The following is a 165605-nucleotide window of genomic DNA, read 5'->3' as shown; positions in this document are numbered from 1 at the left end:
ATCCGGGAGGTTAGTGAGGCGTATAGAGTGTCCAGGGGGAGAGGGAGAGGTATTGTGGGACGGTAGGGATGAGAAGGGTAAGGAGGTGAGACCCGGGGTCTACTTTGCTCGTTTCTTGGCAGGAGGGCGTGCCAGAGGTGGCGTCCAGAAGTTAGTTGTATTGCGCTGACAGGTCGCAGGGAGCGCCTAAGCTCAGGGTTTTGTATTCGGACAAGCAGGATACGGCTGCGATGGCCGGATCGAGTCCTGAGTAGGACTCCGCACAAGCAGACAAGCCGACCTTGGCGAACAATTGAGTCTGAACGATCGCTAAGTACACATAGGCAACTGAAGAAAACTTGACCTGCCCATTGAATACACCGCTTGACCTTGACAGAGAGGGCAGCCTGGCCTTAGGCTGCCCTCAGCATTTGTTTCGCGGGGAATCACGTTCCAAACCTACTTGACCTACCATGAAAAATCGCACCATCGCCGAAATGTTTGATCGCATAGCTGACATTCTGGAGTTCAAGGGCGAATTGCCCTTCAGGGTGCTTGCCTACAGGAAAGCCAGTCGGGTCATTCAGGATCTGAGGGACAACATCGAGTCGATCTGGAAAGAGGGAAAGCTCGAAGAAATCCCCGGTATCGGCGAAGGAATGGCGAAGAAGATAGGCGAGTACCTTTCCACCGGAAAGATGGCGAAGTTCGAGGAAGTGACAAAGAGCGTGCCATCGAGTCTCATAGACCTCCTGGGCATACAAGGTCTCGGGCCCAAAACCCTCTCGCTGGCTTACAAGAAACTCAAAGTGAAGAACCTTCTGGATCTCAAAAGAGTGATTGCGGACGGCTCCCTGGCGAAGCTTCCGCGCATGGGGGATAAGAAGGTCGAAAACCTGACCAAGGGAATTCAGCTTTTCGAGGCGAGCCACGAAAGAATGTCGCTCGGTATCGCTCTGCCGGTGGCCGAACACGTGATTGAAGAGCTCAAGAAGGCTACCAAGGTGAGTAGAATCTCAACTGCGGGCTCGCTCAGGAGACTCAAAGAGACAATCGGCGACATAGACATACTCTGCGAGGGAACTGACGGAGAGAAGATCATAGAGGAGTTTACTTCACTCCCCAGTGCGGAGAGGGTTCTCGCACGCGGCGAGACCAGGGGGAGCATAATAGTCGAAGGCGGCGTCCAGGTTGATTTGCGGGTGGTTGCGCCGGCCTCTTACGGCGCTGCGCTCCAATATTTCACCGGTTCCAAGGACCACAACGTAAAGCTCAGAGAAATCGCCAGGAGGAAGGGACTCAAGATAAACGAGTACGGAGTGTTCAGGGGCGAAAGGAGAATCGCCGGGAAAAATGAAGAGGACGTCTACAAGGCCGTCGGCCTGCCCGCGATGCCGCCCGAGCTCCGGGAAGATCGAGGCGAAATAGAGGCGGCCGCAGAGGGAAAATTGCCCGAGCTGGTCACACGCTCGGACATACGGGGCGATCTTCACGTTCACTCCGTCTACAGCGACGGCTCGGATTCAATCGCGACCATTGCCGAGAAGGCCCTCTCAATGGGCTACGGTTTCATCGCCATCTGCGATCATTCAAAGTCCGCGAGCTACGCCGGAGGCATCAACGAGACCACGCTACTGAAGCAGATTGCAGAGATAAAGAAGGTGAACTCACGTTTGAAGGGAAGGGGCTTTCGGCTCCTGGCCGGAATCGAGGTTGATATCAAGGCGGACGGTTCGCTTGATTTCTCGGACGAGATTTTGGAGAAGCTGGACGTTGTCGTGGCCTCGATTCACAGTGGCTTCAAGCAAAGAGTCACAGAGCGCATCGTATCGGCGATGCAAAACCCCCACGTCCACATCATAGGGCACCCGACCGGCCGGCTCATTTCGAGAAGAGAGGGTTACGAGCTTGACCTCGATAGAGTCATGGAGGCCGCGAGGGATACCCGGACTGCGCTGGAGATCAACGCCTATTACGACAGGTTGGACCTCTCGGACATCGGGAGCAGAAAGGCAAAGGAGTCGGGCGTCACGCTTGCGATAGGCACGGACTCTCACAGTATCGCACATCTCGAGTTCATCAAGTTCGGCCTGGCAGTGGCCAGGCGAGGTTGGCTCGAAAAGGCGGACTTGCTGAACACGTTCGGGGTGCGGGAGCTCCTGGCAAGACTCAGGAAAAAGGCGAGAGGGGCTTGAGAAGCGGAGCTTGCCGAACACGCTTCGGCCCCAGGCACTACCGGCGCGGCCATTTTTTCCTTCTCGCAGACTGGCCCCGATTGTGCTATAGTAAAGGGGCGAAATAGCCGGTCTAAAAGGTGCTCTCGCCGGATCGGAGAGCACCCCACGCAGGCCGTAGTTAGTTATCAAAGCTCCGTCTTTTCCACTCGGTGTCTCTGCACGCTCCACGCCGGGAGGATTGGCGGAGCTTGATTTTTTCACACCTTCTGATTCTCCGGGTTGCTTGACAATGCGGCGTGTGCTAGGATGGTGACGGCCATGGCAACCTGTCAAGTTTGCGGAGAAAATTCCCTGCTCGTCGCTCAGGTTCTAAGCGTTTGCCGGAAATGCATCCTCAAGAGATTCCCGGATTGCGAGAAGTACATCCGCGAGGCTCACCACAAGAGGCGCGATTTCGGTCTGGAACCTGAGCCGCCGAGACACCCTGATGGCGCGGAGTGTCGCCTCTGCGCCAACCATTGCCGGATGGCCAAAGGATCATTCGGCTACTGTGGAGTGCGGGAAAACAGGGACGGCAAGGTCAGGCAGTGGATGAACCTGGGCTGCGTGTCGTGGTATTTTGATTCGCTACCGACCAACTGCGTGGCCGGCTGGGTGTGTCCCGGCGGAACCGAAGCGGGCTATCCGGACTACTCGTACTCACCTGGTCCCGAGTATGGATATAAGAACCTCGCCGTCTTCTATGAGGCCTGCAACTTCGACTGCCTCTTCTGTCAAAACTGGCACTTTCGGCTCCAGAGTCGCCGCGGCGAGCTTCACTCGGCCAGAGACCTCGCCAACAGCGTTGATCACAGGACGTCTTGCATTTGTTTTTTCGGAGGAGACCCGACGCCCCAACTCCCGCACGCCATACACGCTTCGAGGCTGGCCATGAAAGAGGCGAGCGGCTCCCCAACGCCCCGCATGCTCCGCATTTGCTGGGAGACAAACGGCGGGATGCACCCCTCTCTTGCCAAGAAGATGATGGAGATTTCGCTCAAGACCGGAGGATGCGTCAAGTTCGACCTCAAGGCCGTAAATGAACGGATCCACATTGCCCTGTGTGGCGTCAGCAACAAGACGACTCTTCACAATTTCCGAACGCTGTCTTCGTTCTTCGAACAGAGGCCCGACCCTCCGCCCCTCGTGGCGAGCACGTTGCTCGTGCCGGGATACGTTGACGAAGAAGAGGTGGCGGCCATTGCAGGGTTCATTGCCGAACTCAATCCCGACATTCCATATTCTTTGTTGGCGTTTAACCCACATTTTCTGACTCCCGATCTTCCATCGACTTCTCGCAGGCACGCCGAACGCGCAAGAAACGCGGCTCTGGCCCAGGGGCTTACGAGGGTAAGGGTCGGCAATCTTCAGCTTCTGGACGATACTTATTGAACAGTAATGCGCCACGTCACTAAGGAGTACATCGTATGATCAGCTATGAACTAGTCTGGAGTCTGCTCAAGCGCGCGGGCAAGGAGTTTCCAACGACAAGCCTCTATCTCGATTTGAGCTCGCTCAAGTTCACGACGAAAGACGCAGAGATTGTTCTCAAGGGAATGATGAAGGAGAGAAAACATGCGATCGAGAAGAGCTCCTTCGGAAGAGAAGCGAAGCTCTCGCTCGCGGATGACTTTGAGAAACTCTCCAAGTACGTCACGACCGAACTGGACAGAAGAGGAGCAAAAGGAATCGCCATTTTTGCTTCTTCCGGCTCCGGCCTGTGGAATGCCTATCCTCTTCCCGGTCCCGTCACTAATCTGCTCATCGTAGATAGAGATCCGTACATAAGGCCCTTCACCATGCTGTTGGATCAGTACAAACGCTACTGCACGGTTCTCGTTGATAGAGAGCGGGCGCGCGTGTTCGCCGTGTGTCTCGGTGAGATCGAAGACCATTCTCAGATATTCGACGAAGTCCCCGGCAAGGTCAAGGCCTCGGGTTGGGGCGGGTACGAAGAGCGTCGTATCGAGAGACACATAGAGGACCACGTCCACAGGCACCTGAAAAACGTGGCAGACGTCACCTACGAGTTTCTTCGGAACAGGAAGTTTGACCGCCTCATCATAGGAGGTCAGGCAGAGATCGTGCCCGAATTCGAACGGCTATTGCACAGCTATCTCAAGGAGCGAGTGGTGGCGAAAATCAGCGTGGATGCCTCGATTCCGCTCGACGAAGCTCTCAAGCGCACCATGCAAGTGGACAAGGAGATAGAGGAACGCTCTGACGTGGAGCTTGTGCGCAAGCTCGTGGAGAGCGCAAAGGGGGGTGGGTTGGGAGTGCTGGGTTTGAGGGCGACCCTCGGAGCTTTGCGGAGGAGCCAGGTTCACACGCTCGTTCTCGAGATGGGCTACGTGGCGGACGGGGTGGTTTGTGACAACAGTCGCTTCGTCGGAATAGATGAGCAAGAATGCCCTCTCTGCAAGGCAAAGACCAGGAGCGTGGCCGATGTCGTGGAGGAAGCGATTCGGGAGACGCTCCGGCAAAACGGGAAGGTTGTTCACGTGGGCGTTTCGACCGCGCTCGAAACAGAGGGACGAATAGGAGCAATCCTCAGGTTTGCGCTCTAAGGAGGAATCCACACGATACCCCTGAAGGACACGGTCCCATCGCGCAGCTTTCCCGTTGTCTCCATCGCGATGCCGGAGTTATTCTCGAAGAATCAAATGGGAGGGTCTTCGACTTTATGCCCGTGAGAATTCTCCATCTTGCCGATCTCCACATCGGCTACCTTCCGGGATTTCTGAGCCCCGAAAAGGCCAGAGCCAGGTCTGAGGACTTCAAGTCCGCCTTTCAGAGGGCGGTTGACTATGCCTTGAAGCCCGAGAACGCGATCAAAGCCATGATAATAGCGGGTGACCTTTTTGATTGTTCCCTGCCCGACGAGACGGTGAGGGGATTCGTGAGGGCCCAGCTGGGTAGGCTGTCGACGGCTTCAATCCCCGCACTCATCATTCCTGGTACGCACGACACGATTGCGCTTCCCGAGAGCGTTTACAGGAAGGAATCTTTTCCCTCAGGTGTACACGTTTTGGCAGAGCCCTTTTCTACCGCACCGCTTGAGCTCGTGCTGAACGGCGAGAAATTCTACTTCTACTGGCTCACACACGAACCTGGAGAGAAAAGAACGGTTGCGGAGTTTCTGGCGGGCGTGAAGGCAAGTCTGCCCGAGGACGGGTACAGGATTTTCGTGGCCCACGCCTCGCTCAAGGGCTCGCCAGAGTGGGACATGAGGCGCAAGGACCTTCCAGTGGCTCTCGAGGACCTCCTTTCGAGCGGCATGCACTACGTCGCCCTCGGGCACTATCATGGTTTCTCCGAGTCTCCGCAGGGCGGGGGGCGCGCGGAGACCAAGGTGGTCTACCCCGGCACACTCGAAGGGAAAGCGTTTGGGGAGAACGGGCCTCGCTACCTGGTGGTGGCAAGTTTCGAAGACGGCCGGGTTAGAGTGGAGAAGCACCCGTTCAACAAACGTGTCTTGGAGGAGAAAGTGTTCTCTCTTGATCTTGAGCCGGTCTCGGACGAGGAGGAGCTGCTCGAGAAGTTGGAGTCACTGGGGAATGAAAATCTGCTCCTCAAGCTGACAGTGACGGGACGTCCGGACTTCGTAGTACGATCGGATTTTCTGACGGGGGCGCTGGCGGGCAAGTTTTTCTACATTGAAATCGATGACGCCACCAGCCTGCTCTCTTCACTTCCCGTCGAGGAGATTCTGGGTGAGAGGACAATCCGAGGGATGTTCGTGCGGAAGCTCAAAGAAGCAATCGCTGCCACGCCGGAGCCCGCGACTTATGAACTCGCGTTGAAGGAAGGACTGAGCGCGTTCGCAGAAAAGGGGATAGTGAAGCACGCTCCAAAGAAGTGAGCTTGTTCCAACGCCACACGCCGAGGGAAAATTCGTCGCCAATGAGAATCTTGAGAATTGAAATAGAAGGATTCGGCCCCTTCGCGTCTCCGCGTTCAATACGCTTCTCGGAGAGAGGCCTGAACATTGTCTATGGAGGCAACGAGTCCGGCAAGTCCACGCTCGTGGAGGCCATCTATGCGACAGTCTTTGGCGTCGAGAGAAAGGACACGGAGCAGAGTTTCCAATCCTGGTCTCCCTCCAGAGGATTCACGGGCCTGGTGGAGTTTGGAGTGGTTGGGGGCACGGTGAGATTCCTCAGGGACTTCTCCTCGAACAAGGTGACCGTGACGAGAACCGAGAACGGAAACTCGAAGGAGCTGTTCTCCGGCGACGCAAGCCCGCGCTCCAGGAGTGACAGGAGCGACGAGAAAAGAGCGTATCTGGAGCTTCTCCGGCAACTCTTCGGATTCTCGGACGGAGCTCTCGCAAGGCAGACCTCCATCGTCCGACAACTGCATCTCGAGACGGAATTCACTCCCGGGCTCAGGGGACTCATATCGGGAGCGGGCTCCACCGACTATAATGGCGCGATCGAACTCCTGAAGGCGAGGTTCGACGAGCTTACTACCGAGAATCCCTGGGGTAGGGTAGCCCGCAGAAAGATGAGGGCCATCGAGGAAGTCCAGGACAAGTTGAACAAAGCGCAAGCGGACCTGGAGACGGCGGAGGGATTCTTTTCCAGGAACATAAACCTGGCAGGAGAGGCCGGGGAGCTTCAGACGAGGATAAAGGGCCTGAGGGAGAAGTGCGTTCAGAAGAGAGAGTTTCTGAGCAAGATAGGGAGACTCGTCGAGCTCCAAAACATACTCAAAGAGAAGCGGAAGCTACTCAGGAGCGAACAATCCGCGAAAGAAGACTACGAAAAGGTAAAGAAGACCTGCGAGGGGGCGAGGGAGAAACTTTGTAAAGAATACCCCTCGTTCGCGAGACTCGAGACCGACATTTCCTCAACGCTGTCCAGGGCGGTCTCCGTCGAGGGAGAAGTCGGCCTGGCGGAAAGGGAGCTGTCGGATAAAGAGGCACAGTCCAGAGTCGCGCCTCGACCGATTCCCGGTTGGGCCATCGCCGCAGTTTCTCTTGGCATTCTTATCGTGTCCCTGGTCGTCGGGGTCCTGAACGGGAAGTTGGGTCTCACGATTGGCGTGGGTGCTGCGGTTGCGATTGCAGTGTATATCGGGCTCTACCTCCTCTCTCGGTCAAGACGGCGGAAATTGCCGGACGCAGCGTCCCTGGAGGCATCCGGGAAGAGACTGTCGAGCCTCAGAGAAGAGGAAGCTCGTCTCAGGGAAGAAGTGTGCCGCTCATTTCCTGACGAAGAAACTCGTGCTCGCGTGGGGACGCTCAGAATGCTGGAGCTTGCGGGGCAATACGCAAGATTCAGAGAGGCCAAGAAGACCGTCGAGGATTTCGAGAGGCAATTGCTCGAGCGAAAGGCGGAAGCCGAGGTGGAGGCAGGGGCAAGGGAACGGACAGGGGGCGATGGCTACTCCGCCGCCCTGAGCGATGCGGCGGTCGGGGAGGCGAAACTCGAGCAATTTCTCAAAGAGCACGAAGAGCTTTTTCCTCTCAAAGATGATTCTGAGAAGGCCGCAGTGATGGCGGCGCGCGCTAAGGCGGAAATCGAAAGCACCGAGAAAGAATTGGCAGAATTGGAGGGAAAGCTGACGGAGACGCGGATTGAACATGCGCGCGTCTCTGCATCACCAGTGAGTCCACCCGAGGTCTATCAGGACGAGATAGAGAGGCTCCGAGAGAGCCTCGCCCGACTCACCCTGAGGCGAGACGCCCTCAGGCTCGCGGTGCAAATCCTCGAGGAGTGCGTGGCGCAGTATCAAGCCGAATCGATTGAAAGGATCGCCGGCCGAATCTCCAAAGTCTTCAAAACGCTAACGCAAGAGCGCTACAAAGCCGTGAGACTTTCTCCGGAGTTGGAGCCTTTGCTCGAGACTTCTGCCGAGAAGGAGATCGCCCCCGAGCAAATAAGCACTGGTGCGCACGACCAACTCTATTTTTCGATGAGAATCGCAATGATCGAAGAGCTTTCCGGCGAGAAGGGCCTCCCGCTCATTCTTGATGATCCGTTCGTCAATTTCGACGACGAGAGGCTCGAAAGAGCGAGGGCGTTGCTGGCCGATTTGGCTGGCGAACGAGACACGCAAGTGATCATATTCACGCACGGAGACAGGCACCTGACCTGGGACGCGAACGTCATCAGGTTGAGCTAAGTCCGGGTTACACGATTCGGGGCGTCGAACCCGTCCATTCCGTTCGTCTTGTCGGATTCGCCGTCCTGGCTGATTCGCGCACCCCGGTCACGGGTATTGCCGGGCCAAATTTCCCCCGAACATTCAGACCTCGAGAAGTGATATAATGTCCCGGCGATCGATCTCGAAGTGGTGGCCTGCAAGTTGCGTTATACGGCAGGCTCGCCTCTGATACGACTGAGCTTGATTTAGAAGTTTTCAGTTACGGGGAGGTGATGGGCAGGTTTTGCCGAACAATCGGGCCCAATGCAGGCTCACGGGGTCTGTCTGACCACGGTAGTCTCGTCGGGTCTATTAATCCAACGCAGGTTTGTCTGGTTTATGGCCAGCCGGATCTGCCACTCAAGCATCTTCGAATCTCATGACTCAATCTTCAGAAAGGAGTGTGGACCATGAAGGTCGCGCCATTGGCGGACAGAATCCTTGTCGAGCGCCTCGAGGAAAAAGAGGCCAAGAAGGGAGGCATCATCATTCCTGACACTGCAAAGGAGAAACCGCAGGAAGGAAAGGTAATCGCGGTCGGGCACGGAAGAATGACCGAAGACGGAAAGCGCATTCCTGTGGAGCTCAAGAAGGGTGACAGGATATTGATTGGCAAGTACTCGGGCACGGAAGTCAAGATTGACAACAAGGAATACATCATCTTGCGCGAGGACGACGTACTGGCCGTTTTGACTGAGTAGAACCTTGTTTCTTGTACCAGGATCGTCTGGTATACTCACCATTTGAGACAGGTGTTTAGGACAGTAGAAACCGTAGGAAATTTGGGAAAAGGAGAGGATTCATATGGCTGCTAAACAAATGGTTTTCCAGGAGGAAGCCAGGCAGGCCATTCTTGAAGGCGTGGAGACGTTGAGTCGCACGGTCAAGGTGACGCTTGGTCCAAGGGGACGGAACGTTGTTCTGGAGAAGAAGTGGGGTTCGCCCACCATCACAAAAGACGGCGTCACCGTCGCCAAGGAGATCGAGCTCGAAAACCCGTACGCGAACATGGGCGCGCAGATGGTGCGCGAGGTGGCTTCCAAGACCAGCGACGTTGCTGGCGACGGCACCACTACCGCGACCATTCTTGCCGAGGCGATCTTCAAAGAGGGCCTCAAGAATGTGACTGCCGGCAGCAACCCGATGGGCATCAAGAGAGGAATTGAGAAGGCCGTCGAGGCTGCCATAGAAGAGCTCAAGAAGATGAGCAAACCCGTCAAAGACAGGAAAGAGATCTCGCAGGTCGCCTCGATATCTGCCAACTCGGACGTCACCATCGGCGAAATCATAGCCGACGCGATGGACAAGGTGGGCAAGGACGGGACGATAACCGTCGAGGAGGCCAAGAGCATCGAGACCACGCTGGAAGTGGTCGAAGGTATGCAGTTCGACAGGGGCTACATTTCTCCGTATTTCATCACCGAGAAGGACACGATGGAGGTAGTTCTCGAAGACTGCTACATCTTTCTCTACGAGAAGAAGTTGAGCAACATGAAGGACCTTCTTCCGCTTCTGGAGAAGGTCGCTCAGAAGGGGAAGCCGCTTCTCATCATTGCCGAGGACGTGGAAGGCGAAGCCCTTGCGACTCTCGTCGTCAACAGGCTCCGCGGGACACTTTCCTGTTGCGCCGTGAAGGCCCCGGGATTCGGAGACCGCAGAAAGGCCATGATGGATGACATCGCCGCCCTCACCGGCGGACACGTCATCTCCGAAGACATCGGCGTCAAGATCGAGAACGCCAAACTGGACGATCTCGGCCAGGCGAAGAGGGTCACGATTGACAAGGACAACACGACCATCGTCGAAGGCGTCGGCAAGACTGAAGAGATCAAGGGAAGAGTGGCGCAGATAAAGAGAGAGATCGAAGATTCCACGAGCGACTACGACAAGGAAAAGCTCCAGGAGCGCCTGGCCAAGCTGGCCGGTGGAGTGGCCGTCATCAACGTGGGCGCGGCGACCGAGACGGAGATGAAGGAGAAGAAGGCTCGCGTCGAGGACGCTCTCCACGCCACGAGAGCTGCGGTCGAGGAAGGCATCATCCCCGGCGGCGGAGTGGCGCTGTTGAGAATCGCGGCAATGCTCGATGCGGTGAAGGTCGAGGGCGAGGAGAAGCTCGGTGTCAACATCGTGAAGCGCGCTCTCGAAGAGCCGATGCGAATACTCGCGTCAAACGCCGGCCTCGAAGGCTCCGTGATCGTCGAGCAGGCGAAGAAAGAGAAGAAGAATGTCGGCTTCAACGTTGAGACAGAGAAGTTCGAGGACATGTTTGAAGCCGGCGTGATTGATCCGACCAAGGTGGCACGCACTGCTCTGCAGAACGCGGCCAGCGTGGCGGCTCTTCTTCTCACCACCGAGGCTCTGGTTTGCGAGAAGCCCGAAAAGAAGAAGGCGCCTGCTATGCCTCCGGGTGGCGGTGGCTACGGTGAGGACATGTACTAAGAAACGGAGAGCCCGCGAGGCAATCTCAGGACTTGTGTTCGGGGCGACACACCAGCCTCGAGTCGGCTGAGACTCCGCGTCGCGCGTTACGACCGAAGCGTGAGGCCTGCGCCATTGGCGCGGGCCTCACTGTCTGTTAGAATCTGTAAGGATCGGCGCCTGAGGCGCGGGTGCTCCGCGATTGGAAAGAACACACGTAGTAAGGTGGTAGCTGATGCAGATCAGAAAGGCAAGATCGGCCGACATCGAACAGGTGACGGAACTCAGCTTGACCATGCAAGGGTATCACGCCGCCTTTGACGGAGTCTTTGCTCTGACCGAAAATGCTCGAGAGGGACTGGCGTCGTTTCTTGGAAAGTGCGTGCGCTCGAGGAAGAGACTCCTCATCGTGGCAGAGGAGGACAACAGAATCGTTGGCTATGCGCTGGCGACGCTTGCCTCGAGGCCGCCGATATTCCGGCAGAGAGAGTATGGTTTCATCGAAGATGTCTTTGTTGCGGAGAAATACAGAAACCGTGGAATCACCAAGCGAATGCTGGACGCGACGTATTCATGGTTTAGGAAACACGGGATCAAGGAAGCCGTGCTGACGGTTCATGCCAAGAACAGGCTCGGGATCATGGTGTGGGAAAGAGAGGGATTTGAAACGGTCTTCCTGAGAAAGCGGAAGTGGATATGATCACGCATCGAATCGCACTCATTGCCTCCGACCGGTCCGCTTCGAGGTGGGCGAGAGGAGGCTCTACCAGCAAGGAGGACTTGTCATGACAGATCACAGACGTTTCACGGCCGCTGAGGCAAAGACGATTGGCGATAAGATCGGAGTCGATTGGAACAAGTACGATCTCGAGCAATTTAGGATGGGCCTCGAGGTCGAGCTGGAGCACGGCAAGCGCGATTCCTTCACCGACGTGACAAACGACGATCCGATTGTGACCGGGAAGATCGCACTTGCGCATCTGACCGAGTTTCCCGACTACTACACAAGACTTGAGGCAATGGAAGAAGAAGCCAAGCGCTTTCACGGTAAACGCTAGGGCGGTCGGAAAAACGATGGCGCGAACGATATCGACTGTAATGTTCCTGATTCTCTTTTCGATTGGTTTGAGCACGAACGCAACAGGGCAAGAGCACTCCTACGACATCAAGCACTACGATCTCACGATCGAACCGAACTTCGATACCAAGACCATGTTGCTGAAGGCCGGCGTGGCGATCGCCAATCCGGAGCTCACCAGGGCTTTCAGCTTCGGTCTGAGCGACCGGTATGACCTGGTGACAGCGACGTCGGACGTCTCCAAGGTAATGGTGGAAAGAAGTCCCGGATACGTCACGCTCGTCATTGAGAAGCCTTCCACCCAACTCCAACTCAACCTGGAACTCAGCGGAGTTCTTGGAAAGAGTGACGACGAAGATCGAGACGTAATCGCTGATTCCAGCCTCTTTCTCCTCTGGTCGGATCGCTTCTACCCGATCGACTTCGACGATTGGGCAACCGTCACCACCACGCTGATACTCCCCTCACATTTTCAGGCAGTCGCCCCGGGAAGGCTCATGAAGACGCACAGAACCAAGGACAGGGTCGAGTACGTCTTTCGCACGAGTACGCCCGCCGTGTGTTTCTCGGTGATCGCGGATTCGCGATGGATCATGACCGAGCAGAAGGTCAGATTCTTGTACATGCAGACCTTTCTCTATCCCGAGAGTCAGAGATTCGCCGAACAGATTTTCTCGACGAGCTATGACATCATATCCTCGTACTCACAGACATACTGTCTCTATCCGTTCGATCAGTTCACCTTCGTCACGATTAGCGGCATCAATGCGAGGCGCGCGTTTCCCGGTTTCGTGGGGTACAACCCGCAGTATCTGGAGAAGGAATTCGCAACCACGGGACACGACGCTCACGAGACGGCGCTTCTGTGGTGGGATTACACGACGCGAGGGAGCGGCCCCGGCGCGTTTCAGTGGACGGAAGGTTTTGGAGACCATGCGGAATTCCTGTACGAAGAGGCGCGGGGCAAACCGATACCCGGGATTTTCGAATCATTTCGAGACAAGTATCTGTCTCTGCCCGCGGAGCAGGACGTGCTCTACTACGAACTCAGAGGGAACACGCCTCAGGAGATTATCCACGGGAAATATCCGTGGCTCATGCGGTTGATGAGGCACTCGGTCGGGGACAAGGCTTTCAAGAAGGCCGTGGGGCTCTTGTTCTATAGATTTCGCTTCCACACCTTCTCCATGTCGGAATTCATCTCGACTTTGGAAGAAGGATGCGGCCAATCTCTCGGCTGGTGGCGAGAGGAGTGGCTCGAAAGGACGGGCGTGCCGACAATCTCGCTCAGATCCGAGATCGCGCGCAACAACGGCGAGTATCAGATTGTCGTGCTCCTCAAGCAACAGGGAAACATCTATCATCTTCCGATCGAGATAGGGATCGAGACCTCGAAGGGTCTGCGAATAGAAGAGGTGAATGTGTCGCAGCGAGAAATGAGTTTCACATTCAAGTCTGCCGAGAAGCCGGTGAATATCCTGCTCGATCCTAACGGATGGATCCTGATGAGAAAGATATATGACAAGTAGGCGCAAGAACATGAGTACGGCGCACCCCGGAAACGTGACCCTTTCAGGCAAGGTCGCACTCGTCACCGGGGGGGGCGCCGGCGCCGGCAGAGCGATCTCCCTCGCGCTCGGCAGGTCGGGCGCGACTGTCATGGTGAATTATCGCTCCAGGAAGAAGCTCGCCGAGAAGGTGGCGGAGGAGGTACGGGCGTTCGGCGGAGAGGCACGCGTGGTGCGCGCCGACGTCTCACTGCCGCGCGGAGCCGGGGCGGCCGTTGACGCCGTAATCCGCAGCTTCGGCAGGCTGGACATACTCGTGAACAACGTGGGAGATTTCCTGTACAGACCGATCCTCAACGTGACACCGGACGAGTGGCGCGGCATCATGCGGAGCAATCTTGATAGCGCCTTCCACTGTTCGATCCGAGCGATTCCCCACATGAAAAGACGGCGGTGGGGCAGGATCGTGAACATCGGTGTTGCCGGATGCGATGACGTGAGAGCATTTCCGAACACGACTGCCTACAACATCTCTAAGACCGGAATCCTGATCTTGAGCAAGTCCCTCGCAAAGGAAGTCGCGTCTTTCGGCATCACCGTAAACGTCGTGGCCCCGGGGATGGTCGATACGGGTGTTCTTTCCCGATCTGCCTTGAAGGAAATCGAGAAAAAGATTCCGATGAAGCGGGCGGCGAGTCCCGAGGAAATCGCGCGCGCGATCACGTTTCTTGCTTCTGAAGATGCCTCCTACGTAACCGGTTCCTGTATTACCATCTCTGGAGGATGGCTCCTCTGAGGTTCTTGTCTTGAGAGCTTTCAAACCCGAGGAATCCTGCACGGTCGTTCCCCAGGAAGACATCCTGGCGGGACTGAACGAAGCGCAGAGACAGGCGGTCGTTCACGACAAAGGTCCTCTGCTGATTGTCGCCGGCGCAGGAACCGGGAAGACCTCCGTAGTAGTGAGAAGAATAGCCCACCTCATCGCCTCAAAGAGGGCGAACCCGGGCGAGATAATGGCTCTGACCTTCACGGACAAGGCCGCCGCCGAGATGGAGGAAAGGGTCGACGTACTCGTCCCCTACGGTTACACGGACGTCTGGATAAGCACCTTTCACGCGTTCGGCGACAGAGTGCTGAGAGAGCACGCTCTCGAGATGGGTTTGACGCCGGAGTTCAAGGTTCTCACGCAGCCGGAGCAGATCATTTTTCTCAGGGAGCACCTCTTTGAGTTTCCTCTTTCATACTACCGGCCGCTGAGCGATCCGACGAAGTTCATCAGCGCAATGGTGACGGTCTTCAGCAGAGCCAAGGACGAGGACGTGAGTCCGGCCGAGTATCTGGACTATGCGCGGGCTCTCGCCGAACAGAGCAGACTCCGACCCGAGGACGAGGAGCTTCGCGAGAGGGCGCGGAAGGAACTGGAGATAGCGGACTGTTATCAGCTTTACCAGGACCTGATGACCAGAGAGGGAAACGTGGACTTCGGCGATCAGGTCAATCTTACGTTGAGACTCTTTCGTACGCATCCGACCGTACTCAGACGATACCGGGAGAGATTTCGCTACATCCTGGTGGATGAGTTCCAGGACACAAACTACGCGCAGTTCGAGCTCGTGAAGCTTCTGGCCGGCGAAGGGGAAAACGTCACCGTCGTCGGCGACGACGACCAGAGCATTTACAAATTCAGAGGGGCGGCGATCAGCAACATTCTGGGATTCATGGACGCATATCCGCAGGCTAAACAGATTGTGCTGACCACAAACTACAGAACTCCTCAGTCCATTCTTGACTGTGCCTACAGACTCATCAGATTCAACAACCCCGATAGGCTCGAGGTCAAGAACTCGATAGACAAGAGATTGGTTTCCACGAAGGACGAGGCTCGCCCTCCCGAGCATCTTCATCTTGAAGCGGTCTCCAGCGAGGCGGACGTCGTTGCAAAGCTGATCGAAGAAAAGGTCGCATCGGGCAAGTACGCATACAAGGATTTCGCGATTCTCGTTCGCTCGAACAATGACGCCGATCCTTTCCTCCGGGCCCTGAACATGCGAGGCGTGCCGCACAGATTTTCGGGAAGCAGGGGACTCTACGGAAGAGAAGAGGTGAGGCTTCTGATTTCCTTTCTTCACTCGATAGCCGACTTTGACGACAGCCCGAGTCTCTACTACTTGGCGGGTTCGGAAATATATGGGACGGACCAGGTCGATCTGGTGAAGCTCAATAATTTTGCGAGAAGAAGAAATCTGACCCTGCACGAAGTGTTTGAGCTTCTGACTCAGACCGGAGTGGCGGGCGAAACGGGTCGCGCCGTGGCCGATCCCACTGAACTCCCTGAAGTCTCGGAAGACACGCAACGGAACGTCCGGAGACTGATGTCGGACATCAGACGTTACTTGATGCTCTCGAGGGAGAAACCGGCAGGAGAGATACTCTACGGTTTCATCACGGATACGGGCTATTTGCGGAGGCTGAGCAGCGAGGCGTCCTCCGTGGCCGACGAGCAGATCAGAAACATCGCGAAGTTCTTTGACATGTTGCGGGCATTCGCCTCGGTGTCGATCCACGACGACGTGCACAATTTTGTTGCCCACCTGGACATGCTGGCCGAGGCCGGAGATAATCCTGCGGTTGCGGAGGCAGATCTTGACGTTGACGCGGTCAACGCGCTCACAATTCACAAGGCAAAAGGACTGGAATTCAGAGTGGTATTCCTGGTGAGCCTGGTCTCCCAGAGGTTCCCGGTTCCGCACAGGAAGGAGCCCATCGAACTGCCCGAACCTCTCGTCAAAGACATTTTGCCGACGGGTGATTTTCATCTTCAGGAGGAAAGAAGACTTTTCTACGTGGGTATGACGAGAGCCGAAGAAGAGCTCTATCTCACGAGCGCTCGCGACTACGGAGGAACCAGGCCGAAGAAGGTGAGCCAGTTTGTGATGGAAGCGCTCGACCTTCCCAAGACGACTCCGGCTCCGTTCAAGTCGTCCGCGATTGAAGCCATCGAGCGAAATGCGGGCGTGCCGCCGGAGAGACTGCCTCCGGCAATGAGACCCCTTTCGCCGGAAGAGAGTCTTACGCTGAGTCATCTTCAGGTGGACGACTACGAGACTTGCCCACTCAAGTACAAGTACGTCCACATACTCAGGGTTCCCATCATGAGGCATCACGCCGTCGTGTACGGCAGCGCCCTGCACAAGGCGGTTCAGGAGTACCTGCGGAGAAAACGCGAGAGCCGCCGCATGAGCTTGGACGAGCTTCTTGTGGTCTTCGAGGCCTCGTGGGTAAGCGAGGGATTCTTGACGCGAGAGCATGAGGAACAGCGGTTCGAAGCCGGCGAGAGGGCAATGAGAAGGTTCTTCGAGGAAGAGGAGGCGCGCGGCCGAATGCCGACGCACGTGGAGAAGGAATTCTGTTTTTTTGTCGACAAGAACAGGGTCATAGGAAGGTGGGACAGGATTGACGAGAGTGAAGGCGAAGTAAGAATCGTAGACTTCAAGTCTTCCGATGTGCATACTCAGAAGGACGCGGACAAAAAAACGAAGGGCAGCCTACAGCTTCAGATATACGCTCTCGCGTACAAGAGAGCATTTGATAGAATGCCGGATTTTGTCGAACTGCATTTTCTGGAGACGGGTCTTGTGGGGCGCCGCGCAGTAGAAGAAGATGATCTTGCCGAGGCCGAAGAGAGAATAGGAGAAGCTGCGAGGGGCATCAGGGCCCGGAGATTTGACGCGGCGCCGGGTCATCTTTCCTGCAAGTATTGTGCGTACAGCGGCATCTGCCCCGACTCGAAGAAACCATAACACGGCGTGTTTCAATTGTACGAGGAGGAACCTTGGTTCAGGCGAAAGCTCTCACAAAGACCTTCCGTGACGGGAAGCGAGGAGACGTCGTGGCGGCCAACGAGCTCAGTTTTGAATGCCCGCCCGGAACCGTCTTCGGACTTCTTGGAAGAAACGGGGCCGGCAAGACAACGACGTTACGCATGCTCGCCACGATTCTGGCGCCGACCTCCGGGACGGCGATCGTCGACGGATACGACATAGTGCGCGAGCCCTCGAAAGTGAGGGAGAAAATAGGTTTCTTGTCCGGTGACACCAAACTCTACGACAGACTTACAGGCAGAGAGACCCTGACGTATTTCGGCAGGCTTGCGGGCATCGGGAACAAAGCACTCGAGGCAAGGATCGATGAGCTTTGCACTCAATTTGACTTGGCCGACGTTCTGGAGACAAGGGTCGGCAAGATGTCTACCGGCATGAAGCAGAAGATATCGGTGGCCAGGGTTATCATCCACTACCCGTCCGTGCTCATTCTGGATGAACCGACTCTCGGCCTGGACGTGGTGAATGCACGCGCGACCTTCGATCTGATACGACGTTGGAAGGCCGACGGGAAGTCGATCATCTTTTCAACTCACATCATGACTGAAGCGGAAAGACTCTGCGACGAAGTGGGGATAATCGAGAAGGGAAGACTTCTGGCCAAGGGTTCGCCTTCCGAGCTTCTCAAAGCTCACGGTGGCGCAGACCTTGAAGACGTGTTCATCAGGCTCGTCAGCCCGAACTAGTGGACTCTATTGGATCGTCACGAGAGGTAGAAGAACTCCATGAGAATTAGCAACGTTCGAACGGTTTTCTGGAAGGAAGTCGTAGACTCGGTCAGAGACAGTCGCACCATCTTTCTCATGATAGCCCTCCCACTTGTGATATACCCGGCTCTGTTCACCGGTATGGGTTATTTCGAACAAATGGTGCGAGAAAAGCAAGAAGAAACCGCCGTCTCCGTCGCCGTCGTGAACGCAGAGAAAGCCTCCGGCCTGCTCGCCTTTCTCAAGGAGCAGGGCAAGGTGGACGTCCTCTCTGTGTCGGGGAGCCGGGGGGACGATCCGGGCCAGATGATAAGACAGAGAGTCGCCAGGGTAGCACTCGTCGTGCCCGACGGATTCGAGACCGCACTCGAAGGGGGACACGTCACAGAAGTTGACGTGCTCTACGATGGCGCCGACATGAACTCCATCGGCGGAAGAGACAGGATCACGTCTCTGCTCGCTGAATATGGAAACCGCGTCGTCAGACAAAGACTCGAGAGCAGAGGACTGGACGTGTCCATTCTGGAGACGGTCAAGGCCAAACCCCGTAACGTGGCGACGGCCCGCGAGATGGGCGCATTTGCAATCGGAACAATGGTGCCGTTCTTGCTCATAATTCTTATGTCTGCCGGCGCCCAGCACACGGCCATAGACGTGACGGTGGGGGAGAAGGAGAGGAGCACGCTGGAGACGGTGCTTGTGACTTCTGCCTCGAGAACGGAGATAGTTCTCGGAAAATTCGCGGCTGTCATGCTCTTCTCGCTTGCCACGGCGCTCATGGGTCTCGTGGGGCTTCTCTTCACCATGTACAGCGGCTTGTCTTTCATGAGCGCCATTGCGGAAGGCAAGATGAGCGTTTCGGCCGGCACGGTCTTGATTCTTCTTCTCAGCCTCGTGCCGGTGATGATTTTTCTTTCGGCTGCGTTCATGGCCATCGGCTGCTTCGCAAAGAGCATCAAGGAGGGGCAAACATATTCCTCCTACTTCTACATGGTGATAATGCTTGCCGCGGTAGTGACCATTTTCCCGGGTCTTGAATTTGGGCTGAAAGGTTACGCCGTTCCGCTCGTGGGCGTGCTCTTTCTGGAGAAAGAGGTGCTGATGGGCAGCTTCAACATACTCCACATCGCCGTGGCGTCCCTGTCGACTCTCGTCATTGCGGTCGGGGCGATCTTCTTGTCCGTGAGACTATTCTCGAACGAGAAGGTGATGTTTCGGGTCTAGGAAGGTTGTTGCTTTCTGACCTTGTATGGCCAGGCCGCCAGGCTTCCGTCCAAGAACTTGATGTTCTTGCATCCCTTTCTCTCCAGCATTTTTTGAGCGTGGTAGGCCCTCACGCTTGAATGGCAGAGCGTGACCACCTCCTTGCCCTCGCAGAGCTCGTGGCCGGTGCGCGCGAGTTCGCTCAAAGGAACGTGCTGGATCTTCGGATCCTCTATCCTCACGCGGTTCCATTCGGTCTTGGTGCGGACATCAAGGACCAGGAGATCCTCCTGACCGTTGAGCTTTTTCTTCAACTCTCGCGGGGAAATACCCTTTGCGATTCCGTCGATCTTGTTTCTGACCACGTTGGCCGCGTGATGGACGGCATCCATTGCGGGGCTGAAAGGAGGAGCGTACGCGAGATCAAGATTGGCCAACCTTGAAGCATTCATGCCGCAACTCATGGCCGTGGCTATCACGTCTATCCTCTTCGCAATCTCGCCCTCACCGGCGCACTGTGCCCCTATGATCTTGCCCGTCTTCTCTTCCGCCAGCAGTTTGAGTGTCAGCGTCTTGCTGCCGGGGTAATAGCCGGCCTTGTCATTGGTCGTGACCGTGGAGGAAACTACCCCGTATCCCGCCGCCTTCGCTTCTTGTTCCGTGAGGCCCGTGCGTCCCACGCTCATTTCAAAGACCTTGGCTATGGCAGTCCCCAATATGCCGGGAAAGGCGTCGTGCCCGCCGGCGACGTTCGTGCCGATGATTCTTCCATGTTTGTTGGCGGTGGAACCCAGGGGAACGAAAACTGTTTTACCGGTGAGCAAATGGGTGCATTCTACGCAATCGCCACCGGCATAGATTGCGGGGTCGCTTGTCTGAAGAAATTCGTTCACTCGGATCGCACCGGTGGCTCCGATCTCGAGGCCGGCTTCGCGAGCCAGAGCGGTGTTCGGCCGCACTCCGACAACCACGAGCGCGATGTCGCATTCCACTGTGTCGGCCTCGGTACTCAGCCTCTTGACGCGTCCTCCGGCCGTCCCCTGGAAGCCCAGGGCTTTCTGCGAAAGAATTAGACTCACTCCCTTTTCTTCAAGGTGCTTGGCCACCAGCGCTCCCACTTCAAAGTCCACGAGAGTGGGAAGCGGCCAGTCGAGCATTTCCACGATCGTCACGGCCATTCCCTTTGCCTTGAAGGCTTCCGCCATTTCGAGGCCTATTAGACCCGCGCCGATGATCGCGGCTCTCCTGGGTTCCTGCCTCTTGACGTATTCGGAGATTGCGACGGCGTCGGAAAGATTCTTGAACTTGAATATGCCGGCCAGTTCTCGACCTTCGAAGGGTGGGATGACGGGGTCCGCCCCGGTGGCAATCACGAGATTGTCGTAGGGCAAGGGAAACCGCCTTCCGGTCAGATCGGCACAATGTGCCAGCCTTCGTTCTCTGTCGATGGACATGACCTGTGTTTCCGTGAGAACTTCCACGTCCAGTTGCTCTCTGAAATACTCGGGACTTCTGGCAAGTAACTGCGCGGAATTCGGCACGTCACCGGAGACGTAATAGGGCATCCCACAGGCACCGTAGGACACGTACTCGCCCTTTTCGATTATCTTGATGTCGGCTTCCGGATCGAGCCTTCGCGCACGAGAGGCAGCCTTTGGACCCACGGCGCCGCCTCCAATTATCAGAATTCTCCTACGGTTGACCCGCATGATCTTCCTCCGGTTTCGGGCGCAAAGGCGTCAGCAGGTTTGCACGTTTGCGCTCCGCCATGCTTTCAGGTTTACAAGCTCAGTAAATTCCAGTAGAATCGCCGTCTGTGGAGCCTATCTCAACCAGGTGTATGCACACGTATCCGGCAGTGAGACGAACTTCCTGCGATTCAATAGCGACGGATCGTTCTTGCGACCGTGATTCCGACCCATTATGAGTCATCCTTCGAATCTGCTCAACGAGTTTTTGGGCACCGCGATGAGCCTGTCTGCTGCACGCGGTGTCTCGGCCCGTACTTCAACGCGGAGGAGTTATGAGAAGTGACATCCCCAAACTGATGAAAGAACGAGGCATAGGCGCGATCGTGATTCTGGGTGGAGGCACAAATAACCCCGTGATGACTTACATGACGGGGCCCACCAAACTGATGCGTTCCGTATACGTCATGAAGAACGATGGGAGCGCTCTTCTCGTGCATAATCCGATGGAGAGAGATGAAGCGAGAGAGACGGGCATTCCGTGCATGTCCTGGCCGGAGATAGGTCTCAAGCGATTTGTCGAAGAAGAGAAGAGTGAGCTCAAGGGTGAGGCCAGGATGATAGGGAGCGCCCTGGAGAAGCTCGGCGTGAGAGGGAAGGTCTGCTTCTACGGAAAATTCGAAGCCAGCCGCCTTCTGGCCATCGTCGACTTCCTGAAACAGAGAATGAGCGGCCTGGAAATAGGGCTCGATGAGGACAAGAGCGTCTTTGACGTCGCCAGAACCACCAAGGACGAGCACGAAGTCAAGAGAATGAGGGACGTGGCCAGAAGAACGTGCGAGAGCATCGCTTTGGTCAGGGATCTTCTCTTCTCCTGTCCCATAAAGGACGACCGTCTGATAAAGGCGGACGGCGGCCGTCTCAAGATCGGCGACCTGCGATCTCTCCTTCGTACGGAACTTATCAAGCGCGGGCTGGTCGAGGAGGGCGGCACGATCATATCGATGGGACGAGATTCGGCCGTGCCTCACAACCACGGCAACGACGACGACGAGGTGAGACCGGGACGTACGATCGTGATGGACGTTTTCCCCGGAGAGATAGGCGCCGGCTACGCCTTCGACATCACCAGGACCTACTGTGTCGGGGAAGTCCCGAACGAAGTCCAGAAGATATACCAGGACGTGCGTGAAGCACAGAGAATGTCCATCGAATCACTCCGAATCGATTCTCCGGCGCGGCTCTATCAGGAAAGAGTCTGTGATTTCTTCGAGAGCCGTGGCTATCGCACGATCCGCCAGGACGACGGGATCGAAGAGGGTTACGTGCACGGGCTCGGTCATGGCATAGGTCTCGAGGTGCAGGAAAAGATGCGCCTCGCGGGGCCCGAGACGAACGTCGACCTGATTCAACGCGGTTCCGTGTTCACCGTGGAGCCGGGTCTCTACTATCCGTCAAAGGGGATCGGCGTCAGAATCGAGGACGTCGTTTACGCCCGACCGGACGGAAAGTTCGAGGTGCTAATGGACTTTCCGAGAGAGCTTTCCCCGACTCGCATAGCTTGACGCCCGATATCTGACACATTTCCGAATGCATGGGGCGCGCGGAGGTGACTCCCATCCACAATACAGCCGAAGACAATAGATCCGAAAGAGCGATTCTCATCGGCCTCAAGGGTTCCAACGTCAGGGGATCGGACGATTCGCTCGACGAGCTGGGGCTCCTCGTGGACACCGCGGGAGGGACTATAGTCGGGACCCTCATGCAAAGAAGGGAATCGATCACTCCCGGTGCGTTCCTGGGAAAGGGAAAACTGGAAGAGCTCAAGGCGCTCGTCGAAGACACGTCGGCTGACGTGGTTGTTTTCGACGAGGACCTTTCTCCGGGTCAAGTCAAGAATCTGGAGAAAACTCTTCAGATCAAGGTGGTCGACAGGAGCGAGGTCATCCTGCACATTTTTGCGCTGAGAGCCAGATCGCGCGAAGCGCGCGTTCAAGTGGAACTCGCGCAACTCGAGTATCAACTTCCGAGACTTACCCGCCTGTGGAAACATCTTTCGCGTCTGGGGGGCGGAATAGGAACAAGAGGTCCCGGGGAGACCCAGCTCGAAGTGGACAGACGGCGTGTCCGTGAGAGAATTGGGACTCTGAAGAGACAACTTGCCGGCGTGGAGCGGGAAAGGTGCGTCCAGCGCAAGCAGAGGGAGGACGTCTTCAGGGTCGCGATCGTGGGCTATACCAACGCGGGAAAATCTACGCTCTTCAAAGCCCTCACCGGAACCGACGCTTTCATAGAAGACAGACTGTTCGCGACCGTCGACGCAAGGACGAGAAGACTGCGTTCCCGAAGAGTGCCGCCGATCGTCGTTACGGACACGGTCGGTTTCATCAGGAAACTTCCGCATCATCTTGTGACTTCATTTCGAGCCACGCTTGAAGAGGTGCTCCAGGCCGACCTCCTGATCCACGTCGTGGATTCCAGCTCTCCTCGTGCCGAGGAACAACTTGGCATCGTGGAGAGCGTGCTCACAGAAATAGGTGCAGGCGAAAAGCCGGCATTCGTCGCCCTCAACAAGATGGACGTCGCAGAACCCGAAGTCGTACAGAGTCTCAAGGGAAAATTTTCATCGGCGACCGAGATCTCCGCTCTGAAGGGACAGAACCTCGACTCGCTCATAGGGCGGATAGTCGACACCAGCAGGGCGCAGAAATCGCTGGCGAGCGTCGAGATTCCCCTCGCGGAGGAAGGCCTGATATCCTATTTGAGAGGCTCGTGCGAATTCGTGCGAGAGAAGGTTGTCTCCGACAAGATACGCATACTGTTGTGGGCGGATCAGAAGGAAATCGGCAGGCTCAGGAGGAAGGGGCTCACCGTTTTGGACAGATTCCCACCAGCGCCGGCGCCCCGTTGTGAGTCAAATTCTTGAATGTGAAACCAAGCTTGAATTGATTCCCGTCCCTCGAGACTAGCGTAAGCTCTGAAAGGACTTCTTCCTCAGGCTTCGTGAGCTTTCCCTGGTAGAGCTCATCCATGACCGCGTGCGACGTGGAATGGATAAGCTCGCTGAACTTTCTGCTAGTTAGCTCTTCTTTGCCGTACGAAGATAATTCGGCAAACGCGCGGTTCGCAAACACGATTCTCTCGTCCTGAAGCACGACGTAACCCTCGCTCATGCTTTCGATGAGATTGCGGTACGTCTCTTCTGATACTCTCACCTGCTCGAACATCTTGGCGTTCTCGATCGCGATGGCAGCCTGATCGGAGATGGCCGAGAGTATTCTGACGTCATCGTCGGTATAGAGGTCCGCCTTGGCATAGCTCTGGACCGCCATCATGCCGATGACCTTTTGTCCCAGCCTCAGGGGCACGCCGAGCCAGCTCAGCGCCTGAGGACCTATTCCCTCGTACCCGTCCCGCCCCATTTGTTCTTCGGTCTCTTTGCCGAGGAGCAACGGCCGACCGGTCTGAATTACGTATTCCGTGTAACCCTTGCCCGCCTTCCTGGAAGTGCCGCCTTTCTGGGTCAGCTCGTCTATGTAGATAGGAAAGTGAATCTCGTCATTCGCGGCGTCGTAGAGGGCTATGTAGAAATTCCGCGCTCTCATAAGCCTGCCGACCTGGGCGTGGATGACGGAAAGTGCGTCTTTTAGATTCAAATGTGCACTGATTGCCTGTCCTATTTCGTAGAGAGCAGCCATCTCGTCGCCCCTTCTCTTGAGCTTGCGTTCGGCTTCCTTTCTCCCCGTGATATCCCTGTTGACCATCACAAGACCGGCGGGCTTGCCTTCGTCGTCGCTCACCACCGAGACCGACGTGTCTACGCTTATGGCATGCCCATCTTTGTGATAATGGACTACTTCGCCCCTCCAGAATCCGTTCTCCCTTATCGCGCGTCTGTGCTCTTCCTCATGCGTGATGCTGAGAAATTCGTATCTGATGACGTCGTAGAGCGGACGACATATTGCGTCTTCCGCGTTCAGACCGTATACACTCTCGGCCTTCTTGTTCAGGAAAAGGATGGTGTCATTCATGTCCACCGAAATGATGGCGTCATTCACGTTTTGAAGCAGGCTCGCCTGCGACCTGAGCTGTCCCTGTACGCGGCGCTCCTTGGAGACGTCCCTCAGGAACACATGAACACGTCTTGTGCCGTTTGTTTCGGCGAGGGCTGCGAGGACGTCCACTGGTAGACGTTGACCTTCCGGTCTTGCCACCAGAGCGCTCATCTGGAAGTAGTCTCCGTTCTTGAGCAGTTTTGTTTGCACGGAGTTCTTGTAGTCTGACTGCCACTCGGGGGAGAATACCTCGGATGATTTGCTTCCCAAGAGCGAGTTCTTCTGAGCGCGAAGCATGTTGCAGGCCTGGTCATTGGCGTCGAGCATCTCGTCTGTGGCCGCGTTCACTATGAGTATGCCGTCAGGCGAATGGGAAAGCAGAGTGTCCAGACTCTCCTTGGTCGTGCGAAGATCTTCCCGAAGGAGTCTCTCTTCGGAGCTCTCGACGGCGTCTGGAGCCGCGGGGTCGCGACGCTCCACCAGACCTATTGCCGAAGTCCTTCCAAGAGAATCGGAGAAGCAGATGGCCGTCCAATTCTTGATAATCTCGCAACCACCCTTTGCGACGATCGCGCACCGGTGAGTAGCCGGCTCCTGGAGCCAGAACAGGCCCTCGATAATCTCCTTTTCCCTGGCCTGATCCCTTTCCGCGACGAAAGTGGAGACGAAACACGTCTCTCTCACTTCGGCGAGGGAACGACCAGATAGACTCTCCATCGCCTTGTTCAGGAACTGTATTGTTCCATCTTTGCCGAGAAGAACGAGCGGAATCGGCACGTTATCGAGCAGTCTGAGCGCGATCTCCGCATCCTGCGCCGGCAAATTCAGGTTGTCTGTTTGTCTCGCAACCGTGCTCATACCAGGAGTGACTTCACCTACCTCGTCCCTCGAAAATGCTGCGCGGCCGGGCGCATAACGTTATCATTTTCCGCTAGTTGGAAGCACCGTGGACCTGAAGGCCCTCTGTTCTTCCCCACCGGGGCCCGCTCCAACTCTAATATCGGTTTGCCATGAGCCGTCCATTAGAACAATTGGGGTTGTTCCTGTGATTTGGGGTGTGATGTGGTGACTCCGGTAGTCAGCGGTAATCCCTTGTAAAATAAGGAGATTGTCAGATATGGATTGCAGGAAAGGAGAAAAACCATTAGAATAATCTGTTCATGAGTCGCGCTCTTGTACGCGGGTTCATGCAACGGACACAGTACGAGCACGTGTTATGAACGGTTAACAGAACTGGAAGGCCTTGTAAGATCTCTTGGAGGAAACCATGGTTGAACCGACTAAACAGACGCGAAGCACTCCTGATGCGGCAGGGGTAAAGAAACCGCGAAAGCCTCGGAGAACTCTTTACGACAATGTCACGGATCAGTTCAACAAAGCAGCTGACCTGATGGGATTGGATCCGGACATACGGAAAATCCTCTCCAAGACAATCAACGAAATCGTGGTGAATTTTCCCGTGAGAATGGATGACGGCCGGATCGAGATGTTCACGGGCTACCGGGTGCAACATAACGACGTGGTCGGCCCTTTCAAAGGAGGGCTCAGGTATCATCCCGCAGTGGATCTCGACGAAGTTCGCGCTCTTGCAACGTGGATGACCTGGAAGGGAGCGCTGACAAACATTCCTTTCGGTGGAGCCAAGGGTGGCATAAGCTTTGACCCTAGCAAATACACGACTTACGAGGTCGAGCGGATCACCAGGCGTTTCACTTTTGCCCTAGGCAGTAATGTTGGACCCGAGTATGACATTCCTGCGCCCGACGTGAATACGAATGCCCAGATCATGGCCTGGTTTCTCGACACGTATCTCTCAACAATACCTTCCAGTGAGCGGCATCGTTCCATCCACGTTGTGACGGGAAAACCGATTGAGTCGGGAGGGAGCATAGGACGGGACAAGGCGACGGGGCAAGGTGTGGTCTTCACAATTCAAGAGTGGGCCAGGGACAATCGGCTCGACCTGAACGGGGCCACGTTCATGGTGCAAGGTTTCGGGAACGTCGGCTCGTGGTCGGCCCGTCTGTTGGCTCCGTTGGGTGCAAAACTGGTAGCCATAGAAGACGTCAGTGGAGCCATTCGTAATGCCGAGGGCATAGACACCAAAGAAATTTGTGCCTACGTCAGAGAGCATCGCGGCCTCGTCGGCGGTTATCCGAAGGCCGAACCCATCGATCATGACACGTTCATGCAGACGAAAGCAGACATTTTCATACCCGCAGCGATGGAAAATCAAATCAACTGCGATACCGCAGAAATGTTGAACGTGAAGCTCGTTGCAGAGGGGGCAAACGGTCCGACGGACCCCGACGGCGATCGAATTCTGCAGAAGAGAGGAATCGACTTGATTCCCGACATTCTGTGTAACTCGGGTGGCGTGATCGTGAGCTATTTCGAGTGGCTCCAGAACAAGCGAAGTGAATCCTGGGACCTCGAAGAAGTGGATTCCAAACTGCGGAAGATAATCGTCGGTGCGTACTCTCGCGTGCACGAAGTTGCCAAGCAGCCGCGCATCGATTGGCGTACAGCCGCGTACATCGTTGCACTAGGGCGTCTCGAGAAGGTTTACAAAGAACGGGGGATTTTCCCGTAGAAGCGAATCGTTCCTCACTGTGTTCGTCTGGGGCAGCGCATTGCATGTTAGGGGATACAAGTAAAGTCACCGGTGTGGTATCATTGTTCGCACGTAATTCAACAAAGGTTGGGACATGAAGCAGGATGATATTACAGCAATTGTGTCGAAGCACGGTAGTGAACAGGGCGCATTGATCTCGATCCTCGAGGACATCCAGACGAGGTACGGTTATCTTCCTCCGGACGCACTGAAGACAGTGGCCGAGCGCACGTGTCGTTCCCTCGTAGACGTATACGGGATTGCGACGTTCTACAGAGCGTTCAGCCTGAAGCCGCGCGGTAAACACCTCTGCTCTGTGTGCGTGGGAACGGCCTGTCACGTTCGTGGAGCACCTCGAATAGCGACAGAGTTTGAAAGGCAGTTGAGAGTTGAAGCAGGCGAGACGACCGCTGACAAGGAATTCTCCCTGGAGACAGTCAACTGCCTTGGCGCGTGCGCCCTTGGTCCCATAGTGGTTGTTAACGGCCGCTATTTCTCGAACGTCAGCTCGGCCAGGGTAAAGACAATTCTGGACCAGGCACGGAGCAACTTTAGCGAAGACGCTGCCACTGCCGGCGTTCGGATTTTCCCCGTTGAAGTGAGTTGCCCCAGGTGCAATCACAGTCTGATGGATCCCGACCATCTCATCGACGGACATCCTTCCGTCAGAGTCACCATCTCGTTCGGTGACAAACACGGCTGGCTGAGACTTTCCAGCCTCTACGGCAGTTATTCATTCGAACATGAACACGAAATTGAAATGGATACCATCGCTCATTTCTTTTGCCCGCATTGCCACACCGAACTTGTGGGGGCTTCGAACTGTCAGGAATGCGGCGCACCGATGGTGCCGATGATCGTTCGTCCGGGAGGAATGATTCAGATCTGCTCCCGGAGAGGATGCAAGGGGCACATGCTTGACCTGGACGGCGTCAATCTATAGGCGTCCATGAGAGCAACGTCTCCAGGACTTGCTTGGCACGAGGTAGATAGTCAGAGCTGGATGGAAGGTCAATTGCTGGATAAGAGAGTGTGAGCAGACAGGGAGAAAACTAGTTCATGGAAAGACTCAAGTCCATCGATAGTTTCAGGACACTGCAGGCTCGTCTCATTGCTGACAGTGACCAGGAGACTCCGACGTTGGTCGTTTCTGCCGGTACCTGTGGGCAAGCAAGTGGAGCCAACGACCTAATACGTATTGCAAAACGGGAGATCCTGGCGAAAGGTCTGACGGACAAGATTCACCTGCGAATCACGGGTTGTCAGGGTTTTTGCCAGATGGATCCTTCGGTGCTCATCGAACCCCGGAGCACTTTCTATCCCAGGGTGAGCATTGAAAACATGGTGCGCATCATAGATGCCGTGGCAAAGGGCGAAGTACTTCAGGACCTGCTTTATGTTGATCCGAAGACCGGCAAACCCGTCGAGAAAGAAAGCGACTTACCCTTCTTCAAGGGACAGATCCGAAACATTCTGGGCAGTAACGAGAAGGTCGATCCGATTCGTGTCTTCAACTACATTGAACGAGGCGGCTACTCCGCTCTGGTCAAGGTACTCGAGAAAGGCAAGCCTGAATGGGTCATAGACGCAATCAAGAAGTCAGGTCTGCGTGGCCGTGGAGGCGCCGGATTCCCGACAGGACGTAAGTGGGAGCTTCTATCAAAGCAAGGTAACGAGGGGGGCAAGTTCCTCGTTTGCAATGCGGACGAGGGCGACCCCGGCGCTTACATGGACCGCAGCGTCATCGAGGGCAATCCGCACAGCATTATTGAAGGCATGATCATTGGTGCCTATGCCACGGGCGCGACCGACGGCGTCGTCTACGTTCGACACGAATACCCGCTTGCGATCAAGCATCTACTCATTGCGCTTCGCCAGGCGCGCGAGCTCGGTCTTCTCGGGAAAGACATTCTTGGGACGGGGTTCACATTTGACATAAGCCTGATAAGGGGTGCCGGTGCATTTGTCTGCGGCGAAGAAACCGCGTTGATGAGATCGGTTGAGGGCAACGTGGGTGAGCCCTATCAGCGTCCTCCTTACCCTGTACAGAGAGGCATTGACGGACGTCCCACCGTCATCAACAACGTAGAAACGTGGGCAAACATTCCTTTCATAATGAGAATTGGAGCTTCCGAATTCACAAAGGTGGGAACAAAGAATAACTCGGGCACCAAGATATTCAGTCTTGTGGGTAAGATAAAGAACACGGGCCTGGTAGAAGTCCCGATGGGCATAACTGTAGACGAGATCGTAAACAGAATAGGAGGTGGTCCTTCTGGAAGGGCCAAGATAAAGGCAGTACAGACGGGCGGTCCTTCCGGCGGATGCATCCCGGCGAGAAAGTTTGACCTCACGATCGATTACGATAGCCTGACCGAAGCGGGCTCCATCATGGGCTCCGGCGGCATGATCGTCATGGACGAGAACACGTGCGTCGTGGATGTCGCCAAGTACTACATGAAGTTTCTAAAGGATGAATCGTGCGGCAAGTGCTTCACGTGCAGGAAGGGCACGCAGCGCATGTGGGAAATCCTCGACGACATATCGGCCGGCAGAGGTACGTTCGAGCAGCTCGAACTTCTCGAAGAGCTTGCCCTCGTGGTCAAAGATACGACCATGTGCGGGCTGGGTCAAACGGCTTCCAATCCCGTGCTATCGACTCTGCGCTACTTTCGCGACGAATACATCGAACACATAAAGAACAGACACTGCCCGGCGGGTGTCTGCAAGGATCTCGTTGGCGCGCCGTGCCAATCTGCGTGCCCCATTGGAACCGAGGCCTGGCGATACGTTGCTCACATAGCCAGGGGCGAGGAGGAGGAAGCTTATCAGGCCATACGAGAGGCCAATCCCTTCCCGTCGGTATGTGCACGAGTCTGTAACCATCCCTGCGAAGGCCGATGCCGTTCCGGCACGATCGGGGGCGAGGCCATCGCCATTCGACCTCTCAAGCGATTTGTGACGGAGCGAATGGACCCTTCTGTTTTCAAGCCGAAAAGGGTGGCATTCGCGACGGAAAACAGTCAGAAGATCGCGATCGTCGGAGCGGGTCCCGCAGGCCTCACGGCAGCGCATTACCTCTCGCTCAGAGGCTACAAGGTAACCGTGTTCGAGAAAGAAAGTAAGCCGGGTGGTATGCTATTCGGCGCAATTCCGGCCTACCGTTTGCCAAAAGAGATAATCGAGAAAGAGATCGAGTCCATTCTCGACGAGAACATTACGGTGAAGTGCAATGCCGCCCTCGGCACCAATTTCACACTTGATAGTCTGTTCCAGGAAGGTTACGGGGCCATCTTTCTAGCCCTGGGTGCGCATAAGAGCAAGATGCTCAAGGTCGAAGGCGAAAACTCAAAGGGTGTTTTCCCTTCGATCGAATTCCTCAAGGATTTTAACCTGCGTGGCAAGAGGCAGGCGAAAGGACGAGTCGGCGTCATCGGAGGTGGAAACTCTGCCATTGACGCGGCCCGAGTCGCGATTCGCCAGAAAGAGGTGAGTGGCGTGACGATCTACTATCGCCGCACACGCGAAGAGATGCCCGGTTTTGAAGAAGAAATAGAGGCGGCCATCCAGGAAGGCGTCAAGCTCGAACCCCTCACTTCTCCCGTGAGAATCATTTCGGAAGAGGGTCGCGTCACGGGCATTGAACTTCTGAAAAACGAGTTGGGAGACATGGATTCGAGCGGTCGCCGCAAGCCCGTACCCGTGCCGGGCAGCGAATTCACAGTAGCTCTGGACACGATAATTTCCGCAATCAGCGAGGGATCAGACGTTGACTGTATCTCGGTCGCCAGTTCAATGAAGATCGACACTACCGAGTGGGAGACGGTCAAGGTTGATCCCGAAACCCTATGCACTAATCAACCCGGTGTGTTTGCGGGTGGAGATGTGGTGAGAGGTCCAAACACTGTTGTGGAGGCCATCGCAGACGGGAAAAGGGCGGCTTTGGTGATAGACCGTTACCTGCGCGGCGAAGAGCTAAAGCAGCCGACTGGGATAAAGTTGCCCGACATTTACGTCGAGCCAGCCGAGGTGTCGGAGGAATGTCTGAGCGCCAAGCGTGTGGAGACTCCGCGCGCCCTGGTTGAATGGAGAAAGAGGGGCTTTGCCGAGGTAGAGATGTCACTTACGGTAGAAGAGGCCAGGTGTGAGGCCCTCAGGTGCTTGAGGTGCGACCTGGAATTCACGGAGCCCAAAGCTGAAGAAGAGGAAATCGCGGCGACGGGGGGGAAAACAGCATGATCACACTTAACATAAATGGGCTGCCAGTATCTGTTGAAAACGGAACGACGCTGCTTGAAGCGGCCAGATTCTTGGGATTTCCCGTCCCGACTCTCTGTTACATGGACGGTCTTTCTCCCTACGGAGCATGCCGACTCTGTGTGGTGGAGATCGGTGAAGGGGCGAAGGCCAAGCTCGTCTCATCCTGTACTTACCCTGCGGAAGAGGGACTCGTCGTGAGAACTGCCTCGTCGCGCGTGGTCAAGGCTCGCAAGATGATTCTGGAGTTGCTTCTCGCCTCCTGCCCGCAATCGAAGATCATCCAGGACCTTGCCTCGGCGCACGAAGTGAGTCAACAGCGCTTCAGGCAAGAACACGAGGACTGCATTCTCTGTGGGCTGTGCACGCGTATGTGCGAGGAACAGATGATGGCCAAGGCCATCGGCTTCAGGGGGCGCGGCGAGAAGCGCACCATCGGCACGCCGTTTGACATTCGGTCGGACGTTTGTCGGCTGTGCGGAGGCTGCATGTATGTCTGTCCGGCCTGCCAGTTGAGGTGTACGTTTGCCGAACCAGAAAAGGCAATTTGCGGTGGCTGTGCAAACCTGAGTCCACCCTGTATCGAAAAAGAGAAGTTCGACGATATGATGTGCTACATGGATCCCTGTGTAGCCTGCGAAAAGGAGAAGGATTAGAACCGTTACCGACACGATAGCAATTGAGATAAGAAGAGGCTAGGTTAGGGAGAATCGAAGGAGGAGAACACAATGGCATTCTCGAGAATAAACGCCTCGGCTGCAACCCTCACGAAGAACAGAACCGAAGGTTCCGTAGTGCCGGCTTCCGGCATGTGCGTCACCTGCGTGGACGGATGCATCGGCATGTGCGAGATCGGCAAGTCCGCCTACAGAGGCCACGAGGTCATCTACCCGCAGCCCTTTGGAATCATTACGACCGCCGGCGAGAAGACCTATCCCATCGACTATTCTCATTTCAACGTCATGGGTACGGCGGTCGGAGCGTTTGGCATCGAAGCGGACAGCGATAAGGCCATCTTCCCGGCCGTGAACATCGAGGTTCGCATAGGCCATGACAAGGGGATAAAGTTCCGCTATCCGTGGATCATTCCCGGTATCGGCTCGACCAACGTGGCGAAGAACAACTGGGAAGGTCTCGCAATCGGCTCGGCGCTTGCCGGCACCGGTCTGACGATCGGCGAGAACGTCGTGGGCATGGATCCTCAGGCCGTAATCAAGAACGGCCGTGTGGTTGATACCGTAGATTTGAAGAATCGCGTCAAACTCTACAAAGACAACATGCGCGACGGCTACGGAGCCACAATCGTGCAGGCAAACCTTGAAGACACTCGTCTCGGCGTGCAGGAATACGCGATTGAGAAGTTGGGTGTTCAGATTGTCGAACTAAAGTGGGGCCAGGGCGCGAAGGACATCGGCGGCGAAGTAAAAATCACGGATCTCAAGAAGGCGCAACTCCTCTACGAGCGGGGCTACATAGTTCTACCGAATCCGACCGATCCCGACGTGATCAAGGCCTTTGAACACGGCGCGTTCAAAGAGTTCGAGCGTCATTCGCGCGTCGGCATGGTCACCGAGGAAGCTTTCGTTAAGCGAGTAGAGGAACTGCGCAAGGCGGGCGCGAAGTACGTCTTCCTCAAGACGGGTGCTTATCGGCCCGCAGACTTGGCGCGGGCAGTGGCGTTCGCATCCAAGTGCAAGATAGATCTCCTCACGGCTGACGGAGCAGGCGGTGGAACAGGCATGAGCCCGTGGCGGATGATGAACGAGTGGGGAATCCCGCCCGTTGAGCTTCATTCGCTCCTCTACCAGTATGCGAAACGCCTTGCCGACAAGGGTCGCTACGTTCCCACGTTGGCAGTCGCCGGTGGAACCACATTCGAAGACCAAATCTTCAAGGGCATTGCAATGGGCGCTCCGTACGTGAAGCTAGTCGGCATGGCACGCGCCCCCATCGCAGCCGCGATGGTAGGTAAAACAATCGGCCGCGCGATCCAGGAAGGCCGGATCCCGGTCTACATCGCACGCTTTGGCAATTCGCTGGACGAGATTTTCGTGACGGCGAGTTCGCTGCGCAAGGAATTAGGCAACGCCGAATTCGAGAGAATTCCCGCGGGGGCTCTCGGACTTTACACGTACTACGAGAGACTTGCTCAGGGGTTGCGCCAGCTCATGGCCGGAAGCAGGAAGTTCTCCATCGACCACATAACACGTGACGACATAGCGGCTCTGACACACGAGGCCGCGAATGTCAGCGGAATCCAGTACGTGATGGACGTGGACAAGAAAGAGGTCGACGAGATCCTCAAGTAGAGACTTAAAGCTGCGCGTTGAGCTTCCGGGTCCGATGTGTGAGCCGGCGCCATTTGCACGTCAGCCGGGCGGCGCGTGTATGCGGCTGCAAGCGAGAGAGGGTAATCTCGTGGAGCGGAGTGCCGAGTAAGGCAAGGGGATCAGTTGGGTAAATCGGGAGGTGACCGAAATGAAGACTTACAATGTCCCTGAAATCGCCACGGACGTCTTCTGGGTGGGAGTGAAGGACTGGAACCGCAGAATGTTTGACGCCCTCATCCCGCTTCCGCAGGGGACGACTTACAATTCCTACCTCGTGAAGGGGAAGGACAAGACCGTCCTCATAGACACCGCCAATCCCGGCTTTGAGAAAGAGCTGCACGCGAAGATCGCTCAAATCACGGACATCGCGAAACTGGATTTCGTCGTCATGAACCATGCCGAGCCGGACCACGCGGGCTCCATCCCTTACGTGATGCAGGCGGCACCGAAGGCCCTGCTTGTCACCACGGAGAAGGGCGCCAAGATGGCCCAAATCTACTACAAGGTGCCCGATGATAGAATAAGGAAGGTCAAGGAGGGAGACCGCATCGAGCTGGGAGGGAAGACCCTCGAATTCATCGACGCTCCCTGGCTTCATTGGCCGGAGACGATGTTCACGTACATCGTGGAGGACAAAGTACTGTTTTCCTGTGATTTCTTCGGAGCCCATACCGCGTTCGGGACTTATGAAGACGACGTTCCAGAGCTGATGACTTTCGCGAAGAGATATTTCGGCGAGATAATGATGCCCTTCAGGAGCGCGGGTTCAAAGGCCCTCCAGAAAGTGAAGGCCAGGGACGTGAAGGTCATCGCCCCGAGTCATGGCCCCATCCACAGGAATCCGGCGAAAATCATCGAGGCTTACGGCAAATGGACCGCGGGGCAGACCGAACGCAAAGCAATCGTTGTCTACGTCAGCATGTGGAACTCGACGGAAACCATGATAAAAGCGATGGTCGAGACGCTACTGTCAGAGGGCGTCGAAGTGTGCCTACACAACCTTACCATAGCTGATATTGGCGATATAGCGAGAGACCTCGTCGATTCCAGCGCCATTGTCCTCGGCACGCCGACCGTGCTTGCCGGAATGCATCCGCTCGCCATCTATGCTTCTCACCTCGTGAAGGCGCTGCGGCCGCCCACGAAATATGCCGTCATCCTCAGCTCGTTCGGTTGGGGCGGGGGAGCCTTGAAGCAGGCGGCAGAGATTCTAGGCCCGACGGGGCTCGAGGTCCTGGGGGCGGTCGAGGTGAACGGGCCGCCGGCGGACCAGGAGTTCCAGAAGATCGCTGAGCTGGGGAAAGCTCTGGCGGCGAAGATGTAGACTGAAGTGACGGTGACTCGCGGCGAAGATGCAGTAGGCCAATGGAAGCAGCTTGCGACTAGACTTCCTTCAAGCCCGCCACTCTCATCTATGCGTTCTCTTTCCGACTATCAGCGTCGTGCCGAACTCCGTGTCCTTTCTGGCAATCCTGTGTAGACCGGCCGCCTTCATCCACGCCCTGACTTCGGTTTCCGTGTAGGTGTCTCCGGCCTCTGTATTGACCAACATGTTCAAAGTGAAGAGCACGGCCGGGGCGGGTCCCGTTCTGTCTTCGTTCACAATGAAATCCTGCACCACGACCTGGCCGCCGGGATTGAGTACCTTTGCGCATTTCCGCATCAACCTTCGGTTTTCCGCAACGGAATTGCTGTGGATTGTCGCTGACAGAAACACAAGGTCGTAGCCCCGGGACTCGGTTCGGCCGGCGTCTGCCTGCTGTCCGGTTCCTGCGCCGGCGCGACGCGAGCCCTTGCCGAAATCGTCAACCGTATAGTCTCCTGACACAAAATCAATCCTGTCCGAGAGACCCGCGTCCCCGTCCGAGAGACTTCTCTTCCTGTCCAGCAGACTTTTCTTCCTGTTTCGGGAACTCCCCCCCTTGTCTAGACGTTCCTCCCTCCTGACGTACTCTTCTGTCAGAGGAATAATGTCAGGCAGGTCGAACACCGTGGCGCTGAGCCCTTTCTTGGCCCGCGCGAAGGCCATGGAGTAAGCGCCGGAGCCGCCTCCGACGTCGAGGACGCGCGACACATGAGACAGGTCCAGCATCTCGACGACGGACAAAGCGACCTTGCTTGCGCGGTCATGCATGGCCGCGATGAAGGCCGTCCGCCATTTCGCTGCGCTCTCGTCTGCCGGACGAGTCGCTACAGACGTACCACGCCGAACGGCTTGAGTGAGCGTGCTCCAGGTGTTCCACAGGTGCACGGTATGCATGAGACCCGCCATGTACTCGGGCTTTCCCTTTACCAGAAATCGTGACGCGTGAGGGGTGTTCGAAAAGCGTCCGCCTCGCTTCCGAAGGAATCCCATCGCGCAGAGCGCGTTCATGAGGCGGTCTGTGGCGCGTTTCTCAGCTCGCAAGGTCGCGGCGACTTGACTTGAGGACCTGCTCGCGCCGTCCAGTGCCGTGAAGATGCCCAATTCGAAAGCCGTCAGCAGCACGCGACTTCTTTGAAACGCGGTCGCCATCTCCCTGATGGCGATTGGTGACACGGTGGGGGATGGCTCGGCACTAGCATGTCTCTTGCTGACCATAAAGCAACTGCCTCCTTCGACGATCATTTGACAATCATGCGACAATCATAGGATCACCAGGTAACAATCACGAAACAACCACGAGTTCTGGACTACTCATCGCTAGTCGGATTCTGTCCGTTGATCGCGCACTTGTCAACGAAGTTCGGCAGCGGGCTCGCCGTGTGAATAGAGCCGGACAGAGGTAATGGGCCGGCCGACAGCCGGCCAATCTGGCGGTGCCGGGTGTAGGTAATGCTGTGAACCATTGCGAAACCTTGTGTTGATTCCGGGGTATCTCTGTGTACAATAGGAGCCGGTTTCGCATGATTAGTGTTGCGCGAGTACTTCCCAAAAGGAGGCGCAAATGGCAGACGATCAGAAAAGCTGTAGGAACTCCGCCGTGGCGGGCAGTATCGCTGGCCCAATCTGGTTCATCGGTTGGCTCTTCACGGTGGGTTTCGCAAGTCTTCCATTCTGGAAGGCCGTTCTGGCATTGATAATATGGCCGTATCTCCTGGGCGCATACTTGAGGTGATTTCGCTGAATGTGAGGTTGCCGCAAGAGAACCGGATCGTGACAATGACCCGTAAGGTTGCTCAATCCCTAGCACGGAGGTTACAAAAATGAAGCGGCTTCTGTCCTCTATCGAGCCACGGCGCTCGGCCAAATCGTTTCTCACATTCGTACTCATGACCTCGATCTGTCTGCTCGCGCTGTCGGCGGGCTCGGCGGTTTCGCGTCCGCCGCCGGCGAGAATCCTCCTGAGGCACCTGTCAAGAACGTCACGGATACTTATTACGGCACCGCGGTGGACGATCCGTATCGCTACATGGAGGACCTTTCGAACTCAGAAGTGCAGGCGTGGCTCAAAGCGCAGAGTGATTTCACGCGCAGCTTGCTGGACAAGATTCCTGGGCGCGAAGAGCTGCTCGACAGAATCAAGACCATAGACGGTGCGGTCTCGGCAAGGATCTGGGACGTGCGGAAGCTGCCCAACGGTCTCTACTTCTACACGAAGCGACTTCCTACAGACAATACTTACAAGCTGTACGTGCGTACGGGTCTGACCGGGGAGGAAGTTCTGCTTGTCGATCCCGAGAGTTTTGCAAAGGCGACCGGGAAGCCACACGCAATCAACTACTTTCAACCGTCCTGGGACGGTAAGTACGTCGCCTATGGGATCTCTGCCGCCGGCTCGGAGGAAGCCGTCATTCACGTGATCGATACGTCCACGGGAAAAGAAGTGGATACCCCCATTGACCGCGCGCAGTTTGGCGAAGTGAATTGGCGCCCGGACGGGAAGTCGTTCTTCTATAACCGGCTCCAGAAACTGGAATCCGGCGCCGATCCAACGGAGCGCTATCAGAAGAGCCGCGTTTACCTTCACACTTTGGGAACCGATCCAGACAAAGAACAAGCTGTCTTTGGCTTTGAGACGTGTCCCTCGGCCAAGATGTTGCCTTCGGACATACCGTTTGTCGTTACGGAGCCCGGTTCGGAATACGCCGCCGGCGTGATAGCACATGGTACCCAAAATGAAATCACCATCTACGTGGCGCCGCTTGCGGCCGTAGACGCGGGGAGCACGCTGTGGCAGAAGGCGTGCGACGTGGAAGATGGCGTGACCGGCGTGACTGCGAGCGGAGACAATCTCTTTCTGTTGACGCACAAGGACGCTTCGCGATTCAAGGTCATCAAGACCAGCCTGTCCCACCTTGACATCACAAAGGCGGAGACGATAGTGCCGGCCGGCGAAGCCGTGGTGGCCGGTCTGACCTGCGCCAAAGACGCCCTGTACGTTCAGTTGAGAGACGGCGTGGTTGGCTGGCTTCTGCGCGTTCCGTTCGGTGGCGCGCCGGAGCAGGTACAACTCCCGTTCGATGGTTCGGTGAGCCTGGCGAAGACTGACCCTCGTTGCGACGGGGTGTTGCTGGTCATGGCCGCTTGGACGAAGGCGATGCAGATATACGAGTACGATCCAAAAACGAATAACGTAGCCAATACGGGCATTCAGCCTCTCGGCACGTTCGACGCGCCCGAGAATGTCGAATCCGTGGAAGTCAGAGCCAAGAGCCACGACGGCACCATGATTCCTCTCTCCATCATCTACAAGCGCGGTATCAAGCTCGATGGCTCCAACCCCACACTTCTTTACGGGTACGGCTCCTACGGCATGACGGAAGACCCCTGGTTCAGTCCCAGGCTTCTTGCATGGCTCGAGGGGGGTGGGGTCTACGCCGTGGCGCACGTGCGTGGCGGCGGCGAATATGGTGAAGATTGGTACAGAGCCGGGTTTCAGGTCACCAAGCCCAACACGTGGAAAGACTTCATCGCCTGCGCCGAGTATCTGATTCAGAACAAGTACACGTCGCCGCAGAAGCTGGCCGGTATGGGTGGAAGTGCGGGCGGCATTTTGATCGGCAGGGCGATTACGGAGCGACCCGAGCTGTTTGGTGTCGCGATTCTGGAGGTGGGAGCTTTGGACATGTTGAGGGCGGAGACCACACCAAACGGCATCCCGAACATTCCGGAGTTTGGCAGCACGAAAACAGAGGAAGGTTTCAAGGCTCTATACGAAATGAGCTCGTATCATCATGTCGTCAACGGAGTGAACTACCCCGCGGTGATGTTGATACACGGGATCAACGATCCGCGCGTCGAACCCTGGGAGTCGGCGAAGATGGCCGCACGGTTGCAGGCTGCGACTGCGAGCGGCAAGCCCGTGGTACTTAGAGTCGATTACGAAGCCGGACACGGCATTGGTACCACGAAGACGCAGATCCAGGAGCAAATGACCGACATATGGGCGTTTCTATTCTGGCAGTTTGGGGTTCCGGGTTTCCAGCCATCGCCCGGGAAGTAGGAGCCGCGCTCACGGGTCAAAAGGTGGCCTCTTGCGGACGCGACAATTCTGAATCGTGGAGGAGACTCTCGATGAACAAAACAGTCATTGACTGGTTATCGAAACTCGCTCTGGGAGTGGTTGCCGGGTTACTTATAAGCTATATCCTTTTCCACGGAACCTTAGAGAAATTGGAGGGCAAAGTCGATGCCCTCCAGCAGCAGCAAGCTCTATTGGTTTCAGTTATGATGGGGCAAAGAGAACTGCCCCAGGGCCCGGTAGCCGGTAAGTGAAATGGCCCTCCGTAATGCTCACTTGATCGTGATCAGACTATGGGCCAGCGCTGCGCGGGGGCAGCTCGACGCTGGCAGAGAAAATTCAGGCTGCATTCGCCATCCACACGGTACTTTCGTCCATGGGCAATTCCAGTCAAAAAGTCTTTGTAGTTTTCAATCCCAAGGCCGGAAAAGAAGGCCAGGCCGATGAGGTTCGCGCGGCGTTGGCGCGCCATTTCATTCCGCCCCAGTGGACGCCTGAAATCTACGAGACAACCGGCAAGGAGGATGTCGCCGCGCTCTGCCGTGCGGCTTGCGAACGCGGCGCATCTCTCGTGATCGCGGTCGGCGGCGACGGTACACTGGTCGGCGTCGCGAATGGTCTGGTACACAGTCCGGTTCCGTTAGGCATTCTTCCACTGGGCACCGGCAATAACTTAGCGCGAGCCTTACTTATTCCTTTGAAACTGGACGAGGCAGTGGAGCTGCTGGTCAGTGATCACGCCGTAATGGAGGTGGATGCGCTGCAGGTGGGCGAGCGCCATTTCTTTTCAAATGTCAGCGTGGGCATTAGTTCGGAGATGGCGAAAGACACCAAGTCGGCGAACAAGAAACTCTTTGGTCGTCTGGCCTACGCCCTGGCGATGGTCAAACGGTCGAGCATCTTTAAGCTACAGTGGTATACGTTAACGCTAGACGGTCAGCCCCAGTCGCTCCGCGCTGCCGAGGTGATGATTTCCAACACCACCTTGCTGGACAAGCCGCTCTTTCTTTTTGGCCCGCCTGAAACCCTCAGCGACGGTCAGCTTGAGGTCTACGTTGTCACGGCGCGCCACCTGGGCGATTACATGAGGCTGGTGTGGGACCTGTTCAGTCGACCGGGCAAGCCTGGGGCGAAGTTATCACACTGGACGGTCAAGCAAAGCGCACGCATTGATGCCATCCGGCGTTCCCCATTGGTCCAGGCGGATGGCGAAGTGATTGGTCACACGCCGGTAGAAATAAAGCTGGTCCCCAAAGCCATCCATGTGATCATGCCCAAACCGGCTTGACAAGAGGAGACGCAGGAGGCGTGTCCACGGGCGACCCAAGCCGTTTCGACCGCGATTAGGACTGGGCGTGCAGGCAATTAGCGACGCTCGATCTATTTGGCAATCGCCGGCAGCGGCGTGGCTATCGTGCTGGGTGTGAGGCATCCAGTGTCTATCCATCATCACTTCTGTGATTTTCGACCACACTTTTCGCGTCTCCGCCAAAAACCCTATCTGCTGTAATAGCAATTGGTTGTGCCAACGGCGGCTGGCGCGAAACCTGCGTAGAGGTGTCTCTGGCACCGATTGAAGGCACTGTCACCAACTAACCGAAGGAGGTTCTATCATGAGGAGACGTCTCACCGCAGTTCTTGTTCCGCTCGCTTTCCTTTGCCTGCTCCTGGCCGATTGCTCCAGGGAGGGCAATGTCAACTCGCCCGAGCCGGCCGCAGCACCACCGTTACCCTCCATCTCGACGATGTCAATGGACTTGTCTGTCTTCGAATCCGCCCAGGTCGATGCGCAGGCGATAAAGGACGGGGGGTACAAAGAAATCCAACCGGTGGCAGGCCTCGAATCGAAACTCAATTTCTTCAACGCAGCCGTGCGAGTGTATTTCCTCAACCTTGTAGTCTGTGCAGCTCTTGTTGAGCCCGTTGCGGCGTTCGGCGTTGCCGTTCACTCTGTGCCTCAGCCCCAGGACGACGGTTCGTGGCTCTGGACGTACATCTTCGTGAACAACGCAGTCGAGTACAGCATTTTCCTGAACGGTAAGGACATGGGAAGCTACACAGCCTGGAAAATGGAAGTCTCGAGCACCGATCCGTCGGCTCCTCTGGATCACTTACTCTGGTTCGAGGGAGAGGTGCAAAAGGACGACAGCTCAGGCTACTGGCAATTCTACGAACCCACAGTGGAGCTGCTCACCATGACGCCTGGAGTGGTAATGGCAGGCGCTGCCGAAGCCCTCTCCACGCCTGGCGTCCTGAGCATCAGGATCGACTGGAAAAACCGCGAAGGCAACGAGCATAAGCTGGTGTTCCTCGTGAACAAACCTGGCATACCCGAAGAAGGCTCTACTCTCACCTATCTTGAGTTACCCACAGTCTTTTCAGTCGATTTCGTCGATGCTAAAGCCGGCACAAGGGGAATCATCTCGTGGCACCCGGACGGCTCCGGGAGCATAGATTGGCCGGATTACAGAAACGGCGAGAAGTCCTGCTGGGACACGCATCAGTACAACACCGTTTGCCCGGAATAGCGTAGACCCTGCGTGGCGGTCATCACGGCCTGCCGCTCGCGGCGACAACTTGTACCCAAGAATGTAGCTGAAGCCCCTGAACCTGCCTGGGTTCGGGGGCTTCTGTCTGCGTGACCCGATCCGCTCAGGCGAGGCTCGACGCACCGCGGTCTCGGGTTGGTAGCGGGGGCCCGCTACTAACCAGCGACCTACGGCAAACCATCTGTCTCTTGCCCAATCAGCGCGCCCGATTGACACCCGTTGCGCTGACGTGTATTCTAGAGGCGTGCCGTAAAGGTGGGGCGTTGTTGAGCCTCGGATTCCATTACAGACCCGAGAGACAGATGCCGTTAGGCGCATCGTCAACAGCAGGAGAAACGGTCGAGGAGGCCCCGTGATACAAAATCCCAAACGACTTCAGATGCTAGAGAGAGAGCTGCTCAGGCGAGAGCGAACGGACGTTGCCAAGAATTTCCGCATTGTTGAAGCAATGTATGAAGAAGCAGTTGCACTCGGGATTCTTCCACTGAGGCACCCGTGTGAGGGGTTGGACGTTGCGATCAGAATTGCGAAGGCGGTCAACTGTGTTTCAAGGACTACTCACAAGAATAGCGAACGAGTTTAAGAGACAACGGATACCCTACATGGTAATAGGGGGTCAAGCAGTGCTTCTCTACGGCGAGCCTCGGCTGACAAAGGACATCGATATTACCTTGGGTATGGGAACCGAGGGCTTGAAGAAACTGCGAGGCGTTACCCGGAAACTTGGTCTTAGAACTCTGGTTGATAATCCGGCGGAATTTGTCTCAAAGACGATGGTGCTACCCGTAATGTATGACAAGACAGGAATAAGAGTGAACTTTATCTTCTCATTCTCCCTCTACGAGAAGCAGGCTATTGAACGAGCTGTTGACGTAACATTCGGTCGGTCAGTGGTCAAGTTTGCAGCTCTTGAGGATGTTGTTATACACAAGATAATCGCCGGCAGAGCGAGGGATTTGGAAGACGTGAAATGCATTCTCCTCAAGAACCGGCGCTATGATAAAGGCTACATCAGGAAGTGGCTGGGGGAGTTTGACGAATCCCTCAAGGAAGATTTCTCACGGACGTTCCGGAAAATCCTTCGCCAGACGCAATAAGGTCTCTCGCCAGGGCCTGTTTTGCCGATCCTCTACTGGGGCTACACGATCTAACTGGACTGCACGATGCCGTTTTGTCATTTCTGCGGGGCTGAGCTCGAAAATCGTAAGCCGGTGAGGACGGACGTCTGCTCTTCATGCGGCAGAGACGTGAAAGTGTGCCTCAACTGCATCTTCTACGACGAGGGGGCTCACAACAAGTGCAGGGAGCCGCAGGCAGAGTGGGTGAAAGAGAAGGATCGCGCCAACTTCTGCGAGTATTTTAGATTCTCGGGTCGACCCGGGAAGGGCGGAGTCTCGAGAGAGGGCTCGGCTAGGAAGAAACTGGACCAACTATTCGGCAAAGACCAGGAGGGAACCTAATGGCAAGAATCGTTAGATGTGGTCTCATACAGTGTAAATGCGTGAACACCTCGGGAAAGACAATCCCCGCCATCAAGAAGGCAATGCTCGATAAGCAGATGCCCCTCATCGAAGATGCTGCCAAGCGAGGCGTCAGGGTGCTCTGCTTCCAGGAGCTCTTCACGCTTCCGTACTTCCCGGCCGAGCAGGACATCAAATGGTACGACGCCGTTGAACGGGTGCCTGACGGCGAGACGACTAAGCTGATGCAGAAGGTGGCGAAAGAGAATGGCATGGTTATTGTCGTTCCCGTTTATGAAGAGGAGATTACAGGAGTCTTTTACAACACGGCTGCAATTATAGACGCCGACGGGAAGTTCCTCGGGAAATATAGAAAGACGCACATCCCTCACTGCCTGCCCGGGTTCTGGGAGAAGTTCTATTTCCGTCCCGGCAATCTGGGCTATCCGGTCTTCGAGACCGCGTACGGCAAGGTTGCCGCCTACATCTGCTACGATAGACACTTTCCCGAAGGCGCGCGCATCTTAGGTCTTGCCGGAGCCGAGATTGTTTTCAACCCTTCGGCGACGGTCGCCGGTCTGTCGGAATATCTCTGGAAGCTGGAGCAACCCGCGCATGCGGTGGCCAACGGGTACTTTGTGGGCGCAATCAACAGGGTGGGCGTCGAGGCTCCCTGGAACATAGGAGAATTCTACGGTTCGAGCTACTTCTGCGACCCGCGAGGACAGATACTCGTTCAGGGCAGCAAGGACAAAGACGAGCTTGTCGTCGCCGATCTCGACCTCGATCTTATCCTGGAAGTGAGGAGAACCTGGCAGTTCTACAGGGACAGGCGGCCTGACGCATACATGGAGCTGGTAGAAGACCTGCCGTAGAGGCACGCTCTTCAGCGGCCTCAAGTATCCGGTCTACGCTACGGCTCGCACTGTCACGTTAGCTTGCTTCGCTGGCCCGCCCAAACGTCGGTTCGCTCCTCCGGCGCATGCTTTCCTAGAACATCGTCGCCAGCCAGTCACCGAGATACTGCATCCTTCCCGTGAGTAGCGAAATTCTTGCCATCACCGTGTAACCGAATGCGGCGCCGAACGTGACCATCAGGAACCATATTCCGAGGCGGGACGCGGCACCGAACGCTCCAGAGTGCTCCTTGGAGAAGAAGAAGTAAATGAGCGCGGATATGACGCCGACCAGGAGTACCACCGACGAAAGGATGGCGCCGATCGAGATTCCTCCGTTTGTTTTCACGACGAGCGGGAGCATTGTGTTGTATATCTGTCCCACGAAATCGGACTGAAGGTATCTGGTGAAATTCGTCCCCGCGGCGTAACCGATGACGAAGGCCATCGCCCACCGCGAAAGCCAACTGATTTTTTCCACAAGTCGCGTCAGCATGAGAAGACCGAAGACCGCGGGGATGATGAAGTGATACTGAGGTCTCGCGTCCTCGGGCATGTTGACGATGCTCTTCACGGCGGACGGCCAGATGCGGGCGACGAGGTTGGGCATTAGCGTCGTCCAGATGCCTATCACCATCCAGTAGGCGGCGGAGACGCCCACGAAGAGATGCTCTGCGAACTTGTAGAATGGGTTGTCCTTGTAAAGGAAGCTGAATATCATCAGCGTGAGCAGCGCACCCAACCAGAGTTCAACGGTGTGGGCCATTTCCTAACCTTTCTTAGCTCGAGCCCGTTTTCTTCGTTCGCCGAAGAAGGCGACGTTGCCTATTATCACAAAAGCTATTATCACAAGATGCGCGATGGTCTGCGGTCCCATCAACTGGACGGCCTGCGCGCAATTGGCCTTGCCCTGGTACTGCGGATATGTTTTGACGAGGGTCGCCTCGTATTCCGCCGCGCCCTGAAGCCCGCCCATTAGGCCGAGCAACTGCCTCGGGTAGTAAGGGTAGAGCAGGGGCGCCTCGACGGCGGTGACCCCGGCTGCGACCGGTATGTCTCCGGGGTCGCCCGCGAACTGCACCCACTCCCTCACGCCGGGGAAGCCGCTTCCGATGCAGACGATGAGTGACATGTCAGTGAGATTCTGAACGTCCTTCATCATCTCGAAGTTGTCGATTGGAGTGCCGTGAACGTCTGTCGTGTACATGGCCTTCAAGTCGAGAAGTATTGCGTTGATGAGTCCCTGGTTTCCCGCCTTGAAGCCCAGGTTTATCCAATCCTTGCCGTAAACCTTGTTGGGGAAATCCGTGTTGATTACGTTGGCAATCAGGACGTCGGTTTGCGGCGGCCCGGTCGCCCACACGGCCATGAAATAGAGTTTCAAGTCTTTCTGGAGCGCGTGGCGCGCTATGGCCTCGGCCATCGGCTGGTTTTCCGGAGCCGTGCTCGGGCTGTAATCAAAGCTCACGAGCACTTTCGAGCCCGGGGGGAGCGCCTCCATCTTGTCGAAGATTGCCTCCACGATGGGAGAGGTACGTATGGTGAAGACCAAATGGAATACGAGAGGAATGATGACGGCGAGAGCGATGAGGAAGAAAATGATTCGCCTGTCTATCGAGTTCAGTATGTCGATTATGTCGCGCTTGCCCTTCGCCATCCTATTTTCGCTCTCCGACATCACAGAGTCTTTCACGCCATCTAAATGCTGTGTGACACGCCTCTCGCATCTCTATTTTCCTTCTCCGCCGAGGTAGGAGCGTTCGATTCCCAAGACCAGCTTGAGCGAAGTCGAGATGATGCCGAGGGCTATTCCGATCATGATGGCTCGCTGCCCGGCCATGTTAGGAAACGAGAGGATCCAGTTGCTCAGGTTCGGTATGTGAAGGAACTGCAAAGGCTGAGGGAGCCAGGCAGTCAGGGAATGACCGAGCGGTGTCCGGCCTATCAGTATGATGAACGCCGCGACCAGGAGAATCGTTGCTTCCCTGGTCTTTGCGCGGAAGGCCCTGTATGAGGCCGACGCAACAAAGAAGGCGAGTAGAGAAAACATGGTCGATTGGAGCGGCACAAACATAGCGTCGTACAGGAACTTGAACCAGCTCCCGTCTGCGGTCACGTCGCCCGTGAGTCCCGGCGGCCCGCCGATCTTGAAGGTGCCCACGATCATCATCACCATGAATCCCGCGACGGTCACGATGCTGTACTTCCAATCCCTCGCGCGCCTCCAGATCTTGTTTCCGTGAATCTTGAGGAGGTTGCCGCCGCCAAGAATGAAGGCGAACACTGCAATGAGATCAAAATAGATGGAGAAATTCTGATCCATCGTGTGGAATGGATCGTGCGGCACGAAGATGGCTGCTATCAGGGCGAAGCCAACGACGAAGGTTATGACAAGAGGAACTTGTACTCTCATGGTCGCTTCAAGAACCTAGCGAGTGTTGATCTCATCTCCAATGTGTCACTCCAGTGGTGCTCACGGTTCTGCGCGCGTTCACGTCAGAAGTTCAAAGAGAAAAGGTTCTTCAACCAGTCGCTAATGCCGACGACCGTCCCGTTTTCAGTGAGAGCTCCGACGGTTGCCACAAGCGTCCCAAGGATTATGAAGAACATTGCAATGCCCTTGCCCACGTCCTGACCCTTCAGGCTTCCGATCATTCTTTCGTCCTTGGAAAGGTACGCGCTTGCCGCGAAGAGTTCCTCGCCGATGAGCGTGTAGTCGCACGCTGCCACAAAAAACGGCAACTGAGTGGGCATGGCGGTGCCGGCGATCTGAATTGCGCCTATCGAGTTCCCGGTTTCGGCAAGGATGAGCGATTCCGCAAAGAAGGCCCCCATGTAGAAGCAAGCGGCGGGCTTTTCCCTAACCATTATTCCGTCGACGGCGGCGACGTAACCGAACTGCTCGTCCGTGATGTAATAAACGGAGTCGTCGTTGTAGAGGTCGGGTCTACCGACGCTCAGGTACGCCTGCTTGAGAGTTTCCCTGGCAGTGCTCATGACCAGCGAGCGGCTGACGGGCACGTCCAGCTTCGTTTCGTATTGCGCCGCCAGCTTTCCCACACTCGCAAGAATGCTAAGGCCCGCTACGGTTTGAACGTTGTCCATGTCCTGGATGCCGGGAATGAAAAGAATGGGTTTTCCCATCTCCGTCGCTCTTCCGACCGCTTCTTCAACCGCCTCGATGCCGGCGATTCTTCGTATGTACAGCTTCTTTCCGGCTTTGGCTTGATACACGTACAACAGTATGGCCACTGCGATGATGAGAGATATTACGAGCAAGTTCGCCTTGCGCGTACTGAACCACTGCTGCTTTGACACCGCGGGGCCTACGACGCCGGAGAAACTCAAGACCTCTCCGTCACCGATTGCGGCCACCTTGTAGTAGTAAGGAACCTGGTCCTGGACAGAAGTGTCCAAATACTCTTCGATCTGCAAAGCAACGGTGCTCACTGGTTCGAACTTGCCGTCTGGCGCCTCCGACCTCGCTATGACGTATCCCCTGACTCTTCCCGTGATAGGAATATCATCCACTGATTTTGTCCAGTGGATGGTCATCATTCCGCCTTGATCGCTCGGGGAGTCGAAGGCTTCGACGCTCGTGGGAGGGGCAGGGGGCGGGACCAGGATGGATTCCGGAACGACTGCCGTGGGGCCGGGGCTCGCCTTTGCTGAACCTGTCGTGGTTGCGGTGGCGCTGGCAAAAACGAGAGAGCCGGGCCGGACAAGAATAAATGCTATTGTGAGAAATGCTAATGGAAAGACAAGAGCAAGCCTAAGGACTCGTGGGCGGCAATTACGCTTCCTGTTTCGCTTCCCGCTACAGGGAGCCATGCGTTCTCCGTGCTGCAGAACCCCAGACGAAAAAACAAGAATGAGAAGACCCTCAAAGACTAGGTAAGTCAACAACGCCTGTCAACAGAAAACGGCGTTCGAGGACCGAGACCGTCGAACTCTTTGGGGGCGCCCCAAGAGCGTGTCCAACCGTTTCTTGTTTGTTCTCTCATTGACACACCGTAGTAGGAAGAGTAATATGGTGCGAAAATATTGATTTCAGCAAACAACGGGAACCCAATGAAACTGACGCTAATCTCGCCGTCGTTCAATCGTGACTTCGGCCTCACAAAGCAAAAGATCTTTGCGTTTCCTCCCCTGAACCTTCCGATCATTGCCGCGCTTACTCCTCCCGGAGTGGACGTCGAAATAGTGGATGAGAACATCGAACACTGGGATTATGACAAGAAGATGGCAGACCTCGTCGGTATCACGGCAATGACCGCCCAGGCTCCGCGAGCGTATGAGATCGCCACGGAGATGAGAAAGCGCGGTGCGAAGGTGGTGATCGGCGGGATTCATCCGACGGCTCTGCCCGACGAAGCTGCACGCTATGCGGACGCCGTCGTGGTGGGCGAAGCTGAGACAATCTGGTCGCGCGTGCTTGACGACTTCCGCGACAATAGACTGCAGTCGATCTACACCCAGGACGTCAGGCCCTCCCTCGTAAACATGCCGATTGCACGAAGGGAATTGCTCGACAACAAAGGCTACTTGTTCAAGAACACCATCCAGGTATTCAGGGGATGCAAGTTCAACTGTAGCTTTTGTTCCGTCTCTCGGTTTTTCGGTCGCAGCTACAGAATGAGACCCGTCGAAGAGGTGGTTAAAGAAATCGAATTCCTCAGAGGTTCTTCCGGATGGAGTCGTTTCTTTGGATTCCTGGACGACAACATTGCGGGCGATGAAAAGTACTCCGTGGAGCTCTTCCAGAAGCTCGTCCCACTGCATATCATGTGGGCGGGTCAGTCCTCGCTTGACGTCGTGGACATGCCTGGCATGGTGCCGCTCATGGCAAAGAGCGGGTGCAAGGCGCTCTTCATAGGATTGGAGTCTTCGAATCCGTCTTCGTTGAAAGAGGCCAAGAAAAAATGGCTTCGCCCGCAGGAATTTCGAGCGAAAATCGATTATCTCCACGACCACGGCATCATGGTGGAAGGTGCCTTCATAGTCGGATTCGATTCCGACGAAGAGACGGTTTTCGAAGAGACCGTCGAGTTTGCCGACAAGATTGCAGTAGACGCGGCCCAGTTCAGTATACTCACGCCGTTTCCCGGCACCGAGCTATTTTCCAAGCTCGATGGTGAGGGCAGGATATTCAATCGTGATTGGAGCAAGTACGGGGTTGACGAGGTAGTATACGAGCCCAAGAGGATTTCGCCGGAGAAGCTACAGGAAGGCTACCACTGGGCATGGAGAGAGTTTTATTCGCGGAAGAAGATAGCGAAGCGAGTATTGCGCGCGTACAAGAAATGGAAGAGCATGCTTCCGCTCTTGATTTTCCAGATGCAATACAGAACCCTCATGCACCACAGGGAAGAAATAAGAAATAGGCTTAATACGCGTCTGAGCACTGTGCCTGACGTTGTGCCTGACGCTGTGCCCGAGCCCTCCTAGGTTCCGTCCCGTCTCAGAACTTCCACTCTCTCTTGATTCCGTGGGCCGAGAGGTCTCTGTCCACGATGCTCTTCAGTTGAGAAAGAACCTCTTGGGGCATGGGGGGAACGATATGAGTCTCGAGGATCCTCTTCACCTCCGCCGACGCTCTCTCGAAGGCGGTGACGGGCTTACCTTCTGTTCCGGCTGAACGATCGATACCCGCTCCGGGGAAGAAACCTTCCTTCTTGAACCATTTCAGAGTGTGCTTGGATCTGAGGAAAGAAGTGTCGAGAGTCGCTTCCTTGAAGACCTCTCGGGCCAGGGTTTCCTCATTCACCGTTATACCATCCCTGAGCCTGTAAGCCATTCCGCAAATGTCGTTATCCAGAAAGAGCTTCTCCAGGCTCTGGCATTTCTCGAATTCCATCATCCCTACGCCAGAGACGACATTGATGCCGGCCAGCATGGCGAGTACTGCTCCGAGGCCGCTCTCGAGCCCCGCCTGATAGTCAACGGTTCTCGAATCACTCAATCCCATGTATGCGTGAGTGGGAACGCCGAGGGACTTTCCTACCTGAGAGAAGGCACAATCAATCATCATCGTCTCGATCGCTCCCATGGGGGTCGTGCCGTTGCGCATGTCGAAGAAAGCGGGCGAGCCGCCGTAAATGATAGGTGAGCCCGGACGCGCAAGCTGGTGAATCACAATTCCGCTCAAATTCTCTGCAGTGTGCTGGACGAGCGAGCCGGCGAGTGTAACGGGAGAGGTGGCGCCGGACAACGGCATGGAAACCAGTTCCGAGGGGATCCCCGACTTGCTGCAATCGATGAGACTCTGACACGTCAGATCACTCCACTTGAGGGGTGGAGACGGACACGCGTCGAAAATCGCCAATGGCTTTGCCTTGAGCGCCGCCTCGCTTCCTCTGACAGCGACGAGCATTTCCTTCATCACGGCGAAGCTCTCCTTGACGAAGGTCCCGGTGATGACGGGTTTGGTGGAACATCGCAGTGCCACGTACAGTCTCAATCTGTCCGACATCTCCTCGGGGACGTCGCTCGGAACGATGGCGGTGCTCTGTGCGCGGATGTGGGCCAGACTGTCCGCCAGTCTTCCGAGCTTTATGGCGTCGTCCACGAGCGGAGGTCTGCTCACGCCCTTCTCGAAATCGAAAATCTTGAGGGCTGCAGACCCTGGATCGAAATACGTGTTGTTTCCGGAGAGGTCAAGCGCAGGGTTCCCCTGCCTGTCGTAGATTTCGATTCGGCGCGGGCAGGTCTCGAGGCATTTCTCGACAAGCTCGGGAGGGAAGAGCACCCTTTTTCTCTCGGTGTCAGACGTTGCGCCCGCGTCTTTGAGAAGTCGTAAGGCCTCTTCGTTCTCGACAAAAACGCCCGTTTGCTCCAAGAGATACTTGGCCTCTTCGATTATTGGCGTAATGTCGCCGCCGGACAGAAATTCAACAAGCGGGGTTCTTGCGCTGTTCACGTCGTACCTCCTGGAGTCACGTTCCTCAGTTGTCATCGGGAAACGGCATCCGCGGGCAACCGGTCTCAGCACTCTGCTCGTTCTCGCGGGCTGCTTATCCTCGGGGCTCGCGTCTGAATTGGCAATCACTTCTTCCGCATCGTTTACACGCCGAGGTTGATCCCTCGGGTGACGATTCGCCGAGCAGTTTCACGGCAAAAGACACGGATTTTCTCGGGATCATCATATACGATTCTGTGAGAGAGACTCCAACCGACTCGGCCGGAAGAAGCCCAAATATGATTTCTTGCTCTTCGATTTTCCAGTGTCCGTACCCGGGACTTATCCTGGGAGCAGGATAAAGTGTGCCTCCCGCTGCCGTCTGGCATATCCTCTCATTGACGAAATCACATACTGTCTCGGTTAGCGATGAACCCGCGGCGTCAATCACGAGAGCGCGGGTAAGTTGTCCGGAATCGGAGTATCTCGAAACGCTTTCCTCGAGTAGCGGCCCGATCGTGCAGACCGCCAGGGCGATCTTTATGGCGGGCGAGTTGTCCTCTTCAAAGAGCGCGGAAAGAAAAGAGCCTTTAGGAAAGCTGTGTTTCTCAAATACGGAAGCTATCCCGGAGGGTCGCGCAAGTCCCTCTGCCTCTTGTATCGCTCCCCCCAGCATCCTTGCCAGTGCCCCGCCGGGTTTCTTGTCCCGCCCGTAGCCCAGCAGGCGCAATACATCATCGAGGTCCGTACTGACAGAGAAATCGGTATAGCGATTGGGTTCTTCCAAGGTTACTCCCCACGGACGAGACGCTCCCGGCACGATGCGGTCGATGGGATTGTATCGCTAATGACGAGTTTCGGCAACAGTTGGCCGTGCCGACTGGAGTCATTTGCAGGCGGTGTCGGCGTCGGCAAGGGCGTAGTCGGCTCGGTGGCGTGCTGTGGGTTCAGCGGAGACACCGCGGGCTTGCCCGAGGCGTTGGTTTTAGCCATTGCGCTCATTCGCGTCGTCAGCCGAGTGGGCAAAACCGGCCGCACGCGAAGGCGACACGGGGCGCGGCACTTTCCTATTGACAAGTATTTGCGTATGTGCAATAATATGCTCGGCAGATCAAACGAGGTCATTTTCTGCATTGAAGACAGTTTTGAAGTGCTTGACAGCGGTTGGTGTTCCACAGCAACCGGGGTTCAAAGGGTGACCCCGCAACTGCAACCAGAGCGATTGCGGTAAGAGAGCACGGATGATGCGCACACGAGGGACTTCCGAGTTTACCGTCCCAAGACCTCCATCGTCGCCGCTCTTTAAGGTCACCCTGCCCCGCCCCTGACCCGCTCAGTCGACAGAACAGGTGGAGCGGACAGAGAGGGAAGGGGGATAAGGAGACGGGGAGACGCACGCGGCCACTGTGCAGGTGAATCCAAGCGATCTCTTGGCGTGACGCCTAGGGAGGTGTGTGACCGGTGCTGATGTGGTGGGACGGCGCGAGCCCGGCGTGGGTGACTCGTGCCTGGAGAACGGCTCTGCTAGCCGCGTGGCGGTTGCTGAGGAAGCATCTGTTCTACGGGGTACTCTAAATAAGTGATATTGTCGCACCGAGTAGGGTGCGAGCTTCGTGCGGCACGATCTTTTGCGGCGAGGTTCTGTTGCCTGGCGCGATCTCGTGGAGCACAGCTTGTTTCGTGGCGCATTGTTGCGTTGCGTGTGGCTGGTTGCCGGCGTGTCTTGGCTCGCTGAAAGGTCGAGTTGGTGATGGGCGTGCGGTGGTCGATCGCGCGTGCTCGTCGCGCCGGCTTGCATTCTCAGGGGGTGTTGGTTGATCGGACCGGGGTTGGTAGGAAGGAGTGAGGGATGAGGAAGCTGGGGCTGATGTTGATTGTGACGCCGTTGGTGGTGGCGTCGCTTGTGTCGTTGTGTGATGCCAGGTTCTACGTGAGTGAGAAGGGTGCGAAGGTGTGGGTTCCGGCCGGAGAGGGGTGGGCGGTTGGTGGTTTCGGTAGGTGGGCTGTTGAGAAATTGCCCATGGTGATGCCTGAGAGACCTGCTGGTCAGGAGGGGCTTAGGCTGATTGAGTTGATGGTTAAGGAGCCTGGTGAGTGGCTGAAGTTTGGTGTGGGGTTTAGGAGTGTGCGGAAGGTGGTGTTCACGAAGGGTGCGAAGATCGTTGTGGTGGATAGGAAGGGGAATCGTCACGAGAGTGAGGGGTTGTTCTTCTGTCCGGATGAGGCGCAGAGCCAGGTGTATGACACGCGGAAGATGAGCGTGGTTGTGACGATGCACTCTGTGTACTGTCGGGCTGCCGATACGACGGCTCTAGGGACTGCGAAGTTCGCTGAGGGCAGTGTGCGTCCTAAGGACGTCGTCGAGTTTGAGGTGGTGGGTGCGGTCGGGGACAGCACGTATCGAGATACTGAGTGAGAGGAGGTGGGTTGGTGTGAGAAAGGTGATTCTTGTGGTTCTGCTGCTGTCGTTTTTGGTGCCGGTTGGTGTGGCTGTGGCGCTGCCGCTGGCGTGCGAGTATGCTGCGGAGACCGGAAAGTTAGCTGACTGGTTGTGGTGCGGGATGATCCTCGTAGTGCGTTGTATTCAGGCGGATAGTGGTGACGGTATCCCGGTTGATTGGCAGTATTGACCGTGCGGCTGTTGCATGAGGAAAACTGGCGTCAGCCAGTCTTCCTGGTGCAGCGTGTGATTGGTGGCCGGCGCGTCTTGGCTCGCTGAAAGGTCGAGTTGGTGATGGGCGTGCGGTGGTCGATCGCGCGCACTCATCGCGCCGGCTTGCATTCTCAGGGGGCTGGAGGGAGGTGGCTCGAGATGGGACTGTCGCGTTCTGTGTTGTGTGCGTGTGTGGGTGTTGCTCTTGTGGTCGGTGGGTTCCTGGGGCTTGTTGTTCCGTGTGGCGACGTCGAGGCTTGGAGAGCTGATGAGAAGAGAGTGAGTTGGGCGGCGCCGGACAGCTCGTGGAGGGTGATCGGGTTTCGGCTGTTCGATCGTGAGAGGCTCCGGAAGTCTGTTGAGGGGAGGCCGGACAGGGTTGTTGGGTGGCTGGTGTTTGAGGAGATAGCGAAGAATGAGGGTGTGTGGTTGGCTTTTCGAGTGGACCTTGTTCATGTTAAGAGTGTGACGTTCACTAGGAACACGAAGATCGTTGTGAGGGACAGAGAGGGGAAGAGGGTTGAGAGTGAGGGGGTGTGTTTCTGGCCGGATCGGTCGCAGACGAGCGTGTATGACTCGAGGACGTCGCCGGTTGTTGTGTCGCGTAATGCTGTGTGGTGCGGGTCGGACCGTTGGGGGCCGTGTGGCGCGGTGAAGTTCCGGGCGGGGAGTGTGAAGCTGGGTGACATAGTGGGTTTTGAGGTTGTTGGAGCGATCGCGGACGGAGGAGGGATGTAGCTGGAGTGAGAGGAGGTGGGTTGGCATGAAGCGTGCTGTGGTGGCCGGCCTTTTCGAGAGAAGAGAGGGACAGAATCCGAACAAACAGGGCGCGCTTGGTTCTCGCCAAACGCGCCCTTCTGTTTGGAACAAGATCAGAGAAGACAAAAATCTGTTACCCAGGTCGCCAAGAACGTGGCTATCTCGTACCCACTGAACTGCGTTGCGTTTCACAGAGTTGTACCTCTCCCACGCTGACTGGTGACTTTGGTCGCAAAACTGAGTGGGCGGGCGTGGGTCGCGATGAGTGCGGGCATTTACTCGGTCACATAACTCGTTGACGGGCGAGTAGGTAGGGATCGCGGCAATATCACAACATTAGTTGCGTCCTGGCACGAGTTGTGCGATACAAGAAGATTGGTGCGACCAGGTCACAGGTTGCGAGTGCTAGGATCCAGATGTCATCTCGAGCGGTGGAGCCCACATGTTCAAGGGTGTTGTTGATCGGACCGGGGTTGGAGGGAGTAGTGCGAGATGAGGAGAGCGATGGGAGCGGTGTTGATCGTTGTTTGCCTAATGGTGTTGTGGGCGCCGTGTGGTGATGGTGGTTTCCGTGTGGGGGAGAAGGGTGCGGTGGTGTGGATGGCTGGCGGTGGTGGATGGGAGATGTATTCTGAGTTTAAGGCGTGGCGCCTGGTTAGGCTTGCTGATGTGCTGTCGAAGATACCGGCTGGGGTAGAGGCTGCGAAGATGTACGGGGTTATGGTTGCTGAGCCGGGTGTGTGGTTGGGTTTCTCGATAAAGTTTGGTGCGGTTGAAAAGGTAGTGTTCACCAAGAGCACTAGGATTGTGTTGATCGACAAGGGCGGGAAGCGCTACGAGAGTGAGGCATGTTTGTTCACGCCCGACCTGATGCAGACGGAGGTGTATGACGCGAGGAAGAAGCCGGTGGTCGTGACGAGAAAGTCGGTTTGGAGTAAGGAGGACGCAGGGCGGCCGTGCGGTGTGGTTAAGTTTGCTGAGGGTAGTTTTCGGATGGAGGACATAGTTGAGTTCGAGGTGGTCGGGGCGATCGAGGACACTACCTACCGAGAGACCAGGTGAAAGGAGGTGAGTTGCCGTGAAGAAGCTGATTGTTGTTGTGCTGCTGTCGTTGGTGGTACCCGCTTGCGTGTCGGCGGGTGTCAATCTGTGGTGTGAGCGTGCGAGGGAGACGAATAAGTTGTCGGACTGGATCGCGTGTGCGATTGTGGCGGTTGCGATGGGTGATGGAGAGGAGACCGGGCGAGGCTGGATTGTGCAGGGGTAAGCCGGGAGTCGTGCCCGTGTGCAGTGATGGTAATCACCCGACACCTGCCCCTGTTGGCTTGGTTGCCCGGGCGCCGCTCCGATCACTGGTAGCCAACGAGACGCCGGCTTGACAACGGCAATAGCGTCCGTTACGGTAAAAAAGGCCCCCGTCGCCGTGGGAAAGCGCCGAATCACGTCGCGAGCGATGTCTGGTGCAACGGGGAGCCGGTGAGGAAAGTGGGAACCGAGGCGTGCCGATGTGTCTCGGGCATCGCCGTGAACCATCGTGAAATGGAGCGTGGGGAAGCAGGCCGTTGGGAAGCAGACCATCCAGAAGACTCAGGCTGACTTTGGCTGCGCTCTTCTTCAGATTATTGAAGACTCACACCATCAGTGAGAACCCCTTTGAACTCTGCGGTCCAAACGCAAGGATACTCGTCGTTCGCCAACAGAATCAGATGGGTGACATGCTTCTTGCCACTCCCTGCCTGAGAGCGCTGAGGCAGAGCCTGCCCAAGAGCCGGCTGACGCTTCTCGCTAGCCGTGAGAACGAGGCCGTCGTGCGCAACAATCCACACGTGGACGAAGTCCTTGTCTACGATAAGAGGGCCTTCAGAAAAAGTCCCCTCGCCCTAATCAGATTCATCCGTGCCCTCCGGAGGAGGGATTTCGACATCTGCGTCGTGCTCTCGACTGTTTCTTTCTCCGTCACGAGTTCTCTGCTCTGCCTCGCCAGCTCGGCTCGATACAGGGTCAGCTACAGCGGCGAGAGCTACGGCCTGGCGTTTGTTGACAGAGCGTTTCACGTCACGGTTCCGCTTGGTGATGAAGGCGAGCACCAGACGAAGCTCGGCCTCAGGCTCCTCGAACGTTTTGGAGTGACGACGGCGGACCTCTCTCCGATAATGGTGCCGACCGAAGAGGACGAAAAGTTCGCGGTCAAGTTTATGTTAGAACGTTCGCTTCGCCCGGGAGGCCGGGTGGTCATTGTCGGCGTCCATCCGGGAGCAGGGAAGACGAATAATCGGTGGCCGGCTTCGAGGTTTGCCGGCGTCGCGAAGGCACTGCACACAGACCAGGGAGCTCAGATAGTCGTGATAGGAGGTCCGTCCGATTCAGAGCTGGTTGACGCCATGCTGAAGGAGCTGGAATTTGTTCCCGCAGTCCTAACCGGCGAGAGCATCGGCAGAGTCGCCGCCCTCATTAAGAGACTCTCGCTATTCATCTGCAATGACACCGGGGTCCTTCACGTTGCTGCGGCCGTAGGTTGTCCCACGCTCGCGCTTTTCGGACCCACCGATCCCCTTCGCTGGGCACCGCGCACAGACCGAGTGAGAGCGCTCACCGCCCCCGGTTCCAAGATGGAGGAGCTGGCAGAGACGACCGTGCTTGCCGCGGCAGTCGAGATTATGTCTTCGTTAGGAAAGGCTGGCGCTGAACCTCTTGCTCGTTCATCCTGAGATCGGCACGACTCCTTGAAATCAGGACGACTCGTAGGCTATCGTCTCCTGGTGAGGCATCCATACAATTGATCCACTGCAATTCGTTTTTCGCTGGTAAATCGCGGGCTTTAGTGGTATAATCTGTGTGATTCCTTGGCGTTAGCAGTGAATAGACAGATGCAAAACGGAGGTGTAACGTGCGTCGGGTGTTGCGTCTCTCCACGAGTGTGCTTCTATGTGTCGCTTGTCTCCTGCCTCTCAGTGCTTCTGCCTCTGTAAGCTCACAACAGGTCTCCCAAGACTGGATGGTTGGTTACTCGCTGGTGCTTCTGACCACAGACGACGCGCGAACATTCGCATCCGTCAGGGACGCCGTCCAGGGCACCGGTGCACGCGTTGCGGTGGCCTTTCCTCCAGGGGTGATGTTGGGTTGGGTGCCGCCCGAGCTTTCTTCTACGGTCGCGGCGTTGCCGGGAGTAAAGGGCGTCTTTACAGAGCCCGTTCCAGAGGCAATGCTTGCGGGAATGGATGAAGTCACGCTCGCACATGTGCGGTTCTTCAACTCGGTCGTCTCGGGTCAACTAAGACAGGAGATGGAAGAGGCGAGAGAGGCACAAGAGCTGCGAGGAGAGACGGAGTTGACACCGCTCATAAATGACGCGTGGGATGCCCCGCCTCTTGACGTAGACGCGTACCTCGAGAACCTTCGTTCAGTCGGTTTTGATGCTGACAAGGGAGTAAAGGGGCTCTCCGGTCTCAGCCCTGCGCTCGCCGCCCTGGGCAACAGTGATGACATGATTGGCACGGTCACGGTGACTCTGTTCTTTGTGGAAAGCGACGGCTCGATGGACCCGAACACATACACGTGGACGACCAGCGCCGTGACTTACGCCGTCAACAGCGCGACGTCAGGTCTTTCTTGGTGGTCCAACAAGGCCGCCCGCTACGGGAAACCCCTCTCTTTTACGGTCTACTACTACCCAGGCACGGACGTGCGATGCCAGACCGGCTACGAGCCCATACTTCATTCTTCCTCTGACGCGCCCGACTGGATCGCAGAAATAATGGCGAGCTTCGGCTACTCCTCAGGTTCTCACCTGGACAGGGTGCGTGCTTACGATACGTGGGCGAGATCAAATTACGGTACCGACTGGGCCTTCTCAGCGTTCATCGAGTACAATCCCTCGCCCGCTTCTACTCGCTTTACGGATAACTACTTTGCGTGGGCCTACTTTGGCGGGTACGTAAACCTTCTCTATAGAAACGACGGTTGGCCTGATTTCAACGGCGTCTTCTCCCACGAGACTGGTCATGTTTTCTGGGCCTGCGATGAGTACTATCAGGCCGGCTACGGTGGGTGCACGAGCTGTGGTCTTTGCAGCCACGGCATCAACAACGGCAATTGCCAATACTGCAACTCTCAAGCAGTGGGGTGCATGATGAGGTTGCAGCAAACGGATACACTCCTCTGCGCCTTCACTCCCGGGCACCTGGGCTGGCTGGACGGGCCGATCGTGAAGTATTACTCGCACGTGATCCACGATCCGACCGGCAACAACAACGGCGTGGTCGATGCCGGCGAGAGCGTAACGATGCCTGTGACGTTGAAAAACTGGGGTCTGCCCGTAACCAATGTATCTGCGTTCCTTTCCACAACGGATTCGTACATCACGATTTCCAATAACTACTCTACGTATTCGGACATGGCTCTGGATGGGAAGGCCACGAGCAATACGTCTTACGCTTTCACCGCCTCGTCGGGCACTCCCCCCGCCCACGTGGTGACGTTCACACTGACCATCATCGGGGCGAGCTACGATACGACGGCGACTGTCACAATTCAGGTTGGTGTGGCGCCGATTCTTCTCGTCGACGATGATGGCGGGTCCTCCTACGAGAGCTACTACAAGGCGGCCCTGGATGCGAACGGCTACACCTACGCGAATTGGGTAGTGAAAACACAGGGTTCGCCGTCGCTCTCCGAGCTAAACAAGAGAGAAATCGTGATCTGGTTCACGTCTTTGCAGTCGAGCGTCACGCTCACGGGTCTGGACGAGACGAACTTGCAGAGCTATCTGAACGCCGGTGGCACGCTTTTCTTCTCGTCGCAGGACTACTTGACTGAGAGATTCGAAACGTTCGCACAGAACTACCTCCACGTCCAGGATTTCATCCCGGATGTCGCCAGCACCTCCGAGACGGGTGTTTCCGGCGATCCGATATCAAACGGTCTGAGTTTGACCACGAGTTATCCCTTCTACAACTACTCCGACGACGTCACTCCCGGGCCCAATGCCGGTGCGATCTTGACAAACTCGACCTCCAATCCTGGCGCCTTGCGGTATCCCGCCTCGGGAACCGCGGCGTACAAGGTTGTGTTCTTTGCTTTCCCGTTCGAGGCGGTTGCAAACGGTACGGCTCCTAATAACCGCGCGACAGTCATTAAGAGAGTCGTGGACTGGCTCCTCGCGCCCCAGGACTATCAGCCGCCGAGCATCGCCGTGACCTCTCCTAATGGCGGTGAGGAATGGGAAGTCGACACTGAGCAGCAGATCGGGTGGATTGCCGGTGATAACGCGACCGTGGATTCTGTCAGCATATACTATTCTACCGACGGCGGAGCCTCCTTCCCCTACACGATTGCCACGCGGGAGGCGAACGACTCCACCTTCACGTGGACGGTTCCGGACACACCTTCGGACAGTTGCGTGGTCAAGGTGGTCGCGTACGACAGCTCCCTCAATGAGACAGAAGACGTGAGCGATGCCCTCTTCACCATAGCTCCTCCACCAGACACAACATCGCCGTCCATAACAGTGGTCAGGCCGAACGGCGGCGAGGTCTTCTACTCAGATTCTCCGGATACCATCAGGTGGATTGCCTCGGACAACATCGGCGTCGATTCAGTGAGCATCTACTACTCTATCAACGCCGGCGCGACCTTCCCATACACAGTTGCGACGGGAGAGGCGAACGATTCTGTCTATGCCTGGACGGTTCCGGACACGCCTTCGGACAGTTGTGTCGTGAAGATTGTCGCGTACGACGGCTCTCTGAACACTGCGGAAGATATCAGCGATGCCATCTTCACCATAAGTAGCCCCATGGGCGTGAATCCGATTGCGGAGGTCGCCAAGTTTGGTCTGCTGGAGAATCATCCGAATCCGTTCAATCCCGTGACTCGTATAGAATTCGGGTTGGACGAACAGGCCAGGGTTTCCCTGAGAATCTACGACATATCCGGCAAAGTCGTGAGAACACTCGTGCAGGAGAGCATGTCTGCAGGCAGGCACAACGCCACGTGGAACGGGGAAGACGAATCTGGAATGGCCGTGGCTTCAGGAATCTACGTATGCAGGCTTGAGGCCGGGAGCAAGACGGCCTTGCGTAAGATGGTGTTGCTGCGCTAGTCGGAGGTTTCGGGGCTGCCGTGCTCGACTCGCTCCAGCGCCGTGCGGGCTCGGGGCTGCTTGGGAAACAAAGAAGAGGCAGGAGTGGTTTTGCGCTCCTGCCTCTCACTTTCAGGCGAGGCATACCTGTCTGAAGCAAAGCCTAGCAGTCGCTTACCTCTAGAAAAGTGCCTTTATCCTTCCCCAGGTGGTCGCCTCCACAGAAGTCATGTCCGGTGGCGCCTCGTGCGTCACATCAGCGTCAGAAGTGGAACTAGTCTTCAAATCATAGTTCTGCGACCCAGGCACTGTATCGGAAACGGCCCACGTGAACTGTACAACATACCCAGCAAGCGAACTGCCCAGCGCAATGTAGTATGAACTCGACGACGGCCTAAACCTCACCTTCCAGTTGTTGTTAGGCGCAATCGGTTGAAAGTATGTGATCGCCGCCCAGCCCGTCGGCGCCTGCGCAGATGAATATGTTGACCTGAGAACGTTGTTAGAGTTAAAGAAAATGATGAACTGCTCAACACCGTACGCAAACTGGTAGTTCGCCGCCGAGTACTCGTACTTCCACACGTTTCCCCCAGACGGGAACGGATCGCCCGGGTTATGCCTCACCCAACCAGAGTCCCCCTGATGGTACAGCTTGTACTGAACGTCTGTCTCAGGTAAGGCATCAGCTGATAGAGGAACCAGAAGAAACCCTACCAATAGCACAGTCAGAAGAAACGGTAGCATTTTGGTCATAGTATCAACCCCTCTCCCGGTGGGGACCCTGAACCAAGAACGGACCAACGTTGAACACGAGCAAGATTGGAGGGGGCAGTCGTAATGCCGCCCCCTCCACCATACTACCTCCTGTAAACCAATTTCCCTGTCGCGACACCCGTCGGCGTCTTAAGTTCGTAGAAGTAGATGCCTGAGCTTACCTTTGCACCTTCTTCACTCATTCCGTTCCAGGACACCGAGTGCTGGCCAGGCTGGAGAGCATCGCTCACGAGAGTCTTAACCACTCTACCAGTCACGTCGAACACCTTGAGGTCAACAGGAACCGCACCGTCACCCTTGAGACCGAAGGAAATGCTCGCGGTGCTGGAGAATGGGTTCGGGAATCCCTTGCCCAGATAGTCTATCGATCCGTACCGGTCACGCTCGTAGTAGATGACAGGCGTACTGGTCGGGATCCAGCCAGACGGCACCCTCCTGCCGTTGTTGATGTACTCGGCAATGTCCTTCGCTCTCTCATCATTTGACGTTACCATGTCCATGATGAGCTCATTCACATACGTAACTGCCTGACTTACGTTGGCACCGTCGGCACTGATGACTTGAGCCTGAGAGATCTTGAGCGAAACAACGTTGAGCAACAGGGCAAGCGCCTGCATCTTGGCCTTATCACGCATCGTGCTGTATCTGTTCACCGTAAGTAGCTTGTCCAGCACTTTCAGCTGATCAGCTTCTCCAGTTTCTGGGTCGATCAAGATCATCTTCACTGGATTTAGCAGGTTCCTGTTGAAGTGAGCGTCGATCTCTTCGATGTAGTAGAGCATATCGTCAAGGGTCTCGTGTTCCTTACCCTTGCCGCACCTCCCGCACCTGCTGCACTGGCTACACAAGTAATTGTCAAAGGTCTGGTAGGCCTCACCTTTGCCGCAGTTGCCGCACTTCCCGCACTTGTGACACAAGTAATCGAGACGGCTCTCGGGGGTCTTATCCCTGCCGCACTTCCCGCACTTGCCGCACGAGAAGGAGTTGAGCTGGTGCTTCCAGTAACCGTGGCTTCGGGCGTCGGGTTTGATCTGCAGACAACTAAGCTGGAAGTCAACGACGGTGGGCTGCCCCATGGAAACAGAAGTCGTCTTGGTCTCTTGATCGGCCACAAAGCCGGCCGGAGTAACAACCGTTATGTTGTAATCGCCGATTGCCAATCCTATGAAGGAATAGTGACCGTTCACGTCTGTTGGGATGCCTTCAAGCAGCACGTTGTCAGTTGTGAAGAGGTCAACAGTCACACCGGCCGCGGGCGCCGTTGTTTGACCACCGCCGCACGTGCCCCCGCAGACCGTTACAATCGTGCCTTCGATGCCGCCCAGGAGGCTTGAACCAGGTACAACGACCGTGTAGCCCTCGTGGGCGTCGCCGTTCCAGGCCTCGAAGAACTGGACGCTGGGCAGAGAGTTGGGATCGTTCCAGGTGAATGTTATCGAGAAGCCGCCCAGGGTCCCTCCGGGAAGAATCCGATTAGTTCCGTAAAGCTCGTCCCACTCCAGGTTCCATGAGCCGTCCGGTGCCTCGGGTGTAACAAACACGTCTTCCCAGCCGGCAGGGGCTTCGTAAGAGACGAAGTCCGAGCGATTGAGACCGTCGCTGTCGAAGAAGACAACAAAGCCTGAGAGAGACGGTTGTACGTCAACATTCTCGACTGTGTAGTCCAAACGATACGTCTGGTTGCCGGGCTCACCCCCAACATAATTAAGCGCTGCCGTCGCATTGACCACCGATGGGCTGGCAGCGACGAGGGTCGGCAGAAGAAGAATCCCAAGAAAGACAGAGAGGACAACACAGAACACGTTCGCACACGCTCTCATAGGCACGCTCCTTTCAGCGTTGGAGGCAAGAGCACCCCCACAAACCCCTAGCCGAGAGGATAGGAAAATCCGACGGCTGACCACAAAACGGGATGGAACACTCTGATATTATACTCCTCCGAAGGCCAACTGTCAAGCTATTTGGCAATCCTCACAAGTGCAGTTCTACCACGTCTTTATCGCTCACGACGTGGTCTCTCTCGACGAACTGGCCGTCGAAGACCCCCGCACCCCATGTCTTGGCAAATCTCAGATTCGCAGCGAAATCCTTGTGGACCAGCCTGGCCACGTCAAGTATGGTGCTTCCACCCGGCAACACAAATGGCCTGTTCAAGTCAGGCTTCTTGCCGGGCACCTTTGTGTATACCCTTACAAGGGCCAACATCTCAAAAACCTGCGAGCCAAGGGTGCCGGTGCCCTCTCCAGTGAGAGCAGAGAACGGGACTACTTTCATGCTCTGTCCCAGGTACTCCTTAACTAGCGTCAGAGTCTCAGATTGCACCGTCACATCTACTTTGTTGGCGACCACGAGCGCCTTCCTAACGGCCTTGGCTTCGCTCGCCGCGACCTCCCCCGTGGGCTCCTGTGAAGACGCAGAGCGAGCCTCCGGCGGCGCATCCACGGTCGTAGGCGCATGCTCCGACGCACGCTCCGCGGACGCACTCTCCTGCGATTTCCCCGGCAGTCTGCCTACCAGCGAAATGCCGTATCGCCCCATTTCGCTATGAATCAGTTCGATATCCTCGAACAACGTTGGGGAAGTCACGTCCGCCACTATGAGGGCCGCGTCCGCACTTCGCACCAGTTGAGGAAACCAGTGTTCAACTCCTTCCTCGACGATCGGCGGCATGTCGACGAGTTGTATCTGAATGTCCTCGAACGGCATCATACCGGGCGTGGGTTTTCTTGTGGTGAACGGATACGCGGCGACCTCGGGCTCGGCATGCGTTAATGCCCTCAAAATACTAGACTTGCCGGAGTTGGGAACGCCGAGAAGCACAATTTGTGCGGCCCCTTCTCGTTCGACGGAGAAAGCGTACGGTCTTCTTCCTACCTTGTGAGATTTCTGGAGGCTGTCCTGTAACTTGGAGATTCTTCTCTTGAGATCGGCCTGAAGCTTGTCGGTACCCTTGTGCTTCGGCAAGACGGCAAACATCTCGCGCAAGAAGGCCAGCTTTTCAGCCGGCTCCTTGGCCTCTCTGAATTTTCTCTCAACTTCATGATACTGAGGAGGTAAATTCGCAGGCATGATGTCCGCTAGATCGAGCACTCCAGAGAATCGGTTGCTTCTAGACCGAAGGGATTGGCGTTCACGTTCACAGCACGGTGGCATCCATCTCATGCCGAATCTATTCCACAATATTATTCGCCAGACGTCAAGATGTTTACCTCGTTGTTTTGTCTCTCGCTCGGCAAGGCGATCACCTTTGCCAACGAGTGACGCCTTCGTCCCCGTGTCGTTGCCCCTTTTATGTGTTTGACAGGGTGGGGGGGCGATGCTAGAATGCCGCCCGTTGACCTGCTTGCGCATCTCTGGATTTTGTCGCGCGCACGCGCCCTTCTGAGATTGAGTGTTTCCGTAGGCGGGTAGGCGGGGGAGAAAGACCCATGAGAAGATTTCCGATCATCCTCTCTGCGAGCCTGGTCTTCTGGATGTTGTCGCTTCCATTCATGCAAGCCGTGGCCCCGGTGCTTCCGTGCTTCACCAAGACTGTCGGAATTTTCGCGCCGAGCTTTTGTGAGGCGGCAGACGAACCGGAATATGTGATCGGCCCAAGCGACGTTCTTTCGGTCGTGACACGCGAGCGCCCCGATTTGTCCGGGACCTTTATCGTGACCCCCGAAGGGACGATAGCTTTTTCCTTGTTGGGAGACGTGAAGGCGGCAGGTCTCACTCCTTCCCAGCTTTCTAAGGATCTGAGCAGAAGGCTGGCGGTCTTCCGTGTGAACGAAACCGTCGTGACTGTTGTCGCGTACAACAGTCGCAAGATATTTGTGATAGGGGAGGTTGCCAAACCCGGCAAGTATACTTTCTCCGCCATTCCTTCGATCTGGGACGTTCTTAGCGAGGCCGGCGGACCAACTGCGGGCGCCCTTCTCAACGCAGTGCAGATTATTCGTGCCGGCACGGGTGAGACGATCACGGTTGATGTCAGGAGAATGCTGAGCGGCGACGCAAGGGAGCAAGTGAAACTGCAGCCGGGCGATACGATCAGGGTCCCAAGCAGGACCACCGCCTCTCCCGAAGGTTACGTAATCTATATCTTGGGCGAGGTAAAAATGTCTGGCACCTACGATGTCGCCATGGTGAGGGATCTTGTGGGCGCCGTTGTGGCTTCAGGCGGCCCCACAGAGACGGCCGACCTGAAAAAGGTGACGATCGTGCGCAGGGCGGCCACGGCATCCACCGTGTTCAAGGTAAACCTGGAAAAATTCCTCAAGGAAGGTTTGACTTCGGGCAATCCGGACCTCAGGTCAGGTGACACCATCACGGTCCCCAGAAAGAGAAGTGTCCTCGGGACCGTGTTTAGCTTTGCAGGATTGGCCACCCTCTTGTCAGCCGCGGCTAGCGTGGTAATAATCGCGGGTTCGTAGTTCCAGCGAGCGGTGATCTCTAAGACGGGCAGGATCGCCTTCGGAGCTCTACTTCAATACGGCGATTTTCCTTGCGCTGCTCAGTTCCCTCGAGCCAAGTACGCAGAAGTATATGCCGGGAGCCACCCTCTCTCCGTTGTCGGTCTTCAAGTCCCAGATCACCGCGTACTGACCCGGTTCCATCCTGCCTTCACTTAGACCACGCACAAGTCTCCCATGTATGTCAAAAATCCTAATCGTCCCCAGGATCTCGTCATCGGCGATCTCGTATCTCAATACGACCTCGCTCAGACACGGATCTGGGAATGGAGCCAAAAGCCTGGTCGCAACGGGCGGAACAGACGGAGCAGTTGCGGAGGTTGCCTCCGCGAGGGCGCTTTCGTTGCCGGAATTGTCAACGGCCGTCACGCTGTAGCTGTAGCTCAGGCCCGCAATGACGTCCTTGTCTAGATAAGTAGTCGCGTACACTAATTCCGCAGTTATCGCTTCGTATTCGTACTGGGAATAACTGCGGTAGATCAAATAGCCTTCAACGTCGGCGGCAGAAGACTGGCTCCAGGTAAGCATGATGCCGCCCGCCACTGTCGTGGCCGTAAGTCCAGCGACTGGAGGTGGGGGAGTCTCGTCACCCGGCGTGTTTGTGTCCGGCGAGGCGGCAGTCGTTACGACTGCTATGTTTGAGAAAAAGGACCAGTTCGGCACTTCGTCGGCGGTTCTCAAAATGAAATAGTAGGTGTTACCCGGCGCGAGGCCGGCCACGACGAAGCTGTCCGTGTTTCCTGGTTCGCCGGGCACCGGGAGACCCGCACATGTCGCTGTGGTAGGCGCGATCCACCAGCCCAGCGAATCCGTGCCTTGAATCTGGTTTCTCGAGAAACGCAGATCGTACTGGCTTGCCCTTCCTACGGTTCCGTCATCACCTGGAGCAGTCCACTTGAACGTCGCGCTCGTCGCGCTGACGGAGGCGAGAGTGGGCCAGGCCGCATGGCAAAACGTTGCGCTCGTCGCCGACAAGATCGGAGACACTGCCAGCACCAATGCTATGAGAAGACGTCTACCTCTCAAGGCACGCATTACACGACTCCGCCGAATGTTTTGTAGTCTCTCGCAGGCTCTTCTAACAGAATAGGCCAGCCGCTCAGGACTTCAGTCTCTTCCTGAGCTAAACTGACCCTCCCTTGCGTCTCGGGAGCCACACTAGCACATGCGTCCGCGAGCACAAGCAAAAAATCTTCGTACCGTCCAAAATTCTGCTCCAGGCGGGCAAGGTTTCTCACCGCGGCCGGAGCGATGGTATCGGGCGCTGCGGTAGTGGCACGCACCGCCACGTTAGAGAACCCAGACCAGTTGGGCACCTCGTCTGCAGTCTTGACCATCAAGTAATAGGTCTTGGACGCCTGTAATCCTGTGATCATGAAGGTCTCGGTGGTGCCTGCGGTATGGGGAGTGGGTTCACCGGTACATTGCGTCGCCTGGCTCCACCACGTTGTGGTGTCAGTGCCGCTGATGCTTGACACGGAGTACCGGATGTCGTATTGCGAGGCCAGACCCGTCGACCCGTCGTCGCCGGGGGCCGTCCACGTCAGCGTGATGGCATTCCAGTCCGCTGCTTCGCCCACGGCGCACATTACCGTTGAAGCTGCAAGCACCAAGAGAGTCGTCAATCCCATTAGTACTCTAGTGGAAAAGTTCATCGCGTCATCCTCCTCCCGGCGAGCCAAAGAAAAAAGCCGCCAGAAGAACTTGTGTAAAGTTCCCTTGGCGGCTCGGCGAACAGAAGGGGCGACGACTTCGCCTCTTCACAGCCCCGGTGCTCTGCGTCCCAGTCTTTCGACTGGTTTGCTCTTTTCAAGGAAACGTAGCCTATGAAAGAGCCGATAGCCAAGTCCTTTGGGGAGCAGGAACTGTGCCACGGAGCGTGCTGAGCTGGTCGGCGTAACTCCTCGTATGCCAGGTCGTTGAAGCGTCGCTCCCTGCGTAGCGAGTGAGCGCCGCTTTCGCGAGGGTTCTTCCGATGCCTTCTGCACGCCGGCGGGGGTGGTTTTGCAACAGAGGTCCGAGATGTCCTATCTTGAGACGATCGTTGCCACGCGCCTGAGCTGGGTTGTCACCTTGGTGCCGATTGAGGTTCGCTCTTCCTTTTCCAGACATATCCACCATGCGGGAATGAAGTAGCCGCCCAGCAAGAATAGTCCCGCTTGTATCAATCTCGGGAAATCGGAGACTTCGACAAGGCTTCGTGCCAATAGGCCGCTCAACACACATGGGAAAACGCAAATGAGCGGCCCGACCCATGTCTGTTTGAGGTAAGAGAGCCGCGTAGTTCCCAGTTCCTTAGGAGCAAAGTAGCATGAGATAAACCCAAATTCTATTACAGCCGCAGGAATCAAACTGCCAAGCGCGACCCCTATTGCGCCCACCCTGTGAACAAGGAAAACGCCTAACAAGACGTTTGCAATGGCAGAGGCCACCATCGCGAAGGCAGGGAGCTTTGCTTTGCCCCGGCCAAAAAGCATTGCGTACGAGAACTGCTGAGCTGAGAGGAATACAAGTGCGAGGAGCAACACAAGACCGGTGGGCCACGTGTTGGCTGCAAACCGCTCTCCCAACCAGATCAGGAGGAAGTCGCGCCCCAAGAAGAAGAAGCTGACAAACCCACACAATGCAAAACCTACTGCAAATCTTGTCCCCAAAATTGTGACTCGCCGCGTTCCTGCCATGTCTTTGAGCGCAGCCATTCCACTGGTAAGCGGGATGGCTACGACTGCGGCCGAAGAAGTGAAGGCTCTCAGATACCCAGCGAGGCTCAAGCCTATGGCGTAGTAAGCGGTAGCCGTGGTGGAGACTCCAACCCCCACTATGATGTTGCCGGTCTCTTGCGAGACTCTTGCCGCTATTTGGGCCAGGAACGCGAAGAGACCATAACGAACAACCTCCAACCAGCTTTCCAGACTGAAAGAAGCGGTTGAAAACCTGAGAGATGGGATGAGGGGGCGAAGCATTAGAAACGACACGGGACAACTCAAGATCGCTGTGATAGCCACCACCCAGGCAAGCTCCGGAAGGCCGCCTCCGCGTGAAAGAACAAGTACAATTCCCGTGGTTCTAAGAACAAGCGTGATCGTACCGGCCAGATTGGAAATGTCATACCGACCGACGCCGTACATGTAGCCACTTATTAGCCCGCTGCCTATGGAAAAAATCACAGCCAACGCGCTCGGGAGGATGGAAGCAGCAAATGGTTCCCCGAGAGAACCACCTATGTGCAACCATAGAGCAAGATGATCGCGGACAGCCAAAGCAACTATCAGTAGAGCAGAGCCGCCAATAACAAGAGAAAGAAACGAAGAATAGAATTGTGAGGTCAGCCTTGCATAATCCTTCTTTGTCCAATATTCTGCAGCATACTTGACCACGGCCGACCTGACGCCGAGGTCCACCAGACCCATGTATCCTGTAAGCGATACGAGAATATTCCAGGCTCCGAATTGAGAGTCGCCGAGCATGCGCACCATGAAAGGGGACAGATAGAATGCGACTCCAATATTCAGAATATAGAAGGCCCAGTTGGATGCTACGTTAGTCCATGTTCGCATATCATAACTCTTCGGGAGACTAACAGGTGCGCTGGAGGCACGCAACTCAATCGTTTGCTCGCTGAGTGAAGATTGGAGTCTTGCGAAATAGGGTGTACGAAGGCGCTAGCGAAGATCCCCGACCGGGGCCGGTGGGGTTGTGTCGGAACCTGAGGAAGGAAAGTAGGTCGGGAGCGATTCGTTTCCCGCCCTGTCCATTGCCGTCACAGCGTAATAAGGAGAGTAACTGGAATTGGCTTGCCAGTCTACGAACTTGGTCGCCGCGGCGCCAGGTGATGCGATCAATCTTTGTGGAGTGCATGCCGGGGCTCCTGCCACCGAATAGTAGATGTTGTAGTAACGGACGTCCTTATCAGTGGGACCCTGCCAAGTCAGTTGATATACGCCGGCAGAAACCTGCGAGACAGACAGACTGTTTGCCTTTCCGGGATGCGTGGTGTCCCATCCAGTCAGACCTTCTGCACGGTAGTTGTTCCAGGTAGCCGAGCCACTCGAGACGGTCACCATCAGCACATTGGAAAGATAATCGGATTCCAATCCCGAGTTTTCCTCAGAAGTCACGGCATAGTAGTACGAATGTCCGGCAGAAACAGTGTTATCCACGTATTCCTGATCAGTTATCACGGCCGGGGAGATTTCGAGGAAGTTGTTGTCTGAATCAACGGAGCGATATACGTGAAACCCCTTGATCTCTCGGGCGACTTGCGGACGGTTCCAGGCCAGTGTGACCTGATTCTGCGATAGAGACAATGCTCTGACGTTCGCAGGAGGGTAGGGGTGTCTCGACACGGCAACATACATGTCAACTCTGTCGTCGGAGGTCTGAAGCATGCTTGACGTGAAAAACGCCTTTGTCGCATCAGGACTCTGGGCAGGTCTAGGATTTGCTGAGTAATCTCCAGCACCCCCATTTATAAATGAATAGGTATTTGCAATTGGGGCAGCATATGTCATATCAGTTCTAGCTTTAACAATCGTACCTCCCCAAGTATATCCAATAGTAGGGGCTGTAAATACCCAGGTTGAATCGTAGCCATCCCAAGCGGTATGACCTCCACCAGCATAAGGCATGGCTACCAATTGTCGTAGAAAGGTCTTAGTCCTGTTATTTCTAAGTATTAAACCATAGTCATTGTCCCCGTCTGAATCATAATAGACCACTTCATTGTTCATTCCCCAAGCAGGGTGAGAGTAATAAGGTAGAGCAGGATCAGGTCGACTCATCATGACTGTAATACTATCTCTATTTCCACTGTAAGGAATCTCGAACATCAGGGCTTCGCCACCCTCGGGAGCTTCGTACGTGAGTTGCCAGCTATCGTCAGCCGTTCTCATAAACGTCGTGCCGTCATCATGGTAGCAGCATTCGTTTGAAACGGAGTGGCCCGTGATACCCGTGAGGTTGAAGTGCAAGTTGTAGGAGACAAGTCTACCCGGTGCTCCTTTTGCCTTGTTGAGGTCTACCATGTATACGTTAGGATAAAATGAACCATCCCGGATGTATTGGTTGCGGTCAATCACCATCACCCTGTTGTTTTCCGAGAGATAGGTGTCTATTTCTTTTCTTCTGGTCGTCTCTGGAAAGCTCTCTTCGAGTGTCATCAGGTCCCCCGATGCCAAATTCACCTTGTAGAGACCGTCAAAGTACCCGAAGTATATAAAAGATGCATTCACCCTGTCCCAGGCCGCAATTCTTGTGTATGGAGGAATGTACGAGGCATTGGTAACCCCGTAAGGCAGGAGACGGCGAAATCCGCTGCCATCACCGTTCATAATGTACCAATCCGGGTCTCCGTCGTATAGCTCGCCCGGCGCGCGGCGCGGCGACACGAAGGCAATACGGGATCCGTCGCAGTTCCACGGAGTCTTGTTTATGCCGTTATTGTGTCTGCTGAAGTCGGGGTCGTTTGTCAGTTTCCACATCTCTGTGCCATACGTCACGTCACGGAAAATGACCCTCTCGCTTTGCCAGTTGTTGCTTTCAACGAGAAGTGCACTCGGTTTCGATACGCTCATGGACTTACGGTTAAAGAGCTCGACAAGATTTTGATAATAGGTGGAAGGAACCGGGTCGGTCGCGGCCAGACTTCCGCCTGCCGTTGTCAGAAGCAATAGGGCGAACACCAACGAGGAACGGAAGAAGGCCTTCCTCGTCCGACGTGGCTTGCGGCAGGACTCGCAATCGCAGCGAGAAACCGTTTCTCTCAATTGGGCGAGCCGGCGCAGCGTTTCGTCGGATCGATTTGGATCAGAAACACACGTCTTCGTTTTCATTTCGGATTGGCTTGAGTCCCCACTGAAAAAACGACACCAATGAAGGCTAGTGCCTATATTACCACGTTTTACTAGCAAATTCCACGCCAGAATGACCCTGGGCGTTCTCGTGACGCCACCTGGGGTTACACGCCTTCCTGCCGAGGAATCGTGTTACGGCCGATGCGAGATCCAGTACTGCGATGCAACCTGCAACTTGAAGAAAGACCTCCTCAGGCACCACCGACCGTGAAAAAGGGATTCTCTATCTTCGAGATGCAGAAACGATATTTGCCCGATCTCTCCGAGGGAATGCTCTCGACGTACTGGATGGAGTACCCCATCTTCTCGCCGAAACGCTCTTTCACCAGGCGCGCGATCTCGTGTTCGGTGACCTCGGTGAAATCCTGGGCCCTGACGATCCTCAGGACCAGATGATCTATCCGCTCCTGCACGATCTGAAACTGCTTTATCCCACTGAGCAACATCGCGAAGTTCTCCGTGAGCGATATGCCGGACACAAATTTCCCCTCCGGCGTGGTGACGTAGTCGGCGACGCGCCCCTGGAGGGATTCCATGAGCGGAAGTGTGCGCCCGCACCTGCACGCCCTGTCCGAAGCGACACCCACGTCACCGATTGCATATCTTATGAACGGCATGCCGTAGTTCGTCAGGTCCGTGACTACTATGACGCCAGGCTGACCGGGAAGAACGGCTTTGCCCTGTTGGACGATCTCCACAATCAGTGTGTCCACATTTGTGTGGAGTCCATCGTGTTGTTCACATTCGGAAGCTATGAGGCTGACCTCTTCACACCCGTATCGGTTGGTCACGCTGCAACCGAAAGCTTTTTCTATTTCCCTGCGTTCGTGATCGTGAAGGACCATGGCAGTACTAATCACTCCCTTGGGTCTGATGTCTGCCGGGCCTTTCGAATTGAGGAATCTGGCGACCAGATACAGCGAATGAGCGTGCCCGAAGAGGAGAGTGGGCCTGCCTTTCTTTATCCGGTGGCAGAAATCCGCTATGTCCTCTTCATCCATTTCCAGGGTGTCCAGGTAGGAATACCTCTCCAGGAGAAGGTTTCTCAGGCGTCCGCGCCAGCTTCTCAGGTGGCCTGGATTTCCCCAGATCGCTCCGACCTTTTCCCCCAGGTTCCAACCCGTCCACCTATCGTGTCGTATGGTACATGCCCTCTTCCACTGGCGGCTGTCTTCGTCCCAAAAAAGCTCAAGAGAAACACCGGTGGAACCCGAGGTCTTTTTCGATACGAGCTTACTTCTGGAGATGTTCTTCGCGACCATTCTGTTCTTGTCTGCCCTAATATTGTCTTTTGTGAGAAAAGGCAGCCTGTGCAGGTCGTCCCACGATCTGATGTCATCCGGAGTAGCGCCCACGCTCTCCATCTTTTCAAAGTAGTACTCTGTGTTGTCGTACGCATGCCTGAGAAGCCTCTTGAACCTTCTCCATTGATCCTCTCTTACTTCATTCAGGGGACGGAACTGCGATTCTTCCAGATACTTAAGGTGTTTGAGATAGGGGGTGCGTTCCTTCATCGCCCACAAGGGAGCAACAACGTTCCTTACGATTATTGAGAAGAAGTCTGCCTCAAATTTCTCGGTTTGCATTGTCAGAAACATCCTACTGGATTCCCGCGCTCTGCCCGGCCCGCTAACGATCGAGATCCGAGTCCGCCGCGGTCACGTACCATTCATCTCTTGGGAAGTTTTCAAGCCGACTCTTTATCGCCATGGCACCGGTGTACAGCGTCGGCAGGTACCCCGCCTCACGTAGACTGGCTTCGAAGTCCGGGGAGAGGCAACGGCAAACCACGCGTACGACTCCAAGGCTCCTGAAATGTGATTCCGCGGCGTGAATCAAAGCCCTCCGCATTTGGCGGCCCATTCCCTCCCTTTCCGTCAGGAAATCGATCAGGAAGGCAGTGTCGTCCTCGATCCTTCCTACGCAATACCCTCCGTACGTGCCGCGTTTATCGAACGCCTCGAACACGAAGTAGTTCGCGTACGGATGCCTCTCAAAGCGCCAACGCAACGTTGCATGATCTCTCATGCAGATGTTGGAATATTGCTCCCTGCATGCCGACCAAAGTTGGTCAACGCGAGGGTCGAACGTTCGTCCGACCTTAACCTCTACGTCAGGAGTCGCAGATGGTCTGAGGCGATAGGCCTCCGAGAACATCATTGCGAGAAGCCGTTTCCCGGCGATATATATTCCGTTCTTCAGGGAATCGGCCAGATACCGAGGCCTGAAAAAGAGCTTCTCATACTGATGGATTAGACTGATAACGGTCCAGCCGTACTTGTTCTGGAGCTCTCGCGCCTCCGGCGATTGTCCGGAGGCCAGGGCGACCTCAAAGTCGTCAACCCACCTGTCGTAAAGACGACTGGCGATCTTGTTTCGCCGGTGCTCCTTTTCGACATACATATCTCTCCCCCAGCAGGCGCTGTAAGTCCTACCCCGATGGAATAGCAGGGTAGGCATCAGTACAAGTTGGCCCACGGTCCTCTCCCCTTGTTTCGCCAGCAATAGCGGGGCATAACCCTCAGGTGTGTTAGGATTCTCGCGCACGATCCAAGGGAACCAAGTTGCACTTTTCTCGACGGGTGGGGGCATCCACGAGCGTTGCCAAAACTCCCGGAGGGATACGTCTGAATCTGTTGAATAGTATTCGAGCCTATAGTCGTTATTCATGGTTTCCGTATGTCAGATCCTGAATCCAGCAAGACTGCCCTCTATCTTCCATGCGAATTCGCTCAAGTCGAAAGGCACCGATATTCTTCTCAAACACAAGGGATCGCTTCCTTCCCGAACCACCCCCGGAACGCATGTGACTGCCGTCTTGTAGCCGGCCTCTCGGACGGCTTTTGCTGTTCTCTCGTTCCAATGGGGCTCCAAGATTGGCGACGGATAAGAAAAATCCTGAACCGGTTTCTGAAGTATGGCCTCAAGTCGATTCTTTGAAGACTGAAGCTCAAACTTCAGCGTATCCGCGTTTTCGACGTATGCCATATTCGGATGGGTCATTGTGTGAGATCCGATTGTGTGACCCGCCGAGGATAAGGAGCGTACGTGATCCCATTCGAGCATGAAGCATTCGTCTTGTCGGTTCGTTGTTCCGATGTCTCCCTCCACTCTCACCAGAAAGGCCTCTTTTTCCGATCCCGAAAGAGGGGCGCAGAGGCGGCAGGCATGAACAAAGGCCCTGTTCCTGTCGGCTTCATTGTCGAGAGGGAACTCCTTTCGGGTAGTGAAGCACGTCCACGCTGGAGAAGCGGTTCCGTAGAATGCCGTGCGAAGCCTGACGAACCAGAGCGGCTTTCTGCGGTCGACATTATCGACCGTCACGTAGAATGTCCCCCTGATTCCGTGTTTCGCCATGATTGCAGCCGCCACGTTATGGTTATCGTCAAAGCCGTCGTCAAACGACACGACAACGGATTTCCTGTCTACGGACCTGTCGCCCGTAACGAAGCGGAACACATCCTCCATGTTCAAGATCTCGTAGTTCCGCGATAGAAACTGCATTTGTTGCTCAAACACGTGGGCAGGATGAATGATGCCCAGGCCGATGGTGTTTCGACAGGCCTCGGGATCGGTTCTAACGGAATGATACCTGAGAATGACGATGCCGGGGCCTCTGACTCGTTGGACCAATCCACTGAAGTCAATCTTCAACAAAGAGCTTCTAATGAAGCCTTTTATCTTGCTCACCGTTTCTCGCTAGTTCGATGTCGCTCTTCCTGATAAAGCACACTTCCCATACCGGACCACAAACCAGCCATGTCCTTGCTGAATGTACTTCAAGAGTCCCGCCCATGTCCAGACAGATGTTATGAGGGTGGCAGGAAGCCAGCCCCAAAAGCACTCTTAGTCACTTCGACCGATAGGTTACGCCGTTTCTTTCGGTTGACAGAGGCCGCAACTTGCGGTATGATAGCAAGGATGAGCGTCGCGGTAACTGTTGCCGCGGCTGTCTCTGCGAGCGTGCTGATTGTTTATTCGGTATTGTGCCACCAGACTGGAAGCCACCAACCGTGCGTTCGTCCTCGGACGGAGGAGTGATGAGCCGGCGGAAACTCATCCTGTCCATCTTCTGTTTGTATACCTCGTTTCTGTGCGTCCCGCTTTCTGCGTTTTTCGCCCCTTCATGCTTGTCGATGCCCTTAAGACCCGACCTCGTGGATAGACTCAAGGCCGAGGGACGGCTTGAGGAAGAAGGCCGAATTGCGAGGGAAGCCTATGACAGAGGCGTGAACCACCCGCCCGCAGTCCGACCTCTTATCCAGGCGTCTCCGTCGCCCGAGCGACTCCTGGGCACTTCGGCCACGCTGACGGTGGAAAGAAACGCGATCGTAATACTGGTTGATTTCTCAGATAACACGGCCAGTACCGCCACCTACCCCCCGTCACACTACAGCGAGATGCTCTTTAGTGAAGACAGTTATCCCACGCGCAGCATGAGAGACTACTACATCGAGAACTCCTACGGGCAGTTTGCCGTCGGAGGGGCGGTCACGCAATGGCTTCGGATGCCACAGACTTACGCCTACTACGTTGACGGGCAGCGCGGATTACTCGGAGCGTATCCCAATAACGCGCGGAAGCTCGCGGAAGACGCCGTGCTGGCCGCAGACGCTTACGTGGATTTCTCCCAGTTTGACAACGACGGGCCCGACGGCGTCCCGAATTCCGGCGACGACGACGGCTACGTGGACGCAGTTTTTGTCGTACACGCCGGGAAGGGATACGAAGAAACTCTCAATCCCAACCACATCCATTCGCACCAGTGGTCCACCAAGAGCCCGATCACGGTGGATGGGGTGAAGGTTTCCACCTACTCGATGGAGCCCGACAACGGCAAGATAGGAGTGTTTAGTCACGAGTTCGGCCACGTGCTCGGTCTGCCGGACCTCTACGACAGCGGCTACGACGCACGAGGGTTAGGATACTGGTCCGTCATGGCCGGTGGTTCGTGGGGAAACGGCGGGCTTACGCCCACACACTTTGACGCGTGGTCGAAGAGCAAGCTGGGTTTTGTGACGCCACAGGTGTGCACGACGAACGTGGCGGCGGTCTCTCTTCCGAACGCCGAGACGTCGCCGACCTCCTACGTCGTCTGGACGAACGGCGTCTACTCGAGGGAGTATTTCATGGTCGAGAACCGGCAGCAGACTCTCTTCGACTCCTACCTTTTGGGTTCCGGACTCGTCGTCTATCACGTGGACGAAGAAGCCCTCGGCAATAACAGCCAATGCTGCGGAGCGTGTGTCCTGCACTGCATCGTGGCCGTCGAACAGGCTGACGGCGAGTGCGATCTCGAAAACAACACGAATTCCGGCGACACGGGGGATCCCTTCCCGGGCTCCGGCGGGGCGAATAACCCCAACCATGTCTTCGACTATTCTTCTACTCCGAACAGCAGGGACTATTCCGACAACGACACGCAGGTTGCCATGGACGGCATCACTCTCGCCGGCGGTGTGGTTCAGATGGGGGTGACGGTAGAGACGTTGCCCGCAATCAAGATCAGCGGCAAAGCGGTGCATGATACTCTCGCACTCGGCTCGGGAAACGGCGACGGAATACTCGATCCGGGCGAGACGATAGACCTCTCTGTCGAACTCAACAACTACGGTATCGACGCGGAAGATGTGCGAGCCGGACTTCATACGTCTGATGTTTTTGTGACTCTGATCTCGGACACAAGCGCGTACGGAGCGATTCCTGCGAATGAAATCAGATCTCCCGAGGTACCGTTCGAGCTTTCTCTCTCGTCAACCTGTCCCATTCCCCACGGCATCATTCTTGACATGAATATTTCCGGCTCGCCCGACTATTCCGTCTCCAGAAGGTTCTTCGTGGGCGTGGGAGACACCGTGGGTTTCTACGACTGGGGTCACTCGGCCGTTAAGGATGGGTATGAAGACCAGTGGCATCTGAGTACTGAGAAGAACCACACGACCGGCGATGCAAGCTGCTGGAAGTGCGGCAGCACGGTTCTCGACAACTACGCCAATCTGATGGACGCCGCGCTCTACACCACTCCGTTCTATGTCACCGAAGGCACCGAGCTCACCTTTTGGCACTGGATGGAAGCCGAATACTACAACGCCTCTGTCGCCTGGGACGGCGGCGTGGTCGAAATCTCGGTGGCCGGAGGGCCGTGGCAAATCATCACTCCGTCCGGCGGCTATCCCTACACAATGAAGGCGTGCCCAGAATGCTACAGTCCTTTCCCGGCCGGGACTCCGTGTTTCTCGGGCATCTCGGGCGTCTGGAAATACGAGCGGTTCATCCTCTCCGGCTACCCGGGTCCGGCGAGAGTGAGATTCAGATTCGGGACCGACGTCGCCGAGACGTACAGAGGCTGGTACATCGACGATGTCGCCCTCACCAACGCACAGCTCACGTCCGTGTCCGAACAATCGCCGCCGGAGGTTCCTACAAGTCTCCTCGCCGCCTATCCCAATCCCTTCAATCCGCTCACGACCATCAAGTTTTCCGTTGCGGCAAACGAGGGTCCGGCACATCTCTTTATTTGTGATGTGAGCGGACGTCTCGTCAAGCGATTGGTGGACAAGGTACTTCCAGCCGGCTTGTACGAAGTGCGTTGGGACGGGCGAGACAGGCGCGGTTCCCAGGTCGCGGGCGGGATATACCTTTGCCGCCTCGAGACGGACCGGACGTCCCGGGCGGTCAAACTGGTGGTCCTCAGATAAGACAGATCTCTCCGGCGTCACCCGGATTCTTGATCTGAGATAGCGATTCACCTCCGATCATCAGACCGATGTCCGCAAGCCGACGTCCCCAAGCCGGCGCCGCCATGCTGAGTGACGCATCTTCCTCTGTTCGCTTTTGGCTTCCTCTGTTATAGTACCCCCCGGAAAGTCAGACCATGGATCGACGCGTAAGGGATTCTTGAGGCAATCGCATGTTCCACGCCGACATCATTTCCAATTTTGACGAGCTTGGAGCTTACAGGGCAGAGTGGAATCAGCTCCTGTCCCGGAGCAACGCAAACATCTTTCTGACCTGGGAATGGGTTTCGACCTGGTGGGAATTTTTTGGGACGAACTCCGTTCTTTTTGTAGTCGCGGTCAGGGATGCCGGCGGGAAACTGGTCGGTCTTGCCCCCTTGAAGATAAGCTCACGAAAGACGCTCGGTCTTTTTCCGGTAAGACTACTTGAGTTCATCGGGTACGGTTCACCGGTTTCGCCGGAATATTTGGATTTCATTGTGGCCGAGCAGGATTATGAAGAGATAGTGACGGAAATAGTCGAGGCCTTGATGAGAAACAAGGAAAGCTGGGACGTTCTATATCTCTCAGATGTAGACGCAAACTCCCCGGTCTTGCCTTTGCTCAAGAAGCTCCTTTCCGGCGGGAACGTGTTCGTGTGGCAGAGAAATTTCAATGTGTGTCCTTACTTGAGACTGCCCTCAAGCTTGGACGAGCTCTTGAATTCGTATTCCTACAAGAAGAGAAGCGCCGTCAAGAGGACGCGCAAGAAACTGGAGAGTTCCTCCGCAGTCAAGCTCGTTCTCGCAGAAGACCCCGCTTCTCTGCCCCACGCCTTTGAACAGGCGGCTCGCCTGCACCGTCTGTCACGGCAGAAAAAGGGTGAGACGGGTAACTTTTGTAGAAAGAACTACCTGGCCTTTCATCTCAAACTGTCTCAGGTCATTGCCGGCAACGGTTGGCTCTACTTGGCTTTCCTCGAGGTCGATCAGCGTCCGGTTGCATTCCGTTACGGCTACCTTTATGGTTCGAAGTACTATGACTATCAGACCGGCTATGACCCTCAATTCGAGAAGAATCGAGTGGGCGCGGCCATGCTTGGCTACGTTGTGGAAGACCTGATAGCAAAGTCCGTCCGAGAGTTTGATTTCCTGCGCGGAGAACACGAGTACAAGTGGCATTGGACGAAGGAGTTCCGTCGAACTGTGCTTTTCTGCGGCTTCCAGCGCGGCCTGGCCGGTCTGCCCTTGCTCGTGTGGTGGCCGGTCAAGGAGCGAATCAAAAGACTGTTCCTTCCACACAAATCGGAAGTCTCTCATGAGAAGAACTAAGATACTGTTCGTCATCGATCACGTCGGTCACATTGGCGGTGGAACGGAAGGGCAGCTTTCGAAACTCGTCAACGGTCTGGATCGGAATGAATTTGAAGTGCATCTGGCGGTGCTTAGGCACAGCTCTTGGATCGAGACCGGTTACTTCGACTGTCCCAAGTTCGTCGTAGGAATTACTTCCTTCAGGAATCCCGGCGCCTGGCTGAAGATCCGACGACTGGTAGCCTTCATACGGAACGAGAAGTTCGACATAGTGCAAACCTATTTTCCCGATTCGAATCTGGCGGGCGTGATGGCCGCCAGATGGGGTAGGGCGAGGAAAATCGTCTCCACCCAACGCAACCTGGGACACGATCTGAATCGCAGTCGAATCCTTGCGTTGAAAGTAGTGAGTACCAGGGTGGATCGCTACCTGGTCAACTGCCAGGCGGTCAGGGAGAGCTTGATTCTGAAGCTGGGCGTTCCTCGAGACAAGGTGGGCGTCATCTACAACGGAATAGAATATCAGAAATTCGGAAGAGTTACCGACAAGTCGCCCAACGAGCTCAAACAAGAACTGGGTGTTCGAGACGGGGAACTGACCGTGGGGCTAGTGTCGAATTTGCGGCCGATCAAGAATATCGAGGGCTTCTTGTGCGCGGCCGCCCAAGTGGCCGGGGACGTTCCTCAAGCCAGGTTCCTGATAGTGGGCGACGGGGAAGCGGCAGAAACTCGGCGACTGAGACGGCTCTCCGATGACTTGGGAATAGGACGGAAGGTAACGTGGACGGGAGTTGTTGAGGATGTGACTCCCTATCTTGACGTGTTGGATTTGGGCGTCTTGTCTTCTCGATCTGAGGGACTGTCCAACACCATCCTGGAGTATATGGCCAGCGGGTTGCCCGTCGTAGCTGCGTCGGTCGGGGGCACGCCGGAGCTCGTGGTAGAGGGAGAGGGTGGTTTCCTGGTTCCGCCTGACGATTCCGCGGCGTTGGCCGAGAAGATCACGTTGCTTCTGAATGACGCCGGACTCAGAAACGCGATGGGGAAGACAAATCAAAGAATCGTCCGGGAGAAGTTCTCTCTGACGCAGATGATAGACCGTCATCGAGAGTGTTTTCGTCAACTTCTAGACCATTAGATGCAGATAGTCGAAATCACCGATTACGAGAGTTTTCTACGACTGGAATCCGAATGGAACGGACTCTTGCGCGGCCACTCGGACGAAAAGCCGTTCTACATGCATCAGTGGTTCAGGATCTGGTGGGACAGCTTCGGCACGAAGAAAAAACTCTATGTTCTGGTTGCCAGGCAGGAGCAGAAGGTCCTGGCCATAGCTCCGCTGATGATCTCGAGAGGGTCCTACATGGGATTCCCCATGAGGATCATCGAATTCATGGCCAACCACCAGTCGCCCAAGATCGACTTCATCTTTCCGCCGGACAATACGGCCGGCGCGGAGAAGATTCTCGACCATCTGTGGAGAAGAAACAACTGGGATCTGCTCAAGCTGGAAGACATATTGGAGAGTTCGCCGGTCATCGATCTGATCGAGAAGAAGTGCGGAGACGCCCGGCTTCTCTGGGGCAAGAGAATGATCCGCCTGTCCCCCTACATTTCCATTCAATCCGATTGGAACAGCTTTCTGGCCACACGCTCCAGGAAATTCAGAAAGAACATGAGAAATCGACAGCGGCGACTGGGAGAATCGGGGGACTTTAGAATAGAGGAGCACTCACAGATAGACGATCTTGACGGCCTGCTGGCGCAAATTCAGAACGTCACCCGAAAAAGCTGGCAGGGCGGCAGAGGCAGCTCCGCTTTTTCCACTAAGGAAAGTCTGAATTTTTACGTTAACTTAGCTAGATGGGCGAATCAGGAGCGATTCCTGGTGTTGTGGCTATTGATATTGAATTCCATTCCCATAGCGTATGAATACCACCTGCGTAGTGGTCAAACGGAGTTCGGTCTCAAGGCGGAATATGATGAACGCTTCAAGCAGGGTTCGCCGGGGGGCGTGTTGGACCAATTCATCGTAGAGAGTCTGTTCGACCGAGGGTTGAAGACGTACGACCTCCTGGGTTACGACGATCCTTACAAGATGTGCTGGACTGAATCGGTCCACAGACACGTGAGGTACTACATCCTGAAGAACAGAGCTTACGCGCGAATGCCTTTCTGGCTCGACTTCAGACTGAGAGACTATCTCAGGAGGTTCGGGATTCTCGTGCGGCTCAAGAAGATGGTTTTGTCCAACACTTGACCTGACTCACGCTTTGCAGCGTCGGGGGTTCTGTCGGAGGCTCGGTGAAGGCCGGCAGCCGGAGGAATCAGAGTGATCTCAACTTTTTTCGGAAAAGTCGCTCGGCAACTGGGATATCTTTCTCGGCGAGAGATAGACTACCATCTCGTCAAACCGCGAGACGCGCTCTTCTTCATCACGTATCGCTGCACCTCCGGCTGTAAGACTTGCAGTATGTGGCAGAGGAGGCAAACCGGGGAGGAGCTTAGCCTGGCAGAGTGGCAACGAACCGTAGATATGTGTTATGGCCTGGGAGTAAAGTACATCGAGCTTTTTGGGGGAGATGCGCTTCTGCGAAAGGAAGTCGTGATTCCTTTGATTTCTCATATCAAGAAATACCCCATAGAAGCCGATTTGGTCACGAATTGTAATCTTATGGATCGGGCCACGGCGGAGGGCTTGGTTCAAGCCGGTCTGGATGACCTGTGGCTGTCCGTCGACGGAGTTGGGGAGAGTCAAGACCTCGTAAGAGGTAAAGACGGTTCCTACGACAAGGTGCTAAACTGCATAGAAGCGGTCAAGAGAGCCCGAGGTGAGAAGAAGCGCCCGTTATTACACTGCAACACCACCATCTCCAAGTTCAACGTCGACGCGTTCGAGAAGGTCCTATCCTTTGCAGAGGCTGTGGGCCTGGATTTGATGCATTTGGAATACGCAGGCGAATTCCTTCCGGAGATGGTCGATCACGCAAGCATAAATGGTATCAGACCCAATCCATATTACATTTTCCAGGGAGACTCCATCTTAGTCGATCAAGCACAAGCCCGGACGCTGAAGCGGAAAGTGCGTGAACTGAAAAAGGAAGCGCGCGGCATGAGGATCGCTCTGATGACCGAGAACGTGGATTGTCTCAAGGCCCGAAACCTGGTCACGGGCCGATTCGGCAACAAGAAATGCTACGTCGCCCGCTTCAAGGTCACCGTTGACCCCTACGGCAATGTGCTGCCTTGTCCGTTTTTCGGTGACTATCATTTGGGAAACATCCGGAACGAAGACCTGGCACGGATATGGCGGAACGAGAAGCATCTCAGTTTCATACGAAATCTTGGCAAGATTTGGTCGGGTTTTTGCAGGCACTGCATTCTGGGAGTGCAAAGAAACCGGACCTTCCGGCAGCTCTTGCTGGAGAGAACCTACCGTTTCATGAGGAATCCGCGAAGGTGGTTTGGGTCAGTTCGCTAGTCGAGAGGGCTCTGGAGACCCGCAGAAACGAAGGTGCACGGGCGCTCCTGCGAGAAATCCGTCGGAGAATCTGGAACTACCAGAGAGCGATCTGGATGGTGAGGGACTTGTCGGTAACTTTTCCTGCAAACACGACCTCGGCTCCGGTCGAGATAGATTTTTCCCGGCCGGAGGAGACGACGGCCTGGCTCTTGAGACAACACATGCCGGGAACCGTTGACCCCAGGGAGCTAGAGCTTGCCGAGAAGCTAAGGCATCTCTTGCCCCACGTTAGAATGGAAGGCGAGATCGTGGGATACATGAAGATCGGGTTCGAGCGAGTCTACGTTCTGGACTTCAAGAAAGAGTTCGACCTCCCGCCCGGCGTGGCCTTCATCTATGATACCTACGTGGACCCGAGGCTGAGAGGAAAGAACGTTGCTCCCTTTCTGATCGATAGAGTTTCCGGGCTCATGAAGGAGAAGGGATACACGGAGATTTATTGTCACATTCGCGTCAAGAACCTGGCGTCAATAAAGGCCTATCAGAAATGTAGTTTCAAGCCGGTGCGAGTCATCTCTTGGTTTGCTCTTCTTGGTTTGAGTTTCTTCAGCTTCCCACCCGAAAAGATGTGGATGAGCCAGTCGAAAGGACGGTGAGATCTCGAACGTGAAAAGTCGTCGCATGGTGCGTGGTTTTTGCCGACTGGGCGAGAAGTCGGGCGTCTTTCCATTCGTAACGTCGCGTGTCGGCCCTTTGATCTCCGGCCCGCAAGCGTCGATCGTCACTTTTCACGACGTCTGGGCCAGGGGCGATGAACTGTCCTACGGCATCTCGCCTGAGGCGCTCGAAGAGAGTATCCGCTACGTCACCAAACATTTTAACGTGGTTCCTCTGAGCCACGTACTTGACGCAATAGAGGGCAAGAGGGAACTCACGCCCCCGGCACTTGCGATCACCTTCGACGACGGTAGAAGGAGTTTTCTCACTCATGCGGTTCCCGTTCTGCGAAATCACGGCGTCAGCGCGGCGGTTTCCATAGTCACAAAAACACTTGAGCCTTCCTTCGTTATATGGACCGATTTGGTGGAGGAGCTCGTGGCCTGCTTGGAGAATGTGCGTCTTCCCAAGTATCTTGACTACGTTGAGTCACTCGAAACCGGCACTTTCCCGCTCAAGAGGGCCGCAGTAATAAGACTCAAAGCGTATCTCCGATATCTTCCTGCCCGCAGGAGGCAGGCTGCGGTGAGGGAATTGCTCAGAGTGAACGACGTCAAGGAAAGGGAACTCCCCTGCTCGCGACTCTATCTCTCCCGGGAAGACGTACTCCAACTGCTTGAATCGGGGATGGAGATCTGTTCTCACAGTCACTCTCATGAAGTCTTCTCCTTGCTCTCCAAAGAAGAGGCCAGGAGTGAGCTCCTCACGTCCAAGCACATTCTCGAGGAAATTGCCGGGAAGAAGGTGGACTGTTTCGCATTTCCGAGTGGAACAAGAGCGGATTTCCGGCCGCTCGACGTTTCTCTCGCTCGGGAAGCCGGGTATCGTGCGGTCTTGTCAACCGTGCGTGGCGTCGTGAGGCTGTCCAGTGGCGCGTTCCTTCTCCCGCGCATCGAGGCACCCGGCGGATACGAGGAACTACCGCTGCCTGTGTTTTCGTGTCTCTCCGCCGTCGAGTCAGTCCTATGTGCGAAACGCGAAAGGACACTGAAATCTCTGGCCGCGCACGACGGGCGAATCAACGTGCTTTACGTAATTGACTCTCTGCATCCACAATATGCGGGTGGAACGGAGACTCAACTCGAAAGCACCATCAGCAACGCCGACAGGGATCTAGTGAATCCCTTCCTGTGCACCCTTCGGGGCGTCGTTACGTCCGATTTCAAATGCCCGGTAACGATACTTGGAGTCGCCAAGCTACTCGACCCCGGCTTTGTCTCGGGTCTGTGGCGTCTGACCAGACTGATGAGGAAGCAAAGAATAAACGTTGTCCACCTGTCGTTCTTTGACTCCGTCGTGCTGGGCACTCTGGCGGCGCGTCTGGCGCGAGTACCGGTGATAATAACCAGCAGGAGAGGCATCAGAAGTCTCGCGTTCACGTGGCCGCAGGTAGTGTTCGTCAGAATGCTCGATACGCTCGCCACGTGCGTTCTCTCCAACTCGCACGCCGTAGAAGAATCCGTGCGGGCAGACGAGAAGATCCCCCGGCACAAAGCTCTGGTGATTCACAACGGTATGGTTGCGCCTCAGGGCGTGGCACTGCCGGCACACGAGGCCAAGCTGGGGCTTGAACTCAAGCCGGGAGAACTCTGCGTGGGGATGGTAGCCAATCTCAGATACGTGAAAGGCGTGGACGTGTTTATCGCAGCGGCGTCGGTCGTCTTCAAGGAAGAGCCCCTGTCACGCTTCTGCATATTCGGGGAGGGAGAGCTTCGCGAAGAGCTGGAGAATCTTGCCTCGTCACTGGGCATCGCTGGGGCAGTGACGTTCTTCGGTTTCAGGCGGGACGCACATACACTGATTCCAGGCTTTGACGTGGCGGTGATTTCTTCGAGAAGCGAGGGCTGCGCCAACGCCCTGCTGGAGTATTGCTCTGCCGGTTCCGCCATCGTCGCAACTGACGTGGGTGGAAATGCTGAGATAGTGGCCGACTGTGAAAGCGGCTTGCTGGTTCAGTCGGACGATCCCGCCATGCTCGGGAGGGGAATACTGAGGCTTCTCAGGGACTCTCACCTGCGTACGTGGCTGGGGTCGCACGCGAGAATGGAGGCGGATCAGAAATTCCTGTTCAGGGACGCGCTCAGACAGTTGTGGTGTCTTTACTGGAGACTGATGCAACCCAGGAGTGGTTCAATACCGAAAGGTAGCTAGCGTCAGGATCATGGTCCTCGTGGACCGGAGACGTTTGAAAGTAGAGGAACATGGTTGGTTCTGCCGACGGAATCGGCTCGTCCAGGATGATCGGCTCGCTCAAGGTCAAAGTAATGCACGTGCGCGCGAGCAACTTTTTCGGGGGGCCCGAGAAGCAGATAGTCGAGCACCTGAAGCTGCTCCGGGGAACTCAGATTGAGGCCCTACTGTGCAGCTTCTACGAAAACGGCAAGGAGACAGAGCTTGCCCGGAGGGCTAACGCTCTAGGGATACGGTCCTTCTCTGTTCCGTGTATTAGCGCCTACGATCCGACGCAGGTTCTTCGTTTGAGAAAGCTCTTCAAGACTCAGAGACCCGAACTGATTTGCACGCACGACTATCGATCCACTTTTCTCTGTCTTGTCGGACGAGCGGGGCTTCCCGCGCGGCAGATTGCGTTCTGGAGAGGGACGACGAGGGAGAATCTGAAGGTTGCTCTCTACTACAAACTCGAGAATTGGCTTCTGAGACGGATGGATCACGTTGTCGTCGTTTCGAGAGAGCAACAGAACGTTCTGGCGTCACGAGGTCTGCCGGAAAACAAAGTCTCGCTCGTCCCCAATGCCGTGTCTGTAGAACGAGAGAAACAGGATGACCGCGCAGAGCACCGTCGAAACGAAGGCGAGGCCGCGCAGTGCGATGTGCCGGCGGACGCGGGATCGGACGACGGACTCTCGGCGCTGTTCAGCAAGTTCTGCGGGAAAACGATAATCGCAACCGCGGGGAGGCTCTCGCCCGAAAAGGGGCAAGAGTACCTCATTGAGGCCATGCCGCGCGTGCTCGCCAGCGAGAAGGAGGCAGTACTCTTGGTTTTCGGTGACGGTCCCCTGCGAGACCATCTCGCGAGACTTGCGGAAAAGATTGGGTGCGCCGATTCGATTCATTTCCTTGGCCATGTCCCGGGCCTTGCTTCATCTCTCAGGAACGTTGACTTGTTCGTTCTTCCTTCTCTGACGGAAGGGCTTCCGAACGTGCTCCTCGAGGCTCTTGCTGCGGCAACGCCGGTGATAGCGACCGCGGTTGGCGGCGTCCCCGAAATTGTCGTTAACGGAGAGACCGGGATTCTTGTCTCGCCCGGAGAGAGCGGCCAATTGGCGAGGGCGATCACTGAATTGTTGTCTGATCCCGGACTTGCCAGGGCCATGGGGCAAGCCGGGCAGGAAGCGATTCGTAGATCACATTCCTTCGAAGGACAGCTCCGACTCCTGACGGAGGTTTACACGAAGACTCTCGCAGTAGAGAGGGCGTGACGATTCATGGAGAGCAACGGCACATCCGAGCCCATCTTCATCAGCGTTGTCCTTCCCGTGCTGAACGAAGGCAGGCACATAGGCGGCGTTCTGGAAGCACTGTGCAGGCAGAAGTTTCCGCCAGACAGATTTGAGCTTCTCGTGGTGGACGGGGGTTCTACCGACGAAACCGTGTCCGTCGCCGCAGGCCTGAGCAAGATTCATCGGAACATCCGCGTGCTCGAGAACCCCCGGCGTCTGTCGAGCTCTGGGAGAAACGTTGGAGCCAGAGCGGCCAGGGGGGACGCAGTCTTGTTTGTAGATGGTCACTGTGAGATTCCGGATGAGTTTCTGCTCAGGAATCTGGCGGACCTTTTTCGAACGACGTCGGCAGACGTGATATGCAGACCTCAGCCGTTGGAGTGGACTGGATCGGGCGACGTCCAGAGGGCCATAGTCATCGCGAGGACCTCGTGGCTCGGCCACAATCCTTCTTCGCTGATTTTCTCTACTGCGAAGGAGGACCTCGTCGATCCAGACAGCTCCGGCGCAGCCTACACGCGTCGCGTGTTTGAGCGAATAGGGTACTATGACGAAAGACTGGATGCGTGCGAGGACGTTGACTTCAATCTAAGAGCAAGGAAGGCGGGGCTGAGGGCCTTCACCAGCCCGCGCGTGATGGTCCGCTACCATGCCAGAGACGATCTTGGCCCTCTGTTTAGACAGATGGCGCGTTACGGTGCGGGTCGCGCCAGGCTGTTCCTGAAGCATCCCAGAGATGCGACCTCGGGCCCGATTCTGCTTGGAACGCCACTCGTCATTGTTGTTGCCCTCGCCGTGCTCGCACTGTTTTTCATGGCAGCCGGACAAGCCTTGTTTTTCCTGGCGTGCGCGTACGTTCTCTTGATAGCATCGGCTTCTCTTGTCCTCTCCTTGAGACACGGGTTACGGCTGATGCCCTCGATCTTCGTGGCGCTGCTAATCACTCACGCGGGGCTTTTCGCCGGTTTTTGGAGAGGTATGATCGGCTTCGGGCGTCCGGCCCGGAGTCCTGCAGAGCGATAACGGACGGCGATGATGTTTGGGGGAGACACCGGCCAGTGAACGAGCACGATACGGAAGACGGAAGAGAGCCTGTCCGGGTTGAGTCGGGACGGGTGCGGGGTGCGGGCCCGCGACCGCCGATAAACCCTGGCACGCTTTTCAAGATATTCGCGGTGTTTGTGATACCGGTGACCGCAGGACTTATGCTTCTCTTTTTTGATCCTCTGCTGGTCTTCTTGATTGCGGTGGCACTCTACGCATCACTGTGGTTTCTCTTCAACCCCTTTCCAGCCTTGCTACTCTTCATGCTTCTCGTCGCCGTGAGGCCGCAAGAAGGTATAGTGCAGCTCGAGCCGTTGCACGTCGAGAGGTTGTGCGCGGTGTTGGCCGCGGTTGGTTGGGGATTTCAGGTTGCCGCGGGGAGAAGGTTCTGGCCGGTTTCGCGCGGCATTGCTTCGTGGCTTCTCGTCTTCGTGGTCGTGTGTTTTCTCTCCGTTTTCACGGCGGTGTGGAAGTTGGGGGCCGCCACTGCATGGATTGAGCTTCTCAAGTTGGGGGTTCTTGCCTTTCTCACTTCGCAAATGGTGAATACTCCAAGGAGGCTCTTTGTCTTCTTGTCGGTTTTTGCGCTGGGGCATGTGTGGATGGCAGCGGAGAGCTTGAGGCTCTACTACTCCGTGGGCTATAACTACACTGCAATGGGCATCGTCAGGGCGACCACCGACTCTCTTTCGAGGGGGGACCCGAACTCGCTTGCCGCCAGCTTGGTTCTCGCCGTCTGTTTCGGGTTGTATTGCATCGGAGCGAATCGAAACCTCTTCTGGCGGCTGTGCTGGCTTGGCGTCATCTGCGCCGGGAGCGTCGTTGTGGTTCTCACTGGTTCCAGGTCAGGGATGTTGGGCGTTCTGTTCCTGTTGTTCTACATGTGGATCACGCACAAGAGAAGGATGCTGACGGGCATCATAGTCATGCTGGTCGCCGTGGGGGCATGGGTTGCCATGCCTATGCAGTACAAGGAGAGATTCTTGACCATCTTTGAGTTCCAAAAGAACGCTTCCGCGGCCGAATCTGCGATGGGACGAATCGAAGGGTTAAGAGTCGGATCTCAGATGTTCATGGACAGACCGCTCCTGGGCGTAGGAATTGGGGATTTCGGCATCGCGCACGGCATGATCTATTCGCCCCCGCAGAACCGCAATTGGTTCGAGGCGCACAATCTGTTGGCACAGGTAGGCGGTGAGACCGGAATACTCGGCCTGATCGCGTTTGCAGGCTTTGTGATTGTCTGTATGAGGGGGGCCGCACGGGCGGGGTCGTTGTTGTCCTCGGTGGACACTCCCGAAGCGAAGGGTATCAGTGCCGTCTGCCGTGCCTGTTTGGCCGCCTATTGGCTCTTGCTTTTACTCGGTCTGTTCGGTCACAACATGATGCGATATAACTGGTACTTGAACGCCGCCATTGTCTCGGCGTGCCTCGTGATGGCGCCCTCCGTTGGAGGCTCCGCCGCGACCCGAGCGACCCGAGCGCACCGTCTGACGCGGCATAGCTTGAGCGACACGCAGCCGCCGGCCTTGGGAGACATCTGATGCGACTTTCGAGGTATCTGACTCCCGAGCTTGTTGAGCTCAACCTTGATTCTCTCGTGACTCTTGATTTTCCCGAGGAAATGAGCCCTCAAAGAGTGGTCAGGGAAACGAAGGAGAGAATAGTGACCGCCCTGGCAGACCTCCTCGACCGCTCGGGGAACGTGCGAAATTCTCGTCGCCTCTTCCGCGACTTGCACAACCGTGAGAAGAAGGCCACGACGGGCATCGGAGGCGGCGTGGCTCTCCCTCACGTAAGAACCGTCCAGGTAAAAGAATTCGTAATCGCGTTCGCGCGCTCGGACAAGGGGTTGGAATTCGAGGCGCTCGACGGAAAGCCAGTGAACGTTTTCTTTCCGATGGCGGCCCCTCCCAGCGACGACGTGTTCTATCTCAGGGTTTACAAGTCTCTCGCCGATTTACTGCGTTTCGAGAATGCCGTCCAGGAGCTGCGAAGCGCGAGTGACCCACACGAGATACTCAGAGTGATCCGAAGCTTCGAATAATCTCTCGCGTTTCATTGCGGGCGCCGCCGTCGGCCGCATGCGCGGCAGGCATGAGCCGATTTCTCGAGGGGCGGCCTGTATGCGCGCCACGGCCCACCTGCCCAGCTCCCGTCACTCTCGTCGACAGAGGCGCCTCCAAAGTTTACAGGGCGCGGCGGCGGTAACGTCGCGAGGCGCCCCGCGCCGCCTCGGGCCGCCCCTACAACTCCACCACACGACCCTGGTTACAGCATTCAGCAAGCCCGAGCGCGACTCCAGTCGCCGTGGCACGGCGCTTGCCGGAGTGTGAGTCCGGCTTCGTGAAACAGAAGGCCCTCGGGCCGGTCGATCTTCTGTCCTGTCTTCGTCCAGAGTAAACGCAGATCGCAGTGAGAGGGTGCAGGCGCGCGGCCGTTGTTCCCCCTGAGTTTGTCTCATGTCCGTGGTGTTTCTGGAAAGAGGAGGTGGCTGTGGTGAGAACAAGGAGATTTTCGACGCCGTCGGTAGTCGTTTCGGTTTTCTTCATTGCCTGCGTGTCAGTCGTGCCCGCCCTCGCAGTGGCGGCCGCAGCAAGGGCCGACATACACTCTGTCAATCCGTTTGACACCGTGGCAGGTCGCGATTATCATAGCGGCCGCGCAACGGCAACAGCAGGCTTTCACTCAACCTATCAGTGGACGGATACCTCAAGAGAGCAGCGGGAAAAGGTAAACCCGAATCCGTGGCCGTCGGTGGACTCCGGTCCAGATAGGGCGAGACAGGTGCTGGAGTTGCCGAAGGCGGGCAAAATTCTCGCACGCTGCCGGGCGCTCGGAATGGTGGAACTGCCCGAACAGGCCTTTGAGCTTTCTGAGCCCGACGGGAGTTCCGGTCCTGGATACTTCGTCGTGCCCATGATAAATCCAAGAGGTGACAGGTTTGCCACTGCCATGCTCTACCGGGAAGAAGACGGAAGCGTCCTTGCAATGACCGTGGACACGGCCACCAATGAGCTGACGGAGTTGGTTTCTGCCGACGATGAGTCGGACGTTGAAGAGCAAGCGATCAAGTTCAACAAGAAGAAGTGGGCCGATTGTTTCGTGGCCACGTGCGGTCCGTGCATAGCCGGATGTGCCTTCACCGGCCCTCTGTGGTTGAAATGCACTGGTTCGTGTTGCGGGGTGGCGGCGGCCGTGTGTGTCTACATCGCCATGAAAGAGTGAGGTGTCAGATGAGCAAAGCGGGAGTGTCATTTCTGCTCACATTAATCGTGGGCGGCGTAATCATCGGCGACAACGCCCTCGTGGCGCCGTGGCGCTACGTTGTCTGGGGTGTGGGGCTCTGTCTCCCGTGGCTGGTCATGACCAGGTTACTGCCGCGGCAGTAACCTGGCGCCGAGGCTTACTGGACGAGTCCACGAAGCGTTTTTTCTTCAATTGACGCGAAGAAAGGGCCGGGCGCTCGACAAGTAATATCTCGACTTCAGAAGCGGAGTGGAGTAGTCTTTTGATTCCGTGTCGCTGGCGTCAAGACCTGCGGGTTTCTCTGACGCCTGGCCTTCTGCCTCCAGAACAGGACGAGTGAATATGTGGAAGACAACCGAAGGTAGTACGGGAAGACTGCTCCAGTTGTGCTTTAGCTATTTCTTCTTCTACGTCATCACGGGATTCACCGTGAAGTACTTTACGGGTAAGCCGGAGCTCGGGTTCCCGGGGATGACGCAAACCGAGTTTCTGGTTTACAGCACTTTGGGAGGAACCAGCCTGTGCGTGGCCGTCGTGTTGGTTCTGCGTTGGTTTAGAACCAAATCGACCAACTTGGTTCATTGGGGCGCTCTCAGTTTTCCGCGGGAGTACTTGTACATAATCCCGTCCGGTGTATGCACGGCGGTTGTGATCCCGACCACGACGCTCATGTATTCCCTTCCCATCTCGGTCATGGTTGCGATGGTGATCATGCGGGCCAGCATTATAGTGATCAGTCGCGCCGTGGACGCAGTCCAGATTCAAAAGGGCATACTTCATAAGAAGGTCTACGTTGAAGAAAACATAGGCGTTGTGTTTGCGTTGATTGCAGCAAGCGTGCAGATATTCTGGCGCAAGGAGGGGGACTTCGACTTCGCGCGTTCGGGCGTGGCCATGACGATTCTCGGCAGCTACATCACAGCTTACGCCATCCGCATCTACATAATGAACTACTACAAGAACACGCGCGCCAAAGGGATGAAGCTCGACAATAAGTGGTTCTTTTCCATCGAGCAGATTGCTGCTTGCACAACCATGGTGGTGGTTGGGTTGTTTCTCTTCTACGGTCCTCGGCATTTCGGGTGGGAGAGCGCCCAGCTCGGACTTTTCAGAGGGGCCTTAACCAATCCCAGGCCGATGTGGTCGTGGGCGATCCTGGCCGGCATGGCTTACGGCATGGTCGCCTTCTTCTCGGTCTTCATCTTCATGTTCAAAGGCAGGACGGCAACCTTCGCCGGTCTTGTGAACCGGCTCACCTCGCTTGTTGCCGGCACTGCTGCCACGCTGGTTTTCTGCTTTGCCTGCGGAGGGAGCTTCCCCAAAATCCAGGACTGGTTTTCTCTTGCGTTCATCCTCGTTGCGGTGGGCTTTTTGACTGTGGCCGAGAGGAAGCGTGTGGCCGAACTCGTGGCGGCACACGAGATTGACGTTGCCGCCGGACACGCTGCGAGTTCCGGCGCACCCACCAGAACGTAGACACCAGACCGTGGGCGAACGGGGCTGTCACCGATGCCTTTCTTGCAGCCTCGTCCAGAGTTTTCCAAAGACGTCTTCCAATGCCCGGCCAAGTTCCTCAGGCTTGTCGGTTACCTCTGGTTCGTTGTTGAACACAGAGAAGGGAACGGCCTGTCCCCTGATCGTGAGGTACCCATCATTGCCCGGGGCGATCTTGTGCCAGTCATTCATCTTGTAGTAAAACTCCATCTTCTCGTCGGGTAGGGAGTGAAAGAGGATGCTGTGGGCTTGTTTCCGGTCGAATCTGCGTCTGTTCTTGCGGCAGGATTCTTCGTAGGAGACGTTTATGTACACGACCCCAGCGCGCGTGAGTATCTCGTCGGAAAGAAGAGAGAACGCCTCTCCGAAGCCGTTTTCTCCTCCGCGAGCAAACTCGACTATCGAGGTCGTGTCTCTCAGATAGTTCGGATTCCCTGCGAGTCTCTTCGCGAACTCGAGGTTTATTCTCTCGATGAATAGATTCCAAGTAAAGGGGTCCTTGAAGTAATAGTCGGGCGTCGTGAAGATACGCTCGCGTCCGTGTTTCGAGAGGATGTCGTCAATCTCGAAAGTCTCCCACACAAATGGGAAATCGTCTATCTCCTCGAACGTTCCGATTCTGAAACGCTCTTTCCTCCTCTCAACGCTTTCCTTCTTCAAGTAGTCGATGATCTCGCTTTTTCCGGCAGCGGGTCTTCCTACGAGGATGATCACTTCAAATGTCTCTTGCATCTTCTTCCTCCCTGGTGGAAATCACTCAGCTTGTGTTGCCGGCACGGCCTTCCTGTAATACACGTCGTAGTTGCCTCTCTGTCGATCCTGAAAGATCGCGTGCACGCAGCCGTCGTCGCCCGCAGCTACCGAGGCGAAATAAGTGGGAGCCGGGGAGCAGGATAGCCTGAAGGGTTGACTCCAGGTTCTATCTTTTCTGCTCTGGTAGACCGCGTCGGTGGCGCCCCACTTACTATCATACCACACGACACAAAGAGTCGAGCGCGGTCCCGTTGCGATTGCGGGTCTAAACGCCTTGGAGCTTCCGTCCGTGAGAAGAACGTCCTGTTGCCAGTGTTTCGCACTCCTTTCCCTGTAGCAGATTGCGGGCAAGCGAAATCTGTGGTCTTCCCAGACGACGTGGACTCCGCCGTCCTTGTCTGCGGCCAGAGAGGGTCTATTGGCAGAGCTCGACGGCTCGCTCAATCGCACGGACTTCTTCCAAGATCTCTTTGAGAACTCTCTGTAGACTATTTCTTTCTTTCCCTTCGCCTCTTCGGTCCAGACACAATGAATAGTTCCGTCAGGCGAAACGTCTATTGCGGGTGAGGTCGCGCCGCGTCCCGCATGGCTCAGGCAAACGGGGAGAGTCCACTCCGAGCCGAATCGAGAAGAATAGAGGATTCTTGACGATTCTCCCAGCCTGTCCTCCCAAACCAAGTGAAGTCTTCCGCCTCCGACTCGGCAGAGAGCGGGGAAGAGAGAAGAAGTCGAATCGGCGGTCAAGTTCTCGGGGATTGTCCACCTGCCGCCGAGACGAGCGGAGAAGTAGAGGTCGCCGTTTCCGGTCACATTGTCGGACCATACCACGTAGACAGCGTCTCCGGGCCCGATTGCCAAGGTGGGCGTGGTGGACGTGGAGGCGCTTACGTTTACCTGCTCAAGTCTTCCCCAGCCCGAGCGGCTGCGTTGTCTGTAGAAAATGTTGTAGTAAAAGTCTATGTTTCCGGAGAAAACGATGTGGGCCGCGCCCGCTGCATCGACCTCGATCGAACGGGCATTGTTCGGAGTCGCGAAAGCCGCCATCACGTCTTTGTTCACGACCTCGGCCTCAGACCATGCCAGTCCGCATACGGCATCTCGAGGAACGGAGAGCGCCGCCAGCAGAAGGACGCACAGCAGGGAGCCAAGCGTGAATGACAATCCAGGTTGGTTTTGGCCGAAGGCCGTCGGGCGGTCGCTTGTGGCGGCACCGCTATGGCGATTCAACTGAACTCTCGTTTGGCCCTCACGGAGGTTGATCGGTGAGACTATCGACTCGTAGAGGGTCCCGTCGTTCCGGGAGCGATTCACGCTTCGATACTGAAACCACATATAATATCATGCGCTGCACGCAGAGGCAAAGAAAACCCTAACGACAGCTCACAAAAACTGATGGCGGCGGAACTGAGGCCGCCGCCATCGATTCTTCCCTCACCGATAGTCAAAGGATATCACTATTTTCCTGACGCGAGGGCACGCCTCCTCACGATGAAATAAGCGGAAACCAGGCCGAGCGTAACGAGAAGCACGACAAGCCCTGTCCGAGTCGTCAGGGGAACCTTGGTGGGTGTTGATTCCTGGAAGCTGCCGCCGGTCGGCTGATTGCCGGTGGCGTCAACGTAATCGCCCACGTTAGCGACGACAATGTACTGTCCCTGTGGGTCGACCACGACGTCCCAGTTGCACCATGCCTGGTTAGAACCCGGGTTATCGAAATCCCAGCTCCCGTGGGAGGTGGCCTTTTGTCCCGGGTTCAGGTAAGTGCTTTCTAGACTCTCCAGACCGATATCAATCGGACTCCCGTTGACGTCAGTCGCGAACGGCCCCTCAACTATGTGCATCGGATGGTTGACGCTCGAGTTCTCGACGACGATGTCGAAAGTCCCCGAGTGCCCGACGTGCGTCGGAGGGGGCGACTGGTAAACGGCGCCCGTCTTGTTGCATTCAGGAACCGGTGCCGGGAGTGGCGGTATGCCCGTGTTGGGCGGAGGATTGGGTGGGTCCGGTGGTTTAGGAGGATTGTAGTACCACTGAAGCAGCCAGTCCTCGGTCTCACCGATTAGGAAACTGCTCGAGACGCGCCCACTCCATCCCATCATCGGGAGATCGGGGGTGACCATCGCGTCACTGAGCGTGACACGCAGCCAGTGCATGCCACTGTAGTTAGCCACGCCGGTGTAGCCGCCTATGCAGTACCACACCGTTTGCCCGGGAAAGTGGACATAGTAGTATGTTGTCGGAAGTGGGAAATTGCGGACAATCCACTCTCCAGGTACGTCGCACCAGCTTCCGCTGGAATTCGCGTCAAGAAGGACGTTCAAGTAACGGGGCTTCGCCTGAGCGCCTTGGGCGATCGTGATCGGCACGTAGACCCACGCCGTCCAGCCCGAGGGTGTGTAGTTTGCGAATATCAGCGGGGCGCCGTCATCGGCGTCCAGGTCCGGAATCAGGGCGTTTGGCTCCGTTGTTGACGTCCACCCAACAAAGCAATCCCCTACATTCGTGTGCCGGGGGCCGCTGCTGGCGAAGAGCGACGGGAACGCCGGATCAGGCGCATCCCCATAGTCGGCCATTGGCTGCGCCGACGCCGGAAAAGAAAATAGCAGCAGGGCCAACCCCAGAATCCCCGTCACCAAGGTTCTTCCCTTCATGATTTGACCTCCCGAATCCATGAAATCCCGGATTCGTACGCACTGTTAGAGTGATGTGATACAACACGCGGCGAAAACTGAAGCATTTTCCTCTACGCCGGATCACCTCCCTCGCAGAAACGAATGCCAGACGGAAAGCGCGTTGAAGTCGATTGTCGATCTGTTGTCCAAATTGCGCAGGTATCCCGGAACTGTGTGCAGGCAAGACGGAAGCCTCCTCCTGTGACAGGGCATTACACAGTCGCGTGAGAATTCGAGGAAGCTACACCAGCGGGAGCAGAGAGCTACGCGCCAGTAACGGAGGTTGGCGACACACGGCTGCTGCGGAATGCGTCAGCCGCTTACGCGATCTCTACAGGGTGCTCCCCAGGCGCACAGGGCCAGTCATTTGTGACCCGCAAGCGACCGCGATTATACGACACCTTGACCTCGTAAGTCAATAACAATCTTGCGATAACCTACGCCATCCATAAGTTCGATCCTGGGCGGCACTGACTTTGCACCGGTTCGCTAGTGGCCGTGCGCTTCAGACAGCTATCCACATGTTCGGTCTTGACTTCAGAGGACGACCAACTTAGCATGAAAGATGAGGTCGGCCCTTTCTGGGGCCGCTTCTTGCAAACCGTACGCCGGCAAGGATGGATTCCGCGCCAGTCAGAGCGATCTAGGACCGGCAAGGGCAGATTCCAAGAAAGAGGTAAAAATGCCAATCGAAACCATTCGCAACTACGTCGGAGGAAAGTGGGTCAGCTCAAAGTCCACGAAGGCGCTCGACGTAAGAAATCCGGCCACGGACGAGATTATTGCGCGCGTTCCTCTCTCGACGCGGGAAGAGGTCAACAAAGCCGTCTCTCTTGCCCGGAAAGCGTTTTCGCAGTGGAGAGAGACTCCGCCCCTGGTTCGTGCCCGTTACTTTTTCAAGTTCAAGAACCTATTCGAAGAGAACTTCGAGGACATCTCGCGGCTTCTTGTGAAAGAAAACGGAAAAACCCTGCCGGAAGCGCGTGGCAGCGTGCGCAGGGCAATCGAGAACGTCGAAGTCGCCGCGGGGATTCCGTCTCTCATGATGGGCTACAGCCTGGAAGATATTGCCAAGGATATCGACTGCGTGGCCATGCGGCAGCCTCTCGGCGTGTTCGCTTGCGTGACGCCCTTCAATTTTCCCGCAATGGTGCCCCTCTGGTTCTTTCCTTACGCCATGGCCTGCGGCAACACGTTCGTCGTGAAGCCGTCGGAGCAGACCCCGCTTTGTCAGAACCGCATCTTCGAGCTCATGCACGACGTCGGCTTTCCGCCGGGAGTGGTGAACCTCGTGAACGGAGCGAAGGAGGCGGTCGATGCGCTTCTTGAACATCCGGATGTGTGCGGCATCTCCTTCGTGGGGTCGAGCCCCGTGGCTCGCTACGTCTATTCTACCGCTTCTCTACACGGCAAGCGCGTCCAGGCGCTCGGTGGGGCAAAGAATTTTCTCGTCGTGATGCCCGATGCCGACCTTGACAATACCGTCGCGACACTCATTGATTCCTGTTTCGGATGCGCCGGAGAACGTTGCCTGGCCGGGAGTCTCATAGTGGCTGTCGGAGACGTGTATGAAGCCTTCAAAGAGAAGTTTCTCCGGGCGGCACGAAAGATCGTCGTGGGGAACGGACTCGACGAGAAGACGACGATGGGCCCCGTCATCTCGAAGAAGCACAGAGACAAGATCGTGGCCCACATTGACTCTGCGGTGCGCGAAGGCGCAAAGCTTCTTCTTGACGGCAGGGGATGCAAGGTCGCGGATTGTCCCAAGGGTTACTTTGTCGGGCCGACCGTGTTTGAGAAAGTCACTCCCTCCATGTCGATCGCGAAGGAAGAGATCTTTGGACCGGTTGTGTGCCTCATGCGGGCCAAATCGCTCCAGGAAGCCCTCGATATGATCTCTCGGTCGGAGTTTGGAAACGCGACCTCCATATTCACGCAGAATGGCGGTCACGCGAGAAAATTCGCGTACAACGTTGGAATAAGCATGATCGGGATAAACATCGGCATCGCCGCTCCGATGGCGTTCTTTACGTTCGGCGGATCGAAGGGTTCGTTCTTCGGAGATCTCAAGGCGCACGGACGCGATTCCATAGAGTTTTTCACAGACAAACGGGTCATCATATCGCGCTGGTTCTAGGGATTGCCGGTTTTGCGGCCAGCCGCGTGAATCTCGGAAAGGAAGTGTCCAAATGGGTCTTCTCATAAAGAATGGCGAAATCGCTACTGCCGCCGAGCGTTTCGTCGGAGACATCTACTGTGAGAACGGGAAGATAGCCGCCATCGGTCCGTCCATCGAGAAGCGGAGCGCGAAGGACGACGTCGTCGATGCGTCGGGAGCGCTTGTCTTTCCCGGAGGTGTCGACCCTCATGTCCACATGGAACTCCCGTTCATGGGAACCGAATCTTCCGACGATTTCGAGACCGGAAGCGCGGCAGCGGTCGCCGGCGGAACGACGACAATCATCGACGTGGCCATTCCCGGCCGCGGCCAGTCGCTTCACGAAGGTCTCAAAGTCTGGATGGGAAGGGCCCAGAAGGCGGTGAGCGATTACGCGTTGCACATGGCCGTCACCTGGTTCGGAGAGAAGACCGGCGAGGAAATCGCAAGTTGCGTGCGGGACGAGGGCATAACTTCGTTCAAGAGCTTCATGGCTTACAAGGGCGCCATCGGCGTGGATGATGACGAGCTATTCAAGATCATGAGCTTCACCCGCATGGCGGGAGGCTTGACCATGATCCACGCCGAGCACGGAGACGTCGTCGCCAACCTCCAGAGGAGACTCATCTGCGAAGGCAAGACCGAGCCGTATTATCATCCCATCTCGAGGCCCAGCTTTGTCGAGGGTGAGGCCACCCATCGCGCCATAATGATCGGCCGTGCCGTTGGGCAGAAGCTCTACGTCGTTCACATGACCTGCCGCGAAGCGCTGGAGGCGGTGACCGAAGCAAAGCTCAGAGGCCAGGAGGTGTACGGCGAAACCTGCCCTCAATACCTGCTTCTTGACGACGAGGTTTACAAGAAACCGAATTTCGAGGGAGCGGCTTACGTCATGTCCCCTCCGATCAGGCCGAAGGGGCATCAAGACGCACTTTGGGGAGGCATTCAAGCGCGCATAATCGACACCGTCGGCACCGACCACTGTCCCTTCAATCTCAAAGGTCAGAAGGAGATGGGAAGAAACGATTTCACGAAGATTCCAAACGGCGCCGCCGGCGTCGAGGACAGGCTGGCGCTTCTCTATTCTTACGGAGTATGCGCGGGCAAGATCGATCTGAATCGCTTTGTAGATCTCGTCTCGACGCGACCGGCAAAGATATTCGGTCTCTATCCGCGCAAGGGTTCTCTCTTGGTCGGGGCGGACGCGGACATCGTCGTCTACGATCCGTCGGGCGAGACCAGGATTTCCGCCTCTACTCACCACCAGAGGTGTGACCGCAACATTTACGAAGGCTTCGCCGTCAAAGGACGCGTTGCACGAGTCATTCTCGGTGGCAGGGTCGCCTTCTCCGAGGCCGGCCTGAAGGTTGATAGGGGAGCCGGTCGATTCATGAAGAGACCCGTGAGGTGATGGTGAAAACCTACATTCGGTTCGTAACGGAGGTTTGAAATGGCACAACAGAAGCAGGGAGCGGGTAGCGGAATCGTGGGCAGCGCGCAGAACATACACGAGAAACAAAAACAGTTCCTCTTCCCGAGCGTAATCACTTACTACAAGGACCCTCTCGTGCTCGTCGAGGGAAAGGGCAGGCACGTCACCGACGTGGAAGGAACGGAGTATCTCGACTTCTTCGGAGGAATTCTGACCGTCTCGATCGGGCACGCGCATCCGCGCGTATCCGCCGCGGCGAAAGAGCAGATCGACAAGCTGGTGCACACTTCTACCCTGTACCAGACGATTCCCGCCGTCGAGCTCGCAGAGACGATCGCCGCGATCACGCCGGGAGAGCTCAAGAAATCTTTCTTCACCGCTTCCGGAACGGAGGCGGACGAAACCGCCGTCATGCTGGCCCAGGTCTACACGGGGCGCCAGGAAATCGTAGCTTTACGCCACGGGTATTCCGGCAGGTCCATGCTTGCCCAGGCACTCACGGCCCACGCGCCGTGGAGAGTCCTGCCCACCCAGGTGGGCGCCATAAAGCACGCCGTCTCTCCGTACTGTTACAGGTGCGCGTTTGGATTGAACTACCCTTCGTGCGACATGAAATGTGCCCGCGACATCGAGGAATTGATACGCACGACCACCGTCGGGCAGATCGCGGGATTCCTGGCGGAGCCGATCCAAGGTGTGGGTGGATTTGTGACTCCCCCGAAAGAGTACTTCAAGATCGCCGTCGAGATCGTGAGGCGCTACGGCGGCGTCTTCATTTGTGATGAAGTCCAGACGGGGTTCGGGCGAACGGGCGGAAAAATGTTCGGCATCGAGCACTACGGCGTTCTACCGGAGATAATGACGATGGCGAAGGGAGTGGCCAACGGATTTCCTCTCGGCGTGACGACCGCGATTCCCGCGGTGGCGGATTCTCTCAAGGGTCTCACGATTTCCACGTTCGGCGGTAACCCGGTCTCGTGCGCCGCTGCAAACGCCACGCTGGCGGTCATCCGCGAAGAGAAATTGGCCGCTCACGTCGAGCAGGTCGGCGCCGTGCTGCGGTCCGGCCTGGTGCGCCTCAAGGACAAGCATCCGCGAGTCATCGGTGACGTGCGCGGCATGGGTCTGATGCAGGCGATAGAACTTGTGGAGGACGAGAGCAAGAAGGACAGGACTCCGAACACCAAAGCAACGCTCGAGCTGTTCGAAGAAACGAAGAAGCGCGGCTTGCTCATCGGCAAGGGCGGACTCTACGGCAACGCCATCCGCATTTCTCCGCCAATGACGGTGTCTAAGGAGGAGGTGGAAGAGGCGATCGAGATTCTGGGTGAGGCGTTTGCGGCGATGAAAACAGGTTAAGGCAGGCCGATGAGCGATCGTTTCCAGCTTCGTTCTCAGAGAACGGAACTCGTCTTCGCAGATTTAAAGGCGCTCTATTCTCGCGCCGAGGCGCTCGCCGAGGCTCAGCGCTGCCTGTATTGCTACGACGCTCCTTGCACGAAAGCTTGTCCTACGCGGATTGACGTACCGGGTTTCGTGAGAAAGATTGCAACCGGAAACCTGAAGGGTGCGGCGAGGACGATTCTGGAAGCCAACGTGCTCGGATTTTCCTGTGCGAGGGTGTGTCCGGTCGACGTCCTGTGTGCCGGCGCGTGCGTTCTGAGCCTTCAGTATCGGCCCCCCATCGAGATAGGTCGTCTTCAGCGTTATGCAACGGAGCCGTTCGTTGGGACGAGCTTTTTCGGAAGGCCTCTCGCGAAGCGCACCGGACGGAAGATCGCTCTCGTGGGATCGGGTCCCGCGTCGCTTGCATGTTCCTTCCATCTAGTCGGACTGGGGCACGAGTCCGTCATTTTTGAGAAACGCGCCGTTCCTGGCGGGCTCAACTTGTCCGGCATCGCGCCTTACAAGATGCACGCTCACGACTGCCTGCGGGAGACCGAGTGGATTCTCTCGTCGGGAATCGAGCTGAGGACCGGTGTTGAAATAGGCAAAGACGTGTCCTGCGAGCGCCTTGTCACGGAATACGACGCGGTTTTCGTAGGTGTGGGGATGGGCAAAGACAGCTCACTCGGCATACCCGGCGAGAATGTCCCCGGCGTTCTCAGCGCGATCGAAATGATCGAAAGAATCAAGCTCGACGCGAGCCTTAGCCTTGACGGACTGGAGAGCGCCGCCGTCATTGGAGGCGGGAACACGGCCACCGACGTCGCAAGGGAACTCGCGCACTTGGGTGTCGCGGACGTCAGCATACTTTACAGGCGCACCGAGAGTGAGATGCCTGGTTACGCACACGAGCTCAAGGCCGCTAGGGCGGCGGGCGTGCGATTCATCGAGAAGACTTTGCCCGTTCGAATACTCGAGGAAAAAGGACGACTGAAGGGGCTCGTTGTGGCGCGCGCAGAGAAGGCGCGCCCCGTTCCCGGCACGGAACGCGAATTCGAGGCGCAGATGGTCGTCATCGCGATCGGCCAGGCGGGAGAAGCAGGCGTTGTTTCCAAGTTTCCTGGCGTGAAATGTGATTCGAACGGACGCGTCATCGTAGACGAGAAGACCGGTCGCACGGGCAATCCCAGGATTTTCGCGGGAGGCGATTGCGTAAACGGCGGGAAGGAAGTCGTGAATGCCGTCGCCGATGGAAAGCGTGCGGCCATAGAGATCGACAAGACGTTGAAAGGCTAGTTGCAGTCCATGGCGAATCTCTCCATCAACTTCGCAGGCATAAAGAGTCCCAATCCGTTCTGGCTCGCGTCCGGGCCGCCCACAAACACCGGCGAGCAAGTCGCGCGAGCCTTCGAAATGGGTTGGGGGGGCGCGGTGTGGAAGACCATCGGTCGACCCATCGTGAACGTTTCGAGCAGGCTCGGAGGCTTGGACGAAGCCGATCGCAGGATGGTCGGCCTGAGCAACATCGAGCTCATAAGCGACAGGCCGATCGAGACGAATTTCAGAGAGATCGCGGAAGTGAAGAAGCGTTTCCCAGACAGAGCGGTCGTTGCCTCTCTCATGCTTGACTCCGAGAAGGAGTGGCACGACATGGTCCGGCGCTCCGAAGACGCGGGAGCCGACGGCCTCGAGCTCAACTTCGGGTGCCCTCACGGGATGTGCGAACGCGGCATGGGCTCCGCCGTCGGGCAGGAGCCCGCGGTCGTGCGCAAGATCACTTCGTGGGTCAAGAAAGCGGCAAGAGTTCCTGTGCTGGTCAAGCTCACTCCGAATATCACAGACATAAGAGAACCTGCGACTGCCGCAGTTGAGGCCGGAGCCGACGGGCTTGTTCTCATCAACACCGTGAGAAGCATGATCGGCGTTGACTTGGACAGGCTTGTGCCAGTCCCCTCCGTGGCCGGTCGCGGTACCCCCGGGGGATACTCCGGCCCCGCCGTGAAGCCCATAGCGCTTCACATGGTGAGTGCGCTCGCGCGCGACCCAAGAATAAGCGTTCCCATCTCCGGAATCGGCGGAATAAACACGTGGCGGGACGCGGCAGAATTCATTGCCCTCGGCTCGACCAGCGTCCAGATCTGCACGGCGGTCATGCATCACGGATTCCGAATCATCGAAGACCTCGTCGAAGGCCTCTCGAACTACCTCGACGAAAAGGAAATGACCTCGGTCAACGAACTGATCGGTCGTGTCGCAAGGACCGTGGGGGAGTGGGGGGAACTCGAGTTGGGCTACAAAGTGGCGGCCGACATTGACCCCGACACCTGCATCGGTTGCCAGGTCTGCTACGTCTCATGCAGGGACGGAGGTCACAGCGCAATACACCTTCCGGAAGACGCGTTGACGCCCGGCCACTTGGCGCCGCGCCGTCCGATCATAACGGAACGATTGGCGGCCGCAACCGAAACGGCGTCGCCTGGGAGTGCGGACTCGTCGAGAAGAAGAGCCCACTCCGTATCTACAGCGAGAACGGGCTACAGAGTCCCCTGGGTGGACCAAACTCAGTGTGTGGGATGCAACCTCTGCTCCCTCGTCTGTCCCGTCCACGGTTGCATCACAATGCGGGAAATCGCCTCGAAGCAGTGACCCGGTCTACTCCGCCGGCTACGATGCCCACCGGTTGCATCACAATGCGGGGAGAACCTGCCGGGAAGACGACGACCGGCGGCAGAGCACGCGTGAACTACTTCCTCGTGAAAACCATCGACGCGAAGCTCACAGCGGAGTGAGTTGCGTCTTCGTGCCAGACGTCGTACCCGAGAAGATGTCCCTTCGCACTCTCGAACATTTCCAGCATCGAGGCGAGCGGCGCGAAGCCGCACACCTTGTATCTGTCGCTCACGTTCTTGGCCGTTTGCCAGAAGCCGTTCGCGTCCCAGTTACAGAGATTTTCTATGAGGGCTCTATCATATTCCACCGTCTCCTCGAGCAGTGTGCGCCCCGTGTACTGGTCGCCGAACTTGAGCCCGATGTGGGAGAAGTCCACTCCGGCAACGACGAGGCACTTTCGCTTTCGATATTCCACCTCGCGCTCGATTATCGAACGTAGCTTCTTCAAGAAATCTCCGACGCACGGGATCTCCGAGGCCCTGCAGTGCGCGTCGAGCTGAGAACGGAACGATCCGCAGAGAATCGGCACGATGTGAATACTCGGATCTCGGAGCACGTGCTGGAGAAATACGACTTCGAACTCTATTGAGTGTTCGTGGCGATGAGGCATGTCGTTGTCGAGCACGCAGCCAGGTGCGCACGCAAGGAGTTCCTCGACGATCTGCTTCTCGGTTGACGCCGTGCCCAGGGGCGTCTCGAAATCCTTCATCGTGAGAGAGAAGGTCTGGCTTTTCAGACTGTGCCCGGTCCCGAGAATGAAGACGAGCTCCACGGGAGCCCCCATTATCTGATTGTATGCAACGCCGTAGCAGTGGGCGCTCGCGTCTATTTCCATGTGCGGGGCGGCCAAGGCAATGATGTCCTCTTGCGGGAAGGTGATGGTCTCTACGCGCGGCCAATTGGCGCCGGCGCTCCCGGCCGGCGGCTCGAGGCTTTCGGGGTCAAGCTGAGGCTCCGGCCTGGCTGCCGCGAGAATCTGATCCAACATACTCGCCAACTGTTCTCGGTCCGCCGGGTACGCGACCCCCTCGTGGAAGGCGTGCCGGACCGGTTGGGCCGCGTATTTCGCGACTATCTCGTCCCTCGCCTTCACGAAACGCTCGTCCTGGAGAAGAAAAGCGGTGCTCAATTGATTCAGTACTCGTTGAACCTCGTTCGTAGTGACGAGCACGCCGCCCTGGCTTCGCGTCAGGAACAGCCGGAGATCGGAAATGGTGTGGGTTCCGTCCAGCATGCTGAGGACGGCCAGAAGCGCCTCGTTGAGAACTATGGGTTCCTTGATGAGGCCCAGTGGGTCTCTCACGAGCACCATTTGTCGATCAGCGTGGCGGAGTGGATGAAGTTCTATGTCGTCTCTTACTGTGGGAGTCCTCTCCTCCATCGTGTCTCCTTTCGACGCCCGGCGTGGCGGACGTGCTTCGGAGTCTAAGGCAGTCGATGCCTATTCGCAAGGGGAGGGTGTGGCAATCGGGGAGACACGAGAAGCGTCGCCCCCCGAGGTCGGAGCGCGGCCACGTGCGGTGGCGATAAGGAGTAAGGGCCTCCGGGCGGGGCAAGGGAGGCTGACCACCGCGGAAGCCCTACTTCATTACTGGTCGCTCAACAGAAGCGCCCTATTCTTCTACGTTCACCTTGATGTGCTTCTTGACCCTTGACATCGTTCCCGGCTTCCCGGCCGGACAGGACATTTCCTTCTTCATTTCCTTGAACTTCGTCATCTGTGCCGCGGTGAGAACTTTCTGCGCCTTCTCAATGGTCGCCAGTTGCGCAAGGCACATACTCTGCCGCATTGAGCAAATCTCCATCATCTTGGCCTTGACTTTTGCGAGGTCAACGCCGGGCAGCCCGACGATCTCGTCCAGCTCCATGCCGACGATCTTGAGATCGGCCTGCTTGCGGACGACTTCCTTCTTGTGCGCAGCGCAGATCGCCTTGAGTTCGGTGATCTGTTTCTCGGACAATTCCAGCTCGCCCGCCATTCCTACCAGATGGCTGGGACATCCCAGCTCGTGTAGCTGTTGACAACAGGGGCCGCATCCCATCCCGCCTTGCATGCCACACTGACCTCTGGCACCAGACTTGCCGCATCCCATCATCCCGCCCGACGTCATCCCGCAGCACGCATTTCCGCCCATCATTCCACAGCCCATCGAACCCTGGCACATAGAACCGGTCATCCCGGCCATGGGTTGCATCATGAATTGGCAGGACGATGGCGCCTGCGTCATGATCCTGGTCTCGATTGTTTTGGTTTGAGTGGCTTCCTCCTCTTCCTCCTGCGCAACAACCAGACCGCCAAACATGAGAAGGCCCAACATTAGAATCACCCACATCGCTAGAAATCGCTTCATTATCTCGTCCCTCCTGTTATTACCGGACGTCGCACCCACTATTCGCGCGTCACGTCTTGAATTTCGCTACTCCCACACGTATTGCCTTGTCGAATCCCCCTCCTTTCATCACGTTCTCTCTGGTCGTTTTTCATCTTGTATGCCACTTTCGCAGAAGGCACGCCACGTTGTCTCGTCAGACTCCACAACACGTTAGACACCGATTCGGTGGTAATGGTTCCTTCGCATCATGGACGGGCGGGGGAAGGCGGGTCGGATGACTTGGAGCGCCTCTCGCCGAATCGTCCGGGACGCCATCCCAGGCTCTGCACAACCAATCAGTATAGCACGACGGGGAGAAAGTAACAGCTTAATTCGCTTGACGTTGTGCAGTCAGTGTGGTAGCAGCCGGGAGCTTGAACTGATCCGGAGCACAGCACTCTGGTTTGGGCCCCCATTTTGTAATCCTATTCTCACGATTTCCTGGTGTTCTCTCAAGGCCCTGTTGCTTTCGTCGTCCAAAGGAGGATTCTGATGAGAGGATTTGCTAAGGTAGCGTGCGTTTTGTTTCTTCTCGGGGTTCTGCTTGTGCCTGAGGTGGGTTCTGCCGATCCTGACGCAGCAGGAGTTACTGCACAGCTTACTTACATATCAGGTCCTCCCGGCAATCGGCTTTATCGCTTTGACTACACGGTTGAGAACTTCACCCTTGAACCTTTCATATGGGGATTCGTGGTTTTCTTCGATGCCGATGGCCAGGACCGTTCGGATTTTGTTTCATACACTTACCCTTCAGGTTGGGAAGACATATTTGTTTATTCTGAGCCCGAGGGCGGTGGCGCATGGAGTGTGGAGTGGGATGGGGGCTACGACCACCCTAACCCGATCTATCCCGGAGAAAGCCTGAATGGCTTCTCAGTCACCTTCGTCTGGAAGGACCTCGACGTTTGCCCGGGCTCTCAGGAGTTTGAGGTTTGGAACAGCACCGTTTTCGAAGGAACGACAGTCGTTATCCTAACTGGTCCCACCGGGTTCGAAAACACGTCGTGGGGCTGCATAAAGAACGCGTTTAGATAGACGCCCAAAGGCGTGAGCTGGAAGGAGCCGGTAAATGACACGAGTGGTACCGTTTTTCTTGATTGTGCTACTGGTAGGATTTCTTCTGGTGCCTCTGGGAGCCGATGCCTTGCCCAAGGGGGCCGTTGGTTACAAGCTTTACCACCAGGAGGGGTCTGAGTGGGTGAGGTATCGTCAGGGCGACACGTTTCCGTCCGGTGGAGGGGTGTCTCCTACGAACGTGTGGAAGTACGAGTACTCGGTGATGAACTATCAGTTTGCTAATGGTGTTTATCAGTACATGATCTTCTTTAATTCCGACAGTCTTGGTCTTTGGGTGGCGTAACATCTGCGTTGTCTCCGACGGATTGGGCGATCACTTACTGGGCTCCTGTAGCACCGAACTACAACTGGAAGTTGAGGTTTAGGGCGTCGCTGTCGCAGTATTACGTAGCGCTGAACGACACGCTTGATGGGTATGCTGTGCAGTTTACGTGGAATAAGGCTGGGACTTTGCCTGGGTCGCAGAACTACGATTTGATGTCCTCCAGTGGGTCTGAGATTGGGGTGACGAGCGAGTTACCGCCGGAGATGACACCGATAGGGACGACCACGTGGGGGAGGGTGAAGGAGCTCTTTTCGAGGTAAGCGACAGCCAAGTCACGTATGCCTCGCCTGAAAGTGAGAGGCAGGAGCGCAAAACCACTCCTGCCTCTTTTCTAGTGTCTTGACACGGCGTGCCTTTGCATCTAGCGTGCTTAGCAGGGACACCAGCATGGGCTGGAAGGACAAGGAACCTTTTCATGAACGGAGGCACGAGATGAGCGAAGAACGGGAAAAGGGGAAGGCGTCAGGCCTGGTCTTTGTCGCGTGCATGTTCGTCGGCGGAGGAATCGGCCTGGCCCTTGGCCGGCCGGACGTCGGCGGCGCAATAGGAATGGGTATCGGTTTCATCCTCATGGCCTTCGTGAAGACCAGAGAGGAACCAGTCGAATTGAGGATTCCCTCGAGCGCTTCCGCCTATTTCTTGATCGTGTTGGGGATTGTTTTCGTCGTCAGCGGACTCGGAATCATATATTTCCCCCATCTCCTGTTCCCGTACATGATCGGCATATTTGTAATTCTTTTCGGACTGGGTTTTGTGATAATGGCCGGTGGCATGCTCAAGAAGGGCCAGGGCGGCCAAGCCAGGGACGACCAAGGCGCGGGTGGAACGGGTCGCTGCTCCTGAAACGGCACGGGGCAGGTGGCTGAGGCGCGTCTTCCGAAGAGCAGAGACTACAGGGAGAAGAGGGAGGATCGCGGGCCTCACGTATTAGTGGCGAGCGAGATGACGAACGCGTGAACCTCAAGGCGGAGCTGGAGATACGCCATCTACACGAAAAACCGGATCACCTTCTCTGGCATCAATGGCAAAGGCTCCTTGAGATTCAAGAGATCCAACCCGAACTGATGCAAGAGGTTACCCGCAAGAAGTAACGGCAGTCGGGCACCACATCAAATAATTCCATCTTTGCGGATTGACAAGTGACCGATTATCAGCTATACTTAATATAGCAAATGAATTGAGGCTCGCTCGCAAGTTCGAGCATGCGTTTCTGAGCCAGCGATGTGATTGAAGAGGACAGCTTGAGTTCGCCGCTCTGACGACGATAGCCTGCACGTAATTGCCCAAGAGTTGCTTGCTGCTAGAGTTTACTCACTCCGCCCTCTCTACGTCGAGACAATGGAATATCTGAACAGATGTAAAACAACTTACCATGTCAGAACCCGTAGAAGGCTCAGGGCAGCCCGTCTACCGGGGTCTGGAAAGTTGCGAAGAGACTCGTGTCAGGCCGCATGGCTTCAGACACGTCACAAATTGGCTGGTAACTGCTGAAAGGGGTGGTGGAAACAATCGGTTAATTCTTGTTAAGCACATTCTTCGTTAGGATTCTCTTGTGATTAGTAATGCTCCCGCAACGAGGTCTGAACAACTATCTTGCTTCTACCTCCGATAGAGACATTACTTGGACAGAGAAACTGAATGAGATGAACAGGAGATTAGAATGCAAGTTAGTAGGCTTTACGTAGGAAATCTTGGCTATGACGTGAGCAACGAGCAGTTGGAAGAGCTCTTTGCAGCCCATGGCGTGGTTAAGCAAGTCAACGTCATTGAAGGTAAGGGTTTTGGATTCGTCGAAATGTCCAGCACCGCTGAGGCCGAAAAGGCAAAAGAGGCGCTGGATGCTTATGAATTCAAGGGCCGTACCCTGAAGGTGGACGAAGCTCGTCCGCCCAAGAGCAGAGAGAGAACGGAATATCGAAGATACTAGTGACTACACTGGTAGGCATGTTGCGAAGCTGCACGTGCCGTTCTGAGATAGTCCCAACTTAACGATCCATCCTTTGCAGTAAGTTACCAGCCATGTTACACTGCGCAAAGGCAGTGACAAACGAGGGAGAAGCGATTCTCCCTCGTTTTTGGTTCGGAGACACGATCATGCACAAAGAGACAACCGGACTCAGGCTCGTCTTCCGCGCGTTGCGTTACAGGAACTACAGACTCTTTTTCGGAGGTCAGGGAATCTCTCTGATCGGAACCTGGATGCAGCGCATCGCGCTGAGCTGGCTGGTGTACCGCCTCACCAATTCCGCTCTACTGTTGGGTGTGGTTGGATTTGCGGGGCAAATTCCGACCTTTCTTCTTGCCCCCGTGGCCGGAGTGCTGGCCGACAGATGGAACTGCCGCCGGATTCTTGTCATCACGCAGGTTCTCGCCATGGTACAGGCTTTCGTTCTCGCGGTCCTTGTTCTAACGAATGCGATCACTGTCTGGGAGATAGTGGTCTTGAGCATATTCCTGGGTCTCGTGAATGCCTTTGACATGCCTGCACGCCAGACGTTCGTCGTGGAGATGGTCGACAGAAAAAAGGAAGACCTCGGGAATGCGATCGCACTCAATTCCTCATTGTTCAACGGTGCGCGGCTCGTGGGTCCTTCAGTCGCCGGCATACTCATTGCCGTCGTGGGAGAGGGTGTGTGCTTTCTCCTCAACGGCCTGAGTTACATTGCAGTGATCGGATCTCTTCTGGCGATGAGAGTCACCCCGCGAAAAACCGAGGCGAAGAACACCCACGTTCTACGGGGTCTGAAGGACGGTTTTTCCTACGCATTCGGCTTTGATCCCATCAGGTCGATCATTTTGCTTCTCGCTCTGGTGAGCCTAATGGGAATGCCTTATCAAATATTGATGCCGGTTTTTGCAAGGCAGATTCTTCACGGCGGCTCAAACATCTTCGGCTTTCTCGTCGCGGCATCGGGTGCGGGTGCGTTGACGGGCGCGTTCTATCTCGCGTCGCGCAGACAAATCCTCAGGTTAGGAAGAACGATTCCAGTGGCCGCGGGCATCTTTGGCGTGGGTCTTATCGGATTCTCTTTGTCTCATTTCCTTTGGCTTTCCCTGGCATTAATGTTGGTGACCGGTTTTGGGATGATGGTGATGATGGCGGCGAGCAACACAACCCTGCAAACCATCGTGGATGACGATAAGCGGGGACGTGTTATGAGTCTTTACACGATGGCGTTCATGGGCACCGTGCCGTTCGGCAGCCTGTGGGCAGGAAGTATGGCCGACAAGATAGGCGCCCCGAAGACTCTGCTGGTATCCGGGCTCTGTTGCATCTGTGGCGGTCTACTCTTTGCCAGAAAACTACCTGTACTCAAGGCCCTGGTGCACCCCATATACGCAGAGAAGGGCATCATTCCGGAAGTGGCTTACGGAATCCAGACCACGGACGCACTGACGAAGCCGCCGGAGGCGTAGCAAGAACGGGGTCGGCTGTCACGCGCACAACGTATTCGTTTCCCGCCTTCTTCAGCACGTCGACCGCCATCTCGTGACCGGCTATCCGCCGCAGGTGATTCAGGGAAGAATGGTCGACGATGCAGTGAGTTTCTGGTTGTCTTCGCAAGAAGCCCCTGACCTCCTCGTCTTTGACCAGGTAGGGAATCGGGTGAGGACTGAAAAAACCAAGCCCTCCGATGTCGATCACGGCGACGTTCTTGTCCGTGAAATAGTGCACGCCACGCGCGAAGTACTTGGAGCAAAGCACCGTATCTTCCGACGCATCGTGCTGGAGCAACCACTGGCAGGCGCTCTTCGTAGACAAGCGCGGGTCGATTTCGCCGTGAGACAGGAGCCCGAAAAAGAACAACACCGGAAGCTGTAAGCTCAGCAAGTAAACGCACTGCGAGTACTTCTTTCTGGCAGCGAAAAGTAACATCGTTATGAGCAGGGCCCCGAGCAGCGCGATGAGGCCGTTGACTGACTGGCTGGAAGGTACGTACTCGCGGTAGAGCGCGTGGCCGGCGACCAATCCCAAGGGTGCCAGCGCAAACGTGATACTCGAGACGATTGCAAGGCCGTAGGCGAGTCTGCGGCCCTTCGCCTCGATCCAGTCGTAGACGAGATCTCCGGTCATGACTGCGAGCGCAGGAAACATGGGGAAGATATAACTGACCAACTTTGAGTGCGCGGGCTGGAAGACTGCGAACGTAACGAGAATCCAACACGCCAGGAACAGATACACGGGTCGCGCGCCTCCTTGTGCCACACGCCTGATGAGTCGCGCAAACGCAATCAAGACAAAAATGCTCCATGGGAACATGCCGATGACGGCCGTCCCCGGGTAGAAATACCAGCGGTCGTTTTGCGGATGTTCAGCTTCAAAAAGTCTTCGTATGTGATCGTTGTAAAAGAATTCGTGGGTGAACGCCTTGCCGAATCGCTGAATCATGAACACGTACCACGGCAGTGCGATCAGGAGAAATACCAAGAATCCCCACGCGAAATGTCTGCAGAAAAAGACCCCGAGCTCCCTTCTCACCGCCAGAAAAAGAGTGACGGCCAGAAAGGGTATTGCAAGACCCAGCGGTCCCTTTGTCAAGACTGCTAGAGCAGAAAAGACGAAGAACAGCATTGATCCTACGCCTCTCCTCGCGGCGTTTGTGTGTCCCCAAAAGAACGACGTCATGGCCAGGAGAATGAACACCGAAAAAATCATGTCCGTATAAACGGTCCTTGCGAGACCGATGTATAGCCCCGCGGACATTAGGACAATTGCCGAGACAAAGGCCTTCTTCTCGGTCCCAAATCCGAGACCAACGAGAAAATAGGTCGCGATTACCCCCACGACGGCGAACATCGCGGGGAAGAGCCGCGCGGCGAACGCAACGGAAGGGGAGGCGGCGGGGGGAACCAGGGTAGCCGGGTGAGCGAACGACGTGAGGGACGCCGAAGGAGCCAAGGATGTCGCCGCCAGGGACGCCGAAGTTCCGGATACGTCGAACCCGATGCGCAGGAGCCAGTACAGACAGACGGGTTTCTCGAATTGAGGGGCTCCGAAGATATAGGGCGTCATCCACTCGCCTCGCCGGATCATTTCCTTCGCAGTCTGGACGTAGAAGACTTCGTCGGGATTAGTGAGACTCAAGACGCCGTTGCCCAGAACGAGGAAAGCAAGGGAAAGGGCGAGCAATATCATTACGCTCCTGAAAGTCTCATGTCTTGTCGTCGTCCGAAAGGACTGGAACTTCTCGCTCATCCGGCCTCTCGCTTACGGGGTTCCACCCAGAAGTTCTTCCACGGTAACAAATCTGTAGCCTCTTTCTCTCAGTTTCGGCACTAGTCGATGGATTGTCTTGATCGTTTCTTCGCGATTTCCTCCCTCGGTGCCAAGGACACCTCCGCTGTCGTGGAAGAGTATCACGTCCCCCGGTTGGACATTGCTGAGAAGGTACTTCAGCACGTACTTATCATCAAAAGTCACCCAATCTTTCGAGTTCAACGACCACAAGACCACTTTGTAGCCCATCTTTTCTATCTTTGTCTTCTCTCGGTTAGTGAGCCAGGCCTTGGGCGGCCGGAAGTATCGCGTGGTCCGGCCGGTTACGGTGTTGACGATACTCTCGGTGTCCCTTATTTCTTTCTCCAACTTGTTCGTCCTGTAGTAAATGATAACGTGGTGATCGTACGAGTGGTTCTCGATTTCGTGACCTTCGCTTGCCGTGCGCCTTGCTATCTCGGGATACTCTCTGACGTGCTTACCAAGCACAAAGAATGTGGCCTTGACGTTCAGCGCCTTGAGTTCGTCCAGTATCCGAGGGGTCCACACCGGGGAGGGTCCGTCATCGAATGTCAGCGCCACGACCTTGCCGAGTGTGGGCACGCGATAAACCGTGCCCTTTCTCAGAAAGACTGCCTCATCAAAGAAAACGCAAAAAGCCGTCACGGCCAGGGCCAGAGCCAGAACGCAGATTGTCAAGGTCCTTATCAATCTTCCGGGGTGAGTTTTCATGGGGTTTTTCATGGGGCACCGAGGGTGTGATCGAGACGGAGTGGAAGCGGGAGAGCCATGGACATGAGCATCGATGGACGCAGGAATGGAGGTGGGGGTACCAGGCAGTGGGTGTCGAATCGTATGGTCAAGGTCACGCGCATGAACAGATTCTAACTACATCTGATCCGCCTTTCAAACAGATTCTGATCGCGATTGCGCACCCGCTCCCGCCGTCACCTCTTCCGCAGTCACGAGGCTATCGCTCTGAGCGAGAGGGACAGTGAAGTGGAAACTGCTTCCCTCTCCCATTTTGCTTTCCACCCAGAGGTGCCCGCCCATTCTCTCCACAAGGTGCTTGCTGATGGACAGACCCAGGCCGGTTCCCGTCGGCTTGCCCCTGGTCTTCTCCTCCACTTGCTTGAACTTGTCGAAGATGCTTCCCAGTTCCTCCGCCGGGATGCCAATGCCGTTGTCCGCGACTGTGATGCGGAGATAGCGAGGCCCGCCGGGCGCATGTGCGCCAGGCCCGATCGCAGGACCTCCCGTGCGATCTTGCACGACCCTCGAACCGATCCAGACGCGTCCTCCAGGCTCCGTGAACTTGACCGCATTGTTGAGCAGGTTGACGAGCACCTGGTCAAACCTGTTTTCGTCGGCAAGCACTTGATTGCCGACCGTCGGTGAGGTCTCCGTTCCTGATAGAGATCCTTCTTCAGACAACGACACCTGGATCTCGATGTCCTTCTTCTGGGCAGCCGGCCTGACGCTCTGCAATGCGTCTTCTATTGCCGTCTCGACATCCAAGAGCGTGAGATTGAGCTTGATTTCACCTGCCTCAATCTTCGAGAGATCCAGCAGATCATCGACCAGGACGGCCAGCCTCTCGGCCTGTTTCAGAATGATTCCAACGAAGGAGTTGCGCTTTTCCTCAGAAATGGAACCGTACTGCAGGAGGGTCTCAGCGTATGCCTTGACCGCCGTCAAGGGGGTCCTCAGTTCGTGCGACACGTTGGACACGAACTCCGATTTCGCGAGGTCCAGTAGCATCAGCTCCGCATTCGCCGCCTCCAACTGAGTGTTGGAGTGCGTGAGCGCTTCTGCCTGTCGTAACAGAGCCTCCTCGGCCTTCCTCCGTTCCGTGATGTTCTGCGCCACGCACACGTTTCCCTCTATTTCTCCGTTCTCGTTGCGCATCACTGAACTGGTGAAGAGCATCGGGATCTTTCTCCCGTCCTTGGACACGTAGGTCTTCTCGACATTGCCCATGCCCATCCCGCTCTTGATAGCAGTGATTTGTTCACTGTCGAGCGGGTCTTCTCTGAAGAGCACACAAATTGGCTTTCCGATCAGCTCGTCCTCGGAGTATCCCAACAGGTTGAGAGTGGCACGATTGACGGTCCTTATTCTGCCTTCCGGGTCAGTGACGAGCAGGGTGTCGGTCATCGACTTGATGATATTGTTCATGTAGTTCCTGGACACGAGCGTTTTGGAGAGATCCTCCACCATTTTGTTGAAAGACAAGGCGAGGGCGCCTATTTCGTCGTTACTCTTGACCTGCACTCTGTGGTTGAGATCTCCTCCCGCAATCCTGGCGGTGCCCCTTACCAACGCTGTGATGGGACCGATGAGAAGAAACTTGAGCAGAAAGGTGTTGGCGAGGGAGACGACGAGAATTGCAAGAACGGCGAACAAGGCGGCCGCCCTTTTCATGTCGGCCACTTTCTTGTTCAACCCGGAAAGAGAAATTCCCAGATGTATCTTTGCGATTTCCTCCTTGATGCCGGTGGGGACCCCCAGGACTACTCCCTCTTGCTCTTGTTCTCCTGTCTTCTCCGTGACCACCGGGGCCACGAACTCTCTCGTCGGTCCGAGCGTTCTTGACCCTGCCTCGATGATCGGTTTACCGTCTGGGCCGTCGATTCTGCAGAAAACGACGTCCTTCTCGGCAAGAGCGATCCTCACCAACCTATGAATCGACTCCCGATCTCCAACGAGAATCGGATATTCGCAGTTGATGGTCAGGCCCCTGAGGATAACTGCCGCACGTTCGTTGAGCTCGGAGCTCACAGCACTTGATCCCTGCCTGATGAAGTGGAAGGACAGTGCGACGGCGAGAAACAGAATGATGCTCACGGAGAGCAGCTCGACCTTCTTGTTGATGCTCAGTCTCATCTACCGAACACCTCACTCGCCCGTTTCGCCGTCTCAGAGGAAATCTCGATTCCCAACCTGTCGGCGGCGAGCATGTTTATTGAAAGCCTGATCTTTCTCGGTGCCAGGGGAGGAATCGCTCCCGGCGTTTCGCCGTTCGTGATCCTCGACGCGATTTCTGCTGCCTGGCGACCGAGGTCGCCGTAGTCGCAATCGAACGAAAAGAGTGCTCCTGCCTGGGTGTAATGAGACGAGAGTCCTACTACGGGGAATCCCTGTCTCAGACTCTCGAGCAGCAGATGCTTTACCGATGCGGGGGAATATAGTTGAGAATCGGCGAGCATCAGAAAACAATCCATCCTGTAGTCCAGTTCTCTAATGGCGTCGGGAAGCTGTCTCTCAGAATCAATCTGCTTTCCGATTATGGTCAGACCCAATTGGCTGCCCTTCGAGAAGACCTGCCTGTATGCCTCTGCCGTCTCTGTCGAATAGACGGCTGCCACATTCTTGGCGTGAGGGAGTATTTTCTTGATCCCCTGCAATCTTGCCTCGATGGGGATCTCCATCGAGACGCCGGTGCTGTTTGTGCCGGCGAACTCGCCTGGATTGAACACCATGCAGAATATGACGGGGATGTTCTTTATTCTTTCTCGCGCCAGTCTTGACGCCTGCGTTCCCAGCGTGAAAACCACGTCGGATCCTCTCGCCTCTATCTCTGAACAGACCATTGCAGGTTCTTGATCCTTCAAGTTGTACGTGGACACGGCCAACGACACCTCTTGTTCGTCGAAATAGCTTCGGAATCCGTTCCACGCCTGCGTGTAGGCCTCGATGTCGGAAGAAAAAATGACCGAGACCGCGAGTCGGCCTGCCGCGTGGCATTGCTCTGCCAGGCAACAACCAAAGACACTCAAAGCCAGACAGAGCGTTATGAGTACCGCAGCTCTCACCGTTGGCTCCTGTACGTCAATTTCAAGAAGAAACTTCTTCCATCTTGCGGAATTCTGGTCTGGAAATACTCTGTGCTGCATGGATCTTCATAAGAAACGTCGAATACGTTATTCACCTTTGCCGTAATCTCGATGTGCGGCAGCAAGTCCTTCATGAACAGAATGAGATTGGTGGAGACGTAGGGATCCAACTCTTCACGGCTGGTGGTGAACCGCTTTCCCACGTAGCGCACTTCGGCACTCACGTACTCGTTCCCGGAGAGAATGGGAACGCTGATGCTGAAATTACCTGAACTGTTGGGCGAATTGACGAGTTGTTCTTTCCCGTGCTGGTCCCGTGTTTCCTGATAACTGTAGCCAAACCGGGTAAGAACTCCCGAGAATGTTCCGTCCAGGGTGAACTCAAGACCAGAGGCCTGGACGCATCCGACGTTCCGGAACTGTAGCAACGGATCTCCTTCAATGCCCGTGTCTGCAGTTACTACCTGATAGATCAAGTTGGTAAGGTCCGTGTGATACAAGGAGAACAGGGCTTTCACATTTCGCGCGATTCCTTGCTCGAGCACGAGCTCTGTAGTCTTCAGTCTCTCGGGAGTGAGACTCTCATTGGGTTCCATAAGATAGTAGCCGTCGTGATAGTAAAGCTCGTAGGGCGAGGGAGCGCGGAAGGCCGTTCCGTAGAGTAGCTTGATGTTGGTCTTGTCAAAGGGAGTATATATGCAGCCTACTCTCGGATTGGTGGTTCCACCAAAAGTCGGATAGTTGTCATACCTGGCACCGAGAACAAAAGACAGACTCGAGAGTTTGTAGATGTCCTGGGCATAGAGGGACCAGACATCGAACTGCTGGTTGTAGTCCAAGTACTGGTGTCGATACTCGCTGCCGAGAAGGCCTTCGTCCCAGTACTTCTGAGCGACACTGTGATATTGGGCCTCTCCGCCCGCAGTCAGCCGGTTACGGGCAGAAGTCTTCCAGTTGAGCTGGAGCTCCGAACCAATCCAGTCTCCTTTGGCCACGTCCTTGCCCATTTCTTCGTAGTAGTCCGATTCTCCTTCGTACAACAGCATCCAGTCGCCGTAGTAGCGATAGCGATTGTAGTACACTCTTGCCAACAGGTCTTTCGTCTCATCCAGTGTCGGCGCGTACCTCAGTTCCAGGAATTCGCTCTCGTCGGTGTTGTTTGTTCTGTTGTCATTGAAAACGGTCCAATAAGCTGCAGTGGGGATTCCCTTGTCGCGCGTTTTGTGCCAGCCACGGAGGGCGAATTGCTTGTAGGACAATTTGCCCCAGATGCTCGGGGACCTGTCCCAGTCACCATTCCTGAACGTTCCGTCGTAGACTATTCCTGCCTCGTCCACGTAACCGTCGTACTCTGGGAAATAGCGGTCCTGTCCCTCCGCGTTCGCGTATGAACCCGCGACGACAAAGTCGAGATCGCCGTGTCTCTTTCCGTAGCTCATGAGGCCCTTTCGAGAATCGTAGCTTCCATATTCTGCGGAGACCCTGAGGCCGTCCGAGTCTTTCGCGTCCTTGGTCACAACGTTGATGACGGCGAACAGGGCGTTGGTTCCGTACAACGCCGAGCCCGGACCCTTGATAATCTCGATTTGCTTCACCTGGTCCATGTCGACGCCGAAAACGGTGCCGAAGGTTGCACTTCCGTATATGTCGTCGTTGGATGCCATGCCGTCCACCAGGAGGAGTACTCTCGAATTGTAGTCGCCCGGAATGCTATAGCCTCGCACGCCGAGGTACCTGTAATTGTCGTCATACGTCACGTAGAGACCTGTGACTCCTTGGAGTGCTTCGTCGAGCGTCCGGTAACCGTAGCGCTGGATGTCGTCCGCGGTGATGATGGAGACGGTCGCGGGTGCCTCGGTGCTCGGCTGCTCGAACTTTGACGCTGCGAAGACGACGGGAATCTCCATGAACACGAGATCCTCGGCGCTCGGCTCCGCTCGGGTTTGTCCCCGAGTGAGGTCACTCGTGTTTTGCGCGGGGAAGGCGCCTTCTTCGGCTTGCGCTCTGGTCACGGCAGTCAGTTCTTGATCGTGCGCGCTGACGCCGATTCCCAAGAGCAGGATACCTAGAGTCACGAGAATCGCAACAATGTGTTTCATCTTCGATACCTCAACACTCTGATACTTACACTTTGGTCAATCTTGGCTGTTCGTATTCGATTAGTGTGGGTGAAGTTGCAGAACCACTCTGTTGGTGGAGCACCCGGAGCTTGCATTATCAATATCGGCATTTTGCCCGTTGTGCGTGAGACAATTACCTCAGATTCCTGTAGATCGCGCCTCCCAATGGCGTTCTTTCTTGACGCCCCAACACGTGGGAAATAATATGATTAACTAACCCGCCACCGCGCGCTCTGCCAGACTTGCCCCTGCCAAATCGTGTAGCTTGTCAGACCGCGCCCTGCGAAAGCGTGCTCGGCACTGCGCGCCCCTGCCAAATCGTGTCTGAATTGTGATGAAAAGGAAGCCAAGAAAACGCTTTCAAGTCTGCAGCGGAGGGGTATAATACTAATCCTCGACACAAGCGAGGTCTCAAGGGAGTGAACTCATGGACGAAAGCATGGCTGTGATCCTCGGTGGTGGGGAAGGCAGGCGTCTTTTTCCTCTCACCAAGGATCGGTCCAAACCGGCCGTCTCGATCGCCGGCAAGTACCGGCTCATTGACATCCCGGTCTCCAACTGCATCAATTCCGACATTCGCCGAATCTACGTGCTCACGATGTACCAGTCGGCGAGCCTCAACGCACACATCGCAAAGACCTATCAGTTCGATCAATTCTCTAGCGGGTTCGTCGGCATCCTTGCAGCCGAGCAGACTGCCAGGGGGGGTACCTGGTTCCGCGGCACTGCCGATGCGGTGCGCCAGGCGTGGTTCCACATCAGCCGCCAGCATACTAGTTACGTGTTGATTCTCTCCGGCGACCACCTCTACCGCATGGATTACCGCAAGTTCAAGGAAGCACACGTGGCCTCCGGCGCAGCGGCCTCTATCGCGGTGCATCCGGTGTCGCGCGCCGACGCGTCCTACCTCGGGATTGTCAAGACCGGCGAAAACGGCCGCATCATCAAGTTCGCCGAGAAGACGCAGGACGACGCTCAGTTGGACGACATGATGGTCGACACTACTTGCTGCGGATTGACCGAGGAAGAGGCCAAGCAGCGTCCCTACCTTGGAAGTATGGGCATCTACCTGTTCAACACCAACGTCCTCAAGGAGCGACTGGAGCTCGATCCGGAGCAAACGGATTTCGGCCGGCACGTCATCCCCGACGCCATCCGTGACATCGACGTGCACGCCTTCCCCTTTGAAGGCTACTGGGCGGACATCGGCACGGTGCGCTCCTTCTACGAAGCCAACATGGATCTTGTGATGCCGCTTCCGAAGTTCAATCTCTTCGATCCCGAAATGCCCATTTACACGCACGCGCGGTCCCTGCCTGGCGCGAAACTGAATCGCGCGTCGGTCCAGTGCGCGGTGCTCTGCGAAGGCGTGATAATCGAAGGGGCAACGGTGCGCGACTCCATCCTCGGCGTGCGCTCGCGCGTTCGGCCCGGGTCGATAATCGAGAGCTCACTCATAATGGGATCGGACTTCTACGAAAGACGAAGCGTGCGCCGCCCCTTGCTCGGCGTGGGCGAAGGCACCTACATCAGGCGCTCGATCGTCGACAAGAACTCGTCCATCGGCCGCGGCGTGCAACTCGTGAACCGCGAAGGTGTGGCGCATTACGACGACCCAAACGAGCAGTTCTATGTCCGTGATGGGATAATCGTCGTGGTCAAGGGTGGAGTCATACCCGACGGGTTTGTGTTCTAGCGACCGCGCGATCGGCCACGTCCTCCTACCTTCCCTTACCCTCGGCGAACCTGTCCAGCAGGCTGTAGACCGTGGGGATCAAGAAAAGCGTGAACACCGTAGAAACCACCAGGCCTCCGATCGAGACTATCGCCATGGGCGAGCGGAATTCAGCCCCGGCTCCGAGTCCCAGTGCGAGTGGGAGCATGGCCATGGCGGCGGCCAAGTTGGACATTACGATAGGCCTCAAACGCGTGGGACACGCCTCCAGTATGGCCTCGCGCAAATTGTATCCCTTCTTTCTCAGCGTGTTGGTGTAGTCGAGCAGCAGGATGGCGTTGTTGACCACTATGCCCACGAGCATGATGAGCGCCATCAGGGAGAAGATGCTGATGGTCCTACCGGTGAAGAAAAGTGCCAAGAGCACGCCCACCGCACCGAGCGGAACTGTCAGCATGATGGTGAACGGATGTACGTACGAATCAAGCATGGCCGCAAGAAGCATGTAAGTCAGTACTATTGCCAGGATCAGTGCCTGGAAGAGTGATGCGAAAGATTCACCCATTATCTCGGCCATCCCCCCGTAGTAGATTCTGTATCCCGGCGGCAGAGAGAGGGCGTCGGTCTTCTTCTTGAGCTGGCCCACGAGTCCACCCAGAGTGCCCCGCGCAATGTTGGCGCTCACGGTTATCATGCGCTGCCTGTTCTTGCGCACAATCTGCGTGGGTCCCTCGTCGTGAGTGATGGAGGCAAGCTCTGCCACGGGCACCGTTCCGTTGCCGGTTCTGACGAGCAGGCTGCCGAGCTTCTCTATGTTGTCCCTGTCGGATTCATCCAGCTTCACCCTTATGTCGTATTCCTCGTCCCTATCTCTGAATTGGGATGCGACCGTACCCGTGATGAAGGCCCTTGTCAGATTTGCCAATTCTGCGGTGGAGACGCCGTAGTCGGCGCTTTTCTCGCGTAGCGGCACAAGCTTCATCTCCGGTTTGCCTATTCTCCAGTCGGTGTCCACGTCCACCGTTCCCGGCGTTTCCTGTGCTATGGCAACGACCTTGTTCGCGACGGAAATGAGAACCGGCATCTCGTCTCCCGTGACTTCAATCTGTATGTCCTTCTCGCCGCCTCCGCCCATGGTCGAGGCGGGCGAAACGGTCAGCTTGGCACCGGGAATCTCGGCCAGCATCGTCCTCAGCGCCGCGGCGATGTCTTTGTCGGATCTCTTGCGCTCTCTCTTGTCCACGAGCACGAGGAGAACGTCGCCCACATTCACACCGCTTCCGCCGGCTCCAAGCTCGCTCTCGGTGGATCCCACGGAAGAAAAGAAAGATTCCGTCTCGGGAACCGACGAGACGACCTGCTCGACACTCTCTATGGCCTTCTGAGTCTCCCAGAGATTCGAACCGACCGGCATCTCGACCGACACAGTCAACATGCCCTGATCCGAGTTCTGGAAGAATTCAGTACCAATGAACGGGACGAGCGCGAGACTGACGACGAAAACTCCCAGACTAATCCCGATCACTCGCCATCTGTGATTGAGAGTCCAGTCGAGCCCCCGGCGATATGAAGCGGCGGCTCCTTCGTAAAAGGCATCCCATTTCGCGAAGAACGTGTCCAAGAGCTCCAGGAATTTCCCTATTATCGGGATCGACGAATGCCACGATATCTTCTTGTCCACGGAGCGTGACGACAAGAGCTTGGAGGCGAGCATGGGCGTCGCCGTGAAGGAGACGAGCAGCGACACAAAAGTCGCGAACGTGGTCGTGAGGCCGAACTGCCTGAAGAGCTGGCCGATGATGCCGGACATGAACGCAATGGGGACGAAGACCACGACGTTCGTGAGCGTGGAGGCGAGCACGGCGAGCGCGATTTCGGAGGTGCCTTCCTCGGCGGCCTCGCGCGGCCCCTTGCCCATGTGCAGGTAGCGATAGATGTTCTCCATGACCACGAGCGAATTTGCGATCAGGATTCCCACGCAGAGTGCAAGCCCCATGAGAGACATGACGTTGATGGTGAATCCAGCGAAGTAGAGAAACGTGTACGTAGACACTACCGAAACCGGCATGGCTATGCCTGCTATCACTATTCCTTCCCAACTATGGAGAAAGAGGAACAGCACCAGCGCCGTGAGAATGATCCCGGTGATCATGTTGCTGTTCAGGTCGGCGACCATGTCCTTAATGAACGTCGAGCGGTCCCTTGCGATTTCGATCTTCACGTCGGCAGGGAGCGTCTGCTTGAGGCGCTCGAGAGTCTTCTTCACTCCGCTCGCGACTTTGACCGTGTTCGCGTCGGACCTTTTACGCAGCGTCATCCCCACGGTCTCGTTCCTGTTGTACCTCGCGAGTTCCCTCACTTCGGCGAACGAGTCCTGGACGTTGGCCACTTCCGACAGTCGAACGGGTGGCGCATCGGTCCTCTGGATCCTCACGTTTCTGATTTCGTCGACGCTCTCGAATTCGCCGGTCACGCGTACGCCGTACTCCCTGCTTTCTTCGGTGATGTGACCGCCGGGAATGTTCAGATTTTCGGCGGCGATTGCCGCGATGACGTCCGTTATGGAAAGATCGTAGCCCTTGAGTTTGTCCTTGCTTACGAGGACCGCGATCTCCCTCTTTCGCCCGCCCACGACCTCGATCTGCGCGAGGCCGTTCACCTTGGAAAGCTCTCGCTTGATCGTCTTGTCTGCGATCTCGTAGGTCTCCTGTATGGGTCTCTGGCTTGTGACCGCGAGATTGAGAATCGGGGAGGAACTGAAGTCGAACTTGCTGATCGTGGGAGTCTCCACGTCGTCGGGAAGGTTGGACCTTACGGCATCGACCTTCTCTTTGACGTCCATGGCGGCAAAGTCCACTTTGGTTTCGAGCGTGAACTCCGCCAGTACTACCGAAACGCCTTCCTGCGAATAGGACCAAGTGTTCTTCAGTCCGGAGATCGAACTGATTGCGTCCTCGATGGGCTTCGAGACGAGGCTTTCGATCTCTTCGGGGCCCGCGCCGGGATAAACCGTGACCACGGTCACGTATGGAAAATCAACGGGAGGCATGAGATCGATGGTGAGCCTGAGATACGAGAAGATGCCTATGACAACCAACGCCAGGAGCAGTATCGTAGCGAGAACAGATTTTCTAACGGACAGATTTGCAAGAAACATGAGTCGTTATCCCCCAAAGCTTCGGATGTCATTGAGTCTTGAGTACGTTGAGTTTCTCTCCACCCTTCAAGCGTTCGTGGCCCGAGGTGACGACCACTTCGTCTTGCGTCAGACCACTCAGTATCTCGATCGACTCCTGATTCACAATCCCAACGGTCACGGGTCGAAGTTGAGCCGTATTGTTCTTGGTCACGACAAAGACCACGCGTTTTCCCTGCTGGTCTAGAACGGCGCCGGAAGGAACGAGCAGGGCGTCTTTCTTGTGTCCGGTTCTGACCACCACCGTCGCAAACGAGCCGGGCTTCAGTGTCCGAGAATCGTTGCCGGCAGTAATCTCGACCCGGAACGTTCTCGTAATCGGATCGGCCGAGGAGGAAATACTGGAAACGGAACCGGTGACGGACCGTCCCTCCGACGAGCTTATCGTGGCCTCGGCACCCTTCGTCAACCCGAGAATCTCGGACTCGCTGGCAGTGACCACGACCTTCACCTTGTTCAATTGAGCCACAGTGCACATGAGCTTTCCGGCCGCAACCACTTCGCCTTCGCGAACGTTCACGGAAGTCACGACTCCGTCGATCGGTGCCGTGATATCCACGACGGAGCTCGCTGCCTCGAAGTTGGCTCTAGCGACCTCGAGACCCATCCGGGTTTTCTCGAACGCCTGCTCGGATATGGCGCCCTGTTCTAGCAACGCCTTCATCCTCGCGAAATCCTTCTCGGCATCCTCGAACGCGGCTTTCGCCTGCCGGTATTGGGCCGTCGGATTGGTCGTGTCGAATTGGATGAGGAGCTGCCCGTTCTTTACGTACTGCCCCACACTGACTCGCACACTCACCACGCGTTCGGAGATCCTGCTCACCAAATCAGACTGCACGATCCCCTCGACCGTTCCAGTGAGCTGGACGGACTCAGAGATTTCGCCTCGACGGACGGGTTCTACGGAGACGGGAGTCCCTCTCTCGCCTTGAAGTTCCGCGATGCTCTTGCTCGCCGGCCTTCTGGATTGCTGCCACATGCGATTGGCGACGAGCGCGGCGACGATGGCGATGATCACGAGGATGATTACTCTCTTTCTCATTGTCAGGAATTCCCCCTCAACTACCTGGTTGACTCACACTCTGCGACTGACTCGCGCTGCACGCGAGACCGACATGCTTGAGCGTGCCGGCGCGCGTCGCCCGCGCACAGTCTGCGCGCGGCCCGCGCGGTTGATATCTTGGGTCCGCAAAGGCGCGCCTTGTCTTATTCGAACGTGACACTCGTTGCGCGCTCCAACGCGGCCACGGCCATGAAATACTCGTATACGGACGTGAAGTAATTCGTCCTGGCCGTGCTCAATGCCACCTGAGCATCGAGCACTTCAAGTTGCGTACCGACACCGTTCTTGTAGCGAATATTCGCGATGTCCAGGCCCTTCTGAGCCTGCTCTATGGAAGCCACCTGCGACTGAATCAGTTGTCTTGCCTGAGCCAGTTGGGAAACGGACTGTTCAACCTCGAGTCTCACCGCGTCCTCAGTCTGGGCGGCGTAGAGGCCGGCCTGTTCATACTCGGCCTTCGTCTGGCTTATTTTTCCCTTCGTCCTCAGCCCATCAAACATCGGGATTGACAGCGCCAGAGACGCAGTCCACGTCCTGGACCGCCAGTCTTCCGATTTCCACCGAGGCTCTTTGGTTTCCATCAGCGCGGCTCCCACAAAAGAGAGGCTCGGGTATCTATCGGATTTCGCAACGTCAAGAGCTGCCTTCATCCCACTCACGCGCAACCTCGCGGCAGCAAGTTCGTGACTGTTCTCCTTTGCAAGTCGGAAAGCATCCGCCGTCGTTATCTCGACGTCTTTCCGTTCGAGCTCGCCCTCGGGCGCAACCTTGTCGTCGGCCGGAAGACCGAGCGTGTTTCTAAAGACAATCAACGCACGGTCGAGCTCATTCTCGGCCTTTATGCGATCCGGCAGAAGCTGCGCAACCTGCACCTTCGCGCGGATCAGCTCGTATTCAGACGCCACACCCTGCTTGAAAAGCTGATCGACGTTCGCAAGATGCGCGTCGGCCAATTCCAGCGATTCCTTTGCGAGAGTCGCCATTTCCTGGGCGAGCAGGACCGCGCCGAAAGACGCCTTCACCGCGTAGACGACGTCCTTCGTAGTGGCGAGGAGATTCTCTTGCGCGTAGCTCCTCGCGGCGTGGGCGGCCCTGAGTGCGCCTCCCACCCGACCGGCCGTGTAGATCGGCTGGACGAGAGAGAGGCTTCCTCCGTAATAGGAGTCATCCAGGTTGAAGGTGAAGCCGCCACTTCCTCCATAATTCATCTTGCCTTGGCTCTTGACGTAGCTCGCGTTTCCCGAAAGGCTGGGAAACGCCGTCGCGCGGGCCTGCGTAACCTGTCCCTTCATTCGTTCGACTTCTTGCCTCTGGACGAGAAGCTGTTTGTTGTTCCGAAGCGCAATCTCAATGCTCTGATCCAGGCTCAGCTTGTTGGGCGCTTCGATCTGTGTTGCCGGCGTCGTGGTGGTAGCGATTGCAGAAAGCCCCTGGCCCTCCGTGGCCGTGTTCTGAGTCGTAGACGGGGCACCGGCTGTGCGATCAGCGGCGAGACCCACCGGGCAGAAAGCGACACATATCAGGCCCGAGACAGCGAGCAAGAATATTTCGCGGGTCAAGATTCTCGTGGCGAACGCTCTACTTAACATCTCGTTTCCTCTTAAAGTTAGATTCCCTCGTGCCTGGCGGATCTCAACAATCGCGACTCCGTGTGCTTGGCGAGTCGGACTCTCTCGTGACGCCTTTCCGCCGTACCCGGCAAGTCTCAACAATTTCCGTCATCGCTTTCGCAACCCCTCGAAGACCATGTCGCATACCTGGCGGGCGTCCTTGTCGGGCTGAGGTTTCACTCCGCGCACGTGCCAAGTCCAGGCAATAGAATGCAGCATCGAGATAAAGAGATGAGACATCTGCTCGGCGTCTATATTTCTTATTTCCTTCTTTCTCATGCCGGAAACAAAGACACTCTCAAGCAGTCTCACGTAAATGCCATACTTGCTCATGAGAAAACTCTTGAGTTCTCTCTTCATCTGGTCCATTGCAAAGCCGGTCTCCGAAGTGGAGATCCTGAGGACGTACTGGTTCTTTACGAAATGCTCAAATTGTCCTAGCGCAATCGCCTCAAGCCGCGAGCGACAATCGGGCACGTCGTGGATGACTTGCTCAACGGCACGAAGCTGTTCGTTAATGGCGTCCTCGAACACGGCTCTCAGAAGCGTGGCCTTGTCAGCAAAGTACCAGTATAGCGTCGCCTTGCCGAGATGGGCTTCCCTTGCGATCTCTGCGAGGGTGGACTCGTGGAAGCCTCTCCTGCCAAAGACCCTTCTGGCGGCGCCGAGTATCTGCTTCCTGCGTCTGAGCTTTTCCTTTTCGCGTAAGGTGAGGTTGTTCATGTCCCTGTTACGAAACCCCTGAACCATTCGTGGCGGTCCGAGCATAAGACGGTTCGTGCGCTGGCCGGCAATCGGCGGCCGGTCTAGGCCCAAGCCCATCTGCGTTCCTGTGCGTCGGCTCTCTCCCCACCGGTTCTCGACCGCTCGGTCGATTATCGACCGAGTGGTCCATATTAATCCACTGCGTACCCGAAGTCAAGCGGAATTCTGCGAGGATTTCGTGGATCCATGTCCAGAGTGAGTCGTTGTGCGCAGAACGTTTTTCGGTGGGATGGGGTGCCTCTTAGATTTGGGATGAGGCGCTTTCTAGACTTGGGTTCGAGCACTACTCGTGCCGCATTTTGTGACCCGCCTTTCTATTTGATCGTCACGCGTTCCGTGGGCGCGGAAAGAGAGCGGGGCTGGACCTGTTTGTTTGCATGGCGATGCCCGGCGGATTCACTTTCTGAGCAATCGCGGACACGTAGATGCCGATAATACTACTAGGGAGCATTTAACGGAGGAAACAGTTACCGGGGCAAGTTATGTCAAACGAGAGAATCGACAAGAGCAACGGAATGAGGGTGCGGGCGTTCCTACGCGGAGCGGAAGTGAATCTGGATCAGAAGCGCGTGGTCCTCATCTTTCGCTGGCTACTGATCCTGGTTGTGATCGCGCTCATGTTCTCCGCGGAAAACGGCACAGTGTCACTCACCAAGAGCCTTCTGCTCGCCGGCCTCTTCATGCTTACTAACGTCGCTCTCTCTTTCGTGCCCCTGCGGTTCTTTGGCAGGCTCGTCGTGCAAGGACCAATGCTGGTCGTAGACATCGCCCTTGTCACGGCCGCCATCTACGCCTCCGGTAACCTGACGAGCGACCTATATTTCTTGTATCTCCTTACGATCTTCCTCGCCGCCCTGAACAGCGACATCAGGACGAGCGTGTTGTCGTCGCTTGTGGTCATACTTCTCTACGGCGGAATATCTTCCTGGCAAATGGACGCGAATCAATTCCTGACCACGAACTTCCTGCTCAAGATCCCCTTCTTCCTGCTGACGGCCGTGTTTTCTGGCTTCCTCGTGTCGCAGGCGAGATTGAGAGAAAAGGAAAAGGAGGAGACTGCTCGCTCCAATGTTCTTCTCCAGAAGGAACTGGAGAAAGCGCAAGATACGGAAGAAAGAACCCGCGAAGAGCTCTGGGAGCAGTATCAGCACAATGAAAACGTCCTCGAGAGTCTCAACACCGGCGTTCTCGTAATAGGATCTCACCAAATCGTAACAACTTTCAACGCGGAAGCCTCGCGCGTGACGGGTCTTCCCAAGGATTCCGTCGTCGGGAAACCGCTCGGCAAGGTGCCGGAGCTTACGGAGTTCAACTCGCTTCTCACAAAGGTCACGGAAGAGGGAAGGGTGTGCGCGCAAGACGAGATAGCCGTGACGACACCCGGGGGAAGAACTGTTCCGATCGGCATTTCGACCGCCGTCCTTCACGACTCCGAACAGAACCCGTGCGGCGCCATCGCAATATTCAAAGACCTCACGGAGCGCAAGGAGATGAAGCGAAAGCTCAAGAGATCCGAACACATGGCCCTGCTCGGTGAGATGGCGGCTTCCGTGGCTCACGAAATAAGAAATCCATTGAACTCCATCTGGGGCTTCGCTCAACTCATAGTTGAAAGGACCGAAGAGGGCGACAAGCGGAAGCTCTTTGCGCAGGTGGTGATAGAAGAATCGCAAAGGATAGAGAGGATAGTAAACGACACGTTGGTGTTTTCGAGGGAGGGTCCGAAGCTCACAGATTCGGTCGACATCAGCGAGGTCATTGCGTCGTCCGTGGCCGCGCTCTCTGAAAAGGCCGAGAAAGCTTCGGTCAAGATCGACCTCGACCTTGACCCAAACCTTTCTCTCGTGAAGGGAAGCAAGGGGCAGCTTGAGCAGGTGTTCGGTAATCTGATTCTCAACGCCATCCAGGCCATGCCGGAGGGCGGAGACGTTTACGTCGCCACGGGAACGCGCGACGGCTGGGTGGAGGCGACCGTGAGGGACACCGGACCGGGAATAGCGCCCGAGATTATCGACAAGATCTTTCTCCCGTTCATCACGACAAAGCAGGACGGAACCGGTCTTGGTCTTCCGGTCTGTCACAGAATAATCGAAGACCATGGTGGAAACATAGAGGTCGAGAGCGAACCCGGATACGGAGCCACGTTCAAAGTAGCCGTGCCGGTCTTTCGCAACGCACACGAAACTAGAACGGAAACCGTGTCTTCGACATGATAAGGAGGACGAGCATGAAGAAGGTACTTGTGGCGGACGACGAGGCGAGGATACGCCTTCTCTACGAAGAAGTTCTTACCGAGGCGGGCTATGAGGTTGTGCTGGCCCAGGACGGGAGGCAGGCCTGTGAAAAGTTCATTTCCGAGAAACCCGATTTGGTGATTCTCGACATCAAGATGCCGGGGATGCACGGGGTCGAGGTCCTGCAACGGATGAAGGACGTGGACAAGAACACTCCGGTAATAATCAGCACGGCCTACCAGAAAATGGAGACCGATGCCGTGCTAAGCACGTCGGACGTGGCCGCCTTCATCAAGAAGCCCGTGGATCTGAATCACCTTCGCGCGGAAGTAAAGCGGATACTGGAGGAAAGCGAGAAGCAAGTGGTTACCGAGCCGCAAAGAACCGGCACCTCGAACTGAGGTCCCTGCGCTTTCAGCCCCGATCCGGCGCGTCCCCGTTTCTATTGTTGGTCTCTCTTGACGAGACGAATTGCCCACGGGGACGATATCAGTTTGCCCATCCTCAGGTAGAGCATGTAGTTCCCAACTAGCTCCGATTCATCTTTCCCCAATCGCGAATTGAAGGAGACGCTTCCAAGTAGGGCGACCTTGTGAGGGTCGAGCTGGACAATCGAGGGCGTCACAGTATCGAACGTGATGTCCACGACGGTATATGTTGTCGCCTTGTCCCGGTTTCTCAGAAAAACGCTGACCACCCTGCCACTCCAGTAATCGCCTATATTGACCACCTCGTCGGATGTGTTCTCCCCCACGGCGACGACAAGAATCGAGTCACCCGCGCAATACGCCTCTCTGTCCGTCTCGATGAACACACGAACGGGTCGGTTCTGGTTTTCGGAGATGACTTGGTCCAACGTCTTGACCCATTCCGGAGTTGAGGCCGCCGTGGAACGACTGCTCGAACTGCCTTGATCCCCCGGCGCCGCAGAATGACCGTTCGGACTGCTCTGGCCCGACGGTAAAGCCCGGTTCGTTGCAGCTTGAGGCATGGGCAGTGTCACTTCGCGCCCGTCCTTCAACGTGACCTTTCCTTTCCCTGTGACATAAACCAGACCCTTTCCATCCAGGAGGGCGAACGACAGAGGATCCTGCTGGTCCCCGTTAAACGTACATCCCTTGTACGTGATCTTTCCTCGAAAACGCACAATCGAACCGCTGCTCAGGAAATCAAGATTCTCGATCGTAGCGAATATGCTGCCTGTTCCGATCCCAACCCCGTTCAAGGGATACTCACCACCCATCCTAACTCTGAAAGGTACTGTGTCCCCCGGATACATGCTCTCGTAGAGAAAGACATCGGGGTGGTTCTCCGACGGCGCTATTGCTAAGTGGAAACTTCCCGCGCCCTTTCCTGGCAGTATCTCGGGAATAGTGAAGCGTTTTTCTCCTTCACGTATCCTGCGCATGTTGGCGTTTTCAACCTTCTCCCTCACCGTCATGGAAAGTGGACCCGTTGGAAACTTGGACACAAAAGCTTCCAAGTCAGGAACGCTGGACGTATCTACGCTGACGTACTCTCTCTCTGCCGACTGGAGGTATTCGATGCGGCTCTTGGCCTGTGCGGACCAGGAATCGGTCGGATACCTGTTGACGAAATCTCTGTAGAGCTCGATCGAATCTTCCTTACTGACCAGCTTGTAGATTTCGCCCACGGCTTGCTCGGCGAGCTCTCCCTGCGGATACTTTTTCAGAAATTTCTCGTAAGCCTCGATCGTACCCTTTTCCTTGGCGTCCTCGAATTTCGACTGCTCCGAAGCCAAAACCGTGACTGCCAGGGAAAGCACGATCATTGCTACGCACGTTGCCGCACAGGACAGCTTCACCTTGTTCGGCATACGCATGGTCTAACCCCTTTCTTGCTCACTCTTGTGACTCTTACCATTTCTCGAAGAGCGCAAGGACTCACGTAAGGCGCGCAGACCCTGCTTCTGCTCACCCCTGTAAGTTCTCCCACTCGGCGATGAGCGCCTCCATCTCGCTCTCTGTGCGCATGTACTCTTCGCCCAAACGTAGGATCTCGGCCCGGTCGGACGGGGGATCGGCGAGACTTCCTCCGAGACGAGTAACTTCTTCTTGTAGAATCGCAATGCGGCCTTCGAGTTCTGCAATGCGAGCCTTGCGGCGCCTTTCCCGAGCGAGGGCACGGCGCTCCTCGGCGATCTCGCGGTTCTTGGCAGCGCGAGCCTTGCGGAAAGCGTCACCTTTCTGTAAATGAGAGTCGTCCGCCGCCGAGCGTGGTGCCGCTGAACTTGGCGCCGCGGGGCCCTGCGACGTCGGACCTTGGAGGGCAGGACCGCGCGTGATCGAGTCGCGCATCGCAGAACCACCCGCCGCCGAGCCTTGCGCCGCAGAACTGCCCACTGCCGGCGCGCGCGCCGCCGTACCTGAAACTCCGGGAGACCCTCCACTCGCGCGATACTCGCTGTAGGTTCCCTCGAAAATCTTGAGGACGGCGTGATCTCTATCGATCTCCCAGACCTGAGTCGCCAGAGCGTCGATCAGGAAGCGATCGTGCGAAACCAGGATGATTGTCCCGTCGAAGTCGACCAGCACGTTTTGGAGAACTTCCTGGGAAGGGATGTCGAGGTGATTGGTCGGCTCGTCGAGGAGCAAGAGGTTGGCGTTGCTCAAGGCAAGCTTCGCGAGCGCCAGGCGTCCGCGCTCGCCACCCGAGAGGACTTGGACTTTCTTGAAGACGTCCTCACCGGTGAAGAGGTAGCGGGCAAGGTAGCCTCGGATCGCGTCAACCAGCATGCGGGGAGCGACCGACTCGATCTCCTGCATAAGTGTGTTGTCCAGATTGAGACCCTCGTGAGCCTGAGCGAAGTAGCCGACGTCAAGACTGGCCCCGACTTGCGCCTCACCGCTGAGAGGGGGAAGCTTGCCGAGGATGACTTTAAGAAACGTGGTCTTGCCGGAGCCGTTGGGACCGATGAGAGCGACACACCCGAGGCGCTGGAGGTCGATGTCGGGGACGGTGAAAAGATGATTGCCGGGATAACCGACAGCCAGGTCACGGGTGCGAAGTACGATGTTCCCGCCGCGCTGACCGGCCGCAAGTCTGAACTTGAGTTCTTTCGGGCGATGGATTGGATTGCGCAGGGACTTGATCCGTCGTTCTGCCTCCTCCGCAGTCATCACACCCGTAGTTGTCTGCACGTCCTCACTTATGTTGAGCCACTTCCTACCCCGCATGGCGTCCAGTCCAATCTGTTCGATGGCCTGAATCTGGCGGCTCATGCGTTTGAGACGCCCCCTGGCTTGAGCTACGTTTTGCGCGGCGATGTTCCGCTTGACGTAGTCCATTTCTTTCTCGAGGCGAGCCTTCTCGGCCTCGAACTCCGTCGAACGCCGATCCCAGCGCTCCTGACGCTGGCGCAGGTAGTGGCTATAGTTGCCGCGATAGGCCTCGACCCCGGCCCTGCTCATTTCCCAGACGTTGTTGCAGACCTTGTCGAGGAGATAGCGGTCGTGTGAGACGATGAGGACGGCGCCGTCCCAGTCTCTGATGTAACTTTCCAGCCATTCAACGGCAGAGACGTCGAGATGATTGGTCGGCTCGTCGAGAATCAATAGACCCGGCTTCTCTATCAATAAACGCGCCAGAAGGGCCCGGGTGCGCTGTCCGCCCGAAAGGCACGTCAGGGGTAGGGCGTATTCGTCGGGGGAGAAGCCCAGACCCGTGAGCACCTGTCGGATGCGCGTCTCGTAAGTGTACCCCCCGGCCTCTTCGAAGCGAGCCTGCAGCGCGCCGTAGCGCTCCAGGGTGTCTTCAACGCTGCGGCCGGTGTTTCCAGCTACGGCAGTATCGCCAGCCCCAGCGGTCTCGCCAGCAGCGTTCCCAGTCTCGGCTATGCCCCCGGCCCCGCCGGCGTTCCCGACAGCGGCATCGTTCCCGCCAGCGACCATCTCGGCCTCGAGACGGGTCAGCTCCTTCTGTTGCGCGAGCAAGTGGGCCAGAGGAATCAGGCATTCGTCCCAGAGAGTGTTAGCCGATTCGAAAACAGATTCCTGTGGCAAGTAGCCGATCGTGAGGCCCCGAGAGCGGTGGACCGTACCCGCGGAGGGAGGTTCCTTCCCTGCGATGACGCGCAGCAGGCTCGTTTTCCCGATTCCGTTCGGCCCGACCACGGCAATGCGCGCCCCGCGAGGGACACTCAGAGACAAACCGGCGAAAACATCTACCAGGCCGAAAGATTTCCCGAGGTCATGCGTGGTTACTAGTGCCATAACGCATGAATTTACTACAGCTGGCAGCGGGGGTCAAAACATCTGTGCCGGCAAAGTCCGTCAGCGAAGAATTCAAGAAAACCTATGGCCCGACGACACCGGGCTCGAGCCTGCAACCCAAGAAGCCGCCGCTAACGCGAAGAATGGCGAAGGTGCTGCGAGCAGTGTGGCCGCACGTTGGGCCCTACGCGAAACTTTCTGTCTTCTCGCTGGCCGTTGCCCTGGTGATTGTAGCTGTTGGCGGCAAGATGTTGGCGGATTGGCGCCACGCCTTGATCGCCGGTTACCTCTGGGACTCCACGCTTCAGAAGATTACAGGAAAGCCGTGAAGCGAGGTGAACCAGCGACCTTTGGGTTATGAGAACGTTGTGATGTCACAACAAGAGAGAACATCAGGGACGTAGCTGTAACAACAGAAAAGAGTTGTGCGGTCTCACGTTTTCTGGTGTTTTCTCGTTTTTCGGGGTGTTTTGGGATGTTTTGTTAGGAGGATGTTAGCAAGAGCAATGCATAGAGGTGACGTTTCGTTTGGGCACTGTCGTGTCATGTCACATGTGTGATAATCTGGAGCTCATGTCGTGGTTGCAAACAAATGACTGCACTCTCTGGGTCCATCGGCTTGGATGTCTCCAAGTTGGCAGCAGCGACGTGATCAATTTCCGCCCTGACTGGTCGCCTTCAGACCTCAATCAGCACCAGTTAATGGAACACCACTGAGATTTCGCCCTTGCACTGGCAGTATTTTAGTGATATACTAACGCTTTGATTTATCAAGCCGGCAGATTTGATACGTTTAGCTAGAACTCCCTAGATTTCCATCACCGGTAGGACGCGGACGTTATTCTGATGTAACCTTCACCTGAGTCTGGCCAGCGCAGCTGCTGGCCTTTCCGTGAATGGAGGATCCAAGATGGACGAAATCGACAGCATTCACCAACAAACGCAAGGTCTGTCGACAATTCAGCTGATTGATATGGAACGCGCACTGAAGAAGGAAGTGCAGCACTTCACAAACCTCTCGAAAGCGGAGAAAGCCCGCTTTCGGAGCAAGATCCTCAAGGAATTTCCGAGCGACGAGGATAAACTTGACGTTCTTCGCCGAATTCCGGGGCTTGAGCTTGTTAGTCGCGCCACTTCTATTCTGCAAAGAGCGAAGTGCAAGCATCCCGCCGATTTTGACGACTGGCCTCTTGCTCGCATGTTGGTGCATATGGGAATGCAGCTTGCAAGACTCGGTGAGGAGGATCTCGCGGCTTGGGCTCTCGAATATGGTGTTGAAGAATCGCCCGACGCTGCTGATGCGATGAATTCCCTCGCCATCATATACACCCACAAAGGGAAGTACGATTTGGCATTGGAGTGGGCAAGACGGGCAGTGTCCTCATCGCCAAAGATGCCGCATCCACTCAACAGTCTAGGAAACGTGTACAAGACGATGGGGGCAGAGCTTACCAAATCCGGGCAGGAGGCGAAAGCTGGAGAGTACTACGAGCTCGCACTAGACGCATTTGAGAGGGCCATTGCTCTGGCTCCTGATCACCCTCCGACTTACTTCAATCGAGGCTACCTGTGGCTGCTCATGGGGGAGAAAGACAAGGCTGTTCAGGATCTCAAAACTTGTCTCAGTCACGACACGAATGAAGTGTCGCGCAGGAATACCGTACGACTGTTGGAATCGATTGGCACAGCGGAGACAGAGGTTGCCAGAAACTCCAGAATCAAGGAAGTTGGGGAAGGCATACTCGAACTCGAGAGCCAATACAGGAAGGATCGCGTCACGATTCTGAGAGAAGGAAAACCAGCAGCCATGTACAAAGGCAACTTCCGAACTAAGCTAGTCGGCTCCTTCGCTCCGGATGACCTGGCAGTTCTCGATGAGGCCAGAAGATTGGCTGGGGAAACAACAATACTCATAGTGCTGAAGTTCGAGCCCCCGGGTATGGACCTGTACAAGGTGGAAGGTGTAGGTTCGCGCTGTTTCATCGCAACTGCTGCGTTTGACTCTCCGCTGGCATCAGAGGTGGCGACACTAAGTAGATTTCGGGATGAAGTGTTATTACACTCCCGCCTCGGTGCATTCGCAGTCAGACTCTATTATTTTGTTTCCCCATCTTTGGCAGGGTTTGTTTCCAGCAGTACGGTTACCAAGTTTGTCGCCAGACTGGTCCTCGGACCCATTGTGCGGTGGGCAAGGAAAAGGTCTGATCTTTGATGCGTGCGCAAGACGCCTCCCGCTGGTGTAGATAGAGGGCTCGTAATTATTCAGGAGGAAGTCATGCCATCCAACCAGAAGCGCGTTGTGCTCATTGTTGGTGATTCCTTCATCGATGAGAACTGGCTGATGTCGCGCGGAGACATCTACCACAGCTACAACGTTGGCAAGGAACACTACATTAGCAATCTGCCAAACGCCGATTGCCGGATCATAAGTTTTTGCGGAGCAGCTAGTGTTTGGCGCACCCTACGGGGTCCGGGTCTTCAACATCGCACTGTCTCAGCGGGGAAATCCATGGTTCCTTCAATGGTGGAGAAATGCGAACTGCTTTTGCTTACGGCATGGAACCCAAGTGATAGCAATCTCCTTATGTGTCTGCTGTGTGACAAGAAAGATGTGAGCATAGGGCTCACACCGTACCGTTTATCCGGTCTCACGACTCCGCACTGGAATAGCAAGGCCAAGAGGTGGTGTCCGCATCTCAGGACTCAAACTGAGTGCTGCTACCAGCGGTCGATGTTCAATCTAGTTAAGACAAACTGCCCCAAAGCCGCAACAAATACGTCTTCCAACCACTTGGTCCGTCTTTATGAAGGGTTTGGCAGTGATCAACCTCGTCTTCAATATCGTTTCGATTGGAAACTGGATCTCGACAATCAGTACAAGAACTACGGCATCGTGGGTGAGATCAAGAAATCCATTCCCAAAACTGAGGTTGACGCGATTGTTGCGGTCGATCACGGCTATGGAGTGATCGACAATGAGCTGGTCAAACGGCTCCATAGGGCCTTTCCGAAGGCTAAATGGTACATTCGGAGCAAGCTAGAGTCCGCAACGTGGATGGACGAACTGAAGAAAGCGAGGAAGAAACCGCGGCTGACGTTTACCGATGAACAGTTGCTGGAGTATACATACGGGGTACGCGTCTGGCGCCACGGACCGACCGTCCTAGGGCATGCAGCTTTGGAAGTCCTGGGTGATCTCCTTGGGCTGAAGAAGTATCTCCACACTAAGACAATCCACTCTGTTCGAGTAAAGCCGGAGAATGCTGCCCTCTTGTTCGAGGATGATACAGTGATTGCTGCGACGAGCACTACAGGCACAAAAAGGGTCCGGGGTAGGCACTCTAATCGGAGCCGCGAGAAAGATGACGCTTATCTCGTCAACATCGCCAGCGCGCCAGGTGAAAAGAAACCTATCTGCGTTGGACGCTCCACAGTTTTCTTTTCTTCGCTTGTATACTGGGACCAGATGTTTGTCCCTCTGCGGAACTCTATGAGCAGTGCGTGCTCTTGGGCGCTCCGAAACGCGTACCTTTGGACTGACAGCTGTACGAAGGCTTGGTTGGAAAAGAAGCCCTCTAATCTAACTGGACCCTTCGACCAAGCGATCTACAGGCCACCCTGGCCTCCAGCGGTGGTCGGGCCCCGCCAGAGACTGTCTCACCGGCTCACTTATCTGGCGAGCTGGCACGAGTGGAATCGTTCATCGATTGGCCAAGGGGTTGTTACGGTAGGCGGGGAAAAGCAGATTCATCTCTGGCGCGCTCACGGAACGCTCAAGGATTACATCTGTCCCGGTGGAGATAAGCGATCTGAGATAAACAAATTGATAACCCGGCTGCAGGCGTATGGAAATGAACGAGATCCACGGTACCCCTTTAATTGCCTTCTTCTCGCGGAACCGGGATGGGGGAAAAGCACTCTGGCGAAGTGTCTAGCCCAGCATTTTGATTTTCAACATCTCAGTTTCTCGGTCGCCCAGATGGCCTCTAATCAGGATCTAATGAACTCGCTTAAACAGATAATGTCTGTTCAGAATCGTACACGGGCCCGCGTTCTCGTTTTTGTGGATGAAATAGATGCCCAGATTGAGAGCCACACAGCTATGGGTCTTCTTTTGGGCCCGATATGGGACGGCTCTTTCGCATCGGAAGGGACCACATACCGTATCGAACCCTGCGTCTGGGTATTTGCTTCTACTAAACCTCTCAACCACCTGAGAGTCGAATCGAAGGGGCGCGACTTTTTGTCCAGGATAAATGGACCAATTATTGAGTTGGATTTCTTTGGGGGTGACCGTAGGGAAAAGCTTCATGCAGAGCAGGACGAAGAAAGACGAAAGGTACTGATGAAAAGGATGGTTCGGAGCGACCCTGAAAGCAAGCGCCGACGAACGGAACTGGTTTACCACGGCGTTAATTTCCTCAATCGAGTTTTCGGACCAATCTCGAGCATCGACCAAAATGTACTCAGGGTATTCTACAATGCCATGCCATTTGATGGGATCCGCAGCATAGAAATTTTGGCGTCTCGATTTCACGATATCTCCCTCGGCCAAGTAACCATGCGAAATGTGCCGAGATTGGATTCCTATCCCGAACTTGGCAGGCACATTCAAGAGCTTGAGCCGTGGCCACATGAGGATGCCAAAAAGCCGGTGAAGGTCATTACAAACCCACCGAAGTGAGGACGCCGCGGAGTGCTCCTCTATCTACAGCTTGAGGGTGGAGGGCCTCTGTAAGGGTCCGCCCAATTCTGTGGCGGCCTTCTTTCCATCCGCGAGACACGAAATGTATCCGCGGGTGGACGCGAATCTGTTGTGAGAAAGAAGCCGGTTGACTGGAAGGCCGGGTCACTTGTGGGGGGCAGCCGGCAAACTCGCATGACCCAGGTTTCGATAAGTCCTCGGGTTCAGATTTCCCTAACTGTGAGAAGAGCGTCTACTGGGTCTTGACTATTCGTGGAATGAGCGGCCGCTGCGCCACCAGATGTTTCTGCTTGCACGGTAGGTACTTTGGTGATACAATTTGTGCTACATAAATCGAAGGCAACTGATGTTTTGGTGAGAAGAACATAAGTGGAGGCACGAACGCTTTGTTGGTCCTGGATGATTCGCGCGTCTTCATAAAATGGACTAGGTCTCATCGGTTCTGATGGGGCTTTACTATTTTGCCTTTCCCTGGAGTTTGAAGGGCGCGGAGATGGAGTCTTGGCGTTCAATAACATGAAATCGTACAAGAGGAGGCAGAAATGGCAGAGGGCAAGAAGGTAACCATAGTTAGGGCTGGCGGTACAGCTTCTGCGGAAGTGGAAATATTTCCGGGTGACAATGCGCAGCAGGTATGTACGTTGGTGGCCCCTCAACTGGGGTTGCCAGCAGAGGGTTCATACAAATTGCTGGGTTCAGATGGTAAGCCAATCAGTGGGGATGCAACGCTGGACAAATTGGTGCAAAGCGGAGACAAGCTAACCCTAGCCAGAATGGAGGTTGGGGGCTAGCCCTGTGATGAGTAGTTGTCCGAATAGATCCGCGGACAGAGAATAACCTTGATTGTTCAAAGGGGCTGCTTATGGATGAGAGGTTTAATACAGAAATTCGACACCTATTGAAGATCAAAAGTATCTTGGATGCAGACTCCATCCTTCCCCTTCGATTTGAAGTTGAGCGGAAGAGCTTAGACTTCAGCCGATTCGAACTGACCATCAAGGGAATACAGAGTCTCATCGGCAATCCATCTCTCGGCTCTTCAGCCATTGGTGACACATTTTTGGTCGCGGCTGAGATTGCATCAGGGTACCCATGGTCCGCTGTGCCTGGCTTGAGATTTCGCTCCCCAATTCCTTTTCACCCACACATTTGGCCCGACGGGCGTTTGTGTTGGGGGTCGGGTGGCACCCCTCAGCCGGATCTGGCTCTTGCGGACTGGATCCGCGGCATCATTGAGTATCTTCAATACAATCAAGAAGAAGGTAGTATGTGGAAGATAGACGCCAACTCTCCTGCGAATCCTGGAGCGATGGAGTGGTGGAAGAGAAATCGCGGAAACCTTTCACGTTACATAAGGCCTATTGATATGGCTCGCTTACGTGCTTGGATTGACAGGTCGCGAGGATGATGATCAGGCTGTGAGGGTTGGCAAAGTCACAAGATATGATGAGCGACGATTCGTACGAGCCTCCGACTTGCTCCCACGTGAAGACCTACCGCTGCTTCTCATCCAAAAAGGTGCGTTGCGAGAAATGTATTATCATGCCTCAGGAGAAATGCACCATGAGGTCGGTGGGTATCTCTTGGGTTTTCCTGCCATGGATGCCGATAGTGGGGTACGGATTACCTACGTCGAAAGAGCGATTCGTGCTCTCTACGTCTCCACTCCAACCCACGTGAGAATGGTTCCCGAGAGCTTCAGAGACGTTGAGGCGGTTCGGCTAAGAGAGGGCACGATCCTTGTAGGGTATTATCATTCGCATCCGAAACTGGGCATATTCTTCTCCGGGACCGACACAAAGAACTTCTCTGACTATCATCCCGAGCAATATCAGGTCGCAGCTGTAGTCGATCCGAGTCGAGTCAGGTCGCAAGGCTTCGAGTCAGACTTAGAATGGATTGGTTTCTTTGGGTGGAACAACGAAGGCACACAGGTGAGAGTAGCAAGGGGTAATGTCATTCTTGTGGAAAAACGCCCCGAAATCGACGAGGCACTTGCGAGACGGCTGGGAAGAGACCTCGGACAGGAGATAGCGCAAGCGAGCTCGCGGTTGCATAACCTGCTTAAAATCGGGCCGACCGGACTCAATTTCCCTATGCCAATGGTGATTGTTCCTGTGCGTGTCAACAAGAAGCTGTGGCAGGAAATGCATTCCTCTCAAAGTGGTGGGCTGCTCTTTGGGTATACTGATCATCTTGCGGGCTGCAGCCTAATAAATCTAGTGGATTCCCTGGCCTTAGGGTTGGAAAGGATTGAAGAGTACCGAAAATACATTAGAGGATTTGCCGCGCAGTCTTCGAACACACTGTCTCGGCACTCTGAGGCGTCCTTACCGTCGGGACACCCCGGAAAAGGTCTACAGATGATCGGGGTATATTGCAATGCCAAAACGACCGCTGCTCTCACCAAAAGCCGCAAGCGATGGTTTTTTGACTCGCCCACACCCGAATTGGGTGCTCTTGAGGAATATTGCGGTGACTACTTTCTGATTGCTTCGCCGTCCGTTAACGCATTGGCAACACAAGAGCTAAGGTTTAGAGTTTGGTCCCACCGAGAAAGAGCCATTCTGGATACACATCAGTATCAAGTCATAGTCAGTGAGGAACATCAGGCTCATGTCGAATAGGTATACAAGACAGAAGATGATAAAAGGATGGCGTCAGGAAGCCGTCTCTGGAGGTCGTGTCCTCGTTGTTGGTGCGGGAACTACAGGCAACGAGGTGATCAAGAATCTTGCTCTTACAGGTGTAGGAGAAATCAGCGTTCTGGACAGCGATGTGGTTGAGGAAGTGAATCTGAACAGATGTGTTTTGTTTCGGGCCGAGGACATTGGCAAGTCCAAATCGGAGACAGCCGCCAGGCGTGCCAAGGAGATTGCCCCAGGGATCACAACCAGAGGCTGGAACCGCGATGTCGTCTATGATTTCGGTAGCCTCGAATATAGTTCCTTTGACTGTGTCGTTTTGACTGTAGATAATCTGGAGGCACGACTATGGGTGAATAGGTACTGTCGGCTACACGGTACGCCTCTAGTTGATACGGGGATAGGTGGTCTGGTCAGCAGTGTATTCGTTGCCACACCATCCGGAGCATGTATTGAATGCAGCTGGACCAAAAGGGAGTATCAGCAACTATGGGAAAGACACAGCTGCTCAAAGATAGGAATGCTTCCAGATGAGCCCAAGATCCCCATGGTCATTACGTCGGGCGCAATAGCGGGAGGCATTGCAGCTCAAGAGTGCATTAAGATCCTTCATCTGAAGCACTCAGGTCCTTCCGCCCGGAGTAGTGTGTTCTTCTGGTTCGATGGAGAAAACGGGGCATTCCTGACCTGGGAAGTGCCAAGAAAAGAAAATTGCCCTGCTCATGTTCCTCCGCCAGACAAGTCGAAAGTCCTTCTAGAGTCTCTCCTAGACGATGATGTTCTTTCGATCAAGAATAGGCTTCGAGCCGCCCTCGGATGCTCTGAGGTAGAAGTTAGACACGACAAACAGATAGTGTACTCCGTCGTTTGTCGTGGATGTGGTGGCTCTCACACAATCCAGCCATGCCTGCTTGGGAAGTTCCTGAGATCTTGCTGTCCTGCCTGTGGGGCATTGGCAGTCGTTCCAGATAAGTATACAGAAGAACTTGAAGACGGATATTCTCTCAGATCTCTGCATATCCCTCCAAATCATTTGATTCGAGTCTTGTTTAGTAAAGGAAATACCGTGGGAGAGGCTTGGATTGCCTCGAGGTGATGCAGTGTGGGAGCCAGGATATGCCCCGCATGCGGTGGGGCAATTAAGGAATACGATCGGTATCATATCTGCCCCATTTGTAGAAGAAACTATCACCTCAACCATGCGTGCCCCCAGCATACTGGCGCTTGGATGTATGTCGTCACTCCCGGAGCTTCCAACCTTGCCAGCATTGTGCGCGGCAGATCAACCTCTCGGCTGGCGGTTCCGCGCACACAAGGTCGATCGCCCCGCCAGGGACGTTCTCGATATGGACAAGCTGGCTTGAGACAGCTTCCATCTCCGGGAACGTTGTCTACAGAAGACGAAGCTACGCTAACCCTCCCAGGTGCGCAGGAAGGAAGCCGCACTCATTGGGGAATCATTATATGGACAATTGTCATCGCTATATCTGTTGTGGTTTTCGCTCCAAGACTCATAAGAATCGTGAATAATACAGCTCAAGAGGAGCGGTCTGATGTTACTGCGGACTACTTGCTTCTTTTCGAGGATCACTTTGATAAAGATGTGGATCTTTGGCCAATCTGCAAGACCGAATCCCATACTGCAAAAATTGCCAAAGGCAAATATGTTTTCGAATACCGTTTGGAGGACGAAGGTGTCATGCACGCCACCTCCATCAAGGGCTTCGACCTCCACAAAAATTTCGTAATAGAAGCAGTATTCACAAAGATCTCGGGTACGGACGAGCGCGGATTCGGAATCACTTGGGGTGGCAAAGACGGGGGCAATTACTATGAAGCTAAGATTGCCGGTAACGGCTGCTTTTCGTACGCTGAGATGAAGAAAGGCACGCAGAGCCTAATTACAGGCCGCATCATCACGGAAAGCATCAACAGAGAGAATTCAACGAACAAACTAACTGTCAAGAAGGTCGGAAGACAGTTGCACTTCTTTGTAAACGACCAGCATGTAATCAACGCACCCTCTAAACCGCTCTTTGGCCATCAGCTTGGATTCGTTCTTGACGGGAAAATGAAGGTAGAGATAGATTATATTTCTGTGAGACAAATTTCGTGAAATCTTGATTTGGATGCGACGCGTTGGCGCTTTGTGCCATACCCTTATTTCTATCCAAGGGGCAGTGCACTGACGAGTTCGCGTAATGGCTGGGAGGACACCACTTTTGGACGATCGGCTCAACAACGAGATGGTGCGATTACGAAGGCTGAAGACCATATTGGATGCGGAATCTGATATCCCTTTGCGCCTAAGAATAGAGGGGCAAAGTCTGGACCTGCGACAGTTCAAGCTGATCATTAAGGGGATAAGAAGCTTGGTGAGCAATCCGGATTCTAACCGGAATCACACGGCCGATGTTTTCGTGATCACTGTCCGCGTTCCATCGGGCTATCCGTGGGTTGCGGTTCCCGACATGAGGTTCATGGCGCCTGTACCCTTTCATCCCCAAATCTGGCCTGATGGAACAATATGTTGGGGACTGGGTTATCCTCAACCCGACTTGTGTGTGGTGGACTGGGTGCGCGGCGTGGTTGAATATCTTCAGTACAACCAAGATATGGAAAGTTTGCTGAAGATCAATGCTCTTTCTCCTGCCAACCGCGCAGCAATGCAATGGTGGACGGCAAACGCAAACAGGATTTCCAAATATGTTCCACCAGTCGACCTGGTTCGTCTTCGATCTTTGATTGACCAAACGCGTGGTTAGGATGCGTTATGGAACTCCATGGTCCCACTTGATGTAACAGAAGAACTCATAAGTGGCTTTTCAATCCAGTCCCTCGGTATCCCGTTCAATCACTTGACTCGTGCAGTGGTACGTAAGAATGGGACTGCGTGGGGAAGTTGGGTTAGAGCCAGATAGGCTTGACGTGAACTTCAGGGTATGTCCCGCATGTGGCAGGGCAATCAAAGAAAATGAAAGATATCACATATGCTCCGTATGTAGTAGAAACTATCACCTGAATCATCATTGCCCTGCTCATCCGACCGCAAAAGTCATAACGATTACGCCTTCGAATACACCGGTTCTCCGGCGCAGCCGTCAGGTGCCAAGTGGAAGACCAATCCAGAGAGTCTGGGTATCTCCGCTCGCGGCACCCGGTATGCAGCATGCCACCGCGCGTCGCCCCGTCTTGTGGCACGCAGAAGCCCCACGTCCCAGAACCCGGGTCAGTCATCTCAAAATGCTCTTGATTGCTGTCTTTGTGTTGGGCGGAGGAGCGGGCTGCCTGTTAGGCAGCGGGCTGTTTACATCCCTGTGGCAGACGTTTTGGGGTACAGTTCTGGTCATTGGTCTTATGAGAGCTGTTGCGCCGATTGTCTATTTCATTACCGACAGAGCAATTGCAGCCTCTCTTACGCAGGCTTTGATCCTAACTACGCCTGCAGTGGTAGCAGGCAGTGCCAGTTTTGACCCGCGAATATTGCTTGCAATACTAATGTCCGCTACTCTCCTGGGTCTGGTCCTGAGGAGGGCACGTTCTTCTTTCAGACGAGTCTTGGCAGCAGTATTTCTGGCAGGTCCGCTGATTGATTACTTCACAGCAATAGCGTTGCATCAAACTCCTTCACTCCAAGCATGGAGCGCCACTCTGATTGGAACCTTTGTTGCAGCGATTGTCTCGGTGATAGTGGGCAGGATCCTGAGCAGAGCTTAGTAGGCCAACTCTCAATCTAACCGCTTAGGGTGTCAGCGGCCAGTGGAAGCGAGCTGCTTTGCGTGGAATTAGAACCGGCCATTTTGACCATCGGGTTTGGGCCATCGATGGAGCGATTGGAGGGGAAAAGCCACTTTGACAGTTTGGCAAGTTTGCTCGCCCCAGGTTCCTGGGATTCATCATGTGGGAGGGATTGTTTCGATTTGTGACCTAGGGCACGACAGGACGACACTACAGGTCAATTGGGAGTGTCGTGATCGGGACTGCTCCAACTTCAAGGGGAGCCTGAGGCTGAGAGGGCAGCGTTTGTTGATTACTTCAGCACCGAGCGCTATCATGGATCGTTGGGCAACGTGATTGCCTATGAAGTCTGCCGCGGGCGTGCTGACAACAAAGACTGCAATGACGATGAAAAGGGACTGTTACAAGAATAAGATGGCTACCACGACAAAAGGCGATCTATTTAAGAAGGGGCTTGCCATTAGAGAAGTGTCTCTTAGAATGGGCCCAGACAAGTTCATCTTCACTTGACGATATACAGTGATCTGAATTGCTCTGAACCGAAGAGAGTCCTCAAGTCGGGAAACGCACTACATGAAGGTAGCCCTATATATCCTTGGATTACTGTTGTTCCTCTGCGCCTCGGGTTGCAGTAGAGATTACCGGGTTCAGGTGGAGAGTAACACTTGTTGGTGCGGTGTTTTCGGCAAGAATTTCGTTCGAGGTTGCGGAAATAGGACAATGGACATCGCGGATTCTACTTGGTCCTGCATACACATTCGAAAGGATTCGAAAGAGGGTTTCCTTAGGGTCAGAGTACTGAGGCGGAATTCGGTGGTAAACAAGCTATCGTCTAGAGGTCAGGTGGTGGCAGGCGATTCCACATCTTCTCCTTACGGTGGGATTACCCTCTGCGGCAAGTGGTTGCAGCGCGGAGACAATACTTATCTTCGCTACTGGCCGGTGTTCGGCTTTTACAAATGGGAGAGCTTTGAAGATGTAAGTGTGGGGCTCACACATCAGGATACTCTGGCGTTCCTTCGTTATGGACGAGCAACATTGCAGGGCACATTCTCGATAAATCCATCCTGGAAGAGAGAGTTTACCGATTTCATCATAAGGAGAGGACAAATTCTGGGATTCAGACTGAGTCGCAAGGCCTCGAACCGTCTCTCTCTTGGCTACTTGACAGGAATTCCTAAACGATACTACTTTCCCAACCTTCCCTTTGAGGGTTCCTTTGTTGTTGAGCGAGATCCTGATCCGGGGAACATCCTCTATCCCGAGATGCTTGGAATGCCTAAGGCGCTGTGGCGATCCAATCGGAAGACTCCAGTGTTATTTCCCTTGGCAGCAGTAGGAAGCGGTAACTTCTACCCAGTCTTGAAGCCACACAACGAATGGGTCTTCATCAGATCCTTACGCGACGGACCTCTCACCCTTGCCACAAACGTGCCGTACGGAGCCAGCTTCCACACCCCGTTTCTGAAAGAACGGATATATGGCAGCTGGGACATCGAGATTTGGCTAATCCATTTGTTGGAAGATGGTTCGCAGTGACGGCACCAGTCGAGGGACCCCCGGGGAGATCGCCGCAGTCTGATCACTGCGTTGAAAGAATGTCCGGTTGTGATATCCTATTCGGACGTGTGTGATGGGCGAGGTGGTCCCAAACTAACTGTGATATTGCGTGCGGTTAGCGCGCGGGAAGCCACATTTCCAGATATCCTAGTAAATCTCTCCACGCTTCGCTGTCATTGGTTTTGGTTGGGAGGGGCGCTACGTCTGACGCTACAGTCTTACAGTGTGACCGAAACGTCACGTTAGGGTGCGAAATTGGCACGTTCATGTATGTCGCGGTCATATCCCTCTTGCAGCAAATCTGCAGGGTGCTCGCTATTTCCTTGGCAATTAATGAATTACGTCGCCTAGGTCAGACAGACCAAGAATTAGTTGAAATGGCACACGCGTTGCAGTAAGGTAGGCCAGTATGAAACTGCTCATTGTGGACGACGTCCAAGAATATCTGAATTCGCTCTCACGCGCACTCAAGAGCGAATACGAAACCATCACGGCTGCAAGTTTTGAGGAAGCTAAACAGAAGATGAGTGCGGAGATCAATCTTGCATTGGTTGACGTGCGTCTTTCGGAGGAGGACCCCGCTAATCGCGACGGCATCTTACTGCTTGGTTGGCTGCATGAGCGATTTCCTAATGTCCCGGTGGTAATGATGAGTGCCTATCGTGACTGGGATGCTGCTACTGATGCTGTGAATCTTGGTGCCGTTCACTACTTGAAGAAGCCGATCAACCTCCAGGAATTGAAGGAAGTCATCCGTACACACGCGAAGTAACACTATGCTCATTCAACTGCTGGCCAACGGCTTCGTCATGGGGTGCTCCTATACACTGGTCGCTCTCGGCTTCGCTCTAATCTACAGCACGACTAGAACATTCCATTTCGTTCACGGTGCCGTTTACACTCTAGCCGCCTACCTATTTTTCACGCTTCACAATCTTTGGCACGTACCACTGATACCCGCGGCCCTGATAGTCATCGTTTTTATCGCTCTGTTTGGGATCGGGATTGAGGAGGCGCTCTATCGGCCGCTGGTCAAGCGCGGTTCCTCGCAACTGATTCAGATGCTAAGTTCGCTCGGTTTGTACATCGTGCTGGTCAATGTTGTTGCGATGCTCTACGGGAATGAGACCAAGGTATTGAACCCCGGGATCCAGGCAACCCACACTATCGGCGGCGTGATTCTCACTCAGATTCAAGTGTGGACCGTGGTCGCTTCTGTAGTGCTTTTTGCTCTGGTCGCAGCGCTGCTACGTTTCTCTCGGTTGGGTAAACTTATTAGGGCGCTGCGCGACGATCCAGAGCTGGTTTCCGCAATAGGTGTGAGTCCTCGGTGCCTGCGCTGGAGCGTCTTAGCGCTCGGCTCAGCCCTGGCCGCGGTGGCTGCAATGCTCATCGGGTCAGATGTCGGGATTGATCCAAATATCGGCATGGCGGCAATCCTGAATGGCGCCGTGGCGGTGATTATCGGCGGAGTGGGTATCTTTGAAGGCGCTGCAATCGGGGGGGTGGCGATCGGTTTGTTGCAGAGTCTCGCGGTCTGGAAGTTCTCGGCTCGCTGGCAGGACATGGTGACCTTCGTGCTGCTTGTCACCTTCCTCTTCTCTCGACCCCAGGGTATCTTCGGCAGCCAGCGTCGGGCGGAAGAGATGGCGAAATGAATTACATCTTGCATATCTTGATCATGATGTCAATCTACCTAATCCTCGCACTTTCGCTCAATCTTATAGTCGGTTTCACCGGCCTGCTCTCGATGTGTCATGCTGCATTCTACGGTATCGGTGCATATATCAGTACGCTTCTGATTATGAACGCTCACATTGGATTTGTACCGGCCTTGGCGCTCGCGGTGATTGGCGCGATGCTACTCAGCTTGACGATTTCGGTTCCGTCGCTACGGCTGAAAGGCGATTATTTTGTCCTTGCCGCTCTTGGCTTTCAGATCATTGTCTTTACCATTCTCTATAATTGGATCGGGTTGACGCGCGGGCCGTATGGCATACCCGGAATTCCGCGGCCAGCCATCCTGGGCCTGGAGTTTGGCTCACTTGGGTTATTCTTGCTCTTGAGCGCAGTGATCGCCGCGATCTGCATCGGACTGCTACATCTGATCGGCAATTCGCCGTTTGGGCGAGTCCTGAAAGCGATCCGGGAAGATGAGATGGCTGCCGCGGCTCTGGGTAAGGACATACCTCGATTCAAAGTAGTCGCATTTGCCATTGGTGCAGGCTTCGCTGCGGTCTCCGGTTCGCTATTCGCCGGCTATATGGGTTACATCGATCCCACGAGCTTCACGCTCATGGAGTCGGTTTTCATCCTCTCGATCATCATAATCGGCGGCACCGGCAATATCGTCGGCCCGCTCATCGGCACCGTCCTGATGATTCTGCTGCCGGAGATTCTGCGTTTTGTCCGGATGCCCGATGCGATTGCGGCCAATGTCCGGCAGATTATCTACGGCCTGTTGATCATCCTGATCATGAGATTTCGGCCTCGGGGACTGCTTGGGGAGTACAAGTTCCAATGACGATCCTCGAACTCAAGAGCATCACGAAATTCTTTGGTGGTGTCTGTGCCGTGGATCATGTCTCAATGGGCTTCCGACAAGGGCGCATCACCGGTCTAATTGGCCCCAACGGCGCAGGCAAGACCACTATCTTTAACCTGATCAGCGGCTTCTTGTATCCTGATGAAGGAAAGACCTGCTACTGCGGGAGTCCAATCACCGGTCTTGCCCCGTGGCAGATTGCCAGGATGGGAATCGGTCGGGCGTTCCAGGATGTTCATCTGTTCATGCGCATGAAGGTGCTTGATAACGTACTCGTGGGATTTCAGAGACAGACGGGTGAGAATCCGTTGATGGCGCTGCTCGCAAGGCCGAAAGTGAACCGCGAAGAGAAGAGTCGTTACGGTAAGACAATGGAGTTGCTCCGGTTCGTTGGCCTGGCTGATAAGGCTGACGATATGGCTGAGAACCTGTCCTATGGTCAGCAGAAACTTTTGTCTATCGCCCGGCTGCTCGCAGCGGATGCGGACGTTATGCTTCTTGACGAACCCACTGCTGGTGTGAATCCGACGATGGTCGGTAGCCTACTAGATGTCATTCGCAAACTCACGCAGAATGGCAAGACGGTCATCTTCATCGAACACAACATGAATGTCGTGATTGACATTGCCGACTGGGTCTATTTTCTTGACGAAGGTCAGGTTACAGCCTTTGGCCAGCCCAATGAAGTGCTCTGTGATCCGGAAGTAAGAAGGGCATACATCGGGATCTGAGGGTGCAAACATGAAACAACCCGCAACGGACAATCCACATTCCGTGACGCCGGACGTCCCTTTCGCCCCACGTCCCTCCTCCCAGGAGATTCTGCGGATCGAGTCCATCCGCGCCGGCTATGGCAAGAAGGAGATCCTTCGCGGCATCACACTTGAAGTCAGCCGCGGTGACCTCCTTGCCCTCATCGGCCCCAACGGTGCGGGCAAATCCACTCTACTGAAAGTCATCGCCGGATTCCTCGAGCCCTCAACCGGCCGAGTATCATTTAATGGCACTGATATCACCGGGTTCTCGGCCCACCAGCGCGCGCGGGTCGGAATCGGCTATTTCATGCAAGGCGGCCGGGTCTTCCCCAGTTTGACCGTGCTCGAGAATCTGCGCACGGCCGGCATATCATTGAACGAGGCTGAACTGAAAAAGAATGTGGAGCAGGTTTTGAAACTCTTTCCGAACCTGAGAGAGATGTTGGGGAAACGGGCCGGCGTTCTGTCCGGTGGGGAGCGACAGGCTTTGGCGCTTAGCATGGTGCTCGTGCGCCGACCGGTGTTAATGCTTCTGGACGAACCTTCGGCCGGGCTTTCCCCGAAACTTGTGCACGAAATGCTTGACAAAGTGACAATAGTCGCCAAAGATTGGGGCACTGCGATTATCATGGTCGAGCAGAACGTGCTAGAAGCGCTCACTGTGGTAGGACATGCGGTTGCTCTTGCCAGCGGTCGGTTAGCCATGGAAACGAAGAGACCCAGCGAGTGGCTTACGAATGGGAAACTGGAACAGCTCTTCCTAGGATCAGCGAACAAACAGTTTGCTGACTCTGGGGAGTCTCTTCTCAAGAAAAGGAGTGGGACGTGAAGAACAAGAAACTGTGGTATCTGGTCGGTGCGACTCTCCTCGTTTTTTGCAGCGCGGTGATTGGCTTGAACTGCACTGGAAAGTCCGGCACCATAAAGGTTGGTGCCATATTGCCCTTAACAGGTCCGACTTCCGACATCGGTGAGTGGCAAAGGAAGGGCATCGAGGCCGCACAAGCAGAGATCAACGAAAATGGTGGTGTGAGTGGTCGGAAGATAGAGGTTTCATTCGAGGACAGTAAGGGTCAGGCGAAGGATGGCGTGACCGCTTTCGGGAAACTCGCAGACGTTGACAAAGTCCCAGTGATCATCTCGGCCCTAAGTTCCGTGGCGAATGCTGTCGTGCCTCTTACCTTGAAGTCACGGATTCCGACAATGCTCATAGCCGTCTCCTACCCCGGGATTACGAAACAAAGCGAGTGGGTCGTACGAGATCATCCAGGCAGCGATGATGAAGCGCTCATAATGGGTGATTTCATGATGCACGCATTGAAGCTGAAGAACATCGTCGCTCTATACTGCAATGATGATTTTGGTATCGGCTCCTTCGAGGCTCTGAAGAGTACCCTTCAGACCTACGGTGGGAACATAGTCTGGTCAGATAGCTATACGTTGGATCAGGGGGACTTCAAGAACATTGCGGCGAAAGCCAAGAGTTACAACCCGGAGGGAATCTACATTATTGGGTATACCAAGGCAGGCGTGCTTCTCGCGAAGCAGTTACGCGAACTAGGTTACAAGGGTATCTTGGCCGCCCCTATGGCCATGTCAATTCCTGCTTTCATTGCGCTCTCTGCTGGTAGCCTTGAAGGGGCGTATTTCACCAGTCCTGCTTTCAGCTTGGACTCCCAGGAACCCGCCGCAAGAGCCTTCATTGAGAGATTCCACAAGATGTACAATAGTGATCCCAATGTCTTCGCCGGCTTCGCGTATGACGGAATGATGATGGTTGCGACAGCTATGAAGAACAAGGGGTATAGTGCCCAAGAGATCAAAGACGGGCTCATGGAGTTGAAGGACTATCCTGGCGCCATGGGGACACTCAGTGTGAGAAGCGATAGGAACATCAAGTTCCCGCTCAGCATCGTGAAACTCGACAAAGGAAAGCTCTCGCCTGCCAATGTGCGATAATCGGAAGCGAAGTGCTCCAAAGGCCGTTGTGCTCCGGGGGACTTCATGACCATGACTAACGTTCTGCCAAGGCGAACGAAACAAGAGAACTTCACATCGTATCCTCCTACAGCCTTCAGAAGAGAAGAGGGACGACGTTTTGCAGGACGGGCAGGTCTCCGATTTCGGAGGAAGGAAAACACGAAGTACTGTCTCTCCGACCGAGCTGCTTCTGGCCGACGCAGTAAGGAACCTTAGCGTGCTCCCGCTGAACCTTTGATGCATCAGTACTTCAGCTTTGCAAACGAGAAACTGAAGTCAGCTAGCCACAAGCGGTTAGCATCCTATCCCGCTCTGAGAGAGGTCAACAGACAGCCCGATCCAGTCTGCAAATGGACACGGGTACGGAAGGAATGGAATGTTAGAAAACGGTCCTTCACTCGATGAAAACTGCACTGGCGGAGCAGCTGAGAGATCTGCAGTACCCGGCAGTATCGGCGATGCGGCTCGAATCATGGCCGGGTACACAAAAGCAAATCTCCGTGTTCTTGATGCCTTTCACATGTTTGGCGTCGGCTGTCCGGCTCGTCTGCGAGTCAACGTGTACCGGGGCTGTGCTTTTCAGTGCAGGTTTTGCTATGTCTGCAATCATCCCCACGAGCCAAGGGTTTTCAGTCGAGACATCGCCAAGTATCTCAAAAAGGATATCGAGACCGCAACAGGTCTGGGCCTGCCCAAACTCCCAGTGATGGTCTCATGTTCAACAGATCCATTTCAGCCTCTTGAGACGGACCACAAATATGCCCTGTCGGTACTGCAGACTCTGGCCCACCATGGCTTCCCGCTGGTGGTCATCACACAGAACCCCCAGATCTTTCTTGACCCTGAATACGCCGCGGTCGCACAAAAGACTCCGCTTGTAGTTGAAGTGACCATTCCATCAATGTCCGCTGGCCCAGCGGCGGAGGGCATCTTCCATAGCGAGGCACCTCCAGCGTCCGAGCGATTCTCGGCCATTGCCGAACTGGTATCGTTGCACGTTCCCGTTAGATTACGACTCGATCCGATCATTCCGAGAATAAGAGATGAGTTGCCAGGACAGACAGTCGAGGACATCCGGGAAGCTGTAGGAAGGTACGCAGAAATCTTCGCGAAGTCCTCTTCAGACGTTAGCGACGAAATGATGGTGATCAGCAACGTGATGACGTTTGACGACGATGTTAAGTACAAGTTGAGGTACTGGAATGACGGTGTAGCTAGTGAGTACTCCACCTTTTTCACGGCCAACGAGAAAGGTGAGCCGCGGCAGAGAAGTGATGGACTCAGGATGCAGGTTCTCAAGAGGGAACTGCAAGAAGAACTGCTTCAACCCGTTGTCGAAGCATGCAGCAAGGCGCAAGTGCCCCTCTGTCCGTGCGTGGCGAATGCTTACTTTTGTGGCAGCAGGGATTGCGTTTTCCCCGCAAAGGATGTTCCACTATCAATGGAGAGCGAGTTGGCTGAGTCGAGGCTCAGGGGGCGAATCAGGACGCGCTTCCCAGCCGCTAGTGTGGAGGAATACGAAAAGCGCTCCCTCGGCGCAGCGAAGCGTTTTCTATGCGAAGACCTGGAGTTTCTGACCTCGTTGTCTAGTGCGGCATTTGCCAGAAGTAAGGCCTTCTTCTCGGGCAGCACCTTTCAGCATGCGATAAGGGAAAGAAAAATCCGCGAGTTCCTCGAAAACCGTGAACTTATTTCTGCCGTCCTGAAGGGGCTCCTAAATCTGGAGGAATCGGAGACATCTCGACTCGACATGTCGATGCCCTGCCCCGTTCTGTACTGGATATTTGCTCCCATCATAAGAATGCTCAATGTGTGTTCAAGAGATAAGGCCAAACCAGACATGATGTGGGGCTCTGTTAATTTCTGGGACCCTCTCACTGAGTCACACTGTGCGACGCAGTTTCTCCAAAGTGACTATTACAAACCTGGAGACAGAATCTTCTTTGGCAGAGTTGTGAGGAATTGGCTATTAAGGCCCGGCAACGATCGTGTTCACACAGTCACCCAGCTTTTTCTGACCGATCCATGGAATAGAAAAATCATTGCTCTGGCCAGAAATCGCAATGTAATACCACCAGAACTTTGTTTACCCCCTGCCGAGGCTTCCGTTGTGTGCCAACTGGAGCTGCCCGAAGTCTACTCTGAGATAGCAGACTGGATGAACAAACACCGGCCCCGATATGAAGCCCGTGATCGAGTTCTTGGTGAAAAGGAGTCGATAGATTCTGTCATGGAATGGTACCTCTCTCCTATTGAGGAGGAAATGGTCTCTCAAGTCTCGGCTTTCTGCACCGAATTCAAGACGAAGCTAAAAGACACGTGCAATCTCCGGATAGAACGAACCGAGGGCGAAGTGAAACGCTTCCTCAGGGTACTGTTGGTTTTCGACCTCGTTGCCCCCGAAGATTGGAAATGGCTAGTTACGTACCCCTGCCTTATCTTCACGGGCACGCCAATTGGAGGGGTTTTTCTTGTGTTACGCGAACGACTCGACGCGCCCGTCGACAGGCTACTTCAGCATATGGTGAGCAGTGTTTTCGCCATACCGCAGGTCATGATCGACAAGCAGAGGGTTCTGGAGCAATCGCTACGTTCCGCTGTCGCCGCCATCATGGCCCGCAACATGTCGCATAACATCGGTAGTCACGTTTTGGCCGGGGTGAACATGAGTGACTCTTCATACGGTAGCTCGATGAAGTTGTTCAGCCGCTATCTTCAGGAGAGGATGGACTTTATTGCGGGAGTTACTGCAGGGTGGGCTGGAACCACGGAGAGCGTCTGGTTCTATGGTGAGCTACTCAACGGATTCTTGCAGAACGTTCCGCTGCTCGACTGGCTTGTCAGAAGTCACGGGTATTCGTGTGGCAACATTCACTTTGTCATGAATGGGCAACTAGCATCAAGGACAATCAATGACGGGAGGAGCGAGCCGATAGCTTGGTACAAGTACTATAGCGAGAAGCAGCCCATTGGGTTAGATGAAGCTCCTGTTGAGGACTTTCTCGTCGGTATCCCTCGAGGAAGGACCGGATGTCACGCTTTCTACACTATATTGGAGAACGTGATGCGGAATTCTGCGAAATACGGAGAGAAAGAAGAAGATCTAAGAGTTTTCATCAACTGCACTTTGGACGAGGAAAAGGGAGGCTGGGGGGTTGAGATTTTCGACAATCTAAGTCCAAACATAGAGCGTGGAGGCAAAGCGCTCGCTGCAAAGATCAACGATATGATACGAAAACCAGTGATTGACGAGACGACAGGGACGCCCAACTACGAGAACATGGGAATAGTGGAGATGAAAGAATGTGCAAGACTCTTAGCAGGGTCATCTGCGGATTCCTTGTATGTACGTGAGGACGCGGAGACGCGGTACTACATTTGGGCGGATGAAGATAGAAAGGATCGGCTTACGTACAAGTTCTACCTGGAGATGCCCAAGAATCTGCTGATTGTGGACCCCAGGGTAAGGGCTGTTCCCGCGAAATTGGGCATCCATAAGGCTGACTCTCAAGGCAGCCTGGCGTCTTCCAACCAATGCTATGCTCTGACCATACTCAGTGACAAAATGGCAAAGAACCAGGAGAGCAAGGCATGGCCTCAATGGTTCTGGCCTTACCGGGTTCTTGATGGATATGATGTCCCGGAGCAGTTCACGAAAGCACAGGTATTGGAGGAAGACTGGAAGGGCTTCATCCTATCAAGCTACAAGGACTGGTTTAAGACTTGGCGAGCGGGAAGACAAGAGAGGAGTGACCTTCCCGAGAGAAAGTATCACATTGTCATTTCCTTCGACGGGAGTGCCCGGGAATCAATCGCGAATCGCTGGCAAGGGATGACTCAATTGGAGGACTTGGTGCATCTCGACGTTGTGCTGACTGATGACGAGTCCAAACTGCTGAAGAAGCTTGCATACTGCTCGGCAGGCGGACAGGTCAACTCTATTGCCGAGCATGTCTGCCGAGGGAATGATGAGACTCTTGTCGTTTATGACAATCATGAAGTATTAAGTAGTGTATTCAAAAACGAAGGTTTCAGCATGGAACATCTGGCCATCCATCATAGCCTGACCGGGGACAGCGAGAAGGCGCTCAAGTTGTTTGCGTTACTGAGCTCACCTCCCAAAGACCCATTCTTGAAAGACTATCTGATCTTGTCGCTGCTTGAGACGGCTCTTGCCAAAGTTCTGGTTATTGATGAGCGAGTTGCTGAGAGTTTCATTGACGCCGGCAAGATCGACAATGACAGGATGGAGCATTTTCGCAAGAACCTTGGGATCTACATTCCCTTGAGCATTGATTTTGATGGTTCCGGCGGTCCGTTGTTTGTTTCAAAACCGGTCGAGAACGCCGTACGTGACTCGGCACTGCAGGAATACCAGTCAGCTTCTCTGCGGAGAAGGGGCTGGGCAGTGCTCAATAGTCTTACTCAGGAAGAAAAGGCCAGAGAATTCGACATCATTGTTATTCACCAGGGGATAGTAGATGAATGGATCGCTCCCCGGGCATCCGAGCCGAAGTGGTATCTGGGAGGTTATGAGACCGGTAGACACGTTGTTGTGACCTCCGGGCGCGGTCCTTTCATCAAGCATGTGCAGAAGGAATGGCCATTTCTCGATTTCTCGGTCATTAAGGCCAATCTGATCGACGACATATCCAAGTACCACTTGGTTAAGGCGCTGACGACAGCCAAGGGTGGACTAGCGCGATGAAGTACGTTGTTATAACCAGGATTTTCGGTATTGAGGTCATGGAGAGGGAGATTCGTGAGCTGCTCGACGGGGCTCTGGTAATAGTCTGGGGACTTGATGAGGGAAATAGGCGGATCTTCACGGATCGGGCCAACTTCGACGACCAGGAGATAGATCGTATTGCAGAAAGAGTTAGCGCCACGTCGGTCGTTTGCATCAGGGGAGATAAACTCCTTAAGAGCGACAAGGTTCGAGATTTTCTGACAAGTTTGCTCGGCGGCGACAAGACGACGGTGAAGGTGGTATGTCATGTCGGAGCGGGGAATACGGTGGACGATGTCGTCCGAGTTCTTTCGCTTCCTGAGGACAGAATTACCGGGAGTTACAGCGGGATTCATTTGGAGCAGTTCAATTACCTTGCCCTTGCAATCAAGCAGGTGGCCCGCGCGACAGATCCCAATGAATTCGAAGCCGCACTGGAGACACTTGACGGCTTCTTTGGGGCAAGGAAGCAAGAGGTCGAGAGCAGAAGACTGTCAATTGCCAAACACCGGATCGCCAGGCTCTTCTATTCGGCGGACCTTGACTTCCAGAGTATGAGTGCATCTCTCACTAAGAACGGTGGGACGACGTTCAGCCCCGATGACTGGTTGAACATTGTTGATCAGTACAGGGATGTCAGATGGCAGAACAGAGTTGACGAGGTGATCAACATACTCAAGAGCATTGGGGTCCCGCTCAAGCAACGTACAAGACTGGAAATGCAGGGCAAGGATTGCATCAACCAACTGCTGAATCACCTCAGGTGCGGCGATGATCGAGCGCTCATGGGCCAGTTACGAAATGGTAATCTGTTGCATGAATGGCTTGCATCTATTGACATCGCCTTGGATGCCCCGATGACCGAAGACGACTCACAGAAGCAGGATCAGGAGTCCGCATAGCAGAAGACGTATAGAGAATGAGTTTTTACCCAGCGAAAATCTTCGTAGTATCTGCGAATGCTTCGCTGACTGCCAGCCTGCGTCGACACCTTCGCCATGGTTCCAGCGTTGAGACGTGTGGCATTCTCGTTTCGGATGATCCTCACGGGGACGTCCTGGGAACATTTAGACAGATCTCCAATGCCCTCGAGAAACATCCAGCGTCCATCCTGCGCAATTCGACTGCGTTGTTGGAGATCGGGTTCTCAGAAGATGAGCTGATCAAACAGAATCTCCTGGTCGAGTCGGGTGATCCGGTCCAGACTCTGGGGGCTATGTTAATCTCAGCCTTTCCCGAGATTCGATGGGTTTTTCCTCGTACTAGCGATCATTTCCAACCCGTGAGCGAGGTGCGGGATGGTTCTGCTACATTGGCTCGACGTCTTCTCTGCGGGGCCGCTCCCATCTCACCTATGTTCGATCCGGAAGGTACGAGGGACGCCCTTAGACAGCAGGTCCTGATTGATGATAACACTCGAGGATTGGTACCTCATTTCGGGGCAATGAAGCGGGATGATATTGGAGCTTCCATTGACGATGAGGAAGCCTATGCGTATCTGCATGCCTACCTTTCATTTCGCTTGGGCTATCGGTGCTACATCGTAACAACTCTGCGGGGGCTATCGTCGTTTCGCGATGATAGACAGATAGCTTCATTTACATTTGAAGATTTCTTCCTCAACTTTCCAGATCGGTCCGGGTTGGAATCGGAGACTTCCCTTCTCGGCGAGAGGGATATCGGGCTTTCCAATTTGGCATACAGGGATGATGTCTATCGAGCGCTGGGACGGGTAACCAGTCGAGTGTTCGTTACTGTCGGACACAGGTACACGATCTGGCATGAACAAAACAGGATGCACATCAAGAAGCTCAAAGCTAGTGGAAAGACAGTAAAGGTGGTTTACAAGCCATGCGCGGGAATGTACCGGCTGCTAGCGCAGAGCGGGCTTCTACGCGATTACTGGAAGCGCCGCAACAGGGAATGGAGCGCCTGCCACCCAACAATTGGGCGGTCAGGCTCACACAGCGCACCCGGGCGGTTGCTGTTCATTGCTGATTCCCTGATCGAGCGCGCCGAGCGAGTCTACGAAACGGCCCAATCCGTTCCCGACTGCATCCATGGAGCGCTTCTCGCTCTTGAGGCACAGGAGCTACTCGGGTACCGAACTCCAACGACCTCGCTGGAGGCGATTGCTCTCCGGCACAAGCTCGAGGTGAAAGCCGAGTGCATGTTTCAAGGGATGGAATACAACATTGACGTCAAGAACAGGTTGCACGAAGTGGAGCAAGAGGTGAAAGCCGGTGCGCGGTGGTTCAGTCCCTCAGTTCGACGACGCTCGGCGCTTAACGCAGAGATGAGCGTCGTCACTGAGATCATGCGGATTTTCAATCACTATGGTCAGTTCGACGAAGAGCAATCCTGCCTGAAGCGGCTGCGGAAGCTGAATCGCGAATCCTATTTTCTCAAACATCCACTGCTGATTTCGCTGCGTCCGATCCGCTGGTATATAGAGACGCTTCTGGCTTCATTCCCGCTGTTTGTCCTTGCAGTGGCACTATGGCCATTGATTCTTGGCATCCTGAGCTGGGCGCTGAAAGCTAACTTCGCGTGTCAACCGAATTGCTCCTATCCGCACATTACCAATGCGTATGTTCTGTTCCTCGGTCACACGCCGGTTGGGCAGCCATTAAACCCGGCAGCGCAATGCTTGACGGTGTTCATATCTCTGATTGGATTCGTCCATCTTGGTATCTTCATAGCGTATCTGTACACACTGGTGTCTCGGAAGTAAACCGGGACATGAGGCGCGCAAAGCAGGAGGAATAAACAATGGTTAGATGCATAAACCTTGTTGGGTGGATTGGCCTGATGTGGGTGGCAATCCTAGCATACGGCCTTCCCTGGCTATTGCTCAAATTGGACCACTGGAGCTTCGTGCAACGCCGAGCTACGTTCGAGGAAGATCTAGAGAAAATTCCCGCCAACGATAAACCTGAGTTCCGAAAGCGGCGGCCGAGCTTCAACCCGATTTGGTTTTTTCGCGTATATCCGGTTATTATTGTAGCCGTGACCGTTTTGATCCTTGGATGGTTTGCCATTTCTATGTTCCCCGCCGTCAGCATGTTGCCGCATCATCCGGCGGCAACGTGTCCGTGCGACTCGACTCAGTTTCGCAGTGTAACGCGAACGATCGAAGGTAAGTCGAGCGTCGAAACAACTACTGTGGCATCTTCCTTCGGGCCACGCAACAACTGGGTGGCGTTAGCTCAATGCATCACGGTGCTTTCGTTCCTTGGTGTTCTGGGCGGATTGAGTTTGGCGGCCATTGCTAAGGCAGTCAAAGACGAATAAGCGGCAATAGATCGATCTGGGACTGTCGGGAATGAAACATGTCAATTTCCATGAATGGATCGAACCTCAAGCTCCTGATAGTAGATGACGATGCGAACCTGACCGCAGCAATGCAACGGGCCTTGCGGAACGACTTCGAGGTCATATGCGCAGCAAATTCGACTCAGGGCCTGGAAGCGCTCGGGCAAAACCCGGATATCGTCCTACTTGATATCCGGCTTGACGAGTCCGAAAACACCACTGGCGTTCAACTGCTGAAAGAGCTCAGACGGTTACGTCCTGAGATTCCGATTCTGATGATCAGTGCTTATGGTGACATGGACACGGCGATTGAATGTATGCGCCTAGGTGCGGTGGACTTTGTGAAGAAACCAGCCGACATTAAGGAACTGAGGCAGCGGTTGAATCGGGCAGTAGAGAATGCCAGAGTCTCGCGCAAGGTCGCCCAACTGGAAGAACGCCTTCGGCAGATTGAGCCATTGGAGTTGATTGGGGAGACGCCGGCAATGCTGGAGGCGAAGCGACTGATTCAACTGGTGGCGCAGGATGGATATGTCACAGTATTGATTACGGGGGAGACGGGAACAGGCAAGGAGATGGTGGCCCGGGCGATTCATCGGAATGGCTGGCGGGCCGCCGAACCCTTCGTACCGGTGGCGATTTCGTCACTCAATCCTAGCATCATCGAAAGTGAATTGTTCGGACATGAAGCGGGGGCGTTCACGGATGCGAAAGAAAAACGTATTGGTTTCATTGAGAAGGCGCGTGGCGGGGTCCTCTTCTTGGATGAGATCGGCGATCTACCGGAACAGCTGCAGCTTAAACTGCTACGTTTTCTCGAAGACCGCTCGTTCACCAGGGCCGGAAGCACTCACGAGATTAAAGTCGACGTTCAGATTGTGGCCGCGACCAACCGCGACCTGATACAAGCCGTTGCCGAAGGGCGAATTCGCAAAGACTTCTACTATCGTCTCAGAAGCGTGGAGATCTCGTTGCCACCTTTGCGCGAACGCCTGAACGACCTGCCTGCTCTCGCCCGCCATCTTCTGTGTCTGTTTGTGCGCCAGGGCCGCACCCGCGTGAGTGACATCGAGGACGAGGCGTTCGAGGTGCTGAAGCAGTTTAGCTGGCCTGGAAATGTCCGTGAACTGAAAGCCGCGCTTGAAAGGGCTGTGATTTATGCTAACCAACGTGGGCAAACCCGCATCAGAAAGGATGATCTGCCGTTGGATGTCTTGCGGGCTCCAGAGACAAAGGCATGTGAATTTGTTAGAACCACCATGGTTGCAGGAAAGACGACGGTTGATCTTGATCTGGAGGTGGCTCGAACTGAGCTGTTCTACGTGGAAGACGCGCTTAAGAAATCGGGTGAGCGCAAGTCCGAAGCCTGGCGACTTCTTGACCTCAATGACCGTTTCGCTCTTCGTCGCCGGGTCCTGGCGCTGCTTGGTAAGTACCCCGAGTTGGCTGGCGAATACCCAACAACCGCGAAGCTTTACGGCAAAGATTGTGGCACCACGGGCACCTAGGGAGTTGCCGTAAGTAAGTGTGCGAGAGATTAGGACAACCGCTTTCACCGTCTCGCTGACTTCGATGAGCTCTTCACGTCCAGGTAACCTTCGACATAGATTAGCTGCGAAGCACATATGTGCTCCCGGAACTCACCAGGGCATTGGTCGTTAAGTCCGCTGTCTCGAAGGTGTTGGATAGATGGGCCTATGAGCATGGCGTCACGATGGGCTTCTCGAGGCCGGGCAAATCCACGGACAATGCGATGATAGAGTCGTTCAACGGAACGTTTCGGGATGAATGCCTGACAGTAGATATTGTTGCATGACCTCTATAGATCGTCAAGCTCAATGAGGCATTCCCCACCAAGAACTAATAGACACTCTCCCTCAATTCTGCCGGTCTAATCGACTGATCTGCTCCCAATGATCTGGACACTCTCAACGCGCAAAATCTCATGTAATGAGAACCTTCCGGGAGGCCCTCATTAAGAAGCGTTCTACGGAGGAGCAGATTGCCTATGCTCGCCGTCAGGCCGAGAGCGATAGGTCGGTCGAGGAGATTCGCCGGCGGTCGGGTATCAGCGAACAGACATTCTACCGATGGAAGAGGAAGTGCGCGGGCATGGGCCTGGGCGAGCTGAGATGGTTGAAGTTGCTCGAGCAGGAGAACAAGAAGCTCGGGAGAGGATCGACCACTGGAGAGAGGAGTACAACGAACTTCGCCCACAGCTCGTGGTAGCGTCAAGCGTTTTGGAGAACTTGACTCCCCAGCAATTTGCCACTAACCTAGAACTTGAAGAGGCTCTCGTGAAATGAGGCTTATGACTCTGAGGGTTGTCCAAGAAAGCGGAGCGACCCAGAGCGTGATATGAGGGAGTAGCATACCGATCAAGAAAACGGAGGCAAGGATGAGTATCAAGGACCTATTTCGGCGGTCACTTCGAAGGTCAACCGAATCCGATCCAACGCAGTCGGGCACATATCAAATCATCGAAAAGGACTTGGGGAAACTCCATGAGCGCCTCAAGCAGGCTGTCACAAGCCGCGATGGCTGCCATATGATGTATGTGATCGATGACTATCGCAAACAGTGTGTCGTATATGATGCCAAAGAGGGACCTTGGTATGATGGAATCTTCGATGGATCCCTGCAGTTTTCTCCGGATGGCAAGCGAATGGCATATGCTGCGCTCGTTGGCAGAAAGAGTGTCGTGGTTCTCGATGGCCAACCTCAGCCGCCGCACGATACCCTTGGTGAGCGGTCTCTGATATTCAGTCCCCACGGAAGCAGGTTCGGATATACCTGCAGCAGGAACAGTAGATGGTCGGCAGTGGTGGAGGGCGCGCCACAATCCTGGCACGAGGGTACAGGGACACTGTTGCTCTTCAGCCCCGACTCGCGACATATCGCATACATAGCCTATGAGGGGGACATGTGCTCCTTGGTTCTTGACGGGCAGATGGGACCCGAATATGACGTCATTGCACAGAACACGATTTCCTTCAGCACAGATGGGGCACGCCTCGGATATGGCGCCAAGAAGGGAAGCAAGTGTTTCATGATCGTTGACGGCAAGCCCATCGCTGAATACGACAACGTTGAGTTCTTTGCCAACACGCCGATATTCAGCCCGGACAGTAAGCGCATCGCCTACGGCTTCGGTGCAGGCGACAAGAGGTATATGGTGATTGATGGAATAGCCGGCCCCCCATTCGATAGCATCGGCTCATTGGAGTTCAGCTCTGATAGCAAGCGTGTTATCTACGCCGTCAGGAAAGGTGAGAAAGACTACGTCATAACAGGTGGCGTTCCAGGCCCAGCCTGCGAGGCTCTCGATTCTCTATCATTCAGTCCAGACGGCAAGCACATAGCATACGTTGCGAAAATCAACGGAAAAGAAACCGTCATCCTCGACAACGAGGCGCAGCAGCAATATGACGGCATTGGCAAGGACACACTCGCTTTCAGCCCCGACAGCAGCACCATGGCCTTTATGGCTCGACGAGGCAACACGTGTCTCATTGTTGTTAATGGCAACGAGGACGAGAGTTGTGACGGCATAGTGCAAGGATCATGGCTTTTCGGACCCACAGGTCATCGGTTGGCGTACGTCGGATCCCGGGGTGAGGAACATTTCGCGGTCATCGATGGGACGCCCGGCCCTGTATACGACAACATACCTTCCGATTCTCTGCTTTTTAGTCGAGATGGTCAACGAGTGGCATATTCGGCCTGCAAGAATGGGAGATGGCGAGTTGTGCTGGATGGCAGCGAGGGACCGCCCTACAACGGGATAGAACGTGGCTCTCTCGTATTCAGCCCTGATGGCGACCATCTGGCGTACGGCGCTTATCCGGGCAAGAAGCTCACAATCGCATTGGATCATGTTCCCGGGAACGAATATGATGGTCTTGTGATGAACGGACCGAGCTTTGTCGGCGTCGACACTCTCGAGTTTCTTGCCTTTCGCAACAAGCACTTTTTCAGGGTTCAATATGAACTACGTCGATAGGGGCTGCTCAGATGACAGTTCCTCCTTTTGCACGATGTTCACAAAACTAGCAGGTGAAGCAACGCAGCAAGCCTCTGACTCGGCATTTGGAAATCCTTTCATCCTCCTCATGCTCTTTCTCATGGATCTTACGTTGTTATTCCTCGTCATTCAGACCTTGCGCCCCTTGATTATTGGAGGACGGTTGAGTGCGCTGCTGGACGCAGATATGTGCCTGAACCGGGTCACTGGCCATCCCCGCGGTAGAGCCGTCATCCTTGCAGGGGGAGGCCCAGAGGACGTCCCCCCACAAAGATGGTCCACTGATAATGTGAGTTTTCTGGCAAAATCTCTGTCTCTGGAAGGGGGTTTTGTCCATGAGGAAGTCGAAGTTTACGGAGGAGCAGATTGCGTTTGTTTTGCGTCAGGCTGAGACGGGGACTCGAGTGGTGGAGGTTTGCCGGAAGGTGGGGATCAGTGAGCAGACGTTCTTTCGGTGGAAGAGGAAGTACGGGGGGTTGGGGATTTCGGAGCTCAGGCGTTTGAGGCAGCTGGAGGAGGAGAACCGTCGGCTGAAGCGTATGGTGGCGGACCTGAGCCTGGATAAGCAGATGTTGCAGGATGTGCTGTCAAAAAAGCTCTGAGGCCAGCCCAGAAGCGAGAGCGCGTGGAGCATCTGCAAGAGGCGTATCGGGTGAGTGAGCGGCGGGCATGTGCGGTGGTGGAGATATGGCGGGCGTCACATCGGTACAGGTCACGCAGGAGAGACGATGTGGCTTTGCGGATGCGGATTCGGGAGATTGCGGAGACGAGGGTCCGGTACGGATATCTTCGCATTCATGTCTTGCTACGGCGTGAGGGCTGGTGCGTCAATCACAAGCGGGTGTATCGGATCTACCGCGAGGAGAGTCTGAACTTGCGCCGCAGACGTCCCCGTCGACATGTGACGGGGAGCCGTCGGATGGATCGGCCCGTGGTGGAGTATCCAAACGCGTGTTGGAGCATGGATTTTGTCGTGGACAGTCTTTTCAATGGTCGGCGGTTTCGGGCGTTAACGGTAGTGGACAATTATAGTCGTGAGTGCCTGGCGATTGAAGCCGGACAAAACATCACGGGAGCGGAAGTCGTCGCGGTCATGCGGCGGCTCGTGAAGAAGCGAGGCGTTCCTGATCGCTTACGATGCGACAATTGGAGTGAGTTTATTTCTAAGGTTTTGGACAAGTGGGCCTATGAACATGGAGTCACGATGGATTTCTCTAGGCCCGGCAAGCCCGGTGACAACGCGATGATCGAGTCATTCAATGGAACGTTTCGGGATGAATGCCTGGACGTGAATTGGTTCTTGTCAATGGAGGACGTTCGAGAAAGAATAGAGAGGTGGCGCGAGGAGTATAACATGTTTCGACCTCATAGCTCGCTCGGTGATTTGACGCCACGGCAGTTCGCCGAGCAGTTCGCTGTGAGCTCGCAAGGTCAGAAAACTCTACTTTTGGCTGGA

General features: G+C 55.5%; 127 protein-coding genes, 2 pseudogenes and 1 riboswitch. Of the genes and pseudogenes, 93 read left to right on the top strand and 36 right to left on the bottom strand.

Annotation, left to right across the window (positions count from 1 at the left end; translation table 11 throughout):
- Positions 1-452: 452 nt before the first annotated feature.
- The 14 genes from polX (at position 453) to NTX17_01420 (ending at position 19161) form a co-directional block, all read left to right on the top strand.
- Positions 453-2174: a DNA polymerase/3'-5' exonuclease PolX gene (polX, locus tag NTX17_01485; GenBank protein MCX5800052.1), complete on the top strand. Its 1722-nt coding sequence runs from the start codon at positions 453-455 to the stop codon at positions 2172-2174.
- Between the two features lie 300 nt (positions 2175-2474).
- Positions 2475-3587 carry a radical SAM protein gene (locus NTX17_01480; GenBank protein ID MCX5800051.1) on the top strand — a complete coding sequence of 371 codons (1113 nt, stop codon included), beginning with the start codon at positions 2475-2477 and terminating at the stop codon, positions 3585-3587.
- 35 nt (positions 3588-3622) lie between these two features.
- The gene (locus tag NTX17_01475) at positions 3623-4762 is read left to right on the top strand and encodes a hypothetical protein (protein ID MCX5800050.1); all 1140 of its coding nucleotides are present in this window, start codon (positions 3623-3625) and stop codon (positions 4760-4762) included.
- A gap of 116 nt (positions 4763-4878) precedes the next feature.
- Positions 4879-6057 carry a DNA repair exonuclease gene (locus tag NTX17_01470; GenBank protein MCX5800049.1) on the top strand — a complete coding sequence of 393 codons (1179 nt, stop codon included), beginning with the start codon at positions 4879-4881 and terminating at the stop codon, positions 6055-6057.
- 41 nt (positions 6058-6098) lie between these two features.
- Entirely contained in the window at positions 6099-8324 is a 2226-nt protein-coding gene (locus NTX17_01465; protein MCX5800048.1) for an AAA family ATPase, read from the top strand.
- 431 nt (positions 8325-8755) lie between these two features.
- Positions 8756-9046: a co-chaperone GroES gene (groES, locus tag NTX17_01460; GenBank protein ID MCX5800047.1), complete on the top strand. Its 291-nt coding sequence runs from the start codon at positions 8756-8758 to the stop codon at positions 9044-9046.
- 103 nt (positions 9047-9149) lie between these two features.
- The gene (gene groL / locus NTX17_01455; protein MCX5800046.1) at positions 9150-10784 is read left to right on the top strand and encodes a chaperonin GroEL; all 1635 of its coding nucleotides are present in this window, start codon (positions 9150-9152) and stop codon (positions 10782-10784) included.
- A gap of 214 nt (positions 10785-10998) precedes the next feature.
- The gene (locus tag NTX17_01450) at positions 10999-11463 is read left to right on the top strand and encodes a GNAT family N-acetyltransferase (GenBank protein ID MCX5800045.1); all 465 of its coding nucleotides are present in this window, start codon (positions 10999-11001) and stop codon (positions 11461-11463) included.
- Positions 11464-11548: 85 nt separating this feature from the next.
- Positions 11549-11821, top strand: a complete 273-nt coding sequence (locus NTX17_01445) for a hypothetical protein (GenBank protein MCX5800044.1) — start codon at positions 11549-11551, stop codon at positions 11819-11821.
- Positions 11822-11837: 16 nt separating this feature from the next.
- Positions 11838-13370: a hypothetical protein gene (locus tag NTX17_01440; GenBank protein ID MCX5800043.1), complete on the top strand. Its 1533-nt coding sequence runs from the start codon at positions 11838-11840 to the stop codon at positions 13368-13370.
- Positions 13360-14145 carry an SDR family oxidoreductase gene (locus tag NTX17_01435; GenBank protein ID MCX5800042.1) on the top strand — a complete coding sequence of 262 codons (786 nt, stop codon included), beginning with the start codon at positions 13360-13362 and terminating at the stop codon, positions 14143-14145. Before NTX17_01440 ends, NTX17_01435 begins: the two co-directional genes overlap by 11 nt.
- 10 nt (positions 14146-14155) lie before the next feature.
- The gene (locus tag NTX17_01430; protein MCX5800041.1) at positions 14156-17149 is read left to right on the top strand and encodes an ATP-dependent DNA helicase; all 2994 of its coding nucleotides are present in this window, start codon (positions 14156-14158) and stop codon (positions 17147-17149) included.
- A 32-nt stretch (positions 17150-17181) separates the two neighbouring features.
- Positions 17182-17916 carry an ATP-binding cassette domain-containing protein gene (locus tag NTX17_01425; protein ID MCX5800040.1) on the top strand — a complete coding sequence of 245 codons (735 nt, stop codon included), beginning with the start codon at positions 17182-17184 and terminating at the stop codon, positions 17914-17916.
- Positions 17917-17955: 39 nt separating this feature from the next.
- Entirely contained in the window at positions 17956-19161 is a 1206-nt protein-coding gene (locus tag NTX17_01420) for an ABC transporter permease (protein ID MCX5800039.1), read from the top strand.
- On the opposite strand, the gene NTX17_01415 is transcribed toward NTX17_01420, so the two are convergent.
- Positions 19158-20849, bottom strand: coding sequence for an FAD-dependent oxidoreductase (locus NTX17_01415; protein MCX5800038.1), 1692 nt, complete (start codon positions 20847-20849; stop codon positions 19158-19160). The two genes, NTX17_01420 and NTX17_01415, sit on opposite strands and share 4 nt — an antisense overlap.
- A gap of 314 nt (positions 20850-21163) precedes the next feature.
- On the opposite strand from NTX17_01415, the gene NTX17_01410 reads away from it, so the two are divergent.
- Complete coding sequence (locus tag NTX17_01410; protein ID MCX5800037.1) at positions 21164-22393, top strand: Xaa-Pro peptidase family protein; 1230 nt, start codon at positions 21164-21166, stop codon at positions 22391-22393.
- 44 nt (positions 22394-22437) lie between these two features.
- Positions 22438-23754 (top strand): GTPase HflX, encoded by a 1317-nt coding sequence (gene hflX / locus NTX17_01405; protein ID MCX5800036.1) that lies wholly within the window; start codon positions 22438-22440, stop codon positions 23752-23754.
- On the opposite strand, the gene NTX17_01400 is transcribed toward hflX, so the two are convergent.
- On the bottom strand, positions 23696-25741 hold the full coding sequence (locus tag NTX17_01400; protein ID MCX5800035.1) for a PAS domain S-box protein: 2046 nt from the start codon (positions 25739-25741) through the stop codon (positions 23696-23698). The two genes, hflX and NTX17_01400, sit on opposite strands and share 59 nt — an antisense overlap.
- 409 nt (positions 25742-26150) lie before the next feature.
- Between NTX17_01400 and NTX17_01395 the strand changes: the two genes are divergently transcribed.
- The 6 genes from NTX17_01395 to NTX17_01370 all read left to right on the top strand — a co-directional run bounded on the left by NTX17_01395 (position 26151) and on the right by NTX17_01370 (position 35408).
- A complete protein-coding gene (locus NTX17_01395; protein MCX5800034.1) occupies positions 26151-27476 on the top strand; it encodes a Glu/Leu/Phe/Val dehydrogenase in 1326 nt (441 codons plus the stop codon).
- 115 nt (positions 27477-27591) lie between these two features.
- Positions 27592-28440, top strand: a complete 849-nt coding sequence (locus NTX17_01390) for an NAD(P)H-dependent oxidoreductase subunit E (GenBank protein MCX5800033.1) — start codon at positions 27592-27594, stop codon at positions 28438-28440.
- 116 nt (positions 28441-28556) lie between these two features.
- Entirely contained in the window at positions 28557-31736 is a 3180-nt protein-coding gene (locus NTX17_01385; GenBank protein MCX5800032.1) for an FAD-dependent oxidoreductase, read from the top strand.
- Positions 31733-32410: a 2Fe-2S iron-sulfur cluster-binding protein gene (locus NTX17_01380; GenBank protein ID MCX5800031.1), complete on the top strand. Its 678-nt coding sequence runs from the start codon at positions 31733-31735 to the stop codon at positions 32408-32410. Before NTX17_01385 ends, NTX17_01380 begins: the two co-directional genes overlap by 4 nt.
- Positions 32411-32482: 72 nt before the next feature.
- A complete protein-coding gene (locus tag NTX17_01375; protein MCX5800030.1) occupies positions 32483-34063 on the top strand; it encodes a glutamate synthase-related protein in 1581 nt (526 codons plus the stop codon).
- A gap of 169 nt (positions 34064-34232) precedes the next feature.
- Positions 34233-35408 carry an FprA family A-type flavoprotein gene (locus NTX17_01370; protein ID MCX5800029.1) on the top strand — a complete coding sequence of 392 codons (1176 nt, stop codon included), beginning with the start codon at positions 34233-34235 and terminating at the stop codon, positions 35406-35408.
- Between the two features lie 84 nt (positions 35409-35492).
- On the opposite strand, the gene NTX17_01365 is transcribed toward NTX17_01370, so the two are convergent.
- Positions 35493-36665 carry a methyltransferase gene (locus tag NTX17_01365; GenBank protein MCX5800028.1) on the bottom strand — a complete coding sequence of 391 codons (1173 nt, stop codon included), beginning with the start codon at positions 36663-36665 and terminating at the stop codon, positions 35493-35495.
- 346 nt (positions 36666-37011) lie between these two features.
- Here NTX17_01365 and NTX17_01360 point away from each other — a divergent pair, with 346 nt between their 5' ends.
- From NTX17_01360 to NTX17_01320, 9 genes are all read left to right on the top strand, one after another.
- Positions 37012-37182, top strand: coding sequence for a hypothetical protein (locus tag NTX17_01360; protein ID MCX5800027.1), 171 nt, complete (start codon positions 37012-37014; stop codon positions 37180-37182).
- A 165-nt stretch (positions 37183-37347) separates the two neighbouring features.
- A complete protein-coding gene (locus tag NTX17_01355) occupies positions 37348-39510 on the top strand; it encodes a prolyl oligopeptidase family serine peptidase (GenBank protein ID MCX5800026.1) in 2163 nt (720 codons plus the stop codon).
- A gap of 71 nt (positions 39511-39581) precedes the next feature.
- Positions 39582-39782: a hypothetical protein gene (locus NTX17_01350; protein MCX5800025.1), complete on the top strand. Its 201-nt coding sequence runs from the start codon at positions 39582-39584 to the stop codon at positions 39780-39782.
- Positions 39783-39904: 122 nt separating this feature from the next.
- On the top strand, positions 39905-40816 hold the full coding sequence (locus NTX17_01345; GenBank protein ID MCX5800024.1) for a diacylglycerol kinase family lipid kinase: 912 nt from the start codon (positions 39905-39907) through the stop codon (positions 40814-40816).
- A 325-nt stretch (positions 40817-41141) separates the two neighbouring features.
- Positions 41142-42056 (top strand): hypothetical protein, encoded by a 915-nt coding sequence (locus NTX17_01340; protein ID MCX5800023.1) that lies wholly within the window; start codon positions 41142-41144, stop codon positions 42054-42056.
- Positions 42057-42429: 373 nt separating this feature from the next.
- A complete protein-coding gene (locus NTX17_01335) occupies positions 42430-42660 on the top strand; it encodes a hypothetical protein (protein ID MCX5800022.1) in 231 nt (76 codons plus the stop codon).
- 19 nt (positions 42661-42679) lie between these two features.
- Positions 42680-43174 carry a nucleotidyl transferase AbiEii/AbiGii toxin family protein gene (locus NTX17_01330; protein MCX5800021.1) on the top strand — a complete coding sequence of 165 codons (495 nt, stop codon included), beginning with the start codon at positions 42680-42682 and terminating at the stop codon, positions 43172-43174.
- Between the two features lie 66 nt (positions 43175-43240).
- Entirely contained in the window at positions 43241-43537 is a 297-nt protein-coding gene (locus tag NTX17_01325) for a hypothetical protein (GenBank protein ID MCX5800020.1), read from the top strand.
- Positions 43537-44412, top strand: a complete 876-nt coding sequence (locus NTX17_01320; GenBank protein MCX5800019.1) for an acyltransferase — start codon at positions 43537-43539, stop codon at positions 44410-44412. Before NTX17_01325 ends, NTX17_01320 begins: the two co-directional genes overlap by 1 nt.
- Before the next feature lie 115 nt (positions 44413-44527).
- Here NTX17_01320 and NTX17_01315 read toward each other — a convergent pair whose 3' ends face one another.
- From NTX17_01315 to NTX17_01300, 4 genes are all read right to left on the bottom strand, one after another.
- Complete coding sequence (locus NTX17_01315; GenBank protein MCX5800018.1) at positions 44528-45199, bottom strand: hypothetical protein; 672 nt, start codon at positions 45197-45199, stop codon at positions 44528-44530.
- A gap of 3 nt (positions 45200-45202) precedes the next feature.
- The gene (locus NTX17_01310; GenBank protein MCX5800017.1) at positions 45203-46090 is read right to left on the bottom strand and encodes a hypothetical protein; all 888 of its coding nucleotides are present in this window, start codon (positions 46088-46090) and stop codon (positions 45203-45205) included.
- A gap of 72 nt (positions 46091-46162) precedes the next feature.
- Entirely contained in the window at positions 46163-46846 is a 684-nt protein-coding gene (locus tag NTX17_01305; protein MCX5800016.1) for a hypothetical protein, read from the bottom strand.
- Between the two features lie 83 nt (positions 46847-46929).
- Entirely contained in the window at positions 46930-48264 is a 1335-nt protein-coding gene (locus NTX17_01300) for a hypothetical protein (GenBank protein ID MCX5800015.1), read from the bottom strand.
- A gap of 240 nt (positions 48265-48504) precedes the next feature.
- Between NTX17_01300 and NTX17_01295 the strand changes: the two genes are divergently transcribed.
- Positions 48505-49881, top strand: coding sequence for a radical SAM protein (locus NTX17_01295; GenBank protein ID MCX5800014.1), 1377 nt, complete (start codon positions 48505-48507; stop codon positions 49879-49881).
- 13 nt (positions 49882-49894) lie between these two features.
- Here NTX17_01295 and NTX17_01290 read toward each other — a convergent pair whose 3' ends face one another.
- The gene (locus NTX17_01290) at positions 49895-51352 is read right to left on the bottom strand and encodes a trimethylamine methyltransferase family protein (GenBank protein ID MCX5800013.1); all 1458 of its coding nucleotides are present in this window, start codon (positions 51350-51352) and stop codon (positions 49895-49897) included.
- 94 nt (positions 51353-51446) lie between these two features.
- Positions 51447-52118 carry a hypothetical protein gene (locus NTX17_01285; GenBank protein ID MCX5800012.1) on the bottom strand — a complete coding sequence of 224 codons (672 nt, stop codon included), beginning with the start codon at positions 52116-52118 and terminating at the stop codon, positions 51447-51449.
- Positions 52119-53180: 1062 nt separating this feature from the next.
- On the opposite strand from NTX17_01285, the gene NTX17_01280 reads away from it, so the two are divergent.
- The 7 genes from NTX17_01280 (at position 53181) to NTX17_01250 (ending at position 60843) form a co-directional block, all read left to right on the top strand.
- Positions 53181-53747 carry a hypothetical protein gene (locus NTX17_01280; protein MCX5800011.1) on the top strand — a complete coding sequence of 189 codons (567 nt, stop codon included), beginning with the start codon at positions 53181-53183 and terminating at the stop codon, positions 53745-53747.
- A 16-nt stretch (positions 53748-53763) separates the two neighbouring features.
- Complete coding sequence (locus NTX17_01275; protein ID MCX5800010.1) at positions 53764-53961, top strand: hypothetical protein; 198 nt, start codon at positions 53764-53766, stop codon at positions 53959-53961.
- A gap of 182 nt (positions 53962-54143) precedes the next feature.
- Positions 54144-54722: a hypothetical protein gene (locus NTX17_01270; protein ID MCX5800009.1), complete on the top strand. Its 579-nt coding sequence runs from the start codon at positions 54144-54146 to the stop codon at positions 54720-54722.
- A gap of 513 nt (positions 54723-55235) precedes the next feature.
- Positions 55236-55805 (top strand): hypothetical protein, encoded by a 570-nt coding sequence (locus NTX17_01265; GenBank protein MCX5800008.1) that lies wholly within the window; start codon positions 55236-55238, stop codon positions 55803-55805.
- Positions 55806-55821: 16 nt separating this feature from the next.
- Positions 55822-56010 (top strand): hypothetical protein, encoded by a 189-nt coding sequence (locus NTX17_01260; GenBank protein MCX5800007.1) that lies wholly within the window; start codon positions 55822-55824, stop codon positions 56008-56010.
- A gap of 295 nt (positions 56011-56305) precedes the next feature.
- Positions 56306-57451: a glycosyltransferase family 9 protein gene (locus tag NTX17_01255; GenBank protein MCX5800006.1), complete on the top strand. Its 1146-nt coding sequence runs from the start codon at positions 56306-56308 to the stop codon at positions 57449-57451.
- Positions 57452-57738: 287 nt separating this feature from the next.
- Entirely contained in the window at positions 57739-60843 is a 3105-nt protein-coding gene (locus NTX17_01250) for a T9SS type A sorting domain-containing protein (GenBank protein MCX5800005.1), read from the top strand.
- A gap of 159 nt (positions 60844-61002) precedes the next feature.
- Here the strand turns inward: NTX17_01250 and NTX17_01245 are convergent, their stop codons facing one another.
- The 3 genes from NTX17_01245 to NTX17_01235 form a co-directional block, all read right to left on the bottom strand.
- On the bottom strand, positions 61003-61575 hold the full coding sequence (locus NTX17_01245; protein MCX5800004.1) for a hypothetical protein: 573 nt from the start codon (positions 61573-61575) through the stop codon (positions 61003-61005).
- A gap of 104 nt (positions 61576-61679) precedes the next feature.
- Positions 61680-63416: a T9SS type A sorting domain-containing protein gene (locus NTX17_01240; protein ID MCX5800003.1), complete on the bottom strand. Its 1737-nt coding sequence runs from the start codon at positions 63414-63416 to the stop codon at positions 61680-61682.
- 151 nt (positions 63417-63567) lie between these two features.
- Entirely contained in the window at positions 63568-64665 is a 1098-nt protein-coding gene (locus tag NTX17_01235) for a 50S ribosome-binding GTPase (GenBank protein MCX5800002.1), read from the bottom strand.
- A 359-nt stretch (positions 64666-65024) separates the two neighbouring features.
- On the opposite strand from NTX17_01235, the gene NTX17_01230 reads away from it, so the two are divergent.
- Entirely contained in the window at positions 65025-66011 is a 987-nt protein-coding gene (locus tag NTX17_01230; protein ID MCX5800001.1) for a polysaccharide export protein, read from the top strand.
- Positions 66012-66059: 48 nt separating this feature from the next.
- Here NTX17_01230 and NTX17_01225 read toward each other — a convergent pair whose 3' ends face one another.
- The 7 genes from NTX17_01225 to NTX17_01195 form a co-directional block, all read right to left on the bottom strand.
- Positions 66060-67085 carry a hypothetical protein gene (locus NTX17_01225; protein MCX5800000.1) on the bottom strand — a complete coding sequence of 342 codons (1026 nt, stop codon included), beginning with the start codon at positions 67083-67085 and terminating at the stop codon, positions 66060-66062.
- Positions 67085-67705, bottom strand: coding sequence for a hypothetical protein (locus tag NTX17_01220; protein ID MCX5799999.1), 621 nt, complete (start codon positions 67703-67705; stop codon positions 67085-67087). The genes NTX17_01225 and NTX17_01220 overlap by 1 nt, the downstream gene beginning before the upstream one ends.
- Before the next feature lie 63 nt (positions 67706-67768).
- Positions 67769-67865: riboswitch (cyclic di-GMP riboswitch) on the bottom strand.
- A gap of 212 nt (positions 67866-68077) precedes the next feature.
- Entirely contained in the window at positions 68078-69607 is a 1530-nt protein-coding gene (locus NTX17_01215; GenBank protein MCX5799998.1) for a polysaccharide biosynthesis C-terminal domain-containing protein, read from the bottom strand.
- A 105-nt stretch (positions 69608-69712) separates the two neighbouring features.
- The gene (locus NTX17_01210; protein ID MCX5799997.1) at positions 69713-71719 is read right to left on the bottom strand and encodes a hypothetical protein; all 2007 of its coding nucleotides are present in this window, start codon (positions 71717-71719) and stop codon (positions 69713-69715) included.
- Between the two features lie 374 nt (positions 71720-72093).
- Positions 72094-73488 (bottom strand): phenylacetate--CoA ligase family protein, encoded by a 1395-nt coding sequence (locus NTX17_01205; protein MCX5799996.1) that lies wholly within the window; start codon positions 73486-73488, stop codon positions 72094-72096.
- Positions 73489-73531: 43 nt separating this feature from the next.
- On the bottom strand, positions 73532-74380 hold the full coding sequence (locus tag NTX17_01200; GenBank protein ID MCX5799995.1) for a hypothetical protein: 849 nt from the start codon (positions 74378-74380) through the stop codon (positions 73532-73534).
- A gap of 204 nt (positions 74381-74584) precedes the next feature.
- Positions 74585-75592 (bottom strand): polysaccharide deacetylase family protein, encoded by a 1008-nt coding sequence (locus tag NTX17_01195; GenBank protein MCX5799994.1) that lies wholly within the window; start codon positions 75590-75592, stop codon positions 74585-74587.
- Positions 75593-75942: 350 nt separating this feature from the next.
- On the opposite strand from NTX17_01195, the gene NTX17_01190 reads away from it, so the two are divergent.
- The 14 genes from NTX17_01190 to NTX17_01125 all read left to right on the top strand — a co-directional run bounded on the left by NTX17_01190 (position 75943) and on the right by NTX17_01125 (position 93341).
- Complete coding sequence (locus NTX17_01190; GenBank protein MCX5799993.1) at positions 75943-78600, top strand: M6 family metalloprotease domain-containing protein; 2658 nt, start codon at positions 75943-75945, stop codon at positions 78598-78600.
- A gap of 212 nt (positions 78601-78812) precedes the next feature.
- Positions 78813-79949 carry a GNAT family N-acetyltransferase gene (locus NTX17_01185; protein MCX5799992.1) on the top strand — a complete coding sequence of 379 codons (1137 nt, stop codon included), beginning with the start codon at positions 78813-78815 and terminating at the stop codon, positions 79947-79949.
- Positions 79936-81069 carry a glycosyltransferase gene (locus NTX17_01180; protein ID MCX5799991.1) on the top strand — a complete coding sequence of 378 codons (1134 nt, stop codon included), beginning with the start codon at positions 79936-79938 and terminating at the stop codon, positions 81067-81069. The genes NTX17_01185 and NTX17_01180 overlap by 14 nt, the downstream gene beginning before the upstream one ends.
- Complete coding sequence (locus NTX17_01175) at positions 81070-82191, top strand: GNAT family N-acetyltransferase (protein ID MCX5799990.1); 1122 nt, start codon at positions 81070-81072, stop codon at positions 82189-82191.
- Between the two features lie 72 nt (positions 82192-82263).
- The gene (locus NTX17_01170) at positions 82264-83412 is read left to right on the top strand and encodes a radical SAM protein (protein MCX5799989.1); all 1149 of its coding nucleotides are present in this window, start codon (positions 82264-82266) and stop codon (positions 83410-83412) included.
- Positions 83391-84050 carry a GNAT family N-acetyltransferase gene (locus tag NTX17_01165; protein MCX5799988.1) on the top strand — a complete coding sequence of 220 codons (660 nt, stop codon included), beginning with the start codon at positions 83391-83393 and terminating at the stop codon, positions 84048-84050. Before NTX17_01170 ends, NTX17_01165 begins: the two co-directional genes overlap by 22 nt.
- A 10-nt stretch (positions 84051-84060) precedes the next feature.
- Positions 84061-86262, top strand: a complete 2202-nt coding sequence (locus NTX17_01160) for a glycosyltransferase (protein ID MCX5799987.1) — start codon at positions 84061-84063, stop codon at positions 86260-86262.
- 50 nt (positions 86263-86312) lie between these two features.
- A complete protein-coding gene (locus tag NTX17_01155; GenBank protein ID MCX5799986.1) occupies positions 86313-87551 on the top strand; it encodes a glycosyltransferase family 4 protein in 1239 nt (412 codons plus the stop codon).
- 6 nt (positions 87552-87557) lie between these two features.
- Entirely contained in the window at positions 87558-88595 is a 1038-nt protein-coding gene (locus NTX17_01150; protein MCX5799985.1) for a glycosyltransferase family 2 protein, read from the top strand.
- Between the two features lie 35 nt (positions 88596-88630).
- The gene (locus tag NTX17_01145) at positions 88631-90160 is read left to right on the top strand and encodes an O-antigen ligase family protein (protein MCX5799984.1); all 1530 of its coding nucleotides are present in this window, start codon (positions 88631-88633) and stop codon (positions 90158-90160) included.
- Positions 90160-90663 (top strand): PTS sugar transporter subunit IIA, encoded by a 504-nt coding sequence (locus NTX17_01140; protein ID MCX5799983.1) that lies wholly within the window; start codon positions 90160-90162, stop codon positions 90661-90663. The genes NTX17_01145 and NTX17_01140 overlap by 1 nt, the downstream gene beginning before the upstream one ends.
- 452 nt (positions 90664-91115) lie before the next feature.
- Positions 91116-91844, top strand: a complete 729-nt coding sequence (locus NTX17_01135) for a hypothetical protein (GenBank protein MCX5799982.1) — start codon at positions 91116-91118, stop codon at positions 91842-91844.
- A gap of 8 nt (positions 91845-91852) precedes the next feature.
- Positions 91853-92008: a hypothetical protein gene (locus NTX17_01130; GenBank protein ID MCX5799981.1), complete on the top strand. Its 156-nt coding sequence runs from the start codon at positions 91853-91855 to the stop codon at positions 92006-92008.
- Between the two features lie 199 nt (positions 92009-92207).
- Positions 92208-93341, top strand: a complete 1134-nt coding sequence (locus NTX17_01125) for a hypothetical protein (GenBank protein ID MCX5799980.1) — start codon at positions 92208-92210, stop codon at positions 93339-93341.
- A gap of 27 nt (positions 93342-93368) precedes the next feature.
- Here NTX17_01125 and NTX17_01120 read toward each other — a convergent pair whose 3' ends face one another.
- From NTX17_01120 to NTX17_01110, 3 genes are all read right to left on the bottom strand, one after another.
- Positions 93369-94091 carry a hypothetical protein gene (locus NTX17_01120; GenBank protein ID MCX5799979.1) on the bottom strand — a complete coding sequence of 241 codons (723 nt, stop codon included), beginning with the start codon at positions 94089-94091 and terminating at the stop codon, positions 93369-93371.
- A gap of 21 nt (positions 94092-94112) precedes the next feature.
- A complete protein-coding gene (locus tag NTX17_01115; protein MCX5799978.1) occupies positions 94113-95171 on the bottom strand; it encodes a sialidase family protein in 1059 nt (352 codons plus the stop codon).
- Positions 95172-95566: 395 nt separating this feature from the next.
- Positions 95567-96763, bottom strand: coding sequence for a hypothetical protein (locus tag NTX17_01110; GenBank protein ID MCX5799977.1), 1197 nt, complete (start codon positions 96761-96763; stop codon positions 95567-95569).
- A 703-nt stretch (positions 96764-97466) separates the two neighbouring features.
- Between NTX17_01110 and NTX17_01105 the strand changes: the two genes are divergently transcribed.
- From NTX17_01105 to preA, 5 genes are read left to right on the top strand one after another with little or no spacing between them, the layout of a single operon-like run.
- Complete coding sequence (locus NTX17_01105) at positions 97467-98921, top strand: CoA-acylating methylmalonate-semialdehyde dehydrogenase (GenBank protein ID MCX5799976.1); 1455 nt, start codon at positions 97467-97469, stop codon at positions 98919-98921.
- Between the two features lie 52 nt (positions 98922-98973).
- A complete protein-coding gene (hydA, locus tag NTX17_01100; protein ID MCX5799975.1) occupies positions 98974-100353 on the top strand; it encodes a dihydropyrimidinase in 1380 nt (459 codons plus the stop codon).
- Between the two features lie 39 nt (positions 100354-100392).
- Positions 100393-101733: an aspartate aminotransferase family protein gene (locus NTX17_01095; protein MCX5799974.1), complete on the top strand. Its 1341-nt coding sequence runs from the start codon at positions 100393-100395 to the stop codon at positions 101731-101733.
- Between the two features lie 9 nt (positions 101734-101742).
- Positions 101743-103056 (top strand): NAD(P)-dependent oxidoreductase, encoded by a 1314-nt coding sequence (locus NTX17_01090; GenBank protein ID MCX5799973.1) that lies wholly within the window; start codon positions 101743-101745, stop codon positions 103054-103056.
- Between the two features lie 9 nt (positions 103057-103065).
- A complete protein-coding gene (gene preA, locus NTX17_01085; GenBank protein MCX5799972.1) occupies positions 103066-104406 on the top strand; it encodes an NAD-dependent dihydropyrimidine dehydrogenase subunit PreA in 1341 nt (446 codons plus the stop codon).
- A 97-nt stretch (positions 104407-104503) separates the two neighbouring features.
- Here preA and amrB read toward each other — a convergent pair whose 3' ends face one another.
- Both amrB and NTX17_01075 read right to left on the bottom strand, forming a co-directional pair.
- Positions 104504-105811 (bottom strand): AmmeMemoRadiSam system protein B, encoded by a 1308-nt coding sequence (gene amrB, locus NTX17_01080; protein ID MCX5799971.1) that lies wholly within the window; start codon positions 105809-105811, stop codon positions 104504-104506.
- A 232-nt stretch (positions 105812-106043) separates the two neighbouring features.
- The gene (locus NTX17_01075; protein ID MCX5799970.1) at positions 106044-106781 is read right to left on the bottom strand and encodes a hypothetical protein; all 738 of its coding nucleotides are present in this window, start codon (positions 106779-106781) and stop codon (positions 106044-106046) included.
- 513 nt (positions 106782-107294) lie between these two features.
- On the opposite strand from NTX17_01075, the gene NTX17_01070 reads away from it, so the two are divergent.
- From NTX17_01070 to NTX17_01045, 6 genes are all read left to right on the top strand, one after another.
- Entirely contained in the window at positions 107295-107837 is a 543-nt protein-coding gene (locus NTX17_01070; GenBank protein ID MCX5799969.1) for a hypothetical protein, read from the top strand.
- 34 nt (positions 107838-107871) lie between these two features.
- Entirely contained in the window at positions 107872-108162 is a 291-nt protein-coding gene (locus NTX17_01065) for a hypothetical protein (protein MCX5799968.1), read from the top strand.
- Between the two features lie 8 nt (positions 108163-108170).
- Positions 108171-108464, top strand: coding sequence for a hypothetical protein (locus tag NTX17_01060; protein MCX5799967.1), 294 nt, complete (start codon positions 108171-108173; stop codon positions 108462-108464).
- Between the two features lie 172 nt (positions 108465-108636).
- Complete coding sequence (locus tag NTX17_01055; protein MCX5799966.1) at positions 108637-109047, top strand: hypothetical protein; 411 nt, start codon at positions 108637-108639, stop codon at positions 109045-109047.
- A gap of 817 nt (positions 109048-109864) precedes the next feature.
- Entirely contained in the window at positions 109865-110131 is a 267-nt protein-coding gene (locus NTX17_01050) for an RNA-binding protein (GenBank protein MCX5799965.1), read from the top strand.
- 167 nt (positions 110132-110298) lie between these two features.
- Entirely contained in the window at positions 110299-111621 is a 1323-nt protein-coding gene (locus tag NTX17_01045; protein MCX5799964.1) for an MFS transporter, read from the top strand.
- Here the strand turns inward: NTX17_01045 and NTX17_01040 are convergent.
- From NTX17_01040 to NTX17_01020, 5 genes are all read right to left on the bottom strand, one after another.
- Positions 111557-113401, bottom strand: a complete 1845-nt coding sequence (locus NTX17_01040) for a glycosyltransferase family 39 protein (protein ID MCX5799963.1) — start codon at positions 113399-113401, stop codon at positions 111557-111559. The two genes, NTX17_01045 and NTX17_01040, sit on opposite strands and share 65 nt — an antisense overlap.
- Before the next feature lie 12 nt (positions 113402-113413).
- Positions 113414-114154, bottom strand: coding sequence for a polysaccharide deacetylase family protein (locus tag NTX17_01035; GenBank protein ID MCX5799962.1), 741 nt, complete (start codon positions 114152-114154; stop codon positions 113414-113416).
- A 174-nt stretch (positions 114155-114328) separates the two neighbouring features.
- Entirely contained in the window at positions 114329-116308 is a 1980-nt protein-coding gene (locus tag NTX17_01030; protein MCX5799961.1) for an ATP-binding protein, read from the bottom strand.
- Positions 116305-117237 (bottom strand): ABC transporter substrate-binding protein, encoded by a 933-nt coding sequence (locus tag NTX17_01025; GenBank protein ID MCX5799960.1) that lies wholly within the window; start codon positions 117235-117237, stop codon positions 116305-116307. The genes NTX17_01030 and NTX17_01025 overlap by 4 nt, the downstream gene beginning before the upstream one ends.
- On the bottom strand, positions 117234-119357 hold the full coding sequence (locus NTX17_01020) for a TonB-dependent receptor (protein MCX5799959.1): 2124 nt from the start codon (positions 119355-119357) through the stop codon (positions 117234-117236). The genes NTX17_01025 and NTX17_01020 overlap by 4 nt, the downstream gene beginning before the upstream one ends.
- 448 nt (positions 119358-119805) lie before the next feature.
- On the opposite strand from NTX17_01020, the gene NTX17_01015 reads away from it, so the two are divergent.
- Positions 119806-121074 carry a glucose-1-phosphate adenylyltransferase gene (locus NTX17_01015; GenBank protein MCX5799958.1) on the top strand — a complete coding sequence of 423 codons (1269 nt, stop codon included), beginning with the start codon at positions 119806-119808 and terminating at the stop codon, positions 121072-121074.
- Between the two features lie 25 nt (positions 121075-121099).
- On the opposite strand, the gene NTX17_01010 is transcribed toward NTX17_01015, so the two are convergent.
- The 4 genes from NTX17_01010 to NTX17_00995 all read right to left on the bottom strand — a co-directional run bounded on the left by NTX17_01010 (position 121100) and on the right by NTX17_00995 (position 127672).
- On the bottom strand, positions 121100-124210 hold the full coding sequence (locus NTX17_01010; GenBank protein ID MCX5799957.1) for an efflux RND transporter permease subunit: 3111 nt from the start codon (positions 124208-124210) through the stop codon (positions 121100-121102).
- A 28-nt stretch (positions 124211-124238) separates the two neighbouring features.
- The gene (locus tag NTX17_01005) at positions 124239-125291 is read right to left on the bottom strand and encodes an efflux RND transporter periplasmic adaptor subunit (protein ID MCX5799956.1); all 1053 of its coding nucleotides are present in this window, start codon (positions 125289-125291) and stop codon (positions 124239-124241) included.
- 164 nt (positions 125292-125455) lie between these two features.
- On the bottom strand, positions 125456-126901 hold the full coding sequence (locus NTX17_01000) for a TolC family protein (GenBank protein MCX5799955.1): 1446 nt from the start codon (positions 126899-126901) through the stop codon (positions 125456-125458).
- Between the two features lie 129 nt (positions 126902-127030).
- Positions 127031-127672, bottom strand: a complete 642-nt coding sequence (locus NTX17_00995; protein ID MCX5799954.1) for a TetR/AcrR family transcriptional regulator — start codon at positions 127670-127672, stop codon at positions 127031-127033.
- A gap of 497 nt (positions 127673-128169) precedes the next feature.
- On the opposite strand from NTX17_00995, the gene NTX17_00990 reads away from it, so the two are divergent.
- Together NTX17_00990 and NTX17_00985 are read left to right on the top strand one after the other, a co-directional pair.
- Entirely contained in the window at positions 128170-129900 is a 1731-nt protein-coding gene (locus NTX17_00990) for an ATP-binding protein (GenBank protein MCX5799953.1), read from the top strand.
- 14 nt (positions 129901-129914) lie between these two features.
- Entirely contained in the window at positions 129915-130322 is a 408-nt protein-coding gene (locus NTX17_00985) for a response regulator (protein ID MCX5799952.1), read from the top strand.
- A gap of 41 nt (positions 130323-130363) precedes the next feature.
- On the opposite strand, the gene NTX17_00980 is transcribed toward NTX17_00985, so the two are convergent.
- Positions 130364-131758, bottom strand: a complete 1395-nt coding sequence (locus NTX17_00980; GenBank protein MCX5799951.1) for a hypothetical protein — start codon at positions 131756-131758, stop codon at positions 130364-130366.
- A gap of 97 nt (positions 131759-131855) precedes the next feature.
- The gene (locus NTX17_00975) at positions 131856-134153 is read right to left on the bottom strand and encodes an ABC-F family ATP-binding cassette domain-containing protein (GenBank protein ID MCX5799950.1); all 2298 of its coding nucleotides are present in this window, start codon (positions 134151-134153) and stop codon (positions 131856-131858) included.
- A gap of 5 nt (positions 134154-134158) precedes the next feature.
- Here NTX17_00975 and NTX17_00970 point away from each other — a divergent pair, with 5 nt between their 5' ends.
- The 23 genes and pseudogenes from NTX17_00970 (at position 134159) to NTX17_00860 (ending at position 162294) form a co-directional block, all read left to right on the top strand.
- The gene (locus NTX17_00970; protein ID MCX5799949.1) at positions 134159-134482 is read left to right on the top strand and encodes a hypothetical protein; all 324 of its coding nucleotides are present in this window, start codon (positions 134159-134161) and stop codon (positions 134480-134482) included.
- A 581-nt stretch (positions 134483-135063) separates the two neighbouring features.
- Complete coding sequence (locus tag NTX17_00965; GenBank protein MCX5799948.1) at positions 135064-136365, top strand: tetratricopeptide repeat protein; 1302 nt, start codon at positions 135064-135066, stop codon at positions 136363-136365.
- 63 nt (positions 136366-136428) lie between these two features.
- Entirely contained in the window at positions 136429-138837 is a 2409-nt protein-coding gene (locus NTX17_00960) for an AAA family ATPase (GenBank protein MCX5799947.1), read from the top strand.
- Between the two features lie 563 nt (positions 138838-139400).
- Positions 139401-139649 (top strand): hypothetical protein, encoded by a 249-nt coding sequence (locus tag NTX17_00955; GenBank protein ID MCX5799946.1) that lies wholly within the window; start codon positions 139401-139403, stop codon positions 139647-139649.
- Positions 139650-140276: 627 nt separating this feature from the next.
- A complete protein-coding gene (locus NTX17_00950) occupies positions 140277-141485 on the top strand; it encodes a Mov34/MPN/PAD-1 family protein (GenBank protein MCX5799945.1) in 1209 nt (402 codons plus the stop codon).
- Positions 141486-141501: 16 nt separating this feature from the next.
- On the top strand, positions 141502-142599 hold the full coding sequence (locus NTX17_00945) for a ThiF family adenylyltransferase (protein MCX5799944.1): 1098 nt from the start codon (positions 141502-141504) through the stop codon (positions 142597-142599).
- 264 nt (positions 142600-142863) lie between these two features.
- Positions 142864-143619, top strand: coding sequence for a hypothetical protein (locus NTX17_00940; GenBank protein MCX5799943.1), 756 nt, complete (start codon positions 142864-142866; stop codon positions 143617-143619).
- A gap of 106 nt (positions 143620-143725) precedes the next feature.
- Positions 143726-144268, top strand: coding sequence for a hypothetical protein (locus NTX17_00935; protein MCX5799942.1), 543 nt, complete (start codon positions 143726-143728; stop codon positions 144266-144268).
- 592 nt (positions 144269-144860) lie between these two features.
- Positions 144861-145220 carry a hypothetical protein gene (locus tag NTX17_00930; GenBank protein MCX5799941.1) on the top strand — a complete coding sequence of 120 codons (360 nt, stop codon included), beginning with the start codon at positions 144861-144863 and terminating at the stop codon, positions 145218-145220.
- A gap of 741 nt (positions 145221-145961) precedes the next feature.
- Positions 145962-146780 carry a hypothetical protein gene (locus NTX17_00925; GenBank protein ID MCX5799940.1) on the top strand — a complete coding sequence of 273 codons (819 nt, stop codon included), beginning with the start codon at positions 145962-145964 and terminating at the stop codon, positions 146778-146780.
- A 430-nt stretch (positions 146781-147210) separates the two neighbouring features.
- Entirely contained in the window at positions 147211-147573 is a 363-nt protein-coding gene (locus NTX17_00920) for a response regulator (GenBank protein MCX5799939.1), read from the top strand.
- 4 nt (positions 147574-147577) lie between these two features.
- Positions 147578-148459, top strand: a complete 882-nt coding sequence (locus tag NTX17_00915; GenBank protein MCX5799938.1) for a branched-chain amino acid ABC transporter permease — start codon at positions 147578-147580, stop codon at positions 148457-148459.
- Positions 148456-149325, top strand: coding sequence for a branched-chain amino acid ABC transporter permease (locus tag NTX17_00910; GenBank protein MCX5799937.1), 870 nt, complete (start codon positions 148456-148458; stop codon positions 149323-149325). The genes NTX17_00915 and NTX17_00910 overlap by 4 nt, the downstream gene beginning before the upstream one ends.
- On the top strand, positions 149322-150077 hold the full coding sequence (locus NTX17_00905; GenBank protein ID MCX5799936.1) for an ABC transporter ATP-binding protein: 756 nt from the start codon (positions 149322-149324) through the stop codon (positions 150075-150077). Before NTX17_00910 ends, NTX17_00905 begins: the two co-directional genes overlap by 4 nt.
- A 10-nt stretch (positions 150078-150087) precedes the next feature.
- Positions 150088-150930, top strand: coding sequence for an ABC transporter ATP-binding protein (locus NTX17_00900; GenBank protein ID MCX5799935.1), 843 nt, complete (start codon positions 150088-150090; stop codon positions 150928-150930).
- Positions 150927-152060, top strand: coding sequence for an ABC transporter substrate-binding protein (locus tag NTX17_00895; protein MCX5799934.1), 1134 nt, complete (start codon positions 150927-150929; stop codon positions 152058-152060). Before NTX17_00900 ends, NTX17_00895 begins: the two co-directional genes overlap by 4 nt.
- A gap of 397 nt (positions 152061-152457) precedes the next feature.
- The gene (locus tag NTX17_00890) at positions 152458-156789 is read left to right on the top strand and encodes a radical SAM protein (GenBank protein ID MCX5799933.1); all 4332 of its coding nucleotides are present in this window, start codon (positions 152458-152460) and stop codon (positions 156787-156789) included.
- On the top strand, positions 156786-157712 hold the full coding sequence (locus tag NTX17_00885) for a hypothetical protein (protein ID MCX5799932.1): 927 nt from the start codon (positions 156786-156788) through the stop codon (positions 157710-157712). The genes NTX17_00890 and NTX17_00885 overlap by 4 nt, the downstream gene beginning before the upstream one ends.
- Positions 157713-157729: 17 nt before the next feature.
- Complete coding sequence (locus tag NTX17_00880; GenBank protein MCX5799931.1) at positions 157730-159544, top strand: hypothetical protein; 1815 nt, start codon at positions 157730-157732, stop codon at positions 159542-159544.
- Between the two features lie 38 nt (positions 159545-159582).
- A complete protein-coding gene (locus NTX17_00875; GenBank protein MCX5799930.1) occupies positions 159583-160104 on the top strand; it encodes a hypothetical protein in 522 nt (173 codons plus the stop codon).
- Positions 160105-160142: 38 nt separating this feature from the next.
- Positions 160143-161633, top strand: a complete 1491-nt coding sequence (locus NTX17_00870) for a sigma-54 dependent transcriptional regulator (GenBank protein ID MCX5799929.1) — start codon at positions 160143-160145, stop codon at positions 161631-161633.
- A gap of 161 nt (positions 161634-161794) precedes the next feature.
- A pseudogene (locus NTX17_00865) lies at positions 161795-161920 on the top strand (integrase core domain-containing protein).
- Positions 161921-162075: 155 nt separating this feature from the next.
- Positions 162076-162294, top strand: a pseudogene (locus NTX17_00860) (transposase).
- Positions 162295-162562: 268 nt separating this feature from the next.
- On the opposite strand, the gene NTX17_00855 reads toward NTX17_00860, so the two are convergent.
- Entirely contained in the window at positions 162563-162898 is a 336-nt protein-coding gene (locus NTX17_00855; protein MCX5799928.1) for a hypothetical protein, read from the bottom strand.
- 150 nt (positions 162899-163048) lie between these two features.
- Between NTX17_00855 and NTX17_00850 the strand changes: the two genes are divergently transcribed.
- Both NTX17_00850 and NTX17_00845 read left to right on the top strand, forming a co-directional pair.
- Entirely contained in the window at positions 163049-164128 is a 1080-nt protein-coding gene (locus NTX17_00850) for a hypothetical protein (GenBank protein ID MCX5799927.1), read from the top strand.
- 356 nt (positions 164129-164484) lie between these two features.
- Positions 164485-165605, top strand: a protein-coding gene (locus NTX17_00845; protein MCX5799926.1) for an IS3 family transposase whose coding sequence is annotated in 2 segments (ribosomal slippage) — positions 164485-164737 and positions 164737-165605 — 1122 coding nt annotated over the 2 segments. Because the reading frame shifts where the segments join, the coding sequence is not laid out codon by codon here. This gene is flagged as partial in the annotation.

It is taken from the genome of Candidatus Eisenbacteria bacterium, assembly GCA_026388185.1.
Classification (GTDB): domain Bacteria; phylum Eisenbacteria; class RBG-16-71-46; order JAFGJU01; family JAFGJU01; genus JAPLKG01.
This window is presented reverse-complemented; position numbering and strand designations above follow the sequence as displayed.

Bases quoted from the DNA above. Each gene is read 5' to 3' on its own strand.
- NTX17_01470 (MCX5800049.1), top strand. From the start codon at position 4,879: ATGCCCGTGAGAATTCTCCATCTTGCCGATCTCCACATCGGCTACCTT.
- NTX17_01265 (MCX5800008.1), top strand. From the start codon at position 55,236: ATGAGGAGAGCGATGGGAGCGGTGTTGATCGTTGTTTGCCTAATGGTG.
- NTX17_01325 (MCX5800020.1), top strand. From the start codon at position 43,241: ATGCCGTTTTGTCATTTCTGCGGGGCTGAGCTCGAAAATCGTAAGCCG.
- NTX17_01175 (MCX5799990.1), top strand. From the start codon at position 81,070: ATGCAGATAGTCGAAATCACCGATTACGAGAGTTTTCTACGACTGGAA.
- NTX17_01230 (MCX5800001.1), top strand. From the start codon at position 65,025: ATGAGAAGATTTCCGATCATCCTCTCTGCGAGCCTGGTCTTCTGGATG.
- NTX17_01310 (MCX5800017.1), bottom strand. From the start codon at position 46,090: ATGGCGAAGGGCAAGCGCGACATAATCGACATACTGAACTCGATAGAC.
- NTX17_01005 (MCX5799956.1), bottom strand. From the start codon at position 125,291: ATGAGAAAGAGAGTAATCATCCTCGTGATCATCGCCATCGTCGCCGCG.
- NTX17_01410 (MCX5800037.1), top strand. From the start codon at position 21,164: ATGAGAAGTGACATCCCCAAACTGATGAAAGAACGAGGCATAGGCGCG.
- NTX17_01050 (MCX5799965.1), top strand. From the start codon at position 109,865: ATGCAAGTTAGTAGGCTTTACGTAGGAAATCTTGGCTATGACGTGAGC.
- NTX17_01235 (MCX5800002.1), bottom strand. From the start codon at position 64,665: ATGCCTGCGAATTTACCTCCTCAGTATCATGAAGTTGAGAGAAAATTC.
- groES (MCX5800047.1), top strand. From the start codon at position 8,756: ATGAAGGTCGCGCCATTGGCGGACAGAATCCTTGTCGAGCGCCTCGAG.
- NTX17_01250 (MCX5800005.1), top strand. From the start codon at position 57,739: ATGGTTGGTTACTCGCTGGTGCTTCTGACCACAGACGACGCGCGAACA.
- NTX17_00915 (MCX5799938.1), top strand. From the start codon at position 147,578: ATGCTCATTCAACTGCTGGCCAACGGCTTCGTCATGGGGTGCTCCTAT.
- NTX17_01090 (MCX5799973.1), top strand. From the start codon at position 101,743: ATGAGCGATCGTTTCCAGCTTCGTTCTCAGAGAACGGAACTCGTCTTC.
- NTX17_00920 (MCX5799939.1), top strand. From the start codon at position 147,211: ATGAAACTGCTCATTGTGGACGACGTCCAAGAATATCTGAATTCGCTC.
- NTX17_01155 (MCX5799986.1), top strand. From the start codon at position 86,313: ATGGTTGGTTCTGCCGACGGAATCGGCTCGTCCAGGATGATCGGCTCG.
- NTX17_01120 (MCX5799979.1), bottom strand. From the start codon at position 94,091: ATGCAAGAGACATTTGAAGTGATCATCCTCGTAGGAAGACCCGCTGCC.
- NTX17_01450 (MCX5800045.1), top strand. From the start codon at position 10,999: ATGCAGATCAGAAAGGCAAGATCGGCCGACATCGAACAGGTGACGGAA.
- NTX17_01220 (MCX5799999.1), bottom strand. From the start codon at position 67,705: ATGAACTTTTCCACTAGAGTACTAATGGGATTGACGACTCTCTTGGTG.
- NTX17_01140 (MCX5799983.1), top strand. From the start codon at position 90,160: ATGCGACTTTCGAGGTATCTGACTCCCGAGCTTGTTGAGCTCAACCTT.
- NTX17_00905 (MCX5799936.1), top strand. From the start codon at position 149,322: ATGACGATCCTCGAACTCAAGAGCATCACGAAATTCTTTGGTGGTGTC.
- NTX17_01095 (MCX5799974.1), top strand. From the start codon at position 100,393: ATGGCACAACAGAAGCAGGGAGCGGGTAGCGGAATCGTGGGCAGCGCG.
- NTX17_01010 (MCX5799957.1), bottom strand. From the start codon at position 124,210: ATGTTTCTTGCAAATCTGTCCGTTAGAAAATCTGTTCTCGCTACGATA.
- NTX17_00995 (MCX5799954.1), bottom strand. From the start codon at position 127,672: ATGGTTCAGGGGTTTCGTAACAGGGACATGAACAACCTCACCTTACGC.
- NTX17_01130 (MCX5799981.1), top strand. From the start codon at position 91,853: ATGAGCAAAGCGGGAGTGTCATTTCTGCTCACATTAATCGTGGGCGGC.
- NTX17_00990 (MCX5799953.1), top strand. From the start codon at position 128,170: ATGTCAAACGAGAGAATCGACAAGAGCAACGGAATGAGGGTGCGGGCG.
- NTX17_01150 (MCX5799985.1), top strand. From the start codon at position 87,558: ATGGAGAGCAACGGCACATCCGAGCCCATCTTCATCAGCGTTGTCCTT.
- NTX17_01215 (MCX5799998.1), bottom strand. From the start codon at position 69,607: ATGCGAACATGGACTAACGTAGCATCCAACTGGGCCTTCTATATTCTG.
- NTX17_01330 (MCX5800021.1), top strand. From the start codon at position 42,680: ATGGTAATAGGGGGTCAAGCAGTGCTTCTCTACGGCGAGCCTCGGCTG.
- NTX17_01205 (MCX5799996.1), bottom strand. From the start codon at position 73,488: ATGCAAACCGAGAAATTTGAGGCAGACTTCTTCTCAATAATCGTAAGG.
- NTX17_01190 (MCX5799993.1), top strand. From the start codon at position 75,943: ATGAGCCGGCGGAAACTCATCCTGTCCATCTTCTGTTTGTATACCTCG.
- NTX17_01465 (MCX5800048.1), top strand. From the start codon at position 6,099: ATGAGAATCTTGAGAATTGAAATAGAAGGATTCGGCCCCTTCGCGTCT.
- NTX17_00930 (MCX5799941.1), top strand. From the start codon at position 144,861: ATGAGAGCTGTTGCGCCGATTGTCTATTTCATTACCGACAGAGCAATT.
- NTX17_00970 (MCX5799949.1), top strand. From the start codon at position 134,159: ATGAATTTACTACAGCTGGCAGCGGGGGTCAAAACATCTGTGCCGGCA.
- preA (MCX5799972.1), top strand. From the start codon at position 103,066: ATGGCGAATCTCTCCATCAACTTCGCAGGCATAAAGAGTCCCAATCCG.
- NTX17_01225 (MCX5800000.1), bottom strand. From the start codon at position 67,085: ATGCGTGCCTTGAGAGGTAGACGTCTTCTCATAGCATTGGTGCTGGCA.
- NTX17_01370 (MCX5800029.1), top strand. From the start codon at position 34,233: ATGAAGACTTACAATGTCCCTGAAATCGCCACGGACGTCTTCTGGGTG.
- NTX17_01435 (MCX5800042.1), top strand. From the start codon at position 13,360: ATGACAAGTAGGCGCAAGAACATGAGTACGGCGCACCCCGGAAACGTG.
- NTX17_00925 (MCX5799940.1), top strand. From the start codon at position 145,962: ATGGACATCGCGGATTCTACTTGGTCCTGCATACACATTCGAAAGGAT.
- amrB (MCX5799971.1), bottom strand. From the start codon at position 105,811: ATGGAGGAGAGGACTCCCACAGTAAGAGACGACATAGAACTTCATCCA.
- NTX17_01240 (MCX5800003.1), bottom strand. From the start codon at position 63,416: ATGAGAGCGTGTGCGAACGTGTTCTGTGTTGTCCTCTCTGTCTTTCTT.
- NTX17_00900 (MCX5799935.1), top strand. From the start codon at position 150,088: ATGAAACAACCCGCAACGGACAATCCACATTCCGTGACGCCGGACGTC.
- NTX17_01365 (MCX5800028.1), bottom strand. From the start codon at position 36,665: ATGGTCAGCAAGAGACATGCTAGTGCCGAGCCATCCCCCACCGTGTCA.
- NTX17_01440 (MCX5800043.1), top strand. From the start codon at position 11,838: ATGGCGCGAACGATATCGACTGTAATGTTCCTGATTCTCTTTTCGATT.
- NTX17_01045 (MCX5799964.1), top strand. From the start codon at position 110,299: ATGCACAAAGAGACAACCGGACTCAGGCTCGTCTTCCGCGCGTTGCGT.
- NTX17_00885 (MCX5799932.1), top strand. From the start codon at position 156,786: ATGAAGTACGTTGTTATAACCAGGATTTTCGGTATTGAGGTCATGGAG.
- NTX17_01030 (MCX5799961.1), bottom strand. From the start codon at position 116,308: ATGAGACTGAGCATCAACAAGAAGGTCGAGCTGCTCTCCGTGAGCATC.
- NTX17_01420 (MCX5800039.1), top strand. From the start codon at position 17,956: ATGAGAATTAGCAACGTTCGAACGGTTTTCTGGAAGGAAGTCGTAGAC.
- NTX17_01360 (MCX5800027.1), top strand. From the start codon at position 37,012: ATGGCAGACGATCAGAAAAGCTGTAGGAACTCCGCCGTGGCGGGCAGT.
- NTX17_00985 (MCX5799952.1), top strand. From the start codon at position 129,915: ATGAAGAAGGTACTTGTGGCGGACGACGAGGCGAGGATACGCCTTCTC.
- NTX17_00850 (MCX5799927.1), top strand. From the start codon at position 163,049: ATGTGCTCCTTGGTTCTTGACGGGCAGATGGGACCCGAATATGACGTC.
- NTX17_01270 (MCX5800009.1), top strand. From the start codon at position 54,144: ATGGGACTGTCGCGTTCTGTGTTGTGTGCGTGTGTGGGTGTTGCTCTT.
- NTX17_01480 (MCX5800051.1), top strand. From the start codon at position 2,475: ATGGCAACCTGTCAAGTTTGCGGAGAAAATTCCCTGCTCGTCGCTCAG.
- NTX17_01305 (MCX5800016.1), bottom strand. From the start codon at position 46,846: ATGAGAGTACAAGTTCCTCTTGTCATAACCTTCGTCGTTGGCTTCGCC.
- NTX17_01475 (MCX5800050.1), top strand. From the start codon at position 3,623: ATGATCAGCTATGAACTAGTCTGGAGTCTGCTCAAGCGCGCGGGCAAG.
- NTX17_01315 (MCX5800018.1), bottom strand. From the start codon at position 45,199: ATGGCCCACACCGTTGAACTCTGGTTGGGTGCGCTGCTCACGCTGATG.
- NTX17_01445 (MCX5800044.1), top strand. From the start codon at position 11,549: ATGACAGATCACAGACGTTTCACGGCCGCTGAGGCAAAGACGATTGGC.
- NTX17_00910 (MCX5799937.1), top strand. From the start codon at position 148,456: ATGAATTACATCTTGCATATCTTGATCATGATGTCAATCTACCTAATC.
- NTX17_00875 (MCX5799930.1), top strand. From the start codon at position 159,583: ATGGTTAGATGCATAAACCTTGTTGGGTGGATTGGCCTGATGTGGGTG.
- NTX17_01015 (MCX5799958.1), top strand. From the start codon at position 119,806: ATGGACGAAAGCATGGCTGTGATCCTCGGTGGTGGGGAAGGCAGGCGT.
- NTX17_01390 (MCX5800033.1), top strand. From the start codon at position 27,592: ATGAAGCAGGATGATATTACAGCAATTGTGTCGAAGCACGGTAGTGAA.
- hydA (MCX5799975.1), top strand. From the start codon at position 98,974: ATGGGTCTTCTCATAAAGAATGGCGAAATCGCTACTGCCGCCGAGCGT.
- NTX17_00965 (MCX5799948.1), top strand. From the start codon at position 135,064: ATGGACGAAATCGACAGCATTCACCAACAAACGCAAGGTCTGTCGACA.
- NTX17_01280 (MCX5800011.1), top strand. From the start codon at position 53,181: ATGAGGAAGCTGGGGCTGATGTTGATTGTGACGCCGTTGGTGGTGGCG.
- NTX17_01065 (MCX5799968.1), top strand. From the start codon at position 107,872: ATGACACGAGTGGTACCGTTTTTCTTGATTGTGCTACTGGTAGGATTT.
- NTX17_01185 (MCX5799992.1), top strand. From the start codon at position 78,813: ATGTTCCACGCCGACATCATTTCCAATTTTGACGAGCTTGGAGCTTAC.
- NTX17_00880 (MCX5799931.1), top strand. From the start codon at position 157,730: ATGAGTTTTTACCCAGCGAAAATCTTCGTAGTATCTGCGAATGCTTCG.
- NTX17_01375 (MCX5800030.1), top strand. From the start codon at position 32,483: ATGGCATTCTCGAGAATAAACGCCTCGGCTGCAACCCTCACGAAGAAC.
- NTX17_01385 (MCX5800032.1), top strand. From the start codon at position 28,557: ATGGAAAGACTCAAGTCCATCGATAGTTTCAGGACACTGCAGGCTCGT.
- NTX17_01070 (MCX5799969.1), top strand. From the start codon at position 107,295: ATGAGAGGATTTGCTAAGGTAGCGTGCGTTTTGTTTCTTCTCGGGGTT.
- NTX17_01300 (MCX5800015.1), bottom strand. From the start codon at position 48,264: ATGGCTCCCTGTAGCGGGAAGCGAAACAGGAAGCGTAATTGCCGCCCA.
- NTX17_00955 (MCX5799946.1), top strand. From the start codon at position 139,401: ATGGCAGAGGGCAAGAAGGTAACCATAGTTAGGGCTGGCGGTACAGCT.
- NTX17_01345 (MCX5800024.1), top strand. From the start codon at position 39,905: ATGGGCAATTCCAGTCAAAAAGTCTTTGTAGTTTTCAATCCCAAGGCC.
- NTX17_01110 (MCX5799977.1), bottom strand. From the start codon at position 96,763: ATGAAGGGAAGAACCTTGGTGACGGGGATTCTGGGGTTGGCCCTGCTG.
- NTX17_01340 (MCX5800023.1), top strand. From the start codon at position 41,142: ATGAGGAGACGTCTCACCGCAGTTCTTGTTCCGCTCGCTTTCCTTTGC.
- NTX17_01400 (MCX5800035.1), bottom strand. From the start codon at position 25,741: ATGAGCACGGTTGCGAGACAAACAGACAACCTGAATTTGCCGGCGCAG.
- NTX17_01295 (MCX5800014.1), top strand. From the start codon at position 48,505: ATGAAACTGACGCTAATCTCGCCGTCGTTCAATCGTGACTTCGGCCTC.
- NTX17_01125 (MCX5799980.1), top strand. From the start codon at position 92,208: ATGTGGAAGACAACCGAAGGTAGTACGGGAAGACTGCTCCAGTTGTGC.
- NTX17_01350 (MCX5800025.1), top strand. From the start codon at position 39,582: ATGAACAAAACAGTCATTGACTGGTTATCGAAACTCGCTCTGGGAGTG.
- polX (MCX5800052.1), top strand. From the start codon at position 453: ATGAAAAATCGCACCATCGCCGAAATGTTTGATCGCATAGCTGACATT.
- NTX17_01040 (MCX5799963.1), bottom strand. From the start codon at position 113,401: ATGAGCGAGAAGTTCCAGTCCTTTCGGACGACGACAAGACATGAGACT.
- groL (MCX5800046.1), top strand. From the start codon at position 9,150: ATGGCTGCTAAACAAATGGTTTTCCAGGAGGAAGCCAGGCAGGCCATT.
- NTX17_00945 (MCX5799944.1), top strand. From the start codon at position 141,502: ATGATAAAAGGATGGCGTCAGGAAGCCGTCTCTGGAGGTCGTGTCCTC.
- NTX17_01395 (MCX5800034.1), top strand. From the start codon at position 26,151: ATGGTTGAACCGACTAAACAGACGCGAAGCACTCCTGATGCGGCAGGG.
- NTX17_01000 (MCX5799955.1), bottom strand. From the start codon at position 126,901: ATGTTAAGTAGAGCGTTCGCCACGAGAATCTTGACCCGCGAAATATTC.
- NTX17_00960 (MCX5799947.1), top strand. From the start codon at position 136,429: ATGCCATCCAACCAGAAGCGCGTTGTGCTCATTGTTGGTGATTCCTTC.
- NTX17_01035 (MCX5799962.1), bottom strand. From the start codon at position 114,154: ATGAAAACTCACCCCGGAAGATTGATAAGGACCTTGACAATCTGCGTT.
- NTX17_01415 (MCX5800038.1), bottom strand. From the start codon at position 20,849: ATGCGGGTCAACCGTAGGAGAATTCTGATAATTGGAGGCGGCGCCGTG.
- NTX17_00975 (MCX5799950.1), bottom strand. From the start codon at position 134,153: ATGGCACTAGTAACCACGCATGACCTCGGGAAATCTTTCGGCCTGGTA.
- NTX17_01020 (MCX5799959.1), bottom strand. From the start codon at position 119,357: ATGAAACACATTGTTGCGATTCTCGTGACTCTAGGTATCCTGCTCTTG.
- NTX17_01075 (MCX5799970.1), bottom strand. From the start codon at position 106,781: ATGAAGCGATTTCTAGCGATGTGGGTGATTCTAATGTTGGGCCTTCTC.
- NTX17_00890 (MCX5799933.1), top strand. From the start codon at position 152,458: ATGTTAGAAAACGGTCCTTCACTCGATGAAAACTGCACTGGCGGAGCA.
- NTX17_01380 (MCX5800031.1), top strand. From the start codon at position 31,733: ATGATCACACTTAACATAAATGGGCTGCCAGTATCTGTTGAAAACGGA.
- NTX17_01180 (MCX5799991.1), top strand. From the start codon at position 79,936: ATGAGAAGAACTAAGATACTGTTCGTCATCGATCACGTCGGTCACATT.
- NTX17_01245 (MCX5800004.1), bottom strand. From the start codon at position 61,575: ATGACCAAAATGCTACCGTTTCTTCTGACTGTGCTATTGGTAGGGTTT.
- NTX17_01105 (MCX5799976.1), top strand. From the start codon at position 97,467: ATGCCAATCGAAACCATTCGCAACTACGTCGGAGGAAAGTGGGTCAGC.
- NTX17_00870 (MCX5799929.1), top strand. From the start codon at position 160,143: ATGTCAATTTCCATGAATGGATCGAACCTCAAGCTCCTGATAGTAGAT.
- NTX17_01055 (MCX5799966.1), top strand. From the start codon at position 108,637: ATGAGCGAAGAACGGGAAAAGGGGAAGGCGTCAGGCCTGGTCTTTGTC.
- NTX17_00980 (MCX5799951.1), bottom strand. From the start codon at position 131,758: ATGCCGAACAAGGTGAAGCTGTCCTGTGCGGCAACGTGCGTAGCAATG.
- NTX17_01320 (MCX5800019.1), top strand. From the start codon at position 43,537: ATGGCAAGAATCGTTAGATGTGGTCTCATACAGTGTAAATGCGTGAAC.